The sequence below is a fragment of the Kitasatospora sp. NPDC101235 genome (assembly GCF_044767505.1).
In the GTDB taxonomy this organism is placed as follows: Bacteria; Actinomycetota; Actinomycetes; order Streptomycetales; family Streptomycetaceae; genus Kitasatospora.
The window spans coordinates 1-225,350 of the sequence record NZ_JBIWNZ010000010.1 but is presented as its reverse complement, the minus strand read 5'-3'; the positions used below and the strand labels follow the sequence as shown (position 1 = coordinate 225,350).

Sequence of the window (225,350 nt, the reverse complement as noted above, 5' to 3'; positions counted from 1 at the left end):
TGAGGACCAGAGTTTCGAGCTCCCGTTCGGCCTCGACCGGCCCGAGCGGCTGTTCTCCTGGGCCGGGGCCACGGCGAGCTGGCCGATGCGCACCGATCCCGGGGGCAGCCGGGGCCTGGACGACTACTTCACCCGGGACTTCGCCCGCAACATCGGCGCCGAGATCATGGGCCGCAACAAGTTCGGGCCCCAGCGCGGGCCCTGGCAGGACCACGAGTGGCGCGGCTGGTGGGGGAACGAGCCCCCGTTCCGCACCCCCGTGTTCGTCATGACCCACCACGAGCGCCCGTCGTTCACGCTCTCCGACACCACGTTCCACTTCGTCGACGGCGACCCGGCCACGGTCCTCGGACGGGCGCGGGAAGCCGCCGACGGCAAGGACGTGCGACTCGGCGGCGGGGTCACCACCGTCCGGCAGTTCCTCGACGCCGACCTCGTGGACACCCTGCACGTGGTGGTCTCACCGCTGAAGCTCGGGTCCGGACTGAAGCTCTGGGATTCCCCCGACGAGCTGCTCGACCGGTTCCACCTGGAGGTCGTGCCCAGCCCGAGCGGCGTGGCGCACCACCTGTTCTGGCGACGGTGACGCAGGGCCCCACTACCCGGCGGCGGGCGGGTAGTGGGGCCTTCGCGCTGTGCGACGTCAGCCGGTGATGCTGGGCGCGCCGGTCTCCAGGTGGCCGGTGAAGCGCTGGGAGAAGCTGCTGTCCGCGTCCACGGTGACGGTGAAGTCGTACCAGCCGTTGGTGTACGCCACGGCGTTGAAGAAGTCGGTGACGCTGTCGCCGGCCGGGACCTGGTACGTCCAGGGGCCGTCCGTCCGGTAGTTGTTCGACGCGATCGTGAAGGTCATCGGCGTGCTGCCGTTGTTGGCGAGCTTGAAGTAGACGGCCGGCTTGCCCGTCCCCGGCTCGACCGCGTACGAGGCGGTGACCGCGGCGTTCTTGCCCGCCTTGGTGAGGTCGCCGGTGAAGCGGCGCAGGAAGCGGTTCGGGCCGACGACGGTCAGGTCGTACTTGCCGTTGCCGAAGCCGTTGGTGCCGCAGTTGAAGAAGTCGGTGACGGGGCTGCCGGAGTCGACGGTGTACTGCCAGGGGCCGCCGCTGCGGTAGGCGTTGGCGTAGGCGGCGAAGTGCGAGGCGCGGGCGGCGCCGTCGTTGGACATCTTCACCCAGACGTGCATGACGCCGCCGGCGTCGGCGTCCCAGTGGTCCAGGTTGGCGTTCGGCTGGTACGGCAGGGCCCGCGCGGGCCGGGTGCCGGACTCCTGCACCGGCAGCTGGTTGTTCACCGGGGCCGGGTTGGGCAGCGGGCCGCAGGCGGACAGGCCGATGGTCTGCGAGGTGTCGGGCAGCGCCGGCAGGCCGTACACCGGGTTGGCGAAGTCGAACACGCTGGTCAGGTCGCCGCAGACGCGGCGGCGCCAGTCGCTGATGTTCGGGCAGGTGGCGGGCTTGCCGAGGGCCGCCGTCCAGACCTCCAGGAAGCGCAGCACCGAGGTGTGGTCGAAGGTCTCGGAGTTGACCCAGCCGCCGCGGGTCCAGGGCGAGACGGCTATCAGCGGGACGCGGAAGCCGAGGCCGATGTTGGTGCCGTTGTAGAACTCGCCCGGGGTGCCGGCGGGGGCGGCCGGCGGCGGGACGTGGTCGAAGAAGCCGTCGTTCTCGTCGTAGTTGATGAACAGGATCGACGAGTTGAAGACGTTCGGGTCCGCGTTGAGCGCGTCGATCACCATGTGGACGAAGTGCGCGCCGTCGGCCGGGGTGGCGTACGGGTGCTCGGAGGAGGCCTGGTCGGCGACGATCCAGGAGACCTGCGGGAGGGTGCCGGCCAGCACGTCGGCCTTGATGGCGGCGGCGATGTCGTCCGGGGTCTTCCCGGTGACCTTGGGCACCGAGCCCATGCCCTTGACCGCCGGCGGGCTGCCGGCCGGGGCGTTCGTGAAGTTCGTGAAGTACGCCAGGGCGTTGTCGCCGTAGTTGTCGGCGGCGTTCTGGTAGACCTTCCAGCTGACCCCGGCGCTCTCCAGCGCCTCGGCATAGGTCTGCCAGCGCAGGCCCTTCTCGTCACCGCCGTCGTAGGCCGGGCCGCCCGCGGCGCCGGCCGGGTCGATCTGGCCGGACCAGTGGTAGGTGCGGTTGGGGCCGGTCGCGCTCAGCACGGAGCAGTGGTAGGCGTCGCAGATGGTCCAGTTCTCGGCCAGCGCGTAGTGGAACGGGATGTCCTGGCGGGTGAGGAAGCCGAGCGTGCGGACGTTGCCCTTGGCGGCGACCCAGGAGTCCATCCTGCCGCCGTTCCAGGCCTTGTGCTGGTCGCTCCACCCGTGGCTGAGGTCCCCGTTGCACTGGGCGAGGCGCTCGGGGTCCGCGCCGCCGGCCGGCTTGGTCTGGCTGAACTGCCACGGGTACTGCCGGCCGAACAGACCGTTGGGCTGGTTGAAGACGCTGTAGCCGCCGGAGATCTGGATGGCGCTGCGGTCGGCGAAGCCGCGCACGCCGCGCAGCATGCCGAAGTAGTGGTCGAAGCTGCGGTTCTCCTGCATCAGGATCACCACGTGCTGGGCGTCGGTGATGGTGCCGGTCGTGTTGAGCGCGGTGGCGGCGGCGGTCGCGGTCGTGCCGCTCGGGGCGGCCCCCGCGGCACCGGCCCCGGTGCCGGCCACGGCGAGGCCCGCGGCGGCGGCTCCGGACAGCGTGACGAACTTCCTACGACTCAACTCGGCCATCAGCCCGGCCCGTCCCTTCGCTGGCGATGTTGTGTACACAAGTCGGGGCTCACTCGATCGCGCAGCAGTCTCCACCGCGCGCGAAGCGGTCCACCAGATGCGCGCGGCAGGGTTGGCGGACTGTTCGTCCGGGTGTCACCGAGCGACGCCCGGCTGAACGGGCGAAGGGGCTGGGGTGCTCAGCGGTCCTCGACCTCGATTCCCAGCGCCTGGGCGAACTGAGGTGCCAGCTCAAGCAGTTGGGCGGAGCTGATGACGGCGCCGCGCAGCCCCTGGTGACCGTCGGCCAGACCGAGCCGGACGGCGCCGCGCAGGTCGGTCCTGCTCAGCGTCGCCCCGCGCAGCCGGACCTCCTCCAGCGTGGAGCCGGGGAAGGACACCCCGGTCAGCTTCGCCTCGCCGAAGTCCACGTCGCGCAGCAGGCAGTCCTCGAAGACGACGTCCCGCAGGACGGCCGAGCGCAGGTTGACCGCCTCCAGCTTGCAGCCCCGGAAGACCACCCGGCGCAGCGCCGAGCCGTACCCGGCGACCCCGGCGAGCACGCCGCCGACGAAGGAGCTGTCCTGCCACTCGGAGTCGCTGAGGTCGCAGGCGACCCAGCGGCCGGCCTGCACCCACACCTCGTTGAACCGGGCCTGGCGCAGCTTGACCCCGCTGAGCGCGACGCCGGTGAAGGCGCACTCCAGGAAGGCCGCCCCGGCACCCGACTCGTCGGTGTGCTCGCCGCCGTCGAAGTGCGTGGTGTCGTACCGCTCGTCACTGCGCAGCGGCCCGGTGTGCGGGCGCAGCAGCTCGGCGTACGGGAGGTCGGCGAGCCGGTCGGGGACGGAACGGGGCATGGCGGTGGCTCCTGGCGGTCGGGGGCGGAGGGGTCTCGCCCGCATGCTCGCACGCGGCACCGACGACGCCCGGCAGCGACGACGCTCCGCACCGGCAACGCCCGGCAGTGGCGACGCCCCGCACCGGCGACACCCTGAACCGGCGGCACCCCGAGGAGGCCGCGAAGCCGCAGCGCCCCGGACCGGCCGCCTCGGCGCGACCGGTCCGGGGTGCTCACCGCTCGGGTCAGCCGCGCGCCCAGAGCGAGTTGACGCGGCTGCGCTCGGTGCCGTTCGGGTAGGGGTTGGTGCAGGAGGTGCCGGGGCCGCCGCCCGACATCAGCTCGCTGCACGGACCGGAGTAGTGGTCCGGCAGGCCGAGCACGTGCCCGGTCTCGTGCGCCACCACGCGCACCGAGCTGTACTGCTGGTTCTGCTGGTAGTCGAGGAAGATGTAGCCGCGCCCGTGGCCGTCGGTGCTGGCGTACGAGCCGCGGCTGTCGTTGCCCTCGTAGTAGCGGAAGTCGGCGGCCGAACCGGACCGCAGCTGGACGTTGGCGACCGAGCTGTTCCAGATCTGCGCGGCCTGGGATATCTGGTTGCGGAAGGACGGCGCGGAGCTGGCGTCATAGGTGACGGTGACGGTCGCCAGGCCCGGGTTGGCGGCCTGCTTGGCCTTGGCGGAAGCCATCACGGCCTGGAAGAAGGCCTGGTTGTCCGCGGTCTCCGCAGCCGAACCGGCATACGTCGAGGCGGTGTAGCCCTGCACGGCCGGGGCGGCCGGCGCCGCGGACGCGGCGGTGGTGGGCAGGACGGCGAGGCCGGCCGCGAGGGCGAGGCCGAGGGTGGCGGACAGCACGGAACGCTTCATGTGGGGGCTCCGATTCCTGCGGTGGCGTGGCCGGTTGGGGGCCGGCCACGAGGAACACCTGGTCAACGGGTGGTGTCCCCAGAGCTTCGGGCAACCCGGTGCGTGCGCGGATGATGCCAACCCGCGATAACACCGTTCAATACCCCGCCCAATACCCCGGCGGTGGAGCCGAATTGAGTTGTCTTTTCCTCGCCTTGACTCAATCGTGCCCCTGGAATTCCGTTCCGGCGGCGGCTAGGCTCCCGTCCGGGGAAGTACCCGGAGCGGCGGGCCGCCCGATTCCGGCCGAGCGGCCCGCCGCGCCGAACTCACCTGCCGGACACGTCAGTTCCGCGCCACGAGACCGTTCGACCAGAGGTAGTCGACCTGGCTGCGCTCGTTGCCGTCGGGGTACGGGTTGGTGCAGGACGGGCCGGGGCCGCCGCCCGACATCAGCTCGCTGCACGGGCCGGAGTAGTCGTCGGGCAGGCCGAGCACGTGCCCGGTCTCGTGCGCCACCACGCGGAGCGAGCTGTACTGCTGGTTCTGCTGGTAGTCGAGGAAGACGTAGCCGTGGCCGTGCCCGTCGGTGCTGGCGTACGAGCCGCGGCTGTCGCTGCCCTCGTAGTACGAGAAGTCGCCGTTGCCGCTGGTCTCCTGGAGCCGGACGTTGCGCTCCGAGCCGTTCCAGATCTGCGCGGCCTGGGATATCTGGCCGGTGAAGGAGGGTGCGTTCGCGGTGTCGTAGGTGACGGTCACGGTCAGCAGCCACGGGTTCGCGGCCTGCCGGGCCTTGGCCGAGGCCATCACGGCCCGGAAGAAGGCCTGGTTGTCGGCGGTCTCCGCGGCCGAACCGGCGTACGTCGAGGGGGTGTAGCCCTGGGCGGCGGGGGTGGCCGGGGCTGCGGAGGCGGCGGTGGCGGGCAGGGTCGCGAGGCCGGCCGCGAGGGCCAGGCCCAGGGCGGCGGACAGCACGGATCGCTTCATGTGGGGACTCCGGTTTCGGGGTGCGCCGACTCGCCCGGGGCCGGTGGGGGCCGGACCCGAGGAGGGCGCACGGTGGGGGCCGCCCCGGCGGTGACCTGGGCGGGTTGCTGTCCCCCGAGCTTCGACCCGCCCGGGGCCGCCGCGGATGATGCCAACCGGCGATAGCTCCGCCGCATGGCGGCCGGGGTTCGCCGCGCGCCGCGCCGGTCGATCCGTCGGCCGGCCCTCCGGCATGCTCTTGAATGCCTGTCATGTCCTTGGCGAGGAGGTGTGACGGCGTCTATGCTCCGGACGTGGAGCTCGACGTGAGACACCTCCGGGTGCTGTGCGCGATCGCCGACAGCGGCAGCCTCCGCAAGGCCGCGCTCCAGCTCGGCATGACCCAGCCCTCCCTCACCACCCAGCTGCACCGCATCGAACGGGCCGTCGGCGGCACCCTGTTCACCCGCGAGCAGACCGGCAGCCGGCCCACCGCGCTCGGCCACTCGGTGCTCTCCCGGGCCCGGCCGGTGATCACCGAGATGGCCGCCCTGGTGGCCGCCGCCCGCCAGGAGGCCAGGGACGCCGCCGGGCCCGGCCGGCAGCGGCGGCTGCGGATCGGCAGCGTCGGCAGCCGGGCGGTCGCGGCCTGGCTGCGCCGGGTGCACGATCGGCTGCCGGACACCGACACCACCATCCACGTGGACATCTCGGCCAGCGCACTGCTGCGGATGGTCGCCGCCGACCAGCTGGACGTGGCCTTCGTGTACGAGAGCGAGGGCTTCCCGCTGCGGGTGCCGCCGGACGCCGAGCAGCGGGTGCTGATGGCCCGGGAGCCGCAGTTCGTCGCGCTCGCCGCCGGGCACCCGGCCGCCGCCCGACCGGTCGTCCACCTGGCCGACCTCGCCGAGGACACCTGGATGGTCGACCCGACCGCCGACCACGAGTACGCGGCGATGCGCCGGGTGTTCAGCGAGGCCGGGCTCAACCCCCGGGTGGTGCAGGTGCGGGACAACGCCACCGCCGCCGAGCTGGTCGCCTCCGGCGAGGCCGTCCGCCCCTGCCAGCCGACCTCGCTGCCCGGGCCCGGCACGGTGGTCCGCCCGGTGCACGGGGACCCGCTGGCCGTCCGGCTGCTGTTCACCTGGCGTCCGCGCGCGCTCAGCCCGCCCGCACTGGACGCGCTGTACGGCGAACTGCGCGCCGCCTACCTGGATCTGGCCAAGGTCAACCCGGCCTACCTGGCCTGGCTGGCCCGGCACGAGCCGGTGCTGCTGGGGCGGGCCGGCTAGCGGGCGTTCACCCGCCCGCCTGCCGCCCGCCTGCTCTCCCGGCCGTGGATCAGCACGCCCACCGCCACCATCAGCGCGCAGACCAGGCCCGCCGCGAGCACCCCGGAGCCGCCGAGCGCGGTACAGGCCAGCACCAGCGCGGCCCCGGCCGGCGCCACCGCCTGGGCCACCGCGCCCCGCTTGGTGTGCCGGGAGTGCAGGAGCCAGACCGTGACCAGGTAGAGCGCGGTGGGCACGGTGACCGCCGCGGTGGCGGCGGTCTCGGAGATGTGCGCCTGGTGCACCGCCGACTCCACCGCCACCTCCAGCCCGGCGCCGATCGCGGCCGCCGAGCCGAACACCAGGTAGTGCCCGTAGCCCCAGACCAGCGCCTGCCGGTTGGACCGCAGATGCTCGTGGACCGGCCGGGCGAAGTAGATCCACCAGGCCGCGAAGCAGATCAGCAGCCCGCCGACCGCCACCGGCACCAGACGGCCCAGCTCCTCGTGCTCGTCCACCGCCGACTGCATCGCGACGGTCGCCGCCGCCACCGTCTCGCCGAGCACGATCAGGGTGAACAGCCCGTACCGTTCGGCGATGTGGTGCGGGTGCCAGGAGGTCCGCATCCGCAGCTCGGCGGCCACCGGCACGGCCAGCTCGCACAGCACCCCGATCGGGATGGCGTACGGCCGGGCGCCCTGCGGCAGGAACAGCATCGCCACCCAGCAGACCTGGCAGAGCGTGATCCCCGCCGCGTAGCCCAGCGCGACCCGGCGCGCCACGCCCTGCTCGCTGGCGGCCGCGCGCAGCCACTGGGTGACCATCGCCAGCCGCATCACCACGTAGCCGGCGATCGCCAGCGTCAGGTCCTGGGTGGCGAACAGCCGCGGCACCCCCGCGGCGAGGATCAGCACCCCGGCGATCTGCACCAGCGTGGTGAGCCGGTACGGCACGTCGTCGACGTCGTACGCGGAGGCGAACCAGGTGAAGTTCATCCAGGCCCACCAGATCGCGAAGAAGGCCAGTGCGTAACCGCGCAGGCCTTCCCCGTAGTGCCCGGCCGCCAGGGAGTGGGCCAGTTCCCGCCCGGCCTGGCCGACCGCGACCACGAAGCAGAGGTCGAAGAAGAGCTCCAGCGGGGTCGCGACCCGGTGCGGCTCGTTCCGGTCGCGCGGGACCATCCGGCGCACCGGCGGCGGGTCGACGGGGTGTCTGCGGGGTGCCGTGGCGGCGTGGTCAGTGGACATCGGAGCTGCTCCGGGGTCGGGAGGTGGATCGTCCCGCGCATCCTGACAGTGGCCCGGGCCCGGCACACGCACCGGCGCGGTACGTGTGCGCCACCGGCACGACAGTGTGCACGCACCGGCACGTTCCGGGACGCTGCACACCTCGACACGAAGGCCCCTTATATCCCTTTTTTCCTTACCGTCAGCCGCAGTTGACGCTCCGGTGCGCGAACCGGGTGACAGCCCGGCGGGATTCCGGGCGCGCCCCGCGCGCTGCGTCGCGGCCAGCCGGAGCGCCGCTAGATTCTTCCCCGGCTGGAAGAGCGCGGGCCTTGCCGGGCCCCACGACACGGGCGGTCTGCGGGCAACGCGGAAGGTCAAGGCTGGTGGCGGGACAACGGGGGCGGCAGAGCCGATGTTCCCGTGTCCGCACCACCGGCCTCGTGATCACCGCGCTGCTCGCCAGCGCCTCCCGTGCGGCCCGCCTCGCCACGGCCGCGGCGGCTACTTCTCCCAGCCGACCTTGCTGTAGTCCTCCCCGGCGAGGCCGAAGGCCCCGTAGTTGGCCAGGCCCTTGCGGGTCGCCACGACCTCCGGCCGCTGGTAGAGCTCGACGGTGTGGCCGAGCTCCCAGATCTTCGCGTCCGCTTGGTTGTAGAGCTTCGCGGCCTCCGCCGGGTCGACCGTCCCAGCCGCCTTCTTCAGCAAGTCGTCGATCTCCTGGCTGCCCAGGCGCGAGGGGTTGCTGAAGCTGTTGTCGCCCACCGGCAGCCGGAAGTTGGTCAGGCTCTTGGACAGCGGGAAGGAGTCGGTGTTGCGCCAGCTCGCGATCTCGAACTTGCCCGGGTTCACGTACTTGGTGAAGAAGTCGTTGGCGGGCACCTTGTCCAGGCTGACCTTGACGCCGGCCGCCTGCCACATCGCCGCCGCCGCGGTGGCCAGGTCGATCTGCGCCTGCGGGGTGGAGTCGTTGAGCACCCAGTGCAGCTCCAGCGCGCCGCCGTCCTTGGTGCGCGGCTGACCGCTGCCCGCCTCCTTCCAACCCGCCTCGTCCAGCAGCTTCTTGGCGGCGGCCAGGTCGAACTTGGCCCAGTCGCCGGAGGTGTCCTGGTAGCCGGTCTGGTTGGGCATGAAGATGTGGTTGCCGAGCGGCTTGAACTCCACCGGCACCCCGTTGTTGGCGATCTTGATCAGCGCGGAGCGGTCCAGCGCCTTGCCGAGCGCCTGCCGGACCCGCTGGTCCGCCAGCGCGCCGGTGCCGCCGAAGGAGATGTGCACCTCGTCCCAGGGGCTGGCGCTGCGGATCGCGGTGTCCTTGGCGTTCTTGAGCTGCCCGTAGGCGGTGGCGGTGCCGGCCGCGGCGTAGTCGATCTCGTTGTTGAGGTAGGCCTGGGTCGTCGCCGACTGGGACATCACCCGGAAGGTGAGCTTGTCGGCCTTGGCCCTGGTGCCCCACCAGGCCGGGTCCGGGACGAGGGTCAGGGTCTGCGCGGTCTTGTCCACCGTGCCGACCTTGAACGCGCCCGCGGTGATCGGGATCTTCTCCACCCAGCCCTTGTTGAAGTCGTCCGGGGTGGAGATGCCGGCCGCCGGGATCAGCGGGCGGAACAGGTTCTGCCAGTCGGCGTACGGCTCGGCGAAGGTGACCTTCACCTCGGTCGAATCGACGCCCTGCTCGACAGCGGAAATCTGCTCGTAGCCGGACGGGTCGGAGACGTTGTACGCCGGGTCCTTGCCGCCGGCGGTCTGCCAGTCGGCCTTGAAGTCCAGATAGCTCAGCGGCTTGCCGTCCGACCACTTGGCCTTGGGGTTGAGCTTGTAGGTGACCACCTGCGGCGAGGTTGAGGTGACCTTGGCCTCCACCAGGTAGTCGGGGTTGGGCAGGAAGGTGCCGGCGGCGTCCGTGTTGAAGAGCGAGGGCTCCAGGTTGCGCATGATCGTGACCGCGGAGCCGTAGTAGCCGTCCACCTGCAACGGGTTCCACTGGGTGATCCACTGGTACAGCGGGAAGCGCACCTCCCCGCCGTCCCTGACCTGGTCCAGCGGCTTGGGGTTGAGGTCGTTGGCGCCCTGTCTCGGCGGCTCGCTCTTGGCCGCGTTGTCGGCCGAGCCTCCCCCGCCCGAGGTGCACGCGGTGGCCGCCAGCGCGACGGCGACGGCAAGGGCGGTCGCCCGGCCGAGGCGACGGGCCGTGGTGGAAGCGTCCATGAGGGTCCCCCTGGTGAGGTCTTCGGTGCGGGAGTCGTGCCGTGCGCGTCGTGCCGTGCGGGAGTCGTGCCGCGCGAGTTGTGCCGCGCGAGGTGTGGCGGGGCTTGAACGTGGGCAGCCAATTCGGCGCCGGGCGAGCAGAACGTAACAGCGGATCCGGGCCGCCACCAGGGGGAGGAGGGAACACCTGATCCAAAAGCCACACGCGGCAACGCAGTTGCAACACGCCGGCCGTGCGCCGCTGCAACACTCTGACCTGCGCCTTCCCCGATTCCCTTGATCTCCCCGCCCCGACCGGGCCCCGAACCGAAAGCCGCCACCCGATGCCCACCAGACGCGTCGGCCCCGCCCCCGCCACCCCGGGCAGCCGTTGATGCTCCGTTACCTGGCGAAGCGACTGAGCTACTACGCGGTGCTGCTGATCGCCGCCGTGTTCCTGGCGTACGCGATATCCGCGACCGCCCTGCAACCACGCACCTACTTCGACGCCAAGGTCCCCCGCCCGGCCGCCGAATCGGTCGAACGCCAGCTCACCGCACTCAACTTGAACGACCGCACCCCGGTCGTCGAGCGCTTCGGCCACTGGGCCGACGGGCTGCTCCACGGCGACCTCGGCCGGACCATCCACGACACCCCGGTCACCGACGACTTCGGCCGCCGGGTCTGGGTCTCGCTGCGACTGCTGCTGATCGGCAGCCTGCTCGGCATCGTCCTCGGCGTCGCCGCCGGGGCCTGGAGCGCCGTGCGCCAGTACCGGATCTCCGACCGGCTGCTCACCGTGCTGTCCTTCGTGCTGCTCTCCACCCCGGTCTTCCTGGTAGCGCTGCTCCTCAAGAACGGCGCCATCGCCGCCAAGGACGCGGCCGGCCACGACGTCGTCCCGTTCACCGGATACGAGACCCCCGGGCTCACCGGCGGCCTCGGCACCCATCTCGCCGACTGGGCGCTGCACCTGCTGCTGCCCACCATCTCGCTGGCGCTCGGCGGCCTCGCCACCTACAGCCGTTACCAGCGCGGCACCATGCTCGACGTACTCGGCTCCGACTACCTGCGCACCGCCGAGGCCAAGGGGCTCACCCGCTGGCAGGCGCTGCTCCGACACGGGCTGCGCACCGCCGTGATCCCGATGTCGACCATGTTCGCCTACAGCTTCCTGGGCATCTTCACCGGCGCGATCTTCACCGAGACGATCTTCGGCTGGCACGGCATGGGCGAGTGGCTGATCCAGTCGATCAACGAACAGGACGTCAACTCCGTGGTAGCCGTCAATCTGTTCACCGCCGTCGTCGTCCTCGCCTCCGGCTTCCTCGCCGACACCCTGCACGCCGCCCTCGACCCGCGCGTGCGGTCCTGACCGGAGGAGACCCGAGATGACCACCACCGTCGCCGAGCCCTCCGCCGCGGCCACCGTCCCCCGGGCCACCGGCCGGGGACGGCTCGTCCTCACCCGGCTGCTCGCCGCCCGCGGCGCCGTCACCGGGGCCGTCATCGTCGTGCTGCTGTTCGCGCTCGCCTTCGGCGGCCCGCACCTCACGCCCTGGGACTACGCCGCCCCCGACTTCTCCGCGCTGCACCAACCCCCCTCCGCCGAGCATTGGTTCGGCACCAACGGGGTCGGCCAGGACGTGTTCGCGCAGACCGTCCGCGGGCTGCAGAAGTCGCTGGTCATCGGCCTGCTGGTGGCGCTGTTCTCCACCGTGCTGGCCTCGCTGGTCGGCGCCTGCGCCGGCTACTTCGGCGGCTGGGCCGACCGGTCGCTGATGTTCCTGGTGGACCTGCTGCTGGTCTTCCCCAGCTTCCTGATCATCACCATCGTCTCGTCCCGGCTGAAGAGCGCCGGCTGGATCGCCTTCGTCCTGCTGCTCGCGCTGTTCAACTGGATGATCACCGCCCGGGTGGTCCGCTCGATGACGATCTCCCTGCGCGAACGCGAATTCGTCCGCGCCGCACGGTTCATGGGGGTTCGGCCGCTGCGGATCATCAGCCGGCACATCCTGCCGAACGTCGCCTCCTTCCTCATCATCGACGCCACCATCGCGGTCGGCGGCGCCGTGATGAGCGAGACCGCGCTGTCCTACTTCGGCTTCGGGGTCAAGGCGCCGGACGTCTCGCTCGGCACCCTGCTCGCCGCCGGGACCAGCGAGGCCCCGGTGTTCCCCTGGCTGTTCTACTTCGCCGCCGCGCTGCTGGTGCTGTTCGTCCTCGCCGTCAACCTGATCGGGGACGGGCTGCGCGACGCCCTCGACCCCACCTCCGGGGCCATGCCCCGCCGTTCCCGGCCTGCCAGTCGTTTCCGGTCTGCCCGTCGTTCCCCGGCTGCCCGTCGTACCCGTAGGAAGCGCCCGTGACCACCACCGTCGAAACCCCGCTGCTCACCGTCCGGGACCTGCGCGTGGACTTCGCCGGGCCCGAGGGCCCGGTCCCGGCCGTCCGCGGAGTGGACCTCACCCTGCGGCGCGGCGAGACCCTCGGCATCGTCGGCGAATCCGGCTCCGGGAAGTCCGTCACCGCACTGTCCGTGCTCGGGCTGCTGCCCGGCACGGCGAGCGTCAGCGGCTCGGTGCGGCTGGAGGGACGGGAACTGGTCGGGCTGCCGGGCCGGGAGCTCGCCGCGATCCGCGGCCGCCGGATCGCCATGGTCTTCCAGGACCCGCTCTCCGCCTTCACCCCGGTCTACCGGATCGGCGACCAGATCGCCGAGGCGGTCCGCATCCACCAGCGGGTGGACAAGGCCGCCGCGCGGCGCCGGGCCGCCGAACTCCTCGACCTGGTCGGCATCCCGGCGCCCGACCGGGCCCTGGACAGCTTCCCGCACGAGTTCTCCGGCGGCATGCGCCAGCGCGCGATGATCGCCATGGCGGTCGCCAACGAGCCCGACATCCTGCTCGCCGACGAGCCCACCACCGCGCTCGACGTCACCATCCAGGCCCAGGTGCTGGACGTGCTGCGCACCGCCAAGCGGGAGACCGGCGCGGCCCTCGTCCTGGTCAGCCACGACCTCGGGGTGATCGCCGGAACGGCCGACCGGGTCGCGGTGATGTACGCGGGACGGGTGGTCGAGACGGCCGGGGTGGACGAGCTGTTCGCGGCCCCGCGCCACCCCTACTCGCTCGGCCTGATCGGCGCGCTGCCCCGGCTGGACGGGCGCGGCGGTCCGCTCGTGCCGATCCCCGGCACCCCGGCGCCGATGACCGAACTGCCGGCGGGCTGCCCCTTCGCGCCGCGCTGCCCGCTGGCGGAGGAACGCTGCTCCGCGGCCGAGCCCGCCCTGGAGGGGGCGGACGGCCACCTGTCGGCGTGCGTACGGTCGGCGGAACTCGCCGAGCGGCGGCCCGCGCCGGCCGAGGTCTACCCCGTCCCGGAGCTGCCCGCCGCCGTCGGCCCCGGCGACCGCGCCGCCCTGACACCGGTGCTGTCGGTGAGCGGCCTCGGAAAGACCTTCCCGCTCCTCAAGGGCACGGTGTTCAAGCGCAAGGTCGGCGAGGTCTACGCGGTGGACGGCGTCGACCTGGACCTGCGGGAGGGCGAGACCCTCGGCCTGGTCGGGGAGTCCGGCTCCGGCAAGTCCACCACGCTGTTCGAACTGCTGCGGCTCGGCGCCCCGGAGACCGGCCGGATCGAACTGCTCGGCCGGGACACCGCGACGCTCACCCGGGCCGAGGCCCACCGCCTCCGCGCCCAGGTGCAGATCGTCTTCCAGGACCCGATGGCCAGCCTCGACCCCCGCATGCCGGTCGGTGACATCGTCGCCGAACCGCTGCTCGCCCAGCGCACCCCGCGCGAGGAGACCGCCCGCCGGGTGCCCGAGCTGCTGCGCCAGGTCGGGCTCGACCCGGAGCACGCCGACCGCTACCCGCACCAGTTCTCCGGCGGCCAGCGCCAGCGCGTCTCGATCGCCCGGGCGCTCGCCGTCCGGCCCAGGCTGCTGGTGCTGGACGAACCGGTCTCCGCGCTGGACGTCTCCATCCAAGCCGGGGTGCTCAACCTGCTCCAGACGCTCAAGGCCGAGCTGGGCCTGTCCTACCTGTTCGTCTCGCACGACCTCTCGGTGATCCGGCACCTCGCCGACCGGGTCAGCGTGATGTACCTCGGCCGGACGGTCGAGCAGGGCGAGGTCTCCGCCGTCTTCGACCGCCCCCGCCACCCGTACACCCGTGCCCTGCTCTCCGCCGTCCCGCTCCCCGACCCCGCCGCCGAGCGCGCCCGCGACCGCGTCCTGCTGGCCGGCGACCCTCCCCCGCCCACCGAGCGCCGCACCGGCTGCGTCTTCCGCACCCGTTGCCCGCGCTACGCCGGGCTCACGGCCCCGGCGGACCAGGCCCGCTGCGAGCAGGAACGGCCGGCCCTGGTCGGCGGCGCGCAGGGGGCGGACCACCAGGCGGCCTGCCACCACCCGGAGCCGACGACCGGAGACGGTCGCGCAAGGTGATCATTCGAACACGATTCGGTGGATCCGGTCGGCGCCGTGTAGAGTCTTCGACGTCAGCAAGCGCCGCTAGCTCAGTTGGTTAGAGCAGCTGACTCTTAATCAGCGGGTCCGGGGTTCGAGTCCCTGGCGGCGCACATGGCAGGTTCTCAGGCCGTCCACTCCGGTGGGCGGCCTGAGGCGTTTTCCGGATGGGGAATGCTGATCCCCGTGACGACCCCTTCCGACACCCGTCCTCTCCCCGAGGAACTGATACTGCTGTGCGCCCACCCGGAGTCCGGGCGCTTCCGGGCCCCGGTCAGCGAGTTCCACCACGTGGTCGCCGGCGCCGTCCTCGCCGAACTGCTGCTGGCCGGCACGATCACCGTCGACAAGCACCACATCACCGGCTACCAGCCCTTCGGCGCGCGGGACGAGGTCGAGGCCGGGGTGCTGGCCCGACTGGAGGCCAAGGGCAAGAGCCGGTTCCGGCCCCTGCTCGACCGGGCGATCACCCGCGTACCGGACCCGCCCGGGTACCGGTTCCACCTCGACCGCCTGGTCGAGCAGGGGTGCTACACGGTGGAGGAGAAACGCTTCCTCGGACTGCCCTGGCGCAGCCACCTGCTGACCCGGCCCGAGCTCGGGCAGCAGGTCGCCGCGCGGGTGGCGGCCACCCTGCTGGATCCCCGGGGCGGGGACGGCCGGCCGACGGCCGAGCGGGACCGGCAGCTGGCCGGTCTGATCGGCGTCGCCGGCCTGGAGCGCCGCCTCTACCCCGGTCGGCCCGGCGCCCCGGTCAGGCGCGCCGTGCGGAAAGCGGCGTGGGAGCTGCCCATCCCGCAGGCGGTCTGGCGGGTCAGCTTCAGCAACTGAGCCCGGGGGCGGGCGCTGCGGGCGTCCGGGGCACAACTGCGGCGCCTCAGCCGTGCCTCAGCCGTGCCTCAGTGGCGCCTCAGTGGCGGCTCAGTGGCGGCTCAGTGGGTGTCGAGCACGGCCGAAGCCACCGCGTCCGGACGGTCGGACATCACCAGGTGCCCGGCCGGGGCGGTGCTGCGGAAGTCCGCCCCGAGCAGCGCCGCCAGCTCCCGCTGCCGGGCCAGCCAGTCCTCGGTGCGGCGGGTCCGGCAGCCGTCGTCGGCGGCCAGCACGGTGACCGGCAGGTCCTCGGCCAGCGGCCGGCTGCGCCGCAGCTCGTCCAGCTCCGCGGCCGTGTCGAGGTAGCGGCCGTTCTCCCGCAGCAGCGCGCGCAGGGCCCGCCCGGTGCGGTAGCAGTGCCGGACCAGCGGCGCCGGGGCGAGGTCCTCGCGGCGGACGGTGGACATCCGGGCCGTGGCCCGGCGGACGGTCGGGCCGAGCAGGTAGGGCACGGCGAGGGCGGTGGCGACGCCGGCCACCGCCCGGGCCGCCAGGTCGCGCGCACCGGGCGCCGGGTACGGGCGGGCCGCCGCCTCCACGCTGCCGTCCACCAGCACCAGCCCGGCGGTCCGCTCGGGGTGCAGCCGGGCGAAGGCCTCGACGTGGAAACCCGCGAGCGAGTGGCCGACCACGGTGCAGGGCTCGCGCAGCCCGAGGCCGTCCAGCACCGCCCGTATGCGCCCGGCCTCGCCGACCGCGGTCGGCGAGGGCCGCCCGGCGGCGGGCTCGGCAGCGCTCAGTCCGTAACCGGGCCGGTCGAAGCGGACCACGGTGCGGTAGGGCGTGAGGAAGGGGACGACCAGGTCCCAGTCGAACCAGCTGCTGCCGAGGCCGCCGGAGAGCAGGCAGACCGGGCCGCTTCCCGGCCTGCCGGATCGTGCTCGGGGGTGTCCTGGCTGGAGGCTGGGCACCGCTCCACCCTAACCAGCGGCGAACTCCGGCCCAACAGGAAGGAAAGGGACGGATCGGGCGGCGGCGTCCGGGATGGTTCGAGGCACGCCTCGGAACCGTGTATTGTTTTCCAGGTCAGCAGGCGCCGCTAGCTCAGTTGGTTAGAGCAGCTGACTCTTAATCAGCGGGTCCGGGGTTCGAGTCCCTGGCGGCGCACAGACAGTTGGGGAGCCTCTCGCAGCAGCGAGAGGCTCCCCGATTTTTTGGCCTCCGACGTCCGTTTTGCGTGTGATGTCGGTCTCGATTGGCGATCCGCCGGAGCCATCCGGCCCGTTCTGCTCGTCCAGGGCAGTAGAACCGGAATCGGGACAAAGGTCCCCAACCGCCGATGTCCCCGTCCGTGCAGGCTGCTTCGACGCGCCCGCAGGAAAGGCCGCGCTTTGTCCAGAAACGCCCAGAGCGGCCGTCGCACGCCGTCGATCAGCCTCCGCCCGGTCAAGCGGTTCAAGCGCTCCGCCGGCCCGGTCGGCGGGTTCGACGGCTCCGGCGGCAGGAAGCCGCGCCGTCCCAGGCGCACCGGCTGGCGCCGACTGATACCCACCTGGCGGATGACCCTGCTCGGCTTCGGCTCGGCACTGCTGCTCGGCATCGGCCTGTTCGCGCTGGGGGTCGCCCTGGTGAAGGTGCCGGACGCGCACGCCGCCGCGACCGCCCAGAGCAACACCTGGCTCTACTCGGACGGTTCGGTGCTCACCCGCACCGGCCAGACCAACCGGCAGAACGTCTCCCTGGACAAGGTCTCCCCCGCCGCCCAGCACGCCGCACTGGCCGCCGAGGACCGGAACTTCTACAACGAGGGCGCGGTCAACGTCCAGGGCCTGGTCCGGGCCGCGGTCAACACCGCCAAGGGCGAGGGCACCCAGGGTGGCTCCACCATCACCCAGCAGTACGTGAAGAACACGTACCTGAGCCAGAAGCAGTCGATCACCCGCAAGGTGAAGGAACTGTTCATCGCCATCAAGGTGGACGCCACCGAGAGCAAGGACGAGGTCCTCTCCGGCTACCTGAACACGTCCTACTACGGCCGTGGCGCCTACGGCATCCAGGCCGCCTCCCAGGCGTACTTCGGCATCGACGCGTCCGCCCTGAACCCCGCCCAGGGCGCCTACCTGGCCACTCTGCTGAACGCGCCGAGCGCCTACGACGTCGCCACCGCGACCGCGACGGGCAAGCAGAACGCCGTCAACCGCTGGAACTACGTGCTCGACGGCATGGTCAAGGAGGGCTGGCTCTCCGCGGACGAGCGGGCCAGGACCACCTTCCCGGACGTCCGGGACCCCCAGCCCAACCCGGGCCTGTCCGGCCAGGCGGGCTACCTGGTCGACGCGGCCACCCAGTACCTCACCTCCAGCGGGGTGATCAGCGAGACCGAGCTGGCCAAGGGCGGCTACACGATCAAGCTGAGCATCGATCCGGCCCGCCAGCAGGCCCTCCAGGACTCCGTCCAGGCCCAGCTGCGCGACACCCTGAACCCGGACAAGCGGAAGGCGGACGCGGCCGCCCAGGCCGGCGCCGCCTCCGTGGACCCGAAGACCGGGGCGGTCGTCGCGCTGTACGGCGGCGCCGACTACGTGAAGCACTACGTCGACAACGCCACCCGGCGCGACTACCAGGCCGGCTCGACCTTCAAGGCGATCGCGCTGGCCGCCGCCCTCGAGAACGACGCCAAGACCCAGGACGGCCGCACCATCACCCCGCGCACGGTCTACGACGGCACCAGCGGCCGGAAGGTCCGCGGCGGCAAGGGCACCCCGTACGCGCCGCCGAACGAGGGCGACAAGAGCTACGGCCAGATCACTCTGCAGCAGGCCACCGACTGGTCGGTCAACTCCGCGTTCGCGCAGCTCGCGCAGGACACCGGGCTGCAGAAGGTCAAGGACACCGGCATCGCGCTGGGCCTGCCCGGCAACACCCCGGGGCTCGACGCGGTGCCCTCCATCCCGCTGGGCGCGGCCACCCCGAGCGTGCTCGACATGGCCGGCGTGTACGCCACGCTGGACAACGGCGGCAAGCAGATCACCCCGTGGCTGGTGCAGTCGGTGGACCGCGAGGGCGACGCCGTGACGCTGCCCGCGCACAAGACCACCCAGGCGATCAGCGCGGACACCGCCAACCAGGTCACCTCGATGCTCCAGGGCGTGGTGAACGACCCGGGCGGCACCGGCTGGCGGGCGAAGGCGCTCGGCCGCCCGGCAGCGGGCAAGACCGGCACCACCGACGACCAGAAGTCCGTCTGGTTCGTGGGCTACACCCCCGAGCTGGTCACCTCGGTCGCCCTGTTCGGCCAGGACCCGGGCAACGGCTCCCAGGTCAGCCTGAGCGGCGTCGGCGGCATCGACGGCGCGGCGGGCGGCCAGTACCCGGCCCAGATCTGGACCAGCTACATGAAGGCCGCGCTCAAGGGCCAGCCGGTCGGCGACTTCCCGACCCCGGCCGACGGCGACTTCTCGGGTGCCGCCGACCTGCCGACCACCCCGAGCACGCCGAGCAGCACCCCGTCGACGGGCGCCCCCACCGGCGCGCCGAGCACCGGCCCCACCACGGCGCCGGGCGACGGCTCGGGTTCGATCCCGCCGGGCGGCACCGACGGCGGCACGACCACCGCTCCGACGGCTCCGCCGACCACCCAGCCCAGCACCCAGCCCACCCGGCCGCCCCGGCCCACCTCGCGGCCGACGCCGACCACGCAGCCGACCACGGCCCCGACCACGCAGCCGACCGCCCCGCCCGCGGGCGGGCCGGACACGCTAACGGGGGCGGGTGCCTCGTCCGGCTCCAGGGGCTGACGGCCCGGGGCCGGCGGTCCGGGGTCGGCGGTCCGGGGCCGGCGGGGGCACCCGGGACACCGTCCGGGATCGGGTGAGTGCGCCACTCCGCACAGTTGAGGGCAGGACCAAACGACGGAATGGCGCCTTACCCGGTCATCGGCACGGCTGTCACAATGCGGCGGTGTACAGATCAACGGCCTCGCCCACCCTCCCTTCGGGCAGAACCCTCGGCCTCGGCCTCGCGCTGGTCTCCGCATTCGCCTTCGGCGGCTCCGGCACCGCGGCCAAGCCGCTGATAGAGGCCGGGCTCTCCCCCCTGCACGTGGTGTGGCTCCGGGTCACCGGGGCGGCGGTGGCGCTCCTCCCGGTCGCTTACCGGCACCGGGACGCCGTACTGCGCCGCCCCGGCCTGCTGCTCGGTTTCGGCCTGATCGCCGTGGCAGGCGTCCAGGCCTGCTACTTCGCGGCGATCTCCCGCATCCCGGTCGGCGTCGCCCTGCTCATCGAGTACCTCGGGCCGCCGCTGCTGCTCGGCTACGTCAAGTTCGTCCAGCGCAAGCCGATCACCCGCGGCGCGGCCATCGGAGCCGGCGTCGCGGTGGCCGGGCTGGCCTGCGTGGTCGAGTTCTGGAACGGTCTGAGCTTCGACGTGCTGGGCGTGCTGTTCGCCCTCGGCGCGGCCTGCTGCCAGGTCGGCTACTTCGTGCTCGCCGACGCCGGCCGGCGCGGCGACCGCCCGGTCGACCCGCTCGCCGTCAGCGCGTTCGGACTGCTCATCGGCGCCGTGCTGCTCACCGCCCTCACCCGCCCGTGGCGGGCCGACTGGAGCCTGCTCGGCGGGTCGGTGGCGATGAACGGGCACACCCTGCCCGCGTTCCTCCCGGCCGCGTGGATGGTCCTGATCGCCACCGTGCTCGCCTATCTGACCGGCGTGATCGCGGTCGGCCACCTCTCGCCGCCGATCGCCGGGGTGGTCGCCAACCTGGAGGCGGTGGTCGCCGCCGTGGCGGCCTGGGTGCTGCTCGGCGAGCACCTCGGGCTGCCGCAGATCGCGGGCGGCCTGCTGGTGCTGACCGGCGCCTTCGCGGCGCAGGCGAGCAAGCCCGCGCAGGCAGGCGCGGGTTCACCGACCGGCGGCCGTGGAACTGCCGAACCTGGAACTGCCGAACCTGGAACCGCCGAACCTGGAACCGTCGGGCCGGGAGCTGCCGAAGCCGGGGCTCCCGGCCCGATGACCGCCGAGCGTGGGGTCAGCGGCCGGTCCAGCCGAACCAGTCGAGGTGATTGAGCGGCCACACGACGGCCGACACCGGGCCGACCACGTTGTCCACCGGCACGGCACCGCCACCCGGGCCGTGCTGGTGGTAGCGGGAGTCCGCCGAGTCGCTGCGGTGGTCGCCCTCGACCCAGACGTAGCCCGAGGGCACCTTCACCGGCCCGAAGTCCAGCCCGGCACAGGAGTCGTCCCCGGGGTGCAGGTACGGCTCGTCGACCTTCCGCCCGTCGACGGTCAGTGTGGTGCCCTCGCACTGCACGGTCTGGCCACCGGTCGCGATGACCCGCTTGACCAGGTAGTTGTCGTCCTTCGGCGGCACCAGACCGACGAAGCTGAGCGCCGAGCTCACGGCGTTGGTGAACGGGTTCGGGTCGGTGGGCTGCGGCGGCAGCCAGCTCCCCGGGTCCTTGAACACCACCGGCTGCCCCGGCTCCGGCTCCCAGCCGGTCAGCGGCGCCAGCTTGTTCACCCCGACCCGGTCGCCGATCCGCAGGGTGTTCTCCATCGAGCCGGACGGGATGGTGAACACCTGGAACAGACAGGTCTTGATCAGCAGCGCGACCACCAGGCCGACCGCCGCCATCACCGGCAGCTCGATCCACCACGGCCTGGGATGCCGGCTCGGGCGGCCCGCCTTGCGGCCGCGCGAACCGCGCGCCCGGCGGCGGGCCTCGGCGCGGCCGCCCGACACCCCATGGGCGTTCGACGCGGAATCGCTGGGGGCTCCGCTGGGCGTTTCGGGCAGGTTCACCGCCATCGTCGCTGCTCCACCTCTCCGGCTGGGGGAAACCTGCACGCTACGCCAACCGTGGAGCCTGGCGAAATCGGTCATTTAGCCTCCGCCGACATCACCGGGTGCCCCGGGGGGCCGCTCGGGGCCCGTCCGGGGAGCGCCCGGGGACCGACCCCGGAGTCGCTCCGCCTTCGGGCGCGGCCCTCGGGCCCGGGGTTCAGGCGCGTGGCCCTCGGGTTTCGGGGTTCAGGCGCGCGGCTCCGGGCCCGGGTTTCAGGCGCGGGCGATGGCCTCGTGGTGGCGGATGACCTCGGCGATGATGAAGTTCAGGAACTTCTCCGCGAAGACCGGGTCCAGCTTCGCCCCCGCCGCCAGCTCCCGCAGCCGCTTGATCTGGGCCCGCTCGCGCGCCGGGTCGGCCGGCGGCAGCTTGTGCTCGGCCTTGAGCCGGCCGACCCGCTGGGTCGCCTTGAAGCGCTCGGCCAGCATGTGGACCACCGCGGCGTCGATGTTGTCGATGCTCTCGCGCAGGCTGGTCAGCTCGGCCCGTACGGCGTCGTCGATCCCCTCGGGCAGACTGGCGTCGGGGGTCGTGGAGTGGTCCGTCATCGGGGCGGCTCCCGGTGTCTGGAGTGGGCGCCCGACCGTACGGCGGCCGGGCTCGGGCCCGGGCAAATCTAACAGGGCCCCACTCCGGCCCCGCACCGTCGGACTGAACCGTCCACGATCCGGACAGCAGCACGGAACCGCCGCCGAACGCCGCGCCCCGCCCGACCACCGCGGCGTGACGCGCCGGACCAGCGCGGCGCGACGCACCCGACCGCCGCGGCGCACACCGGACCGGGTAGGGCTCTGCCCGTAGGCTGGGGTGTGCATGACCGAAAGTGACCGCTCGAACACTCCCTCGGCAGCGCAGCAGGCAATGCAGCAGTCCCCAGTGATGGAGGTACCGATCGTGGCAACCACCCGCACCGCCCGTACGGCCTGGAAGGGCAACCTCGTCGCCGGCCAGGGCCAGGTGACCTTCGAAACGTCCGGGATCGGCACGTTCCCGGTGTCCTGGCCCTCCCGCGCCGAGCAGGCCAACGGCAAGACCAGCCCGGAGGAGCTCATCGCCGGCGCCCACTCGGCGTGCTTCTCGATGGCGCTCTCCCACGGCCTCACCGGGGCCGGCACCCCGCCCGCCACCCTGGAGACCCAGGCCGACGTCACCTTCCAGCCGGGCGAAGGCATCACCGGCATCCACCTGACCGTCACCGGCGACGTGCCGGGTCTGGACGAGGCCGGCTTCGTCAAGGCCGCCGAGGAGGCCAAGGCCAACTGTCCGGTCAGCAAGGCCCTGGCCGGCACCACCATCACGCTCACCGCCAAGCTGGCCTGAGCTGCCCTCCTCCTCCTCCTTTCTCCGCCGCCCCTTCCGGCTCCCTCCGGCTCCTTCCGCCCCTCCGCTCCCGGCCCGCTCCGCTCCACTTCCGGCGCGCGACCGGCGCCCAGGGGCGCGGCTTCGGCGCACGCGCCCCCGGTGCACATCATGTGATGTGCACCGGGGGCGTCTGCACGTACCGCCATTCATGATCACAAAGCGGGCGAATCACTCTGGCGGCGGTCACCGCGCGTTGCCGTCGCGGCCTATGATCGGCCGCAGCGCCCTGTCCTTCAGGCGGGTCCCCGCGCACCGGCGCCCCACGACGGGCGGCCCCGCAGCGGACCGACTCCGAGGACCGCGACAGAGTGCGGAGCCGGCCGCCGGGTCCCGACTGGCCGGCCGAACCATCGTCAAGCGTCAGCAGCGGACGGGAGCATGCCGTGCCGGGCCAGAACGAGGGGGCCGACGCACACCACCCGGGCGTGCGGCACGAGGAATCACCGCGCCACCGCCACCTCGCCTCGCCGGTCCTGGACCCGGCCTCCGGATCCGCGGGCGGGCCCGTCGGCGGACCGGTCGCCGGACCGGCCCCTGGAGCCGCCACCGCCCTCAGCGCCTGCGGGACGCTGGCGGAGCCCGAGCTGCTGCTCTGCCCCACCTGCTCGGCCCCGCTCACCGGCGACGCCCACCGGGGCCGGGGACTCATCGGCAACGGCCCGGCGGACGGCGGCACCGGCCTGGAGGGCGTCGGCACCGACCGGCTGCTGGCCGCGCTGCGGGCCAGCGAGTCCCGGTTCCGGGCCGCCTTCTGCGACGCCGTCATCGGCATGGCCCTGATCGATGCCGAGGACCGGATCATCGAGGTCAACCCCGCCTTCGCCGCCCTGATCGGACGGAGCGTCGGCGAACTGGTCCGCACTCACCTGCACGAGATCATCGACCCGGAGGGCATGCCGGACCGGCTCTTCTCCGAACTCGTCCGCGGGGAGCGGGAACGGTTCCGCGTGGAGAAGCAGCTCAAGCACCGCGAGGGCCACACGGTCTGGAGCAAGGTCACCGTCTCGCTGATCCGGGACGGTGCCGGGGAGCCGCTCTACACCCTCGCGCTGGTGGAGGACATCACCGAGCAGCGCCGGCTCGGTGACCGGCTGGAGTACCAGGCCCTGCACGACCCGCTGACCCGGCTGCCCAACCGCGCCTACTTCTTCGAACGCCTCGACGCCGCCTGCCTCGCGCCGACCGACCAGCCGGGCCCGGTCGAGTCCTCGGACGAACGCCGGGTGGGGGTCTGCTACCTGGACCTCGACGGCTTCGCGGCGATCAACGAGGCACTCGGCCACCACATCGGCGACCAGCTGCTGATCGCCGTCGCCACCCGGCTGCGGCGCGGGTTCGACGGCCGCGACACCCACCTGGTGGCCCGGATGGGCGGCGACGAGTTCGCCGTCCTGGTCACCGACAGCCTGGGCAGCGAGCAGCTGACCGAGCTTGCCACCCGGATCCTGGAGGTGCTGGAACGTCCCTTCGACGTCGCCGGGCACCGGCTGGTGATCACCGCCAGCGTGGGCGTGGTCGAGCGGTCCGTGCACGAGACCACCCCGACCGACCTGGTCAAGGACGCCGACGCCACGCTCTACTGGTCCAAGGCCGACGGCCGCGCCCGCTGGACCCTCTACGACCCGGACCGCGGCGCCCACCAGCTCACCCGGCAGCTGCTCGCCACCGCGCTGCGCCCCGCCCTGGAGCGCGGTGAGTTCACCATCGAGTACCAGCCGCTGGTCGGCCTGGCCGACGGCGCCGTGCACGGCGCGGAGGCGCTGGTCCGCTGGCGCCACCCCGGCTACGGGACGCTCTCCCCGGACCGTTTCATCCCGCTCGCCGAGGAGACCGGCGCGATCGTGCCGCTCGGGACCTGGGTGCTGGAGGAGTCCTGCCGCCAGGCCCGGCAGTGGCTCACCGAGTTCCCCGAGACCGAGACCTTCGTGAGCGTCAACCTGGCCGCCCGCCAGATCTGGGACTCCGACATCGTCGCCGACGTCGCCCGGGCCCTCGAACGCACCGGCCTGCCGGCCCGGCTCCTCCAGCTGGAGATCACCGAGAGCGCCCTGCTCGGCCCCGGCGGCCGCCCCCTCCAGGCCCTCCAGGCGCTCGCCGACATGGGCGTGCGGATCGCGATCGACGACTTCGGCACCGGCTACTCCAACCTGGCCTACCTCTCCCGGCTGCCGGTGCACGTGCTCAAGCTGGACGGCACCTTCATCGAGGGCTTCCGCGAGCCCGCCCCGGCGGACCGCCCCGGCCTCCCGGAGCTCGGCTCCCGCCGCAGCGACGCGGACGAGCAGATCGTCGGCGCGATGGTGCAGCTCGCCCACACCCTCGGCCTGACCGTCACCGCCGAGGGCATCGAGAGCGCCGCCCAGGCCGAGCGGCTGCGCCTGACCGGCTGCGACACCGCCCAGGGCTGGTACTTCGCCCGCCCCGGCGAGGCCGAACTGGTCGCGGCCATACTCCGCGAGGGCCGCCCCGCCCTGGACGGCCGGTAGCCGCGGGGCCGGGGCGGAGCGGAGCAGGCCCGTGGGCCGTCAGTCCCGACGGCCGGTCAGGCCGTCGCCGTCAGGCCGTCGCCGTGAGGCCGTACGCCTCGGCGATCAGGCCGTACGAGCGCAGGCGGGCCTCGTGGCCGTGGATGTGCGAGGTGACCATCAGCTCGTCCACGCCGGTCCGCTTGCGCAGGGCCTCCAGCCCGTCGGCGACCCGGCCCGGGTCACCGAGCACGACGTTGTCGAGCCAGCTGTCGATGAAGTCCGCCTCGACCGGGCTGTACGGGTACTGCTCGGCCTCCTCCGGGGTGGGGATCGGGCCGGGGTTGCCGCGCCGCAGGCGGAGCATGCCGAGGGCCGCGGAGCGGGCGAGCCGCCGGGCCGAGGGCTCGTCGTCGGCGGCGACCGCACTCACGCCGATCAGCGCGTACGGCTCGGCGAGCACGGCGGAGGGGCGGAACGACGACCGGTAGAGGTCCAGCGCCGGGATGGTGTTGGCGCTGCTGAAGTGGTGGGCGAAGGCGAACGGGAGGCCGAGGCGGCCCGCCAGCTGGGCGCTGAAGCCGGAGGAGCCGAGCAGCCAGACCGGCGGGCGGCCCTCGCCCTTGGGGACGGCGCTCAACCGGGCGTACGGGTGGCCGTCCGGGAAGTCGCCGTCGAGGAAGTGGGTCAGCTCGGAGAGTTGCTGCGGGAAGTCGTCCGCGCCTTCGGTGAGGCCGCGGCGCAGCGCCCGGGCGGTGGCCGGGTCGGTGCCGGGGGCGCGGCCGAGTCCGAGGTCGATCCGCCCGGGGTGCAGGGCCTCCAGCAGGCCGAACTGCTCGACGACGGCCAGCGGGGCGTGGTTGGGGAGCATGACGCCACCGGAGCCGAGCCGCAGCGTCGTGGTGTTGGCCCCGAGGTGGGCGAGCAGGACGGCGGGGGTGGAGCTGGCCACCCCGGGCATGCCGTGGTGCTCGGCCACCCAGAAGCGGTGGTAGCCCCACTGCTCGGCCCGACGGGCCAGCTCGGTGGTGGCGGCGAGGGCCTCGCCCGGCGTGTAGCCGACGCCGACGGTGGCCAGGTCGAGGATCGAGAGCGGAGCGGGTGCCGTTCCGCGGGCGGTGCCGCGGATCGCCGCGCCGACCGTCGGCCCGTCCCCGCGCTGCTGCTGGTCCTCGGTGGTCATCCCGTCCGCCCTCCTGGCTGCCGTCCTTGAGCCGGCCGTCGTGGGCGACCGCACGGTCCCGGGTGGCCCGCCGGTCGCTGTCGCCGACCGGGGTCAACCACGGCCGGGGGCTCGCTGTTCCCGCCTCCGGGGTGTCGTCCGGCCACGGTCCGGGCGGGTTTCGGCCATTCCGGACGGAAGTCCGACCGACCGCCCGGCTGACGGAGAGCCAGCGGGCGAACACGGTTGGCGACTTCCCGCCGGCGCCGGAAGTCGCCAGCGCCAGGTCTCGCGACAGGGGGCCGGCGTCCGGCAGGCTGGGGCTCAGGAGCGGGTCGCCGAAGGGGATCCGCACTCCACCAGCAAGATCGTCGGGCTGGACCAGCACTGGACGATCACTGCGAGCCCTCGGCGCGGCACCCCGCCCCGGGGGCTCGTTCCGGTTGCGGCGGCCCTCTCCCGCCCGGATGCCACTCGCCCCGGCCGGCCCGGGCCCGTGGTTCGCCACCTCGGGGCGCGGCCGGAATCAGTGGCCGTGACCCCTGCCATACCGGGGTGCTTCATGGCATGAAAAGTCGAGGCGCTAGCGTTGACTCCTGCAGCCACCTGCTCCCCCGGGCGGCCTGGAGGGAGTAAAGGGCCTTGAACTTCGTGGCGGCGATCGGATCCTCGTGGATCTGCGCGCTGGCGCTCGTCGCCGTGCTCGGGGACGCCCTCCTTCCGTTCATCCCCAGCGGGACGCTGGTCATCCTGGCTGTGCTCAAGACCGCGCAGATCGACGGTGCGCCCCTGATGCTCGGACTGGGCGTGGCAGTGGCCTCCTTCCTGGGCGACCTCCTGTTGCTCAACCTGGCCCGGCGCGGTGCCCCGGCGCTGCACCGCCGGCTCGCCCGGCGCCCGAAACTGGCGGCCAGCGTGACCCGGGTCCAGCAGGCCCTGGTCGAACGCCCCCACGGCGCGGCCGCCGCGATGGTGGTGATCGCACGGTTCGTCCCGGCCGGACGGACCGTCCTCAACCTGGCCATCGGCCACTCCCCCGCCCATCCGCACCGGTTCCTGCACTGGTCGGCGCTGGCGGCGCTGGTCTGGGCCGCCTACATCGTGACGCTGGGCTGGCTGAACAGCCACTGGTTCAACACCGCCTGGTTGAGCCTCGTGGTCTCCTGCGCGGCGGCCACCGCCATCAGCACCGCGATCGCGCGCATGGTGCGCCGCACCCGGCGGCTCGCCGCCCTCTGACGGTCCGACCGGCATCCCGGCGGCCGGTCCCGACCGACGGCCGGTCCCGACCGGCCCGCCCCTTGCCGACCGTCCCGCACACGGCCGGCTGTCCCGCACACGGCCGAGCCACTGCGGCCGAGCCACTGCGGCCGATCCGCTCCGGTCGGGCCACTGCGGCTGAGACGCTCCGGTCGGCGCGCACCCTTTGACGGGCTTCGGGCCGCCCAGCCCTGCAAGGGGCAAAAGTTTTCCCAAAAGGGCAACCAACCGGGCCGAACACCGGCGAACTCGGACGGGGCGCCGGCTGACCGGCGGTACCGTACTGCCCGGGCCGCACGGGGTGGAAAGCGTCACAGGACGGCAACAGTCGGCGCATCCTCGCAGCCCAGCCGGATGCGCCCCGCGTGTTGAGAGTCGTCAGCGCTCGGGCGACCTTCGTGGCCACTGTGGCGACATGACATGCTAACGGCGAAATATTCATCAATTGCCCGATTTGACCGGTGCGGCTGCGGCCCGCCCCCACCACCGGCATCGGCACCCAGGGGAGACCATGACCAGCATCTCGCGCAGGACGGTGCTCAGTGCAACCGCTGCGACCGCGGCCCTCGCCGCGGTCACGGCCTGCTCCAGCGGCGGATCCGGCTCGGGCCAGGACTCCACCTCCCCCGGTCCCGGCGGCGCGAGCACCGCTCAGGGCGGCGGTGCCGGCGACCCCACCCAGACGGTGGTGCCCAAGGGCCCCCCGATCGGCGACGGTTCCAATGCGGACACCGGCCCGCAGCCGAAGCAGCCCAAGCCCGAGAAGCTCAAGCCCGGCGAGCGGCCGCCGCAGTTCGTGGTCTTCTCCTGGGACGGCGCGGGCGGCACCGAGGACGGCCAGTTCCCCCGCTTCCTGAAGCTGGCGGAGCAGTACAAGGCCACGATGACCTTCTTCCTCTCGGGCATCTACGCCCTGCCCAAGGGCAAGGCCGACCTGTACCACCCGCCGAAGCACTCGGTCGGCGCCTCCGACATCCCGTACCTGTCGGACGGTGCGGTGAAGAGCACGCTCAAGCTCATCAGCCAGGCCTGGCTGGCCGGGCACGAGATCGGCACCCACTTCAACGGGCACTTCTGCTCCAGCCGTCCGGACAAGAACGGGGTCAACATGTGGACCCCCGAGGACTGGCAGAGCGAGATCGACCAGGCGATAGGCTTCGTCACCCAGTGGCGGACCAACACCGGCTTCACCGACGTCGACCCGCTCCCCTTCGACTACAAGAAGGAGCTCATCGGCGGCCGCACCCCGTGTCTGGAGGGGCAGAAGGCGCTGCTGCCGACCATCGCCAAGCTGGGCTGGAAGTATGACGCCAGCTCCTCGGGCGGCCTGCAGATATGGCCGCAGAAGGTGCAGGACGGCAAGGTCTGGGACTTCCCGCTGCAGTCCATCCCGTTCCCCGGGCACACCTTCCAGGTCCTGTCGATGGACTACAACATCCTGGCCAACCAGTCCAAGGGCAGCACCAAGGGCGACCCGGCCATGTACGGCGAGTGGCGCACCCAGGCCGCCAATTCCTACCTGGCGGGTTTCGAGCGTGCGTACAACAGCAACCGTGCGCCGTTCTTCATCGGCAACCACTTCGAGCAGTGGAACGGCGGCATCTACATGGACGCCGTCGAAGAGGCCCTCAAGGCCATCGCGGGCAAGCCGGAGGTCCGGCTGGTCTCCTTCAAGCAGCTCGTCGAGTGGCTGGAGGTGCAGGACCAGTCCACCCTGCGCAAGCTGCGCTCGCTCAACGTCGGCCAGGCGCCGGCGGGCGGCTGGGAGAGCTTCCTCGGCGCGGCGGGCTGACCCGCCGAAGGGCGGAGCCACGGGCACCGGCACCGGCAGGCGGGGGCTGGAACCCCGCCGGCCGCTGCCGTCCCGGTCGGCTCCCGCGGCCGTCCGACTACCCGGCGGTGAGGGCGTCCGCGAGCAGGAGGCGGACGATGCGGTCCGCCCCGGCCTCGCCCCAGAGGATCGAGTAGTGGTTGGTGTCCGGCACCGGCGAGGCGGGCACCCGCTCCGGGTCCAGGCCGGCCAGCCCGATCCGCTCGTGGTCGTAGAGGCCCTGCGGCTCGTCGAACAGGCCGCGCTCGGCCCAGAGCAGTTCGGCCGGGCAGGGCAGCCGGCGCACGGCGGCGGCCGCGTCCTCGTCCAGCAGGACCTGGGAGCCGTCGGTCTGCACGGCCTCCAGCACGCAGGACGAGTGCAGTTCGGGCTCCGCGCCGACGAGGTCGCGCTGGGTGTAGGCGTCGATCCCCTCGGTCCACTCGTCGGCGAAGGCGGGGTGTCCGCGCCAGAACTCCCGGTACGCGTCCCGGTCCGGGAAGGTCATGGACAGCCGGGCCAGCGCGGGACCGAGCACCGCGGCCAGGGCGTCCTCCTCGCGGACGCCCTCCGGCAGCGGGAAGGTCAACGCTCCGTCGACCAGCAGGACGCGGTGGACCAGGTCGGGGTGCCGGACGGCGGCCAGGGCAGTGACCCAGGCCCCCATCGAGTGGCCGACCACCGTGACGGGCCCCGAGCCGAGCGCGTCGATCAGCGCAGCCACGTCGTCGGCATGCCGGGCCAGCCCGTACGGCCCGGCGACCGTGCGGCTGGCACCGCGGCCCCGCAGGTCGGGCGCGAGCAGGGTGGCCCGCCCGGCGATCCGGCGGGCGACCTCGTACCAGGCGAGGCCGTTGGCGGTGATGCCGTGCACCGCCACGATCGTCGGGGCCTGCGGGTCGTCGGCGGGCCAGCGCAGGACGGCCAGGTCCCCACCGGGCACGGGGACCGTCAACTCCTCGGGCTTCAGCGGCGACTGGCTCACGCGGGGGTACCTCCGGTGGGTCGGGCGGCTCCGAGGCCGGCCTGCGCCGGAGCGGAGCGGCCGGATCGGGCGGATCGGATGCGGGCAGGCAGTCTAGCCAGGCCGCCGGGCAGCAGGTAGACCACGGCGACGAACAGGGCACCCAGCAGGAACAGGGGTTGGGAGAGCGGCACGCGCAGCGCCGCAGGCAGGTCGGCGACGGTCGACGAGTTGGCGAGGTCGCCGAGCCGGTGGCTCGCCCAGGTGTACAGGACACCGCCGAGCAGCGGCCCCCAGCGGGTGCCGGAGCCACCGAGGACGACCATGACCAGGAGCGCGAGCGTGGCGTCCGAGGTGGCGGCCTGCGGGGTGGCGCCACCGGTCAGCAGCAGGTAGACCACCCCGCCCAGCCCGGCGAGCCCGCCGGCCAGCACGAAGGCGACCAACTTGTAGCCGTAGGGCCGCAGTCCGAGCACCTCGACCCGGCGCTCGTTCTCCTTGATGCCCTCCCAGACCCGGCCCATCGGCGACTTGACGGCCCAGTGGACCGCGGCGGCCGTCAGCACCAGGTAACCGACGGCGATCCAGTAGAGGTTGGCGGTGTTCTCGATCCCCAGCAGACCGGCGGGCAGCAGGTCGGCCGGGGCGGAACGGCCCTCCTCGCCGCCGGTGACGCCACCGGGGTTGCGCTGGACGAGGATCGAGCCGGCCTGGGCGAAGGCGAGGGTGACCATGGAGAAGCCGATGCCGGTGACGCGCAGGCTGACCGAGCCGAGCAGCAGGGCCAGCAGCACCGAGCAGGCGACACCGAACACCGCGGCGGCGGCGAACGGCAGTTGCAGCTCCAGCATGCCGAGGTCGGTGGCGTAGAGGCCGGTCGCGAAGTAGAGCGCGTGGCCGAAGGAGAGCAGTCCGGTCCGGCCGAGCAGGAGGTCGTAACCGGTGGCGAGGGCCCCGTAGAGCAGGCACAGGGCGAGCAGCTGGAGGCTTCCGGGGCTGCCGAGCGGGCCGTCGAGCAGTCCCGGGACGGGAAGCGCACTGTATGGGGCGACAAGGAGCGTGATCAGCAGAGCGATCGGCCACCAGCGTAGCGCTCTGTGCACGCCTGTCCAGCGATAAGTGACTGAATCACCTGTTCGAGGGATGGCGCCGGACTCGGCCTTGTGTTCACAATGGGTCGCGGCAAGGCCGGTGTCAGTCCCCCTTGCCACAGTGGCGGTGTCGGCGGAGCTGGTGTCAGTCCCCTCTGTCGGCATGGTGGTCACGGCAGGGCTGGTGTCAGTCCCCCCTGCCGGAGCGGCGGCGCTGCGGCCGGCCGCGGGGCCACCGGTGCTCGTGATCGGTGTTTCGGCGCTCACGCGAGCCTCCCGGTGAGTCCACGGGGTCGGACGAGAAGCAGCACGGCGAGCAGGACGACGACCGAGAGGTCGCCGAGCCCGGCGCCGGTGTAGTAGTTGGCGAACTGCTGGACGAGGCCGACGCCCACCGAGGCGACGGCGGCTCCGGTCACGGAGCCCATGCCGCCCATCACCACGACGACGAAGGCGAAGATGAGCAGGCCGGTTCCCTGGCCGGGGTTGACCGAACCGAAGTAGAGGCCGCCGAGGGCGCCGCCGAGCGCGGCGGCCGCCCCGCCGAGGGCGAAGACGAGGGTGAACGCCTTCCGGACGTCGATGCCGAGCGCCGTGACCATCGCCCGGTCCTCGACGCCGGCCCGGACGATCAGCCCGTAGCGGGTACGGGCGAGGAACAACCGAAGAGCGAGCAGCAACAGTGCGGCGGCAGCCACCAGCACGAAGCGGTTGACCGGGACGGTCGCACCGAGCACGTGCCAGGTGCCGGACAGCAGTTCCGGCTGGGGGAAGGGGCGGGAGTCCGCGCCCCAGATCCCCATGAGCAGGGCGGGTACGGCGAGCCCGACCCCGACGGTGGCGAGGATCTGGTCGCGCGGGCGGCTGTAGAGCGGCCGGATCAGGAAGAGCTCCAACAGGACGGCTGCGGCCGTTCCGACCAGGGTGCCGAACGGCACCGCGAGCCAGAAGGAGAAGCCGGCCTCGGTGCCGGCCCACCAGGTGGCATAGGCGCCGATGGAGAGCAGGGCGCCGTGCGCGAAGTTGAGCACGTCCATCAGACCGAAGATCAGCGACAGACCGGAGGCGACCAGGAAGTACAGCGCACCGAGACCGAGTCCGGTACAGGTAAGGAGGACGACGGTGTCCATCAGGGCTTCACCTCGGCGGTGACGACGGGGGCGGCCGGGGAGCCGGCGGGTCGGGTCCCGCCGGCGAGCGGGTGACGGGAGCCGACGCCGAGCAGGCGGCGGGCAGCTTCCTCGTCGGCCAACAGCTCGGCGGTGTCGCCGCGGTGGGCGGTACGGCCGTCGGCCAGGACGGCGCAGGTGCCGGCCAGCCGGCGGACGAGGGCGAGGTTCTGCTCGACCAGCAGGACGGGCACGGCCTCGGCCGCACGCGCCAGCACCTCGGCCACCTCGGCGACGATCTTCGGGGCCAGGCCCTTGGTGGGCTCGTCGGCGATGATCAACCGGTTGCGGTTGAGCAGCGTCCGGCCGATCGCCACCATCTGCTGCTGGCCTCCGGAGAGCGTCCCGGCCAACTGTCCGGCCCGCTGCTTGAGTTCGGGGAAGAGCTCGTGGACAAGCGCGTAGTTCGGTTCACCGGCATCGCCCCCGCTCCCGGCGGCGCGCTCGGCGAGGCGGAGGTTCTCGGCGACCGTCAGGCCGGCGAAGATCCCCCGGTCCTCGGGCGCGTAGCCGATGCCATGGCGAACGACCAGATGCGTGGGAAGGGAGGCGAGTTCGGCACGCGAGAGCCGGATGCTTCCGGTGCGGGGCACCAGGCCCATGACGGCCTTGACAGTGGTGGTCTTGCCGGCGCCGTTGCGGCCCAGGAGCGCGGTCACCCCGGCGGGGGCCACGTCGAAGTCGACGCCGTGCAGGATGTGCAGCCCGTCGATGACCACCCGCAGATCGCGGACGGAGAGGAGGGGTTCGGCAGCCGGCGGCAGCGAGGAGGATGAGTGCGCCGAAGGGGACGGGCGCTGAGCGGAGAACGGAGAGGAGGTCACAACGCCTCACCCAGGTAGGCCTGTTGCACGGTCGGGTCGGCCATCACGGCCTCGGGGGTGTCCAGGGCGAGCAGGGTGCCGTGGTGCATCACCGCGAGCCGGTCGGCCAGGCCGAGCAGGACGTCCATGTGGTGCTCGACCATCAGGACGGTCCGGCCCAGGTCACGGTGCACGGAGCGGATCAGCTCGGTGAGGGCGGGCACCTCCTCCGCGCTGACACCGGCCATCGGCTCGTCCAGCAGGATCAGCCGGGGCTCGGAGACCAGCAGGACGGCCAGCTCCAGCTTGCGCTTCTCCCCGTGCGAGAGCGCACTGGCCAGGGTGTCCGCGCGATGGGCGAGATCGGTGCGTTCCAGGGTGTCGGCCAGCTGCTGCTCGTAGCGGTCGGCGCGGCGCCAGAGCCGGTACGAGGCACGCGGCCCGGCCGCCGCCTGGGCGGCCAGGCGGACATGGTCGGCGACCGTCATCCCCGGCCACAGGGAGGAGGTCTGGAAGGTGCGGCCGAGCCCGCGGCGGGCCCTGCCGTGCACCGTCTCGGCGGTGATGTCCGCACCGTCGAGGTGGAGGCTGCCGTGCGTCGCCGGGTAGATGCCGGAGATCAGGTTGAAGAGGGAGGTCTTGCCGGCGCCGTTGGGCCCGATGAAGGCGATGAACTCGCCTTCGCCGACCGAGAAGGAGACGTCCTCGACGATCGGCACGCCGCGGACGGCCCAACCGAGCCCGTCCAGACGCAGCACCGGAGAGGAGGACGAAGGGGACGGAGCGGAAGGAGCGGAGGCGGTACGGGCGGACATCCGGATCAGCCCGCCATCGGAGTGACCGGGGGCGCCGCCTCGTCCGCGGTCAGGGTCTTCTCCACCGAGGGCTTGGCGGCGGCACCGGTTCCGGTCAGCCGCACCTGGAACATCGGCTGGAGCAGGGCGTGGTCCTCGGCGCGGACGGTGGTCTTCCCCTTCACCCCGTCGAAGCTCCAGCCCTCCAGGGCCTTGACCAGGGCCGAGGTGTCGTCGGCGGAGCCGTGGCTGGACTCGACGGCGTGCACGATCATCTGGGCGGCGGTGAAGCCGTCCGGGGTGAAGATGTCCGTCTTCCCTCCGGCGGCGGTGACGGCCTCGGACATGGCCTTCTCCACCGGGGTGCCGGCGGCGCCGTCGAAGTAGTGGTTCAGGAAGGAGATCTTCTCGCCGGCCGTGCCGAACAGCGGGTAGGAGGCGGCCAGGTCGAGGCCGGTGACGACCTTGGTGTCGGCGAACACGTCCTGCTGGTTGAGCGCCGTCCACAGGGCCGAGGCGGTGTCGCCGGCCCAGGCGACGAACAGCAGGTCGGGCTTGGCGGTCTTGGCCTGGGTGGCGAAGGGGGTGAGGTCGGTGGCGCTCGGCGGGGCGAGCACCTGGTCGACCGTCGCGCCCTCGGCGCCGAGCACCGCCTTCACGGCGGCCACGTTGGCCTGGCCGAAGGCGTTGTCCTGAGCGAGCACGGTGACCTTCTTGCCCTTGGCGTCACCGACGAACGAGGCCGCGGTCTTGATGTCCTGGTAGGACTGGCGGCCGGAACGGAAGGTGTACTTGTTCAGGCCGGTGGCCTTGTCGGCGGCGGCCGGGCCGCTGATGAAGAGCACCTTGTTCTGGGCGGCGATCGGGCCGACCTGGAGGGCCACACCGGAGGCGGTGGAGCCGGCCAGCACCTTGTAGCCCTTGCCGATCAGGTCCTTGGCCGCGGACACCGCCTTGGCCGGGTCGCCGGCGTCGTCCTGCTCCTCGAACTCGATCTTGTGCCCGTCGACCGCGCCGGTGCCCTTGGTCGCGTAGCTCAGGCCGGCCTTGAAGCCTTCCAGGTACTGCTTGCCGTAGGCGGCCAGCGGTCCGGTCTTGGAGTACACCAGGCCGACCTTGATCGGGCCCTTCGATCCACCGTCCGCCGCGTTCGTCCCGGCCGTGCCGGCCTTCGCGCAGCCGGAGGCGAGCAGGACGCAGGCCGCGAGGGCGGCGAGCTTCCGGGCCGGGCCGCCGGTCAGGGAGTCGCCCAGGCGGGCGCCGGAGGCGGTCCTGGAGGGGGTTGTCGAGCTGCGCATGGTGACCGACTCCTGAGGTACGGCGGGGTGGATGCGGGAACCGTAGGTGTGCGGTGGGGGCGGCGATATGTGCCCGGTCGACGTATCAGACCGTCAGGATGTGGCTCCGGCCGACATACCGTCGGCCCGTCGCCGTCCTCCGGACGTCCGGGTGTGGCCCGCCGACACGGCTCCGCTCCCACCCATGGGGGTGGCCGCCATGGCTGCGCCGGCCCCTGCCCGGTGACGGTGGAGGGGCGCGGAGCCCGTCCGACGGCAGCCACCCCAGCGGCATGCCCGACCCGGTCCGGCCCAGGCAGGACCCCAGCCCGGCCTGGGCCGGCCGCGGGCTCCGTGCGGTTCCCGAGCCCGCCGGCCCCCTCCCCCTGCCACGCACTGCCCCGCCGCTCCCTCCCTCCGCCGCTCCTCACGACCAGCCCCTCCTCACAGCCAGCCCTCACGACCAGCCCCTCCTCGCAGCCACCCCTCACGTCCGCCCCTCCTCCCACTCCTCACGAGGTGATCCCTTGGACAAGGTCCTGGACTCCCCCGCCGACGCGGTCGGGGACATCCCCGACGGCGCGGTGCTGGCCGCCGGCGGCTTCGGCCTCTGCGGCATCCCGAGCACGCTGATCGGCGCCCTGGTGGACGCCGGCGCCACCGGACTGCGGGTGGTCTCGAACAACTGCGGGGTGGACGACTGGGGGCTGGGCCTGCTGCTGCGGGCGGGCCGGATCGCCCGGATGACCTCCTCGTACGTCGGGGAGAACAAGGAGTTCGCCCGGCAGTACCTCTCCGGCGAGCTGGAGGTGGAGCTGACCCCGCAGGGCACGCTGGCCGAGCGGCTGCGGGCGGGCGGCGCCGGCATCCCGGCGTTCTTCACCCCGGCCGGGGTCGGCACCCAGGTCGAGGAGGGCGGGCTGCCCTGGCGCTACGCGGCCGACGGCTCGGTGGCCCTGGCCTCCCCGCCGAAGGAGGTCCGGGAGTTCGGCGGCCGCCGGTACCTGCTGGAGGAGGCGATCACGGCGGACTTCGCGCTGGTCCGGGCCGAGGTCGCGGACCGGCACGGCAACTGCGTGTTCCACGCCGCCGCGCGGAACTTCAACCCGCTCTGCGCGACGGCGGGCCGGATCACCCTGGTCGAGGCGGACCGAATCGTCGAACCGGGCGAGCTCCCTCCGGACGCGGTGCACCTGCCCGGGGTGTACGTCGACCGGGTGGTGGCCTCCGACCCCGGGGACCGCCGCATCGAGCGCCGGACCGTCCGCCCCGCACTCCAGGAGGCCTGACCGATGCCCACCCCGACCACCACCGCACCCACCCCCACCGCACCCGGCCCAGCCACCACCGCACCCACCCCCTCCCTGGACCCGCGCAACGCCCTGGCTGCCCGCGCCGCCCGCGAGTTGCGCGACGGCCAGTACGTGAACCTGGGCATCGGCCTGCCGACCCTGATCCCCAACCACCTCCCGCCGGGCGTCGAGGTGGTGCTGCACTCGGAGAATGGCATCCTCGGCGTCGGCCCGTACCCGGAGGAGGGCACCGAGCACGCAGACCTGATCAACGCCGGGAAGGAGACGGTGACGGTCGCCCCCGGCGCCTCGTACTTCGACTCCGCCTTCTCCTTCGGCATGATCCGCGCCGGGCGGATCGACGTCTCGGTGCTCGGTGCGATGCAGGTGTCGGCCGCCGGGGACCTCGCCAACTGGATGATCCCCGGCAAGATGGTCAAGGGCATGGGCGGCGCGATGGACCTGGTGCACGGGGCCCGCCGGCTGATCGTGGTGATGGAGCACACCGCCCGGGACGGCTCGCCGAAGATTGTCGAGGAACTGTCACTTCCGGCGACCGGCCGTGGAGTTGTGGACCGGATCGTCACCGACCTCGCGGTGGTCGACGTGACCCGGGAGGGGCTGCGGGTGGTGGAGACGGCACCGGGCGTGGACTTCGCGGACGTCCAGGCAGCGACCGGCGCCACCCTGCTGCCCCCGCTCTGACCAGCCCGGTCCCGCACCGACAGCCGGACCGCCTCCAGCCCGGTCCCGCACCGACAGCCGGACCGCCTCCAGCCCGGTCCCGCACCGACAGCCGGACCGCCTCCAGCCCGGTCCCGCACCGACGGCCGGACCGCCCCACGGGGCGGTCCGGCCGTTTCGCTGCGCCCCCGCAACCTCCCTCCGCCGCCTCCGGGTTCAAACGGATCGCCGGGGCCGGAGCGAATTCGCCGCAATAGCATCAACGCCCGCCGGATTGGCCGGGAACCGCGGCATCTTCATGCCTGCGCGGCGTCGATCTCCCCGATTGGTTGCGATCACCGTTGCGCTCAGGGAGAGTTGAGGAGGCCAAGGATCCCGACGTGCCCGGAGGGGAAGCCGGAAAGCACATCGGTATCCCGGATTCGAGGCCACCGGGCCGACGTACAACCGAACCGGACGCACACGCCGAATGTGCTGGACAGCCCGGGAACTGCCCGAGAACCGCAGGGGCCGAGGTAGCGAAGCAGGGCGCGAACTCCGGGGGGAGCAGCTATGACCACGCCGTTCTCGCGACGAAAGGGCGTCGGAACGGCCCACGGGCGAGGTGACGGACAGCTGGACGAAGCGGCCCTGAGGTCCGTTCCCGTACCCGAAGCCCCCTACGACTACGGCCACTTCAGCCGCCTCGCCGGCCCGGCGCACGACCCGGGCGAGGACGACGACCTCGGTGGCGGCGTCTACTGGCCCGAACCGGCCGCACCGCACGGCTCCACACCCGGCGCCCTGTACGCCCCGGCACCAGGCGCGCCGTACGAACCCGCCCCGGCCGCCCCGTACGAACCGCCACCCGCGGCCCCGTACCGCGTCCGGTACCGCAGCCTGCTGCGCCGCGAGCCGCACCGGATCCGCGCCGCCCTGCTGCTGATGGCCGCCCCCGTGGTGGAGGCGGTGCTGCTGGTCTGGCTGCTGCTGCCGGAGCACTGGCCCGAGCGGCTGGACGAGACGAACACCCTGGTGCTGCTCGGCGACAAGGTGATGATCGGCATCATCGCCGTCGTCGAGGTGTTCCGGCTGGTCAACGTCATCTCCAACACCCACGCCACGCTGGTCGCCCGCGACCCGGTCCCAGTGACGCCGGAGCCGGGCACCCGGGTCGCCTTCCTCACCACCTGCGTACCGGGCAAGGAGCCACCGGAGATGGTCCGGGCCACGCTGACCGCGGCCCGCGCCGTTCGGCACGACGGACCGTACGACGTCTGGCTGTTGGACGAGGGAAACGATCCTGCAATGCAGGCGCTCTGCGCCGAGCTGGGCGTGCACCACTTCAGCCGCGCCGGCCGGCCGCACTGGAACCAGCCGAAGGGCCGGTTCCGCGCCAGGACCAAGCACGGCAACTACAACGCCTGGCTCCAGGCCCACGGCGACGACTACGAGTTCTGGGTGTCCGTGGACACCGACCACGTTCCGCTGCCGGACTTCTGCGAGCGGATGCTCGGCTACTTCCGCGACCCCGACGTGGCATTCGTGGTCGGCCCCCAGGTGTACGGGAACTACCGCAGCTCGGGCTCGGCCGTCACCAAATTCTCCGAGAGCCAGCAGTACCTCTTCCACGCCCTCATCCAGCGCGCCGGGAACCGCTACGGCGCGCCCATGTTCGTGGGCACCAACAACGCCGTCAGAATCCGTGCGCTCCAGTCGATCGGCGGGTTGTACGACTCCATCACCGAGGACATGGCGACCGGTCTGGAGTTCCACCGGAGCCGAAACCCGGAGACCGGAGAACGCTGGAAGTCCGTGTACACCCCGGACGTGCTCGCGGTCGGCGAAGGGCCGTCCTCCTGGACCGACTTCTTCTCCCAGCAACTGCGCTGGAGCCGCGGCACCTACGAGACCCTGCTCACCCAGTACTGGCGGGTGCTGTGGCAGCTGTCGCCCGGGCGACTGCTCAACTACTCGCTGATGGTGGGCTTCTACCCCATGGCGGCGCTCACCTGGCTGCTCGGCGGCCTGTCCAGCGTGCTCTACCTGGTCTTCGGCGCCTCGGGCGTGCACGTCTCCTCGGAGATCTGGATGATGCTCTACAGCGACGCCGCCGCGCTCCAGCTCCTGCTCTACACCTGGAACCGCAAGCACAACGTGAGCCCGCACGAACCGGCCGGCTCCTCCGGGGTCGCCGGCATGGTGATGTCGGCGCTCTGCGGTCCGGTCTACGCAGCCTCGCTGCTCCAGGCGCTGGTGCGCCGCCGCAGCCGCTTCGTGGTGACGCCGAAGGGCCGCTCGGCCAGTACCGACCGCCTCGGCACCTTCCGCTTCCACCTGTTCTGGACGCTGGTGTTCGGCTGCGCGATCGCCGCGTCCTACGTCACCGGCTACGACCACGTCGCGATGCGCACCTGGGCCTGGATCGCCCTGGTGCTCACCCTCCTGCCGGTCCTGATCACCGCCGGTGACGCCGTCCGCCGCCGCCGGACCCGCCCCACCGCCACCCTCACCGTCACCGGCGGCCCGGCGGCCGCCCCGACGGTCGTCCTGGAGAAGCGCCGCCCGCGCCACGCCCGCGACCCCCGAGCCGCCCGGCTCACCGGACGGGCCCGGCCCGTACCGCCCGCCCAGCCCGTACCACCCGCCCAGCCCGTACCACCCGCCCGGCCCGTACGAACCGCATCCGACCACGCCGGCAGCGGCACACCCGCCCACTGAACAGAGACACCCACTGAACAGAGCCGCCCGCTGAGGACCCACGCCCACCGAGCAGAGCCACCGAGCAGCGCCCGCCCCCGACCGCCTCCCGAGGGAGCATCCATCGTGAAGATCCACAAGGCCGGCCGCACCAAACGCCTCGCCCTCGGCAGCACCGTCGCACTGACCGTGGCCGGGATGAACGCGCCGGCCGTCCTCGGCTTCGCCTCCGAGCAGTACCACCACTACGTGATCAACCGCCCCGAGTACAAGGCGCAGTACGGCCACTGGCAGACCCTGTCGCTGCCCGCCGAGTTCCGGGTCAACGCCGTGCACGCGACCCTGCTGCGCACCGGCAAGGTCCTGATCGTGGCCGGCTCCGGCAACGACGAGAAGCAGTTCAACGCTGGCACCTTCAAGAGCCTGCTCTGGGACCCGGCCAGGAACACCTACAAGATGATCCCCACCCCGGCCGACATGTTCTGCGGCGGCCACACCTCGCTGCCGGACGGCCGCGTCCTGGTGGCCGGCGGCACCCAGCGTTACGAGAAGCTGGCCGGTGCCGTGAAGAAGGCGGCCGGCATCATGCGGGTGCGCAACGAGAGCCCGGAGCGCGACCGGACGTTCCCGAAGGGCACCGTCTTCGTCGCCCCGAACGGCCACGAGTACGCCAGCACCGCTGCGGTGACCGTCCCGGCCGCGACCAAGACCGGCTCCGGAAAGCAGACCGCGGTCACCGCCGGCGAGCAGCACGTGTACGTGGAGGCGGTCGGCCCGGGCCCGGACTACGTCTCCGACTCCCCCGCCCAGTACCGGATCAAGGGCCTGAGTGGCACCGAAGCCCACAACCTGTACGGGCAGAACGAGAAGCTGACCCTGGACAAGCAGGAGTACCAGGGCATCCGCTCCGCCTTCGAGTTCAACCCGGACACCGAGCTGTACGAGCCGGTCACCGACATGGCCCACGCCCGCTGGTACCCGACGCTGACCGGGCTGGGCGACGGCCGGGTGGTCACCGTCTCCGGGCTGGACGACACCGGGGAGATCCTCAGCGGCAACGACAACGAGATCTACGACCCGAAGACCAAGTCCTGGTCCAAGGGCCCCGACCACTACTTCCCGACCTACCCGGCGGTCTTCCTGACCGCGTCCGGCAAGCTCTTCTACTCGGGCTCCAACGGCGGCTACGGCCCCGGCGACAAGGGCCGCGAGCCCGGCGTGTGGGACCTGTCGAACGGGGCCTTCCAGCCCGTCCCCGGCCTGCGCGACCCCGGCCTCACCGAGACCTCCTCCTCGGTGCTGCTGCCGCCCGCGCAGGCGCAGAAGGTGATGGTGCTGGGCGGCGGCGGCGTCGGCGAGTCCCCGCTGTCCACGGCCCGCACCGACATCGCGGACCTCTCCGCCGCCAGGCCCGCCTTCACCCCGGGCCCGGACCTGCCGGCCGGCGGCACCCGCTACCTCAACAGCGTGATCCTCCCGGACGACACCGTCTTCACCACCGGCGGCTCCAGCGGCTACCGCGGCCGGGGCGACAGCGACCTGCTCAAGGCGCAGGTGTACCACCCGGATTCCAACAGCTTCAGCACCGCCGCCGAGCCGGCCGTCGGCCGCAACTACCACTCCGAGGCGCTGCTGCTGCCGGACGGCCGGGTCGCCGTACTGGGCTCCAACCCGCTCTTCGCGGACAAGGCCGAGACCCAGCCGGGCGGCTTCGAGCAGCGCATCGAGATCTACACCCCGCCGTACCTGTACCACGGCGACCGCCCGCAGCTCGGTGCCGTTCCGCAGGCGGCCAGGCTCGGCACCACCGTCGACGTCGGCGCCGCCCGGCCGGAGGCGGTCGCCACCGCCAAGCTGATCCGGCCGAGTTCGGTCACCCACGTGACGGACGTCGAGCAGCGCTCGGTGGCCCTGGACATCGCCGGACGGACGGCGGACGGCGTCTCGCTCACCCTGCCCGGCAACCCCGACCTGCTGCCGCCGGGCTGGTACATGCTGTTCCTGACGGACGCCGCCGGGACCCCGTCGGTCGCCCGCTGGATCCAGGTCACCGCATAGGACGCCAAGGCCCGCATAAGACGCCAAGGCCCGCCTACGACACCGAGACCCCCGGCCTGCGCAGGCGGCCTCAGCGCGCCGCCTGCGCCAGTCCGAGCGCGTACGGCAGCCAGAACTCGCCGGCCCGGGGCTCGCCCCGGCCGCAGTCGCCGTCCGACTCCCCCGGGTTCTTGATCCACAGGTAGGCGTCCACCCCGGCCCGGCCGGTCTCGGTGGTCGGCCGCTCGCCGAGCGCGCGCCCGGGCGGGTTGCACCAGGCGGTGCCGCCCAGCGCCCCGTTACCGCTGCGGCTGGTGTCGATGACGAAGTTCTTCCCGCCCAGGGCCGTGGAGAGCCTGGCGCCGTACGCCGCGTTCCGGTCGGTGTCGTAGAAGTTGGCGACGTTCACGGCGAAGCCGTCCGCCGCCGCGATGCCCGACTTGCGCAGGGCGGTGGCCAGTTCCTCCGGGTCCTGCGCCCATCCGGGGTTGCCCGCGTCCAGGTAGACCCGCGCGTTCGGGTTCTTCTTCAGCTCCTGGACGGCGAAGGCCAGCAGGCCGTACCGCTCGGCGGCCAGGTCGCCCTTGATCCCGCAGTTGTCCAGGGTGTGCGCGACGGCGTCCGGCTCCAGCACCACCCAGGCCTTGCGGTCGCCGAGGGCCTGCGCGATGCCGGTGATCCAGGCCCGGTAGGCGGCCGCGTCGGGGGCGCCGCCGGCCGAGTACTGGCCGCAGTCGCGGTGCGGGATGTCGTACGCGACGAAGACCGCCGTCCGGCCGGCCTCGCCGGCCCGCCGGCTCACCTGCTCGGCGATCTCCCGGGCGCCCTGCTCGCCCAGCCACTGGGAGGAGGGCTGGGCGGCGATCCGCAGCAGCGTGTCGGCCTCCGCCGTCCGGCCCTGGCCGCGCAGCGCGGTCACCTGGTGGGCGGCGTTGGTCCGGTCGGAGACGTAGAAGGCCTGCCCGGGAAGCTGGGCGAGGGCCCCGCCCGCACCGGCCTGACCGGTGCCCGCACCCGGGCCGGTGCCCGCGGCCTGACCCGAGCCGGCCGCGGGAGCGGCGCCCGGTTCGCCGCCGCCCCTCGAACCGCTGCAGCCGGACGCGGCCGCCAGCACCACCCCGGCCAGCAGTACCCCCACGGCCCACCGCAACGTCCCCGTCCACCCCAGCCCGTGCACGTACCGCCCCTCCCCGGGACCGGTCCGGCGACCGGTCGGCATCAGCTAAGCACACCCGGCACCGGCCGGCGGCCACCGACGGTGAACGGCATGTGGCCGTGGGCGAACGGGACATCGAACCCGTCCGGCCCACGGCCACCGGCGCTCAGCAGCGCCCCGAACCGATCAGGAGTGCTCGGGAGTCCTCGGGAGCACCCGAGGCGCCCGCACCGGGGCTCAGGCCTGCTTCAGGTCCGGCACCTGCCAGTCGATCTCCGCGCCGCCGAAGGAGTCCAGCGCGGCGTTGATCTGCGAGAACGGGCGGCTGCCGAAGAACAGCTTGGCCGACAGCGGCGACGGGTGCGCCCCCTGCACCACCACGTGCTTGGCGGTGTCGATCAGCGGCAGCTTCTTCTTCGCGTAGTTGCCCCACAGCACGAAGACCACCGGCTCCTCGCGGTCGCTCACCGCCTTGATCACCGCGTCGGTGAACTTCTCCCAGCCCTTCGCCTTGTGCGAGTTGGCCTCGTGCGCGCGGACCGTGAGCACCGCGTTGAGCAGCAGCACGCCCTGCTCGGCCCAGTGCATCAGGTAGCCGTTGTCCGGGGCGGGGACGCCCAGGTCGGCGTCCAGCTCCTTGAAAATGTTGCGCAGCGACGGCGGCGTCTTGGTGCCCGGCAGCACCGAGAAGCTCATGCCGTGGGCCTGGCCGTTGTCGTGGTACGGGTCCTGGCCGAGCACGAGCACCCGGACCTTGTCGTACGGAGTGGCCTCCAGCGCGGCGAACTCCTGGCCGCTCGGCGGGAACACCTCGTGCTCCGCGCGCTGGGCCGCCACGAAGGCCGCCAGCTCGGCGAAGTAGGGCTTCTCCGTCTCGGCGCCCAGCACCCCGCGCCAGGACTCGGGGAGCTCCAGCCCGCCGCCCTCGCCGGCCTCGACCACGCCCGCCTCGACCGTGTCCGTCACGACATCTACCTCCCACACCGCGGCTGCTGCGCCGCACGCCCTCTTTCACCCCGAACGCTACACAGCCCCACCGACAACTCACTCCCCCGGAGCGGGCTCCGGGCGCCGGGCGGCCGCCCGCTCCACCCGCAGGTGCTCCACCGCGTTGAGCGCCACCAGCAGCACCGCGAGCACCACCAGCACCACCAGCGCCGGCAGCCGCACCATCGCGGGCAGCAGCGCCAGCACCACCGCCGCCGCCACGATCCGGGTCGTCGCGACCTGACGGAACATCATCCAGCGCGTGTACCCGAAGGTCAGCAGGTACAGCCCGCAGCCGCCGTACAGCAGCGCCACCGACCCCGCGCCGAGCGCCCGCCGCGGGTCCGCGACCGTCTCCCCGAAGCCGACCGCCACCCCGATCACCCCGGCGGCCAGCGCCAGGTGCCCGTACTGGAAGATCCTCCGGACCACGTCCCGGCGCGAGTCGGCGACCTCCACGGCGTGCCGCATGGCGTCCGCCGCGTACACGAAGTACTGCCACCACAGGCCCACCGAGATGGTGAACGCGACCGCCACGGCGGCGAGTTCGGCCGCGTCCAGCCGGGCCGAGGCCGCCGTGCCGCCGATCCCGACGATCGACTCGCCGAGCGCCACCAGCAGGAACAGAGCGAACCGCTCCGGCATGTGCGCCGGGTGGTACGCCACCACCGCGAGCCGCCGCCGGAACACCAGCGGCGCGGTCAGGTCGCCGAGCGCGGCCGCCGCCCACAGCGCGAGCCGCGGCCCGTCCGGCAACAGCCCGCCCGCCAGCAGCAGCGGCCCGCTGACCAGCACACCCACCCCGTACGGACCGCGCCAGGCACCGGGGATCCGGACCACCAGGAGCAGCAGCACCACCCGGGCCAGCCAGTACGCGGCGCCGAGCAGCACGCCCCGCCCGCCGTACGCCCCCGGGACCGCCAGCGCCATGAACAGGCCGGCCAGCCCGACCAGCAGGATGCCCAGCCGGTCCCGCAGGTTGTCCACGTCGCGGATGTTGGCCTGCACGGTGGTGCCCACCCAGCACCAGTACACCGGCACGAACACCACCAGCGCCCGGACCAGCCCGGTCATGTCGTGGCGGTGGTGCAGCAGCCCGGAGACCTGGGTGATCGCGAAGACGAAGACCAGGTCGAAGTAGAGCTCCGCCCAGGTGACCCGCTTCTCCCCCAGTCCCTGCGCTTCCCCCGTGACACCCATCCGCCTGGCCCTCCCCGCAGGTACGAAGCGGCCCCGCCCCGGCGACCGGCCGGAACGGGGCCCACGACAGCACCGCAGAGGCTAGACCAGCTCGACCAGGTCCGCGATCGACTTGACCACACGGGTCGGCCGGTACGGGAAGCGCTCCACGTCGGCGGCGGCGGTCAGGCCGGTGAGCACCAGGATGGTCTCCATGCCGGCCTCCATGCCCGCGACGATGTCGGTGTCCATCCGGTCGCCGATCATCACCGCCGTCTCGGAGTGGGCGCCCGCGGTGTTCAGCGCCTCGCGCATCATCAGCGGGTTGGGCTTGCCGACGAAGTACGGGTCGACACCGGTCGCCTTGGTGATCAGGGCCGCGACCGAGCCGGTGGCCGGCAGCACGCCCTCGGTGGAGGGGCCGGTCTCGTCCGGGTTGGTGCAGATGAACCGGGCGCCCTGGTTGATCAGGCGGATCGCCTTGGTGAGCGCCTCGAAGGAGTAGGTGCGGGTCTCGCCGAGCACGACGAAGTCGGGCTCGCTGTCGGTCAGCACGTACCCGGCGTCGTGCAGCGCCGTGGTGAGGCCGGCCTCGCCGATCACGTAGGCGGTGCCGCCCGGCCGCTGGGTGCTGAGGAACTTGGCGGTGGCCAACGCCGACGTCCAGATGTTCTCGGCCGGGATGTCGAGTCCCATCCGGGCGAGCCGGGCGTGGAGGTCACGCTGGGTGTAGATCGAGTTGTTGGTCAGTACCAGGAACGGCTTGCCGGACTCCCGCAGCTTGCTGATGAACTCGCCGGCCCCCGGGATCGGGGTGCCCTCGTGGATGAGGACCCCGTCCATGTCGGTCAGCCACGACTCAATGGGCTTGCGCTCTGCCACGTAGGTGTCTCCCTCGGTCTTGCAAAAGCTCTGAACGATCTCGCACATCGCTCCGGACCGGACACCATCGGCCGGCCGGGCGCCACAGGCTGCCCCAACGCCGACCAGCGTAGTCGGGCTGGGAATCTGGTCCAGTTCCACCTGCGCAACCTGCCGCTCCCCGCAGTTCCGTCGGAACCAGGAGCAAACGGGCACCTCGTGATTGAGTGGGCGCATGAACCCGCAGACGACCTCCCGTCCGTTCCGTGTCGGCCTGATCGGCTACGGCCTGGCCGGCTCCGCGTTCCACGCACCGCTGATCGCCACCACGCCGGGGCTGCGGCTGGACGCCGTGGTCACCGCCAATCCCGACCGGCGCGCCCGGCTGGCACGCGAGCACCCCGACGCCCGCGCCGTGGACACGCCCGAGCAGCTGCTCGCCGACCCGGACGCGCTCGACCTGATCGTCATCGCCTCCCCCAACCGCACCCACGCGCCGCTCGCCCGCGCCGCCCTTCGGGCCGGCCTGGCCACCGTGGTGGACAAGCCGCTGTCCGGCACCGCCGCCGAGGCGCTGGAGCTGTGCCGGCTCGCCGAGGACCAGGGCGTCCTGCTCTCGGTCTTCCACAACCGGCGCTGGGACGGCGACTTCCTCACCGCGAGCCGGCTGGTGCGCGGCGGCGCGCTCGGCCGGGTGCACCGCTTCGAGTCCCGCTTCGAGCGCTTCCGCCCCAAGCCCAAGCCGGGCTGGCGGGAGCTGGCCGACCCGGCCGAGGTCGGCGGCACGCTGTACGACCTGGGCAGCCACCTGGTCGACCAGGCGCTGACCCTGTTCGGGCCGGTCGAGACGGTGTACGCGGAGATCGACGTGCGGCGCGACGGCGCGGTGGTGGACGACGACGCCTTCCTCGCCCTCACCCACGCCTCCGGCACCCGCTCGCACCTGTGGACCAGCGCCGTCACCGCGCTGATCGGCCCCCGGCTGCGGGTGCTCGGCGACACCGCCGGCTACGTCAAGCCCGGCATGGACCCGCAGGAGGCCGACCTGCGGGCGGGCCTGCGCCCGGACGGCAGCCGCCCCTGGGGCACCGACCAGCCCTCGCACTACGGCACCCTCGGCACCGACGAGTCCGCGATCTCGCTGCCCACCGACCCGGGCGACTACCCCGCCTTCTACACGGGCATCGCCGCCGCCCTGACCACCCCGGGCACCCCGCCCCCGGTCGACCCGCGCGACGCGGTCGCCACCCTGGCCGTGCTGGAGGCCGCCCGCGCCTCCGCCGCGACGGGGACGGCGGTCCGCCTGAACTGAGGACGGCCGTGCGGCCCGCGTCCCCCCTCCCCGCCCCGGCCTCGTACCATGATCGCCATGAGCACCAGGGGGGAGCGGCGGGCCGCACGCAAGGCCGCACACGAGGAACGGGAGCGGCAGCTCCAGGCAGGCTCCGACCCCGGGATGATGGCGATCCAACGCAGGGCCTGGGCCCGCGGCGACCGGACCTACTTCACCGGGTGCGTGCAGGTGGCCGGGCCGGACGGCCGACCGGTCATGGTCGCGATCGACCGGCCGGGCCAGTACCGGGAGCCCGCGCAGGGCGGCTTCGTCGAGAAGCTGCTGAACGTCCTCGCCGTCATCCCCTTCCACGAGATCGTCGCCGCCGCGGTCGTCGTGCTGTTCCTGACGTCCCGCTGGCTCTTCATCGAGCTGACCGGCCGCCCGCACTTCGTGGTCACTGCCCACCCGGAGGGAGACGGCCGGCAGGTGGTCGCCCGGGCCCGGCGGCGCCCGGCCGCGATGCGGGCCGCGACGGCCGTGGTGGACGAGGTCGAGCGCGCCGGGACGGCCGCCCTCACACCCCGATGATCTCCACCGCCGAGCCCAGCCCCCGGAAGTCCGCCACGTTGCGGGTGTACAGCGGCAGCCCGTGGGCCGAGGCGACCGCGGCGATCATCAGGTCTATCCGGCGCGGGCGCGGCTGCCGCCCGGCGGCGATGGTGAGGGTGACCAGCGTCCCGTAGCGGGCGGCGGCGGCCGCGTCGAAGGGCAGCGGGTCGAAGTCCGCCATCGCCGCGCCCAGCACCTCCAGCCGGGCCGCCCGGCTGGCCGGGTCGCGGGCCATCGACACGCCCTGCTGCAGCTCGGCGAAGGTGATCGCGGTCAGCTCCGGCACGGCCGGCAGGTCGGACGGGTGGAGCAGCGCCAGGTCGATGTAGACGCACGTGTCCAGCACCCCGGCCGGCCGGCGCCGGGGCGCTCTGCGGCGCTCAGCCACGCCGCCGCTCGAACGGGTCGTCGCCCTCGTCCCCCACCAGCTCCTCGGGCCCGAAGTACTCCTCGGCCTCCTTGCGCATCTGCTGGTAGTCCACCCGCGGCAGCTTCACGTGCCGCGCCACCAGCTCCTCCGCCGTGAGCCGCCGCCGCCCCGACACCGGCCGCAGCTCCGCGACCTCGACCCCGTTCCTGGTGATGTGGAAGGTCTCCCCCGCCTCCACCGCGTCCATCACCGCGGCGGAGTTGTTCCTGAACTCCCGCTGGGTAATCGTCTTCACCTCTCCACGGTAGCCCCGCGTAGCACCCCTGGCTACACCCCGCACGAGCCCCGCGCGATCCCCCGAAACCCCGCCCACGCCGGGCCGGATCCGCTAGGTTCGATCACGATCGTTCGAACAGAGGGGGGCTTCTGTCATGACCGGCACCGGCGAGAAGGATCAGAATCCATGGCTCTACGGCCAGGACGCTCCACCCGCGCGGGATCCGCTCAGCCCACCCCGTACGACCGGGCCCTGGACGGGTGCTGCCGGCCCGTCCGTCCTGGTGCAGCCGGCCGTGCTCCAGCAGGGCGCCGGCGAATCACGCCGACTGCGGGGTGAGTTGCAGTTCTCGGTCAGCCGTGTCGAACCCGACACCGCCGCGGCCGTCCAGGCCCTGAGCGGGGGGTGGGCCAGCGGACCGGCGCTGTCGCAGGCGCTCACCTGGTGGAAGGCACGCTGGACCAGCCTCGACAACCGGCTCGGCCTGACCGCCGACCGCCTGGACGCCACCGCACGCAGCTACCACGCGGCCGACAACTCCGCCGCAGCCGACTTCAAGGGGCCGTGAACCATGGTGACCTTCGCCCTGCTCCGCCACGCCTCCTTCGCTTCCCTCGACCAGGCGGGCGGCACCTGGACCGGCGTCTCCGGCCACATGGAGCACCTCACCGGCCAGATGCGGTCCGGCGTGCTCCGGCCCCTCTCGGGCGGCGGCCCGTACACGGCCCCGGCCGCCGGGAGCCGGCCCTGGACCGGCGCGGCCGCCGACGAGGCGGTCCGGGAAATCGGGCTCCTGACCGACGAACTGCACGCTTTCCACTACGAGGCGCTGGCCGTCGCGGCCGCGTTGCACCGCGCCCGGAAGGCCTTCACCGAGGCCCAGCAGAAGCTGCTGCGGGCGATCGGCGACGCCGAGGCCCTCGGCGCGACCGTGTCCGACGACGGCACGGCCACGCTGCCCGACCTGCCGCCCGAGGAACGCAACGACCCCGAGGCGATCGCGTACCAGAAGCGGAAGTGGGACGAACTGCAGCACCACGTCCGGGACATGACCGCGGCCCTGACAGCGGCCACCGAAGCCGACAACGCCGTGGCCGCGGCCCTGCGCGCGCTCAACCCGGAGGACGTCGACCCGGCGGCGCACCCCGACGGGGCCGCCAACGCCCTGAGCGACCTGGAAGGGGCGATGGCCATGCCGACCGACCCCAAGGCCCGGAAGGAGTGGTGGGCCGCGCTCGATCCGGCCTTGCGGGCCGGGCTGCTCGCGGCCGATGCGGACAAGCTGATCAAGGCCGGGATCCTGGGGCCGACCGACTATGAGTGGTCGTCTCCGGACAAGGGAGCCGGGCCCTGGGGAGTCCGGGAACCGGGCATCGCCGACCAGATGATGCGAGTGAAGGTCGCAGCCATGGTCGGTGGCGGTGCGCTCGCCGGCTACCCGGCTGCCGCCCGCAACATGGCGCACTACCTGGACGGCGACGGAAAGCCCCTCAATCTGGCCGTCGAACCCATGCTTCGTGAAGACGCCGACTTCCAGGCGAGCGCAGCTGCCCAACTGGCCGCCAACAAGGACAAGTGGCGTCAGGCCGCGGTGGAGGCGTTCGAGAAGTCGGGAGGCGTGCCGGTCTCGATCCCCGTCGAGAGTCCGGTTGGTTCCCGGAAGTTCGAGAATCTCAACTGGTACCGGGCGATCGGAGGCCACCAGTACCTCACGTCCGGAGTGGTGACGGCCATCCCAGGGCCGGACGGCAAGCCCCAGGTGTCGCTGCAGTACCAGGTCAACGTCTGGGACCGCTACAACTGGGATGAAGGCAAGAGCACACCGATCGCCGGCACCAGCGTCACGGACCACGACATGGCGACGCTGCACCAGACGGGACTTGCCCAGGAGTTCGACATCGTCGGCACAACCAAGCCGATCACCATCCAACTCGACGACCCCACCAATCCCGGGAGGCCGACGCAGTGACGCGGAAGCAACGATGGGTGCTGCTGCTGGCGATTGTTGTGCCGCTGGCGTTGGTGGGGGCTGCGGTGGGGGGCTTGTACTGGTTGCGAGAGTGGGACCGGCATCCAGCACCGGACAGCGGGCGGCCCGGATCGTGGATGACGGTCACGTCGGAGTTCGTCACGGAGTTCTCGCGGGTTCGGCCGCCCGCGTCGGCGAGCGAGGTGCACTGGGCCTACCAGAAGGGGCTCCAGGACGACGCGGCGTTCCTCTCGTTCCGGTTGCCGCCGGGTGAGGAGGAGCGGTTCCTCGCCGATCTGAGGGTCACGGTGAAGCCGAGCTTCAAGAACTACGTCGGCGACGGCACGGTGGAAGGACTTCAGCGTGCCGGGGCGCCCGATCCGCGGGGCGCGGGACCGCTGCGGGAGGGCTCCTTCCTCGCCGAGCCGCTGCCCGGGCACAACAAGCGGCTCGCGGCAACGCTCTGGCTGGCGTCGGAGGCAGACGGGGGCACGCGGGTGTGGGTGGAGGCGGGGGATTCGCCATAGGGATTCGGTCGAGAGCGGGAACCCCGCAGCCCGCAGGTTCGTCCTGCTGGTACGTCAGGAAGCCGAGGGAACACCGGGAGGGGGAGCGCGCCGTGGCCGTTGTCGCGATGCTGCTGGGCCTGCTCCGGGTGTTGACCGGGGAGTTGGTGGCCGACAGCGGGACGCTCGCGTCCGTTGCCGCCGTCGCGGCCGTGGTGCTGGTGGCCGGGGCGGTCGCCGGGGCGCTGGCCGGGGCGCGGTTGTTGGGGGCGCGGGCGCCGGCGGCGGTGCGCAGCGGGGTGCTGCGGCGTCGGGCGTTCGGTACGGCGTTCCTTCCGCAGCGTGACCCGGACGCCCGGGGCAGGCGACGCCCCAGGGCACCGGGAGCGGCCCTGGCGGCCGCGTGATTCCGTCGTAGATCCGTAGATCCGTAGATCCGTAGATCCGTAAGACGTTCTTCGCGGCCGTCCTCCGTCGACCACTCATGTCCTGAGACCCCGGAGGGCTCGCTTCACCATGTCCGTTCTCGCCGTTCTCGACCCTGCCGTCGCCCTGGCGCACGCCGTCGTCGCCGCCGTCGCCCACCTGGTGCCGACCGCACTGGCCATCGTCCTGTTCACCGTCGCCGTCCGGCTGGCGCTGCATCCGCTGGCGCGGGCGGCGGCGCGCGGGGAGAAGGCCAGGGCGCGGCTGGCGCCGAAGGTCACCGCGCTGCGGAGGAAGCACAAGGACCGGCCGGAGAGGCTGCGGGAGGCGCTGGCCGAGATGTACCGGAAGGAGCAGGTGTCGCCGTTCGCGGGGTGTCTGCCGGTGCTGGTGCAGATCCCGTTCTTCTCGGTGATGTACCGCCTGTTCACCACCCCCAACGACCTGCTGGACCACACCCTGTTCGGCGTGCCGCTGGGCCTGCACGTCACGGGCGCGCACGGCGCCGGGCAGTGGGCGGTGTTCGGGGTGCTGTTCGCCGGGCTGGCGGCGGTCGGGGTCGTCAACTTCCGCCGGGCCCGACGCGCGGCCGCGGCCGCGACGACGGCGCAGCCCGCCCCGCAGCCGGGGGCGGGGCTGCTGCCGTACCTGTCGTTCGGTTCGGTGCTGTTCGCGGCGCTGGTGCCGGTGGCCGCCGCGCTCTACCTGCTGACGGCCGGCGTCTGGTCGGCCGCCGAGCGGGGCTGGCTGTACCGGGACGGGGCGCCGGTTCCGGCGACCCTCCCGATTGCCTGACGATCCGTCAGAAGTGGCGCAGCAGCTCGGGGAAGGCCCCGAGCTGCAGCGTCGCCTCGTCGGGTCCGAGCTCCGCGTGCTCCAGCACCCAGGTGTGCTCGTGCGGGATGAAGACGGTGCGCAGGCCGGCCCGGCGGGCGGGGGCGATGTCGGACTTGGGCGAGTTGCCGATCATCCAGGTCCGGCCGGGGTCGAGGTCGAGGTCGGCGGTGAGCTGCCGGTAGGTGTCGACCGACTTCTCGGCGACGATGTGGATGCCGCGGAAGTGGTGGTCGATGGTGGAATCGGTCACCTTGCGCTGCTGTTCGCCCTGGTCGCCCTTGGTGAGCAGGAGCAGGTGGTGGCGGTCGGCGAGGGCGGCCAGGGTGTCGGCGACGCCGGGGATCAGTTCGACGTCGCGGCTGGTCAGCGGGGTGAGCAGGTCGTCGATCCGGGCCTGCTCGTCCGCCGTGGGGGTGCGGCCGTTGAGCTGCTGGAGGCAGTCGGCGAGGCTCTGCCGGAAGACGGTGGCGCCGTAGCCGAGGGTGGCGGAGTTGACGGCCTCGATCTCGTTCAGCAGGGCTCTGGTGCGCTCCTGTTCGGCCGGGGTGGCGACCCAGTCCAGGAAGCCGTCGATGACCCGCTCGAAGAGGACGTTGTTCTCCCAGAGCGTGTCGTCGGCGTCGAAGATCAGGGTCTGGTCGGTGTGCATGCGGTGGTCTCCAAGGTCCGGTGGTCTCCGGGGAAGTCGGTCAGGCGGGCGGAAGCAGGAGGGCGGCGCGGTCGAGGGTCTCACGGAGGTTCTCCTCGGTGGTCCGGCGCTTGGCCTCCTCGACGGTGAGCCATTCCAGCGGGGACGCCGGGTTCTCGGGCCGAGCCTGCTCCGGGGTGCCGGTGGCCAGCAGGAAGCGCAGGTCGGCGTGCTCGTGCGCGGGCTCGGTGGGCGAGGCGGGGACGGGCACCACGGCGAGGTGGACGAGGGCGGGGCCGGGCCAGGGGGCGAGGTCGGGCAGGCCGGTCTCCTCCAGGCCCTCGCGCAGGGCGATGTCCAGCGGCCGGGTCTCCCCCGGGTCGCCGTGGCCGCCGACGTGCAGCCAGGCCTGCTGGCGGACGTGCCAGCGCAGCAGGACGCGGCGGGTCGGCGGGTGGACGATCAGCGCGGAGGCGGTGAAGTGGAGCGGGAAGGTGCCTCTGTTCCAGGCGTCGGCGACGTCGAGGAGGCGGCGGGCCCGCTCGTGGTCGGCGGTCTCCACCGGGCCCTGCGGGCGGTGGTCGTCCAGCAGTCGGGCCAGGTCGGGGCTCTGCGACGGGCCGCCCGTGGTCACCATGGGTCTGCACTCCTCGTTCCGTTCCGGGGCCGTGCGGACCGCGCGGACCGCGTCAACCGGCTTTGCGGGAGCGGGTGGTCGGGCCGGCGGTCGGGCCCGGGGCTTCGGGTTCCGGCGAACCCGCGCAGCCTAGCCGGGGGCGCGCGGGCGGCCCACCGGTTTTCGCCTGCGGGCGCTCGGGCCCGCTCGGACCTGCGTACGCTTCGGCGGACGTCCGCGGCAGACGTTCCACCGGAGGACGTCTCCCGTACCGCCGGCGGCATACCGGCTGGTCCGGGCGTTTCCCCGGAGGCCGTAGCCTGTGGTGATCGTTTCGGGACAGGTGGAGGGATGTCGTCATGGTGGCTGCTCCGGCGCTCGCCGAGCTGCGCGAGGTGTGCCAGCCGCAGGCCAAGCTTCAGAGCCGCAACGGCGAGCACTGGGCGGGCCGGCTGTACATGCGGCGGATCTCGCTGCGGACCACCCGGCTGCTGGTGCGCACCTCGGTGTCGCCGAACACCCTGACCTGGGTGATGGTGGTGTGCGGGGTCGGCGGCGGCGCGGCCCTGCTGATCCCGGGCCTGACCGGTGCGGTGCTGGCCGCCGTGCTGTTCCAGCTGTTCCTGCTGTTCGACTGCGTGGACGGCGAAGTGGCGCGCTGGAAACGCCAGTTCAGCATGGCCGGGGTGTACGTGGACCGGCTCGGCGCCTATCTGGCGGACGCCGCGCTGATGATCGGCGCGGGCGTACGGGCGGCCCGCGGCGGGTCGGAGCTGTGGGTGTCGGCGGGGCTGGCGGCCGCACTGGGCGTGGTGCTGCTCAAGGCCTCGACGGACCTCGTGGACGTGGCCCGTGCCCGCAGCGGGCAGCTTCCGGCGACCGAGGAGTCGACGCAGCCGCGCTCCCAGGGCATCGCGACGGCCCGCAGGGTCGCCTCGCTGTTCAAGATCCACCGGGTGACGAACGGCATCGAGGCCTCGCTGGTGCTGCTGGCGGCGGCCGCGGTGGACGCGGGACTCGGCAACCTGGGCGCCACGCGGTGGTCGCTCGCGGGCATCGCGGTGATCACCTGGGGCATGGTGGTCGCGCACCTGGCGTCGATCCTGTCCTCCTCGCGGCTGCGCTGAGCGGCCTGCGCCCCGGGGCGGGGGCCCCGAAGGCTGAGTCGCCCTGCGCCCGGGGGTCGAGGCGCCCCTCCCCCGCCCGGGGGAGGCCCCGGCGCCGAGCCCGCCGCCGGACGGACGCGGCGGGCCGGGTCCGCGCGGGAGGGTGAGGGCATGACGACCCCGCCCGCCGCCGCCACCGCCGTTCCCGCCCCGCCCCGCTGGGCCGTGCGCGCCGCCCACCTCGCCGCCGTCACCGCGCTGCCCTCCGGACTGTGGCGGCTCGGGCTGGTGGCGGGCTGGCATGGCGGGTACACCGAGGCGGGCTACCGGGCGATGGGCTTCTCCGGGGCGGGCGCGGTGTGGCCGGTCTTCCTGAGCCTGAGCACCGAGGCGCTGGCGCTGCTCACGATCGGGCTGGTCCGCCCGTGGGGCACGGTGCCGCCCCGCTGGATCCCGTTCCTCGGCGGCCGCCCGGTCAACCCGCGCGCGGTGGTCGTCGCGGCCTCGCTCGGCGCCGCCGGCCTGGCCCTGCTGTGGACGCCGTTCGCCGCCTGGTGGGCCATGCCGGGCACGGACATGACCCCACGCGGCCGCTTCCTGGTCGGCTTCCTCTACCTGCCGACCGTCGCCTGGGCCCCGCTGCTGGCGGCCGTCACCGTGTCGTACCACCGCCGGCACCGCCGGCACCCGGCGACGGCGACCGCAACAACGGCCGCACGCCCCCACGCGGCCTGAGGCGCGGCCGGCCCGCGCACGACGCCATGCAGCAGGTCTGGGCGACCGGCGAGTACGTGGTGCGCGTCGACGGTTGAGCCCGGAACGGCGGCGCGCCCTGCACGGGAAGTCGACTCTGCCGACTTCCCGTGCAGGGCGCGCCACTTCGCCGGGTTCAGCGACCGGAGGGGCTCGCGGACTCGGCGGAGGAGGCGGAGCCGGACCGGCCGGTGGCGGTGGTGGTGGCGGTACGGACGCGGCGCTTCAGGGCCATGTGCATGACAGGGCTTCCTTTCGGAGAAGAGGAGGAGACGGGAGCCGCCCGAGACGACTCGTCAGCTCAGCGGCTTACCGGGACACCAGGCGTCGCCCCAGGCCGTCGTCTGGACGCAGCTGTGGCCACCGCCCCCGTTGCCGGAGTTCGTCACCGTCGCGCCGTCGAACACGGAGGCGCCGGCCGGAGCCACTCCGCCCAGCCAGGCGGCGGCACCCAACGCGACCGCGGCCAGTGTCCGCGTCACGATTCCTCGCATGACGACAGCTCCCATCACTTCGGGGACAGTTCCACAGGTTTCGGACGTTTCCGCAGTTCCCGCGGCATCGCCCGGTCCGTGATCGTCACCCTGCCAGTCGGCGGATGGCCACGGCATCCCCCGCAAGGGATCATGAGCCTGCCTGGCAGCTTTAGGAGGCATGCGATGGAGCCCGGGACCGGCCCCGACCCGACCGCCGACGTACCCGCACTCGACAGCGCGGCCGTCACGCTCTACCGGTGGACGGTGGTGCACGAGCGCCTCACCCCCGCGACCCTCGCCCAGGCGGCGTCCGAGACCGACCTGGGCCTGCCGGAGTGCGAGGCGGCCGTCCGGCAGCTCACCGGAGCCTGCCTCTTCCAGGAACTGTTCGCCGACGACGCCCCGGCGGCCGGAGGCCCGACCGACGACGCCCCGACGGACGGGGACCCCGCAGGCAAGCGCCCGGTCGCCTGGCAGCCCGTCAGCCCCCAGGCCGCGACCGCACAGCTGCTCTCCGCGCGCGACACCGCCCTGCGCGCCCGGGAGAAGGCCCTGCGCGAGCAGCGGCGGCTCATCCAGCAGCAGCGCGACGGGCTCGCGGCGCTGGTTCCCGTCTATCTCCAGGCCCGCCAGCACGCCTTCCCGCAGGGCACCATCGACCGGCTGCCGGACAAGTTCGCGGTGCGCTCGCTGCTCGCCGACGTGATCGACTCCTGCCGCAGCGAGGTGCTGGTCTCCAAGCACGGCGGGTCGTTCCCCCCGGCCGCCCTGCGCGAGGCGCTGCCGCGCGACCTGGCGCTGCTCGACCGGGGCGTCCGGATGCGCAGCCTCTACCAGCACGCGACCCGCTTCGACCAGCCCACCCGGGTGCACGCGGAGCAGCTCATCGAGGCCGGCGCCGAGATCCGGACCCTGCCGGAGGTGCTGCCGCAGCTGATCATCGTGGACGGCTCGCTGGCCCTGCTGCCCGCCAGTTCCGGCGGCGCGCTGATCATCCGGGAGCCCGACCTGCTCTCCTACCTGCTGACGGTCTTCGAACGGGACTGGGAGAACGCAACCCCGTTCGCCAGTGGCCCGCAGGCCGCGCACGACGTCACCAAGACGATGAAGCAGAGCATCCTGGTGCTGCTCGCGAAGGGCCTCAAGGACGAGTCCATCGCCCGCCGCCTCGGCATCTCCCTGCGCACCTGCCGCCGCCACGTCTCGGACCTGCTGGACAGCCTCGGCGCGCACAGCCGCTTCGAGGCCGGCGTGGTCGCGGAACGGCTGGGCCTGACCTCGCACCCGGCGCCTGCCACGCCGCCCGTCGAAGCCGGGGAGCCCGCACCGGCGGCGCCCGTACGGACGGCAGCCTGCCCCGCCTGCGGCGAGCCGCTGACGGCACCCGCCTCCTCCCCCGACGGCCAGCGTCCGGGCGGCCGCCCGCCCCGCTACTGCTCGCCCCGCTGCCGCTCCCGCGCCTACCGGGCCCGGCAGCGGGAGGACGCGAGCGGCGTCACGTAACCCGGCGGCGGCGTGACGTAACCCGGAGCCGGGCCTGTCCGACGAGGGAGGACTTCGGCGGCAGGACGCAGAACTCGTCGCCCTCGGGATCCGCGAGGACGGCCCACGGCGCGACGGCCGGCCCGGTGGGGCCGTCGTCGTGTGCCGACCGGAAACCCGCGTGACCCGTCCGTCCCGTTCTGCTTGACTCCCCCGCCATGAGCACCTCGCACGTCCTGCCGGTCCTGCACACCCCCGACCGGTGGGCCGCCTACGACGCCGCCCGGCGGCTGCTGGCCCTCGCCGTCTCCCCCAGCGGGATCGAGGTAAGGGCGTACGCGCCGCAACTCACCCCGGCACAGGCCCGTCCGCTGCGGGCGGCCTTTCCCGAGAACGTGGGGATCCGAGGCGACCTGAGCCACCCGGAGCCCGGCGAGGAGGCGGCAGTGGAGCCGGCTCCGTTCGTCTTCAACGTGGAGGATCGGCCTGCCGGGGCGGTCGAGGAGCAGTTCCTCGACGTCGTCGGGACCGTCACCGCCTCGCTGTCCTGGGACGGCTTCGCCTGGCCCGCCGCCCCGGAACTCGGCCTGGAGCCGCGCTACAAGGACACCGCGCTCCAGCTCGTCCTCAACAACCGCAGCCTCGACTACGACGCCCCGGCGGGCGACCACACGCTGTTCATCCACTTCCGCGCGGGCGACGTCGAGCGCGCCGAGTGGCTGGCCCGGCAGGTGGGGCTGACGGCCATCGGGCCGGTGGAGCTGGGCTGGTGATCGTCCGGAAATCCGCATGACCGTCCGCGCCCGATCTGATTGACTCCCCGCCATGAGCACCTCGAACGTCCTGCCGGTCCTGCGCACCCCCGACCGGTGGGCCGCCTACGACGCCGCCCGGCGGCTGCTGGGCATCACCGTGCACCGCCGCTCCACGGAGGCGCACGGGTACGCGGACGAGCTCACGGCGGCGGAGGCCCGGCGGCTGTTCGAGGCCTTTCCCAATCACGTGTACCCGGGCAACCGGGAGCGGAGCGTCGGGCACGACGAAGTCCGGCGGCTGTTGGCGGCGGACGATCCCCGGGTGGACGCGCTGGCCCCGTTCTCGTTCCAGCTGGACGAGCAGCCCGTCGGGTCGATCGAGGACAGGTTCCTCGGCCTGCTCGGCTCCTCGCCCGCCTCACTCTCCTGGAAGGGCTTCGCCTGGCCGGCCGTTCCCGAACTGGGCCTGGATCTCCGTTCCAAGAACGCCGGTGTCCAGATCGCCCTCAACAGCAGCAACGTCGACTTCGACCGCCCGGCGGGCGACCACACGCTGTTCATCCACTTCCGCGCGGGCGACGTCGAACGCGCCGAGTGGCTGGCCCGTCAGGTGGGGCTGACGGCCATCGGCCCGGTGGGGTCGGGCTGGTAGCCGCCCGGGCATAGCCCCCGCCGGAGCGGTGTTGGGGCCGGGCATGACCAAGATTCTGGTGATCGGCGCAACCGGCAGTGTGGGCAGGCACGTTGTGGCCTCGCTGGCCGAAGGCGGCCACGCGGTACGGGCGTTGGTGCGGGACGCGTCGAAAACGCAACTCCCCAAGGGGGTCGAGGCCGTCCAGGGCGACCTGACGGAGCCCGACAGCCTGGAGCCGGCGCTGGCCGGCGGGGTGGAGGCGGTCTACCTGATGTGGCCCGGGCTGCCCGTGCAGCCCCGGGTGGTGGAGCTGATCGCCCGGCACGCCCGGCGTGTCGTCTACCTCTCGGCGGACGTGGCGGACCTCGCCGACGACGAGCCGGCCGTGATCTTCCACCAGGAGGTCGAGCGGCTGATCCGGCAGTCGGACCTGGGCTGGACCTTCGTCCGGGCGATCGACTTCGCGGGCAACCTGCTGGCCTGGGCCGACCAGGTACGGGAGGGCGTGGTCCGCTGGCCGTACGGGCGGGCGCGGCGTTCGCTGGTTCACGAGCGGGACATCGCGGACGTCGTGGTGCGGGCGCTCACCGAGGACGGGCACGAGGGCGCCGCCTACGTGGTCACCGGCCCGGAGTCGCTCTCGCACGCCGAGCTGGCCGGGATCATCGGCGAGGAGCTGGGCGTCGCGGTGCGGTGGGAGGAGCTGCCGCCGCAGACGGCCCGCGAGCAGCTGACGGCGGCCTGGGGGAACGCGGCGTTCGTGGAGGCCCGGCTGCGCGCCTGGGAGTCGTTCACGCGCGAGCCGGAGCGGGTGACCGGCACCGTGCAGGAGGTGCTCGGGCGTCCGCCGCGCGATGTCCGCAGCTGGGTGCGGGATCACGCGGCGGACTTCCGGTGGGCCGGGGCCGAGGCGACCGCCGTCAGTAGCGGACGGCCTTGACCACCACCGGCAGCAGGGTCATGTCGGCCGGCTGCCTGCTGAAGGCGACGGGCTGGGCCTTGCCGTTCGCCGGGACGTTCTCGGCGCCGACGACGGCGCTGTCCACCGCCTTGCCGCTGCTGTCGGTGAAGTCGACCTGGACCGCGTAGGAGGCCGCGTTGGGCCCCGAATTCTGGATGGTGACGACCACGGCGTGCAGGCCTCCGGTGTTCTGCCGCGCGAGGCCGGTGATGGTGATGTCGTTCACCGCGTTGCCGCCGTCCGGTACCCCGCTGAGCACCGAGGTGGCCTTCTCCCTGGTCATCGCCTGCTGGGCCGAGACGGACGCCTCGAAGGCGGACGCCGCCGCGGCGTTGGAGGCGGCGGCTTCGGAGGAGGCCACCGCCGCCGAGGCCGCCGCGGCCGACGCCGAGGCGAGCAGCGACTCCGCGGCGGAGGCGATGGCGGAGGGCGGCTCGCCGGAGAAGGCGCTCGCGTTGGGCGGGGTGGCCGGCGGTGAGCCGGCCGCCGTGCCCGACGGGCTGCTGCCGCAGGCCGCGAGCACGACGGCACCGGATGCCGCCGCGATCAGCGCGACCGTGCGCTGCACCGTCCAGCTCCGGGCCGGTGGCCGGTCGCCGCCCGGGGAACGGACGAGCGGCGGACGCCCGGGCAGCGGGCGGTGGCCGGTTCGGCCGTGGCTGGGGGGACTGTGGAGTTCACGCACCGAGGATCCCTCTCCTGGTCGGAGTTCGGCGGCCGAGGGGCCCGTACGTCCCCATGCTTGGCAACATCCCGCTCCACAGCGACAGCTCCTGACCCGTCCGAGTGGGCCGGACCGCGCGAGCGCGGACCGGCAGGGACCCGGACGGGTCCGAGGACAGGCCTCGGGAGCCCGCGAAACTCCAGGAGTCCCGGGAGCCTCAGGAGCCGATGGTCAGCACCGCCTTGCCGTGCAGCCGGCGCCCGAGCAGGGCGTCGACCGCCTCGGCCGCGTCGTCCCAGTCGCCGCGCCAGGTGATGCCCGGGTCCAGCTCGCCCGCCGCCACCCGGTGGGCGAGCCAGCCGAGGTCGCGGTCGAGGCCGGCGCAGGCGAGCAGGTAGAAGGAGACCACCGAGCGGTCGTGCCGGGCCGCGTCGCCGAAGAGGGTGCCGAACGCGAAGTCCTCCCCCTGCCCGGAGCTGTGGCCGGTGGCGACCAGGGTGCCGCCCGGGGCCAACGCCTGGTAGGCCTCGACCAGTTGGGGGCCGCCGACGAGGTCGACCACACCGTCGACCGGTCCGGCGGTCTCCTTCGGAGAGGCGATCACCTCGTGGGCGCCGAGGCCGCGCAGCAGTTCGCCGTTGCGGGCGGGCGAGCCGGTGGACGCCACGACGTGCGCGCCCGCCACCCGGGCGAGCTGGACGGCGTAGCGGCCGACGCCGCCGGTGGCGCCGGTGACCAGGACGCTGCGGCCGAGCAGCGGGCCGATGCGGTGCAGCGCGCGCAGGGCGCTGGCGGCGGCGACCGGGATGGTGGCGAGGGCGCCGAGGTCGGCGCCGGCGGGCGCGACGCCGATCAACCCGGTGTCCACCGCCCGCAGTTCGGCCCAGCCGCCGGCGGGCATCAGGGTGACCACCGGGGTTCCCGCGGCGGGGCCGGAGCCGTCGGCGGCGGCGCGTTCCACGATTCCGGCGGCGTCCCAGCCGAGGACGGTGCCGTCGGGGGCCGTGTCCAGGCCGAAGGCGACCTCGCCGTAGTTGAGCGAGGTCGCGGTGACCCGGACCAGCGCCTGGTGGGGTGCCGGTTCGGGGTCCGGAGCCGTGCCGAGGCGCAGGCCGCCGGGGGCCGAGCGGTCGACCAGGAGTGCACGCATGGAAAATCCTCCCCAAAATTCTGCCACTGAGTGGCATAAGCCTACAGGTGGCACTACGGTCCGGACTAGACTGACCGCGATGACTCCCGAGAAGGCCACCGCCACGGCACCGGAGCGGGGCGCCGGACAGGCCCCCGAGACCCCGGGCGCCACACTCCCGCTGCGCGAGCGCAAGAAGCTGCGCACCCGTCAGGCGCTGATCGACACCGCCCTGGAGCTGTTCGGCGAGCACGGCTTCGACGGGGTGACGCTGGACCGGCTGTGCGAGGCCGTCGAGGTCTCCAAGCGGACCTTCTTCCGCGCGTTCACCAGCAAGGAAGACGTCGCGATGGCCCCCACCCAGGACCTGTGGGCGATGTTCCTGGAGGTACTGGAGAGCCGCCCGCCGGGCGACGGCAGGCTGATGGCCGTCCTGGAGGAGACCCTCGCCGAGGCGATCGACCGGATGCCGGCCGACGGCTGGGCCGAACGCGCCCTGGCGAGCCGCCGGCTGGCCGCCCGGACGCCCTCGATGGACGCCCACGGACTGGCCTTCTGCGAGCGGACGACCCGGGAGGCGGTGTCGACGGTCAGCCGCCGGTTCGTCCTCGACGGACCCCCGGCCGGCGCCGGGCTGCGCGCCCGGCTGGCGGTGGACATGCTGGTCGCCGCGTTCCACCAGGCGATGGACGGCTGGGTGGCACAGCCGTCCGGGCACACCCGCGCGGACCTCGCGCGGCGACTCCGGGCGGCCTGCGCCGAACTGCCGGGCGCGCTCGCGGCGACGGTCGAGCCGCGACGGGGCTGAGCAGGGCCGAGCAGGGTCGAGCGGCGCCGGACAGGCCTACGCGGCCCGCAGGGAGTCGAGCCAGCGCAGCAGGCGAGCCCCTTCGCGGGTCATGACCTCCGGGTCGCGCAGGGCGTTGGCGAGCAGGGACATGCCCTGGTAGCCCGCGACCAGGGTGAGCGCCAGGCCGTCCGGGTCGGGCAGGCCAAGCTCGCGGAACTGGCCCGCGGCCCAGTCGAGCAGCCGCCGGATCACCGCGCCCGCCTCCGCGTCGAGGTCCCCGTCGGCGCGCTTGTCGAGTTCGACGGCCAGGGTGCCGGTCGGGCAGCCGTGCCGCGCGGCGGTGTCGCGCCGGCCGACCCAGGCCTCGACCAGCGCCTTGAGGCGGTCCAGCGGGTCGGGCAAGCGCTCCAGCCGGTCGGTGAGTTCGTCCAGGTGTGCGCTGTGCTCGGAGAGCGCGGCGCGGACCAGCTCGTCCTTGGTCTTGAAGTAGTAGTAGACGTTCCCGACCGGGACGTCCGCCTCGCGCGCGATGTCGGCGAGGGTGGTGCGTTCGACGCCCTGTTCGTGCAGGACCCGGGCCGCGGCCGCGGTGAGCCGCCGGCGCTTCTGCGACGCCGCCGTACGCCGGTTCACTGAGTCAGTCATCCGACTGACTATAGACAGCCGCCCGGGAAGGCGGCTACGGTCTCCCCCGGGCCAGTTCTAAGTCAGCCAACTAACTCATTCATGGGGGCGGAAATGATCACAGTGACGGGCGCGACCGGCAACGTCGGCCGGACGCTGGTGGAGCTGCTGGCCGAGGCGGGCGAGCAGGTGGTCGCCGTGTCCCGGCAGCCGCAGCCCGCCCACCCGGCGGCCGGGGTCCGCTGGGCCCGGGGCGGCCTCGGCGACGCCGCCGGCCTGCGCCCGGCCCTCGAAGGGTCCCGCGCGCTGTTCGTCCTGCTGGGCGGCGAGCTCAACAGCCACGGCGAGAGCCCGGACGCCCTGCTGAGGACGATCGCGGACGCCGGGGTGGAGCGGATCGTCCTGGTCTCCTCGCAGGTCGGCGCCACCAGGCCGGACGCGCCCTCGCACGCCCGGCTGCGGGAGTTCGAGGCCGCCGTCCGCACCTCCGGACGGGACTTCACCGTCCTGCGCCCCGGCGGCTTCGCCTCCAACGCCTTCGCCTGGGCAGAGACGGTCCGTACGAAGCGGACGGTCTTCGCGCCGTTCGGCGAGGTGGCGCTGCCCGTCGTCGACCCGGCGGACATCGCGGCGGTCGCCGCGGCCGTGCTGCGCGAGGACGGGCACAGCGGCCGCAGCTACGAACTGACCGGCCCCGAGGCGATCGGGCCGCGCCGGCAGGCCGAGGTCATCGCCGAGGCACTGGGCGAGGAGGTGGCCTTCGTGGAGCTGACCCGGGAGCAGGCCCACGCCCACCTGGCGCAGTTCATGCCGGAGCAGGTGATCGCCGGGACCCTGGACGTGCTCGGCGCCCCGCTCCCGGCCGAGCAGGCGGTCAGCCCGGACGTGGCGGCCGTGCTGCACCGCCCGGCCGCACCCTTCCGGGCCTGGGTCGAGCGCAACCTGCCGGCCTTCCGGTAGAGCCGGCGCGGCAGTCCCGGGCGCGCACGAAGCGCACGAAGCGCACGAAGCACACCAAGCGCGGCGCGCGCCCGGGACGGGGCTCACCCGGGCAGGGCTCAGGCGGTGGCCGGCTTGGCCGCCTCGGCGTCCGCCGCCTCCGGGGCCGGAACGGCCCGCAGCTGGGGAGCGGGCGGCGCGGGGATGACGGCGGCGACGGCGGCCGCGATCAGGGCGACGCCGCAGCCGATCACCAGGCCGACCCGGAAGCCGCTCTCCGAGGGCAGGGTGTGGCCGCCCAGGGTGACGGTCATCTGCGACAGCACCACGCCCATCACGGCGGCGGACACCGAGGTGCCCAGCGAGCGCATCAGGGTGTTGAAGCTGTTCGCCGAGGCCGTCGCGGACAGCGGCACCGCGCTCATGATCAGCGCGGGCATCGCACCGTAGGCCAGGCCGACGCCGCTGTTGCAGACGATCGTCACGATCAGCACGCCCCAGGTGGAGCCCATCAGCGGCAGCGCCAGCCCGTACCCGACGGCGATCGTCAGCGCCCCGGCGACCAGGGTGAACTTCGGTCCGCGCGCGGCCGACAGCTTGCCGCCGAACGGGGAGACGACCATCATCATCAGCCCGCCGGGCGCCATCCACAGGCCCATCGCCAGCATCGACTGCCCCAGCCCGTAGCCGGTGGCCGTCGGCAGCTGGAGCAGCTGCGGCACGATCAGCGCCTGGGCGTACATGCCGAAGCCGACCAGGACGGAGGCGGCGTTGGTCAGCAGCACCCTCGGGCGCGCGGTGACCCGCAGGTCCACCAGCGGGTCGGTCACGCGCAGCTCCCAGCGGGCCCAGAGCATCAGGATCGCCGCGGAGGCGGTGAACAGGCCGAGGGTCCCGGTGCTGCCCCAGCCCCAGTCCCCGCCCTTGGAGACGGGCAGCAGCAGGCAGACCAGGCCGACGCTCAGGCCGATCGCGCCGACGAAGTCGAAGCGGCCACCGGCGGGGCGGCCGGCCGGCGCCGGGGCCGGGATGACGGTCCAGAGCATGCCGATGATGACGACGGTCAGCACGGCGGTGCCCCAGAACAGCACGCGCCAGCTGGCGTAGTCGGCGACGCCGGCCGCGATCGGCAGGCCGAGGCCGCCGCCGATGCCCATGGAGGCGCTGACCAGTGCGATCGCCGAGCCGAGCCGCTCGGGCGGCAGGACGTCGCGCAGCAGGCTGATGCCGATCGGCACCAAGCCCATGCCCATGCCCTGAAGGGCCCGTCCGGCGATCATCGGCACCACGGAGTCGGCCACCGCACACAGCACCGAGCCGAGCAGCAGCGGGACGCAGGAGGCGATGAGCATCGTCCGCTTGCCCAGGAGGTCGCCGAGGCGGCCGCTGATCGGGACGAAGACGGCGGCGGAGAGCAGGGTCGCGGTGATGACCCAGGAGGCGTTGGACGCGGTGGTGTGCAGGAGTTGCGGGAGCTCACTGATCAGTGGGGTGACCAGGGTCTGCATGATCGCGGCGACGGTGCCGGTGAAGGCGAGCGTCGCGACGATCGGACCGGTGCGGGGAGCGGGGGCGGGGCCGTTGATGACGGGCCTCCTCGGGCAGTCGAAGAGCAGGAGTGTGCCCAAAACACACGATGTGCATGAAACACAAGACGGTCAGCTTACACATGATGTGCTCTCTGCACATCATGTGTGACGCGCACGCCTCTGGCATACTGAAGGGTGATCCACGGAGAACCCGCAGGTCGAAGCGGTGATGAAGGGACTTCGACATGACCAGCCCCACGCACGAGGTCGCCCTCGAATTCCTGGTGTTCGCCCGGCACCGCGACCTCAGCCAGGTCAACGCCAGGCCCGAGGGCAGCCAGCTCGAACGCAGCGCCTACATCCTGCTCAGCCGGGTCGACGCCGAGGGGCCCATGTCCATCGGGCAGTTGAGCGACGCCTTCGCCCTGGACGTCTCCACCCTCAACCGGCAGACGGCGGCCCTGAAGAGCGCGGGACTGCTCGAACGCATCCCGGACCCGGACGGCGGGATCGCCCGCAAGTTCCGCCTCACGGAGGAGGGCCGGCGCCGGCTGGACACGGAACGCGAGGCGCACGTACGGGCGCTGAACCTCGTGATGACGGACTGGCCGGAGGAGGACATCGCCTCCTTCGCCGGCTTCCTGCGCCGCTTCAACACCGGGATCGAGCGACTCGACGGCCGCCCCTGGCCGCGGAGCTGAGAGAACGGGCCGGGGCGACGGGGCGGGGGCGGCTTCAGGCCCGAGACCTGCCGGGGTCCCGGACGGTGAAGCCCCGCGGAATCAGGAGCGCTTGAACAGCTCGACGGCGCCGTCGGCGACCTCGACCACGATCGAGTGCAGGCTCTCGATGCGCGAGACGATCGCCTCGCGCGGCCCCTGCCGCCAGATGTCGCTGCCGTAGAAGGCGTCCTCCTGCGAGCGGTGCTGCTCGATCGAGTCGAACGCCCGGATCAGGTACGCCTCCTCGTGCCCGTCCTCGTCCACCAGCGACGCCCCGTGGTCGACGACCCGGATCCCGGCCGCCTGGAGGAGCGGGACGGCCTCCTCGGCCATCACCCGGACGAAGTCCGCGCGGGTGCCCGGCTTGAGACGGTAGGTGCGGAGTTCCAGTATCACGGTGATTCCTCCCGGTACTTGACGGCATGTGAGACCGAAGACCCATCCCCCGGTCGGGGCGGAAGCCTACGCGGGAGCGGGAGAGTCGCGCGGGACGTCGGCCGGTCCGACTTCCCGCGCGGGCGCCGGCCCTCGCGTGTCAGCAGCGGGCTGTAGCCTTCGGCCGGGTCCGCACGGAAGGGGAGAGCGATGGCGACACTCGGGGAACTCAGGGCACTACTGGGAGAGCCGCGCTTCAACTGGTCCGACCCCGCCCCGTGGGTGCGGCTGGAACAGGAACTCGGGGTCTGCCTTCCCGCCGACTTCCGGGACTTCACCGACGCCTACGGCCCGGTGGAGATCAACAAGCAGCTGTACCTGGAGCACCCCGGCCATCCGATCAGGAACCTGGGCGAGAAGATCGAGGAGTCGCTCGAACTCTGGCGCGACGAGGACGAAGCGGAGTTCCTTCCCGCCCCGGCAGGGTCGGGCCCCGGCGAACTGCTGCCGATCGCCACGGCCACCACGGGCGAGTTCGTCTTCCTGCGGGTGCCCGACGAGCCGTCGTCGCCGTGGGGCGTGGGCGTGCTGGAGACGGACACGCTGGAGTTCGTGTCCTACGAGTTGACGTTCGGCGACTGGATGCTGGCGTACCTCCGGGGCGAGGACGTCACGGTGCACTCCCACAACTTCGCCCCGGACCGCCCGTTCTACCGGCCGCTGGCCTAGCCACGGCCGGGCCGGCTGTCAGCCGGCTGAGGTGAGTTCGGCGAGGAGGGCGGGGCCGGCCCAGGTGGGGGCGGTGCCAGGGGCGGCCGCCTCGGCTTCGCGGACGAGGGTGATGAGGCGGGCGTTGGCGGGGGCGGTGAGACCGTGGCGTTCGGCGAGGGCGACGATCTCGCCCTGGAGCGAGTCGATCTCGGTGGGGCGTCCGCGCTGGAGGTCCTCCCACATCGAGGAGCGGGCGGTGGCGTCGATCCGCAGGCTGGCCCCGGCCAGCCGCTGGAACAGGACGTCCGGCAGGCCGAGCACCCGTGGCATCAGCCCCGATGCCACCGGGCCGAGCCGCGCCGGCGCGATTCCGGCGGCCCGGAACGCCGCCAGCGCCTCCCGCTGGCAGCGCGCCACGCACAGCCGGTACGCCCGCTGCCCGACCTGCTCGCGCAGCGGCAGGCCGGAGAGCGCGTTGACCGCGTTGTTGAGGTTCATGAGCAGCTTCGCCGCCTGGACGGCCGGCATGTCGGACCGCAGCTCCAACAGCAGACCGTTCGCCCGGGCCGCGTCGGCGAGGGCGTCCGCGCCCTCCCCGGCGGCCAGCATCAGCGACCCGCCGCTGCCCTGGTGGAAGGCGGCGGGGCCGGTCCGCACCACGTTGTACGGGACCATTCCGGCCAGCACCCGGTGGGACGGCAGCGCGGCCGCGAGGACCCCGGGATTGCGCAGGCCGTTCTGGAAGCTCACCACCACCGTGTCGGGCCCGAGGCGCGGGGCGAGTTCCCGGGCGACGGTCGCGGTGTCGGCGGACTTCACCGTGACCAGGACGTAGTCGGCGCCGGCCGCGGCCTTCGGGTCGGCGGCGGCGGTCACGTCCCGCATCTCGCGGCGGGCCCCGCCCGGGCCGGTGAGGGTCAGCCCGTCCGCGTCGATCGCCGCCATCGCCGCCGGCCGGCCGATCAGGGTCACCTCGGCGGTCGCGGCGAGCATGCCGCCGAGGTGGCAGCCGATGGAACCGGCACCGAACACGGTGATCCGGAGCTTGCTCCGGGCGGGAGTGGTGGACACGGGACGGCTCCGGGGCGAGGGCGGAAGGGCGTGGGGTACGGGGGCCGGTCAGTCGAAGAGGCCGGGGTCGGAGACGGTGATGTGGTCCCACAGCGGGCGGGCCTGGAGCCAGCCCGCCAGCGGAGTCCCGAGCTGGCCACGGGTGGTCAGCGCGGTCTCCCAGAGTCGAACACCGGCGGCAGCGGCATGCTCCTGGGGTTGCGGTCGGTCCGATCAGGGATGAGGCGTCACGCCGGAGCGGCGGCGGACGCGCGGAAGCGGTCGAGCAGCTCGCGGGCGGGCGGGCTGTCGGCGTCGAAGCTCTGCATGCCCCGGAGGTCGGCCGGCACTCCGGGGCCTGCCAGCCAGGCGCCGTGGCAGCTGAAGCAGAAGGAGATTTCGAGGAGGAGCCCGTCGGGGGCGTGGGCCCGGATGCCGTAGCCGGGCTCGAAGCAGCGCCGCAGTTCGCCTTCCGGCAGCCTGCCGATCAGGTCGAGGGCGGAGCGGAGGTGCTCCGCCTCCCAGACGGCGAGGGTCTCGCCGGTTACGGAGTCCGAACCGTAGGCGCTCCTCGGGTCGGCGATCCGGACGACTTCGATCAGATGGGCCTGCGAGGCGGCGTCGGGGAGCAGCATCCGAACAGGATCACAGAGCTGGGCTGATCCGGGAAGATGTCGTCACTCCGCCCTGCGGTGGACGTCCCGGTTGCGCTTGTACTCGCGGATGAGCGCGAGGAGGTTGATCAGGGTGCTGGCCGGGATGTTGCCGACGTCGATCAGGCGACGGCCGTGGAGATTGGTGTCACCCGGGGTGGCCGAGGGCCAGAGGAGGCCGAACTCGCGGCCTTCGGTGCGGAGTTCCACGATCAGTTCGGCGACCTGGCGCGAGGTGAGGTGGAGCAGGGCCGGGTCGGCGGGGTGGATGGGGTGGTGGGCGCTCACGCGGCACCGTCCAGCTCGAACCAGACCGTTTTGCCGAGCTGTTGGGGGTCGACGCCCCAGCGGTGGGTGAGGCCGGCAACGAGCTGGAGGCCCCGGCCGGTCTCGGAGAGGAGGGAGAGGGGCCCCTGCTCCGGGAGGAGCGGGCTGCGGTCGGAGACGGCGACCCGGAGGGTGTTCGCGCGGTGGTGGATCAGGATGACCGGGGAGGTCGTCCCGCCGTGCCGCCAGGCGTTGACGATGAGTTCGACCATGGCGAGTTCGGCGTCCGCGATGAGGGAGGGCGGCCAGCCCGCGCTGGTCATCCCGTCGCGGAGGGCGTCGCGGGAGAGGGTGAGGGAGGGGGAGTTGAGGTTACGCACAGTGTCTCCCAGGGGGAATGGAAGGGTGAACCGAGCGAGCTGTCGCCGTGAGCCAGTCCGGGCATGGGTGCTCTGCGGTGCGAAGCAGCGTTACTGACGCCCACATCGGTGATCGGTGCGTCACCGACTGTAGGGCACTGGGGGTACATGTTGGGGTACTTCTACCCCGCGCTTCACTCGATCGATGGATTGCTGGACCCCTCGCCGAATCGCGATGGATGCTTGGGGCATGCCACCACGAACCACCCCTTCCGCCCGGCAGGAACGAGTCGGCATCGAGCTGCGGAAGATGCGCGACTCCGCCGGCCGCACAACTGCCGAGGCTGCCGCGCTGTTTGGGCTTGCCCGAACGAAGATCACGCAGGTCGAGAAGGGGCAGTACTCGATCAGTGCCGAGCGCGTGAGGATGCTCGCCTCCGACTTCCAGGAGGGCGACACCGCCTACATCGAGGCGCTCGCCGCCATGGCCGAGGAGCGCCACAGAGGCTGGTGGGAAGACTTCCGCGGCTCGGTTCCGGTCGGCTTCCTCGACATTGCGGAGATGGAGCACTTCTCCCGGGGGATGCTTACCTACCAGGTTTCACATTGCCCCGGCGCCATGCAGACAGAGGCCTACTCAAGGGCTATCTTCGGCGAGGTCTACCCGCCCTTGCCACCACGCCTTCTCGAAGCCCGACTTGAGCACCGACTCAAGCGCTCGGAAGTGCTGATGCGTGAAGGAGCGCCGCCATACTCGGCGCTGGTCCACGAAGCGGCTCTGCGCATGCTGTTCGGCGGTCGGGATGCCGCAAGGCAACAGCTCGACAAACTGCTTGAGTTCTCGGAGCTGCCGCACGTCACACTCCGGGTCATCAGCTTCAGCTCTGACGGATTCATCGGCGCAGGTCAAGGCATCTTCTACGTGAAGGGCCCAGTGCCCCGCTTGGACACCGTACAGCTCGACGCCGTAGGCGGTCCTGCGTTCTTGCACGAGCAGAAGCAGCTGGAGAACTACCGTCACATCATCGAGACGATGACCAAGCGCTCCCTGTCCGAGAGCAAGTCTCGTGACGCCATCAGGCTTATCAAGAAAGAGCTCTAATCCATGGAAACCATTCACTGGAAGCGCCCCAAGGCCTGCGCGGATGCCAACGCCTGCCCGGAGGTATCCATAGGCCCCGACGCCGTCTACGTCCGCAGCAGCCTCCTGCCCGACGCCATCGCCCAACTCACCCCCGACGAATGGCGCGACCTCGTGTCCGCCATCCGCAACGGCGAGTTCGACGTCTGACTCCCCCGCTGCACCGGCCGGGCCCTCCGCCCCCGGCCGGTGTTTCAATCGCCCCCATGTCGAGCCCCCGTACCTCCCGGCCCGGCTGCTCCGGGACCACGATTCGGAACACCGGCACTGAGCTGCTAATATTCCTGATGTCGCGAGGAACATGAGTCCTCGTCAGGCGTCAGCGGTGCTACCAGAGCACGTCCTACTTTCAGTAGGAAGAGTCCGTGCAACCCGGGCCTGGCGCTCCACCGTCGGAAGGGTCCGGCACCTACACAGGTGCCGGACCCTTCCGCGTTCCCGTTCCGCGGCAGAGGCGTCCCCCTCGGCGACGCTCAGCCCGAAGACTCCGGGAGACCGCCGACCCGCGGTCCGCTCCCGGCGGGAGCAGCGAGGTCGGCCACCACCAGCTCGGCCGCCCGCACCGGGTCCCCGTCGGCGCGGGCGAGCAGTGAGGCCGCGTCGTAGGCTGCGTCGACCGCATCCGGGAGGGTCACTTCCAGACAGTGCACCGACTCGTAGCGCGGCGAGCTGAGCGCCGCGCCGATGCCGGGCCGCAGCCGCTCCAGCTCCACGACGACCGTCCAGGCGTCGTCCTCCATCCGGGCCCGCCGCACCGGGTCGCAGGCCGCGATGGCCCGGTCGGTTTCGACTGGGTCGTGCTCATAGGCGTCCAGAGCCGGCAGGAGTTCGGGGACGCCCAGGATCGCCGCTGCGTCCAGGGTGAGGAGGTGGGACCCGTCGTCGGAGCCCAGCAGTTGCGCGATCAGTGGGACGGCCCGCGGGTCGTGCCGTCTGGCCAGCCCCCGCACGCCCTCCTCCCGGACCTCGCCGTACTCATCGGTGGTGCACTTCCACAGCGCGTCCCTGATGGCGGTCGTGTCCTGGTCCAGGTGAACTCCCAACGAGAAAGCCGCCCAGTTGCGGACCTCGGGGTGCTGATCCTCGGTGAGCCGGATCAGAGCCCGCACATCGGGACCATCGGGCAGTCCGCTGTTGGCGGAGCCGATCGCGAAGGCGACCTGAAGCCGCAGGTCGGCGTCCTCGTGTTCGGAAAGCCGTACCAGCACGGGAACGGCCCGCGGGTCCCGCGCCCAGCCCAGGCCGCCGACGAGGGAATGCAGCACGCGGGCCTCCGTCTCCGCGTCGGCCAGCGCCATCAGGGCGGTCGCCGCCTCGCTCCGCAGCGACTCGTGCGCGTTGGCCGCGTTTCCCACCAGGTCGCAGCCCACCTGTCGCTCCAGGGCATCGGCCGACTCCAGCAACCCCGACCCGCAGCGCAGCGCGGTCTCCCCGTTCTCCCCCTCCGCCGCCTCCCAGACCAGCGCCCAGTAGGCGTGCGAGTCCTGGTCCGCCTCCGAGGCCTCCGCCGCTCGCGCCGCAGTCATCATGCGCCCCGCCAGCCCCACCGCATTGTCCATGTGCGCATTCATACCCGAAGGGCCCGGTGCCGGGGCACTGGATTCCTGCCGCCTGCTCCAGCAGCAGGCCCCGGCCTCCACGGCCACGGAACGGAGGCGTGACGGGCATGAGTCCGCGCCCCGGGACCACGATTCGGTGCAGGGGCGTTGAGCTGCTAATATTCCTGATGTCGCGAGGAACATGAGTCCTCGTCAGGCGTCAGCGGTGCTACCAGAGCACGTCCTACTTTCAGTAGGAAGAGTCCGTGCAACCCGGGCCTGGCGCTCCACCGTCGGAAGGGTCCGGCACCTACACAGGTGCCGGACCCTTCCGCGTTCACGGCCCAGGAACAGGAAACTCCCCGGAGTGGGAAGTCGGCCTCACCGACTTCCCACTCCAGCCAAGGACTCGGTCAGCCGTGGCGGCGCCGGCTGAGGGCGAAGGCGAGGCCGCCGAGTAGCAGCAGGACGCCGCCGATCGCCGCCGTGGTGAGCACGGTGGCACCGGTGTGGGCGAGGATGCCCGATGCCTGCGGGGCCGACGGGTACTCCGGGGTCACCGACCCCGGGGCCGACGGGTCGGCTCCAGGAGCGCCGGGAGCCTGGTCGCCATCGGTGGGCGTCGGCGTCGGGGTGCTGCCGGCCGGGACCGTGTGGTCGGTCTCGCAGCCCTTCTCCGTGGCGCAGTGGCCGCGCTTGTCGTCCGTCGTGGTGACGACGCTCTGCAGCTTGCCGTCACCGCTGCCGGTGACGGTCACGGAGTACGTGATCGTCGCGGTGCCGCCCACCGGCAGGTCGCCGGTCCACGTGAGCTTCCCGTCCTTGACCTCGGCGGTGCCGGAGGTGGCCTTCACGTCGCCGTTGTAGGTGGCATCGTCCAGGACCTTCGACAGGTCGTCCGTGATCGTGGCGCCCTTGACCTCACCCGCACCCTGCTGGGTGACGGTGACGCTGTACGTCACCTTGTCACCCGTCTTCACCGTCGAACCGGACTTCGGGTCCGAGGACTTGGCGAAGACGTAGGACCCGATCGCCGCCGGGTCCTCGTAGGTGTACGGCTGGGCGGTGCTGGTGCCGCCGGGGGTCGTGACGGTGACGTCGATCTTCCCGGCGGCGCTCCCGGCGGGCGCGGTGGCGGTGATCCGGGTGTCGCTGTCGACGGTGACCGCGGTGGCGGGCACGGTGCCGAAGGTGACACCGGTCGCCCCGGTCAGGTTGCTGCCGGTGATGGTGACGGTGGTGCCGCCGGCCAGCGGGCCGTGGTCGGGCGCGATGCCGCTCACCGCGGGCGCCGGGGCGTCGTACGTGTACTTCCCGGCGGCCACGGTGCGGCCCGAGACGGTCAGGGCCACGTCGACGGCGCCGGCGGCGTGCGCCGGGACGGTCGCGGTGACGGTGCTGCCGTCGACGACCTTCACGTCGCTCGCCGGGGTCCCGCCGAAGTCGACGGCGCTGGTGCCGGTCAGGCGGCTACCGCTGATCGTGACGGTCGTGCCACCCGCGGCCGGACCGTGGTCGGGGGAGATCCCGGTGACCGCCGGCGGAACGGGCTTGCCGATCGCGATGCCGTAGGGGCCGGACCCGGTCGGTACGGTGGCGGTGACGGTGTTGGTCGCGGTGCTGATGACCGACACGTTCTTCGAGGTGTTGTTGGAGACGTACACGGCGGCACCGGCCGGGTCGATTGCCAGCCCGATCGGCCGGATGCCGACCGGCACGGTGGCGACGACGGTGTTGGTCGTGGTGTCCGCGACCGTCACCGTGTGGGCCATGGTGTTGGCGACGTACAGGTACCGCCCGTCCGGGGTGACGGCCATGCCCTGCGGCTGGTTGGTGATCGGAAGGTCGGCCGTGACCGTGTCGGTGGCGGTGTCGATCACCGACACTCTCCTGGTGCCGGAGCCGTTGTAGTAGCCGACGTACACGTGCTTGCCGTCGGGAGTGACCGCGAGACCGGACGGGCTCTCGGGGCCGCCGGACGGGCGGACGGTGGCGGTGACGGTGTTGCTGGCGGTGTCGATGACGGACACCGAGTTGCCGGAGAAGGAGGCGACGTAGGCCCGCTTGCCGTCCGGGGTCAGCGCGATCGTGTCCACGTAGGCGCCGACACCGACGCTGGCGGCGACCGTCAGGGTGCTCATGTCGATCACGTCCACCTTGCCCGGGCCGGCGTAGCTGGCGTAGCCCACGTAGGCGCGATTGCCGTCCGGGGAGAAGGCCACCGGCAGCGGGGACTGGCCGACCGGAACGGTCATGACGACGGTGTTGCTCGTGGTGTCGATCATCGACAGGGAGGCGCCGCCGTTGTTGGTGACCAGCACCTTCGTGCCGTCCGGCGACAGGGCCACGCCCTCCGGCTTGACGCCGACCGGGATGGTGGCGGCCACCTCGCCGGTCTCCGGGTCGTAGGCGGTGACGGTGTTGTCGCCCATGTTGGCGATGTAGACCAGCTGCGCCGACGGTGCGGCGTGCCCCGTCCCGGCCGGGACGACCGCACCCAGGGTGCCCAGCGCCGTGGCCGTCACCGTCGCCGCTATACCGCGTCGCAGTCTTCGCCAGCGGCCCGGGCGGGTTGCCCCGCTGTCGGGGACCAGTGCCATGTACTCAGCCTCTCCGCGGGTTGGTCCGCCCGGCCCCCCGGCCAGGCGGCGTCAAGTCCGGTCATGTTCACGGAATCTGACGGATCACATGGTGGCGGATGATGACCGTTTCCGTCCATTCACAACTGGAATGCGAACGTCCGTGGTATCTTCACCAGCTTCCTGCCCAGGTGGACACCGACGGCGGCCACGCCGAGTCGGCCCATGCCCCGGCGAGGACGAGCAAGCCGACGCCGCGACCCCAGTGGGGGAGCCATGCTCTCGCTCGACCTCCGCATTCCCCGGCCCGGGCGCTCCAGGGGCGCGATTCGGCACACGGGTGTTGAACTGCTAATATTCCTCATGTCGCGAGGGAGATGATTCCTCGTCAGGCGTCAGCGGTGCTACCAGAGCACGTCCTACTTTCAGTAGGAAGAGTCCGTGCAACCCGGGCCTGGCGCTCCACCGTCGGAAGGGTCCGGCACCTGCACAGGTGCCGGACCCTTCCGCATTTGCGGCCCGGAAACGGTGACGTCACCGAGGGTTGAGCCACACTCGGATCCTGCCGGACCTCGGGCAGGCAGGGCGGGCGTTCCCCTACCGCCGTCCGCTCGCCGCGAGCGGACGGGACCGCAGCAGGGCCCGGGCCGGCAGGGCCGTCGCGGCGAGGCAGAGCACCACGGCCCCGGCAGCCAGCGGCAGGGCGGTGCCCGGCGGAACGTACGGCGAGGCGCCGGCCAGTCCCCGGGCGATCGGCACCAGGGTGATCCAGGCGATCAGGCTGCCCAGCAGCAGCCCGGCCGCGGCCACCAGCAGCGCCTCCCAGCGCACCATGCCGCGCACCTGCCGCCGGGTGGCGCCGGTGAGGCGCAGCAGCGCCACCTCGCGGCTCCGGTCCAGGACCGTCATCACCAGCGTGTTGGCGGCGGTGATCGCCGCGAAGCCGCCGAGGACGGCCGCCATCACGGAGTTCGCCCAGTCACCGGCCTCGCGCTTGCGGTCGGTCTGCGCGACGTACCCGGCACGGTCGGTCTCCGTGATCCCGCCGGCCGCGGCCTCTCCGGGGGCTGCGGTGTCGCCGGGGAGCTTCGCCAGCCGGGCGGCGACGTCGGCGCGGTCGGCGCCGGGGGCGTCCGCGACGAGCACCTGGCTGTCATAGGCGACGCCGGCGTGTGCGGCGACGGCCGCCCGGGGCAGGATCAGTTGCCCGAAGCCGAGCCCGCGTTCGTACGTGGCGACGACCGTCTGCTGTGTCTGGGCGCCGTCGCCCAGCCAGAAGGCGGCGCGGTCGCCGACCTTGAGGCCGAGCTTGTCGGCGAGGGTCACGTCGAGGGCGACGGTGTCGGTGCTCCGGGCGAGGTCGGCGAGCGAGCCGCTGCGCACGCCCAGGTCGAGCACCCGGGGCAGCTTCGCCGGGTCGCCGGACACGCCGAGGACGTTGGCGGAGCGGAGCTTCCCGTCGGAGCGGTAGACGGCTCCGGTGCGCAGCAGGCCGATCGCGGCGTCGACGCCGGGCACCTGGGCGGCCCGTTCGGCGGTGGCGGCGGGCAGGCCCGGGCCGGTCGAGCCGAGCACGTGGTCGGCGACGACCCCGTCACGCACCTGCTCGCCGGTGGCGTGCTGGACGGTGCTCTGGATGAACAGCATGGTGCCGCAGAAGGCGCTGACCATCGCGATGGGCGTGATCGCAGAGGTCAGCCGGCGGGCGTTGGCCCGGGCGTTGTCGGCGGCCAGCGAGCCGGAGGTGCCGCCCGCGCCCGCCCGCAGCGGCAGGCCGAGCACCCCGGCGGCGATCCGGGCCACCCAGGGGCCGAGCAGCGCGATGGCCACCAGGAAGCACATGACCACGCCGAGCGCGGTGTTGGCGGCGTTCTCGCCGCTCAGGTTGGCGGCGACGACGGTCAGCACGACGCCGCCGGCGATGGCCACCAGGCCGAGGAGGGTCCGCACCACGCCCGCCCGTCCGGCCTCCACCGACGCCTCGCCGAGCGCCTGGCCGGGGCGCAGGCCGGAGGGACGGTGCGCGGCGAGGTAGCCGGCGGCCAGTGCGGCGAGCAGGCAGGTGGCGACGGCGACGAGCGCCGGGATCGGGCCGACGTCCAGTTCGACGCCCTCGGGGACGGCGCCGCGCGAGACCAGCCCGTCGAACCACCAGCGGGCCAGCGCCACGCCCGGGATGAGGCCGAGCGCACCGGCGAGGGGAGCCACCAGCAGCGCCTCCGTGGCGATCGTGCGGCGGATCTGCCGGGGGGTCGCGCCGACGGCGCGCAGCAGGGCGAACTCGCGGGCCCGCTGGCCGACGGCCAGGGCGATGGTGGACACCACCACGAAGACGGCCGTCATGGTGGCGGTGCCGCCGAAGGAGCCGCCGATCGCGATGAGCAACACCCGGCTCTGCCCGAGCGCCGGATGTTCGACGGAGCCGCGGCCGTCGCCGGTGACCACCCTGATCCCGGTGGGGGACGCTGCGGCGGCCTGCGGGCCGGCGGTGTCATGGAGGGCTTCGCGGAGCCGGCGCGCGAGGTCCTTGGCATCGACGCCCTCACGCGGCTGGACGGCGATGGCGTCCACCCGGCCGGGGTGACCGGAGAGCTGCCCGGCCACACCGTCGGCGAACCAGGCCGTCGGGCCGGCGCTCTGCGGCGCGGCCAGGCCGGAGATGCGGTAGGTGTCGCTGGCGCCGGGTGCGACCAGCGTGAGGCTCGCGCCGGGTGCCAGCCGGGCGTCCCGTGCGGTGGCGGCGTCCAGGACCACCTCGCCCGGGCCGGGGGCGCGGCCCTCGACCAGAACGTCCGTGCCGCCGGCGATGCCGAGCGCCGCGTACCCGCGCCCGGTCAGGCCGGGGGTGGCCGGACCCGGCTGGATCGGGAAGGCGGTGTCGGGGCGGGCCGCCGCGACACCGGGCTGGGCGGCGATGCGCTGGGCCAGGGCGGCGTCCACGCGGGCCCGGTCGGACACCGGCCGTTCGACGGTCTTCTCCTTGTCGGAGACCTTGCGGATGATCGTGACGTCCGGATTGGCCGCGACGACCACCGGCGCGTTCGCGTAGCGCACCGGGGGCACGCTCGCGGTGATGCCGGTCTGCAGCAGGGTGCCGCAGCCCATGATGACCGCCGCACCGAACAGCAGGGCGATGAAGGTGCCCGCGAAGGACGCGGGCCGGAAGCACACCGAGGAGCGCGCGAGTCCGTTGCTCATGCCGTCGTCCCCACCGGGGCGGTGGACAGGGCGACCATCCGGTCGGCGACGGACTTCGGGTCGGGGTGGTGCAGTTCGCCCGCCAGGGCGCCGTCGGCCAGGAAGACCACCCGGTCGGCGAAGGAAGCGGCCACCGGGTCGTGGGTCACCATGACCACCGTCGCGCCCATCGTGTCCACGGCACGGCGCAGCAGGCCGAGCACCTCGTGCGCGGTGCGGGTGTCCAGCGCACCGGTCGGCTCGTCCGCGAACACCACCTCGGGGCGGGTGATCAGCGCCCGGGCGATCGCCACCCGCTGCTGCTGGCCGCCGGACAGCTGGCCCGGGCGGCGCGAGGCGTGCTCACCGAGACCCACCTGCGCCAGTAACTCCCGCGCACGACCGCGGTCCTGACGCTCACCGGCGAGGCGCAGCGGCAGCAGGACGTTCTGCAGCACGGTCAGCGAGGGCAGCAGGTTGAAGGACTGGAACACGAACCCGATCCGGCTGCGCCGCAGCACGGTGAGCCGGTTCTCGCTCAGCCCGGTGATCTCCTCGCCGCCGAGGAACACCTCACCCGAGGTCGGCTTGTCCAGGCCCGCCGCGCACTGCAGGAAGGTGCTCTTGCCCGAGCCGGAAGGCCCCATCACGGCGGTGAAGCTGCCGTGGCCCAGCGCGAGGTCGACCCCGCGCAGCGCGTGCACCGCCTCGCCGCCGCGCCCGTAGCTGCGTCGCACCGCGCGCAGTTCGATCGCGGGGTGGGCGGGGTCGTGGTGCCCGGTCGGCCCGTGCTCCGGGCGGTGGCGGCGGGATGCCATGGTGCTGCCTTCCCTTGTGGATCGTCGTCCGTCTGCGACGTGGTCCAGGCTAGGAACGGCGGGTGGCGCGAACCATGGAGGCGGCTGGCGGACGTGGGGTGGGGATAACCCCACCGTCAGGAACGCGAACGCCCTTGCGGTGAAGGCCCTTCCGGGCCTCCGGTGTGCGCCTTCAGCCACTACAACCAGGCCCGCAGCACCCTGATCAACGCCGGCAGCAAGTCGGCCGGCAAGTCCCACCCGGCACACGGGACGAAGGACGTCCCGGTCTCCCACGGCACCAGCCTGCTCTCGGGGGCCCGCGACGAGTTCCGCGCCGCCGACCGGAACCTGCCCGCCAACCAGAAGAAGTCCGACATGTCGATCCCGCACTACAACGCGATCCACAGCGCGGCCACCACCATGGGCATCGACCGATGGTGACGCCGCCTCACTGAGGCGAAGGGTCGGGCCCTCCCCCGGCCTCCGGAGGAGGGCCCGGCCGGCTTCAGTGCTTCGGGGGCAGAGCCTCTTCCCGCGGGGCGCTCAGGCTGCCGTCCGGGAGGACGTCGAAGACCGTGAGCTTCGTACGCCCGGTGATGGTGATCCGGTCCGGCCCGGACCAGTCGGCGCGTTCGATGTAGCCGCCCCGAGTGTTCCAGGTGCCCATGCTCCAGTGGCGGGCCGACCAGCCGGAACCGGACACCAGCTCCACCCGGTAGACCGGATCGATCGAGAAGCCGGAGACGTCGGTGAGGGTGAGCACCCGGTCCGTCCGGCCCGGGGCGGCCTGCCGCTCGATCCTCCCATCGCCGGCCATGATGACGAAGGGCGCGATCAGTGGTGAGCCGAGGATCAGCGCCACCACGCCAACGGCGCAGCCGACCGGCGACACCTCGGTGCAGAACTCGAACTCGATGATCAGCGAGACCACGATCAGCACGACCGCCGACCCGACCAGCAGCACCGGATGGTCGAACCACTGCTCGACCACCACCAACCCACCCGATCGGGACGCGTACCGGCCGGCCGCGTACGCCAGCAGCGCCGCGAGCGCCACCCCTCTGAGCCCCCACGCGATCCGCTTGCGGCGCGCCGCTGTCATCTCCCGCTCCCCCGACGGTTCTTCACCGGACTTCGGCACGGATTGCACCACAGGGACTATTGGGGCCGGGGCGTCACCGAGGGGCCGCCCAGCGTCCCGTCCTCGTCCACGGTGAAGACCTTGATCTCCCTCTGCAAGGTCACCGTGATCCGGCCCGGGCCGGACCATTCGGCCTTGAGCAAGCCGTCGCCCTCGTCCCAGGTGCCGAGCTCCCAGTGGCGGGCCGACCAGCCGGTGCCGGACACCAACTCCACCCGGTAGACCGGATCGATCGAGAAGGCGATGTCGGTAATGCTCAGCACGTGGTCGGAGCGGTTCGGGTCGGGCGTGCGGTCGACCGGCCGGGCCCCGCCGCCGAAGAGGTACGCCAGGATTCCGATCACCGCCCCGATGAAGAGGAGCGGTGACAGGGCGGCCGCGCAGCCGATCTGCGCCCACCTGGTGCGGAACTCGAACTGGGCCACCGCCGAGGCCACGGCCAGCGTGACCGCCGTCCCGAGCAGCAGCACCGGGTGGTTCAGCCAGCGCTCGACCTCGACCAGCCCGCCCTGGCGGGAGGAGACGTAGCCCGGCAGGTACACCAGGAAGGCCGCCAGCGCTGCGCCTCGGAGCCACCACACGACCTGCCTGCGACGCGTCACCGTCATTTGCTCCCCCCGGAGTTGTCCTTTGCCGGGACTTTACTACGGGGGTGCCGAGCGGCCCGGACGACGGGTGCTCCGTCGTCCGGGCCCGCTGGACCACCGACCGCCCCCTGTCAGCGCCGGTAGAAGACGCTCCGCGACCAGAAGTAGCCGACCAGCGTCAGCACGGTGCACCAGGCCAGGGCGCTCCAGGCGGCGCCGGCGCCGATCCCGGTGCCCATCAGCAGCCCGCGCAGGGTCTCGATCATGGGGGTGAAGGGCTGGTACTCGGCGAACCAGCGCATGGCCGTCGGCATGGAGTCGGTCGGCACGATGGCGCTGCCGATGAAGGGCAGGAACTGCAGCGGCATCGGCATGTTGCTGGCGCTCTCGACCGTCTTGGCCACCAGGCCGATGCCGGCCGATATCCAGGTCAGGGCGATGGTGAGGAAGAGCAGCAGGCCCGCCGCGGCCAGCCACTCCACCGGCCCGGCGTTCGGCCGGAAGCCCATCGCGAGGGCCGCGCCGATCACCAGGACCAGCCCGATCATGGTCTGGATGACGCTGCCGACCACGTGCCCCGCCAGGAAGGCGGAGCGCGATATGGCCATCGTGCGGAAGCGGTTGACGATGCCCTCGGTCATGTCGGTGCAGATGCCGATCGCGGTGACCAACGAGCCGGACGTGGCCGCCATCAGCACGATGCCGGGCGTGACGTAGTCGATGTAGTGACCGCCGCCGATCCCGGCGCCCAGCGTGCTGCCGTAGGCGTAGTTGAACAGCAGCAGCATCATGACCGGCATCACCACGACCGCGAAGGTCAGGGACGGGTACCGCAGCGCGTGCTTGAGGTTGCGGCGCAGCATGGTCAGCGAGTCGCTGAGCGCGTAGCCGGCCGTACCGGTGGCCATGCTCATCGCGCCCCCTCCCCGGTCAGCTGGAGGAACGCGTCGTCCAGGTCGGCCGTCTCCACGACCAGCGACTCGGCCTGCACGGACGCGTTGTCGAGCGTGTCCAGCACGGCCTTCACGGTGAGGACGGAGTTGTCCCCCGGGATCTCCAGCCTCAGCGCCTCGGCGTCGGCCGTGGCGTACTCGAACAGTGCGGCGGCGGTGGCCAGTCGGCCGGCGTCCGCGAACTGGAGCCTGATCCGCCCGCCGGGGGCGAGCCGCTTCAACTCCTCGGCCGTGCCCTCGGCGACGATCCGGCCGCCGTCCAGGACGGCGATCCGGTCGGCGAGCTGGTCGGCCTCCTCCAGGTACTGGGTGGTGAGGAAGATCGTCACCCCGTGGTCGGCGACCAGGCCCCGGATGATCTCCCACATGGTGCGCCGGCTGCGCGGGTCCAGCCCGGTGGTCGGCTCGTCCAGGAAGATCACCTTCGGGTCGCCGACCAGCGTCATCGCGAGGTCGAGCTTGCGCCGCATGCCGCCGGAGAAGGTGGTGACGGCCTTGCGGGAGGCCTCGGTGAGGTCGAAGCGCCGTAACAGCTCCTCCGCCCGCCTCCGCCCCTCCCGACGGCGGAGGTGGTTGAGGTCGGCCATCAGCATCAGGTTCTCCTCGGCGGTGAGCAGGTTGTCCACCGCCGAGAACTGGCCCGTCACCCCGATCGCCTTCCGCACCGCGTCGGCCTCGCGTTCCACGTCGTGCCCGGCCACCCGGGCCGAGCCGCCGTCGGTGGGGATCAGGGTGGAGAGGATCTGCACGGTGGTGGTCTTGCCGGCGCCGTTGGGCCCGAGCAGGGCGAACACGCTGCCCGCCGGGATCTCCAGGTCGACGCCCTTCAGGACCGCCTTGTCCCCGTAGGACTTGGTGAGTGCGGTCGCCGAGATCGCCGGGACCGCCGCGTTCGCCGCGTTCGCCGCCATCACGCCCTCCGGACGATGACGTTGCCGACCTGGGTGCGGCCGCGGACCTCGACCGTCTCCATCGCGTCGCCAGGGCCCTGGGTGGGGCCGAGGTCGTTGCGGACGCCACCGACCTTGGCGTGCACGTCGAGCCAGGCCGCGGTGCCCTCCGCGATGCCGACCTCCACGTCCCCCACGCTGGTCTGGAGGGTGACCTGGCCGCGGACCACCCGGCCGACCCGGATGTGGCCGTGGGCGGACTTGGCGTCCACGTTCCCCTCGGCGCGGCCGACGTGGATCCGGCCGTTGGAGGCGTTGGCGTGCAGCTCGCCGCGCACCTCGTCGATCTCGGTGTCACCGTTGCTGTTCTTGACCGTCAGCCGGCCGCCGACGGAGCCGACCTCGATCCGGCCGGAGCCCGTCACCTCGGCGTCGAAGGCCGTCCCTCCGAGCCGGACGTCGCCGAAGCCGCTGTCGAGCCGCACGCTGTCGGCATGCTCGACCTGGATCCGGCCGAGCGAGGTCTTCAGCCGGCAGGCGCCGAGCGGGCCCTCGGTGACGAACTCGGCCATCGGGGACTCGCTGTGGACCTCGGAGCCGACCGGCAGCTCGACCAGGATCTCGACCGCGCCCTTCTTGCTGGCGAAGACGGAGCGCTGCTTGGGGGTCTTGATACCGAGCCGGCCGCCGGAGAAGTCGACCTGGGTCTGTTCGGCGGCCTTGACGTCCGCCTCCTTGGCCGGGTTGGCCGGCCGGACCTCGACCACGGCGTCGGTGCGCTTGCTCGCCTTGATCCAGACCGAGCCGATGTCGAACTCAAGGATGGCGGAGATCGGTCCGTCGGTCTCGTACGTAGGCATGGCTGTCCCGTCCTCTTGACTCGTGTAGGTGTTCCCGCTGGTCGGAGCGGGGGTGACGTCGAAGGTGCAGAAGGTGGTGCGGGAGGTGGTGCGAGAGGTCGTACGGATGCTGCGGGTGCTGCGGAGGTGCTAGTGGACCCAGCCGGTGAAGCCCTGGCCGCCGACGCTGCGCGGGACCCGGCTGCCCGGGTCGGCGACCGGCCGGCGGGCCGGTTCACCGCCCTCCAGTGCGCCGGCCAGGGCGCGGACCAGCCAGGCGTTGAGCGAGAGGCCGGCCTCGGCGGCAGCCTCCTCCGCCCGGGCCTTGAGGTGGGCGGGCAGGCGCAGGTTGATCCGGGCGGTGCCCGTCTCGTCCGGCTCCGGCACCGCCGGTGGCGCCACCGACGGTGCGAGTGGCACCACCGGCACCACCTGCGGCGCCACATCACCGTGGAAGGCGTCCGATCCGGGCGGCGCCGTGACCACGAACTCCGGGTCGAGTCCGCGCAGGCGCACGTCCACCGAGCCGGGGGCGAGGTCGCGGGTGACTTCGCCCATGGCGGCCGAGAGCGCGTTGAGCAGGGTGAGCCGCACGGCCGACTCCAGCGGGAGCGTCAGCCGCTCGGCCAGCGCGCGGGCTTCGTCGCCGCCGGTGGCGGCGGCCACCGCGAGCTCGTTCCGGAGGTTTTCCACGTACGGCGTGAGGTCCATGGCCGATAGCTTGGCACAGCGATGGTGCCATGTCGAGTCATTAGTGGCACCACTTTGGCGCCATCGCCTGAGCGGGTCTGGCGCCAACGACGGAACCGCCCCGCCGACCGAGGTCGACGGGGCGGTTCACCAGGGGAAACGTCAGTACGGCAACGTCGGACTACGGCTGCTGCCAGCCCGCCAGGTAGGCGTCTATCTCCCCCGCCAGCCGGGTCTTGCCCGCCTGGTCCAGGAAGGAGGCCTCGACGGCGTTGCGGGCCAGGCCCGCCACCCCCGCCTCGTCCAGGCCCAGCAGCCGCGCCGCCACCGCGTACTCGGTGTTGAGGTCGGTGCCGAACATCGGCGGGTCGTCGCTGTTGACCGTCACCAGCAGCCCGGCGTCCACCATCCGCTTGATCGGGTGGTCCTCGATCCGCTCCACGGCCCGGGTGGCGATGTTGGAGGTCGGGCAGACCTCCAGCGGGATGCGGTGCTCGCCCAGGTGGTCGAGCAGCGCCGGGTCCTTCACCGCCTGGGTGCCGTGCCCGATGCGTTCGGCGCCGAGCACCCGGATCGCGTCCCAGACCGTCTCCGGCCCGGTGGTCTCGCCCGCGTGCGGGACGCTGCGCAGGCCGGCCGCCCGGGCCCGGTCGAAGTACGGCTTGAACTGCGGGCGCGGCACACCGATCTCCGGGCCGCCCAGACCGAAGCTGACCAGCCCCCCGGGGGCCAGCTCGGTGGCCAACCGGGCGGTCACCTCGGCCGACTCCAGCCCGGCCTCGCCCGGGATGTCGAAGCACCAGCGCAGCACCACGCCGAGCTCCTTCTCGGCGCGCAGCCGGGCGTCCTCGATCGCCTCCATGAAGGCGACCTCGGGGATGCCCCGGCGGACCGAGGAGTACGGGGTGATGGTCAGCTCGGCGTACCGGATGTTCTGCCGGGCCATGTCCTCGGCCACGCCGTAGGTGAGCGCGCGGACGTCCTCGGCGTCCCGGACCAGGTCCACGACGCTCAGGTAGACCTCGATGAAGTGCGCGAAGTCGGTGAAGGTGAAGTACTCGGCGAGCGCCGCCGGGTCGGTCGGCACCTTGGAGTTCCCGGCGTGCCGGGCGGCCAGTTCGGCGACCACGCGCGGCGAGGCCGAGCCGACGTGGTGGACGTGCAGCTCCGCCTTGGGCATCCCGGCGATGAACGCCTCGATGCTCCGGTCTGTGGACCCGATCCGACTGACACTGGGGCCGATCCGACTTCCGTCCGGCTGGACCACGGTGGTTCCCTTCTTCCTTCTACGCGCGTACCGAAGACAGTTGCTGGCAAGGATAGGCCGTGCCCGGGATCACCCGCCGGGGGATCACCTCCAGGGGGATCAGCCCCCGAGCGCGACCGCCACCGTGTGGATCAGCAGCCCGGCCAGGGCGCCGACCACGGTGCCGTTGATCCGGATGAACTGGAGGTCGCGGCCGACGTTGGCCTCGATCTTGCGCGAGGCGTCGTCGGCGTCCCAGCTCGCCACCGTCTCGGAGATCAGCGAGGTGATCTCGGTGCGGTAGGTGTCGACCAGGTACTGGGCGGCGTCCTGGAGCCAGCCGTCCACCTTGGCCTGGAGCTTGGGTTCGGTGGCCAGGCGCTCGCCGAAGCGGCGCACGCCGTCGCGGATGCGCCGGCGCAGTTCGCTGTCCTCGTCCTCGGCCGCACTCATCACCAGGGAGCGCACGGCCGCCCAGGTGGAGTCGATCAGGTCCTGCACCTCGGGGCGGGCCAGCAGCTCGCCCTTGGCCCGCTCGACCCGGGCGATGGTCTCCGGGTCGGTCTGCAGCTCGGTCGCGAAGTCGGCGAGGAAGTTGTCGACCGCGCCGCGCGCCGGGTGGTCGGGGTCGTCCCGGATCTCGGTGACGAAGCGCAGCAGCTCCTTGTAGACCCGCTCGCCGACCTGCTGGTCGATGAACCGGGGCGTCCAGCCCGGGGTCTTCTGGGTGACCTTCCGGACCACGTCCTCGTGGTTGGTGGTCAGCCACCCGTGCGCCCGGACCGCGACGAGGTCCACCACCCCGCGGTGCCCGCCGTCCGCGACCACCTTGCCCAGCATCCGGCCCATCGGCTCGGCCACCGAGGTGGCGGCGGCCCGCCTGGTCACCGCCTCGGCGACCACCGCCCGCACGTCGTCGTCGCGGAGCACCGCGAGCAGGCCGCGCAGCGCCGCCGAGGCCTCCTTGGTGACCCGCTCGGCACTGCCCGGCGCGGCCAGCCACTCCCCCAGCCGGCGGCCGATGCCGAGCGCCGCCAGGCGGCCCCGGACCACGTGGCCGGAGAGGAAGTTCTCGCCCACGAAGTCGCCGAGCGAGCGGCCGAAGGCGTCCTTCTTGGTCGGGATGATCGCGGTGTGCGGGATCGGCAGGCCGAACGGACGGCGGAACAGCGCGGTCACCGCGAACCAGTCGGCCAGCGCGCCGACCATGCCCGCCTCGGCGGCGGCCGCCACGTACCCCGTCCAGGGGCCGGCACCGGCCGCACCGGCCCAGGTGGAGAGGACGAAGACCAGGGTCGCGAAGGCCAGCAGGCCGGTCGCGATGGTCTTCATCCGGCGGACGCCGCGTCTCTTCTGCTCGTCGGCCGCGGTGAACCGGACCCCGGGGCCGGTCCCGCTGAAGGCATCGTCACTCACCCCGCCAGTCTGCCTGTTGCCCGGAGTGGACGGGGGCGTGCCTCGCGATCACGCGCCCCAGGCAGGGGTCACGCGCCGGCCGGGACAGGCTTCACACCCTCCCGGCCGGGCCGCTCACCGCCCCGCCCGGCCCGCTCTCACCCCGGACGGGGCGGGCTTCACGCCCCGCCCAGCACCATCCGCCGCACCTCCGTGCCCGCCCAGCGCTTCGGGTCCGTGCACCGCCGCCCGTCCAGCAGCACCCGCACCCCCGGCAGGTCCACCGGCGTCAGGTCCCGGTACTCCGGGTGGTCCGCCTGCAGCACCGCCGCCACCACCGGCTCCCCGCCGTACGGCGGCAGCCCGAGCGCCGCCAACTCCTCCGCCTCGTAGAGCGGGTCGCTGACGTACGGCCGCGCGCCCGCCGACCGCACCGCCTCGACCAGCGGGAACACCCCGGAGTGCGCCGTCTCCTTGACCCCGCCCCGGTACGAGGCACCGAGCACCAGCACGCCCTGCCCGGCGATCCCGCCCGGCACCGCCCCCGCCAGCACGCCCGCCGCGTACCCCGGCACGGCCAGGTTGGCCTCGCGCGCCGCCCGGACCACCGTCGCGCCCGGGTCGTTCCACAGGTACAGCCGCGGGTACACCGGGATGCAGTGCCCGCCGACCGCGATGCCCGGCCGGTGCAGGTGGCTGTACGGCTGCGAGTTGCAGGCGTCGGCGATCTCCGCGAAGTCCACCCCGACCTCGTCCGCGTACCGGGCGAACTGGTTGGCCAGCGCGATGTTGACGTCCCGGTACGTGGTCTCGGCGAGCTTGCTGAACTCGGCCGCCTCCGCCGAGGCCAGTTCCCAGACGCCGTTGGGCCGGGGCAGGTCCGGGCGCGGGTCGAAGTCCAGCACCGCCCGGTAGAACTCGGCGCCGCGCCGGGTGGAGGACGCGTCCAGGCCGCCGACCAGCTTGGGGTAGCGCCGCAGGTCGGCGAAGACCCGTCCGGTGCGGACCCGCGCCGGGCTGAACACCAGCGCGAAGTCCGCCCCGGCCACGAGCCCCGACCCGGCCGCCAGCCGGGGCGCCCAGCGCTCCCTGGTGGTGCCGACCGGCAGGGTGGTCTCGTAGCTGACCAGGGTGCCCCGGCGCAGTCCGGCCGCGACGGCGTCGGTGGCCGCGTCGAGCAGGGCGAAGTCCGGGCTGCCGTCGGTGGCGATGCCCAGCGGGACGACCAGCACCACGGCCTCGGCCCGGGCCGCCGCGGCCGTGGCGTCGGTGGTGGCCCGCAGCCGGCCCTCGGCGACGACCCGCTTGAGCGCCTGGTCCAGGCCCGCCTCCCGGGGGAACGGCGGCACGCCCCGGTTGACGCCGTCCACCACGTCGGGCGCGGTGTCCGCGCCGGTCACCCGGTGGCCCTTCAGCGCGAACTGCACCGCCAGTGGCAGGCCCGGCCTGCCCAGCCCGACCACGCAGACGTCCAGGCTCATCCCCGTCCTCCGTTCACCGAGTCGGCCAGCCGGCGCCACGCCGGGTGGCGCCGCAGCCCGCGCCGCAACTGCTCCGGGACGAGCCCGCGCCACAGCTGCCGGGCGAGGTTGAGCGGCGGGGCGGCCACCTCGGCCGCCTCCTCGCGCAGCAGGAACAGCTCGTCCGGCAGGCCGAGCCGGGCGTCCCGGAACGCCGGGTAGCCCGCGTACTGCCGCCGCCCGTCCGCCACCACCGGTGGATCACCGTGCGCCGCCTCGTAGCGGATCTGGTCGCGCAGCGCCTCCGGCCGTACCGCGCAGGCGAGTTCGATCCGCACCCGCTCGGCGACCGGCAGCCGGTGGTACACCTCGCGGGCGCCGAACCGCTCGACCAGCCGGGCGACCTCGACGCACACCCGCTCCTGCACGTCCTTCGACAGCAGCAGGAAGCCCTCCTGCAGCAGGCGCGGCACGTCCCAGGCGAAGCCGCGCGCCCGAATGGCGTCCAACTCCTCGCCCGGCCGGGCGAGTTCCGCGGCCACCTGCTGGAGCGCGGCGATCCCGCGCAGCCGGTCGAGCACCCCGGCCCGCTCGGTGACGTTGCTCCGGTCCTCGCGCAGCACCAGGAAGTAGCAGTCGTAGGAGGCGAGGACGGACACCCTGGCCGCGCGCAGGCAGGCCTCCAGGGTGAACGGCTGGTCCGCGAAGACCTTCAACCCCTCGTCGCGGCGCAGCCCGTGGCGCCGGACCAGGTCGAGCCGGAACAGCTTGGCGTCGGCCAGCGCCCAGGCCAACGCGGAGTCGGCGAAGCCCACCGACTCGGCGTCGGCGTGGAAGAGCCCCTGCGGCACCAGCCGCCCGTTCACCCCGACCTGCTTGGGCACCACCACGTCCGAGCCCCAGGCGTCGGCGGCCGCGACCAGCCGCTCCAGCGCCTCCTCGCCGAGCCAGTCGTCCGCGCCCAGGAACAGCACGTAACGGCCGCGGGCCAGCTCCAGGCCGCGGTTGGCCGGGGCCGCCGGGCCGCCCGAGTTGGGCTGGTGCACCACCGTGAACAGCCCGGGGTGGCGGGCGGCGTACTCGTCCAGCAGCTCCCCGCCGCCGTCCGTGGAGCCGTCGTCCACGGCCACCACCTCCAACCGCCCCGGCGCCAGCGACTGCCCGACCAGCGAGTCCAGGCAGGCGGTGAGGTACGGCATGGTGTTGTAGACCGCGACCACCACGGTCACGTCGGGTACGGCCATCGGGCGGCGGGCCTCCGGTTCCGGCATCGGCGAATGATGCCGGATCAACTCGTGGCGAGGTCCCGGGGTAACGATCATCACCCGCACCGGCGACAGGGAACAGAACACCTTCCCGGCCACCGCACGGACGCGCGACGGCCGGAGAACGAAGGAAGGGGGAGCACGTGATCGTCTACAGCGACCACCTCTACGGCCGGAAGGTCGGCGTCGTCTCGGACGTCATCCCCCGGGTCCTGGCCGGGGGCGCCGCCCTGCTGCTCCTGTTCGACCGACCGGCAGCAGGGCGGCCGCACCTCAGCCGATCGCGACCTCCGCGTACATCCGGGCGATCACGTCCTCGATGGCCGGCTCGCGCACCGACAGGTCCACCAGCGGGTAGCGCGCGGCGACCGCCGCCACGATCGGCGCGGCGCTCTCCTCGGCCGGGAAGGCCAGCCACTGGCGCGGTCCCTCGACCCTGGTGACCCGGGCCCCGGGCACCTCGACCGGGTGGGCGAGCTCCTGCGCGAGGTCCACCACCAGCGTCCGCTCGCTGCGGCCGGTGGTGTGCAGGCCCTCCAGCCCGCCGTCGTACACCACCCGGCCGTGGTCGATCACCATCACCCGGTCGCAGAGCTGCTCGATGTCGGTCAGGTCGTGAGTGGTGAGCAGCACGGTGGTGCCGCGGTCCCGGTTGACCTCGCGCAGGAACTCGCGCACCTTGCCCTTGCTGAGCACGTCCAGACCGATGGTCGGCTCGTCCAGGTAGAGCACCTGGGGATCGTGCAGCAGCGCCGCCGCGAGGTCGCCGCGCATCCGCTGGCCGAGCGAGAGCTGGCGCACCGGGGTGTCCAGCAGGCCGCCGAGGTCGAGCAGTTCGACGCAGCGGCCGAGGTTCTCGCGGTACCGGGCGTCGGGGATGCGGTAGATCCGGCGGGCTAGTTCGAAGGAGTCGCGCAGCGGCAGGTCCCACCAGAGGGTGGTGCGCTGGCCGAAGACGACGCCGATCCGGCGGGCCAGCGCGACGCGTTCGCGGGCCGGGTCGACGCCGGCCACCCGCAGCCGCCCGGAGCTGGGGACGAGGATGCCGGTGAGCATCTTGATGGTGGTGGACTTGCCGGCCCCGTTGGGCCCGATGTAGCCGACGCACTCGCCGGCCTCGACGGTGAAGCTGAGTCCGTCCACCGCGCGGACCTCGCGTTTGGCCCGGCTGAACCGGCCGGTGCGGGTCCGTACGGTGAAGCTGCGGTGGACGTCCTGGAGTTCGATCAGTGCCATGGAAGCTCCTTCAGGGGGTAGGGGGTTCAGCTGCCGGTGCCGCGGTAGGCGCGCAGCCCGGCGCGCCAGGCGAGCCCGGCGGCGAGGACGCAGACCGCGGCGGCGACCGGCGAGGCGAACTGGAAGGCGGCGGGCAGGCCGAGCGGGTCGGGCCGGTCGAGGATGCGCAGCGCGGGCAGCCAGTTGACGAAGGCCAGCGGGACGCCGAAGACCACCCCGGCGACCAGCTCCTTGGCGAAGATCGTCGGCGGGTAGTGCAGCAGCGTCGCGCCGCCGTAGGTGAAGGAGTTCTGGATCTCCTTGGACTCGCCCCACCAGAACTGGACGGTGGCGCCGCCGATGAAGACGGCGCCGAAGATGACGGTGCCGCAGACCAGCAGGACGGGCACCAGCAGCACCCGGTCCCAGGTCCAGTGCACGTCCAGGGCGGCCAGCGACCAGACCAGCACCGCGACGGCCTGGAGCGGGCGGCCGAGCCGGCGCAGCGAGAAGCGTTCCGCGCACAGCTGGGAGAGCGCGGGCGCGGGCCGGATCAGCATGGTGTCCAGCGAGCCGCTGACGATCCGCGCACCGAGCCCGTCGGCCGAGCCGACCAGCAGGTTGGCGACGCCGAGCGAGAAGGTGGCGGTGGCGTACAGGAAGGCGATCTCCGGCAGGCTCCAGCCGCCGAGCCGGTCGGTGTGCAGGAACATGATCACCAGCACCACGAAGTCGAGGGCGTGGATGACCACGCTCGCCACCAGGTTCAGCGCGAAGGAGGCCCGGTAGGCCATCATCGAGCGCATCCACATCCGGGCGCAGAGCCACCAGGAGCGCAGCGCCCAGGCGGCGCGGGGCACGAAGGGCTCCCGCACGAAGGGCTCCCGCACGAGTTGCTCAGCCACCCTGCACCACCACCCTGCGGGTGGCCAGCCACTGGGCGCCGCGCCCGGCGGCGAGCAGCGCCGCCGCCCAGCCGAGCTGGAAGCCGAGCGCCCCGGGCACGGCGGTGCCGGCCGTCCGCTCCAGGAAGACGTCGGTGGGGACGTTCACCAGCGCAGACCAGGGCAGCGCCCGGCCGAGCTCGCCGAGCCAGCCGGGGAACAGCGCGACCGGCAGCAGCATCCCGGAGAAGAACATCGAGACCACCAGCATCACCGAGCGCACCCCCTCCGAGTCGTGCAGCCAGAAGCCGGTGATCGAGACCAGGAAGCGCAGCCCGAAGCTGACGACCACCGCCAGCAGCACGGAGAGCAGGAAGAAGGCCCAGGTCAACGGGTGTTCGGGCAGCCGGATGCGGAACACCAGGGCGCCGATCAGCATCGGCACGGTGCCGCGCACCAGTGCCTGGAAGCCGGCCCGGCCGAGGTCGGAGGCCAGCCACCAGCCCTGGAAGTCGACCGGGCGGTAGAGGTCGACGGCGATGTCACCGCTGCGGAAGCGCTCCTGGAGGTCGTCCTGGAAGCCGCCGCCCCAGACCGCGACGGTGACCAGCAGGCTCTGGCTGACCCAGATGTACGTGACGGCCTGGCTCTGGTCGTAGCCGCCGAGGCCGGGGCGGGCCTGCCAGAGGGCGAGGAAGGTGTAGGCCAGGATGATGCCGAAGACGGTGTTGGTGAAGGTGCCGGCCACGGTGGCGGCCCGGTAGGTGGAGTAGCGGCGGAAGGCGCCGCGGGCAACGGCGGCGTAGAGCATATTGTCTCCTTGTCGACAAATACGGGCAGGGATATGCCCTTCGACATCCGCGCACACCCCAGCGGCTCCGACCGGCCGTACCCGGGGGTGCCGGGCCAGGCGGGCGGAGCTGCGAAAGTGGGTGCGCTATGTGGTTTGCACCTTTCACCGTACCTCCGGCCCGCACCACCCGCACCCGATTTTTCGCCCCCTGACCCGACGTCAAATAGCAGATAATCGCGGCATGACCTTGAGCACCCGACGCCAGGCCAAACGGGCCGCCCGCCGCGAGGCCCGCCGCGCCCTACCGTTCTGGCGCCGGCTCCTGCCCACCTGGCGGGTCACCCTCGGCACCCTCACCGCACTGATCCTGCTCGCCGTCGGTGCCTTCGCCGTGCTCTACGTCATCGTCCCGGTGCCCGACCCCAACGCCCACGCCGTCGCCCAGAACAACATCTACCTCTACGCCGACGGCACCACCGAGATCGCCCGCACCGGCGCCGTCAACCGCACCGACGTCACCATCGACCAGATCCCGCTCCAGACCCAGCAGGCCGTCGTCTCCGCCGAGGACCGCTCCTTCTACCAGAACCGCGGCATCGACCTGAAGGGCATGCTCCGGGCCGGCTGGAACACCCTGCTCGGCAGAGGCATGCAGGGCGGCTCCACCATCACCCAGCAGTACGTCAAGAACTACTACCTCACCCAGGACCGGACCATCGAGCGCAAGGGCCGCGAACTGCTCATCGCCCTCAAGGTCGACCAGCAGCGCGACAAGCGCGAGATCCTCGCCGGCTACCTCAACAGCAGCTACTTCGGCCGCGGCGCCTACGGCATCCAGAGCGCCGCCCACGCCTACTACGGCGTCGACGTCTCCCAACTCACGCTCGGCCAGGGCGCCTACCTCGCCTCCCTGCTCCAGGCCCCCAGCCTCTACGACGTCAGGACCGCCACCCCCGCCAACCGCGAAAAGGCCGTCGCCCGCTGGAACTACGCCCTCGACGGCATGGTCCAACTCGGCTTCCTCACCCCCGCCGACCGCGCCGCCACCACCTTCCCCGACCCGATCGACCCCCAGCCCGCCACCGGCCTCGCCGGCCAGGCCGGCTACCTGGTCGGCGTCGCCGACGACTACCTCATCTCCTCCGGCACCCTCGACGCCGCCACCCTCAAGGCCGGCGGCTGGCGCATCACCACCACCTTCGACCAGCCCCGGCAGAACGCCTTCGCCAAGGCCGTCCAGGACCAGCTCACCGGAGAACTCGACCCCCAGGCCCGCCCCGACACCGACACCGACGTCCGGGCCGCCGGCGCCTCCGTCGAACCCGCCACCGGCCGGGTCGTCGCCGTCTACGGCGGCCCCGACTACGCCAAGCAGCCCTACAACGACGCGCTCCGCCAGGACAACCAGATCGGCTCCACCTTCAAACCCATCGACCTCGCCGCCGGCCTGGTCGCCCAGCACTCCCCCGACGGCCGCCCGATCACCACCGAATCCCGCTACGACGGCACCAGCGAACGCCCCGTCACCGGCGGCCCCACCCCGTACGCCCCGCCCAACGAGGACGACATCGACTACGGCAACATCACCCTGCGCTACGCCATGGTGAAGTCCGTCAACTCCGTGTACGCGCAGGAGGGCGTGGACGCCGGACTCGCCCGCGTCCGCGAGACCGCCGTCAAACTCGGCATCCCCGACGCCGTCCGCGGCATGGACCCGGCCAACACCTCGATGACCCTCGGCACCGCCACCCCCAGCGCCCTCGACCTGGCCGGCGCCTACGCCACCCTCGCCGACCACGGCCAGGCACACACCCCCTGGTCCGTCCTCAAACTCGAACGCGTCAATCCCGGCGGCGCCGTCGACGTCCCCAAGATGCCCGAGCACAACCCCACCCAGGCACTCGACCGGGAGATCGCCGACTCCGTCACCGACGTGCTGCGCGACGTCATCAGCCCGCACGGCACCGGCGCCGCCGCCCTCGACCTGGGCCGCCCGGCCGCCGGCAAGACCGGCACCACCGACTCCAACCTCTCCGCCTGGTTCGCCGGCTACACCCCCGAACTCGCCACCACCGTCGGCCTGTTCCGAGAGCACCCGAAGACCCACGCCAAGGAACCGCTGTCCGGCACCGCCGGCCTCACCCGGATCAACGGCGGCACCTTCCCCACCCGGATCTGGACCGCCTACATGACCGCCGCCCTCAACGGCACCCCCACCCAGGACTTCGACCTCCAGGCCGGCCACGGCGCCCCCGAAGCCACCCCCTGGCCCACCGCCCCCGTCAGCACCACCCCCAGCGCCACCACCACCCCCACCGGCGGCGCACCCACCAACACCGACCCGGCCCCCGGCACTCCCCCCGGCCACGCGCCCGGCGCCCCCGCCACCACCGCACAACCCGCACCCGGCCCGACCGCCCCCAGCCCGCAGGCCACCAAGCCGACCACGGACCCGGAACAACCCAGCCCCGCCCCCAAGCCCACCCCGCCCCAGCCGACCCGTCCCACCACCCTGCCCAGCGCCACCGGCGCGCCCACGAGCCGCCCGGCGGCGCCGCCCACGCCCTAGTGGCACGATACAGATTTCACAGCTCCTGCCATGAAACGACTACTCATCCTTGGGCAGTAGTGTTATCGAGTTGTCAACATTGTTCCCTGAGTTGTTGGTAAATTGCGCCTGTATGGAGTCGGGGACGTTGACATCCATCGAATTTGACCCAATGAACGGGACATCCCAGTGGACGTGAATCACAGTCGGCCCTGGTCCCGCCGGCCCGCCCCCCAGGCGGTAGTCGATGAAACCCTCGGTGCCGGTCGCGGTCCCACGCGAGTCGCTCTGCCATTGGCTTCTGGCCCTATCTCCCACGGCGGCGTCAGGGAGGACGCCATCGTGCCATTCACCATGAGACAGGCCGAAGTCGTTCACGAACATGTCATTGCCCGTGTGGTTATGAAGTGTGATGTTGCAGCTTATGAACGGCATAACCTCCATCTCCCCTATCTTCCACTCCCCCACGATCCAAGTCTCCCCCCGCCGCAGGAGCCGTGCAACCACGCCGCCGGGTCGACTCCCACCCGAACGGCCGGCCAATCTTGACAGCCTTGGCCAATAACGCTGCACGGCCCCGAAGGAGTCCACCAAGGGCGCGGACCCGCGATGAACTGCACTAAGCCACCTTTTTGGTTTTTGACTCGCGGTGAATTCAGCTGGCGGGGCTGACCACTTGGCCCCTTGAGTGGCTCTCAGGAATGAAGAATGAACCGGCAGAGACCGGCGAGATCGCATTCGGTCAGGCGAGCGACGCTCATATCTGCCGGGCGGATGACTGGCCGTCGCCGGGGGGGTGATCTTCAAGGCCGCCGCGACCTCTTCGAGAGTAGTACTACAGCTGGTTTTCTTACTGTCGGTTACGTCGGGTGCGGTTGCATGCGTCCCGAGGGCGGAGTAAAAAGCCAGCCACCGCCACGTTACGTGAACCGGCTGTAGACATCGGCCACCCATGCCGATCAGCCCCCGTGTTCCCAGGGGGCTGTCGCAACTCTCCTTCACCCGTTCGTCGCCTCAGAGGTACAGCCCGGTCGAGCCCTCCGTGTCGCCGAATCGGGTCGCGGCGACGGCGTGCAGGTCGCGCTCGCGCAGCAGCACGTAGGTGGCGCCGCGGACCTCGACCTCCAGCTTGTCCTCCGGGTCGTACAGCACCCGGTCGCCGGGCTCCACCGAGCGCACGCTCTGGCCCACCGCGACGGCCTCCGCCCAGGTGCACCGCTTGGACAGCTCCGCCGTGGCAGGGATCAGGATGCCGCCGGTCGACCGGCGCTCGCCCTCGCCGCCCTCGATGCGCACCAGCACGCGGTCGTGCAGCATCCGGATCGGCAGCTTCTCGCCGAGCCGGTCGTGGCGGGCGGGCTCGTGCGCGTGGTCGGAGCGGGTCGCTTCGTCGTTCGTACTCACGGTCCCGAAGGTACCTCCCCCGGGCGCGGAGCGTGACGCTGGCCCGGCATGCGGAAGGCCGGGCACCAGTTGCGCCCGGCCTCCTCCGTCCCCCGGAGTTCAGCCCTTGCGGCGCTTGCGGGCCGAGGCGACCAGCAGCACCAGGCCCACGCCGACCAGCGCGGCCGGGACGACCCGCTCCCGGCGCGGCTGCCCGTGCTCGTCCACGAACTGCGCCCGGACCTTCTCCACCACGCCGCTGGCGGCCACGTACGCCCGGGCGGTCTTCTCCTCGACGGCGGCCGCCGCCTTGGCCTTGACCTGGGCGGAGATGGTGCTCGGGTGGACGCGGACGGCCAGCTCGTCCAGGGTCGACGCCAGCCGGTCACGCGTCCGCTCGATGTCCGCCTCGATCTGGGCGGTCGTCCGCGCCGACTTGTCCTGCGTGCTCGCCTCGCCCACTCGGGCCACCCCATTCACTTGCCGATGTTGTTCCGTCCGATCCGTGCGATCGGTTCGACTGACCCAGTGTGTCAGCTGCCGCACACGGCCGCGCGGCCCCACCCACCATCGGAGGTAAGTTTGCCGTGGTACGACCGCCCGTCCCAGCCTCCAGGAGAGTACGACCGTGAGTGAGCGTCTCCAACCCGGCGACACCGCGCCCGCCTTCAGCCTGCCCGACGCCGACGGCAACCAGGTGTCCCTCGCCGACCACGCGGGCCGCAAGGTCATCGTCTACTTCTACCCCGCCGCCCTGACCCCCGGCTGCACCAAGCAGGCCTGCGACTTCACCGACAACCTGGAGGTCTTCGCGGGCGCCGGCTACGACGTCATCGGCATCTCCCCGGACAAGCCGGAGAAGCTCGGCAAGTTCCGCGAGGCCGAGAACCTCAAGGTCACCCTGCTCTCCGACCCGGACAAGAAGGTGCTGGAGGCCTACGGCGCCTTCGGCGAGAAGCAGAACTACGGCCGCACCTACCTCGGCGTGATCCGCTCCACGGTGGTCGTGGACGAGCACGGCAAGGTCGAGCACGCCTTCTACAACGTGCGGGCCACCGGCCACGTCGCCAAGCTGCTGCGCGACCTCAAGGTCGGCGCGTAGGGACGGGCCGGGACGACGAAGCGGTGGCGGCGCACCCCCCGACCGGGTGCACCGCCACCGCCGTCCCTCACCTCAGCGGACCGCCCTGATCAGCAGGCCCCGAGGTCGCTCCAGACGCCCCACGCACCGCCGGCCGCGGGGTCGTCGCCCTTGGTCCACCACTTGTTCTGGTAGTAGTGGCCCTTCCACGAGACCTTGGTGGGGGTCGCGTAGGTGGTGCCCGCGTCCCAGCTCGGGGCGGCCGTGCAGGTGCCCGAGGTCGGGGTCGGGGTCGGCGTCCCGGTCGGGGTCGGCGTGCCCGTGGGGGTCGGCGTCGGGGTGGCCGTCTGCGACGGCGTCGGGGTCGGCGTGCCGCCGTCCACCGCGCCACGGGTCAGGTCGCCCTTGATCCCGTACAGCGTGCCGCCCACGTTGACCGTCCAGTTCGACGGCGTGGACACCGGCAGGTAGTAGACGAAGTCCATGTCGATCGAGGCGCCCGGCGCCAGCGACTGCCAGCCCGGCAGCTTGACCGACACCCGGTTGTAGGTGCCCTTCAGACCGCCCACGTTGCCCGGGCCCGGGTTGTCCTGCTTGATGACCTGGAGGCCGAAGCCGGACTGGTCCTTGGCGTTGCCCGGGGCCGAGTTGCCGTAGTCGAACTGGAACTCGGTGCCGCCCGGCAGGGTCAGCGTCGAGTTGTTGACGATGTGCAGCTTCGGGTTGATCGGGTAGTTCGAGTCGCCCAGCGCGAAGTTGGTGAACGACACGTCGATCGGCAGGGTCTGCTGCGGCAGCGCGGTCGTCGAGCGGGTCGCGCCGTACGGGGCCGCCGACTTGAACTTGTCGTACATCAGCGAGGTCAGCGTCGAACCGGGGACGTACTGGCCCTTGCCGCCGTTGGCGGTGGCGTCCCACCTGTAGTCGCCCGCGAGCTCCCAGATCATCGCGCCGCCGGCGCCCTGGTTGACGATGTAGTCCGCCTTGGCGCCCACCGACTGCTCGTCCTCGGTGGAGAGGAACACCTTCTTGGTGTCGTTCCACAGCCACGGCGCCACCAGGATGGAGCTGTAGTTGCGGGTGTAGGTGCCCTGGAGCGCGGTGTCGGACACCCCGTACTTGGCCAGGTAGTCGGGCAGGATGCCCTTCTCCAGGTTCTTGGCGTGCCACATCGGGTTCGACCCGGCCGGGGACTCCTTGCCCGCGTCGTCCTTGTCGTTCCAGATGTTGTCGATGCCGACCGCACCGTCACCGCAGGCGGTCAGACCGGAGCCGGCCGGGCAGGTGGTCGCCGAGGCGGTGCCCCAGAGGCCGTTGGTGCCGCCCTGGACGTTCTTGAAACCGCGGGTGTAGTACGGCAGGCCGACGTTGATCCGGCCGCCGGGCATCGAGCCGCGGAAGTAGTGGTACGACCAGTCGGCGTTGAGGTAGCCGATGCCGCCGTACTGCGCGGTGCCGTAGACGTTGGCGGCGGCCAGCTCGCCGTCCTTGCCGTCGTCGAACAGCGAGGCGTTCGGGCCGACGTACTTGTTCCAGGCGCCGTGCAGGTCGTACGACATGATGTTGACGTAGTCCAGGTACTTGGCCACCTGGAAGGTCTCCATGCCGCGCAGCAGGTAGCCGGAGGACGGGGCGGCGACCGACAGCAGGTAGTGCTTGCCGTCGGCGGCGCCCGCCTTGTCCAGGCTCTCGCGCAGGGTCTTCATCAGCGCCGCGTAACCCTTGGCCAGCGAGCCGCGCTTGGCGTTGGCAAGCTGCCAGTCCAGCGGGTTGCCGGCATCCTTCATCGAGGTCGGGTACTCGTAGTCGATGTCGACGCCGTTGAAGCCGTACTTGCGGATGAAGTCGACCGAGGAGGCGGCGAAGGTGTCGATGCCGGCCTGGTTGACGCTGCCGTCCGCGTTGACGGTCATCGAGTAGAAGCCGCCGGAGTTGACGCGCTTGCCGTCGTCCCCGAAGTAGCCGCCGGTCTCGGTCCAACCGCCCACCGAGATCAGGGTCTTGACGTTCGGGTACTGCTTCTTGAACTTCGTCAGCAGGTTGAAGTGGCCCTTGTACGGCAGGCTCGGGTCCAGCTCGGCACCGGGGACGCCGGGGAAGGAGATCCCGGTGGCCTCGTTGGTCGGGCCGTCGGTGCCGACCGAGAGCTTGTTGTCGCCGCCGACGTGGCCGAAGGCGTAGTTGAGGTGGGTGACCTTGTCCCAGGGGACGTCGTTCACGAGGTACGGCGCGTCGCCGTTCTTGCCGGTGCGCCAGCCGGTGAAGTAGCCGATGATGCGGCGCTGGTGGTCCGCGCCCATCTTCTCGCGCCCGCCGGTGTCGTAGACGGAGCAGTACGGGACGTCCACCCCGGGCGTCTGGTACAGGCCGTCCGGGCGGCAGGCCGCGTTGTCGACGGCCGCCGACGCCTGCGAGGGCGCCGCACCGAGCGTCGCCATGAGCAGCCCGGCCAGACTCGCCGCTGCCAACGAGGCCACACCGGCGCGTGCCGCCGGGCTCTTCCGGCGGTGGGCAGCGGTGGGACGCCGCTCCGCCGTGTTTCGGATCAACACTCGGTCCTCCAGGAGAGAGTGTCAGCGCGTGCCCGTGGGGGAGCACGCACGTGGGGGATTGCAATTGGCGCAGAAGCTATGTGGTCTGGACCACGCAGGTCAATAGGTCTGTACCAATTGGTAATCAACGGCCAAACACCACAGGTCGAGACCCTCCGGCAATCAGTCAGGCCCTGGCCGAAACCCACCCCTACCCGTAACCGAACCCCGCGCCGATCGTTCGCATACCCGGGGGACGGGCGCACGACTGCCCGAAGGGGACGACCATGCCGGTCAAGTACACCCGCGAACTGCTGGCCGAGGCCGCAGCCGCCGCGACCACGCTGGACGAGATGCTGATCGCACTCGACCGCGAACCCAACCCGTACAACCGCTCGTACCTGCGACAGCGGATCAAGGCGTACGGCATCGACGCCTCACACTTCCCCGAGCCCGGAACCTGCTACACGAAGGAGCTCCTACAGGAGGCCGTTTCCGCCTCGCAAAGCGTGGCCGGAGTGCTCCGCTACCTCAACCGGCCCCAGGCAGGCGGCACTCAGGCCCATGTCGGGCGGCGCATCAAAGCCCTCGGGATCGACACCTCTCACTTCACCGGGCAGTCCCACAACCGCGGCAAGCCCTCTCCGAGGCGGTTGCCTCCGGGGGAAGTCCTCGTGCGACGCCCAGCGGAGGCCAAACGACTGCCCGGATTCCGCATCCGCCGGGCCCTGGCGGAACTCGGCCGAGCAGAGGAGTGCCAGGGCTGCGGCACCGGCCCCGAGTGGCGCGGGCAACCGATGACCCTGGAGGTCGATCACATCAACGGCGACTGGTCGGACAACCAGCCGGACAACCTCCGACTGCTCTGCCCGAACTGCCACTCCGTCACTCCGACCTACTGCAGGCGGAAGAAGAGCGGCCACACGGACCGGTGACCGGCGAAACGAAGGTGCCAGTCGTTCCACGCGCCCAGTAACATGATGGCCAGCAGGACAGGCGGCCGTGGCGCAGAGGCGACGCAGACGGTTTAGGTCCGTTGGCCCGTGAGGGCTTGAGGGTTCGAATCCCTTCGGCCGCACTAGGAAAACCTTCAAATCAAAGGCCCCGACCGAGTTGGTTTCGGTCGGGGCCTTTGGTTCTTCTCAGCCCAGGAGGTCCTTCACCACCGGCGCCAGGGCGCGGAAGGCCTGGCCGCGGTGGCTGATGGCGTTCTTCTCCTCCGCGGTGAGCTCCGCGCAGGTGCGGGTCTCGCCGAGGGGCTGGAGGATCGGATCGTAGCCGAAGCCGCCGTCGCCGGCCGGGGCGGTGCGCAGGGTGCCGAGGAGGCGGCCCTCGACGACGCGCTCGGTGCCGTCGGGGAGGGCGAGGGCGGCGGCGCAGAAGAAGTGGGCGCCGCGGTGCGGCTCGGCGATGTCGGAGAGCTGGGCGAGCAGCAGGTCGAGGTTGGCCCGGTCGTCGCCGTGCTTGCCGGCCCAGCGGGCGGAGAAGATGCCGGGCGCGCCGTTGAGCACGTCCACGCAGAGGCCGGAGTCGTCGGCGACGGCGGGCAGGCCGGTGGCGCGGGCCAGGGCGTGCGCCTTGAGCAGGGCGTTCTCGGCGAAGGTGACGCCGGTCTCGGGGACGTCCGGGATCTCCGGGTAGGCGTCGGCGCCGACGAGTTCGACGTCCAGGCCGGCGTCCGCCAGGATGGCGCGGAGCTCGGTGACCTTGTGCTGGTTGCGGGTGGCGAGGATCAGGCGGGTGGACATGTCACCCACCCTATCGAGTGGCCGGGGACCGTCAGCCGGTGCAGATCGAGGTGAGGTTGCCGGCCGCGTCCCCGAGCGGCTTGAGGTCCGGGACCTCGTTCTTGTCGGCGGCCCGCTGCACGTTCTCGACCTGCTTCTGCAGATCGGTCACGGCCTTGGCGACGTCGGTGTTCTTGGAGTTCTTCCCGACCTGGTCGAGGTCGTTCTTGAGCTTCTGCAGGGCCTTCCCGGCGACCACCGAGTCGTTGCTCGCGTTGTCGTAGGCCTTGGTGACGTCGGCGATGTCGCCGGTGATCCTGACGGCGGTGTTGCCGCAGTCGAGCGCCTTCTGGGCGGCGGAGCAGCTCACCATGCTGAGCGGGAGGATCGCGATGAGTCCCGCCACGGCGAGGGCGGTGGGGCGGGCGATGCTCGACGGCATCCGGTCCTCCTGTGGGGCGCGGGTTCCGTGGGTGGGACGCGCGCCGGGGGGTGCGCGGTTCCCGCAGCGGGAGTGCTGCGGGAACCGTACGGTCTCCGGGCCCGGCCTGTACAGCAGGCCGACCGTTCGGCGGGCCGTTCGCGCCGCGGCCCGCGCCCGCGTCCGTACCGCGGCCCGAACGGCCGCCGGCACCGCGGGGCTGACCGTGCGTCTGATCCCGTCCACGGCTGCGGGGCCCGCGCGGGTTCAGCCCTCCAGGGCCTTGCGCTGGATCTCGTCGAGCTCGGCGCAGCCGAGGCTGCCGAGGTCGAGCAGCCGGTCGAGCAGGTCGCGGTCGAACGGGGCGCCCTCGGCGGTGCCCTGGACCTCGACGAAGCGGCCGTCGGAGGTGCAGACGATGTTCATGTCGGTCTCGGCGCGCACGTCCTCCTCGTACTGGAGGTCGAGCATCGGGACGCCGTCGATGATGCCGACGCTGACGGCACTGACGCCGCCGGTGATCGGCTGGCCCTTGGCGCGCAGCAGCTTCTTGTCGCGGGCCCAGGCGACGGCGTCGACCAGGGCGATGTAGGCGCCGGTGATGGCGGCGGTGCGGGTGCCGCCGTCGGCCTGGAGGACGTCGCAGTCGAGGACGATGGTGTTCTCGGCGAGCGCGCGGTGGTCGACCACGGCGCGCAGCGAGCGGCCGATGAGCCGGCTGATCTCGTGGGTGCGGCCGCCGATGCGGCCCTTGACGGCCTCGCGGTCGCCGCGGGTGTTGGTGGCGCGCGGGAGCATGGAGTACTCGGCGGTGACCCAGCCTTCGCCGCTGCCCTTGCGCCAGCGGGGCACGCCTTCGGTGACGCTGGCGGTGCACAGCACCTTGGTGTCGCCGTAGGAGATGAGGACGGAGCCTTCGGCGTGCTTGCTCCAGCCCCGTTCGATGGTGATCGGGCGGAGCTGTTCGGGGGTGCGGCCGTCGATGCGTGACATAGGCACTGAGCGTAGTCGCTCCGGGGGCGGCGCCGGATGCGCCGCGGCCCGCCGTCCCCCTGAGCAGGTCGGCGGGCCGGGCGGGCTGAGCCTGGGTGGCTCAGCTCACATCATGTCCTCGATGTCGGCGGCGATCGGGTCGGCGTCGGTGCCGATGACGACCTGGATCGCGGTGCCCATCTTCACGACGCCGTGGGCGCCGGCGGCCTTGAGGGCGGCCTCGTCGACCAGGGCGGCGTCCTTGACCTCGGTGCGCAGGCGGGTGATGCAGCCTTCGACCTCTTCGATGTTGTCGATGCCGCCCAGACCGGCGACGATCTTCTCAGCCTTGCTGGCCATCTGTTTCTCCCTCTGTCTCGGCCCTTCGGCGGCTCTGCCGGGTGCCGTCCTGCGCTGGTGCTGGGGTGTCCCTCGACCGCCGGGCGGTGAGGTCCGTGCCGGTGGCTGACGCGGGTTCGGCTGCGGTCGTGCCGGCGAGCAGCGCGACCAGCATCACCCGTGCCGGTCCGGTCCGCCACGTTAGTCCACTTTTGGCCCATTTCGGCGGGCAGGCTCCCGATCGCCGCCCGAGGATGACGACCAGTGGGGCTCACGCCTCCGGAGTGCGGCCCGCTTCCAAGTGGTCTACACCAATATATGTGTACTCCGAGGAACGCGGGAACGGCCCCGGGTGTTCCCGAGCCCCGCCCGAGGGTCCCGCAGGAGCCCTGGGGCCGGCAACCGCTCCCGGAGGGCGAAGGATGAGTTCGGCAGGCGCCACGGCTCCGCAGACCACGTGGTGGCACGCCTTCTACGGCGGCCTCCAGAAGATGGGCCGTTCCCTGCAGCTCCCGGTGGCGGTGCTCCCCGCCGCGGGCATCCTCAACCGGCTCGGCCAACCGGACGTGTTCGGCAGGGACGGGCTGGGCTGGGACGACGTCGCGAAGGTCTTCGCCGCCGCGGGCGGCGCACTGCTCGACTCCGCCTTCGGTCTGCCGATGCTGTTCTGCGTCGGCGTCGCGATCGGCATGGCGAAGAAGGCGGACGGTTCGACGGCGCTGGCCGCCGTGGTCGGCTTCCTGGTCTACTACAGGGTCCTGCACGCCTTCCCGGAGAGTTGCAGGCCGCCGACGGTGCTGGTCGGCGACCAGTGCGTGGACTACGGCTCGGCGAAGGCTGCGGCCGCGACGTACCAGAACCCCGGCGTGCTGGGCGGCATCCTGATCGGCCTGATGTCGGCCTGGCTGTGGATCCGGTACCACCGCACCAGGCTGGTCGACTGGCTGGGCTTCTTCAACGGCCGCCGCCTGGTCCCGATGATCACCGCCCTGGCCGGCATGCTGACCGCCGTGGTGGCGCTCTGGGTCTGGCCGCCGATCGGCCGCGGCCTGAACGACTTCTCGCAGACCCTCTCCGACCTGGGTGCGGGCGGCGCCGGCATCTTCGGCGTGTTCAACCGCGCACTGCTGCTGATCGGCATGCACCAGCTGCTGAACACCTTCGTCTGGTTCCAGTTCGGGGAGTTCGTCAGGCCGGACGGCACGATCGCGCACGGCGACATCCCGCGCTTCCTGGCGGGCGACCCGACGGCCGGCCAGTTCCAGTCCGGCTTCTTCCCGATCATGATGTTCGCGCTTCCGGCGGCCGCCCTCGCCATCGCGCACTCGGCGAAGCCGACCCGGCGCAAGGAGATCTACGGCCTGATGCTCTCGGTCGGCCTGACCTCCTTCGTCACCGGCATCACCGAGCCGATCGAGTACTCCTTCGCCTACATCGCCCCGGCCCTGTACGCCGTGCACGCGCTGTTGACCGGCGCCTCGATGGCGGTGACCTGGGGGCTCGGGGTGCACGACGGGTTCAGCTTCTCGGCCGGCCTGATCGACTACGTGATCAACTGGGGGCTGGCCACCAAGCCATGGCTGATCATCCCGATCGGCCTCTGCTTCGCCGTCGTGTACTACGCGCTCTTCCGGTTCATCATCATCAAATTCAACCTGAAAACACCGGGCCGGGAGGACGAGTCCGAGGTCGAGGACGTCACCAAGGCCTGAAACCGAGCGTCACCGGGGTTATCCCCGCAATGGCCTCCGGACCGACGGGTTCGGGGGCCTTCGCCATTTCGGAAAGGCCCGCCGCCGCGGCCCAACGCCCCTGGCAGGACACGCTGTGCTTTTGTTGCGCCATTAGCCAAAATCGATTTTGTTGCGCAGTCGGCCAAACTCCCGATCGCGACGGGCGGCCATGATCGCCATTCGGTAAGTAGGTTTCGATTTCATAGCACTTCGCGGTGACACCGCTTTCCGGGGTTCCTCGACTTCTCCACCCGTGCTACAAAACTGGTCTACACCACGTGTGGTGTAGACCAGTTCGCGGTTCGGCCCCTGTGCCCTCCCCCCGACCGACCGCCATGCCGTTAGGAACCCACCCCCATGAGTCAGTCTGCGCAGGCACCGGCGCCCGCCACGGCTCCGGCCTCGCCTAGCCCCGCCAAGAAGTTCGGCCAGAACCTCCTCCAGGGTCTGCAGAAGATCGGTCGCAGCCTCCAGCTGCCCATCGCCGTGCTCCCCGCCGCCGGCCTGCTGATGCGGCTCGGCCAGGACGACGTGTTCGGCAAGGACGGCCTCGGCTGGGACAAGGTCGCCTCGGTCTTCGCCACCGCCGGTGACGGCGTCTTCTCCAACCTGGCGCTGCTCTTCGCGGTGGGCATCGCGATCGGCTTCGCCAAGAAGGCCGACGGCTCCACCGCCCTCGCCGCGCTGGTCGGCTTCCTGGTGTACAAGAACGTCCTCACCGCGTTCCCGGTCTCCGAGGGCCACGTCGACGGCGACAAGTGGATCAAGCCCGTCTACCAGGACCCGGGCGTGCTCGGCGGCATCGTGATCGGTCTGCTGGCCGCGGTGCTGTGGCAGAAGTACCACCGCACCAAGCTGGTCGACTGGCTCGGCTTCTTCAACGGCCGCCGTCTGGTCCCGATCATCATGGCCTTCGTCGGCACCGCCGTCGGCGTCTTCTTCGGTCTGGCCTGGGGCCCGATCGGTGACGCCGTCAAGAGCCTGAACGACACCCTGATCGGCGCCGGTGCGGTCGGTGCGGGCGCCTTCGGCCTGGTCAACCGCGGCCTGCTGCCGGTCGGCATGCACCAGTTCGTGAACTCCTTCGCCTGGTTCCAGACCGGTGACTTCACCAAGGCCGACGGCACCGTCGTGCACGGCGACCTGACCCGCTTCTTCGCCGGCGACCCGAGCGCCGGACAGTTCATGTCGGGCTTCTACCCGATCATGATGTTCGCGCTGCCCGCCGCCGCGCTGGCCATCGCCCACGCCGCCAAGCCGCACCGCCGCAAGGCCGTCACCGGCATGATGGTGTCGCTGGCCCTGACCTCCTTCGTCACCGGTGTCACCGAGCCGATCGAGTTCTCCTTCGTCTTCATCGCCCCGGTCCTGTACGTCATCCACGCGCTGCTCACGGCCGTCTCGATGACCGTCACCTGGGCGCTCGGCGTGCACGACGGCTTCACCTTCTCCGGCGGCCTGATCGACTACGCGCTGGCCTGGAACAAGGCCACCGACCCGTGGATGATCATCCCGATCGGCCTGGTCTTCGCCGCGATCTACTACTTCCTCTTCCGTTTCGCGATCACCAAGTTCGACCTCAAGACCCCCGGTCGCGAGGACGACGACGAGATCGAGGACGTCACCAAGGCCTGACGTCCGCGTCACCGCCCGCCTCGAAGGCCCCGCCCCGCCGCCGCTCCCCCGGCGGCGGGGCGGGGCCTCGTGCGTACCGGGGCACGCCGAGCGGGCGGAAACGGCGGTTGACGAACCGACGGACGCCCTGGTCAACTGAAGCGGTGAACGCCTCGTGCCCGCTGGTCACCCGCAGCCACATCGACTTCGGTCGCGTGTGGTCCGCGGCGTGTCGCGGCTGAGCTGACCGTTCCCCCGCCGCCGCCCGGCTGACGTCCCGCCCGGCGCCGGTTCCTCCCTCCCCCGCCCGCACGGGCTCCGCCCGCGGGCCGCCACCGCGCGTCGGCGTTGCCCCCGCGCCCCCGTCTCCGCACGGCTGCGCCGGTGCCCGCACGCGTCCGCACGAGGAAGTCAGGCTCACCATGCCCCGCCAGTTGCACCTGTCCGCAGCCCTCGACAGCCCCGGCCGTTTCGACGCCGGGCACTACACCTCCCTCGCCCGCCTCGCCGAGCGGGCCACCCTGGACTTCGTCACCCTCGACGATTCCTTCGCCCCCGTGCCGAGCCGTCCCGACGCGCTCGCCACCCTCGCCCGGCTCGCCCCGCTGACCAGCCGGGTCGGGCTGGTGCCGACCGTCACCACCACCCACACCGAGCCCTTCCACACCTCGATCTCGGTCAACACCCTGGACTGGGCCTCCGAGGGCCGGGCGGGCTGGCTGGTCGGCGTCTGCGCGACCGAGGCCGAGGCGCGGGCCTTCGGCCGCCGACCGGTCGCCGCCGAGGACGAGCTGTGGGCCGAGGCCGCCGACGCCGTCGAGGTGGCCGCCCGGCTCTGGGACAGCTGGGAGGACGACGCGGAGATCCGCGACACCGCCACCGGGCGGTTCATCGACCGCGACAAGCTGCACCACATCGACTTCGAGGGCCCGCACTTCTCGGTCCGCGGCCCGTCCATCACCCCGCGCCCGCCGCAGGGCCGCCCAGTGGTCGCGGTACCGGTCGCAGCCGCCGACCTCGCGCCGGACGCCTCCCCCGGCGGGCGCGCCCGGGTCGCCGCCGCGATCCGGCACGCCGACGTCGTGCTGCTCGACGCCCCCGACCCCGCCACCCGGCTGGCCGCCGCCACCGAACTGCGGCTGCGGGCCGGCGAGAGCCTGCGCATCCTCGCCCGGCTCGACGCCGCCCTGTCCGCCCTGCCCGACCGGGCCGCCGACGAGCGGCTGCTCGCCGAGCTCACCGCGACCGGCACCGGAGTCGACGGCTTCCACCTCTCCCCCGCCGACCCGCCGCGCGACCTGGCCGCACTGGCCGGCCGGATCGCCCCCGCCCTGCGCGCCGCCGGACTGCTGCGCGCCGAGTACACCGGCCGCACCCTGCGCGAGCACCTCGGCCTGGCCCGCCCGGCCAGCCGCTACGCCGCCCGCCCCGCCGACGCCTCCACCGCTTCCCCCGCCCTCGCCGAGGTGACCCGATGACGGACCGACCGCGCAAGCAGATCCACCTCGCCGCGCACTTCCCCGGCGTCAACAACACCACCGTCTGGAGCGACCCGGCCGCCGGCAGCCACATCGAGTTCTCCTCCTTCCGCCACCTCGCACGGACCGCCGAGCGCGGGAAGTTCGACTTCTTCTTCCTCGCCGAGGGCCTGCGGCTGCGCGAGACCAAGGGCCTCATCCACGACCTCGACGTCGTCGGCCGCCCCGAGTCGATCACCGTGCTGAACGCGCTGGCCGCCGTCACCGAGCGGCTCGGACTGGCCGCCACCGTCAACGCGACCTTCAACGAGCCGTACGAACTCGCCCGCCGCTTCGCCTCGCTGGACCACCTCTCCGGCGGCCGCGCGGCCTGGAACGTGGTCACCTCCTCGGACGCCTTCACCGGGGAGAACTTCCGCCGCGGCGGCTACCTGGACCGGGCCGACCGCTACCGCCGGGCCGCCGAATTCGTCCAGCTGGCACGGGAGTTCTGGGACGCCGGGGAGGAGCCCGTCCGGCACTCGGGACCGCAGTTCGAGGTCGAGGGCCGGCTCTCGCTGCCGCGCCCGCCGCAGGGCCACCCGGTGGTGATCCAGGCCGGCGACTCCGGCGAGGGGCGCGAGTTCGCCGCCGCCACCGCCGACGTGGTCTTCTCCCGGCACTCCACCCTCGCCGACGGCCAGGCCTTCCACGCCGACGTCAAGCGCCGACTCGCCGCGTACGGGCGCAAGCCGGACGACCTGAAGATCATGCCCGGGGCCACCTTCGTCCTCGGCGACACCGACGCCGAGGCGGCCGAACGGGCCCACGAGATCCGCCGGGCCCAGGTCGGTCCGCAGACCGCCATCGCTTTCCTGGAGCAGGTCTGGGGCGTCGACCTGTCCGGCCACGACCCGGACGGACCGCTGCCGGCCGTCGACCCCGACCCGGACAGCGGTCTGGTCCAGGGCCGGGTCCGGCACGCCGACCCGGTGGCCGTCGCCGAACGGTGGCGGGCGGTGGCCGCGGAGAAGAAGCTGACCAGCCGCGAACTGGTGATCGAGCTGACCGGCCGGCAGTCCTTCATCGGCTCGCCGGCCACCGTCGCCGCGCAGATCGACCACTTCGTGCAGAACGACGCGGCCGACGGCTTCATCCTCGTCCCCCACCTCACCCCGGGCGGCCTGGACGAGTTCGTCGACCGGGTGGTACCGCTGCTCCAGGAGCACGGGGTGTTCCGCACCGACTACACCGGCCCCACCCTGCGGGACCACCTCGGGCTGTCCGTTCCCGGACGGCGCTAGCCGGAGAGGGGAGCGCCGCATCCGCCGGAACCGGCCGCCGACGGGCGCAGCAGCGTGATCCGACGGTCCGTCATCTCCACTTCCCCCGCACCGAGTTCGGATGGTCGCGCGCGGTCCGCCCGGGCGATCCGGACGGACCGCACACGGCGGTCGGTCAGCCGGTGCGGCGGCGATAGCTCGGGGCGGTGGAACTCCGCCGAACCGCTCAGACCTCGTACACCGCACCGGCCCGGGCGATCTCGACCGGACCGGGGTAGACGGCCGCGGCGTCCCGGCGGTTGTGCTCGGCATCGGTCCACGGGGGGATGTGGGTGAGGACGAGCCGGCGGGCGCCGGCCGCGGCGGCGTGCTCGCCCGCCTCGCGGCCGTTGAGGTGGACGGCCTGGTAGGTGTCGCGCCCGTCGATGTACGCGGCCTCGCAGAGGAAGAGGTCGGCGTCGCGGGCGAGTTCGACGAGTTCGGCGCTCTCGCCGGTGTCCCCGCTGTAGACCAGCGAGCGGCCGCCGTGCTCCAGCCGGAAGGCGAAGGCGTCGACGGGGTGGTTGACCTGGGCGACGACGATCCGGAACGGGCCGAGCTCGAAGCTGCCGGGGGTGAGGGTGCGGAACTCGAACACCTCCTTCATCCCGGGGTTCTCCGGCATGTCGTAGGCACGGGCGAGCCGCTCGGCGGTGCCGGCCGGACCGTACACGGGCAGCAGTTCGGGGCAGCCCTCGGCGCGGTAGTTGCGGGCCACCCAGTAGGCGCAAAGGTCGACGCAGTGGTCGGCGTGCAGGTGGCTGAGCAGGACGGCGTCGACGTCGTAGAGGCCGGTGTACTTCTGGAGGGCGCCGAGGGCTCCGTTGCCGAGGTCGAGGACGACGCGGTAGCCCTCGGCCTCGACCAGGTAGCTGGAGCAGGGCGAGTCGGTGGACGGGAAGCTCCCCGAGCACCCCACCACGGTCAGTTTCATCCGAGCCCCTCCGCCCCGACACATCCTGGCTGCTGCTGGAAAACGGCATCGCCGCCCTCCACCGGAACCGCATGGAAAACAGCATGGAAAACGGCAGGCCGGGGCCGGTGGACCGGCCGGTGGCACTGCATTGGTGTGTCGAGGGTAAGGGCGGAGCGGCACTTTGCCCCCGTCTCCGTGCCGGGCTGTGGGCGGAATCACCAGAACGCCCGGGGCGGGAGCGGGGGCGGTTGACGGGCCGGGGATCAGCGGCGACCGGGCCGGTTGCGGGCCCAGCTGCGGATGGTGGAGGGGTACCAGCGCGGGTGGCCGTTGCCGTCGATCACGTCCGGGTCGGGCAGCAGCCGGTGCCTGCGGTAGCTGCGGACGGTCGCGGGCCGGACGTTGATGTGACGGGCGATCTCGGCGCAGGACCACAGCTCGGGGCCACGGATCACGGGGGCACCTCCGGGGACGGGGGCGGACGTTCGTGACGCAGCCTGGCCGGACCGGTCGGAGCTCCGGGCACAGAACGGGCATTGTGGCAGTTCCGTGACGAACCGGGGGCAATGCGCGGACAATTGCCCAATCGTCACGGCCGTCGCGGTGGTGGCGTTCACCTTCGGCCCGGTACGGTTCGCCGCATGAACGGCATGACCGCTACCTGGCTCGTCCTGTCGCTGCTGGGCGTCGCGCTGCTGGCCGCCGCCGCGGCGGCGCTGGTGCGGCGCACCCGTCCGGCCCCGCACCCGGCCGGGCCGACCCGTCCGCGGCCGCGGACGGGGGTCGGCCCGGAACCGCAGGAGATCTGGTGGGCGCAGGTGCCGTTCGAGGACGGGCCCGGGTCCAAGGACCGCCCGTGCCTGGTGCTGCGGGTGCACGGCCGGACCGCCACCGTCGCGAAGATCACCAGCAAGCACCACGCCGAACGCCCGGGCGTGCTGCCGCTGCCGCCCGGTTCGGTGGGCGACCGGCAGGGCCGGACCAGCTGGCTGGAGACCGACGAGCTGCGGGAGGTGCCGCTGTCCGCCTTCCGCCGCCGGGCCGGCACGGTGGACCGGCAGGTCTGGGCCCGCACCCGGAAGGTGCTGGAAGGCCGTTAGGGATCTGTCAGGCGCGCCCTACGCCCAGAGCTGGCCCTGCAACGCCTCGACCGCGGCCTCGGTGGACTCGGCGGTGTAGATGCCGGTGGACAGGTACTTCCACCCGCCGTCGGCGACCACGAAGACGATGTCCGCGCGCTCCCCGGCGGCCGCCGCCTTGCGGCCGACGCCGATCGCGGCGTGCAGGATGGCGCCGGTCGAGACACCCGCGAAGATGCCCTCCTGCTGGAGGAGTTCGCGGGTGCGGCGGACGGCGTCCGCGGAGCCGACCGAGAAGCGGGTGGTGAGCACCTCGGCGTCGTACAGCTCGGGGACGAAGCCCTCGTCCAGGTTGCGCAGCCCGTACACCAGGTCGTCGTAGCGCGGCTCGGCGGCGACGATCTTCACGCCGGGGACCTTCTCGCGCAGGTAGCGGCCGACGCCCATCAGGGTGCCGGTGGTGCCGAGGCCTGCCACGAAATGGGTGACGGTCGGCAGGTCGGCGAGGATCTCGGGGCCGGTGCCGGTGTAGTGGGCGCCCGCGTTGTCGGGGTTGCCGTACTGGTAGAGCATGACCCAGTCGGGGTGCTCGGCGGCGATCTCCTTGGCCATCCGGACGGCGGTGTTGGAGCCGCCGGCGGCCGGGGAGGAGATGATCTCGGCGCCCCACATGCGGAGCAGCTCGCGCCGCTCCTCGCTGGTGTTCTCGGGCATCACGCAGACCATCCGGTAGCCCTTGAGCTTGGCGGCCATGGCCAGCGAGATGCCGGTGTTGCCGCTGGTGGGCTCCAGGATGGTGCAGCCGGGGGTGAGCCGGCCGTCGGCCTCGGCGCGCTCGATCATGTGCAGGGCCGGGCGGTCCTTGATCGAGCCGGTGGGGTTGCGGTCCTCCAGCTTGGCCCACAGGCTCACCAGGCCCTCGGCGTTGCCGGGGAGGGCGGCGGACAGCCGCGGCAGGCGGACCAGCGGGGTGTTGCCGACGGCTTCGAGCGGGCTGTCGTAACGCAAGGGAGGCCTCCGGCCAAGGCGGTGGGGGTGGAGGAGCGGCTCCCCCGCCGTGGGCGGCGGGGGGAGCCCGGGACGTCAGCGGGCGCCGCCGGCCACGGCGGGCAGGATGGTGACGCTGTCGCCGTCGGCGACGGCGGTGGAGATGCCCTCCAGGAAGCGGACGTCCTCGTCGTTCAGGTAGACGTTGACGAAGCGGCGCAGCTCGCCGCCCTCGACCAGTCGGGCGGCGATGCCCGGGTGGCGGGCGTCGAGGTCGGTGAAGAGTTCCCCGAGGTTGCTGCCGTTGCCCTCGACGGCCTTGGCGCCGTCGGTGTAGGTGCGGAGGATGGTCGGGATGCGGACCTCGATGGCCATGAGTGCGCTCCTGTGCGAGTCGTGGAGTGGGTGGGCCGCAGCGGACGCGGCAGGGAGGGCGGGCGCCCAAGGGCTCGGCGGCGCCGGAGGGCGACGGGCCCCGGGCGAGGTGTGAAGCGGCTCTCAGCGCGAGCGCGCGGGCGTACCGGGACAGATCGCGCCGGCGTGCCGGCACAGGTCGATGTGCAGGCGCGCCACGAGGCGGGTGCCCGGGGCCTGAGTGCTCACATCGACGGAACGCATGGGTTCATCGTATAGATTCCCGGGCCCGCTCGGACATGCCCGTCTCGGGATCCGGATGTTCGCGTCCCCAGGGCTGAGACGAAGGCGGCCCGCCGCCCCTTCGCGAGGGGTCGGCGGGCCGGGTCCGCGGGGGTGCCGGTCAGGCCGGGTAGGCCTCGACCACCTGCACGTCTTCCTCCGTGATCTCGCCGTCCACGATGCGGAACGAACGGAACTGGTACGGGTCCTCCTCGCCGTTGCCCTCGGCGGTGGAGACCAGGACGTAGTGGGCGAACGGCTCGGAGGCGTAGCGCACGTCGGTGCGCGAGGGGTAGGCCTCGGTGGCGGTGTGCGAGTGGTAGACGATCACCGGCTCCTCGTCCCGGTCGTCCATCTCGCGGTAGAGCTTGAGCAGGTCGCCCGAGTCGAACTCGTAGAAGGTGGGCGAGCGGGCGGCGTTGAGCATCGGGATGAACCGCTCGGGCCGTCCGCTGCCGGCCGGTCCGGCGACCACGCCGCAGGCCTCGTCCGGGTGGTCGGCGCGGGCGTGGGCCACGATCCGGTCGCGGAGTTCTCGGGTGATGGTCAGCATGCGGTCAGGATAGTCACGCCCCGGCGGGACCAGAACAGGTGTCCGGGCGCCGGGGCGTGCGAGGCGCGGTCAGTGGGCGTCCACGTTCCCGTCGCGGGCGGGCGCCCGGTCCGGGGCGAGGCCGCGGACGGCCTGCGGGTCGCGGCGCTTGAGCACCCGGTAGCCGACCACCAGCAGCAGGGCCCAGCCCGGGAAGACGAACAGCGAGACCCGGTTGTCCCGGTCCAGGCCGATCAGCACCACGACCAGGGCGAGGAAGGCGAGCGCGGCCCCGCTGACCCAGGCACCGCCGGGCGCCTTGAAGGTGGGCGGCGGCAGGTGGCCGGCCCGCCAGGCCCGGCGGTAGCGGATCTGGGAGATCAGGATCATCGCCCAGGTCCACAGGCCGCAGACCGTGGCGACCGAGGTGATGTACTCGAACGCCCGTGCCGGGACGACGTAGTTGAGCAACACGCCGACGCCCATCAGCAGGCAGGAGGCGGTGATCGCGAAGGCCGGGGTGCGGCGGGCGTTGAGCCTGGTGAGCCGTCGCGGGGCCTGGCCGCTCAGCGCGAGGTCGCGCAGCATGCGGCCGGTGGAGTACATCCCGGAGTTGCAGGAGGAGAGCGCCGCGGTGAGCACCACGAAGTTGATGATGCCGGCCGCCGCCGGGATGCCGATCTTGCCGAAGGCCGCGACGAACGGGCTGACGCCGGGCTGGAATTCGGTCCACGGTACGAGCGAGAGGATGACCACCAGGGCGCCGATGTAGAACAGCGCGATCCGCCAGGGCAGGGTGTTGATGGCGCGCGGCAGGGTCTTCTCGGGGTTCTCGCTCTCGCCCGCGGTGACGCCGACCAACTCGACGCCCAGGTAGGCGAACATGACGATCTGGAGGGTCATCACGGTGGAGCCGATGCCCTGGGGGAAGAAGCCGCCGTCCTGCCAGAGGTGGCCGATCGACGCGGTGTCACCGGCCTTGCTGAAGCCGAGGGTCAGCACCCCGACGCCGATCAGGATCATGCCGATGATGGCGGTGACCTTGACCATGGAGAACCAGAACTCGATCTCGCCGAACAACTTCACCGAGATCAGGTTGGCCGCGTAGAGCAGGACCAGGAAGGTCAGCGCACTGATCCACTGCGGTATGTCGGGCGCCCAGAACCGCACGTAGACCGCGGCGGCGGTGGTCTCCGCCATGCCGGTGACGACCCAGAACAGCCAGTACGTCCAGCCGGTCACGTAGCCGGCGAAGGGGCCGAGGAACTCGCGGGCGTACTCGGCGAAGCTGCCGGAGACCGGGCGGTAGGTGAGCAGTTCGCCGAGCGCCCGCATGATCACGAAGATCACCAGGCCGGCGACGGCGTAGGAGAGGATCAGGCTCGGGCCGGAGCGGGAGATCGCGGTGCCCGCGCCGAGGAACAGGCCGGTGCCGATCGCGCCGCCGATCGCGATCATCTGGATCTGGCGGCTGCCGAGCCCACGCTCGTAGCCCTCCTCATCCGGCGTGTTGTCGACCCTGTCGTCGTACAACTTCTCGGCCATGGTGCACCGTCCTGGTCGGTCTCGGGGGTGGAGAAGTCGTACCACGCGAAGTTCGTATAACGGTGTCCATCTGAGCGTTATTTGAGCATGACCTGGTATGTTTTGCCCGATTTTCATAAGAAATGCCCCGGCCAATCGTCCATGTTCTGGACGAATCGGCCGGGGCTTGCCCGGAATCGGGCAGGATCTCCCGCCAGGCTCAGTCCGCCATGGCCTCCAGCAGCGACTCCTGCAGGGCGCCCAGCCACAGGTAGGCCATCACCAACGGCTTGCGCTCGTCACCGTCCGGCAACTCGTAGAGGCCGTCCTCGTCGTCCTCGGAGACCTCCAGCCGGACGCCGACGGCCAGCCGCAGGTCGTTCAGCGCGCCCAGCCAGCGCAGGCACTCGGGCGCGGCCAGCTTGAGCACCCCGCCGTCGCCGAGGCCGTCCAGCGCCCGGACCACGAACAGCGCGTCATCCCGCTTGCGGGCCCGCAGGTCCAGCTCGGTGAAGCGACGGAACTCCCCGGACGCGATCCTGGCCTCCTCGTCCTCCGGCTTCTCCGGGTCGCGGTAGGCGTCCGGGAAGAGCCGGGCCAGCACCGGGTCGGCGGGCGCCTCGGTCGGGCCCTCGGCGAACAGGGCGGCCAGCGGGTCGGCGCCCTCCCCGCCCGGGCCGGGGCCGATCAGCTCCAGCAACTGCACTTCCAGCGAGCGCAGGATGGAGGCCTCCCACTCGTCCAGCGCGATCGCCGCGCCGCCACCGCCGGTGCTCTCGAACAACCCAGCCATCTGTATCGGTCAGCCCGTCTTCGTCGTCTTCGGTCGTACGGCCGGCGCTCCGGCACCGGTCCGGTCGGTGCCGGTCGCCCCTGCGCCGGTCGGGTCTGCGTCCGCCGAGCCGGCGCCCGTCCCGCCGGCGCCGGTCGGGTCGGCGTCAGTCGTGCTGCAGCGTCGCCCAGAGGCCGTAGCCGTGCATCGCCTGGACGTCGCGCTCCATCTCCTCGCGGGACCCGCTGGAGACCACCGCCCGGCCCTTGGTGTGGACGTCCATCATCAGCTTCCGGGCCTTGTCCTTCGGGTAGCCGAAGTAGGCCTGGAAGACGTACTGGACATAGCTCATCAGGTTGACCGGATCGTTGTGCACGATGGTCACCCAGGGCGTGTCCGGCTCGGTCACCGGCAGCCCCTCGACCTCCGGGCGCTCGATCTCCACGGGCGCGACGCTCACGCCGGGTCCTCCTCGCTGCACAGTCATCCGTAACCCCTCATGCCCCATGCTGCCATCCGGGGGACACCCGAGCGATTCCGGCCCGCCGCACTCGACGAGAAATCGTCACTCTGACGCTAAGTGGTAGTAGCATCATCCGCATGGACGCCACTTCCGTGCGAGCGACCGGCTCGACCGCGCTGCTCACCGACCGCTACGAGCTCACCATGCTGCAGGCCGCCCTGCGCAGCGGGGCCGCGCACCGCCGCTCCGTCTTCGAGGTGTTCACCCGCCGCCTGCCGAGCGGCCGCCGCTACGGCGTCATGGCCGGCACCGGCCGGGTGCTGGACGCCGTCGAGAACTTCCGCTTCACCACCCCCCAGCTGGACTGGCTGGCCGACCAGAACGTGGTCGACGAGGCCACCCTGCGCTTCCTCGCCGACTACCGCTTCCGCGGCGACATCCACGGCTACCCCGAGGGCGAGGTCTACTTCCCCGGCTCGCCGCTGCTCACCGTCGAGGGCAGCTTCGCCGAGGCGGTGATCCTGGAGACGGTGATCCTCTCGATCCTCAACCACGACTCGGCCATCGCGGCCGCCGCCTCCCGGATGACCGCCGCCGCCGGCGGCCGCCCGGTGATCGAGATGGGCGCCCGCCGGGCCCACGAGCAGGCGGCCGTCGCCGCCGCCCGGGCGGCCTACGTGGCCGGCTTCGCCGCCACCTCCGACCTGGAGGCCGGCTTCACCCACGGCATCCCGACCACCGGCACCGCCGCGCACGCCTTCACGCTGGTGCACGACAGCGAGCGGGACGCCTTCACGGCGCAGATAGCCTCCATGGGCAAGGGCACCACCCTGCTGGTCGACACCTTCGACCTGCGCGAGGCCGTGCGCACCGCCGTCGAGGTGGCCGGCCCCGAACTCGGCGCCGTCCGGATCGACTCCGGCGACCTCACCCTGCTGGCCCACCGGGTCCGCCGCCAGCTGGACGAACTCGGCGCCGACCGGACCAGGATCATCGTCACCTCGGACCTGGACGAGTACGCGATCGCCGCCCTGGCCGCCGCCCCCGTGGACGGCTACGGCGTCGGCACCAGCCTGGTCACCGGCAGCGGGCACCCGACCTGCGCGATGGTCTACAAGCTGGTCGCCCGGGCCGGGGCCGACGGCGGCCCGATGGTGCCGGTGGCCAAGCGCGCGGCCGGCGGCAAGACCAGCATCGGCGGCCGCAAGTGGGCGGCCCGCCGGCCCGACGCCGACGGCGTGGCCGAGGCCGAGGTGGTCGGCACCGGGCCCGTCCCGGACGAACTGCGGCCGCACCTGATGCAGGTGCCGCTGGTGCTGGCCGGCGAGAGCGTCGGCCGGGAACCGCTGAGCGCCGCCCGCGACCGGCACGTGCGCGCCCGCGCCGCGCTGCCGCTGTCCGCCACCCAGCTGTCCAAGGGCGACCCGGTCCTGCCGACCGAACTGCTCCTGCCCGCCGGGCCGGCCCACTGAGCGCAGCCCGGGGCCGGGCCACCGGACCGGCTCCGGGGCTTCCGCCCCCGCCCGCCACTCCCTAGAGTCAGCCGTAGAGTTCCCCGAGTTCCCCCGGAGCTCCCCGAGGACCCCCCGCGCCCGGCACGGCCGGGCCGCGCACTCCCGAGGGCTCCCCCCACCGGGGCGCCGCCTCCCGCGGGCCCCCGAGATCCGAGGATGCCAGCCATGCACCGGGCACTGATCGTCGTCGACGTGCAGAACGACTTCTGCGAGGGCGGCAGCCTGGCCGTCGCCGGCGGCGCCGAGGTGGCCGCCGACATCACCGACCTGATCGCCGAGTCCTCCCCCGGCTACCAGCACATCCTCGCCACCCGCGACCACCACATCGACCCGGGCGACCACTTCTCCGCCGAGCCGGACTACGTCGACAGCTGGCCGCCGCACTGCGTGGCCGGCACCGAGGGCGTGGGCTTCCACCCCAACTTCGCGCCCGCCGTCATCTCCGGCGCGGTCGAGGCGGTCTTCGACAAGGGCGCCCACTCGGCGGCGTACAGCGGCTTCGAGGGGCTGGACGAGAACAACCGCGGCCTGGTGGAGTGGCTGCGCGAACGGCAGGTCGACGAGGTCGACGTGGTCGGCATCGCCACCGACCACTGCGTCCGGGCGACCGCGCTGGACGCCGCCCGGGCGGGCTTCACCACCCGGGTGCTGCTGGACCTCACTGCCGGGGTGAACCCGGAGACCACCGCCGCCGCGCTGGCGGAGCTGCGGGCGGCCGGGGTCGAGCTGGTCGGCACACCGGTGGTCCGTTCGTAGCGGATTCCGGGGCCGTGGGTGCGGTGCCGTGGGTGCGGCTCCGTGGGTACGGTGCCGTTGGGTGCGGCTCCGCGGTCCGGTCGGGTTCCGGGCGGCCGGTGCCGGCCGCTCAGACCACCAGCAGCTCCACCACGTCCGTCCCGCCGACCCGGTACGCCTCGCGCAGTTCGCCGCCGACCGCGTCCGGGTCGGCTGCCAGCCCGGCCCCGGAGACGTACACCACCCGGATGCCCAGGTACTCCATCCGGTGCTGGCCGCCGCGCACCCAGGCAGCCTCGCCCTCGCTCACGCAGCGCAGCTCCGAGTCCACCTCCACCGCGACGCCCCGCTCCGGCCAGTAGAGGTCCGGGACGGCGATGTACGTGCCGCCGCGCATCCGCAGCTCGGGGGCGTTCAGCGGGGCGGGCAGCAGCCACTCGTCCACCAGGTGCCCGAGTTGATCCAGCACCAGGTCGCGCTCGGCGGCGAGCAGTTCGTCCAGTGCGGCTCGCACCCGGGGCTCGCCGGTCAGCCCGGAGTCGGTCAGCTCGACCACCAACTCCCGTGCCGTGCAGAGGTTGTCGGGCAGGGCGACGGCCTCCCGCAGCACCTCGCGCACCGGCGCCGAGTGCCCCGGCTCCGCCGTCCACTCGGCCAACGCGTCGGCGACCGCCCGGGCCACCGGCGCACAGGCCAGCCCGTGCACCGAGCGGGCCACCAACTCCCGTTCGGTGCGCCGGATCCGCACCTCCCCGATGTCCTTCAGGCGGCGCTGCCGGGGCACCAGGACGTCCACCTCGGTCACCGCGGGCAGCCGGGGCACGACGGTGAAGCCGTACAGGGCCAGCGCGGCCGCGCCGGTGATCACCGCGCCCTCCCGGCGGCCCTCCTCGCGGCCGTTCTGCGCGGCGTACAGCAGCGCGACCCACATCCGCTGCTCCGGGGTGGGCTCGGCGGACTGCAGCAGGTAGACCCGGGGCAGCATCCGCCGCCAGGGACCGCCCCGGCGGCAGTGCTCGGTGATGATCCTGGCCGGCACGCCCCGGGCGCGCAGCTGGCTCGCGGTGACGACGTTCTGCTGACGCTTCACCAGTTCCTCCAGGGACGGCGGCGGCGACGGAATCCGGTAGCTCATGCCGACACCATCCCCAACCGTCCGGACCGGCGACCGGGGGCCTGATGCACTGTTACTCAACCGTCGCGAAACCGGGATCAGCCCGCACTAAAGTCCTCATACCCTCACTCATTTGGAGTAATTGACGCTCATCAGGTTGTCATATGTGATCGAGAACGATCGCCAACCTGGCCGCCTGACCCAGAGTGACCAAGGGCATACGGCGAGGGACCCCCAAGGCGTCAATCGCACCCCGGGAATTGCCTAGGCTTACGTCATGTCACGTGACGAGACCGCCGGCCTCCGCGCGGCCCAGCTCCGCCTCGGCCGCCTGCCCGGATACGTCCGCCGCCCGGACCCCGCCCGCCGCGGCGGCGAGAAGGGCCATACGTACAAGAAGGGCTGGGAGGTCCGCTTCACCGCCCGCAGTGAGGCCGAGATAGCAGAGATCCGCGACCTCGTGGTCGCCGCCGGGTTCGCCCCGGCCAGACCCTTCTTCAAGGGGCACCAACTCATCCAGCCCGTCTACGGCATGGCGGCCGTGCAGGCCTACCTGGCCGCCAGACAGGCCGCCGAGGAACACGCCGCCCGGGCCACGCACGGCCGCCGACGACGAGCGGCAGGACCGACCACCGGCGGGCACGCCTCCGGGGCGCTCACGAGCGGCGGGCACGCCCCCGGGGCACACACCACGGGTGCGGCGCACCGGTGCGAGCGCGAGGAGGCCGCCGCCGGAGCAGCTGCGGCGGCTGCGGCCGCGGCTGCCGCAGCGGCGCAGGCGGCCCGGCGACGGGCCGTCGAGGCGTTCCCCACCCAGGTCGAGCGGGACACCGCCGCCGACCGGATCTCCCCCACGGAGGCCCGGACGACCTCCTGACGGGCGGCCGCTCCGCCCGTCCTCCCGCCCCGGCCGGTCCGGTCCAGGCCGCCGGGGCGCGGTCGATGTGCACGGTGGCCGCCGGCAGTCGCGGGACCGCCCGGATCGGCGCCCGCTCCGCCGCCCCGGGGCGCGGCAAGCGCCCGTCCGGCGCGTCCGCAGCGCGCCCGTCCCCACGCGCCGTCCACCCGCGCGACGCGGCCGTCACCATGGTGACGACCATGACCCCGTCCGTGGTGATCTTCGCGGTGATCGTGAGTGCGGTTGTGCGGGTGGTTGTGCGGGCACAGGTTCGCGCCCTGAGCGTGGACGCCAGCCTCCCCAGGGCCTACGGTGACACATCAACTGCCTTGCAGTCACAGCCGTCCACACCGGCTGACCAGCTGCGACGCGCTCGCACCTACGACTCCCCCGCCACTGCGCAGCACTGTCCCACCGGCCCTCGCCGGCCCCCCGCCCGGCCGTCCCGCCGCCGGGCCCCACACCGGTCGCCACCGGAACCGGCCGGGCGGCGGCGGGTTCCGGGCATTCCATCGGATTGGTCACCCAGCGCACCTAGGGCCTACCGTAGAGTGAGCACAGATGATCGACCGCCAGAAACCCATCTCCCTTTCCGAGAAGCCGAGATGACCAATCGTCACGAGAGTTCAGCCGAGCCGCCCCCGGGGCCCGGCGAGCCGGCGGACGTACCACTGGAGTTCACCGCGTTCTGCGAACTCCACCGCCCCCGGTACCTCAGCTACGCGCGCGTGTGGCTGACCGAGCACAGCGCCGCGGCCATCGCCGTCCAGCAGGCCTTCGCGGAAATCGCGGTGAACTGGCGGGAGTTGATGGGCAGCTCCAACCCGACCGCGCACGCCTGGGAGATCCTGCGCGGCACCGTCGCCGAACACACCCGCCGGGTGACCGCCGACCCGGACCGCCACCCGGCCGACGACGACCTGGCGATCCTGCACTACGTCGTCGGCCTCGCCGCCCCCGAGATCGCCGACGTCATCGGCACCGACGCCGCCAGCGTCGCCGGACGGCTGCGCCGCACCATGCTGCGGGAGGCCTCCGGCTGGTGACCCCGCAGCCCGGCCGTTCCGGGGACGGCCGTCCCCGGAACGGCCTTTCTCGGAAGGGCCGTCCTCGGAAGGACCTCAGACCCGCTCGCCCGTCACGTCGAACAGATGGTGCACCGGGTCGTGGATCAGGTACCGGGAGAACGACTCGACCGTGAACCGCGCCCCGTCACTGCGGTTCCCGGTCCGCCCCCACTGCGCGCCGGCCACCCGCTCGAAGGCCGCGGCGAGCCTCTCGGCGGCCTCCGCCAGCTCCCCGGCCACCACCCGCGGGTCCTGCTCGCCGTAGCGCTCGGCGACGGCCGTCTCGTCCTGGTCCCAGTTGGGGAACAGCGGGCCGTCCTGGTCCAGCATCAGGTTCAGCCGGACGCGGAACAGCCGGAAGACGTCCCGGACGTGGCACGCGTACTCCAGGTCCGACCACACCCCCGGGGCCGGCCGCCCGCGCAGCCCGTCCGCGTCCCCCGCCAGCACCGTCAACCAGCCCTCCGCATTGGCCCGGACCATCCCGGCGACGTCCTCCCGGACCACCTTCGGGGTGTCCAACCCGCAGTCGGGGCAGGGGCGTTCCAGCACCCAGGTCCAGTCCTTGGTGTCCGGGACGATCCCGTCGTCGGCGGTGGCGGTGGTGGCGGCGATCGGCGCGTTCTCGACCGGCGTGCTCTCAGGAGTGCTCATGGACCCCAGCATCTCCGTCGCCCGGGGGCCCCAACCAGCGGCAATGACGCCAGCGGTCGCCGAAATGCTGCCACCCCCGGCGCACTCACCCGGCGCAGTCCCCCATCACGCGCCCCCATCTCCGCGCGCACACCAGCCCGGTGCACGCGCCCGCGCACCGTCCGCCACCTGCCAACCGCCAGGCCGAAAATGCATGGACGAACCGGAAACCGACCGTCCACCCTGACTACCATGACCGCCGACGCCGCCGATCGCACCGATCGCACCGATCTCGCCGCCCTCGCCGCCCTCGCCGTGAAGCCCACCCTGCACGGCCCCACCATCCGGCTCGTCCCCCTCGACGAGCGGCACACCGACCCGATGTGGGAACTCTGCGCCGACGAGGCGACCAACCGGCTCACCGGCACCCGCACCGTCTTCACCCGCGACCGGATCCACCAGTGGTGCACCACCCGCCCCGAACAGCCCGACCGCCTCGATCTCGCCGTCGAAGACCCCGCCACCGGCCGCTTCCTCGGCGAGACCGCCCTCACCGACGTCGACCCGGACAACTCCTCCGCCAGCTTCCGGATCGCCCTCGCCCCGGACTGCACCGGCCGCGGCATCGGCACCGAGACCACCCTCCTGGTCCTGCGCCACGCCTTCGAGACCATCCGCCTCAACCGCGTCCACCTCGAAGTCTTCGAGTACAACGAACGCGCCGCCCACTCCTACCGCAAGTCCGGCTTCACCCCCGAAGGCCGCGCCCGCCAGGCCCACCACTGGGACGGCCGCTACTGGGACGTCCTCCAGATGGCCGCCCTACGCGACGAATGGCTCGCCACTCACTGATACGGCCCCCCGCGCGGCGGCTGCTGGTACGGCCCCTGCCCGTACGCCCCGGCCGCCGCCCGCCGCCGCGCCCGCACCACGAGCGCCACGACGACGCCGATCACCACTGCCAAACCACCGGCCGCCGCCCCCGCGACAACCCCCATCCCGTTCCCGCTGCTCCCCCCACCATCCGCCCCGGGGGCGACAGCCTCCTCCGACACCCCATCCGTCGGGTCGTCCACCGGCGGCGCCCCCTGCGACTCCTTCCGCCCCACCAACGGATTCTCCCGAGGCCCGTTGTCCACGGCAGGATTCGCCTCCAACGCCTTCGCCGGCGCCAGAACCCCGTACCCGTACCGGTCATTCGGCACCGCAGACCCGTCAGCCGGAGGAGCGGCCGTCTTGATCATCCGATTGACCACCTGCCCAGCCGACAGGTTCGGGTACTTGGCCCTGATCAACGCCGCAGTGGCGGACACGTAGGCAGTGGAATCCGAGGTGCCGTTGGCCACTCCGTACCCTGCCGAGGACTTCGCACTCGCCCGGTAGACCTCCGCTCCGGGAGCTGTCAGCGTGGTCTCCGGTCCGTACGTCGACTTCTCCCACAAGCGTCCCTGCCGGTCCACCGCACCAACCGCCACCACACCAGGAAACGCCGCCGGGTATTCAACCGGCGCAGCCTGTTGGCCGCTGTTCCCGTTGGACGCGACGAGGACCACGTCGTGGTCGACGGCGTACTTGACCGCCGCCCTGGTCTCCTGATCGGTCCCCGAGTAACCGCCAAGCGACATGTTGATCACCTTGGCGCCGCGGTCCACTGCGAACCGGATGCCTTTTGCCAAACCGCTCTGCGCCACGGCGTCCGTGGAGCTCCAGCTCACCCTCACTGGAAGGACCTTGGCCTTGGGCGCCAGGCCCATGATTCCCGCATTGTCACCATGTCCATGGCCTGCGATGAGGCTAGCCATCCCGGTGCCATGGCCGTCCTTGTCGACCGTGCCGTCGCTGCCCTCACCACTGAAGTCGGCGCCGGGCAGGATCTGACCGACCAGATCCTGATGGTCTTTCATCACGCCGCTGTCGATGACGGCGACGGTGACACCATCGCCCTGCGACACCGGCCACAGCGCACTGTCGGCTCGATAGCTGGCCAGCACCCATTGGGCGTCACGGGTGCCGTCCGCACAGGCCGGCCCCACCCCGATCGCAGCGACCAGGCCGCCTGCTGTCAGCGCAGCCGCCCCACGCCCAAGCCGCCATTCTCCCAAGGCCGGTCACCCCACTCAGCACGGCGGTAGCCCCCGTGGTCCACAAACCACGAGGGCCCCGATCGAATCACCTGGTCTCCTGAAGAGCCAGGGTCGTCATTTCACCACGTTCGGATTGGCGGACTCCCCTGACGCCCAGGTCTCCTCGTCCTCCACCAGGAAGTCCGGCCGCTTTCGAGTCTTCTCCTTGTCCTTGGCACGCCCGTGAGCCCCGCCCAACGGGACTGCGGAACCCGAGGATGCCCCAGAGGCGGCGGTCGACTCCGTCCGAGGCCGGTTGCGCTGCCCCAAGCCGGAACCGCCCTCGGTGAAGGTGCGCTTGTTGCCAGGAGCCGCTTCACCCGCAGACGCCTTGCCCCCTGGTACCGCTCGCCCGCCGTCGCCGACTACGGTGCCGCCCGTTCGGCCGGCTCCGGGACCGACCGGGCCAGGGCTGCCTCCGTGAATACCCTCAGCGCCCCGCACAGAGCCGCCACGAACATCGCCCGGCGCTCCCCGCTGGTCACTCCGGCCGGTCGTCCCCCGCTCGACGAGTGTCTGCTTCTCTCGTCCGCCGGCGAACAGGCCGGGCACCGGTTCTCCCTTACCAGGCCCGAGCCACGTGGGGCCGGCACCGGTCTGTGGCCCAGACGCGGTGGGGGCCGGCGTGCCCGTGACACCGACCGGCGACGGCCCAGCCGCCGTGGGCTTCGAAACGGTGTTCACGCCGTCGACGGCGGTTCCCGCGCCGTAGTTGGCCGCCTCGGGCTTCACTGACGCCTTGGCCGTTCCACCCTTGATCCCGGGTTCCGGCGGAATCGGTGTGCTTCCTGAGGCTGTCGACGACTTAGGAGCGACACCGCCGTTGCTCACGCTACGGGTCCGGGGCGCTGTCGGGGCATCCGCGGGCCTGCTGAAGGCCCCTCCGACCGACTGCAAGTTGCCTGCGCCCATGCCGGTCATCACACCGCCCACTGCAGCGAACGCACTTTGATCACCGGCCGCCTGGTCGGAGAAGTCGTCCCGTTCCCCGGGCTTCACCGGCGGCTTCTTCGGGTCGTACGGCGGCGGGGACTTCAGGGCCGGGGTGGCGATGCGGTAGTGCATGGCGAGGGTTTGCATGATGGCGGCCGCTTCGGCCTTCTTGCGGTCGACGATGGGGATGTGTTCGTCGTCGTCGCCGAAGAGGGCGTCGCCGACGGTGTCCTTGACCTTGTCCCAGTTGCCGGGTTCCTCGGGCATGTCGCGCTTGGCCTTGGCCATGGCCTCGGAGGTGTTGTGGAGGATGTTGGCCGCGTCGTTGGCATAGGCGGCGGCGGTGTTGATGCTGGTGGCCAGGGCGAGCATGCGGGCATGGAAGGCGTCGCTGGTGGTGCCTTCCCAGGACGTGGCGGCTTCGGTGCTGGCCTTGGTGAGGGTCTGGCGGATCTGCTTGAGGGTGTCGGCGGCCCTGCGCCAGGGGTCGCCGGCGGCCATCACCGCGCCGGGGTCGAGGGCCTGCGCCATCTTCCGGAGCTGGGCGTGGCTGTACTTGGTGAAGTCGGTGTAGACCACGGGCGGTCGGCCTCCGTTCGGGTCCGGGCGGGCGGCGGTCAGACGGTGGCGTTGCCGCGGGTGGAGGGGGTGCGGTTCTGCTGGGCCGCGGCCTGGCTGCTCGCGGAGGGGTGGGCGACGGACCAGCCGTCCTCGCCGAGCTTGAGTTTGGCGGCGGTGTGCTGGTCCTGCTCCTCGTAGTTGGTGGCGGTGAGGTCGGCCTTCTGCTGGGCCTCGTTCACGGCTTCCTGGAGCTGGTTGAGGACGTCGCGCAGCGCGTCCCGCATGGTGCCGTAGCGGCCGTGGATCTCGGTGGCCTCGGCGAAGGTCCCGAAGGCGCTCTTGCCGATGCCGCTGCGGCCGTACGCGTCGGTGCCGTCGGCGTGCTTCTGGAAGTCGGCGAGCAGCAGCCGTACTTGGCCTGCGAAGGTGCGGAGCTGTTCGACCTCGATGCGGTAGCCCTGTCCGGCTCCGCCGGTAGAACCGGTACCGGTGGTCCCTGATCCCATTTCGGCGCCTCCCCCGTGCGTCCGTCCCTGGCGGTCGGGGCCGGGCCCCGGTGTCTCATGTCTAACACACCGGGGCCGAATCCCGCCCGGGGCATGGTCAGTTCGCGGTCGTCCCGGTCCGCTGGGCGTCTGCGAGGGCGCGCCGGCAGAGGGAGTCCGCGCGCCTGGTGGTTTCGGGGAGCCGGTAGTGACGGGCGAGGTCGAGGGTGGTGCGGACGGCGGTGTCGAGGCCGGTCCGGTGTCCGACGGAGACGAAGACGGGCTTCACGCCGGCCCTGGTGCGTACGGCGCGGCCGACCTCCTCGCCGGTGGCGGGGTCGGTGAGCGGGGTCCAGGAGCCGCGTGCCGCGCCGGGTTCGTGGTGGTCGAAGGTGAAGGGGGTCTTGGCGACGCCGAGGGTGCGCAGCCCGGTGAGGACGCCGAGGTGGCTGGCGAGGCCGAGGCGGCGGGGGTGGGCGAGGCCGTAGCCGTCGCAGACGACGGTGTCGGGGGTGCGGGTGAGTGCGGCCAACGCGTCGAGGACGGCGGGGAGTTCGCGGAAGGCGAGCAGCCCGGGGACGTACGGGAAGGCGATCCGGCCGACGGCGGTGGCCTGTTCCACCACGTCCAGGGTGTCCCGGTCGAGCAGGACGGCCGCGGCGGCGACGAGGTCGCGGTCGTCGTCGTAGGCGACGTCCACGCCCGCGATCAACCGGCCGGGCCCCTCGTCGTCGCGCCCCTCGTCGTCGTGGGCCTGGACGAGCGGGCGCAGCCGCTCCTGTTCGGCGAGCGCCTCGGCCTCGGTGGTGGGCCAGTCGGCGGGGATGGGCATGGTCGGTTCCCCCGGGTGTGGTGGTGTGCGGTGGTGCGTGGTGTCGACAGCTTCCGGTTCACCGTACCGACCGGGCCGGACGACCCCGGGATGAGACCGTGCGCCCCCTGTGCCCCCGCGCTCGGCGTCTAGCCTGGACGTACCCGCTTCCCCCGCGGGGTAGGACTGCCGGAACCGTCACCACTCCCGCCCGTTTCCCCCGACGTGCGAAGGACCCCTGCCATGCCGCGCCCCTCCGTCGCCCAGGCCTGCCTCGGCTCGTTCACCGTCGTCGCCACCACGGTGGCACTGCTGGCCGTCTCGGGCGCCTCGGGCGTCCTGGCGGTCTCGGTGCTGGTGGGGTTCGCGCTGGCGCTCGGCACCGTGGTGACGGTGCTCTCGATGTCCGCCGCCGCGGCCGGGGCCGGCGCCGTGGAGGCGGGCCCCGCGGACCCGGCCGGGGCGGCCGGCCCCGCTCCGGCCGCTGCCGGGCACGCGTACGCCCGGCAGCGCTGATCCGCCGCCGGGCGCAGGCGCGTCCCGCGTCGCCGCTCAGACCTCCGTGGTGACCACCACGGTCTTCGCGGCCTTGTCGTGCAGGCACTGACGGTAGGGCGTGTCGAAGACGCCGAAGAGTCCGTCGATGATCCACCAGAGCGCGGCGCAGCAGAGCACGGCCGGGACGATGAAGACCGCGGCGCGGGTCCAGGCGGCGGACTGGGTGGGCTTGTTCCCGTCGACGAGCATGGCGACGCGGATCTTCATCGCCTTCTTGCCGAGGGTCTGGCCGTCCCGGCTGAGCATCAGGGCCTCGTAGACGAAGTAGATGGTGCAGCCGAGCCAGAACGCCTCGGTGGAACCGTTGCGCGCGCCGAGGTCGACGAAGGGCCCCACGATGATCACGGCGACGGCCTGCACCAGGGCGTAGTCGATCAGCCGGGCGACGATCCGCCTGGGCCAGGTGCCGATCGGCGGCATGCCGGGGACGGGGCCTGCGCCGGGGGTGCCGTACGCGCCGGGGCCGTAGCCGGGCGGCGGCTGGTCGTACGGAGGTCGGCCGTACGGGTTCCGGTAGGGGTCCTGGCCGGGGGTCGGGCCGCCGCTCCCGCCGTAGGTGCCCTGGTAGGCGCCGGGGCCGCCGGACTGGTCGCTGGACGGGGTCGGGCCCGACGGCTCGCCTTCCGGCGTGCCGCCGCCCGGCTGCGGGGGCTGCTTGTCGAAGGAGGGCTTGCCGCCCCCCTCCGGCTGGGGGCCTGAGGGGTCGTGGGTGCTCATGCCCCCGAGTAGAACATCACACATTCTCGATGTTCGGGACATTTTGTCCGTTTTGCGCCGACCCTGCGGGCCTCAGCCGCGCACCACCCGGGTACGGGCCGCGCGGTCCTGCCAGCCCCGCCGCGCCGTACGGTCGAACACCGGCCAGACCAGGCCGAGCAGCAGCACCGCGCCCAGCTGCCGCACGGCCCACCGGAGCAGTGAGCGGCCGAGGCTCAGCCGGGTCCGGGTGGCCGGGGCGGCGGCGTCCACCACGCGGATCCGGGCCAGCCGCTTGCCGAAGGTCTGGCCGGTGCGGGCGACCGGCAGCACCTCGTAGAGCAGGCTGACGAACAGCAGGATGCCGATCAGCACGGCGACCTTGCCCAGCACCACGTCGTCCACCAGCCAGACCTGGACCTGGCGCCGGGTGAGGGCGCTGGCCATCCGGGCCTGGTCGAGCTTCCGGTGGAGGTGGTCAAAGACCGAGCGGCCGAGCGGAATCCCGGCGGCGACCGCGACCACCAGCAGCACGGCGGTGTCCACCGTCCGCGCCGCCAGCCGACGGCCGAGGCCGGCCGGCCCGGCGACCCGGGCGACCCGGGTGGTCCGGGCCGCCCGGGAGGGCGCGGGGACGGGGCCGGCGGCGGACGGGCGGGGCTGGACGGCGGTCTCCCGGACCGTGCGTACGGCCGGCAGCGGCACGGCGGGGCCGGAGGCGGTCACCGCGGCCGCGGCCGTGGGCTTCGGGGCGGCCGCGACAGCGGCCGGGCCCGGGGCCGGGACGGACGCCGGGGCCGGGACCGCCTCCTCGCCGACCACCGGCACCGGGCCGGAGGCCAGGACGGCCGGCACCGGCGCCTCCCGCACCGCCACCCCCACGGCGGGAGCACCGGCCGCGGTCAGTTCCACGGCAACCGCAGCACACTCGGGCTCCGCAAGCCCGTCCTCCGCTTCGGGCGCCTCCGGAAGCACCCCCCAGGAGACCCACCGCGGCGCGTCGCCCGTCTCCATCAGGCCCCGCTGCGCCCGCGGATCGGCCTGCCACCCGGACTCCCCGGCGACCGGCGCCGGACCCGAAGCCGGAACCGGACCCGCCTCGGGCACCGCGCCGACCACCACCGGACCGTCCGCCGCCCCGGGCAGCCCGGTGCCGGCGAAGCCCGACGGCATCCCCGACGGAGCCCCCGGTCCGTCGACCGTCCGGAACACCGGCCCGCCGATCACCTCCGCCACCCGCGGCCCGAGCACGAAGGACGCCCCGCCCGAGGTCTGGTCGAAGTACACCGGCCCGGTGTCACCCCCACCCGCCGGCAGCCCGACCTGCACGTCCGCCATCGGCCCCGAGGCCACCGATTCCAGGGCCACCGACCCCAGGGCCATCGCCTCCGCGGCCGCCACCCCGGACGCCGCCGCCCCCGGCGCCATCACCTCCGGCAGCATCTCCCCCAGCAGCGCCGCCTCCGGCACCACCGGCGGCGGCACCACCCGTGCCGCCCCGGACGGGGCGGACCGCCGGGTCGCGTACCGGGGCGGCGCCAGCAGCTCGCCCTCGGCGGGCGCGGGCCGGCTGGTGCCGGGCACCCAGGCCGAGCCGCCCCAGTACCGGACGAAGCCGGGAACGGAGGGGTCGGGGTAGTAGCCGGGCCCGGGTGCGACGGCCGGGTCGCCGGCGGCGGCGAAGGGGCGGTCCGTCATGGGGTCTTCTTTCCTGGCAGGTCCTGACGAGGACGGCGCGGGCCGACCGGGCCCGACCACCGCAGACGCGTCCGCCCGCGCGCACGACCAGGCGCGCGCCCGGCACTCGGCGCGCGCGGGGGCGCCACCGATGGGCGGACAGTCGCCGGGTAGTCACAAAGGGTAGTACCCCACCGGAGCCGCGGCGGAAAGTTCGCGATTCCCCGGACAGCGAAGGGTCGCCCGAGGTAAGGAACGCAGCGCGCGACGATTGCCGCCGCGCCGCGCCGCCCTCCGTTCACGACCCCTCACCAAACTTCCCGAAGAAATCCCGGAAACGTGTGTAAGAGCCGGTGCGGACCGCCCTCTCAAAAGTCACAGGGCCCGGAACCGGGCACCGCCCGAAGGCAGAGAGGAAAACGATCATGGAGCGTCCCGTCAGCGTCGTCGAGCACGAGCTGGAGCTCAACCTGGTGCTCTCGCCGGAGCAAAGCGTCCCCGTCCCGGCCCGGCTGTCCTACGGCAGCCACGACCCGTACGCGGTGTACATCACCTTCCACCTGGACACCGGGTCCCCCGTGACCTGGGTGTTCGCCCGCGAGCTGCTGGTCGAGGGCACCTTCCGCCCGTGCGGCCAGGGCGACGTGCGGATCTGGCCGACCCGTTCGGGCCGGCGCAGCGTGCTCTGCCTGGCGCTGAGCTCGCCCGCCGGGGACGCGCTGCTGGAGGCCCCGCTGCCGGCCGTCGCGGCCTGGCTGGAGCGGGCGCACCGGCTGGTCCCGCCGGGCAGCGAGCTGGCCGCGCTGGACATGGACGGCTCGCTCGCCGAGCTGCTCGCGTAGGCGTGCGCCGCAGCGTGTACCGGCACGTACAGCAGCAGGGGCACGACCGCCCGCGGGAACACGGGGACGATCAGCGGGCTCGGCAGCGGGAGCAGGGAGGCCGGAGCGGCGCCCCCGCCGGCTCAGCGGGCCGCGGGGGCCTGCTGACGACCGCGGGTGGCGTCCGGACCGCCCGCGTCCCGCTGTCCGGGCAGCCGGACCAGCGGCGCGCCGGCCGAACGCCATCGGGCCCTTATCCGGACGGCGGCCGCGAGCAGGAAGCAGAGTCCGACCCACGGATAGACCGAGGTCGGCAGCTGGCGCCACGGTGACATGTCGAGGACGGCCAGGCCGACCGGCTTCGCGGCCCACATCGCGAAGGAGAGGAAGGCGACCAGCGTGGCCCAGAAGACGGCCCGCCAACGCAGCCGGCGCACACCGGCCGGGCGGGCGCGCTCGACCGAGGCCTCGGCAGCGAGCAGGACGAGCATCGGCACGCACCAGACCCAGTGGTGGGTCCAGCTGATCGGGGAGATCAGTACGGCGGTGACGGCCGCGCAGCAGACGCCCCAGGCCTCGGCCCGGGGCAGCCAGCGGCCGCTGCGCACGGCCCAGGCGGAGACGGCGAGGCCGGCCAGCGCGATCAGGCCTGCCCCGAGGGTGGCGACGGTGCCGGGGTCGGTGGTGTGCAGCAGTCGGGCGAAGGCGCCGCGCATCGACTGGTTGTCGACGATCCAGGTCTTGCCGACCCGGGAGGAGTCGTAGAGGTACTTGGTCCAGAAGCCCCAGGTGGCGTCGGGCAGGACCAGGGCGCCGAGCAGGAAGGTGCCGAGGAAGGTGAGGCCCGCCACGAAGGCGGCCCGGATCCGGCCGGTGATCAGCAGGTAGACCGCGAACAGACCGGGGGTGAGCTTGATGCCGGCGGCGATGCCGATCGCCACGCCCTTGCTCCGCCGGCTGTCCGGACGGGTGAGGTCCCACAGGATCAGGCAGGCCAGCGCGAGGTTGATCTGGCCGTAGCGGAGCGTGGTGAAGACCGGTTCGAGCCAGACCCCGAGGCCGGTCACCAGGATGACGCCGATCGGCCGCAGCTCGCGGCGCGGCCAGCCGACCAGCTTGAAGGACAGGTGGGCCAGCAGGGCGAGCAGCCCGATGTTGCCGAGAGTGATCGCCACCCGGAGGAAGGGGACCGGGAACCAGGTGGTCGGGACGAACAGCATCGCCGCGAACGGCGGGTAGGTCGCGGGCAGGTTCCACTCGGTGACGCGCAGCGCGTACAGGTCGGTGCCGTTGGCCACGGCGGCGCCCTCGGCCCGGTAGACGATCATGTCCACCATCGAGGTGTGGACGAAGTGGCGGACCACCGCGTACACCAGCAGGGACAGCAGCGCCACAGCGGAGGCGGCCAGCAGCGGGCGGCGGGGGGCCTCGCGCAGCGCCCGGACGGGGGCGCCGAGGGCCCGGCGCAGCCGGTCCGACAGGGGGGCGGGCGAGGGGTCGGGTGCGGTCCGCACCGGGCTGCGCTCGTCTTGCACCGCTGTCACTGTCCACTCCGTCCACGGCTGGGCCAACCAGCGACGATACCGGATGCCGCCCGGGCGGGACCGGACACGACCAACTACCCAGAGTGACAGAGCGGCCCTGACCGGCCCTTCCGTCAGGTGGCCGTGTCGTCCACCACCCCCGGTCCACCGTCACTTCTGGAACAGCGCGCCCATGGTCCGCCGCCGGCCGCCCCGCGCGGGCTCCGCCTCCTGCGGCCGGGTGCGCAGCCGCAGCCGGGTCTCGGCGCCGCCGAGCACCGCGGAGCGGCCGAGCGCGACGTCGCCGCCGGTGGACTCGGCGAGCTTGCGGACGATGTCCAGGCCGAGACCGGTGGAACCCTCCCCGCCGTGCCCCTCGCCGCGCTTGAGGGCGGCGGCCGGGTCGCTGTACCCCGGTCCGGCGTCCCCGACCAGCACGATCACCGAGCAGTCGGTGGCCAGCACGTCCACCGAGAAGGCGGCGCCGACCGCGGTGTGCCGGAAGACGTTGCCGAGCAGCGCGTCGACGGCGGCCGCCAGGTCCCCGCGCTGGACGGGCACCGGCGCCGGCCGCTCGGCGCCGGCCAGCTGCCAGCGGCGCCCCTCGTCCTCGGCCAGCGCCGACCAGAAGGCGACCCGCTCCCGGATCACCTCGGCCGCGTCGCAGCCGACGGCGACGGCGGGCGCGTCCTCGGGGGCGCGGCGGGCCGAGCGGATGATCTGGTCGACCTCGCGCTCCAGCTGGGCGACCGCGTGCCGCGTGGCGTCGGCCGCGTCACCCTCGCCGAGCGAGGCGGCGTTGAGCCGTAGCACGGTCAGCGGGGTGCGCAGCCGGTGCGACAGGTCGGCGGCCAGTTCCCTTTCGGCGGCGAGGAGTTGGACCACCCGGTCGGCCATGGCGTTGAACGCGTGGCCGGCCTCGCGCAGCTCCTCGGGGCTGCCCTCGGCCTGCTTGCCCTCCACCGGGACCCGCACCGAGAGGTTCCCTGCGCCGAGCGAGCGGGCGGCGGCGGCGAGCTTCCGCGCGGAGGCGACGATGCGGCTGCCCATCCGGTCGGCGACCAGCACCGAGATGGCGACCAGGCCGAGCGCCACGGCGGAGAGCACCTGCCAGGCCGTGGCGACGCCCCGGGTGAGGTCGCTCTCGGCCACGAACACCTCGACCACCGCGGTCCGCCCGGTGTCCACCGCGACCGGCTGGAGCAGGGCGTACCCGCCGGCCACCTTCACGGTGAAGGAACGGCCCTGCCCGCCGGCCGTGGCCACGTCGGCCGCGGTGGCGCGCCCCTCTCCCAGCGTCGGCCCCCCGGGCTCGCCGGTCCCGGCGGCCGTGGCCGTCCCGGGGCCGCTCCCGCCGCCGTGGGCCGCGTCGCCGCCGCCCGCCCCGGCAGCACCCGCTCCGGCGGGCTGCCCGGCCGCCGGAAGGTGCACCGCCATCCGCCCCTGCCCGCCGGCGTCCGTACTGGCCAGGGCTCGGTTGACCGCGTCCTCGTCGGTGGTGATCGCCAGGGCCGGCCCGAGCGCCGCGGTCTGCCGCTCGGCGGCGGTGAACGCCCGGTCCCGCGCGGTCTGCTGGACCATCATCCCGAGCGGGATCAGGAAGGCCAGCGCGACCATGGTGGTCCCGGCCACGGCGGCCTTGATCAGGGCCCAGCGCAGCGAGCGCCCGAACCGCCTCATGTCCGGTGCTCCGCCAGGCCTCCGGCGGCTTCCAGCCGGACCCCGACGCCCCGGACGGTGTGCAGGTAGCGGGGGTTGGAGGCGGTCTCGCCGAGCTTGCGGCGCAGCCAGGAGAGGTGGACGTCGATGGTCTGGTCGCCGCCGTAGGTCTGCTGCCAGACCTCGGCGAGGATCTCCTTGCGGGGTACCACCACGCCGGGCCGGGCGGCCAGGAAGGCCAGCAGGTCGAACTCACGGCGGGTCAGGTCGAGCGGCCGCCCGTCCAGCGCGGCCTCCCGCCGCTGGAGGTCGATCGCGAGTCCGCCGACCCGCAGCACCTGGGCGACGGGCGCCGCGCCGCTGCCGAACCGGCGCAGCACGGCGGTCATCCGGGCGCTGAGGTGCTCCCCGGAGAAAGGTTTCACCAGGTAGTCGTCAGCGCCGTCGTTGAGCAGCCGGATGATCTCGGCCTCGTCGTCCCGGGCGGTGGAGATGATCACCGGCACGTCGGTCAGGCCCCGGATCATCTTGAGCGCCTCGCTGCCGTCCAGGTCGGGCAGGCCCAGGTCGAGGATCACCAGGTCGCAGCCGACCTGGGCGACCTCCCGCAGCGCCTCCAGAGCCGTGCCCACACTGCGGACCGCGTGACCGGTGTCGGTCAGGTGGCGGATGAGGGCGGAACGCACGAAGGGGTCGTCCTCGACCACGAGCACTGTTGCCATGGGCCTGCACGGTACGCCATCGCCGGTCAGTGGTCTGTACCTCGGGTGGGTCCGGACATTGTGCAACTGCCCTGCTGAATACCGGGGGTGCCGGTCTCCATCCGTTTGGAAATACGGCAGGATGTGCGGACGATGCGGAACGGACTGGTACAGCTCGGCGCCTGGGCGGCGGCCACCGGGGCGGCGGTGGCGCTGTCCTGGCTCGGCGTGCACGCGGTGCTGACCGGCGCCGCGTTCGAGCAGCCCACGGCGCTGCCGCTGCCGTCCCCGAAGGCCGGCGGCACGCCTCACTCCGCGCCCGCCACCCCCGACCAGCCGCGCTCCGCCGTACAGTCCACGATCCCCTCCCCGCCGGCCGCCCCGACCACCGCCACCACCGCCCCGCACGGCCCGGCTCCCGTCACCACCGCCGCGCCGCCCACCCACCGGCCCGCCCCCACCGCCACCACGACGTCCACGGTGAAGAGTTACCCGATCCCGGGCGGCAAGGTCGCGCTGGACCTGAAGCCGGACCAGGCCACCCTGGTCTCCGCCACCCCGGACCCGGGCTGGCAGATGCAGGTGTGGACCAACGGCCAGTGGCTGCGGGTCGACTTCACCCGGGGCGACGAGGCCAACTCGGTCTTCGCCTCCTGGAACGGCCACCCGCCGATCGTGGAGACGGCGATCCGGTAGCGGGCCGTCCCGCCGCCAGTCGATCCGTCAGAAGCCGTCGCACGGGACGTATCCCGGCAGGTACGGCCCCACGTACCCCGCCCGGTCCACCAGCGTGTGCCTGGTCCCGCCCGGCACCCCGATGGTGGCCAGCACCACCGCGCCGTAGTCGTCCCGCACCTCGTGCGGCTCGGCCAGCGACAGCGCGCCCCGGTCCACCGCGTAGTCGTAGGCGTAGTAGGCGTCCGGCACGCTCACCGCGAGGTCCAGCACCCCGTCCCCGTGCCGGTCCAGGTACGCGGCCAGTTCCCGGCCGCTCGGGCCGGTGGTCCGCACCGGGGAGGTGAGCACGATCCGCGTCCCCGGCGCGGCGAGCACGTACGAGAGCGTCTCCGGCTCACCGGTCTCCGGCCCGGCGTACGCGGTGCAGCGCAGCCCGAGCGCGGCGCAGTAGCGGCGGGCCGCCCGCTCGGCGTCGGCGACCGCGAAGACCACCGCGTCGGCGCGGCCCATCGGCAGCGGCCCCGCCTCCGCCGGGTCCGGTACGAGGCCTGCCCCGAACAGGGTGACTTCGGCGGCGGTGTCGGTCATGACTGCCCTCCCGGTAGGCGTACGGACCATCGTGGCCGCCCCCGGGCACCCGGGACGGGGCCCTGCGCACGGGGGTGTGGCTGGAGGGTGGCGCCGGGCCGACCTGCGCGCAACTGTTCCGTTTCCTCCTGGTCAAGCTGTGCCCCGGAGCGGAAGAATCGGCCGCGCCGCTGTACAGAATGCCCACCACAGGACGGTGCCGCGATGCCCCCCGCCCACGTTCCGAGCTCCCCCGGCTCGTCCGACTCCGCCACCCCGCAAGGCGCTTCCACCTCCCCGGCGGGCAGCACCAACGACGCCATCGACGCCCTGGACGGCCGGCTGATCCGGCTGCTCGCCGAGGAGCCCCGGATCGGGGTGCTGGAGTGCTCGCGCCGGCTGCAGGTCGCCCGGGGCACCGTGCAGGCCCGGCTGGACCGGCTCCAGGCCAAGGGGGTGATCGGCGGCTTCGGCCCGGAGGTGGACCCGGCGGCGATCGGCTACCCGGTGACGGCCTTCGCCACCCTGGAGATCTCCCAGGGCCAGGGCGCGGACGTGCGTGCGCACCTGGCGAGCGTGCCGGAGGTGCTGGAGCTGCACACCATCACCGGGATCGGGGACATGCTGGTGCGGATCGTGGCCCGGTCCAACGCCGATCTGCAGCGGGTGATCGACCGGGTGCTGGGCTTCGACGGGATCGTCCGCTCGTCCACCGCGATCGTGCTGGAGAACCCGGTGCCGTACCGGATCCTGCCGCTGGTGGACCAGGCCGCCGCCGAGTAGGAGGATCCGGGCGGCCCGACGCGCCGATTTGGCATGAGGCGTCTCGGTCTCCCTGCCGATGGCCCAGGCCCACCGGCTGGCCGGGATCGCCGCCCAGCTGCGCACCCGGATGGGTGACGACTTCGCCGCGGTGGCCTTCGGGTTCTGACCCCGCCGGCCGGGCCGGCCTCGTGCGGGGGACGCCCGGTCAGCAGGAGGGGACGCTGCCGCCGCTGTTGAGCGCCTGGAGGGCGGAGACCGCCTCGCTCAGGGTGCCGACCGGCACAAGCTGCAGCGACTTCGGGGTGTTCACCTTGGCGTCCGTGCACTCGTCCTTGGGCAGCAGGAACACCGTCGCACCGTCCCGGGCGGCCGCCTGCGTCTTCAGGGGGACGCCGCCGACCGGGCCGACGGTGCCGTCCGGGTCGATGGTGCCGGTGCCGGCAACGGTGCGCCCACCGGTGAGGTCACCGCCCTTGCCGTCGCCGGCCAGCTTGTCGACGATGCCCAGCGCCAGCATCTGGCCGGCGCTCGGACCGCCGACCGCGCCCAGGTCGATCTTGACCTTCACCTGGTCCGGCGACAGGTGGAGGTAGTTCAGCGCGGCCGCGGTGGCGGCGTCCTGCGACTCGGCCATCTGCAGGGCGGTCGCCTCGTCGGCCTTCACCGGGTTGCCCTCCGGGTAGACCGTCTCGGTCGGGCGCACCGCCTCCTTCGGGTCGAACCACGCCTGCATCGAGCGCCAGAAGGAGTTCTTCTGCCCCGCGTTGGTCGCCGTGATGGTGACCATCCGCAGCTCGCCCTCGGTGGTGCGCAGCGGCGCCCCGGCAATGGTGATCACCGGCCTGTCCTCGAACGTGCCCAGGGTGTCCGCGGTCAGGCCCGGCCAGGTGATGGTGTACGGCAGCGGGACGAAGGCGGCCACGCCGAACAGCGCGGCGACCAGCGCTCCGCACAGCGTGAGCGCGCGGGTCCGCGGGGAGGTGAGGGCCTTGGGGAGCTTGGTGTCGGACACAAGGGGAATCCAAACACACCCGACACCGTGCGCGGGTGCTACCTCAGGGCGTCGGCCACCTCGGTCGCCGCCTCCACCACCCGGGGGCCGACCCGCTCGGGCACCATGCCGTTCAGCATCACCACGCCGACACTGCCCTCGATGCCGCTCAGTCCGACCAGCGCGGCGGCCGCTCCGCTCGCCCCGGACTGCTCCTCCGCGCGGGTGATGACGAAGCCCTGCTCGGGCCGGCGCTGGCTGGGGAAGGTGCGCGCCTCCAGGATCGCCCGGCCGGCCGCGCTCTCGGTGAGCGGGTGGCGCAGGCCGGTCCGGTAGGCGACGTGGAAGTCGGTCCAGCTGGGCTCGACCACGGCGACGGCCAGCGCCTCGTTGCCGTCCACCAGGGTCAGGTGGGCGGTGGCGCCGAGGTCCTCGGCGAGGCTGCGCAGGGCCGGCAGCGCGGCCTCGCGCAGCAGCGGGTGCACCCGGTGCGCCAGCCGCAGCACGCCGAGGCCCACCCGCGCGCGTCCGCCGATGTCCCGGCGGACCAGGCCGTGCTGCTCCAGGGTGGCCAGCAGCCGGTAGACCACGGTCCGGTTGACGGCCAGCCGGGCGGCCAGCTCGGTCACGGTGAGCCCCCGCTCGGAGTCGGCGAGGAGCTTGAGGACCCGGACGCCGCGGTCCAGGGTCTGGGAGGTCTCGGCAGTCACGACGGGCAATCCTTTCCGCGGCGCTCGCGGCGGGCGGCGCCGTTCCAAGGCCGGTGTCGCGCGCAGGTGGGGGTGGCCGCGCTCGGACCGCACGGCGTCGCCCTTGACGCGCACGGCCCTGCGGCGCCGTCCCGCGGGGGTTGCCCGGCGGAAGAGCGTGGGGGAAAGCTAGTGAAGGAAATGACGCGACGGAAGTGGTTGTCCAAAATTCGGGCGTGATCGGCTTCAACGCCGCCTCGGATTCCGGACAAACCCCCGCGATCCACCGGGTGTGTCGGGGTGCGGGCGCGCCCCCGGTCCGATGTCCGGACGCGCCGGAGCGGACGGGGCGTCCGGACCCGGCCGGGGGCGCGCCGTCCGCCGAAGCGTCCCTTCGCCGCCGCCCGCCTCCGCCGGGCGCCCCTTCGCCCGCTTCCGGCTCCGCTACTTGGCCCACTCCCGGATCTTCGCGATCCGCGCCTTGAGCTGGTTCGCGGTGGCCTGCGCGGTGAGCGGCCCGCCGCACTGGCGGCGCAGCTCGTTGTGGATGGTGCCGTGCGGCTGGCTGGTGCGGTGGTGCCAGGCGGCCACCAGCGCGTTCAGCTCCTTGCGCAGCTCCCGCAGCTCCTGGTGGGTGACCACCGGCCGCTGCTCGGCCGGCAGCTCCAGCAGGTCGGCCTCCTCGGCGGGCTTGGTCTTGCTGCGCTGGATCTGCCGGTGCTGGCGCTTCTGGAGCAGCATCTGCACCTGGTCCGGCTCCAGCAGGCCCGGGATGCCGAGGTAGTCCTCCTCCTCCTCGCTCCCCGGGTGGGCCTGCATGCCGAACTCCATGGCGTTGTACAGCACCCGGTCGAAGACCGCGTCGGAGCCCAGCGCCTCGTAGGAGAACTCCTCGCCGCCCGCGCCGTCCGGCCCGTCGTTGGCCCGCTCGGCCTCGGCGAGCAGCCGGTCCTCCTCGTCGAAGAGGCCCTCGCCCTCCTTCTTCGGCCGGTCCAGCACGTGGTCGCGCTGGAGCTCCATCTCGTTGGCGAAGCCCAGCAGCAGCGGGATGGTCGGCAGGAACACCGAGGCGGTCTCGCCGCGCTTGCGGGCGCGCACGAAGCGGCCGACGGCCTGGGCGAAGAACAGCGGGGTGGAGATCGAGGTCGCGTACACCCCGACACAGAGCCGGGGCACGTCGACGCCCTCGGACACCATGCGGACCGCGACCATCCAGCGCGAGGTCCCCTCCGCGTAGTCGGAGATCCGCTTGGACGCCTCGGCCTCGTCCGAGAGCACCAGGGTGACCTTCTCGCCGCTGATCTCGCGCAGCATCTTGGCGTACGCGCGGGCCACGTTCTGGTCGGTGGCGATGACCAGGCCCCCGGCGTCCGGGATCGCCTTGCGGACCTCGGTGAGGCGCCGGTCGGCGGCCTGGAGCACGGCCGGGATCCACTCGCCCTGCGGGGACAGCGCGGTGCGCCAGGCCTGGGCGATCAGGTCCTTGGTCATCGGCTCGCCGAGCCGGGCCTCCAGCTCGTCGCCGGACTTGGTGCGCCAGCGCATGTTGCCGCTGTAGCTGAGGAAGATCACCGGGCGGACGACGTGGTCGGCCAGCGCGTGCCCGTAGCCGTAGGTGTAGTCGGCGACGGACTTGCGGATGCCGTCGCCGCCCGCCTCGTAGGCCACGAACGGGATCGGGTTGGTGTCCGAGCGGAACGGCGTCCCGGTCAGCGCCAGCCGGCGGGTGGCCGGCTCGAAGGCCTCGAAGCAGGCCTCGCCCCAGGACTTGGAGTCACCGGCGTGGTGGATCTCGTCCATGATCACGAGGGTCTTGCGGGCCTCGGTCCGGTTGCGGTGCAGCATCGGGTTGACCCCGACGCCCGCGTAGGTGACCACGATGCCGTGGTAGTCCCGGGACAGCGGCCCGGAGGAGTACGCCGGGTCCAGCCTGATGCCTATCCGCGCGGCGGCCTCGGCCCACTGCTTCTTCAGGTGCTCGGTCGGCGCGACCACGGTCACCTGCTGCACCAGGTGGTTGTGCAGCAGGTACGAGGCCAGGGTGAGCGCGAAGGTGGTCTTGCCTGCGCCCGGGGTGGCGACCGCGAGGAAGTCGCGCGGCTGCGTCTCGATGTACTTGTCCAGCGCACCCTGCTGCCAGGCCCGCAGCTTGCCCGCGGTGCCCCAGGGGGCGCGGCCGGGGAAGGCCGGGGAGAGGTGGTGCGAGCCGGCGGGCGCGGCATGGCCGACGGACCGGACGGGCGCCTGCGGCTCCGATACGTCGGAGAACAGCGGCATCGAGGAGGCGGCGGCAGTACTCACGGTCTCCGAGGGGGATCATCGCAGGTCAGAGGCGGCTTTTCGGCCTCGCCCCGCGGTCGGGCGGCGATCGGGCAACCCGCCCAGCGTACCGGCCCGGCGCCGCTCGGGCCTCCAGGCGAGGCTCCGAGCCGGGCCCGCGCGGCCGGAAATCGATGTGACCCGGATCACGTCGAATACCTCGTGGAACCGGGTAATCACCACGGGCCCCGGGACTCTCACCAGGGTGAGGCCGCACCAACCCCCACCTGCCGTAGCGCGGCCTCGCACCGAACCGAAGGGACCCGCCCGTGCGCACCGCCGAAGAGACCGTCCAGGCCCGCCTGATCCTCTCCGCCCACCGCTCCGTCCGGCTGCGGGTGGTGCTGTCCTACCTGCCGGAGGACCCGCTGGCCGTCCGGATGGCCTTCCCCGCCGAGTTCTCGCTGGACGACCCCGCCGAGCACCGGGGCAGCGAGGACATCGTCTGGATCTTCGCGCGCCAGCTGCTCTCGGCCGGCATCGAGCTGCCGGCCGGCGTCGGCGACGTCCACGTCCGGCCCGCGGTCGGCCGGCGCACCATGATCGAGCTGCGGGCCCCCGAGGGCACCGCGCTGCTCCAGTTCGACACCGCCGACCTGCGCCGCTTCCTGTGGCGCAGCCGGCTGCTCGTCCCCGAGGGCGAGGAGCACCTGCACCTGGACGCCGACCGCGCGCTCGCCCAGCTGCTCGGCTGACGGGCGCAGGCGTCCGGGAGCGCCCCCGCGCTTCCGGGCGGCCATTCGCCCACTTGCCTCCGGGCGCTCCTGATCCGACGCCGACGGTCGGCGCTCCCTCGCTCCTCCGTCGCTCCCTCGCTTCTCCCTTTCGGCGTCGGCGCGCCCTTCGGCTCGGGGCGGCCGTTCGCCCACTCGGTGACTCCTCGGCAACCCGGGTCCGGGGCCCGGGAAGCCCGTGCGGTCGCCCGCCCGCCTCGGGCGGTTCAGCCCGAGAGCTTGCGCATCAGCCGGACGCCCTGTGCCGCCGTCAGGTGCGGCAGGTACGCCTTGCCGATCGCCCTGGTGATGCCGGGCAGCGCGGCCGGGTCGGGGTACGCCATGTACATCGGCCGGTACTCCGGCTGGAACTTCGCCTTGAACGCCAGCAGCGACCGGAAGCCGTACACCGGCTCCAGCACCTTGCCCATCCAGTCCAGCATCCGCTGCAGCCCGGTGGGCTCCTCGTCCTGCCCGGTGCGGGCCAGCGGCGCGCCCGACAGCGACAGGAAGCGCGCGCCCTCCTCCTTGAAACCGAGCGCGGCCGAGGCGATCAGGAACTCGCTGACGCCGCGGAACCCGTCCGAGCGCCGGCGCATGAAGTCCAGCGTCCAGCCGACCGGCACGCCGTCCTCGTACACCGGCATCCAGCTGGTCAGCCCGTGCACCGTCCGCTGCTCGTCCACCGCGACCAGCACCCGCACGTCCGGGTCGTCCAGCTCCTCCAGCCCGCCGAGCGTGAAGCCCATCTCCGGCAGGCCCTTCTCGGAGACCCACTCCTCGGAGATCGCCCGGATCTGCTCCCGCAGCGCGAGCGGCGCCTCGTGGTACGACCACCACTCCGCGGAGATGCCCTGCTTGCCGGCCTTGTTGAGGGCGGTGCGGATGTCCTGCCACTTGCGGCCGGTGAAGGCCAGCTCGGGCAGCGGCACCACGGTGTCCTCGGCGACCTGCACCGAGCGCCAGCCGAGCTGCGCGGCGGCGGCCCTGGTCTCGCCGCAGACGCTGTAGAAGCACGGCGTCCAGCCGCGCGCGTCGCAGTACCGGGCGAAGCCGGCCACGGCCCGGGCCCGGTCCTCCGGCGCGCCGAACGGGTCGCCGGTGGTCAGCGCGACGGTGCCCACCACCCGGTAGGCGACGGCCGCCCGGCCCTGCTCGTCGAACCAGTAGTGGTTGCCGTCCCAGGTGGCGATGAACGAGAGCGTCCCGCCGCCGTGCTCGGTCAGCAGCGCCCGCGCCCGGCCGGCCGCCGCCGCGTCGGTGTGCAGCACCGGACGGCGGAAGACCGACAGCAGCACGGCCAGCGCGACCGCCCAGAACACCAGCCCGCAGTACGTCTCCAGGAAGCGCGCCACCGGCCCGACCGCGATCGGGTAGTCCGGCAGCAGGTCGTTGTACGCGGGCGGCAGGAACTGGGCCGGCAGCCCGGCCACCAGCCGGCGGGCGGTCGCCCCCGGCTCGAACTGCCCGGCCACCAGCCGCCCGAGCCCCACGTAGGCGGCCGCGGAGGCGAGCGCCGCGCCGCCGAGCACCAGGGCCAGCCGGCGCACCGAGCGGCCGGACAGCCGCAGCAGGAACCGCTTGCGGGTGGCCACCAGCAGGACGATGGTCAGCAGCGGCAGCAGCAGCGCCTCGACGAAGTACTGCACCACGTCCCGGCTGACCGGCCCGGCGTCCAGGTACAGCCAGCACAGCAGCGCCGCCCAGAGCAGCTCGGTGGCCACGGTGACCAGCCAGGCGAACCGCAGTCCCCGGCGCAGCCCCTCGGCGAGCACCAGCAGCAGCGCCGGGAACAGCGCGGCCATCATCCGGCCGGGGGTGTCGAAGATCCGGACGACGGCGTGCGCGCGGGCGCAGTCGTGCGCCGACAGCGCGCAGAAGTCGGCCACCTCGTCCGGGCTGAGCCGGTGGGAGAAGTACAGCTCGGAGAAGGTGTTGAACGGCCCGGTGGCGTTGTCGTACAGCGAGGCGAGCAGGGGCCCGAAGGCGGCGGCGACCAGGCAGAGCGCGACCAGCACCCGGGTCTCGGAGTGCGAGGAGCGGTGCGTACGCAGGTGCGGGCGGCCCCGGCTGACCAGCGCGCCGAGGCCGAGCCCGGCCAGCGCGGCGGCGCACCGCTGGACGCTCTGCAGGTGGCCCACGTACAGCGTCATCACCAGCGGGCCGAGCAGCACCAGCAGGTGCAGCCGACGGCGCCAGAGCACGGTGAGCCGGTACCCGAGCACCCCGGCCAGCGCGAACACGCCGACGCCGGGGCCGACCGAGATCTGGTCGGCCACCGAGGCGGTCCACTGCTCCCCCGCCGAGGAGCCGAACGCGACCAGCGCGGTGCCCAGCAGCGTGCCGACGACCTGCCCGCCGACCAGCACCGCGAGGGTGCGCGGCCACCCGAGCCGGCGCTCGGCGGCCGGGCCGACCAGGAGCAGCAGCAGGCTGGTGAACACGTACGAGCCGCTGCCCGAGCACCAGAACATCGAGGTGACCGGCGTCCACCAGTGGCCCTCGGCCAGTGTGGACAGGCCGATCCCGGCCCTCTCCAGCAGCCGGTCGGACGGGCCGTGGCCCAGGCTGTCGGTGGCCGCGCCGAGCAGCCAGAGCCCGGCCAGCAGGGTCAGCGTCAGCGGCGCCGAGCGCAGCCGGGAGCCGAGCGCCCGGGCCGCCCGCCGGACCCGCTGCGGGCCCGGCTCCGGCGTCCGGGTGACCGGGGCCGGGTCGGTGCCGCGCTCGGCCGCGCGCTCCGCGTCCGGCCCCGGCCCGCGATGCTCGCCGACGGCCACCAGGGCGGTCCCCGCCCCGGTCACCGGGTCAGCCCGGTCTGCTGGGCGAGCCACGGGAGCTGCTGGGCGATGCCGGGGCGGAAGACGACCCAGCCGTGGCCGCCCGGCATCAGTTCGAACTTGGACTTCATTCCGGCCGCCTGCACGGCCTGGTAGACCTTCTCCATCTGCGGTCTGAACTCCTCGTCGGTCTCGCCGACGACCAACGCGACGTTGGTGTCCGGGAACTTCTTGTGGGCCATCACCTGGAGCGGATCGACTGCGTCGAACTTCTTCTCGTCACCACCGAACGCGGCCTTGACCGTCTGTTCCCGGCTGCCCAGGGTCGGTTCCTCCTGCCCGGACATGTCGAGGACGGTGCCGTACACCTCGGGCGCGTTGACGCCGAGCTGGAGCGCGCAGGTGCCGCCCATCGAGGCACCCCCGATCGCCCAGGAGTTCCGGCTGGTCGCAGCCTGGAGGTTCTGGTGGACCCAGTTGGGGACGTCCACCGCCAGGTAGGTCTGGGTCTTGGCGATCTTCGAGTCCAGGCAGAGCGTGTTGGCCCAGGTGGAGCCGAGCTGATCGGGCATCACCACGATCGGCGCGAGGCCGCCGTGGTCCGCCGCGTAGGCGTCCAGCGCCTCGTTGATCTGGGCGGAGAGCACCCAGTCCCCCGGGACGCCGGGCTGACCGGTGATCATCACGACCACCGGCAGCAGCGGCCGCGGGGTGGCCTGGTAGGCGGGCGGGAGGTAGACGTACGCGTCGCGGGCCTTGAAGCCCGACTTGGTGCCGGGGATCGGCACCACCGAGACGGTGCCCTTCTCGGGCAGGTCCGCCGGGGGCTGCCAGACCTCCTCCAGCGACTTGCCCGGCGGGGCGGCCACGACCTGGCCCGTCTTGGTGGCGTCCAGCCCGTCGGTCTTGGTCAGCCACGGCGCCAGCATCACGCGCCCGCTCGGGAACTGGCCGAAGCCGATGTTGACCTCGGAGGAGGCCATCAGCACCACCAGGCCGCTCAGGCCCAGCGCGAGCCCCCGCCGCCGCCAGTCGAGCCGGCGCATCCGGTAGCCGGCCAGGCAGAGCCCGAGCAGGGCGACGGCTATCCACCAGGTGACGTACCGGGGCGTGCCCTCCGGGAAGGGGTGCCACCAGCCGTCGACCACGGCGTCCAGCAGCCAGCTGAGCACCGCCGCGGTGAGCAGTGCGGCGGGCAGGCGCACCCGCCACCAGCTCCGGCCGCGGCCGACGGCGAGCGCGAACAGCGCCGCCCAGCCGACTGCCAGCACGGCGTGTGGGATCAGGCCCTCGGTGAGCGGCCAGTCGATCGGGTTCCAGCGGGAGGCAAGGGTCAACGTGCTCATGCGGCTTTGCCCGGCGGGGTGGTGTCGGCCAGGAAACCGTAGGCGACGACGTTGCCGTCGTAGCCGTGTTCCTCGCTGTACGAGCCGCCGCAGGTGATCACCCGCAGCTGCGCGTCAGTGGCCTGACGGTAGACCCGGTCGTCCGGGAAGTCCTTTCGGTCGTGCACTTCGATGGCGTAGAGCTGGTAGACGGCGGTGGCGCCGTCTACCCGGGCGATCTCGATCCGGTCTCCCCGCCGGAGCGCGCCCAGATGGTAGAAGACCGCGGGGCCGGCCTTGTTGTCGACGTGTCCCACCAGGATCGCGGTGCCGCGCTGTCCGGGGCCCGCCCCGCCGCGGTACCAGCCCGCGAGGTTCCGGTCCGCCTCGGGCGGGGTCTGGAGGTGGCCGTCGGCGTCCAGTCCGAGCGCGGTGACCGGAGCGTCCAGCCGCACCGCCGGGATGCGGATCCGGGTCGGCGCGGACGGGCCCAGCGGCGGGACGACCGAGACCGGCGCGATCCCGGTCTGGGTCTGGCCGGCCCCCGGTGTGGGCGGCGGCACCGACGAGCCTCCGTCGTGCAGCAGCCAGGCACCGAGCACCAGCGCGGCTCCGGCCGCCAGGGTGCCCGGCCAGGGCCCCCTGCTCTGCTGGACGCCCACGGGCGCTCCCCTCTGCCGACGGAACCCCGCTTCCTGGGAGTTTCCTGGGAACAATTCAACCGGAACGGACTGTAAAGCACGTCCGTACGACGGTCGTATCGGCACCCGCCGATCGGCAGGGCCGATGGCCTCTTCCCTGCACCGCGTGGGCGTCCGGTCGCGCAGCGCAACGGCCGCCTCCCGCATGCGGTCGCCGCGGGAACACGCCCGACACGAGCTACCGACGGTTCAACGGGTCCGATCGGTTGCGTCGTTCGAGCGATCGCTCACGACCGCGCGCCGTGCTTCTTCGACCGGTCTCACCCCCGTGCCATGCTGACCCGGTTACGGGTTCTATCACCCACGTGTCCGGCTGGACTCCGCACTCCCCCACGCTGCCCACCGCCCCACGAACGGAGTGACCATGGAAGCCCTCTCCCGCCGTACCCTGCTGACGGCCGGCGCCGTCACCGCCGCCACCCTGGCGGCCGGCTGCGGCAGCAACCACGCCGCCGGCGGAGAGCGGGTGAGCGGCACCACCGTCCCGGCCACCGGGACGGCCGAGGAGCAGGGCAGCACCGCCACCCCGGCCCCGGCCCCGATCCCCCCGCCGAAGGCCGTCCTGATCGGCGACGGCTCCACTTCGGACACCGGCGCCCAGCCGCACCAGCCCGTCCCCGGGCAGCTGCGGCCCGGGCGGCGCCCGCCGCAGTTCGTGGTCTTCTCCTGGGACGGCGCCGGCGAGCTCGACAACGGCCTGTTCGCCCGCTTCCGCCGGCTGGCCCGGGAGCACGACGCGAAGATGACCTTCTTCCTCAGCGGGCTCTACCTGCTGCCCGAGTCCAAGAAGGACCTCTACCGCCCGCCGCAGCACCCGGTCGGCGCCTCCGACATCGGCTACCTGAGCGACCAGCACATCCGCGACACCCTGGAGAACGTGCACGCGGCCTGGCTGGAGGGCCACGAGATCGGGACCCACTTCAACGGCCACTTCTGCGGCTCCACCGGCGTCGGCCAGTGGTCCCCGGAGGAGTGGGACAGCGAGATCGAGCAGGCGATGGACTTCGTGACGAACTGGCGCACCAACACCGGCTTCACCGACCTGCCGGCGCTGCCCTTCGACTACCGCAAGGAGCTGATCGGCAGCCGCACCCCGTGCCTGGAGGGCCAGCGCAACCTGCTGCCCACCGCGGTCAAGCGCGGCTGGCGCTACGACAGCAGCGGCAACGGCACCCAGGTGTGGCCGCAGAAGATCCAGGGCGGCGCGCTCTGGGACCTCCCGCTCCAGTCCATCCCGTTCCCCGGGCACACCTTCCAGGTGCTCTCGATGGACTACAACATCATGTACAACCAGTGCGGCCCCGACACCAGGGCCGACCCGGCGCTCCACCCCGGCTTCCAGGCCCAGGCCCGCGACGCCTACCTGATGGGCTTCGAGCGCACCTACAACGGCAACCGGGCGCCGTACGTCATCGGCAACCACTTCGAGGAGTGGAACGGCGGCATCTACATGAACGCCGTCGAGGAGGTCCTCAAGGCCATCGCGGACAAGCCGGAGGTCCGGCTGGTCTCCTTCCGGCAGCTGGTCGACTGGCTGGACGCCCAGGACCCGGCGGTGCTGCGCAAGCTCCGGACCCTCGCCCCGGGCCAGTCCCCGGCCGACGGCTGGGAGTCCTTCCTCGGCGCCCCGGCGGGGGCCAGGGCCCCCGCCGCCGCCGTCGGCTGACCGTCAGGTCCGGGTGCGGACCCGGCCGGAGAGCAGCGCTCCCAGCAGCGACACCCCGATGCTGGTCAGGAACACCACCGCGAAGGCGCCGGGCGACCCGGCGCCTTCCGCCGTGTCGTGGAGGGCGGCCACCGAGCCACCGCCCAGCGCCGCGAACAGCACCCCGGCCAGGCCGGTGAGCAGCACGTTGCCCAGCGCGTCGCTCATCTGGAGCGCGGCCGAGTTGGCGCCGGCGTCCTCCGGCCTGGAGAGCTTCATCATCAGCACGCTGACGGACGCGATGGTCAGCCCCATCCCGAGGCCGCCGACGCCCCAGGCGACCGCGGCCACCCAGGCCGGCACCGCCGGGACGAGCACCAGCGCGGCGCCCCCGATCGCCACCACGGTCAGCACGAAGCCGCCCCGGATCATCGGCACCCGGAAGCGCTCGGCGGCCGGCCGGCCCTGGAGCCACGAGCCCAGCGCCCAGGTGAGGCCGCCGCTGGTCAGGGTCAGCCCGGCCAGCGTCGGCGAGAGGCCGCGCCGGCTGGTCATCATCAGCGGGATGAACACCTCGGCGGAGAAGAACGCGCCCGCCGACACCCCGCGCAGCAGGATCACCGCCGGCAGTCCGCGCACCGCGCGCAGCGTCCCGGCGGGCAGCAGCCCGAGGACGGCCGGCGCCAGCAGTGCCACCCCGGCCGCCCCGGGGATCAGCCCGATCAGGTCGAGGCGCTGGCCGGCGTACTGCACCAGGCCGGCGCCGACCGCCGCCATCGCGGCCAGCCGGGTGCGGCGGCGGTCGAAACCGCCGCCCTTGGCCACCGGGTGCTCACGCTCGGAGCGGGCGAGCGCCGGGCCCATCACGGCCAGCGGCAGCAGGATCAGCACCGGCACGGCCAGGAACACCCAGCGCCAGCCCAGGTGCTGGGTGACGGCCCCGGCGACCAGCGGGCCGACGATCGAGGGCAGCACCCAGGCCGAGGAGAAGGCCGCGAACACGGACGGCCGCAACCGCTCCGGATAGGCCCGGCCGACCACCACGTACAGCGCGACGATCACCAGCCCGCCGCCCAGGCCCTGGATCGACCGCCCGGCCACGAACACCCACATCCCGGGCGCCGTCCCGGCCACCACCAGGCCGACGCCGAACACCGCGATGCCGGTGAACAGCGGTTGCAGCGGGCCGCGCCGGTCGCACCACTGACCGGAGACGACCAGGGCGAACAGCGTGCTGGTGAAGTACCCGGAGAAGGCGAAGGCGTACAGCGAGACGCCGTGCAGCTGGCGGGCCGCCGTCGGCATCGCGGTGTTGACGGCGGTCGCCTCGAAGGCGATCACCAGGACCACCGAGACGATCCCCAGCGTCAGCGCGCGGTAGCGGCCGCCGAGCACCCCGCCACCGGGGTCGTCGTCGAGGGGTATCGGCACGGGGTCGACCGAGGTGGGGGAGGCAGTGGTCATACGTAACATCGTAAGAGCCGTCTGCCTCGATGACCCCTGACCCCGGTCGGTGATCGGCTCGGCCCCGGGTCCTGGGACGGCGGCGCGGCGCAGGTCAGTGCAGCACCTTGAGGCCCACCACGCCGGAGACGATCAGCAGCAGGCAGACGATCCGGGCCATGGTCGCCGGGTCCCCCAGGACGGCCATGCCGTAGACCGCGGTGCCGACCGCGCCGATGCCGACCCAGGCGGCGTAGCCGGTGCCGATCGGAATGGTGCGCATCGCGTACGCCAGACCGCCCATGCTGAGCAGCAGTGCGACGCCGAAGACGAGGCTGGGAACGAGGCGGGTGAAGCCCTTGGACGATTCCAGGGCGACCGCCCACACGGTCTCCAGGAAACCCGAGACGATCAGAACGAGCCAGGCCACGACAGTGGTACCTCCGCAGTCCACAGCGGCCGGATTGCCGCTGAACTGCGCCGTCTTGTCGTCACCGGGTACGACGCGCTCGTCCGGGGTGGCGGAAATGCCGCCACCTGTCCGCGACGGTAGCACACACTGCCATACAGAATTTACAAAGGGGCGTTGACCCCTCTCCCCCGGATCGGCCACTATGAATTCACTGGCCGTGTGCCCGAGTGGCTTAGGGAACCGTCTGCAAAGCGGTGCACGCGGGTTCGATTCCCGCCATGGCCTCACCGGAAAAGGAATTGCCGGTCGACTCCGAAAGTCGTCCGGCAATTCCTTTTCGCTGTTTCCGTCGTTTCCGTCGCTGTCCGGGGAATCCGGTCAGGCCGTGACGGCGTCCTCCGCCCGGATCGGCAGCCGGCCGACCGGCAGGCCGGTGGCGGCGCGCACGGCCGCGGCGACGGCCGCCGGGGCGACCACCGCGGGAACGGCGCCGACCGCCTTGGCGCCGAACGGGGCCACCACGTCGCGCTCCTCCAGCAGCGTGGCGATCCGCACCTCCGGGGTGTCCAGCGCGGTGGGCAGCCGGTAGCCGGTGAGCGAGGGGTTCTGGAGCACCCCGCCCTCCGTCCGCAGGTCCTCCAGCAGCGCCAGGCCCACGCCCTGGGCCACCCCCGCCTCGATCCGGTCCTCGATCTGGCGCGGGTTCAGCGCCCGGCCGACGTCCTGGGCGACCGTCATCTCGACCACCCGCACGGCGCCCAGCTCGATGTCCACGTCCACCACCGCGCGCATGGCGCAGAACGAGATGGAGACGAAGGCGTCGCCCTGCCCGGCCTCGTCCAGCGGCTCGGTGGGGTGCGGGCGGCACTGCGCGGTGGCCCACAGCTCCTTGCCCTCCAGTGCCTCGGCGACCGGCATGCCGAGCACCCCGTCGTACGAGGTGATCTTGCCGTCGGCGATCTGGAGCAGCTCCGCCGACATCCCGAAGTTCGCCGCGATCGGCTGCAGCAGCTGGTGGCGGACCATCAGCGCGGCCCGCTCGACGGCGCCGCCGGAGACCCAGGTGTGCCGGCCGCGGGCGGACGGCCCGGCGATCGACTGGTCGCTGTCGGCCGGCGCGATGTAGACCTCGCTGACGCCCAGCACGGTCTGCACGATCTGCCGGGCCAGCGTGGCGAAGCCCTGTCCGGCATCGACGGCCGCGCAGATCACCGTGGCGTGGTCGCCGCTGACCCGCACGGTCGCCGTGGAGACCTCGTCCTCGCCCTCGGCGCCCAGCATGTGCACCATGCCGACGGCGTAGCCGATGCCGCGCCGCACCGCCGCCGGGTCGCCCGCGCCGCCGGGCCCGCCGGGCAGCAGCCACTCGGCGTCCGGGTCGTCCACCGGCAGCGCCGGCAGCGGCTCGGCGGCGACCGCGTCGAGCAGGGCGCGCACCGGCGCCGGGCAGGTGACGGCCTGTCCGGTGGGCAGCGGGTCGCCGGTGGACATCGCGTTGCGGCGGCGGATCTCCACCGGGTCCACACCGATCCGGGCGGCCAGCTGGTCCAGCTGCGACTCGTACGCGAAGCAGGCCTGCAGGGCGCCCTCGCCGCGCATCCGGCCGGCCGGCGGGTTGTTGGTGCGCACCGCCCAGGCGTCCACGAAGACGTTCGGGCAGACGTACGGGCCGGCCGAGAAGGCCGTCGCGGCGGCCAGCGCCTCGGCGGAGACGTCCGCGTAGGCGCCGCCGTCCAGCAGGATCTGCGCCTCGACCTTCACCAGGGTGCCCTCGGCGTCGGCGTGGTGGCGGTACCGCAGGAGCGCGGGGTGGCGCGAGGTGTGGGTCTGGAAGGACTCCTCGCGGGTGAGCGTCATCTTCACCGGGCGGCCGGTGCGCAGCGCCAGCAGGGCCAGGGTGACCTGGAAGGAGAGGTCCTCGCGGTCGGTGGTGGCGCCGGGCACGCCGGTGACCACCAGCCGGACCCGGTCCGGCTCCAGGCCGAGGCAGGCGGCGGTGCGGTCGCGGTCGCCGTGCGGGTCGGTGGAGGACAGGTGCAGCTCGACGCCGCCGTCCGGGCGCGGCACGGCCAGACCGGCCTCGGCGCCGAGCGGGGCCGGGTCCTGCCGGCCGACCTGGTAGAGGCCCTCGACGACGATCTCGCCCACCGCGTCCGGGTCCCCGCAGCGCAGCGGCAGGTGGCGGAACAGGTTGCCGTCCGGGTGCAGTGGCGGCGCGGTGAAGGACTGCTCGGGGTCGGTGACGGCCTCCAGCGGCTCGTAGTCGACCGCGATCAGCCCGACCGCCAGCCGGGCGGTGTCCGGGTGGTCGGCGGCCACCGCGGCGATCGGCTCGCCGTGGTGGCGCACCACGCCGGCGGCCAGCACCGGCCGGTCGGAGACGATCGGCCCGGCCGGGGCGCCGTCGGGGGTGCCGTCCGGGCCGGGCGGCAGGTCGGCGGCGGTGACCACGGCGTGCACCCCGGGCAGCGCCAGCGCGGCCGAGGTGTCGATCCCGCGGATCCGGGCGTGCGGGTGCGGTGAGCGCAGCACCGCGCCCCACAGCAGCCCCTCGGCCCACAGGTCGGCCGCGTACGGGTAGATGCCGAGCGCCTTGGGCAGCGCGTCGCTGCGCAGCGGGGAGCTGCCCAGGCCGGTCGGCTCCGGCGCGCCGCCCTCGCCGCCGTCCTGCTGGAGTGCTGCGCCGATGTCGGTAGGCGACGTCATGATGCGTGGTCGTCCTCGGGGAGCCGGATGCCGTGGGCGGGGGTGGCGCCGTACGGGACACCGGCCGGGGCGGCGCCCTCGACCGGGGCACCGTGCGGGTGCGGGGCGGCGTACGGGGTGCCGTGCGGCGGCGTGCCGTCGTAGGCGGCGCCGGGCAGCGGGGTGCCGTGCGCGGGGGTGGGCTCGTAGACCGGGGCGTCGTACCCGGTGTCGTAGCCGTTCTGCTGCTGGTGGCCGTCCGGGTAGGGCACGTAGGTGCCGTGGGCGGGGGTGGCCTGGTACGGCTGCTCGGGGTAGCCCTGCGGCGGGTAGTACACCTGGTCGTCGGCGGCCTGGGCGGGGATGCCGTCCCGGATCGGGGCCAGCACGGTGGTGTCGTACACGCCGGTGTCGTAGCCGCCCTGGGGGTCGCCGTACGGCAGCCCGGCCGGGGCCTGCTCGACGGGGTGCGGCTCGACGGGGTGCGGCTCGACGGGGTGCTGCGCCGCGGGGTGGGCGGCCGGGTGAGGCTCGACGGGCTGCTGCGGGACGTGCTCGATCCAGGCTTCGGCGTCGGTGTAGACCGGCGGCTCGACGGCCTGCCCGGGTTCGACGGGCAGGTCCACCGGCAGCTCGGCGACCGGGCCGGCGGCCGGCTCGGCCGGCGCCTCGGGAGCGGGCTCGACGGCCTCCTCCGCCTGCTCGGCCTCCAGCGCGCGGGCGTCCGCGACGGTCTGGACGGCGGCCAGCACGCCCCGGTAGCCGGTGCAGCGGCAGAGGTTGCCGCAGAGCGCCTGGCGGGCCTCCACCTCGGTGGGCCGGTGGTTGCGCTGGAGGAGGTCGTGCACCGCCATCGCCATGCCGGGGGTGCAGTAGCCGCACTGGACGGCGCCGGAGGCGGCCAGTGCCTGCTGGACGTCGCTCGCGCCGCCGGCGGCCGACAGGCCCTCGACGGTGTTGATCTCGCTGTCGGCGGCCAGGGCGGCGGGCACCAGGCAGCCGGCCACCAGCTGGCCGTCCACCTGCACCGAGCAGGCCCCGCACTCGCCCTGCTCGCAGCCGTCCTTGGCGCCGGCCAGACCGAGCCGCTCGCGCAGCACGTAGAGCAGGCTCTCGCCGATCCACGCGTCGGTGACGGGCCGTTCGAAACCGTTGACCCGCAGCGTGTACGAGGCGCACGGGCGCAGCTCGCGGCTGACCTGCGGGGAGGGGCCGAGCGGGTCGGCGTCCAGGGTCTCGATGGGGTCTGTGGTCACTTCAGCGCCCTTCCCAGTGCCCGTCGGGCCAGCACCGATACGGTACGCCGCAGCCGAACGGCGGCCGCGGTCGGCCCCTCGGTCACGGCCTCCCAGGCGCCCTCGGCACCGTAGTTGTCGGGGACGCAGGCGGCGGCCACGTACTCGCCGAAGGCGGCGGTCGCGGCCGGGTCGATCTCCCGGCTGCCGTCCCAGTCGATGCAGCCGGCCACCCAGGCCTCGGCCTCCAGCGGGCGCAGCGGCACCGGCGCGACGGCCCCGACGGCGCAGCGCACCGCGCGCCGGGCCGGGTCGAGGACGAGCGCGACGGAGGCGGTGGCGCGGGCCGGGCCGCTGCGGCCGGTGGCCTTGAGGAAGACCTGCGGGGCGTGCAGCAGCGGGACGCGCACCCAGGTGAGCAGTTCGCCGGGGCGCACCGGGTCGAGTCCGGTGAGCAGGTGACTGACCGGCACCTCGCGGGTGCCGCCGGCCCGGGCCAGGGTGACGCTTGCCTCCAGCGCGGTGAGCACCGGGAGGGTGTCGCCGGCCGGGGCGGCGCTGACGATGTTCCCGCCGAGGGTGCCGACGTTGCGGACCTGCGGCGGGCCGGCGGTGCGGGCGGCGTCCGCGAGCGCGGGAATGAGCGCGGCGAAGTCGGGGCGGTCCATCCGGGCGTGGGTGAGTCCGGCGCCGAGCACGGCGGTGCCGCCGTCCTCGTAGCGCCAGCCGCGCAGTTCGGTGATCCGGCCGAGGCCGACCAGGGCGGCGGGGCGCAGCCGTCCGGCGTTGACGGCTTCCATCAGGTCGGTGGCTCCGGCCACCGGTACCGCGGCCGGGGCGGCGGCCAGCGCGTCGACGGCCTCATCGAGGGAGGCCGGCAGCATGATCGTCCGGTTCACCTGGGTCCCACCGTGCTCCACTTGCTCATCGATCGCCTGCCGCCCGCCGGCCTTCGGCCGTGCTGTCCTGCGTCAGCAGCCCGGCCTGGCCCGTAGGGTACGGGCGATCGGGCCGGGTTGGGCAACTCTGGCACACAATGCTCGATGATCATTTCGGGGCCGGTGAACGGGACTGCCCGATTGGGACTGATACCGGGCGGTATCTGCCCCGACCCGCCTCGGGCCAGGGCAGATGTTCATCTGTTCTTGACGTCGGATGACCGCTCAGAAGTTCCCGATGAGTAGGACTAACGGACCGGCGGCGGCCCCTCGATCGGCCGGCCGGCCACCCCGGGCCAACGCTGCCAGGGGTGCGGCCCGCCGGGCGGACGGTACTCGACGCCGAGCGCGTCCAACGCCTTCAGGTGTGTCGTCAGCCGCTGCTCGAAACCGGCGAAGTCCCGCTCGGCCGGCTCGGCGGGCAGCTCGGACCAGGCGACCTCGGCGAAGGCGACCAACCGGGGGAAGGCCCGGTAGTCGATGTCCCGGGCGCTGTCCATGAACTCGCTCCACAGGTTGGCCTGGGTGCCGATCACGTGCCGGGCGGCGGCCTCGTCCAGCTGCTTCGGGACCGGCTCGAACCGGTAGACGTCCTCCAGCGTGCGCACGAAGCCGACCGGGATCGGCTCGTCCGGCCCGTCCGCCTGCCGGTGGTCGAAGTAGACGTGCTGCTCGGGGCACATCACCACGTCGTGGCCGGCCTTCGCGGCGGCGATCCCGCCGCCGAAGCCGCGCCAGGAGGAGACCGCCGCGCCCGGGGCGAGGCCGCCCTCCAGGATCTCGTCCCAGCCGATCAGCCGGCGGCCGCGCTCGGCCAGCCAGTGGTCGAAGTGCCGGATGAGGTGGCTCTGCAGTTCGTCCTCGTTGGCCAGGCCCAGCTCGCGTATCCGCGCCTGCGCGGCAGCGCTGTCCTTCCACTGCTCCTTGGGGCACTCGTCGCCGCCGAGGTGGATGAACTCCGAGGGGAAGAGCTCCAGGACCTCCTCCAGCACCGCCTCGAAGAAGCGCAGGGTCTCCTCGGAGGCGTTGAGCACGTTGTGGCTCACCCCCCAGTCGGTCCAGACCCCGAGCGCGGCGGTGTCCACCACATCGGTGTTGCCCAGCTCGGGGTAGGCGGCGACGGCGGCCTGGGTGTGGCCGGGCAGGTCGATCTCCGGGACGACGGTGACCCCGCGGGCGGCCGCGTAGGCGACGATCTCGCGCAGGTCGTCCTGGGTGTAGTAGCCGCCGTGCGGGCGGTCGTCGCGGCGCTCCCCGGCCCGGTAGCCCACCATCGAGCGATCCCGCCAGGCGCCGCGCCCGGTCAGCCTCGGGTAGCGCCTGATCTCCACCCGCCAGCCCTGGTCGTCGGTCAGGTGCAGGTGCAGCACGTTGAGCTTGTGCGCGGCCAGCAGGTCGACGAAGCGCAGCACGTCCGACTTGGGCAGGAAGTGCCGGGCGACGTCGAGCAGCACGCCGCGCCAGCCGAACCGGGGGGCGTCCGCGATGTCGGCGCCGGGCAGCACCCAGCCCTCGCGGCGCAGCGGCGAGCGGCGGTAGGCGTCCGGCCCGAGCAGCTGCCGCAGGGTCTGCGCGCCCCACAGCGCGCCCGCCGGGCCGCCCGCGGCGAGCAGGGCGTGGCCGGGGCGCACCGTGATCCGGTACGCCTCGGCGGCGAGCGCCCCGTCCTGGACCAGCTCGATGCCCGCACCCGGCCGGCCCGGGCCGAGCGGCAGCCCGGTGGCGGCGGTCAGCGTGGCCCGCAGCCAGCGCTCGGCGTCGGCCAGCGCGGGGGGTGCGGTCAGCGTGGTGGCGGCGTCGAGCGGGTAGTCCTCGTCCGGGCGGCGCACGGCACTCGAAGGTGCGGGAATGAGGTCCATTCCGACATCCTGCCCACGCCCCGGACGATTGGCATAGACCACCGGGGAAACCGGGTGCCATGCAAAACGGCGTTGTGCGGGGCGCCGCGCACAAGGGTGTCGCGCGGGGCGCCGCGGACTACTTGTTGTCGCCGTCGCCGCCCTGCGGCTTGCCGATGCCGTCGTAGATCTCCTTGCACATCGGGCAGACCGGGTACTTCTTCGGGTCGCGCCCGGGCACCCACACCTTGCCGCAGAGCGCCACCACGGGAGACCCGGAGAGCGCGCTCTCCATGATCTTGTCCTTCTGGACGTAGTGCGCGAAGCGCTCGTGGTCGCCGTCCCCGTTGGACACCTGCGGGACGGGCTCGACCAGGGTGCCGGTGCCGAGGCCGCGCTCGGGCTCAAGAGTGCTCATGGGTGCCAAGTCTATGGGCGCCTCCGGAAACCCGGCCAGTGTCGCGCCGCCGGGCCGGTGGCTCAGTTCATCGTCGGGTCGTCCGGGTAGGTCGCCAGCAGGGCGAGCGGACCGCGCTGGCGGCGCAGCACCGAGCGCCACAGCCGCTCCGGCTCGGGGCTGGAGACGTCCCCGGGCTCGCAGTCCACCAGGTACCAGGCGCCGCTCTCCAGCTCGGTCTCCAGCTGCCCCGGCGACCAGCCGGCGTACCCGGCGAAGATCCGCAGGCTGCCCAGCTCGCCGGCCAGCACCTCGGGCGGCGCCTCCAGGTCGACCAGGCCGATCGCACCGTGCACCCGGCGCCAGCCGAGCGGCTCGCCGGTGCCCGGCTCCCCCGGCGCCACCGCGAGGCCGAGCGCCGAGTCCAGCGCCACCGGGCCGCCCTGGAACACCACGGCCGGCTGTCCGACGAGTCTGTTCCAGCCGTCCAGCACGCTGCCCACCTCGACCGGCGTCGGCCGGTTGAGGACCACGCCGAGCGCCCCCTCGGCGTCGTGGTCGAGGAGCAGCACCACCGCCCGCGCGAAGTTCGGGTCGGTGAGCAGGGGCGTCGCGACGAGCAGACGGCCGGTGTGGGACCGGCCTCCGTGGGAATGGGCCGCCGTCATGCCCACATGATCCCGCAGAACGGCACTGCTCGGACACCGCAACGCCAGGAAACCCGCCACGCCGGACGAACACCCGTACGGCCGCACCGGGGGAGCGGGTACGGGCCCGGAGAGAGCACCATCACGGGAGAGGCTCACGGGAACCGACCGCACGCCTACTACCATCTACGTCTGGTGGACGCCCTCATACGGTGCCGACTCGGTTTCGCCGGGGGCCCGAACGCGCCCGTACGACCGGCCCACCACCGGCTCTCTCCCGGAGCCCACTCCCCCCGACTCCTCTGGCACCCCGGATTGCGAGAACGATGACCGACGACGTCCTGCTGGTCCACGGCGGAAACCCGCTCGAAGGCGAGATCCGTGTCCGCGGTGCGAAGAACCTGGTACCCAAGGCCATGGTCGCCGCCCTCCTCGGCCAGGGCCCCAGCAGACTGCGCAACGTCCCGGACATCCGCGACGTCAAGGTGGTCCGCGGCCTGCTGCAGCTGCACGGCGTGACCGTGCGCGCCGGCGACGAGGACGGCGAGCTGATCCTCGACCCCTCGCACGTCGAGAGCGCCAACGTCGCCGACATCGACGCACACGCCGGCTCCTCGCGGATCCCGATCCTGTTCTGCGGCCCGCTGCTGCACCGCCTCGGCCACGCCTTCATCCCCGGCCTGGGCGGCTGCGACATCGGCGGCCGCCCGGTCGACTTCCACTTCGAGGTGCTGCGCCAGTTCGGCGCCACCATCGAGAAGCACCCGCAGGGCACCTACCTGGTCGCGCCGCAGCGCCTGCGCGGCACCAGGATCGAGCTGCCCTACCCCTCGGTCGGCGCGACCGAGCAGGTGCTGCTCACCGCGGTGCTCGCCGAGGGCGTCACCGAGCTGCGCAACGCGGCCATCGAGCCGGAGATCGTCGACCTGATCTGCGTCCTGCAGAAGATGGGCGCGATCATCACGCTGGGCACCGACCGGACCATCCTGATCACCGGCGTGGACGAGCTGAACGGCTACAACCACCGCGCGCTGCCGGACCGCCTGGAGGCCGCCTCCTGGGCCTGCGCGGCGCTCGCCACCAAGGGCGACATCTACGTCCGCGGCGCCCGCCAGCTGGAGATGATGACCTTCCTGAACACCTTCCGGAAGGTCGGCGGCGCCTTCGAGGTGGACGACGAGGGCATCCGCTTCTGGCACCCGGGCGGCGAGCTCAAGGCGATCGCCCTGGAGACCGACGTGCACCCGGGCTTCCAGACCGACTGGCAGCAGCCGCTGGTGGTCGCGCTGACCCAGGCCACCGGCCTGTCCATCATCCACGAGACGGTGTACGAGTCGCGGCTCGGCTTCACCGGCGCGCTGAACCAGATGGGCGCGCACATCCAGCTCTACCGCGAGTGCCTGGGCGCCACCCCGTGCCGCTTCGGCGCCCGCAACTTCCTGCACTCCGCGGTCGTCTCCGGCCCGTCCAAGCTGATCGGCTCCGAGCTGGTCATCCCGGACCTGCGCGGCGGCTTCTCGTACCTGATCGCGGCGCTGGCGGCCGAGGGCACCTCGACCGTGCACGGCATCGACCTGATCAACCGCGGCTACGAGAACTTCATGGACAAGCTGCGCGACCTGGGCGCCCACGTCGAGCTGCCCAGCGAGCAGCTGGTCGACGCCTGACGGTCCGGTCACGACGGCGAGAGGCCGGGCTCCCCGCTGGGGAGCCCGGCCTCTCGGGCGTTCAAGGGGTGGCTCAGGCAGCGCCCTTGGCGGCTTCCTTCAGCTTGGAGCCGGCGCTCACCTTGGCGCTGTAGCCCGCGGCGATCTGGATCGGCTCGCCGGTCTGCGGGTTGCGGGCGGTGCGGGCAGCGCGGTGGGTGCGCTCGAAGGTCAGGAAACCGGGGATGGTGACCTTCTCGTCGCCCTTGGCGACGACCTCGCCGACGATCTCGGCGAAGGCGGCCAGAACGGCGTCGGCGTCCTTGCGGGTCACCTCGGCGCGCTCGGACAGCGCGGCCACCAGCTCACTGCGGTTCATGTGTACTCCTGTGGTCTGTTCGCTTGCGGTGCGCGGGGGCCCATCGGTACTCCCACCGGGGGGCACCCGGATGGGCCGCAGGTCCGCACACTGTGCTCATGCAGGCAATGCGTGGTCGCAGGCCGGGTCCGTACCCGATGCCGCGCGCCGGAGCCGTCGAAGGCCCGCCCGCCCGCCTGAATACGAATCCTGCCCCGACCGGCCCCGAGAAAGCCAATCGGGCCCCGGCCGAGCCACCCGAACATAGCCCGCCCGTTGGAGGTATGACGCTCCGTCGGCTCCGGCGGACCGGGCGCGGGCGGCGGTCGGGACGACACGCCGGAAGACCAGGGGGACGTTCCGTACTTGTCGGACACGCCTGCCCCGTGCAGGGCTACGGTACGCCCTAGGACTGACAAGCCCAAACACGCCCCTCGCCCTTGTGTCGCAAGGGTTCGGGGCGGGCTGGGCGGGTATGACCGCTATTCGCACATTTGAGCGATCCGCGACACGTCGCCCCGTCCGGCCGTCAGAGCTTGACGGTGGGGAACGCGGCGGTGTCGAGGGTGCCGACGATGCCGGGGGTCGGACGGGCCGGCACGGGGGCCTCCTGGGCCCCCGCCAGGGCCGCCTCGCGCACCGCCGAGGCGACGGTCTTGGCGACGTCCTTGTGGAACACGCTCGGGATGATGTAGTTCGCGTTCAGCTCGTCGTCGGCCACGGTGGTGGCCAGCGCCCGGGCGGCGGCGATCATCATCTCGGTGTTGACGGTGCGGCTCTGGGCGTCCAGCAGGCCGCGGAAGACGCCCGGGAAGACCAGCACGTTGTTGATCTGGTTCGGGAAGTCGCTGCGGCCGGTGGCGACCACGGCGGCAGTCTGCCGGGCGACGGCCGGGTCGACCTCCGGGTCCGGGTTGGCCAGCGCGAAGACGATCGCGTCCTCGGCCATGGTGGCCAGGTCGTCGCCGTCCAGGACGTTCGGGGCCGAGACGCCGATGAAGACGTCGGCGCCCGCCACGGCCTCCTTGAGGCTGCCGGTGCGGCCCGAACGGTTGGTGTGCTCGGCGATCCAGCGCAGGTTCTCGTTGAGGTCCCCGCGGCCCAGGTGGACCACGCCGTGCACGTCCGCCACGGTGGCGTGCTCGACGCCGGCCGCCATCAGCAGCTTGAGGATCGCGGTGCCGGCGGCGCCGGCGCCCGACATCACCACGCGGATGTCGGCGATCTCCTTGCCGACCACCTTCAGCGCGTTGGTGAGGGCGGCCAGCACCACGATCGCGGTGCCGTGCTGGTCGTCATGGAAGACCGGGATGTCCAGGGCCTCGCGCAGCCGGGCCTCGATCTCGAAGCAGCGCGGCGCGGAGATGTCCTCCAGGTTGATCCCGGCGAAGCCCGGGGCGATCGCCTTGACGATGGCGACGATCTCGTCGGTGTCCTGGGTGTCCAGGCAGATCGGCCAGGCGTCGATCCCGGCGAAGCGCTTGAACAGGGCCGCCTTGCCCTCCATGACCGGCAGCGCGGCCTCCGGGCCGATGTTGCCCAGGCCCAGCACCGCCGAGCCGTCGGTGACCACGGCGACGCTGTTGCGCTTGATGGTCAGGCGGCGGGCGTCCTCCGGGTTCTCCGCGATCGCCATGCAGACCCGGGCGACACCCGGGGTGTAGATCATGCTGAGGTCGTCACGGTTGCGGATCGGCAGCTTGGAGGACATCTCGATCTTGCCGCCGAGGTGCATCAGGAAGGTGCGGTCCGAGACCTTGCCGATCGACACGCCGTCGATCGCACGCAGCTTCTCGACGATCTCCTCGCCGTGCGCGACCGAGGAGGCCGCCACCGTGACGTCGATCCGCAGTGCCTCCAGGCCGGAGGCGGTGACGTCGAGACCGGTCACCGATCCGCCGGAGGACTCCACGGCCGTGGTGATCGCACTGACGGCGTTGCCCCGGGCCGGGACCTCCAGCCGTACCGTGATCGAGTTGGAGACACTGGGCACCGTCGCCATCGACGCTTCCTTCTTCCGTCTGTCCCGCAGGCTCAACATTTTGTTGAAGGCATCGCCTGCGCATGCTAGACCTCGATCGTCGCACCTTCCAAGGGGCAGCCAGAAATAACGTTCATTGAGTGTGCGGACCCGACAATCCCGCCCGACGGCCGCCGGTCTCCCGCCGCTCACTCCTTGCCTCTCCCGGCCGATGCGTTACATTGGACGAGACACCGGCTCGATCCAAGCCCCCGGGCCCAACCTTCGTCCCTTCGAGGGACCACTTGCCGCGAGGCGAGCATGGCGGGTCGGTGTCATCAACGTCTGAAGGCCCCTCACCGAGCGGTGAGGGGCCTTCTTCCGTAGGGGTCGTCAGCCGTGCAGCAGTGCCGGCACGCCGGCCGCGTCCGGCAGGTCGTCCGGGCCGGAGAGCACGGTCAGCCGCTGGGTCGCACGGGTCAGCGCCACGTACAGCACCCGCAGCCCCGCCTCCGACTCGCCGGCGATGCCGGTCGGGTCGGCCACCACGGTCGCGTCGTACTCCAGACCCTTGGCCTCCAGGCTGCCCAGCGCCACGACGCGCCCGCCCAGGCCCTCGGCCCAGCCGGCCGCCTCGTCCCGGCGGTCCATCGGCACCACGATCGCCACGGTGCCGTCCACCTCGGCCAGCAGCCGCTCCAGCTCGACCCGGGCGGCCGCGCCGAAGGCCTCCGGCGAGGGGTCGGTGACGGCCGCGAAGCGCGGCTCCACGCCGACGTGGCGCACCGCGCTCGGCGACGGGGTGCCCGGCGCGGCCAGTGCCAGCACCTTGGCCGCGACCTCGGCGATCTCGGCCGGGTTGCGGTAGTTCACGGTCAGCGTGAAGCGGCGGCGCGGCTTGCCGGAGAGCACCTCGTCCAGCGCCGCCTGGGCCTCCTGCGGGAACGGCCAGGAGGACTGCGCCGGGTCGCCGACGATCGTCCAGGTGGCCATCCGGGACCGGCGGCCGATCATCCGCCACTGCATCGGGGTGAGGTCCTGCGCCTCGTCCACGATGACGTGCGCGTACTCCCTGCGCTCGACCGGCTGGCGGTCGCGCTGGCGGGCGCTGCGGTCGGCGAAGGTGGTGACCTCGTCCAGGCCGCTCAGCAGGTCCACCGCGTCCACCTCGCGGACCTTCGGGCGGGCCGGCTCGCCCAGCAGCACCTGGAGCTCGTCGATCAGCGCGACGTCGTGCGCGGACAGCGCGCCCTCGCCCTCCGCGGACAGGTGGCGCCAGGAGGCGGCCAGCAGCCTGGCCTCGTCCGGGGTGACGGCGCGGCGGGCGATCCGGTTGGTGTGCCGGTGCTGGCGCAGCGTGCCGAGCACCCGGCGCGGGGTCAGCGCCGGCCACCAGGCGTCCAGGAAGTCCAGGAACGACGCCTCGTCCGAGACGTACTCGTCGAAGGACTCCTTCTCCTCCTGGCGCTGCTCGCGGGCGTAGTGGTCGACGGGCTTCGGCAGGTCCCTGGTGGCCTGCTGCCACAGGGCGTCCAGCAGCAGCCTGCGGGCCCGCGGGCGCAGCAGGTTCAGCGGGGTACCACCGGAGCCCACCACGTTGCCGCGCACGGCCTTCAGCCGGCCGGCGTCCAGCTTCAGCACCTCGCCGCGGGCGACCACCTTCAGCTCCTGCGGCGCGCCCAGCTCCAGTGCCGCGCGGGCGGCCCGGCGCAGCAGCTGCACCATCCGGCCCGAGCCCTTGACCCGGGCCGCCTCGGGGGTGTCGTAGCTGCCCGCCTCGATGCCGTCCACCAGCGAGCCGACCGCCCGGATGGCGACCTGGCCCTCCTCGCCCAGTGCGGGCAGCACGCCCTCGGTGTAGGAGACCAGCAGCGGGGTCGGCGAGACCACCAGGATGCCCCCGGCGTAGCGGCGGCGGTCCTGGTAGAGCAGGTAGGCGGCGCGGTGCAGGGCGACGGCGGTCTTGCCGGTGCCGGGGCCGCCGGTGACCAGGGTGGCGCCCGCGGCGGCGGCGCGGATCACCTCGTCCTGCTCCTTCTGGATGGAGGAGACGATGTCGCGCATCGAGTGGCTGCGGGCGCGGCCCAGCGAGGCCATCAGCGCGCCGTCGCCGACCACGGCCAGCTCCTCGCCGTCCAGGGTCGGGGTGAGGTCCGGACGCAGCAGGTCGTCCTCGACGCCGATCACCTTGCGGCCCTTGGAGCGGATCACCCGGCGGCGGATCACCCGACCCGGCTCGACCGGGGTGGCGCGGTAGAACGGGGCGGCGGCGGGCGCGCGCCAGTCGATCACCAGCGGGCCGTACTCGGCGTCCAGCACGCCCAGCCGGCCGATGTGGAGGGTCTCGGCGACGGCCGGGTCGGCCGGGTCGAGCGGGGTGTTCGACGGGATGCCGTGCTCCTCCGGGGCGTCCGCCCGCTGGAGGTCGATCCGGCCGAACAGGAAGTCCTCGAACTCGCTGTTCAGGCGCTGGAGGTGGGCGCCGGCCCGGTAGACCTGGGCGTCGCGTTCGGCGAGCGCGCCGGGGGTGCCGACCTGGACCCGCTTGGCGGCGTCCTCCAGGATGTACTCGGCTTCGGCGAGCTTCTCCTCCAACCGGTGGTAGACGGTGTCGAGGTGCTGCTGCTCACCGGCGATCTCGCGCGCGCGGACGGTCTCGTGGTCGGTGGCGGGGGTGGTGGGCGTGTTGCTCTGCATGGCCTCGGTGGTTGCGGCGGAATCCGGCTCCGGAAAACGAGCGGACGGATGATCCTACGCCGCGACCCCGGGGCCGCGCTGCTCCGGAACGGACAAAAGTCGAAGGCCGCCCTCCGCGGAGCGGTGGACGGCCTTCGGTGTGAACATGGGGTGGTGGAGATGCCGGGAATCGAACCCGGGTCCAGTGGAGTTAATTCAGGGCTTCTCCGAGCGCAGTCCGCTGTGCTTTTCTCGGCCCTGGCGGTCACACGGACAAGCCGCCAACAGGCCCAGCTGCTGTTTGATTTCCCATCCGCCCCCGCAGCCCGGGCGGACGGTTGAGTTCCCTAGATTATGCCAGGGTCCGGGTCGGGAACCCCCCGGTCTGACACCCAAGCGCTATCGCTGCTTATTAGGCAGCGAGAGCGAACTGCTGGGAATCGCGCTTAGAGTTGGCGATTATTTTTTTGCGACACGTGGTTAACGAGATCATTGCCGCGTTCCTCGGCTCGCTTCCCCTGTTTCAACATCCCCTGTCGAAACCGATCATCCCCATGTTTTGTTGAGAAACAGCTCGGACGGCGATCGTCCGTGTTGCTTGCGCCATAGTACGCGAGGCGACGGGCGAGGGTCCAGCGGATTAACGCTGGCGTCGGCGGGCCGCCGCCACCGCGCGGGCCGTCTCGCGGGTGTCCTGCTTCTCGCGCAGCGTCTGGCGCTTGTCGTAGAGCTTCTTGCCGACCGCGAGCGCCAGTTCGAGCTTCACCCGGCCGTCCTTGAAGTACAGCGACAGCGGGACCAGGGTGTGACCCGCGTCGCGGACCTTGGTCTCGATCTTGCGGATCTCCAGCTTGTGCAGCAGCAGCTTGCGCTTGCGCCGGGCCGCGTGGTTGGTCCACGTCCCCTGGGTGTACTCGGGGATGAAGACGTTGTCGATCCAGGCCTCGTGGTTCTGGATGTAGGCGTAGCCGTCGACCAGGTTGGCCCGCCCCTCACGCAGCGACTTGACCTCGGTGCCGGTGAGTACGAGGCCGCACTCGTAGGTGTCGAGGATCGTGTACTCGTGTCGCGCCTTCTTGTTCTGCGCGATCAGCTTCTGTCCGGTTTCCTTTGCCATAGCGCGGCCATTCTCGCACTTCGACGCCGGATGGGGCAGCTGCTTTAGGCGCGGGTGCCGAGTCCCGCGAGGACCCGCAGGGCGAGCTCGTCGGCCGCCTCGCCCGAGTCGGCCGGGACGTCGGGGGTGAGGCCGGTGCCGTCCGGGGAGCGGCCGGCCGGGGTGTAGTAGCGGCCGACGGTCAGTTCCAGCACGGCGCCGTCGGCGAGCCGGCTGGGCTGCTGGACGGTGCCCTTGCCGAAGGTCCGCGAGCCCACCACCAGGGCGCGGCTGCGGTCCTGGAGGGCGCCGGCGAGCAGTTCGGCGGCGCTCATCGTGCCGCCGTCCACCAGCAGCACCAGCGGGGTGCGCTGGTCGCCGCCGGGCGGGGCGGTCAACTCCCTGGTCTCGCCGCGCTCCTGGTACGAGCCGACCGTTCCGCCGTCCAGGAAGATCCCGGCGGTGCCGGCCGCCTCGTCGACCAACCCGCCGGAGTTGCCGCGCAGGTCGAGCACCACGCCGGTGTGCGGGGTGCGCAGCGCGGCGCGCACCTGGTCGGCCACGCCGCTGGTGAAGGCGCGCACGGTCACCCGCAGCACGCCCTTGCCCAGCTGCTCCGCGGTGACCTGCCGGCTGTCCAGCAGCACGCGCCGCAGCCGCAGTTCGCGCTCCTCGCCCTCGCCGCGCCGGACGGTCAGCGTGACCTCGGAGCCGGCCCGGCGCTCCTCGCCCTGGCCGCGCAGCCGCGCGACCACCTCAGTGACCGGCAGGTGGTCGGCCTGGTCCTGTCCGATCCGTACGAGCCGGTCGCCGGGGGTGATCCCGGCCGCGGCGGCCGGGCCGCCCGGCGCGACCTGGGAGACCTCGGTGACGCCGTCCTGGCCGCGGCCGACCGAGAGGCCGACGCCCGGGTACCGGCCGTCCAGGCCCTGGCTGAACTCCGCGTACTCCTGGGCGCTGTAGTACGCGCCCCAGCGGTCGCCGCCGGCCGCCAGCAGGTGCTCGGCCTGCTGCTCGGACAGGGCGGCTCCGGCCGGGTCCGCCGGGAGCCCGCCGGCCGGGGCGGTGTCGGCGGAGGGGCGGCGCGGCGGGTCGCCCCAGGCGCCGGTGGCCGCGCCGGCCAGCAGCACGGCACCGAACACCAGGCTGAGGGCGGCCACCTGACGGGCCCTGCGCGGAGTTTGAAGCATGGCACCGGAGTGTAGACACCGGTCCGCGCGGGACGGACCGCAACGGTGGACCGCGGAACGCCGACGGCCCCGGACGGCGCAGTGCCGTCCGGGGCCGTCGGGGCGTCCGGGAATCAGACCTTGAGGTACTTGCGCAGCGTGAAGAAGGCCGCGACGCCGGCCATGCCCATACCCACCACGATCAGCAGCGGTATCACCGCGAGCACCGAGCCGAGCCCGATGAAGTGGATGAACTGCACCCGGTCGGCCAGCCAGTTCTGGACGAAGAAGTGCCCGCCGATCAGCAGTCCGGAGGCCATCGTCGCGCCGAGCAGCGCCGAGAAGGCCGCCTCGGCGATGAAGGGCATCTGGACGTAGAAGTTCGAGGCACCGACCAGGCGCATGATGCCGGTTTCACGCCGTCGGCTGTACGCCGACACCCGGACGGTGTTGACGATCAGCAGCAGGGCGACGAAGAGCATCAGCACCATGATCACGAAGGCCGCCGTCTGGAGGCCGTTGAGCAGGCCGAACAGGTTCTCCAGGATCTTCCGCTGGTCCTCGACCGACTTGACGCCGGGCTTGCCGGCGAAGGCGCTCTGGATCACGTCGTACTTGGTCGGGTCGTTGAGCTTGACCCGCCAGGACTGCGGCATGGCGTCCGGGCCCAGGACGGAGATGAGCGGGTTGTCCGGGTTCATCTCCTTCCAGTGCTTGTACGCCTCGGCCGAGCTCTCGTAGGTGGACGACTGGACCACCGAGGTCATCTTGTCCAGCTGGTCCTTGATGTCCTGGACCTGCTGGTCGGTGGCCGCACCCTTGTCGCACTGGGGCGAGTTGCGGGCGTCCGCCTTGGTGCAGAAGTAGATGCTCACCTCGACCTTGTCGTACCAGTACCCCTTCATGGAGTTCACCTGGTCACGGACCAGGAGCGAGGAACCGGCGAGGGCGAGGGAGAGCGCGACGCTGACCACGACCGCGATGGTCATGGTCAGGTTGCGTCGGAGACCCACACCGATCTCCGACAGGACGAACTGGGCACGCATGCGGGAAACAACTCCAGGGTCGGTACTGCTCTGGGTCTGGCGGTTCGGGCCGGCGGCCCTACGGTCAGCGCTGGTCGGTCAGTGCTGGTACCCGTAGACGCCGCGGGCCTGGTCGCGGACGAGCAACCCCTTGTCGAGCTCGATGACGCGCTTGCGCATCTGGTCGACGATGGCCTGGTCGTGGGTGGCCATCAGCACCGTGGTGCCGGTGCGGTTGATGCGGTCGAGCAGCTTCATGATGCCGACCGAGTTCTGCGGGTCGAGGTTGCCGGTGGGCTCGTCGGCGATGAGCAGCATCGGACGGTTCACGAAGGCGCGGGCGATCGCCACGCGCTGCTGCTCACCACCGGACAGCTCGCCCGGCATGCGGTCCTCCTTGCCGCCGAGGCCGACCAGCTCCAGCACCTCGGGCACCACCTTGTTGATGGCGCTCTTGGGCTTGCCGATCACCTCCAGGGCGAAGGCGACGTTCTGCGCGACCGTCTTGTTCGGCAGCAGGCGGAAGTCCTGGAAGACGGTGCCCAGCTGGCGGCGCATGTGCGGCACCTTCCAGTTGGACAGCTTGCCGAGGTCCTTGCCCAGCACGTGCACCGCGCCCGTGCTGGGGCGCTCCTCGCGCAGGCACAGGCGCAGGAAGGTGGACTTTCCCGAGCCGGACGAGCCGACCAGGAAGACGAACTCACCCTTCTCGATCTCCAGCGAGACGTTGTCCAGGGCGGGACGGTTCTGCTTGGGATAGGTCTTGGAGACGTTGTCGAATCTGATCACGGCTGCATCACGGAGGCCATCCTAGGCGGCGCCATTCCTCGGTCGGTCCGCCCCGGAGGCCCGGTCCGGGGGCGGGCGAAAGGAGCGCAGAGGGCCGCTCCCGGACTCGGACCATACGCGAGTCGGCGACCGGCCCGCAGGGACCGCCCGCGACAACGGCCGACCCATGGGGGAGAATGTCCGCTTATGCCCCGAATATTGCGAGGCATCTCACAGCCCGGGAGCCGGAACCGCCGGAACCTGGCAGAGTGGAGGTGGCGACCGTTTCCGGTCGCTCCCCCGTACAGGGCAGTACATGGAACCAAAGCCCCGTCCAGCGCGTTGGTTGTAGCAGCGAGGAGGAGATCGCATGACCTGCGACCATCTGGTGTGCGCCAACTGCAACGGCCGCGTCAGCGACGGGCGTTGCCCGGTCTGCCGGGCCAACCGGGCCCGGATGCAGGAGCAGCAGGGGCCGTTCGCCGCGCTCTCCCCCGCGACGCTGCTGGCCCTGCTGGCCGGGCTGCTCGCGGTGGCGCTGATCGCCCGGCAGGCCCTGGCCTGACCACCCACGAGACGTACGCAGAAGGGCCCCGACCACTGCGGTCGGGGCCCTTCTGCGTACGTCTCGTGACTATTCGGCGCTGGTCTCGCGCTGCTTGCGCCGGCGGATTCCGGCCTCGATGCTGTGCTTGATCTTCATCGAGGCCGCGATCCTCACGCCTCGTTCGAGGTCTCCCGCTGCTTCCTCCAGCGGATCCCGGCCTCGATGAAGCCGTCGATGTCGCCGTCCAGCACGGCCTGCGGGTTGCCGGCCTCGTACGCGGTGCGGACGTCCTTGACCATCTGGTACGGGTGCAGCACGTAGGAGCGCATCTGGTTGCCCCAGGAGCTGCCGCTGTCCTTGAGCGCGTCCATCGCCGCCTTCTCCTCCTGGCGGCGCCGCTCCAGCAGCTTGGCCTGGAGGACGTTCATCGCGGACGCCTTGTTCTGGATCTGCGAGCGCTCGTTCTGGCAGGAGACCACGATGCCGGTCGGCAGGTGGGTGATGCGCACCGCCGAGTCGGTGGTGTTGACGCCCTGGCCGCCGGGGCCGGACGCGCGGTACACGTCCACGCGCAGGTCGCCCTCGTCGATGTCGACGTGGTCGGCCTGCTCGACGACCGGGAGGACCTCGACGCCGGCGAAGGAGGTCTGCCGGCGGCCCTGGTTGTCGAACGGCGAGATGCGGACCAGACGGTGGGTGCCCTGCTCGACCGAGAGGGTGCCGTAGGCGTACGGCGCCTTCACGGTGAAGGTCGCGGACTTGATGCCGGCCTCTTCGGCGTACGAGGTGTCGTACACCTCGGTGGGGTACCCGTGCCGCTCGGCCCAGCGCAGGTACATGCGCATGAGCTGCTCGGCGAAGTCGGCGGCGTCCACGCCACCGGCCTCGGCACGGATGTTGATCAGCGCCTCGCGGGCGTCGTACTCGCCGGACAGGAGGGTGCGGACCTCCAGCTCCTCGACCGCCTTCTGGAGGGCGACGAGCTCGGCCTCTGCCTCGACGCGGGTGTCCGCGTCGTCCTCGGCCTCGGCCAGCTCGAACAGCACGCCCAGGTCGTCGATGCGGCCGCGCAGGCCCTCGACCCGGCGCAGTTCGCCCTGGAGGAAGGAGAGCCGGCTGGTCACCTTCTGCGCGTTCGCGACGTCGTCCCACAGGGTGGGGGCGGCTGCCTCCTCCTCCAGGACCGTGATGTCGGCCCGGATCTTGTCCAGGTCGAGGACGGCCTCGATCGACCCCATGGTCGTATCGAGGTTCTTGAGCTCTTCGGAAGGATCGACGGCTGCCACGCCCCCCAGGGTAATGGTTCCGGGGGTGGTCCTGACGACACCCCCGGTTCCCCTGGAGTCACACCTGCGGTCACGGCGCCCGCGGGACCGTGACCGACACCGGGGGACGGGTCGGGTGCCCGTCGTCCGGAACGGTGGCCGCGAAGGCCGTCCAGGCCGCGGCGGCGCCCGCCAGCAGCAGCACGGTGGCCACCAGCACGGCCAGCAGCCGGCGGCGGCGCAGCAGGGCCTGGCGGTCCCGGCGGTGGCCCGGGGCGGTGCGCTGGGCGCGGGACTCGGCGGCGTACGCGGCCAGCTCGTCGGCGGACGGGCGGCGCAGGCTGGTGTGGGTGTCCCGGGTGGAGTCCGGGGCGGCACCGGGCACCAGCGGCACGGCCGGGCCGCGGCGGCGCTTGTGGGTGCCGGGTCCGGCGTCTATCTCGGCGTAGACGGCCTCGCCGGGGGTCAGCTGCTCCTCGGCCGGGGCGCGGCCCTGGGTGGGCACGGCGAGCACCGGCAGGCCGGACAGCGAGGGCAGCTGCTCGCGCAGCCGGGCGGCCAGCTCCGCGGCGCGCAGCCGGGAGGCGGGGGCCTTGGCCAGGCACTCGGAGATGATCCGCCACAGCCCGTCCGGGAGGCCGGGGATCGGCGGCACCTGCTCGGTGACGTGCCGGCGCAGCACCGCGCCGGTGTGGCCGCCGCCGAACGGGGTGAAGCCGGCCAGCAGCTCGTACAGCACGGTGGCGAGGGCGTAGATGTCGACGGCGGCGCGCGGCTCCAGGCCCTCGATGATCTCGGGGGCGAGGTAGTCGGGGGTGCCGATGATCCGGGTGGCCCGGGTGCGGCGCGGGGCGTCGACCAGGCGGGCCACGCCGAAGTCGGTGAGCTTGGCGCGCGGGGCGCCGCCGGGGCCGGGGGCGGCGGCGAGGTCGAGCAGGACGTTCTCCGGCTTGACGTCGCGGTGGACGATCCCGGCCGCGTGCGCGGCCGCCAGGCCGTCGGCGACGTCGGCGATGATCGAGGCGGCGGTCTGCGGCGGCAGCGCGCCGTCCCGCTCCAGCCGGGAGCGCAGGTCGGTGCCCTGGACCAGCTCCATCACCAGGGCGAGGTCGCTGCCGTCCACCACCATGTCGCGCACGCCGACCACCCGGGGGTGGTCGAGGCTGGTCAGCGCGGTGCGCTCCTGGACGAAGCGGCCGACCAGCACCTGGTCGGCGGCGAGGTCCTCGCGCAGCAGCTTGACCGCCACCGGGCCGTCGGGCCCCTCACCGAGCCAGACCGTCCCGGCCGAACCCCGGCCGATCACCTGGTGGACGGTGTACCGGCTGCCGATCTTGCGTGCCAATGCTGCTCCGTGGGCGGCGCGGGAGCGCTCCGGGGGTCCGGCGCGCTCGGTGGGGCGGGACAACAGCGACCAACCTACGCGCCCCGAGGCCCTGCGGGGGCCGCCGGAGGGCCCTGGAGCGGGAGTCGCGGGCGAGAAATCTTGCGAATTGTCGACAAAGCGTCAATCTCACTGTCCGGGGCCGATCCGGAGCCGGTGCCCGGCCGGCACCTGACCGACCGTCGGTTCGACACCCGGTCAGCTCACCGCGGTCGGCAGGGTCCAGCGCTGGCCCGGAGAGCCGTCGCAGCCCGCCAGGTCGGCGGCGCCGCCCGGCGCGGTGCCGCTCGCGGGGTCGCGCAGGCAGCCCTGGGCGCCCTGGTTCCACAGCGCGCCCGCCAGGCCCACCAGCCAGACATGGTACGGCGAGCCGTTGCAGGGGTTGAGCGAGGCCAGGTTGCCGTTGGTGCCCAGGCACTTGCCGCCCTGCCGGACCGTCCCGTCGGTCTCCACGCTCCACTGCTGGGCCGGCGAGCCGTCGCAGTCCAGCAGCGCGACCGGCTCCGGGCCGGTCGCCGGGCTGCCGTCCGGCGTGTGGGTCAGGCAGCGGCCGCCCGGGGCGCCGACCGGACCGACCGGGCGGCCGGGGCGCACGTCGGTGGCGAAGGACTCGGTGCGCAGACCCGTACCGCCGCTCCAGATCTCGAAGCCGGCCTCCACCGAGATCAGGTACCAGTCCGGGTTCACCACCCCGCGCACCACCGCGTCCCGGACGAAGGCCCGCAGGTCGAGGTCGGTGACCGAGGTGACCGGGGTCTGCGCCTGGTAGGCGACCATCGGCCACTGCCTCCCGTTGGCGGCCATGGTGAGCTGCCAGCTGGTGTAGCCGGTGCCGCCGATGTTGGCGGTTCCGCCGGTGGGGCTCGCCGAGGCCGGGGTGCGGTCCAGCCAGATCATCAGCTCGGCGCCGTCCGGCTGGCCGTTGGCGGCGGGGGTGCTCGGGGTGGTGTTGAACCAGAGGTCGTACGCCACGTTGAAGTCGCCCCGGGCGGGCAGCGTGGTGGACCAGCTGCTGGTGGCCCGCCCCAGCTCGGAGACCTTGACCGGCAGCGCGCTGCCCCGGGTGCAGGTGCCCCAGTGGCAGCCGTCGAAGATCTCCGGGTACGCGGCCGGGCCGGCCGGCGGGCTCGCGTTCGCCCCGGAGTCCAGGACGGTGAACCCGGCCCGGCCGTCCGTGCCCAGGCACTGCGCGGCCCCGCCGTAGTTGTTGTTGTCCACCACGTACCGGCCGCCCGCGACCGGGACGGTCTCGTACTGCCCGCAGTGCCGGACCTCCTGCGCCGACGCCGGGACGGCCGGCAGCAGCAGCCCCGCCGTCGCGAGCGCGGCGCCCATCAGCGCCGCGCCCACCCGGCCTCCGCGTACACCCATCCCCGTGCCCCCCGTCGTCCGGCCGCTAGCCGCCGATGCTGTTCACCCAGTCGCGCGCGGTGTCGAACCAGCCCACGACATTGTCCCAGTACTGCGGCAGCGACGTGAAGTTCCACAGCGCCGCCCCGGCCAGGGTCAGCACCAGCAGCACCATCAGGCAGCCCTTGAGGCAGCCGAGCCCCGGGACGTACATCCGGTTGCGGCTGCGCGGGCGCGGTTCGCGGGCCGGCGCGGGCTCACGGCGGGCCGGGGCGGGCGGCTCCTCGCGGCGCTGCGGCGGGGCCTCCCGGTACTGCGGCGCGGGCGGCTCGGCCCGGCGCGGCACCGGGGTGGGCGCGGGCGGCGGCGGGTAGTCGCCCTGCGGCCGGCCATAGCCGGCCGGGGCCTGCCGGTAGCCGCCCGACGGCTGCGGACGGCCGCCCTGCAGGCCCTGCCCGGCCTGGCGTCCGGACTGCGGTCCGGCCTGGTGGCCCGCCTGGTAGGGCGGCGGGGCGACCGGCGGGCGCTGGGCGTAGCCGGGCGGCGGGCCCTGGCGGCGCGGGTCCGGGCGGTAGCCGGCCGGCGGCTGCTGCTGGGGGCCTGGCCGTCCGCCCGGGCCCGCCTGGTAGGGCTGCGGGGCGACCTGCGGCTCCTCGAAGTCCTCCGGCCCGAAGTAGCCGACCTGGGTCTGCTGGTTGCGGTCCCGCGCCGCGCGCAGCTGGGTCTGCCACGGGTGCGGCGCCTCCTCCTGCGGCGGCGCGGCGGGCGGGGGCGGAGGCACCGCGGCGGGCGGCATCACCCGGGTGCGGTCCGGGGCTCCCTGCGGGGGCGCCGGCGGCGGCTGGGTGCCCATCACCCGGGTCGCCGCGGCCGGGTCGTACTGCAGCCCGCCCGGGGGCGGCGGCAGCACCTGGGTGCGGTCCTCGGCGCCCGGGGCCGCGGCGCCCGGCACACCCGTGGGCGGCAGCGGCGGCACGGTGCCGGGGACGGTGGTCGGCTGCGGGTCCGGCAGCAGCAGGGCACCGACCGCCAGCGCCTCGTCGACCGCCGCCGGGGAGGCGTGCACGCCGACGCCGGCCGCGACCACCCGCAGCGCGCGGGCCAGCGAGGTGGCACCGGGCCGCTGGGCCGGGTCCTTGCGCAGGCAGCGCTCGATCACCGTCCAGAGCGGCTCGGGCATGGTGCTGGGCCGCTGCGGCTCCTGGGCCAGGTGGGCCTGGAGCACGGCGAGCGCGCTGTCGCCCTGGAACGGCTGGCGGCCGGTGACCAGCTCGTACAGCATGATCCCGGCGCCGTACACATCCACCGCGGAGGTCTGCGGGCGGCCCTCGGCGGACTCCGGCGCGACGTAGGCGGGGGTGCCGACGAACTCGTGGGTACGGGTGACGCCCGGGGAGTCGGCGAGCCGGGCGATGCCGAAGTCGGTCAGCAGCGGATGCATCTGCTCGCTGCCGTCGACCAGGGTGGAGGCGAGCAGCACGTTGGCCGGCTTGAGGTCGCGGTGGACGATCCCGTCCGCGTGGCTGGCCGCCAGCGCGTCCGCGACCTGGGCCATCAGCAGGGCGCCCGCGATCGGGCTGAAGGGGCCGTTGGCGCGCAGGTAACGGGCCAGGTCGGGGCCCTCCACCAGGTCCATCACCAGGGCCAGCAGCTCGCCCTCGACGACCAGGTCGCGGACCCGGACGATGTTGGGGTGGGTCAGCCGCAGCAGCAGCGAGCGCTCGCGCAGGAAGCGCATCACCACGTCCGGGTCGGCGGCCAGTTCCTCGCGCAGCACCTTGATCGCCACCCGCTGCCCTGGCACGCAGCCCGGCACCTGGACGTCCTCGCGCACCACGCCGCGCCAGACGGTGCCCGTCGCACCCCGCCCGAGGGTCTCATCCAGCAGATACTTGCTGCCGACTGGCCGCACCTGTCGCACTCCTCGCCGTGCCGCCCGCGCGGGGCGCTCCTCCGCCGGTGCGGTGAGCCTGCCGGGCCCGTGTCTGCGGCCAACTCTAACGGTGTCCGTTCGGGTTTTCGGGGTCGCTGGTAGACCATCCGTACGGTCTGGGGAAGGGTTCGGGGACATCCCCTAGGGAAGGTCCCGGGCACCCCGCGAGGAGGCGGTCGGCCTGACTCTCCGTCGCCCCCGTCACGGCCGTGATCGCAAGATCGTCAAATCCGGTACGGTGCGCGGACCGTCCGCGACGGATGGCAGGATGGACACTCGCCACTCGTGTGGCCCAACGGTGCCCACGGCACCGGGCAGCGGTACCAGGCTTCACACCAGCAGAAGGGACCCGCGGGCGAGATGCAGATCCGGCTGACCGTCCTCCGACCGCGCAGCGGCCCGTCCGCCGCCGGCTCCGCCATTCCCTACGTGGACGTGCTGGTCACCGCGCCCGTCGGCACCGCACTCGGCGCCATCGCGGGCGCGCTCGCCGGCGCCGTGGGCGTGCGCGGGCCGCGGGCCGCCACCCACGTGCACCTGTACGCCGGGGCTCACCGGGTGGACGAGCACACCCTGCTCGGCCACCCCCCGCTGCTCGACGGCGCCGTCCTCAGCCTGAACGAGCCCGACCCGACCGCCGACGACCCCGACGACGCCCCCGCCGCCGCCGAACTGCGCGTGGTCGGCGGACCGGACGCCGGCGGCGTGCACCGGCTGCTCGGCCGGGAGATCCGGGTCGGCCGCTCCGCCGAGGCCGACGTCCCGCTCGACGACCCGGACGTCTCCCGGCTGCACCTCTCCCTGCACCTCGCCGAGGACGGCCGGGTCTCCGTCCGCGACCTCGGCTCCACCAACGGCACCGCACTGGACGGCCGGCTCGTCCCGCCCGGCCCGCCGGAGGCCGCCGTCCCCCTGGAGCCGGGCGCCCTGCTGCGGATCGGCGAGTCCACCCTCCAGGTGACCGCCCCCGACCCGGCCGAGGCCGCCGGAGCCGTCCGCGCCGCCCTGCCGGACGGCCACGGCCACCTCCAGCTCGCCGCCCCCGGCCCGGTCCGGCCCGCGCCGCCCGTGGTCGAGCCGCCCGCCGCCCCCGAACCTGCGCCCGGCCGCAGCCGCGGCCTGTTCTCCCTGCTGCCCGGCCGCACCGCCGAGCCGCCCGGCCAGGAGAGCGCCGAGCGCCACCACGCCGCGGTGCGGCTGCGCCAGACCGCCGCCCAGCGCGAGCGCTGGCCCGACCTCGCCACCCTGCTGCTCAACGCCGTCGGACCCGGCCCCCGGCTCTGGGAGCGCGGCCCCGGCCACCCCGACGCGCTCACCCTGCGCCTGGGCACCGCCGACCGCCCCGGCGGCCCCGGCACCACGCCCGGCACCATGCTGCCCGCCGTCCCGGTCACCCTCGACCTCCAGACCGCCGGCAGCCTCGGCCTCAGCGGCCCGCGCGAGCGCCTGGACGCGCTCACCCGCGCCGTCGTCGCCCAGCTCGCCGCGCTGCACCCGCCGACCGGGCTCAGCCTGGTCGTGGTCGACGCCGACCCGACCCGCACCGCCGAGGAGCGCGCCGACACGTGGGCCTGGGCCCTGTGGCTGCCCCACCTGCGCCCGGTCGACGGCCAGGACTGCCGACTGCTGATCGGCCTCGACGACGAACAGGCCACCGCCCGGCTGACCGAGCTCACCGCCCGGCTCAGCGGCCCCAGCGGCCTCGGCGGCCACTGCGCCACCGTGGTCGTGGTGGACGGCCGCCCGGCCACCGAGGCCGCCCGGCGGGCCCTCGACCTGCTGCTGCGCCAGGGCCCGGCGGTCGGCATCTTCCCGATCTGCCTCGCCGAGCAGCCCGAGCTGCTCCCCCGGGGCCTCGGCGCCACCGCCCTGATCACCGGCGAGGTCGGCACCCAGCTCTCGCTGGACCGCCCGGTCGCCCGCGGCCGGGAGACCCTGCACGAGGTCTCGCTGGACGCCGTCTCGGACGCCTGGGCCGAACGGCTGGCCCGGGTCCTCGCCCCGCTGTGCGAGGCCGCCCCGGCCGCCCGCGGCCCGCTGCCCGACGTGCTGCGGCTGCTCGACCTGCTCCAGCTCGACACCGTCACCCCGGCCAAGCTGTCCGCCCGCTGGGAGGCCCACGCGGGCGGCATCGGCGCCGCCACCGCGCTGCTCGGCACCACCCGGGACGAGCTCTGCACACTCGACCTGGCCGACCCCGAACTCACCCTCCCCTCCCCCGACCCGGGCGGCCCGCACCTGCTGATCGGCGGCGCCCGCGGCTCCGGCAAGACCGAGCTGCTGCGCACCCTGGTCGCCTCGCTCGCCGTCTCCGAGCGGCCCGAGCGGCTGACCGTCACGATCATCGAGGGCCGGGCCACCTCGGACGGCCAGGACGGCCTGGACGGCTGCACCGAGCTGCCGCACGTCACCAGCCGGGTGAACGCCGCCGCCGACCCGCGCGCCGCACTGCTCGCGGCCGAGGCGCTGGAGGACGAACTCACCCTGCGGGAGCGGCTGTTCGACGGGCTGGACTTCGCCTCCTGGCACGCCGCGCGCATCCTGGACGGGCAGAGCCTGGACGAGCAGGAGGCGGACGCGGACCACCCCCAGGTCCCGGTGCCCGCGACCGTCGGCGGCGGGCCGGCCACGGCGCCCCGGATCATCCCGCCGCGCAGCGCGGAGGGCCCCCGCCCGACCGCCACCCCGGCCGCGCCCGCGCTTGCGCCCGCCCGGCTGGTCGTCGTCGTCGACGACTACGACGCGCTGCTCTCCCCCACCTCCGCCGCCGGCCGCCCGCTCGCGCGCGCGCTGGCCGCCGTCGCCCGCCGCGGCGGGCCGCTCGGCGTCCACCTCGCCATCGCCACCGGCCGTCCGGAGGAGAGTGCCGGCACCGAGGTGGACGAGGCCGCGCTGCTCCGGATCGCCCTGCGCACCGACGACCCGGCCGACTCCGACCTGCTGATCCACCTCGGCGACGCGGCCGCCCTGCCCGAGGAGACCCCCGGCCGCGGCTACCTCCGCCTCCCGGACGGCGGCGTCACCGCCTTCCAGACCGCCCGGATCAGCGGCCGCATCCCGCGCACCGCCACCCTGCGGCCCACCGTCGTCGCCATAGACCCGCTCCAGCTCGGCGCCCCGCCGGCCCGCCGCCCGGTCCGCGAGCTCGGCAACGGCCCCACCGACCTCGCCCTCCTCGCCAGCGCCCTCCAACGCGCCGCCTCGCGGTAGGCCCTGAGGCTCGCTTCACGGGAGTTTCCATAGGGCGGGCCCGTGCCGGAAGACACGGGCCCGCCCGAACACCTGGGCGGCCCACCCGCCCACCCTTTCCAGGGCCTGCAAAAGCGACGGCGGCCCCGGCCAAGGTTGGCCGGGGCCGCCGAATGCAGAGCCGAGCACCAGCTCCTGCCCCTCTCGCCTCGTCGCCTGGCATCCCTCGTTCTGCGTAGGAAGTCGGCCAGGCCGACTTCCTACGCAGAACGAGGAGGGCCGCGGCCATGTTGGACGCTATGGGAATTGATGCAGTTTCGTCCGACTGCCCCCGCCGAACGAGTCCGGCGGGGGCAGCGATGCAGGGACTGACTGGCGCGAAGAATGCAAGCCCGGCATACGACATGATGGAAATTTGGCCGACGAGGAACGATAACCGCCGACTTGGATGTCAGGGATGGCAGGTCAGGATTCCACCAAGGCATGTGATCTTGAATGACCCCTCGGTTGCGATCACAGCGGCAGCAATATCGGCCGCCCGGCTGACGGTCTCGTGGAACGGGACGCCACATTGGTCAGCCCAAGCCTCGTAGGAGGCCAAGTGGGCAACGATTGGCGCGGGGTCGGTTATCTCGATGATGCCGGGCAGTTCCCGCACCTGAATGTTCTTGAACGTCGTCCCGAGGTAACCGGGGGCCTTCTCCAGGGAGAATCGGGAGCTGAGGGAGACCCGTGCCGGCCCCTCTGGAATGCCCAGGACGTCGCCCGCGGCCCTGGACCAGAGCCGGTCCAGCTCCTGCTTGTCGGTGTCACTGTTGGTCGAGGCGATGAGCATGCCGCCAGGCCGGAGGACGCGGGCCAGTTCCTTGATCGTGGCCTCGATGTCGCCGACGTGGTACAGCATGTGCAGGGCCAGCAAGGCGTCGGCACTGTTGTCAGCGAAGGGCAGGGCCTGGGCATCGGCCACCAGGACCGGCTTCGCGACATCGGTGAGGATGCCCGCCGAGATGTCCGTCCCGACGACCTGAAGGTCCGGGCGGTCCTTGTGTAGGCGGCTGACGAACTTGCCGTTGCCGCAGCCGATGTCGAGGACGGTACCGCTGGTGTTGGCCAGCTCTTCGACGACGATCCCAGGCAGGTCGTACTGCGGCTGCTGCCACCGGTAGATGGACTGGCGAGCGACCAGGTGGCGTCCGTCGGCATAGGCGCTGTTCGCGAGGATCGCCTTATCGGCGACTGCGGCGTCCTGCTGTGCGGTGTTGCTCGTCACTGTGGCAGCTCCGGAGGGTTCGTGAGTGCGGGCCGAGAGCAGGCTTCTCTGACATTCTCACGGAGACTCAGGACGATCGGGGAGCCTGCGTAGGCGGGCTCGGCGAGACGAGTGCTCAGCGCCCGAAGGCGGGTGGAGATGCTCGCTGTTCGCCGGTCCGGTCCGGCGTCCAGCACCACCGAGAGTTTCTCCTGTACGCCGTCGAGGTCGCCGTGGGCGAGGTGGGCGTTGGCGAGGTCAAGGCGGGCGGCCAGCAGGTCGCCGGAGGACTGTTCCTGCTGCGGCGCGGACTCGTACAGGGCGATGGCCCTGGAGGACGCCTCGATGGCACGGTTCACGTGAGCCTGGCCGCCCAGGGCAAGGAAGGCGGTACCGGCGTAGGTCCACTCCTTGGCCTCGGGAAACGTGAACACGCCGGGGGGGTCCACGGCGACTACTGTGCTCCGCGCCGCCTCGGCCGCTCCCACGGCCCGTAGCGCGCTCGCGCTGTCGCCGAGCGCCGCGGTGGCCCGTGCTTCGAGGCTGAGCAGACGGGCTGCAATCGTCCCATTGTCCGCGTACGGCAGTCCGGCTCTGGCCAGCTCGGCGGCCTGGCGGTGGTCCTGCTGCCAGTAGGCGATCAGGGACTGGACGGATCGGATCCAGGCCCGGAGACCGTTGTGGCCGGCTGACTCCGCGCAGCGCCAGGCCGTTCGCGAATGCGTAGCCGCAGCTGTGTATTGGCCGAGGTCGAGGGCGACATGGGTGGCCAGGCCACAGAGGCGCCCGGCTTGCAGGTAGAGATGGCTGGTTTGGTAGGGGTGTTGGCGACCTTGGAGTAAGTCGAACACTCCTCGCCGGAGGGTTCCGATGTCGTGGAAGAGCTCGGACACCGGCTTGCTCACGTACTCCCCTGCCAGCCTCGCAATGTCCGCGTCGATCTGTTCGAGCAGCGTATCGTCCACGTTGGACGCGCTCGCGAAGCGGAGGAAGAGCGCGGACTCTGCCGAGTCGGCTGCCACGGCCGCTACGAGATCGTTGTCGTGGTCCGTGCGCCGGGCAGGCACAGGAGGCGAGGCGTCGCCGACGCTGCTGGACTGTGGCGCTGCTTCGCCGGCTACAGGGGGTGCTGCCAGCAGGGCGGCCAACTGGTCAGCCGAGAGTCCCAGGGCGCGGGCGAGCTTCGGCCGTATCCAGGGCTGTGGTGCGCCCCTACCGCTCTCCCACCGCCCCACAGTCGTGCGGTCCACATCGAGGGCTTCAGCCAGGGATTCCTGGGTGTGGCCGACAGCCTCCCTGCGCTGGATCAGCCGGGACCTCCTGGATGCCATCCCGCCTCCTCCAGAGGTACGTCAGTTCGTCCGTAGCCATAACAGGCCAGGTCATGCCCGGGTTTGCAGCACGGATGCCTCATTGCCGCTTCAATTCTGCTCTGGTTCACCGGCGTTGGAGGCGGTTCTGTAGATACCTGCCGGGTGAATCCCGGCGCGAATCGGCCCGCTGCCGACCTCGTCCCGGTGAAAGGTCCGCGCTCATGTCCGTCGCCACCCGCCAAGCCAATGCTCTCGCCCCGTTCGGCTTTCGCGTGCTGCCCAGTGCCGAGGCCGTGCCGGACGCCCGGCGGCAGGTGATACGGGCCGTGCGCGGTTGGGGCTTGCCGCTGGCGGAGGACGCGCTCCGCGATGTCGAGTTGCTGTCCAGCGAGCTGATCACCAACGCCGTGTGCCACACGGACGCCCCGTGCGCCGTGTGCGTGTCCTGGGACGGTGAGCGGCTGCGCGTCGAGGTGACGGATATCGGCCACGAGCTGCCGGCTGCAGGCGGGATCGATCTCGATGCCACCGACGGGCGAGGGCTGTTCCTGGTGGCAGCGCTCGCGACGGACTGGGGCGCCGAGCCGGACCCCGTCGGCAAACGGATCTGGTTCGAGGTCGGCACCACCGCTGCCGTTTCGGGCGACGAGCGACTCACCGCGCTGGTGACGGCCGCTGCCCCGAAGGCACGGGACATCGTGCCGACCAGCGTCTGACAAGACTTCCTCCAGCCCCGACGCGGGTTTGGGGGGATACGGGTGCCCGCGCTGGTCAACAGCCACGCGGCGTAAGCACCTGAGGTTCCTTGCTGGCGGCTTGCCCCGGCAACGGATCCATCGCTGCACCCACGACGGGGCCGGGCAGTCGGCCCACCCCATGACTCCGAAGGAGTGCTTCATGCCCGAGAACCTGACGACCAGCACCGAGCTGGAGGGCGACGGCCTGCTGGTCGCCCGCGCGAAGGTCGCCGCGGCCCGCTCGCGCGGCGAGCAGCCGTCGGACGGCGGCTCCACCGGCCGAACCGACACCAACGACTGACGGCTGCACCACAATGACCGCCGAGCACTTCTCGGTGGTTGAGCGTCTGGGCGGGGATGACTTCCTCGCCCGGACGCTCGGCCGCAGCTTCAAGGTCGCACGCGGCGAAGCCGCGTCACTCGCCGGACTCATGAGCTGGGATGACCTCAACGCCATCCTGACCCACCACCGGTTCGAACCCCCTCGCTTCCGACTCGCCACCAACGGGGAGCAACTGCCCGCGCACACGTACTCCCGGCCGATCGTCACCCGGCGGAGCACCGTCTGGCACCAGCTCCAGCCCTCCGAGTTGCACCAGCGTCTGGCCGAGGGCGCCACGCTGGTGCTGGACGCCGTTGACGAGCTGCACCCCGGAATCGGTGCTCTGGCCGGCCAACTTGAGCGCTGGCTGCGAACCGGCGCGCAGGTCAACCTGTACGGCTCCTGGACCGGCATCGAAGGCTTCGGTGTCCACTGGGACGATCACGACGTGGTAGTCGTCCAGCTCGACGGCGCGAAGCGCTGGCGCATCTACGGCCCCACCCGCATGGTGCCGATGCACCGCGACGTCGAGACACCCGAACCGCCGCCCGAGGAGCCCGTCGCCGATCTGGTTCTCACCGCCGGCGATGTGCTCTACCTGCCCCGGGGCTGGTGGCACGCCGTCGCCGCCTCCGAGGGCCAGCACTCACTGCATGTCACGTGCGGGCTGCAGAGCACGACGGGCGCCGATCTGATCACCTGGCTCTCGGAAACGTTGCGCGCCCACGAGGCGGTCCGGGCGGACCTCCCGCGCTTCGGGACCGCCGAAGAGCAGCACGCCTTCCTCGACACGATCGGCAAGCTCCTCACGGCCGAGCTGGAAAGCGACGACCTGATCGCCCGCTTCTCCTCCGCGCGTGACGCCACCGAGCGAGCCCGGCTCGCACCGTCGCTGCCCCACATCACGGCGGCCCCGCCGGACGCCGACCTCCAAGTGCGCCTGGTCACCACGCGGCCCGCGCTCACGGCCGTGTCCGACGCCACTGTCCGGCTGACCGCCGGCGGTGAGGAGTGGACGTTCGCCGCCAAGGCCGAGCCGATGCTCGCGCTCCTCGCCGACGGAGAACCTCACCGGCTGGCCGATCTCGCACAGGCCGCAGGCATCACTCTCGGGCAGGCAGCCGGCGTCGCGACGGAGCTGGTCGACGGCCAGGCCGCCGCGATCGGAGGTGCGCGATGACGGCCCGGCTGGGCCTCGGCACCTACCGCTGCCTCGATGTGGCCGAGGCCGCGCTCATGGCCGCGTCCCGGGGTGCCGACTGGGTGGACACCGCGCCCAACTACGCAGGCGGCCGGGCGGAGACGTGGCTCGCCGTGGTTCTGGCTGCCTACCCGGATCTGCGCGTCTCCACGAAGGTGGGCTTCGTCCCGGCCAGCGCCAGGCACATCGGTGTGCGAGCCGGTGCCCTGTCCGCTGCGAACGCCAACCGCGGGCATTGCCTCACCCCGGACTACATCGCCTGGCAGCTCGCGCGCAGCAGGCTCATGCTCGACCGGGTGCCCGATCTGGTGTTCGTGCACAACCCCGAACACGACTGCGCGGATGGCGAGATCGCCGATCGGCTCTTCAACGCCTTCCTGGCCCTGGAGGAGGCGTGCAGCCAACAGGTCATCAGTGCCTATGGAGTGGCGACCTGGCGCGGCTTCAGCAGCGGTCTCTTCGACGTACCCATGCTGATCGAACTCGCGGCCAAGGCCGGCGGACCGAACCACCACCTGTGGGCCATCCAGTTCCCGATCTCCCTCGTCCACCTTGCGCCCGTCGCCCAGGCTCTCGACGGACACGGCCCGCTGGCGGATGCCCTGGCTGCGGGCTTGAAGGTGTTCGCTTCCGCCCCGCTCCACGGCGGCGAGATCCCCGGCATGGTGACCCCGGAACTGTCCGAGCTGATCAACCCTGGCAAGACCCCTGCCGAGGCCGCCCTCGCCGTCGTTGCTTCAGCCCCCGGAGTGAAGCGCGTGCTCCTGTCGACGGGGAACCCGGAACACTGGGGGCAGGCCGCCGAAGCCGTCGGCCGACCGCCGCTGTCTCCGGACGTACTTCGAAGGGTCGTTGATGTACTCGGAACCTGAGCCGGACACCGCCAGGCGGATGCGCGGGATGCACGCCACAGCAGCAGCGGCGCTCGACGCGACGCCTACCGGCTCCCACGAAGCGTGGGGCTGGCGTGGACGTACCCTCAGTCGCCCGGTCGCCACGGCGTCCGGCCAGGGCTGGCTTCGCCTGGTGTCCGCCCCGGCCGACAAAGCCGGCGGAAAGCTCTGGGAGGGACCGCAGGAGGCAGAACGGCTCATGCCTCCTGCGGTACCCAGGCCGCGCCTGCGGGAGCGGCGCACCTGGACCGACGGCGAGCACGGTTACCTGGCAGAGCTGTACGACAAGATCACCGACCCCACCATCACCACACACGAGCCGATCCTCCGGAAAGCGCCCGACCTGGAGGACGCCTGGTGGGACGAACTCAGCACCACCCTCGACACCATTTCCACCGTTCCCAGCAGCCGAGTTGCGGTCCGGCAGGAGTACCTGGACCGTGCCATGCCCCAGTACCTGGGCATCCCGATCGACACCAAGGCGCCCGCCTGGACGACCGCTCACGGCGACCTGCACTGGGCCAACCTCACAGGCCCAACCCTCACGGTCCTCGACTGGGAAGGCTGGGGCATCGCACCCGCCGGCTACGACACTGCGCTGCTGTACTCCTACAGCCTCCTCGTTCCCGACGCCGCCGCCGAAGTCCGGCGGCGGCTCGGGCACATCCTCGACACCCCTGCCGGGAGGTTCGCGGAACTCGTGGTCATCGCCGAACTGCTGCAGACAGTCACCCGCGGCGACAACCTGGAACTGAAGGGAGCGCTACGGGCACGGCTCGCCTGTTTGACGGAGAGGTGAAGCAGCGTCCCGTCGAGGTTGCCCGATCTCTCACAAACGGTTCACACCCTCTGTAGTCGATGTGCTACCTTCCGCATCATCAACAGAACATAGGAGACCCCGGCGATGCAGCAACATCCCGGGGTCAGGCACCAGGAGCAGCAACTCCAGATGCAGATTCATCGTAGCGCGCACGTGCGCGCGTTCACCGTGCTTCCCAACGGCCTGTTGCAGGACCGTCGGCTCAGTTACACCGCCCGCGGCCTGCTCACCGACCTGCTCTCCCGCCCGAACGGTTGGCGTGAGGACGGGCGGCAGATGGCGGACAGCAGCCCGCAGGGTCGGGGCGCCGTCCGGCGGGCGCTCAAGGAGCTGAAGGACGCCGGGTACTACCGGGTCGACATGGTCCGGATGCCCGACGGCACCGTCCGGTCCGAGGCCCACGTCTTCGACACCCCGCAGTCGGCACCGGTTGTCACCCGCCCGGCCGCCGGTGAACGGATCCCCGGCCGCGCTGTCGTCCCTCCCGTAAAGGACCCGGGACAAGAACCCACCCTCCCGGATGAACAGACCCGGGCCGCCGTGGCCGTGCTGTTCCGGGTGATCCGGCCCGAACCCCGTCTGCGCCTCGGCGAGGCCGAGGCGCAGACGCTGGCACCACTCGTCATCCGGTGGCTGGAACGGGGCAGCAACGAGGCCGAGTTGGCCCAGGCCCTGCTCCCCGGGCTGCCGCAGCCGATGCACTCCCCGGCGGCGATCCTCCGAGATCGCCTGGAACGCAAGCTGCCGCCGGAACGAGCGGCGCCGCCGCCGGTGTCGTACGCCGAATGCGGCCGCTGCCACGACCCGGTGCCCCGGCCGGGCATCTGCCGCGCCTGCGCGGGCCTGGGCACGAGAACCGTCGCCGTCGGCAGCGGTGCCCGGGCCACCCCGGGCGGCGTCGCCCGTGCCCGCGCGGCGCTGCGCGGACGACCTCAGCCGGCCTGAGGCTGTTACGGACGGGCGCCCGGTTCGTCGACGATGGCGCGAGCGAGAACGGTCATCTGGCCCATGATGTCGCCCTTCTTGACGCTCGCGCCGTCGGTGACGGCCACGGTGCGCTCGCCGAGGAAGGTGTAGTCGCTGCGGTCGAAGATCCACTGGGACTCGACCTTCCCACCGCCGTCCCGGCGCGCGACGGCGACGCCGGGACGGCCGGCGGCGTCGGTCACCGAGTCGATCACCGTGACGCCGGGGATCTTCGCAGCGGCCCGGTAGAGCGCGGCACTGACGGCGGGCGGGGCGATCTGCTCGCGCAGGAGGTCGCCGATGGTCCTGAACGCCTCCTCGTCGGGGCCGGGTCCCAGGCCCGCGGTGTCGGCGTGGATCCTGGCCAGCAGTGCGTCCGGGTCGGTCGGCAGGGCGGCGACGTAGGCGTAGCTGCCGATCCCGGAGTAGGGCGCGGGTTCGGGCTCCCCGTGCTCGTCGCTTCCTCCGGGGTTCGGCAGATGCCCGTCCAGGAGCAGCAGTCCCCGCCTGCTGCCGTCGACGGACCTCCAGACCTCCCGGTCCCGCGGAGCCTCGCCCTCCGACTTCGCCCACTCGTCCAGGCTCTTCACGTAGACGAACTGGTCCCCGCGCGCCGCCGACGCGGGCTGCTGTTCGGCGGCCCTCGCCGCGCGGTCCAGGACGACCGCCGCCACCGGTCGGCCGGAGTCGGAGCCCTGCTGCGGCTGCCCACCGATCAGCACCAGGGACAGCGCCAGGCCGCCCGCCAGGGCGGGCAGGGCCACCCAGCCGAGCCGGATCCGCCGGGGCACGGCCGCCGGCCCGCGCGCGAACTCGCTCATCAGGTGCCCACGCAGCTGCCGCCGGCGGTCGGCGGAGAGCCCCGACCCCGTGGGCGGTGGCAGCGGCCGGGCGAGTTCGGCTCGTTCGTCCTCGTTCATCGGGTCCTCCCCGGTGTCGTCGACCTGGCCGCTTCGGTGCGGCCACCCCGTACCTGTCCGGCATCCGGAAGGAGTTCCCGCCCGCCCCGAAGCTCCTCGTCCGCCAGCGCGCGCAGCTTGGTACGGGCGCGCGAGAGCCGGGAGCGCACCGTGCCGATCGGCACCCCGAGTGCCTCGGCCGCGCTCGCGTAGTCCAGGCCCGCCCAGACACAGAGTCCGAACACCTCGCGCTCGGCCTTCCGCAGCCCGGCCAGTGCCCGCCGGACGGCGGCGAGCTGGGCGCCGTCGTCGAGCCGTCCGACCAACTCGTCGGCGAAGTCCGGCAGTACGTCGCGGTCGGGCAACCTCGCCATCGCCGCCCGGTGCCGCCGGGCCGCCCGGGTCGTGTTGCGCAGGACCTGGGCGGCTATCCCGAACAGCCAGGGCCGCACCGGCCCGCCGTCCTCCCGCAACCTGTCGCGCAGGCGCCATGCTTCGAGGAACGTCAGCTGGACGACGTCCTCCGCGGCCGCCCGGTCCCCCACCACCCGCACCGCGTACCAGTACAGGTCATCCGCCGTCTCATCGAACAACTCCCCGAACGCCCACTGGTCTCCGCTCCTCAATCGCGCCCGCTGTGACAGTTCCACACCCCCACCTGTCCGCGGCCCCCGCCCGGTTCCCGCCGGCCCGGGAAAACGGCGGGCCCCGACGAAACCGTCGGTTTCGCCGGGGCCCGTTCCGTACGGGGGCGGGGCCGTCGGTCAGTCGGCCGGGGGCCGGGTGGCGAGGCTGCGGGTGTAGTGGGCGGCGGCGAGGACGGAGGCCATCAGCTCGGAGTCGAGCACCGAGGCGTCGGCCAGCCGGGTGGCCGACGCGTGGGAGCCGAGCAGCGTCTTGGTGACCCTCAGGGCGGCCTCGGGGCGGCGCGTGATGGGCCTGGTCCACTCGGCCACCGCCCCGTCCAGGTCCTGCTCGGGGACGACGCGCTGCAGGATGGTGAGCTCACCCGCCTCCACCGCACCGACCGGACGGCCGGTGAGGATGATCTCCCGGACCCGGGCCGCGCCGACCTCGTGGAGCAGACGGGGCAGCAGACCGCCCCAGGCGACGGGCAGGCCCAGGGCGAGCTCGGGCAGCCGGAAGACGGCGTTGTCGGCGCCGACCCGCAGGTCGCAGGCGAGCGCCAGGGCGAAGCCTGCGCCGGTCGCCCGGCCCTGGACCCGTGCGACGGTGACGGCGGAGCTGTTGGCGAGGGCGTCGCAGACCCTGCGGGCCTTCTCCCCGTAGCTCCGTATCCGGCCGCCGGTCGGGTCCTCGTCCAGGCCCGCGAAGAGCTCGTCGCGGTCGCCGCCGAGGCAGAAGTCCCGGCCGGCCCCGGACAGCACGATCACGCGCACGGCCGGGTCGGGTACCGCGAGGACGGCGAGGAGTTCGTCCAGCATGGCCGAGGTGACGGCGTTCCCGGTCCCCGGGCTGTTCAGCTCGACGTGGAGCACCGCGTCCCGGAGCTCGGAACGGACCGTACGGACCGGCGCGGGCCCGGGGACCGGCGCGGGCCCGGGGACCGGCGCGGGCCCGGGGACCGGCGCGGGCCCGGGCTCGGGGTACCAGCCGCCGGGCGCCGGAGGGTTCGTCGGGTACGGGGGCTGCATCGCGTACGGGGGGTACTGGGGAGCCTGCGGGGAAACGTTCATGCGGCGACTCTCAGGGACGTCACCCGGTGGAAGACCATCCGGGGCGCGTGCTCCGGCGGGCTCACCGCCCGCAGCGTCGGGAAGCGCTCCAGCAGCTGGCTGAGCAGGGCGCGCGCCTCCAGCCGGGCCAGGCCCGCGCCGAGGCAGTAGTGGGCGCCGCCGCCGAAGGTGAGGTGGGTGCCCCGGCGGAGCGGGTCGAAGGTGTGCGGGTCCGGGTTGCGGCGCGGATCGCGGTTGGCCGCGCCGTACATCACGTGGACCATGGTGTCCTTGGGGAGGAACACCCCGGCCAGCACGGTGTCCTCGCCCGCGACGCGGCTGTTGACGCGGATCGGCGGGTCGTAGCGCAGCGCCTCGTCGATCGCCTCGTCGATGTGCTCGGGCCGCTCCCGCAGCCACTCCCACCTGCCCGGCGACTGCAGCAGCTGCCACACCAGCGAGGAGAGCAGCGTCGCCGTGGTCTCCAGCGAGGCGATGGTGACGAACATGGTGAGCTGGTAGACCATCCGGTCGGTGGCCTCGCGGTCGGACTCCAGCGCGTCCCAGGTGCGGATCCAGCCGGCGATCACGTCGTCGCCGTCGTTCTCGCGGCGCTCCCGGACGAGACGGGTGAAGTACTCGCGCAGGTCCATGGTGGCCTGCTCGGAGACCGCCAGCTGGCTCTTGGTGGGCAGCAGTTCCTGGGCGTGCACCTGGTTGTGGGTCATCGTCAGGATGTGCGGGTAGTCCGCCGGCGCGATGTCCAGCCAGCGTCCGATGGTGCCGATCGGCAGCTGCTCGCTGACCACGGAGGCGAAGTCCGCCTCGCCGTCCGTCCGTATTCGCTCGGCCAGGCGGTCGAGCAGCCCGGCGGCGTCGGCCTCGATCTCCGGCGCCATGTCCCGGAGGGTGTTCCGGTCGAAGAGGCTCCCGAGGCTGCGCCGCTGCCGGGTGTGCTCGGGGGCGTTGAGCCGGGAGAGGGTCCGGCTCATCTCCTGGGTGGCGACGGCCTCCCAGCGCTCCGTCCCGGTCTGCCGCTCCTGCCAGGCGAAGTCGGGGACGAGCCAGGTCCTGCCGCGCAGGACCTGGTCGCACGCTTCGTACCCGGTGACCAGGTAGCCGCCCCAGGGCGCCGGGACGAGGTCGCCCAGCGCCCGCAGCTCGTCGTAGACCGGACTCGGGTCGGCGAGCCCCTCGGCCGACCGCAGCCTCCGCAGGAGTGGCACGGCGGCGCGGCGGTCGGCCCTTCCACCGGGGCTCTCCAGGTCCGCGGGGCGGGCTTCCAACATGGCGGTCACACGGGGCTCCTATCGCGCGGGCGGGCAGTACGGCGGCGATCTACCCAGTAACAGCGCGCTCAAGCATCGATCCGTGTTGCTCCCGTCACGTTCCGCACCACCGTCGTGAGCCGTTCACCTCGCGGTGACCGAACGGCTCCCGACGGCGCGTCGGACCGGCCCCGGGCCGTCTCAGAGCCGGAAGACGTCCAGGAAGGAGCTCCACCACCCCTTCTTCTGCGGGGCCCGGGCGGACGCCGTGGCGGTGCCCTGCGGGTACACCTGAGCCGTCTCGGAGCCGGACACCGCCCCGGGCGGGGCGGTGTCCGGGCTCACGGCCGGCGCCGTGGTGCGGGCGGCCACCGGGCTGAACCGCACCGGCAGCGAGACCAGGCCGCGCTGGAACGGGCCCGGCCGCCACTCCACGCTCTGCGCGGGCACCGCGAGCGTGACGTCCGGGAGCGCGTTGAGCAGGCACTCGATCGCGCTCAGTGCGATCAGCTGGGCCGGGGACTTGGCCGGGCAGGCGTGCGGGCCGGCGCCCCAGGCCAGGTGGGCCCCCTTGCTGAGGGTCAGCCGGGCGTCGGTCAGCGCGGGGTCGCTGTTGGCGGCGGCGAAGCTGATCACCACCGGGCTGCCGGCGTCCATCGGGACGCCGCCCAGGTTGAGGTCCTGTATCGGGTAGTGCGTCGCGTAGTTGGCGATCGGCGGGTTGTTCCACAGCACGTCGTCGAGGGCGTCCTCGATGCGCAGTCCGGAACCGCCCTCGCCGGACAGCAGCAGGAGCAGCGCGTTGCCGATGAGGTTGCGCTCGGGCTCGACGCCGGCGCCCATCAGCATGACCAGCTGGTCCTTGAGCTCCTCGTCCCGCAGGCCGGCCGGGTGCTGGATGAGCCAGGAGGTGATGTCGTCGCCCGGCTGACGGCGCTTGAGCGCGACCAGGTCCATCAGGCAGGAGGTCAGCTCCTCGTTGGCCTGGATCACGTCGAGGCCGTCGAAGAGCGCGGACATGCTGCGGGTCAGCCGGTCGCCGATGTCGGCCGGGCAGCCGAAGAGCTGGTTGAACAGCAGCAGCGGCAGCAGCTTGGCGTAGTCGTTGAGCAGGTCTGCCCGGCCCAGCGCGCTGAACTGGTCGATCAGGTAGCCGGCGATCCGCTCGACGTGCCGGTTGAGCCGGTTGTCGTTGAGCCGGTCCAGGCTCTCGGTGACGGCCTTGCGCAGCCGCAGGTGCTCGGCGCCGTCCGTGAAGAGGCAGTTGGGCCGGTAGAACATCATCGGCAGGACGGGGCTGTCCATCGGCACCCGGCCCTCGTTCAGCGCCGCCCAGCGCCGCGAGTCCCGGGCGAACATTCCCGGGTTCTGGAGCACCCGCAGCGCGGCCTCGTGCGAGGTGACCAGGGTGGCGTCCACCCCCGGGGCCAACTCCACCGGTGCGGCGGGACCGTTGGCGCGCAGCTTGTCGTAGACCGCTTCGGGGTCGGACGAGAACATCTCCCCGTAGAGCGGTGTGCTCACGCCGGCATGCATCGGGCAGCCCGGCGGCGCCGACTGCGGGACGGGTCGCTGCAGAGATTCCATGGGTCGTTCCTTGGAGGAGGCCCCGGGCGGGTGCGGACCCGGGAGACGTGAGGGGAGGGAGACGTGGGGGAGGTCAGGAGGCGCGGTCGAGCAGGTGCCGCACGAGCGTCAGCAGGGCGTTGGCCGAGGAGCGCTGGTCCCGGGCGTCGCAGAACACCACCGGCGTGTGCGGCAGCAGGTCGAGTGCCTCGCGCAGCTGGTCCTCGGTGTACTCGCTCTGCCGGTCGAAGCTGTTGACCGCCACCGCGTAGTCCAGGCCGTACTGCTCGATCAGGTCGATGACGGGGAAGGTGTCCGCGAGGCGGGTCGGGTCGGCCAGCAGCAGCGCTCCCAGCGCCCCCCGTGCCATGTCCTCCCACAGCTGCATGAACCGCTGCTGCCCCGGCGTGCCGAACAGGTACAGCACCAGGTCGTCGCCGAGCGTCAGCCGGCCGAAGTCCAGGGCGACGGTCGTGGTCTTCTTGTCCGGCACGCCGCGGAGGTCGTCGACGCGGGTGGACGCCTGCGTCATGCTCTCCTCGGTGCTCAGCGGGGCGATCTCCGACAGTGCGCCGATGAGCGTGGTCTTGCCGACCGCGAAGTGCCCCACGACCAGGATCTTGACAGCGGTCGTCACCGCGCCCGGGACGTAGATGTCCTCAGGCGAACCGGCGTTGAAGTCCATGCAGTACCTTCTCTAGAAGTCTCGGGTCCGGGGCCTGGGCCGGGGGCGGGGCCGACCGGCGCAGCAGCCGTCCCTCACGGATCAGGTCCGTCAGCAGCAGCCTCACGACCCCCACCGGCAGCTCCAGCCGGGCCGCGACCTCTGCCACCGAGAGGTAGCCGCCGGAGCACAGCTCCCAGATCGCCCGGGTCTCCGGGCTCGGCAGGGCGGGGAGGTCCTGCTCGGGCGCGACGGTGACCAGGGTGATCAGAGACAGGTCGTCCGCACTCGGTAACTCGCGCCCACCCGTGATGACGTAGGAGCGGATGAAACCGCCGGTGACCCTCTGTTCCTCGCCGCCGGCCGTCATGAGCCGCTGAGCGTGCTCTGGCGCGGAGCCGCCGACATCGCCCGTCCGAGTGCGCCCACCTGCTGCTGCATCCGGAAGGACATCGCCTCCATGTCGACGTCGGGGGCGGTGGAGGCGGCCAGGTACGCGCCGCTGCCGGCCGCGATCAGGAAGATCCAGCCGTGGTCGTACTCCAGGAGGGTCTGGCGCCAGAGCCCGCCGCCTCCGCCGACGAACGGGGCGACCGCGCGGCTCAGCGACTGCATCGAGCTCATCGCGGCGGCGTTGGTCTCCGCCTCGTCACGGCCGATCTCGCTGGACCGCTCGAGCAGGAGGCCGTCGGCGGAGACGAGGATGGCGTGCCGGGCACCGGGTACTTGGAGTACGTCGTTGAGCACCCAGGAAAGATCACGGCTCACTGGATCTCGGTTCCTTCCGTGGTCATGGTGTTACGCCCGGACAGCGTGCCGCGCTGGAACGCGCCGAGGCGGGACGGCGTGTGCTGGCCGGTGCTCCGCATCGGCTCCTCGGCCCGGCCGGGGTCCTGCGGAGTGGGGACGACCGACACGGGGCGCTGGCGGCGGCGCCGGGGCAGCAGCCCGTCCGCGGTCGTCTCCGGTCCCGCCGTCGCCGCGGGCGGCGCCGGCACCGGGGCCAGCGGCGCCGCCGGCTCGGACAGCGACACGAGCCGCTGACCGGCCGGTTGCCCCCAGGCCTGCGCGGGCTGCTCCACCGGCGCGGCCTGGTAGTCGGCGTACTCGGCGGCGGGCGGGGCCGCGACCTCGCTGCTGAGCAGCTCGGCCGGCAGCAGCACCACGGCCCGCACGCCCCCGTACGGGGAGACCGAGTCGACGGAGACCCGGAAGCCGTAGCGGGCGGCCAGCATGCCGGAGACGGCGAAGCCGAACTTCGGGGGGTTGCCCAGGCTGGTGAGGCTGATCGGCGCGCCCGGGTTCAGGAGCACCGCCGCGCGGTCCTTCTCCTCCTGGCCCATGCCGAGGCCGGCGTCGTCGATGATCAGGCAGACGCCGGTGGGGACGGCCTGGACACTGACCTCCACCGGGGTGTCCGGGGCGGAGTAGTTGGTCGCGTTGGCGAGCAGCTCGGACAGCACGACGGCGATGGGCTCGACGACCTTGCTGGCGAGCGAGACGCTGACCCGGGAGTGGATCCGCACCCGGTCGAAGTGCCGGATCCGGCCCTGGGCGCTGCGGACCACGTCGTAGACCGAGGCGACGCTCTCACGGCGGCCCAGCCAGCCGCCGCAGAGCACCGCGATGCCCTGGGCGCGCCGGCCGAACTGGCTGTTCGTGTGGTCGATCGTCATCAGGTCGGCGAGGATCTGCGGGCTGTCGCCGTACTTCCGCTGCACCTTGTCGATGACGACCTGCTGCTCGTCGGCCAAGCCCTGCAGCGTCCGCATCGCCGCCTTGAGGACGGCCTTGGTGTCCTCCTCGGCGTCCCGTCGGACGGCCGTCAGCTCGGACGCGTGCTGGCCCTGCATGCGGTCGTGCAGCACGGCGAGCTCGTCGCGCTGCCGCTGTGCCAGGGCGCTCTCCTCCTCCAGGGAGGCGTTGCGCCGCCGCAGGGCGAGGTTCGTCCTGCGGGCTTGGAGGGCCGCTCCGACGGCTGCGAGCATCACCACGATGAAGACCCAGAAAAAGGGTTCCTGCACAAATGACGTCATGAAACTCTCTTCAGGTGGCATCGCGTGGAGCCGGTCCGGGCCCCAAATCGCGAATGGGACTGGCGGCCTGAACCTCTCCGAAAGACACCTGATGTCACATCACATCGAAGTGCTTTGCGGCACGAGACCTGCGGCGACGCCTATCGCGGAGTCAGCCTACTGCAACTCATGCCATGTCAGAACAGATGCCAAAAAGGGCACTTGGGGTGAAATTCGACGACCCGCCGGGGGCTCTGGTGCCAATTGGCGAAGTTTGTGATGCCGCGTTAACCACAGGGACACATCTCGACCACACCCGCGTTCACGCGCAGAGTGATTCCGCTGTCACGCTCCGGAATTCGCGCCGTCCGGGAACGCCCGAGGGCTCCGGCGAACCGCGCGGTTCGCCGGAGCCCTCGGCTGCGGCCGGACCGCCGCTCGGTCAGGAGCACTTGGCGGCGAAGTTCACCAAGGACATCCCGGCGACCTTGTCACCGTCCATGGTGAACACGTACTGCCAGCCCGGCTGGTCCTCCACCGGGAGCTCGTACCGGTCGGCCCCCCGCTGCTTGAGGCCCTTGGTGCCGTAGGCCTGCTGCAGGGCGTCCGCGGTGGAGCCGGCGCCGACGCCCTCGGCGGTCCTCGCCTCCGCCGGGGCGACGAGCTCGCGCAGGCCGGAGGGCGCGAAGGAGGCCCGGCCGGTGGCCAGGTACGCCTTCTCCATGGTCTCCCGGGCGACCTTCAGGTCGACCAGGGCCATCGTCGAGTCCGCGATCGCCTTGGCGGCGGCGGCCGAGTCCTGGGCCGAGGCGGCCGAGGCGGCGGCGGCCGCGGCCGCGTCCTTCGCGGAGGCGCCCGGCGCCAGGGTGCCCCCCGGCGCGGGAGCCTTGCCGCTGGCCGCGTCCGCCTTGGCGCTGAGGTCCTTGTAGCGGGCCTCGGTGGCGGCCTCGGCGGCCATCCGGGCCTGGTCCGGAGCCGGGCCGCCCTTGTAGACGAAGTCCGTGCAGCCGCCGAGCAGCGAGACCGGCGCGGCCTCCAGTGCCCCGGTGGCCAGGCCCGCGTCCTTCGCCATGCCCGGCTTCAGACCGCGGTAGCCGGTTGCCGCGAAGGCCTCGGGCGCCTTCGACGTGGCCGCCGCCGAGGGCGTGCCGGCGGCGGCGGCCGGGGCCTTCGCCGTGTCCTTCTTGTCGTCGGACGTACAGGCCGCCGCTCCGGCGACCAGCAGTGCCACCGAGATGCCCGCACCCAGCGCGCGGACCGAGGCTCTGTTCTTCCCCATGTCGTCAACCCCCCACGTGATCGTTCGAGGGCCACCGTAGCGAAGGTCCGCCCACGGTCCACAACCGGTTTCCGGAGCCGGGAACGCGGGAGGGGCCCGCGTCCGTGGACGCGGGCCCCTCCGGTGCAGCCGTCCGTCAGCGCATCGAACCGGTGCGCAGCAGGGTGCGGATGACGCGCATCGCGACCGAGAGGCTGGACAGCTCGTAGTTGTCCGAACCCCTTATGTCGTCGAGGGTGCTCTTGGCGCGGTTCAGCAGGGTCGCGTTGAGCTCGGCCCAGGCGGCGTACCGCTCCTCCGGGGTGGCGCCCTCGGGACCGCAGGCCAGGATGTCGGCGGTCAGCGCCGCGTGCGCCGCGAAGAGGTCCTCGCGGATCGCGGCCCGGGCCATCGACGACCAGCGGTCGGTGCGGGGCAGCTCGATGATGCGGTCGAGCAGGTGCGAGATCTGGAGCCGGTCGCCCAGGTCGTAGTAGAGGTCGGTGACCTCGGCGACGTCCTTGCCGGAGCGGTCCGCGACCTCGGCGATGTCCAGGGTCGGGAAGACCGAGGACAGGCCGGCGATCCGGGTGGCCAGCTCCTCCGGCACCCCGGCCTCGGCGAGCTCGTCGTACACCGACTCGAACCAGGTCAGGTCCTCGCCGCGCAGCGGCTTGGGCAGCGAGGCCCAGACCTGGTTGACCCGGTCGTGGAAGAACTCGATGGTGCCGGCGATGTCGAGCGGCTGGCGGCGGTTGTTGAGCATCCACCGGGTGGCGCGCTCGACCAGGCGCCGCGAGTGCAGCCGCATCTTGGTCTGCACCCGGGCCGGGACCTTGTTGTCCAGGTCCTCGATCTCGGCCCAGATCTGCTCCAGGTCGAAGACGGCCCGCGCGGCGGTGTGCGTCCGGGCGATCTCCTCGTAGGTCGCGCCGGTCTCCTCCTTCAGGCGGAAGGCGAAGGTGCAGCCACCGCGGTTGATCGTGTCGTTGACGATCAGCGTGGTGATGATCTCGCGGCGCAGCGCGTGGTTGTCGATCGCGTCGGCGAACTTCGCCCGCAGCGCGCTCGGGAAGTACTCGTGCAGCGCGGTGTGGAAGAACGGGTCGTCCGGCAGCTCGGTGGCCAGCAGCTCCTCGGCCAGGATGATCTTGGTGTACGCGAGCAGGACGGACATCTCGGGCTGCGAGAGGCCGCGGCCGTTCTGCTGGCGCTCACGGATCTGGCGCTCGGTGGGCAGGAACTCCAGCGTCCGGTCCAGCTGGCCGGCCGACTCGAAGCGGTTGATCATCCGGGCGTGCACGTTGACCATGCTGTGCGCCTGGGCGACGGCGTTGGCCAGCACCACGTTCTGCGCGTAGTTGTTGCGCAGCACCAGGTGGCCGACCTCGTCGGTCATCTCGGCCAGCAGGGCGTTGCGCTGCTTGACCGTCATGTCGCCCTCGGCGACGACCTGGTTGAGCAGGATCTTGATGTTGACCTCGTGGTCCGAGGTGTCCACACCGGCGGAGTTGTCGATCGCGTCGGTGTCGATCCAGCCGCCGGCGCCCTCCGGGCCGCCGGTGGCCGCGTACTCGATGCGGCCGAGCTGGGTGCAGCCGAGGTTGCCGCCCTCGCCGATGACCCGGGCCCGGACCTGCTCGCCGTTGACCCGGATGGAGTCGTTGGACTTGTCGCCGACCTCGGCGTTGGTCTCGGTGGAGGCCTTGACGTAGGTGCCGATGCCGCCGTTCCAGAACAGGTCGACCGGGGCCTGGAGGACCGCCTTCATCAGCTCGGCCGGGGTCAGGCGGGTCGCCTCGACGCCGAGGGCCGCGCGGACCTGCGGGGTCAGCTGGATCGACTTGGCGCTGCGCGGGAAGACCCCGCCGCCGGCCGAGATCAGCGACTTGTCGTAGTCGTCCCAGGAGCTGCGCGGCAGCTCGAACAGGCGGCGGCGCTCGGCGTAGGAGACGGCCGCGTCCGGGTTCGGGTCGAGGAAGATGTGGCGGTGGTCGAAGGCGGCGACCAGGCGGATGTGCTCGCTGAGCAGCATGCCGTTGCCGAAGACATCGCCGGACATGTCGCCGATGCCGATGACGGTGAAGTCCTCGGTCTGGGTGTCGACGCCGAGCTCGCGGAAGTTGCGCTTGACCGACTCCCAGGCGCCGCGGGCGGTGATGCCCATGCCCTTGTGGTCGTAGCCGGCCGAGCCGCCGGAGGCGAACGCGTCGCCCAGCCAGAAGCCGTAGGACTCGGCGACGCCGTTGGCGATGTCCGAGAAGGTCGCGGTGCCCTTGTCGGCGGCGACGACCAGGTAGGTGTCGTCCTCGTCGTGGCGGACCACGTCGGCCGGGTGCACGACCTCGCCGCCGACCAGGTTGTCGGTGATGTCGAGCAGCGCCGAGATGAAGGTCTTGTACGAGGAGACGCCCTCGGCCAGCCAGGCGTCGCGGTCGACCGTCGGGTCCGGCAGCTGCTTGGCGACGAAGCCGCCCTTGGCGCCGACCGGGACGATGACGGTGTTCTTGACCATCTGCGCCTTGACCAGGCCCAGGATCTCGGTGCGGAAGTCCTCACGCCGGTCGGACCAGCGCAGACCGCCGCGGGCGACCTTGCCGAAGCGCAGGTGGACGCCCTCGACCTGCGGCGAGTAGACCCAGATCTCGAACGCCGGGCGCGGGGCCGGCAGCTCCGGGATGGCCTTCGGGTCGAACTTCATCGACACGTAGGAGTGCCACTCGCCGGAGACGGCGCGCTGGAAGAAGTTGGTCCGCAGGGTGGCCTTGATGAGGTTCAGGAAGGAGCGCAGGATGCGGTCCTCGTCCAGCGAGACGACCTCGTCGAGGGCGCCGGCCAGCTCCTCCAGGATGCCCTCGGTCAGCTCCAGGGCGCCCGAACGGTGGCTCGGGCTCAGCCGGGCCTCGAACAGGTTGACCAGCAGCCGGGTGGTGTGGGTGTTGTTGCGGAGCGCGTCCTCCATGTAGTCCTGGGAGAACGTGGAGCCCGCCTGGCGCAGGTACTTGGCGTACGTGCGCAGCATCATCGCCTGGCGCCAGGTCAGCCCGGCGGTCAGCACCAGCTCGTTGAAGCCGTCGTTCTCGGCCTTGCCGGTCCAGGTGGCGGCGAAGGTCTCCTGGAAGCGCTCGCGGGCCTCGTCGGTGAGCTCGGTGGCCTCGCGCAGCTTCAGGCCGAAGTCGTAGACCCACGCGGTGGTGCCGTCGGAGCGGCGCAGCGCGTACGGGTGCTCGTCCAGCACCTCGACGCCCAGGCGCTGGAGCACCGGCAGGACCTCGGTGAGCGAGATCGGGCCGCCGACCCGGTAGATCTTGAAGCGGCGCTCGTCGTGGCCGGCGCCGACCGGCTGGTACAGGTTCAGGCGGAAGTCGCCCTCGCCGTGCAGCGACTCGATCTGCTTGATGTCGGCGACGGCGGTGCGCGGCGGGAAGTCGGCGCGGTAGCCGTCGGGGAAGGCGTTGGCGTACTTGTGGCCGAGCTCGGCGGCCTTCTCCTCGCCCAGTTCGAGGTGCAGCTGGTCGTGGAAGCCGTCCATCCAGAACCGGGCGGCCTCGGCCAGCCGGTTCTCGATCCGCTCGATGTCGGAGTCGGTGAGGTGCGGCAGCTCGGTGCCCGGGGCGACCCGGACCACGAAGTGCAGGCGGGTCAGCACCGACTCGGTGGCGTACACCGTGTAGTCGATGGTGGCGCCGTTCAGCTCCTCCTTGAGGATGTCGGTGAGCAGCAGCCGGATGCGCGTGGTGTAGCGGTCGCGCGGCAGGTAGATGAACGCCGAGAAGTAGCGCCCGTACTCGTCCTGGCGCAGGAAGAGCCGCAGCTTGCGGCGCTCCTGGAGGTAGAGCACGCTCGTCGCGATGGAGAGCAGCTCGGAGGCCGGGGTCTGGAAGATCTCGTCCCGCGGGAAGGTCTCCATGATCTGGAGCAGGTCGCGGCCGTCGTGGCTCTCACTGGAGAAGCCGGACTCCTCCAGCACCGCCTGGACCTTGCGGCGCACGACCGGGATGCGGGTGACCGACTCGGTGTAGGCGGCGGAGGAGAACAGGCCGAGGAAGCGGCGCTCGCCGACCGGCTCGCCGGCGGCGTTGAACTTCTTCACGCCGACGTAGTCCAGGTAGGACGGGCGGTGCACGGTGGCACGGCTGTTGGCCTTGGTCAGGACGAGCAGCTTCTTCTCGTGGGCCTTGGCGCGCACCGGCGCGGAGAGCCGGCCGAAGGCCTCGCTGACCGCGTGGTGGGCGTCGTCGTGGCTGCGCGGGTCGGAGCGCAGGATGCCGAGGCCGGTCCCGGCGACGGCCCTGAGGACCTCCTCGCCCTCGTGCTCGACCAGGTCGTACTCGCGGTAGCCGAGGAAGGTGAAGTGGTCGTCGGCGAGCCAGCGCATCAGCTCCCAGGCCTCGCCGACCTCCTGCTCGGGCAGGCCGGCCGGGGGCTGCTCGGCCAGCTCGTCGGCCAGGCGCAGCGCGCTCTCGCGCATCTTCGTCCAGTCCTCGACGACCTCGCGGACGTCGCCGAGCACACGGCGCAGGTCGGCCTCGATGGAGCGCAGGTCCTCGCGGTCGGTCTCGCGGTCGACCTCGATGTGCATCCACGACTCGACCGTCGCGTCGGCGGGCCACTCGGTGCCGGCGGCCAGGCTGCGGGAGCAGGCGTCGACGTCCAGGATCTCCAGCAGCTTGCCGGTGATGTCACGGCGGACGACCAGCTGGGGGTGGATCACGATGTGGATCGCGCGGTCCTGGCGGGACAGCTCGTTGGTGACGGAGTCGACCAGGAAGGGCATGTCGTCGGTGACGACCTCGACCACGGTGTGGCCGCAGGACCAGCCGTTCTCCTCGACCGAGGGGGTGTGGACCCGCACCTCGGCGGTGCCCTGCGGGCGCTTGAGGCCCAGGCGGTAGTGGGAGGCGGCCGCGCCGTAGACGTCGACCGGGTCGAGGTCGACCAGGTCCTCGGGCGCGGTGTGGAGGTAGTAGTGGTGCAGGTACGCGGTCAGAGCGCCGTTGCTCAGACCTTCCCCCGGCGCCGCTCCCCCCACCTGGCTGTTCTCAGCGGCTGCGGCTGCCTTCTTGAGCAGTTCGGCCTTGGCTGCGTCCAGCTTGGTCTGCATGACTTCTTGGCTCCTGTCGCGCGCCGTTGCGTGACTCGGTGGTGTGTGGATGTACACCGACGGGTCACCGCAATCCTGCCGCACCATCCGACTGAAAGGGGCTCATGGCACGCATGAAACGCCCGCCCAGCGGGTAGGACGTCTCATTCGTCCTGCGAGCCACCCGACGACGCCAGCCAGCCTAACCGGATCAATCGAAGGTGGACAGGGACAGGTAGGCGCAAACCCGCAGGATGTCGGGTCCGTCCTGGACAGCATGTCCAAACCGGAGCCTGGTGTTCACTCTCAACCCATGTGCGGGTGGCGGTGGTGCGTCGGCGGGACGAAGGTCTCCTTGATCGACCGGGCCGAGGTCCAGCGGAGCAGGTTCTGCGCGGCGCCCGCCTTGTCGTTGGTGCCGGAGGCCCGGCCGCCGCCGAAGGGCTGTTGGCCGACGACGGCTCCGGTGGGCTTGTCGTTGATGTAGAAGTTCCCCGCGGTGAAGCGCAGCTCCTCGACGGCCTGGGCGATGGCGTAACGATCCTGCGCGATCACCGAGCCGGTCAGCCCGTATGGGGCGCCGCCGTCGACCCGGCGGAGCACGTCGTCCCAGCGGGAGTCCTCGTAGACGTGGACGGCGAGGATCGGGCCGAAGTACTCGGTCCGGAAGATCTCGCCCCGGTGGTCGGAGGAGACCAGGACGGTCGGCCGGACGAACCAGCCGATCGCGTCGTCGTACTGCCCGCCGGCCGCCAGTTCGATCGTCGGATCGGCCTTCGCCCGCTCGATGGCGTCCCGGTTCTTCTCGAAGGCGCGCCGGTCGATCAGGGCGCCCATGAAGTTGGACAGGTCGGTCACGTCACCCACCGCGAGCGCGTCCACCTCGGCCAGGAAGTCGTCCTTGATCCTCTGCCAGAGGCTGCGCGGCAGGTAGGCCCGGGAGAGCGCCGAGCACTTCTGGCCCTGGTACTCGAAGGCCCCGCGGATCAGCGCGGTCCTCAGGACCTCCGGGTCGGCCGAGCGGTGGGCCAGCAGGAAGTCCTTGCCGCCGGTCTCGCCGACGATCCTGGGGTACGTGCGGTAGCCGCCGATGTTGGCGCCGATGGTCTGCCACAGGGACCGGAAGGTGGCGGTGGAGCCGGTGAAGTGCAGCCCGGCGAACGCCGGGTCGGCCAGCGCGACCGGGGAGACCTGGAGGCCGTCGCCGGTCACCAGGTTGATCACCCCGGGCGGCAGGCCGGCCGCCTCCAGCAGCCGCATCAGGTGGTACGCGGCCAGGGTCTGGGTCGGCGCGGGCTTCCAGACCACGGTGTTGCCCATCAGCGCGGGGGCGGTCGGCAGGTTGCCGGCGATCGCGGTGAAGTTGAACGGGGTGATCGCGTAGACGAAACCCTCCAGCGGGCGGTGGTCGGTGCGGTTCCACACGCCGGGCGAGGAGATCGGCTGGTCGGCCAGGATCTGCCGGGCGAAGTGGACGTTGAACCGCCAGAAGTCGATCAGCTCGCAGGCGGAGTCGATCTCGGCCTGCTGCGCGGTCTTGGACTGGCCGAGCATGGTGGCCGCGTTGAGCGTCTCCCGCCAGGGTCCGGCGAGCAGGTCGGCGGCGCGCAGGAAGACCGCCGCGCGGTCGTCGAAGGAGAGCGAGCGCCACTGCCGCCCGGCGGCCAGCGCCGCGTCCACCGCCGCCCGGGCGTCCTCCCGGGTGGCGTTGCCGAGCACGCCCAGCTTGGCGGCGTGGTGGTGCGGCTGGACGACCTCGATCCGCTCACCGCCGCCGAAGCGCTGCTCGCCCCCGATGGTCATCGGCAGCGGAACCTGCTCGGCCGCCAGCTCGTCCAGCCGCCGGACCAGCCGGTCCCGCTCCGGACTGCCGGGCTCGTACGTGTGCACCGGCTCGTTGACCGGGACCGGCACCTCGGTGACTGCGTCGATGGGCATGGCGGCTCCGTCCTGGCGGCTGGTCGGGTGTGACACCAGCCTGACCAGCCGGGGCGCGATCCGCCCGTTCAGACACGCGGATGGCGGACGTGGCGCCCGCCACGTCCGCCCGGGCGGGCCCGAGGTCAGCCCGCGATCCGGCCGGCCAGCTCGACCGCCTCGGCCAGGCTGTCCACCACCGGGACGCCGACCGGCTCCAGCTTCTCCCGGGTGTGCGAACCACCGGTGTAGAGCACCGCGTGGGCGCCCGCGCCGAGCGCCGCCAGGGCGTCGTCCGCGGCGTCGCCGATCAGCACCGTACGGGCCGGGTCCACCCGCTCGCCGAGCGCGGCCAGGTGCCGGGTCAGGTGCTCCGCCTTCTGCCCGCCGGACGGGCCGCTGCGGCCGTCCACCCGCAGGAAACCGCCGGTCAGGCCGAAGGTGTCGACCAGCGGCACCAGCTCCGCGTGGTCGTACATCGACAGCAGGGACTGGCTGTTCCCGGCCTCCCGCCAGCCGTCCAGCAGCTCGCGCACGCCCTCGGTCAGCCCGCAGGACGGGCTGAGCTCCCGGTAGCGGTCGTGGAACGCGTCGTCGAGCCTCAGCCACTCCTCCGTGGAGGGCATCCGGCCGAGCAGCCGCTGGTAGAACCGCGGGATCGGGATCTCGTACTGCTCGCGGTACTCCTGGAGGGTCATCGGCCCGACGCCGATGGTCGCGAAGGCGGCGTTGCTCGCCCCGAGCACGGCCTCCATGTCGTGGAAGAGCGTGCCGTTCCAGTCCCAGACGATGTGAGTGCGCACGGGGTGAAACGGTAGCCCGGACGGACGACACGCCGGTAGGACGGAACTCACGCGAGCAGGGACGGGATCTCCTGGGTCGCGTACCAGAGCAGGTCGTGGTCCTCGGCGCCGTCCACGGTGAACTGGGCGTCCTGGTCGCCCGCGTCGGCCGCGGCCACCGCCGCAACCGCCGCCGCGACGTCGGTGACCACCTCGTCGTCGGCCACGTCGGCGTGCACCGCGGCCGCCTTGGCCAGCCGCACCGGGCCCGCCAGCACCACCCGGCCGAGCGAGGCCTGGTCCTGGTACTCGTCGCCCGGGAAGGGCCGCACCGACGCGTCGGCCACGTCCAGCGCCACCACCACCCGGCGGCGCGGGGCCTGCGGGTCGCCCGCCAGCAGCCGCAGGGAGGACTGCGCGGCCCGGTTCAGCGCCGCGTACTCCAGCTCCTCCAGGTCGTCGCTGACGTACCACTCGCGCAGCGCGGGCGTCACGGCGTACGCGGCGGACTGCTCCAGGGAGCCGCCCTCGTGCGCCGCCGCCAGGCCGGTCAGGGTGGTGGGCACGTACACGCGCATCGGTGGCACTCTCCGGTTCGTCCAGCGGGGTTCGTCCAGCGGCACAGATTCTCCAGCGCCCCAAGAATAAGCGCCGCCGGGCCGCCCGTGATCACCTCCGCTCCGGGGCGGGCGCTCACCGCTGGGCCCGCAGGGCCTCCCGGCTGGTGCGCAGGGCGCTCTCCAGGACGGCGCCGCGGCGGGCCGGGTCCATCATGTTCGGGCCCATCACCGCGAGGTCCTCCAGGGTCGGCGCGAGCAGCCGCACCCGGACGCCCTCGGCCCGCAGCAGCGCGGCCTCGCGCAGCAGCTGCCGGGTGACGGCGTGGCGGTAGCGGCTCACCAGCTGGGCGAGCACGCCGCGCGGGCGGTCCCGGGCGCGCCACTCGCGCAGGGCGGCCAGGGCGTCGCGGCCGCTGCCGAGCCGCCCCTGCTCCCCGGCCCGCCCCTGCCGGGGGTCCAGCCGCAGGGCCATCGGGGCGATCACGTACACCTCCTCCAGCCCCCGGCCGAGCATCAGGTCGGCGTTGGTGGCGGACCAGCAGCCGCCGTCCACGTACGCCGAGCCGTCCAGCCGCACCGGCGCGAACCAGCCGGGGATCGCGCAGGAGGCCATCACGGCCTCGGGCACCGGGACGGCCGGGGCGTCCGGGTCACCGAAGACCACCCGACGGCCGCTGCGGTAGTCCACGGCCACCACCCGCAGCGGCGGCCCCCCGTCGCGGGGCCCCGGCAGCCCGCCGTCGCAGGGCGGTTCGCCCTCGCCGGGCGGCTCGCCTTCGCCGGGCGGTTCGCCGGTGCCGAGCAGGCCGCGCACCAGCTCACCGACCGGCGCCAGCGAGCCGCGGCCGTGCGGCGCGATCGCCGAGACCATGGTCAGCAGCGGGTACTCGCGCGGGTGCCGGACGGCGTCGCGCAGCAGACTGGGCGAGCCGATGCCGGCCCGGGGGCGCGGCGGCAGCGCGCCCCCGACGGCGGTGTCGTAGTCGAAGCCCACCCCGGCCAGCGGCCCCTCGGTGACCGGCAGGCCGCGCTGGTGGTCGCGCAGCTGCTCGGGGCGGACGCCGCCGGCCAGCATCGCGGCGAGGATCGCGCCCGCCGAGGTGCCGAGCAGGACGTCGGCCCCGCCCGGCTGCCGCCCGGTGGACTCCTCGACGGCGCACAGCGCGCCGACCGTCCAGGCCGCGCCGAGCATCCCGCCGCCGCCCAGCACCAGGCCGCGCCGCGGCGGGCCCCCGGCGGGCGGGGTGGTCCCCGCGGCCGCCGGGGCCGGCGCCGCCGCCACCCGTGTCGTCATACCGGCCACCCCTCGTCGTGGGAGCCCGGCCGTCGCTCCCGGTCAGGCTCCGATGGTGCGCTCGGGGCCGGTACGGCGCAACGCGGCGGCCGGGCACCGCCACCCGGTCCGCCCAGCCGGAGCGTCCCCTTTCGGGCCGTACGGCCCGTCCCCCAACGTCAACCGGGCGCCGCCGTACGGCCCGTCCGACCCGCCGCCGCATTGGTCGATTCACCCGGATAGGTGAAGCCGGCCGCCCGCCCCGACCGCCCCGGAAACCCGTTGCCGCCCCACACGGGGCGCCCCCAGCCTGGACCCGTCCGTACTCGCACCACCCGGCCGAGGAGCCGCCACCGTGACCGTGCACTTCAGCGCCCACCTCACCGCCCGCCCGCACCGCCGTCCACGCAACCCCGGCGGCTGCGACCCGGCCGGCCGTCGGCCCCGCCACCCGCGCGCCGCCTGCACCGGCGCCCCCGGGCCCGACTCCGGGGCACTGGCCGCCCGGTTCGCCCGCCAGCTGGTCGAGGTGCTCACCGGCGCACGGCCCTCCGGCCAGCTGATGCGGCACACCAGCCTGGACGGCTACGGGCAGCTCGCCTCGCTGGTCCGGGCCGGCGCACTGCGCCGCGGCGGCCCCGCCGACCGGCCCCGGCTCGGCCCGGTGCACGACCGCTCGCCCTCACCGGACGCGGTCGAGGCCTGCGTGCGGGTCGACCTCGGCCGACGGCACCACATGGTGGCCTTCCGGCTGGAGCAGCGCGGCCCGGCCGGACAGTGGCAGTGCACCGCCGTGGAGGCCCGATGAGCACCCTGCCGCACCCCCGGCGGCACCGAACGGCGCAGGGCGCCGTCCCGGTGCGGGAACGGCGCCCTGCGTGGCGTCCTGGCTGGTGGCCGGCGGCCGGCTCAGCTCTTGCGGCGGCGGCCCTTGGCCGACTTCGCGGCCTTGCGGCGCTCGGCGCGGGTCAGGCCGTCGCCCTCGTCCTCCGGCGCGAGGTCCTCGAAGTCGCCCTCGACCACACCGCCGCCGACCTCGTCCGAGGGGGCCGTGTAGTGCAGCCGCTGCGGCTTCGGGGCCTCCAGGCCCTTGGCCTTGATCTCCGGGCGGGCGGCGTCCTTCTCCAGCTTGTCGAGCACCACCTGGGCGTCCTCGACCGGGACCTCCTCGACCTGCTGCTCGACCTGGACCTCCAGGTTGAACAGGAAGCCGACGGACTCCTCCTTGATGCCCTCCATCATCGCGGTGAACATGTCGAAGCCCTCGCGCTGGTACTCGACCAGCGGATCGCGCTGCGCCATGGCCCGCAGGCCGATGCCCTCCTGGAGGTAGTCCATCTCGTAGAGGTGCTCGCGCCAGCGGCGGTCCAGCACCGACAGCACGACCCGGCGCTCCAGCTCGCGCATGATCTCCGCGCCCAGCTGGTCCTCGCGGGCGCCGTACTGGGCCTGGATGTCCTCCTGGATGGACTTGATCAGGAACTCGGGGGTCAGACCGGCCGAGCCGCCGGCCTCCTCCTCCAGCTCCTCCAGGTCGAGGGTGACCGGGTAGAGCTGCTTGAGCGCAGTCCAGAGCTTGTCCAGGTCCCAGTCGTCCTCGAAGCCCTCGCCGGTGGCCGCCCGGACGTACGCCTCGACGGTGTCGTCCATGAAGTGGCCGACCTGCTCCTGGAGGTCCTCGCCCTCCAGGACGCGGCGGCGCTCGCCGTAGATGACCTCGCGCTGGCGGTTGAGCACCTCGTCGTACTTGAGGACGTTCTTGCGGATCTCGAAGTTCTGCTGCTCGACCTGGGTCTGCGCGGAGGCGATGGCGCGGGTGACCATCTTGGACTCGATCGGCACGTCCTCGGGCACGTTGGCCATCGAGAGCACGCGCTCGACCATGCCGGCCTTGAACAGGCGCATCAGGTCGTCGCCCAGCGACAGGTAGAAGCGGGACTCGCCCGGGTCGCCCTGACGGCCGGAGCGGCCGCGCAGCTGGTTGTCGATCCGGCGGGACTCGTGCCGCTCGGTGCCGAGGACGTAGAGGCCACCGGCCTCCTTGACCTCGTCCTGCTCGGCCTTCACCGAGGCCTTGGCCTTCTCCAGCGCGTTCGGGAAGGCGGCCTCGTACTCGTCCGGGGTGTCCGTCGGGGTCAGCCCGCGCTGCGCCAGCTCGGCGGCGGCCAGGTGGTCGGCGTTGCCGCCCAGCATGATGTCGGTGCCGCGGCCGGCCATGTTGGTGGCGACGGTGACGGCGCCCTTGCGGCCGGCCTGGGCCACGATCTGCGCCTCGCGCTCGTGGTGCTTGGCGTTCAGCACCTCGTGCGGGATGCCGCGCTTGCGCAGCTCCTGCGACAGGTACTCGGACTTCTCGACCGACACGGTGCCGACCAGCACCGGCTGGCCCTTCTCGTGCTTCTCGGCGATGTCCTCGACCACGGCCGCGAACTTGGCCGGCTCCGACTTGTAGATCAGGTCGGGCTGGTCGATGCGCAGCGGCGTCTTGTTGGTCGGGATCGGCACCACGCCGAGCTTGTAGATCTGGTGGAACTCGGCGGCCTCGGTGGTGCCGGTACCGGTCATGCCCGCGAGCTTGTCGTACAGGCGGAAGAAGTTCTGGAGGGTGATGGTGGCCAGGGTCTGGTTCTCGTTCTGGACCTCCACCCCCTCCTTGGCCTCGATCGCCTGGTGCATGCCCTCGTTGTAGCGGCGGCCGGCCAGGATGCGGCCGGTGTGCTCGTCGACGATCATGACCTCGCCGTTCATCACGACGTAGTCCTTGTCCCGCTTGTACAGCTCCTTCGCCTTGATGGCGTTGTTCAGGAAGCCGACCAGCGGGGTGTTCACCGACTCGTAGAGGTTGTCGATGCCCAGGTAGTCCTCGACCCGGGTGACGCCCTCCTCCAGGACGCCGACGGTGCGCTTCTTCTCGTCGACCTCGTAGTCCCGGTCGATCTTCAGACGCAGCACCAGCTTGGCGAAGTCGGCGTACCACTTGGTCGCCTGGTCGGCCGGGCCGGAGATGATCAGCGGGGTACGGGCCTCGTCGATCAGGATCGAGTCGACCTCGTCGACGACCGCGAAGTTGTGGCCGCGCTGGACGAGTTCGTCCTTCGACCAGGCCATGTTGTCGCGCAGGTAGTCGAAGCCGAACTCGTTGTTCGTGCCGTACGTGATGTCCATCGCGTACTGGCGCTTGCGCTCGGCGGGCGTCATGTTGCCCAGGATCACGCCGACTTCGAGGCCGAGGAAGCGGTGCACCCGGCCCATCCACTCCGAGTCGCGCTCGGCGAGGTAGTCGTTGACGGTGATCAGGTGGACGCCCTTGCCGGTCAGCGCGTTCAGGTACGCGGGCAGGGTGCCGACGAGGGTCTTGCCCTCACCGGTGCGCATCTCGGCGACGTAGCCGTGGTGCAGGGCGGCGCCGCCCATCAGCTGGACGTCGTAGTGCCGCTGGCCGAGCACGCGCTTGGCGGCCTCGCGGACGGTGGCGAACGCCTCGGGGAGGATGTCGTCCAGGGTCTCGCCGTCCGCGAGCCGCTGCTTGTACTCGTCGGTCAGTGCGCGCAGCTCGGCGTCGGTGAGGTTGACGAAGTCCTCTTCGATGGAGTTGACCTGGGCAGCAATCCGCTGCAGCTTGCGAAGGATCTTGCCCTCGCCGGCGCGCAGGATCTTGTCGAAGACGGACACGTGAGCGGGCTCCTTGCCTGTATTGGCACTGGACGACTGCACGGCGGGTCCACCCCACCGCACGGGCCATCGTATGCGAGGAGTCCAATCCCCCGGGAGGTGCGTCAGCACGGTATTCCCGTGTCACCCGCGCGAGCACATGGCCCGATAGCACCGTCCACCGGGACAAAACGGTCGCCGGGCCCGAGAGTTGGCCACCTGGCGGACCGGCGGACCGGCGGGATATTCGGATGCCCGCTTTCCTCGCCCGGCGAAATAATCCGTTCATGGAAGAAACCAGCACCGGCCCGGTCACCCTCACCACCGAGCGGCTCGTTCTGCGCGCCCCGCAGGAGTCCGACATCGACGCGGTCTTCGCCGCGTGCCAGGACCCGGAGATCCAGCGATGGACCGTCGTCCCGTCGCCGTACCGGCGCGAGGACGCGGAGTTCTTCGTGCGCGATCTCGCCGCCGGGGGCTGGCGCAGCGGAGCGAACCGGATCTGGTGCGTGTTCGAGCGCGAGTCCGGCACCCTGGTCGGCTCCCAGGGGCTCGTCCTGCGCGCCCACGACCCGGGCTCCGCCGAGATCGGCTGGTGGGCCGTGAAGGAGTTCCGCGGCCGCGGCTACACCACCGAGGCCGCCCGCGCCGTCTCCCGCTACGGCCTGCGCGAGCTCGGCCTGCGCCGCCTGGAGTGGCAGGCCTACGTCGGCAACGAGGGCTCCCGCGCGGTCGCCGAGAAGGCCGGCTACCGCGTCGAGGGCACCCTGCGCTCGTACGCCGAGCAGCGCGGCGTCTTCCACGACGCCTGGATCGCCTCCCTGCTGTCCTCCGACCTGGACTGAGTCCGCGCTGTCGGTGCCCCCGGCTACGCTCGCCGGCATGACCGCCGCTGCCGCCCGTCCCGCCCCCGTCGCCGTCCTCAGCGCGGACGACGCCCGCCGGATCGCCCTGCGCGCCCAGGGCCTGCTGGGCGCGCCGGACCGCCGTGCCGGGGTGCGCGGGGTGCTGCGGCACCTGGGCGCCGTACAGCTGGACACCATCTCGGTGCTCGCCCGCTCGCACGAACTGGTGCCGTACGCCCGCCTCGGCGCGGTCGGCCGCCCGGCCGTCGAGGCGGCGTACTGGGGCGGCGGCGCGAGCTTCGAGTACTGGTCGCACGCGGCCTGCATACTGCCGGTCGAGGAGTGGCCGCTGTTCGCCTTCCGGCGCCGCCGCTACCGCGACCGCGGCCACCTCTGGGGCCACCAGGTCACGCCGGAGACCTACCGCGCCGTGCTCGACAAGCTGCGCGCCGAGGGGCCGTTGACCTCCACCGAGCTGGGCGGCGCCAAGAGGACCGCCGAGTGGTGGGACTGGTCCGACACCAAGATCGCCGTCGAGCGGGCGCTGGCCTTCGGCGACGTGGTCTGCACCGAGCGCCGGAGCTGGAAGCGCGTCTACGCACTGGCCGAACAGGCCATCCCGGACGCCCTGTTCGGGCAGGACCGGTCGGACGAGGAGTGCGTGCGCACCCTGGTCGCCCAGGCCGGCGCCGCGCTCGGCGTGGCCACCCGGGCCGACCTCCTGGACTACCACCGGCTGCGCGCCGAGCAGTTGGACCCGGTGCTCGCCGACTGCGGGCTCGTCCCGGTCGAGGTGGCCGGCTGGGGCCCGGACGGCGCCCCGGCCCCGGCCTGGGCCGACCCGGCCGCCCTCGCCGCCGCCCCCCGCGGGCGCCACCGCACCACGCTGCTCTCGCCGTTCGACTCACTGATCTGGGACCGCGCCCGCACCGAGCGGATCTTCGGCATGACGCACCGGCTGGAGGCCTACACGCCCAAGCACAAGCGGGTGCACGGCTACTTCGCGATGCCGCTGCTGGCCGGCGGCCGGCTGGTCGGCCGGGTCGACCCGGCCCGCGAGGGCCGCACCCTGGTCGCCCGGCAGGTCTCGCTGGACGGCGACCGAGGGCACGGCGCCCGGCACGTCGAGGCGCTGGCGACGGCCCTGCGCGAGGCGGCCGGCTGGGTCGGCTGCGACGAGGTGCGGGTCGGGGCGCTGCACGACGAGCGGCTGCGCCCGGCCCTGGAGAAGCTGCTGGCGGACCGCTAAGTCCCGCCCGGCTCACCCTATTTCGAGGATCTTCTCCCGCATCGCGTACACCACGGCCTCCATCCGGGAGTGCAGCTGGAGCTTCTCCAGGATGTTACGCACGTGGTTCTTCACGGTGTTCTCGCTGATGAACAGTTCCTTGGCGATCTCCCGGTTGTTCCTCCCGGTCGCCACCAGCTTGAGCACCTCCAGCTCCCGGTCGGTGAGCCGGGGCGCGGGCACCAGGTCCCGGTCGTCGGAGCGGCGCTGGATCATCGACTTGAACTCGGTGAGCAGCTTGGACGCCATCGAGGGGCTGATCTGGGACTGCCCGTCGGCGACCGCGCGGATCGCGGTGGCGACCTCGTCGGTGGAGATCTCCTTGAGCAGGTAGCCGGTGGCGCCCGCCTTGATCGCCTCGTAGAGGTCGGCCTCCTCGTCGCTTATCGTCAGCATGATGATCTTGGTGCTGGGTGCCACGTCCTTGATCGCCGTGCAGGCCTCGATCCCGCTGCGACGCGGCATCCGGACGTCCATGAGGATGATGTCGGGCAGCAGGTCGGCGGCCTTCAGCACGGCCTCGGCGCCGTCCCCCGCCTCCCCGACGACCCTGATGTCCGGCTCCTCCGCGAGGACGATCTCCAGCCCCCGGCGGAACAGCGCGTGGTCGTCCACCACCAACACACGGATCGGCTCACCCCGGCGCGGCTCGTACGCGGGCTCCTCCTCCGCCCCCAACGGCAGCCCTGGCCCGACCCCGGGCCCCAGCCCGAAGTGATCCCCCATCCGCTCCTCCCCCTTCGCGGGTCGTCGTGCGCCAATCATTCCACGCCCCGACGCCTCCGCGGTCACCCTCCGATGCCCATTCCCCCGCATCGGGTGACCCCCTCCGTCCGGGACGCGACGCCGTCCGAACCGCCCCGCCCCCGAACGCCGGTGACCCCGGCGGCCACGGCCGCCGGGGTCACCCCTCCATCACTTCCAGGACGGTCAGTCCTCGTCGTCGGACCCGCCGATCGCGCCGCCCGCCCCGCTGCCCGGCCCGGCCGCGAGGTCGGTCTGCAGGTGGATGACGCCGTAGTGGTAACCGTGCCGGCGGTAGACCACGCTCGGCAGGCCACTGTCCTTCTCCACGAAGAGGTAGAAGTCGTGGCCGACCAGTTCCATCTCGTAGAGCGCCTGGTCCAGCGCCATGGGGGCGGCCGGGTGCGTCTTCTCCCGGACCACCAGCGGGCCTTCGCCCTCCACCTCCAGGGATCCCATCATGGTCTTGCGGACGGCGCCGTTCGTCTCGCCCTCCAGCGCCCTCGTGTCCGGCAGCGCGGCCAGGGCCGCGGTCGCCTCGGCGACGCTGATCGGGGTGCGGCCGTTCGCGCCGCCCTTGTGCACCCGACGCCGGTCCGCGGACTTGCGCAGCTGCGCGTCGAGCTTCGCCGAGGCCAGGTCGAGCGCCGCGTACGGGTCGCCGGCGGCGGCTTCGGCCCGGATCACCGGCCCACGGGTACGGAGAGTGATCTCCACCCGCTCGGACCGGTCGGCCTGCCGCGGGTTGTGCTCCTTGGACACCTCGACGTCGAGGCTGATCACCTTGCCGTCGAACTTCTGGACCTTCTCCAGCTTCTCGGCCACGTGCTCGCGGAACCTCTTGGGCACCTCGGTCTTGCGGCCCTTGACGACGATGTCCACGCAGAACTCCGATCCCTCGTGCTGACGCCGATCCGGGTGCTACCGGACCGGACTGAGACCCAGCTGGACCAGCCCATCCACTGCCGGCCCCCCGTCCCCGCCGCCAGCGGCGGAAACGACTGGCCCTCACCTCACTTCCTCCCCACCAGGGACGGTTGAAACCCCCTGAAGCCTTATCGAACACCTCACACGGGTTTTTCGCCTCCCCAGGCGACAAGGAGGGTATGACCCGATACTGCGGTCAGGCGGTCAAGCTGGTGCACCCTGTCTACCCTCTCGCGAGTGAAGTATGGGTAAATACCTGGACAACACCCCCCATACGGCGCATCCTGTGCTGACTCTCCGTGCCTGCCGCCGCCAGGAGCAGCCGTGCCCCCGACCCCCTCCCCCACCCGCCCGACGCCCGCCCAAGGGCCGTTCGGCCACGCACTGGCCGGGCTGCTGGACGTCCTGCTGCCCGCCGACTGCGCGGGCTGCGGCAGCGAACGCACCCAGCTCTGCCCGGCCTGCCGGCACGTGCTGGCCACCGCACGGCCCGCCCCCACCCTGCTGCCCTGGACGCACGCCGCCGCGCCGTACACCGGTCCGGTCCGGCAGCTGCTGCTCGCCCACAAGGAACGCGGCGCGCTGCGGCTGGCCGGGCCGCTCGGCGAGGCCCTCGGCCGCGCGGTGCGCTCCGCCCTGGGCGCGCGGGCCGGGGCCGCGCCGCTGCTGCTGGTCCCGATGCCCTCGGCACGCTCGGCCGTCCGCGCCCGCGGGCACGATCCGACGCTGCGGCTGGCCGGGGCGGCCGCCCGCTCACTGCGCCTGGCAGGCCTGGACGTACGGGCCGCACCGCTGCTGCGGCACGCCCGGCCGGTCGTCGACCAGACCGGGCTGAACGCGGCCGAGCGGCGCCGCAACCTGCACGGCGCGCTCACCGTGCTGCCGCGCGCCCGGACCGGGCCGACGGGCCTGGCGGGCCGTCACCCGGTGCTGGTGGACGACCTGGTGACCACCGGGGCCAGCCTCGCGGAGGCCGCCCGGGCGCTGGCCGGCGCCGGCCTGCCGGCCCGGGCCGGTGCCACGGTCGCGGCCACGGTGCGCCCGGCCGGCTGACCGCCGCTGTCGGTACCTCAGGCGGACCGGAAGGTCCATCAGCCCCTCCGGGTGCGGCGTCAGCCCGTCCGGATGCGGCGTCAGCCCGCGTAGAAGAACGACCGGGGCTTGTCGATCAGCGGGGCCTCCCGCCACTGGTTGTTGACCAGCCGGTAGGCCTTGACCTCGCTCGGCTTGCCGTCCGTCTGCTTGACCTCCGCCATCGCGAGCACCGGCGGCGCCTGGGTCAGGCTGTCCGCCCGGGACTCCGAGGCCGCGACGGTCATCATGCTCTCGGCGCTCTGCAGCTGGGTGTCCGTGCTCTGCGAGCCGTCGGTGCTGATGAAGTAGAGCTGCTGGGTCCGGTCGGCCTCCTTGCCGAGCACCAGCAGTTGGTCGGCATCCGCCCAGGACACCGAGGCGACATCGGTGAGCGTGGGTGCGGCCCGGCGCAGCCCGGTGATCTTCACGGTCGGCGCCTGCGGGGTGCCGCCGTGCACCACCAGGCCGAACATCAGCGAGCGCGTGGCCACGCCCGGGGTCTTGACCACCAGAGCGACCCGGACGCCGTCCGAGGAGATCTTCAGCGCCTGCACGGTCTGCCCGGTCAGCCCCTCGACCGGAACGGTGTACGCCTTGTTGCCGCGCACCATCACCACCGACGAGGTCTGCTTGTTGCGGTCCACCACCCAGAGGTTGCCGCGGCCGTCCCAGCTGGGCGAGGCGAAGCCGTCCTCCTTGTCGCCGGACTTCGCCGGCGAGCTGAGCACCGGCTCGCCCAGGTTCACCGCGTTGTCCGTCAGCTGCACCGAGTAGACCTGGTGGCCGTCCTCGCTGATCGCGGCGGCCTGGGCACCGCCCCGGCTGACCGCGATGGTGCCGAGCGGCGGCTTGGTGTTCGACTGCGGCTTGCCGAGGACGCCGCGGACCGGGTCGCCGGGGCGCCCCTCGTCGGTCGCCACCAGGGCACCGTCTGCGCGCTGGTAGTACTGCGTCGCGGCCGTCGGGCCGGCCAGCGAGCCGGGGCCGGTGGCCGGCACGTCGCTGCGGCTGGCCGTGCAGGCGCCGCGCTGCCCCTTCAGCTCCAGCCGCTCGACCTGGCCCTTGCCCTGGTCGGCGAGGGTGTAGAAGAGCTGGGTCGCCATCCGCCGGCAGGCCATCGGCTCGCCGATGTCCGCCTTGCCGAGCTGCACGTGGGCGACCCGGCTGTCGTCGATGGTCACCTTGTCGACCGTGGTGTCGGTCGGGAACGCCGTACGGACCACCGGCGAGAGCCAGGTGGAGGGGCCGCTGACGAGCGCCCGGGCGGCCGAGGTGAGCGGGTCCGTCCGGCGCCGCAGGTAGATCGGGTCGGCGATCAGCACCTCCTGACCGGCGTTCCCGGAGACCACCAAGGACGGGTCGGGCGCGGTGTAGAAGAACCGCTCGACCTGCCGGAAGCTGTTCCGGAAGTTGGTCTCGTTCATGATCACGCCGGGCGGCAGCTTGTCGATCCGCCACTCGCCGTCCTTCTCCCGGACGAAGGTGAAGTCGGAGGAGACGTTGTTGTTCTGCCCGGTCACCAGCAGGTACGAGTGCTTTTCGTCGACGGTGGCGACCAGCTGCCCGCGCACCGCCGCGGAGACCACGGTGTCCGCGTCGGTGACGTCCGGGACGGGCGCGATGGTGGTGGCGGAGAGCACCTGGGTCCCGGCGTCCGGGTTCCAGGCGGCGGCGGCGCTCTCGGTGAGGTACTTGCGCGCGGTTTCGTACCCCTCGTCGGCGGTCACCGCGTCCAGGAACCCGGTCAGCAGCTCACGCGGCTTGGCGCCCCGGCCGGGCGCCACCGGGTAGACCCGGGCCTGCAGGTTCTTGTCCGCCGAGCCCTGGGACAGCTCCACCCTGGTGATGCCGCCGGAATCGGGCATGGCCGCACAGCCGCTCGCCACCAGGGCGCCGAGCAGCGCGCCGACCGCCGCGACGAGCCGCGGCTCAGTCCTGTTGCTCGTCCCTCGCACGCTGCGACCCCTCCGCGTCCGTCGTCCCGCCCGTCACGTCCGGCTCCGCCGTCCGCTGTGCCACCGACGGCCGTCCCGGCGTCGGGTCCACCATGACCTGGGCCCCGGTGGCCCCGTACCCGGCGGCCGTCCACACGTCCGAGGGGTCCGAGCGCGGCCCCTCCGGCATCCGGCGCCGGCCCAGCCCGGGGCCGATGTTCAACACCCCGCCGAGCCCGCTGCCGAGGCCGTTGCCCACGGCCTCCGGCGTCTCCGCGTGGTCCTCGACGGCGGCGCTCGCCGTCGCGCCGGCCGGGCTGATCGCCCGCCGGTACGGCGTGCCCTGCGCACCCAGGCCGCGGTTGTTGCGGGAGTCCTCCGGCTCCAGCCGGAACGGCGCCCGGGTGATCTCGCCGCCACGGGTGCGCGGCAGGGTGAGCCGGAAGTGCGAGCCGCCGCCGGGCTCGCCCCAGGCCTGGAGCCAGCCGCCGTGCAGGTGCGCGTCCTCGACCGCGATCGACAGGCCGAGGCCGGTGCCGCCGGTGGTCCGCACCCGGGACGGGTCGGCCCGCCAGAAGCGGTGGAACACCCGGGACGCCTCACCCGGCTTGAGGCCGATGCCGTAGTCGCGCACGCCGACCGCGACCGCGCCGTCCGCGGAGCCCAGCCGGACCACCACGTCGCGGCCCTCGCCGTGCTCCAGCGCGTTGACCACCAGGTTGCGCAGGATGCGCTCGATCCGGCGGGAGTCCACCTCGGCCAGCACCGGCTCGCCGTCGCCGCGGATCACCACGGCGCTGCCCTTGGCCTCGGCGAGCGGTTCGGCGGCCTCCACCACACGGGCGACGATCTCGCGCAGGTCGACCGGCTCGGCGTCCAGGATCGCGGCGCCGGCGTCGAAGCGGCTGATCTCCAGCAGGTCGGCGAGCAGCGACTCGAAGCGGTCCAGCTGGCCCTGGAGCAGCTCCGCCGAGCGGGCCGCCATCGGGTCCAGGTCCTCGCGGCTGTCGTAGATGAGGTCGGCGGCCATCCGGACCGTGGTCAGCGGGGTGCGCAGCTCGTGCGAGACGTCCGAGACGAACCGCCGCTGCACCCGGGACAGCTCCTCCAGCTGGCGGATCTGCGCCTGGAGGGCGTTGGCCATCCGGTTGAAGGACTCCCCGAGGCGGGCGATGTCGTCCGTCCCGGTGACCTTCATCCGCTCTTCCAGGTGCCCGTCGGCGAGCCGCTCGGAGATCCCGGCGGCCATCCGGACCGGGGTGACCACCTGGCGCACCACGACCCAGGCGATGCCGCCCATGAGGATCACCACGAAGACCCCGGCGGTCGCCAGGGTGCCGGTGACCAGGTTGAGGGTGTCGGTCTCCTGGCCGAAGGAGAACACGTAGAACATCTGGTACGGCGTCCCGGCCGGGCCGACGAACTGCATGCCGAGGGCCAGCCCGGGCTCGGACTTGACGCTGCTCTCCGGCGAGCGGTGGATCCGGGTCGGCTGGTCGAACATCTGGCCGGGCTCGGCGAGCAGCTTGGCCCGCAGGGTGTCCGGGATGCTGATCGGCTGGATGTCGCCCGAGTAGCGCGGCGCGAAGCCGGCGGTGTCGGGCACGACGGCGCCGGTGCCGGGGGCCATCGCGATCACCGAGTAGACGGTCTGCCCGCTCCCGGCCAGGTCGTTGACCTGCCGCAGCAGCCAGGTGCCGATCTCGTCGACGGTCGGGTCGGCGGTGCCCCGCAGCTTCTGGTCCCGGGCCTCGTCGATCTTCTTCTGCTCGACCTGGAAACCGATCCGGGCCTGCGCGCGGGCGGCGTCCATCTTGGTGTCGAGCAGGCCGGTGCGCACCTGCGCCACCACGACCACGCCCAGCACCAGGACGACCGCGATGGACGCCAGCAACGACACCGCGACCACGCGCAGCTGGATCGACCGGCGGTACAGCGCGGCCACCCGGTGCACGGGGCGGCGCAGCTGACGCTTCACCAGCGCGACCACGCCGGAAGGGCCGCGTCGGCGGCGGGTGCTCGAACTCAGCACGTCGCCGCGCACGGCCCCGGCCCCGTCGGTCGCGGAACCCGACGGGGTGTCGTCTGCCCGGTCCGTCACGTCAGCTGGGTCCGGCCTTGTAGCCGACGCCGCGGACGGTCACCACGATCTCGGGGCGCTCCGGGTCCTTCTCGATCTTGGAACGCAGGCGCTGCACGTGGACGTTGACCAGTCGGGTGTCCGCCGCGTGGCGGTAACCCCAGACCTGCTCCAGCAGCACCTCACGGGTGAACACCTGCCAGGGCTTGCGGGCCAGCGCGACCAGCAGGTCGAACTCCAGCGGGGTCAGCGGGATGCCCCGGCCGTCCCGCTTCACCGAGTGGCCGGCCACGTCGATCACCAGGTCACCGATGGTCAGCTGCTCGGGCGTGGGCTCCTCGGCGCGGCGCAGCCGGGCGCGCACCCGGGCCACCAGCTCCTTGGGCTTGAACGGCTTGGTGACGTAGTCGTCGGCGCCCGACTCCAGGCCCACCACGACGTCGACCGTGTCGGTCTTCGCGGTGAGCATCACGATCGGGATGCCGGACTCCGCCCGGATCTGCCGGCACACGTCGATGCCGTCACGGCCGGGCAGCATCAGGTCGAGCAGGACCAGGTCGGGCTTGGTCTCCCGGAACGCGGCTAGCGCCCTGTCCCCATCCGCGACGAAAAACGGCTCAAAACCCTCACCACGCAGCACGATGCCGAGCATCTCGGCCAGTGCGGAGTCGTCATCAACGACGAGGACGCGTCCCTTCATGCGTCCATCCTCTCATTACCGGATTGTGACCTGCCGCACAGCAGTGCCAATGCTCCAGAACGGCCAACTCCCCCACCGGTGCATTCCGGCCATACCAGGCGAATACCCCCACCGAAAACGCCTCCGGACCCCCTCCGCGCCCCGCCGGGAACCACCGCCCGGCCCGCCGCGGAGGACCGTTGCCGATCAGCAACCGGATCGCCATGAGGCCGGTTTCCGGCCCCATGGCACGATGGGCGCTGCGCGCGGGCGGAAGATCCGTTCGCAGTCGCGCCCGTGACGCCCTCCGAGGAGCAGTGATGACCGACACTCCGGGCTGGGCCTCGCCCAGCTCGTCCGAGCCGCCCCGCGACGGCGCCCGGCCCCCGGCCGACGCGCCCTCCGCCGTGCCCGGGCCGTCGGCACCACCACAGGCCACCCCCGGCTGGACCGGCCCGGCCGGCGCCCCCCGGAACGGACAGCAGTGGGGCCAGCAGCCTCCCGGCGGCCACCGCCCGTACGGCTGGGGCGCCCCGGCGAGCCCCAAGCCGGGTGTCATCCCGCTGCGCCCGCTGAGCTTCGGCGAACTGCTGGACGCCGCCGTCACCACCGTCCGCCGGCACTGGCGCACCGTGCTCGCGCTCTCGCTCGGATTCGCCGTGATCGCCCAGGCCGGCACCGTCCTGGTCAACCTGCTGATCAAGGGCAAGACCGGCCAGGCCACCCAGACCCTGCGGATGCTGGCCGACCTGCCGCTGGAACTGCTGCTCAACGTGTTCGCCACCGCGCTGCTCACCATCGTGGTCAGCCGCGCCGTCCTCGGCCGGTCGGCGACCGCCGGGGAGGCCTGGCGCGACGCCCGCCCCCGGCTGCTGCAGCTGCTCGGGCTGACCCTGCTCACCGTCCTGCTGGGCCCCGGCGTGATGCTGCTCGGCTTCGCCCCGCTGATCGGCTACACCGCCACAGGCACGGGCTCCCCCGCGATCGCCGGCCTGCTCACCCTGGTCGGCCTGCTGACCGTGCCGGTCGCCGTCTGGCTGTGGATGCGCTTCAGCCTCGCCGCCCCCGCCCTGATGCTGGAGAAGCAGGGCGTGCTGACGGCGCTGTCGCGCTCGCGGCGCCTGGTCCGCGGCGCCTGGTGGCGGGTCTTCGGCATCAACCTGCTGGGCCACCTGCTGGCGCTCGTCGTCGCCGTGGTCATCGCCGTCCCGTTCCAGATCATCGGCCTGGTGCTGGGCTTCGAGAGCATCAACCGCCAGGGCCTGCCCGACACCGCCGACCAGGGCGTCGCCATGGTGCTCCTGCTGGCGGTCGCCGGGATCCTCGCCGGCACCTTCACCACCCCGTTCATCGCCGCCCTCGGCGTGCTGGTCTACATCGACCAGCGGATCCGCCGCGAGGCCCTGGACATCGAACTCGCCCGCGCGGCCGGCCTGCCCGAGCACGGCGGCGCCGACTGGGGCGCGCAGGGCGACCCGACCCCGGCGAGGCGCTGAGCCGGATGCCTAACTGGGGGGACAGGCTCCTCGCCGCGGGCGGCGCACCGGTCACCGTGCCGCGTGACCCGGCGCGCGACGCCGCCCGCGACGAGCTGCTCGACGCGGAGTACCACAAGCACGACCCGTCCGTGCTGCAACGGATCACGGACTGGTTCTACGACCACATCGCCGCCGCACTCGACAGCATCTCCGGCGACGGCACCGACGGCACCACCGGACTGATCCTCTTCCTGATCGTCGCGGTGCTGATCGGCGCCGCGGTCTGGTGGCGCCTCGGCGCACCCCGCCGCGCCGCCCGCACCGTCCAGGACGTGTACGGCACCGAGGGCCCGCGCAGCGCCGACCGGTACCGGGCGGACGCCGCCGGGCACGCCGCCGCCGGCCGCTGGACCGAGGCCGTCCGCGAGCAGATGCGTGCCCTGGTGCGCGGCCTGGAGGAGCGCACCCTGCTCGACACCCGCCCCGGCCGAACCGCCGACGAGGCCGCCGCCGAGGCCGGCCGGGCGCTGCCCGAGCACGCCGCCGCACTGGCCGCGGCCGCCCGGACCTTCGACGACATCGCGTTCGGCGAGCGCACCGCCGACCAGGACGCGTACCGGCTGCTGCACGAGCTCGACCGGACGCTGGAGCGCACCCGCCCGGTCCTCGCGCCCGACGCCGCCGGTGTCCCCGCCTCGGCCCCGACGCCCGGAGGAGCGGCATGACCGGTACCGTCCCCGCCCCCGCGGCACCGCCCGCCGCCGAAGCGCCCGCCGCCGCCCCGAGCAGCCTCGCCCCCACCACCCGCGGCCTGTGGCGCCGGGCCCGCTGGTACCTGGCCGTCCTCGCCGCCCTGCTGATCGGCGCCGCCGCCGTGTCCGCCCTCGGCCAGGACCGCCGCTACCCGTCGCTGGACCCGCGCTCGTACGACCACGACGGCGCCCACGCCGTCGTCGCCCTGCTCGAACGCCAGGGCCTCAAGGCCGAGTTCACCACCGACCCGACTGCCACCCCGGCCGGCCCGGACACCCTCGTCCTGCCCGAACCGGACCTGCTCAGCCCCGCCCAGCTGCGCGCCGTCGCCGCAGCCCGGCACCGACGGCTGGTGCTGGTCGCCCCCGGCCCGGCCGCGCTCACCACACTCGCCCCCGGCATCCGGCTGTCCGACGACGCGGACGGGCTGCCGTACGCCTCCGTCCGCTCCGCCCCCGCGGAGTGCTCGCTCCCCGAGGCCGTCCGGGCCGGCAGTGCCCAGCAGGGCGGCATGCTCTACACCAGCGGCAGCCGCGGCGAAGGCTGCTACCCGCGCGCCCACGGCTACCCGCTGGTCAGCCTCCCGGCCGGGGACGGCGACCGCGACGTCATCGTGCTCGGCAGCGGCACCTTCCTGCACAACAGCGAACTCGCCGAGGACGGCGACGCCTCCCTCGCACTCGGACTGCTCGGCTCGCAGCCCCGCCTCACCTGGCACCTGCCCGACTACTCCGCCCCGCTCCCCGAGGGCGCCCGCACCAAGACCTTCGGCGACTACCTGCCGAGCGGCTGGCACTGGGCCGGCTACCAGCTCGCCGTCGCCGCCGTGCTCGCCGCCCTCTGGCGCGGGCGCCGACTCGGCCCGGTGGTCAGCGAGAACCTTCCCGTGGTGGTCCGCGCCGCCGAGACCACCGAGGGCCGCGCCCGCCTGTACCGGCGGGCCAGGGCCCGCGGCCGCGCCGCCGAGGCGCTGCGCGGCGCCACCGCCCACCGCCTCGCCCCCGCCCTGGGCGTCCCGCTCCAGGCCGGCGCACCCGACCCCGACGCGCTCTGCGTCGCCGTGGCCGGCCGGCTGCCCGAACGGCCCGCCGGGGACGTCCGGGCCCTGCTGTACGGCCCGCCCCCGACCGACGACGCCGCGCTGCTGCGGCTCGCCGACGACCTCGACGCCCTCGAAAGGCAGGTACGGAACCCGTGACCGACCAGGCAACCGCCCAGCTCCGCTCCGTCCCCGGCACGGCACCCGCTACCCCCGCCACCGACCCGCGCACCGCGCTGACCGCCCTGCGCGCCGAGATCGGCAAGGCCGTGGTCGGCCAGGACGCCGCCGTCACCGGCCTGGTCGTCGCCCTGCTCTGCGGCGGCCACGTGCTGCTGGAGGGCGTCCCCGGCGTCGCCAAGACCCTGCTGGTGCGCACCCTGTCCACCGCGCTCAGCCTGGAGACCAAGCGCATCCAGTTCACCCCCGACCTGATGCCCGGCGACGTCACCGGCTCGCTCGTCTACGACGCCCGCACCGCCGAGTTCTCGTTCCAGCCCGGCCCGGTCTTCACCAACCTGCTGCTCGCCGACGAGATCAACCGCACCCCGCCGAAGACCCAGGCCGCCCTGCTGGAGGCCATGGAGGAACACCAGGTCACGGTGGACGGCGTACCGCGCGCGCTGCCCGTCCCGTTCCTGGTCGCCGCGACCCAGAACCCGGTCGAGTACGAGGGCACCTACCCGCTGCCCGAGGCCCAGCTGGACCGCTTCCTGCTCAAGCTGGTCCTGCCGCTGCCCGACCGCGACCAGGAGTTCCAGGTGCTCTCCCGGCACGCCGCCGGCTTCGACCCGCGCGACCTCGGCGCGGCCGGCGTCCGCCCGGTCGCCGGTCCCGAGCACCTGGCCGCCGCCCGCGAGCAGATCGCCAAGCTGACCGTCTCCCCCGAGGTCCTCGCCTACATCGTCGACCTCTGCCGGGCCACCCGGCAGTCCCCGTCGCTGTCCATCGGCGTCTCCCCGCGCGGCGCCACCGCCCTGCTCGCCGCCTCCCGCGCCTGGGCCTGGCTGGCCGGCCGCGACTACGTCACCCCGGACGACGTCAAGGCGCTCGCCCTGCCCACCCTGCGGCACCGGGTCGCGCTGCGCGCCGAGGCCGAGATGGAGGGCGTCACTGCCGACTCCGTCATCCAGGCCGTCCTCGCCCAGACGCCCGCACCCCGCTGACCCCACCCCCACCGCACCGCACCCGTTCCGGCCCTCCGGCCCACGGGCTTCCGTCGCACGGGCTTCCGAAGGAGCGCACCGCATGGCCCTCACCGGGCGAACCGCCCTGCTCGCCGCACTCGGCGCGCTCGTCGTGGGCCTGCTGCTGCCGTCCTGGACCGGGATCGGCCTGGTCACCGGTGCGGTGCTGATCGCCGTCGCGGTCGACCTGGTGCTCGCCGCCCCGGTCCGCAGCCTGCGGTTCGGGCGGGGCGGCGACACCACCGTCCGGCTCGGCGAGCCCGCCACGGTCGAACTGACCGTCACCAACCCGTCCGGCCGGCTGCTCCGGGGCCTGGTCCGCGACGCCTGGGCCCCGTCCGCCTGGCGCCCCGGCACCGCCGAGGCCGCCTCCCGGCACACCCTGGCCCTCCCCGGCGGCGAACGGCGCCGGATCACCACCGTGCTCACCCCCACCCGTCGCGGCGACCACCACGCCCACCGGGTGACGGTCCGCTCGCTCGGCCCGCTCGGCCTGGCCGGCCGCCAGGGCTCACACCTCGTCCCCTGGACGGTCCGCGCGCTGCCCCCGTTCGCCAGCCGCAAGCACCTGCCCTCCCGGCTCGCCCGGCTGCGCGAACTCGACGGCCGCACCTCGGTACTGACCCGCGGCCAGGGCACCGAGTTCGACTCCCTGCGCGAGTACCTGCCCGGCGACGACATCCGCTCCATCGACTGGCGCGCCAGCGCCCGCCGGACAGCGAACACGGCCACCGGCGCGGGGGGCCTCGCCGTCCGCACCTGGCGCCCCGAACGCGACCGGCACATCCTCGTCGTCCTCGACACCGGCCGCACCTCGGCCGGCCGGGTCGGCGACGCGCCCCGACTGGACGCCGCCCTCGACGCCGCCCTGCTGCTCACCGCCCTCGCCACCCGGGCCGGCGACCGGATCGACCTGCTCGCCCACGACTCCCGCAAGCGCGTCACGGTGGCCGGCAGCTCGGCCCACGAGGTGCTGCCCGCCTTCACCAACGCGATGGCCAGCCTGGAACCCGCGCTGCACGAGACCGACATGCGCAAGCTGGTCGCCACGGCACTCAAGATGGCGCCGCAGCGCTCGCTGATCGTGCTGCTCACCGGCCTCGACGCGGCCCCGGCCGAGGACGGCCTGCGCCCGCTGCTGCCGATGCTCACCAAGCGCCACGAGGTCGTCCTCGCCTCGGTCGCCGACCCGCAGCTGGACGTCCTCTCCGCCGGGCGGGGCACCCTGGAGGCGGTCTACGGCGCGGCTGCCGCCGAGCAGACCCGTGCCGACCGCCGCGCCACCGCCGAGCGCCTCACCCGCCACGGCGTCACCGTCCTGGACGCCCCTCCCGCCCGGATCGCCCCGGCCCTGGCCGACACCTACCTGGCACTGAAGGCCGCCGGCCGGCTCTGAGGACCCCCGGCGCCCCCGGCACCACCCTCGTCAGCTCGTCCGACCGCCCCTCAGTCCCTCGTTGAGCCGGGCCGCCCGGCGGGTCAGGTAGTCGCGCTCGGCGAGGTTGGGCGCCTTGTGCGCCGCCTCCACGTACAGCCGGGCCGCCGTCACCAGATCCCCTTCGCACTCGTGGAGGTACGCCGCCACCGCGCTGTACCTGGGCAGATCGCCGTCCAGCTCCGCGAGCGCCGCCAGCCCGGCGCGCGGACCGTCGGCCTCGCCGACCGCCACCGCGCGGTTGAGCCGCACCACCGGGCTCGCGGTCAGCCGGACGAGCTCGTCGTACCACTCGACGATCTGCACCCAGTCCGTCTCCTCGGCGGTGAGTGCGTCGGCGTGCAGCGCCGCGATGGCCGCCTGCGCCTGGAACTCGCCCAGCCGGTCCCGGGCCAGCGCCGTCCGGAGGATCCCGATGCCCTCGGCGATCAACCCGGTGTCCCACCGGCCGCGGTCCTGCTCGGCCAGCGGCACCAGCGCGCCGTCCGGCCCGGTCCGGCCGGCCCGCCGGGCGTGGTGCAGCAGCATCAGGGCCAGCAGTCCCGCCACCTCGGGGTGGTCGATCACCGCCGCGAGCTGCCGGGTGAGCCGGATGGCCTCGGCCGCGAGGTCGACATCGCCGGAGTAGCCCTCGTTGAAGACCAGGTAGAGGACCCGGAGCACGGTGGCGACGTCCCCCGGCTGGTCGAACCGGACGCCCGAGACGGTGCGCTTGGCCCGGCTGATCCGCTGCGCCATGGTCGCCTCGGGCACCAGATAGGCCTGCGCGATCTGGCGGGTGGTCAGCCCGCCCACCGCACGCAGGGTCAGCGCGACCGCCGACGAGGGCGTCAACGCCGGGTGGGCGCACAGGAAGTAGAGCCGGAGCGCGTCGTCCACGTCAGCTGAGGGCCCCGGCCCGGGCTCCTGGTCGACCAGGTCCTCCCGTCGCCGACGGGCGGCGTCCGACCGGGTCGCGTCCAGGAACTTGCGCCAGGCCACCGTGACCAGCCAGCCCTTGGGATCGCGCGGCTGCTCGACGGCCCAGAGCCGGACCGCCTCGACCAGCGCCTCCTGCACGGCGTCCTCGGCCGCCGCGAAGTCTGCTCCGCGGCGGACGAGGATGCCGATGACGCTCGGCGTGAGGCTCCGGATCAGGGCCTCGTTCATCGGCACGTCACTCCGTGATGGTGGGCGGCTCAACCAGGGCCGGACGCACCTCCAGCCACTCGTGGATCGGCCTCCCGCCCGCACCCGGAGCTGCCGAAAGCTGCCCGGCCACCTCGATGGCGCGCTCGTAGCTGTCGACGTCGATCAACATCCAGCCGGCGATCAGGTCCTTGGTCTCGGCGAACGGACCGTCGGTGACCGGCGGGCGACCCTCGCCGTCGTACCGGACCCACGCCCCCTCGGGCGCGAGCGCCTGGCCGGCGACGAACTCCCCGGTCTTCTCCAACTGGGCCGCGAAGTCGTGCATGAACTGGATGTGCGCGGAGATCTCCTCCTGCGTCCACTGGTCCATCGGCACGTTGTTCACCGGGGCCGGGGCGCCTCGGTAGTGCTTCAGCAGCAGGTACTTGGCCATCGTCTTCTCCTCGGAGCTGGTGCGACACCATTGTGGCCGCGCTCGCCCCGAGGACGGAGCCGACCACGGGTTCTCGACACGGTCAGCCGAGATCTTTTCGGATGCCCTCCGGCCCCCTCCGGAGCCGCGTGGGCCCTTGCCGGCCCGGAAATGCGAAGAACCCCCATCCGGGTCCCGGATGGGGGTTCTTCTGAAGAATTGTTCGGCGGCGTCCTACTCTCCCACAGGGTCCCCCCTGC

203 protein-coding genes, 4 tRNA genes, 1 other RNA gene and 1 riboswitch (1 of these 209 running past the window's edge) are annotated in these 225,350 nt (G+C 72.8%); of the genes, 77 read left to right on the top strand and 131 right to left on the bottom strand.

Annotation, left to right across the window (positions count from 1 at the left end; translation table 11 throughout):
• Nucleotides 1-586 carry the 3' portion of a dihydrofolate reductase family protein gene (locus ACIRRH_RS19265; protein WP_403068447.1) on the top strand. 59 nt of this gene lie to the left of the window's left edge, so only the last 586 of its 645 coding nucleotides appear in the window; the start codon falls outside the window, past its left edge; the stop codon is at nt 584-586.
• Nucleotides 587-643: 57 nt separating this feature from the next.
• On the opposite strand, the gene ACIRRH_RS19260 is transcribed toward ACIRRH_RS19265, so the two are convergent.
• The 4 genes from ACIRRH_RS19260 to snpA (ACIRRH_RS19245) form a co-directional block, all read right to left on the bottom strand.
• Nucleotides 644-2,725 (bottom strand): phosphocholine-specific phospholipase C, encoded by a 2,082-nt coding sequence (locus ACIRRH_RS19260; RefSeq protein WP_403068444.1) that lies wholly within the window; start codon nt 2,723-2,725, stop codon nt 644-646.
• Between the two features lie 179 nt (nt 2,726-2,904).
• Nucleotides 2,905-3,564: a pentapeptide repeat-containing protein gene (locus tag ACIRRH_RS19255; RefSeq protein ID WP_403068441.1), complete on the bottom strand. Its 660-nt coding sequence runs from the start codon at nt 3,562-3,564 to the stop codon at nt 2,905-2,907.
• Nucleotides 3,565-3,790: 226 nt separating this feature from the next.
• On the bottom strand, nt 3,791-4,414 hold the full coding sequence (gene snpA, locus ACIRRH_RS19250; RefSeq protein ID WP_403068438.1) for a snapalysin: 624 nt from the start codon (nt 4,412-4,414) through the stop codon (nt 3,791-3,793).
• A 324-nt stretch (nt 4,415-4,738) separates the two neighbouring features.
• Nucleotides 4,739-5,380: a snapalysin gene (snpA, locus tag ACIRRH_RS19245; protein ID WP_403068436.1), complete on the bottom strand. Its 642-nt coding sequence runs from the start codon at nt 5,378-5,380 to the stop codon at nt 4,739-4,741.
• 251 nt (nt 5,381-5,631) lie between these two features.
• Here snpA (ACIRRH_RS19245) and ACIRRH_RS19240 point away from each other — a divergent pair, with 251 nt between their 5' ends.
• Nucleotides 5,632-6,651 carry a LysR family transcriptional regulator gene (locus ACIRRH_RS19240; protein ID WP_403068433.1) on the top strand — a complete coding sequence of 340 codons (1,020 nt, stop codon included), beginning with the start codon at nt 5,632-5,634 and terminating at the stop codon, nt 6,649-6,651.
• On the opposite strand, the gene ACIRRH_RS19235 is transcribed toward ACIRRH_RS19240, so the two are convergent.
• Together ACIRRH_RS19235 and ACIRRH_RS19230 are read right to left on the bottom strand one after the other, a co-directional pair.
• On the bottom strand, nt 6,648-7,877 hold the full coding sequence (locus ACIRRH_RS19235; RefSeq protein WP_403068430.1) for a low temperature requirement protein A: 1,230 nt from the start codon (nt 7,875-7,877) through the stop codon (nt 6,648-6,650). The two genes, ACIRRH_RS19240 and ACIRRH_RS19235, sit on opposite strands and share 4 nt — an antisense overlap.
• 483 nt (nt 7,878-8,360) lie before the next feature.
• Nucleotides 8,361-10,064: an ABC transporter family substrate-binding protein gene (locus ACIRRH_RS19230; RefSeq protein WP_403068427.1), complete on the bottom strand. Its 1,704-nt coding sequence runs from the start codon at nt 10,062-10,064 to the stop codon at nt 8,361-8,363.
• Between the two features lie 373 nt (nt 10,065-10,437).
• Between ACIRRH_RS19230 and ACIRRH_RS19225 the strand changes: the two genes are divergently transcribed.
• From ACIRRH_RS19225 to ACIRRH_RS19205, 5 genes are all read left to right on the top strand, one after another.
• Complete coding sequence (locus ACIRRH_RS19225; protein ID WP_403068424.1) at nt 10,438-11,418, top strand: ABC transporter permease; 981 nt, start codon at nt 10,438-10,440, stop codon at nt 11,416-11,418.
• Between the two features lie 16 nt (nt 11,419-11,434).
• Nucleotides 11,435-12,412 (top strand): ABC transporter permease, encoded by a 978-nt coding sequence (locus tag ACIRRH_RS19220; RefSeq protein WP_403068421.1) that lies wholly within the window; start codon nt 11,435-11,437, stop codon nt 12,410-12,412.
• On the top strand, nt 12,409-14,493 hold the full coding sequence (locus ACIRRH_RS19215) for a dipeptide ABC transporter ATP-binding protein (RefSeq protein ID WP_403068418.1): 2,085 nt from the start codon (nt 12,409-12,411) through the stop codon (nt 14,491-14,493). The genes ACIRRH_RS19220 and ACIRRH_RS19215 overlap by 4 nt, the downstream gene beginning before the upstream one ends.
• Nucleotides 14,494-14,553: 60 nt before the next feature.
• Nucleotides 14,554-14,627: transfer RNA gene (locus tag ACIRRH_RS19210), tRNA-Lys, on the top strand.
• 73 nt (nt 14,628-14,700) lie between these two features.
• On the top strand, nt 14,701-15,345 hold the full coding sequence (locus ACIRRH_RS19205) for a GPP34 family phosphoprotein (RefSeq protein WP_403068415.1): 645 nt from the start codon (nt 14,701-14,703) through the stop codon (nt 15,343-15,345).
• A 101-nt stretch (nt 15,346-15,446) separates the two neighbouring features.
• On the opposite strand, the gene ACIRRH_RS19200 is transcribed toward ACIRRH_RS19205, so the two are convergent.
• The gene (locus ACIRRH_RS19200) at nt 15,447-16,298 is read right to left on the bottom strand and encodes an alpha/beta fold hydrolase (RefSeq protein ID WP_403068413.1); all 852 of its coding nucleotides are present in this window, start codon (nt 16,296-16,298) and stop codon (nt 15,447-15,449) included.
• A gap of 122 nt (nt 16,299-16,420) precedes the next feature.
• Here ACIRRH_RS19200 and ACIRRH_RS19195 point away from each other — a divergent pair.
• The 3 genes from ACIRRH_RS19195 to ACIRRH_RS19185 all read left to right on the top strand — a co-directional run bounded on the left by ACIRRH_RS19195 (nt 16,421) and on the right by ACIRRH_RS19185 (nt 20,394).
• Nucleotides 16,421-16,494 (top strand) — tRNA-Lys (locus ACIRRH_RS19195).
• Between the two features lie 224 nt (nt 16,495-16,718).
• Nucleotides 16,719-19,124: a transglycosylase domain-containing protein gene (locus ACIRRH_RS19190; protein WP_403068410.1), complete on the top strand. Its 2,406-nt coding sequence runs from the start codon at nt 16,719-16,721 to the stop codon at nt 19,122-19,124.
• 163 nt (nt 19,125-19,287) lie between these two features.
• A complete protein-coding gene (locus ACIRRH_RS19185) occupies nt 19,288-20,394 on the top strand; it encodes an EamA family transporter (protein WP_403068407.1) in 1,107 nt (368 codons plus the stop codon).
• On the opposite strand, the gene lepB is transcribed toward ACIRRH_RS19185, so the two are convergent.
• Nucleotides 20,357-21,139, bottom strand: a complete 783-nt coding sequence (gene lepB, locus ACIRRH_RS19180) for a signal peptidase I (protein ID WP_403068404.1) — start codon at nt 21,137-21,139, stop codon at nt 20,357-20,359. The genes ACIRRH_RS19185 and lepB overlap by 38 nt on opposite strands.
• A 249-nt stretch (nt 21,140-21,388) precedes the next feature.
• Nucleotides 21,389-21,724, bottom strand: coding sequence for a chorismate mutase (locus tag ACIRRH_RS19175; protein ID WP_224279001.1), 336 nt, complete (start codon nt 21,722-21,724; stop codon nt 21,389-21,391).
• Nucleotides 21,725-22,070: 346 nt separating this feature from the next.
• On the opposite strand from ACIRRH_RS19175, the gene ACIRRH_RS19170 reads away from it, so the two are divergent.
• Both ACIRRH_RS19170 and ACIRRH_RS19165 read left to right on the top strand, forming a co-directional pair.
• Nucleotides 22,071-22,496 carry an OsmC family protein gene (locus ACIRRH_RS19170; protein ID WP_403068401.1) on the top strand — a complete coding sequence of 142 codons (426 nt, stop codon included), beginning with the start codon at nt 22,071-22,073 and terminating at the stop codon, nt 22,494-22,496.
• A gap of 425 nt (nt 22,497-22,921) precedes the next feature.
• The gene (locus ACIRRH_RS19165) at nt 22,922-25,024 is read left to right on the top strand and encodes a putative bifunctional diguanylate cyclase/phosphodiesterase (RefSeq protein WP_403068398.1); all 2,103 of its coding nucleotides are present in this window, start codon (nt 22,922-22,924) and stop codon (nt 25,022-25,024) included.
• A 70-nt stretch (nt 25,025-25,094) separates the two neighbouring features.
• Here the strand turns inward: ACIRRH_RS19165 and ACIRRH_RS19160 are convergent, their stop codons facing one another.
• On the bottom strand, nt 25,095-26,186 hold the full coding sequence (locus ACIRRH_RS19160; RefSeq protein WP_403068395.1) for an LLM class flavin-dependent oxidoreductase: 1,092 nt from the start codon (nt 26,184-26,186) through the stop codon (nt 25,095-25,097).
• A 630-nt stretch (nt 26,187-26,816) separates the two neighbouring features.
• Between ACIRRH_RS19160 and ACIRRH_RS19155 the strand changes: the two genes are divergently transcribed.
• Entirely contained in the window at nt 26,817-27,404 is a 588-nt protein-coding gene (locus ACIRRH_RS19155; protein ID WP_403068589.1) for a DedA family protein, read from the top strand.
• A gap of 532 nt (nt 27,405-27,936) precedes the next feature.
• The gene (locus ACIRRH_RS19150) at nt 27,937-29,217 is read left to right on the top strand and encodes a hypothetical protein (RefSeq protein ID WP_403068392.1); all 1,281 of its coding nucleotides are present in this window, start codon (nt 27,937-27,939) and stop codon (nt 29,215-29,217) included.
• Between the two features lie 97 nt (nt 29,218-29,314).
• On the opposite strand, the gene ACIRRH_RS19145 is transcribed toward ACIRRH_RS19150, so the two are convergent.
• The 6 genes from ACIRRH_RS19145 to ACIRRH_RS19120 all read right to left on the bottom strand — a co-directional run bounded on the left by ACIRRH_RS19145 (nt 29,315) and on the right by ACIRRH_RS19120 (nt 35,354).
• A complete protein-coding gene (locus ACIRRH_RS19145; protein WP_403068389.1) occupies nt 29,315-30,220 on the bottom strand; it encodes an alpha/beta fold hydrolase in 906 nt (301 codons plus the stop codon).
• Nucleotides 30,217-31,344, bottom strand: coding sequence for a branched-chain amino acid ABC transporter permease (locus ACIRRH_RS19140; protein WP_403068586.1), 1,128 nt, complete (start codon nt 31,342-31,344; stop codon nt 30,217-30,219). Before ACIRRH_RS19140 ends, ACIRRH_RS19145 begins: the two co-directional genes overlap by 4 nt.
• 209 nt (nt 31,345-31,553) lie before the next feature.
• Nucleotides 31,554-32,420 (bottom strand): branched-chain amino acid ABC transporter permease, encoded by an 867-nt coding sequence (locus ACIRRH_RS19135; protein ID WP_224279012.1) that lies wholly within the window; start codon nt 32,418-32,420, stop codon nt 31,554-31,556.
• Nucleotides 32,420-33,223 carry an ABC transporter ATP-binding protein gene (locus ACIRRH_RS19130; RefSeq protein WP_403068583.1) on the bottom strand — a complete coding sequence of 268 codons (804 nt, stop codon included), beginning with the start codon at nt 33,221-33,223 and terminating at the stop codon, nt 32,420-32,422. The genes ACIRRH_RS19135 and ACIRRH_RS19130 overlap by 1 nt, the downstream gene beginning before the upstream one ends.
• Before the next feature lie 56 nt (nt 33,224-33,279).
• The gene (locus ACIRRH_RS19125; protein ID WP_403068385.1) at nt 33,280-34,077 is read right to left on the bottom strand and encodes an ABC transporter ATP-binding protein; all 798 of its coding nucleotides are present in this window, start codon (nt 34,075-34,077) and stop codon (nt 33,280-33,282) included.
• A gap of 5 nt (nt 34,078-34,082) precedes the next feature.
• A complete protein-coding gene (locus ACIRRH_RS19120) occupies nt 34,083-35,354 on the bottom strand; it encodes a substrate-binding domain-containing protein (RefSeq protein ID WP_403068382.1) in 1,272 nt (423 codons plus the stop codon).
• 506 nt (nt 35,355-35,860) lie between these two features.
• Between ACIRRH_RS19120 and ACIRRH_RS19115 the strand changes: the two genes are divergently transcribed.
• From ACIRRH_RS19115 to ACIRRH_RS19100, 4 genes are all read left to right on the top strand, one after another.
• Nucleotides 35,861-36,622 (top strand): CoA transferase subunit A, encoded by a 762-nt coding sequence (locus ACIRRH_RS19115; RefSeq protein ID WP_403068379.1) that lies wholly within the window; start codon nt 35,861-35,863, stop codon nt 36,620-36,622.
• A gap of 3 nt (nt 36,623-36,625) precedes the next feature.
• Entirely contained in the window at nt 36,626-37,330 is a 705-nt protein-coding gene (locus ACIRRH_RS19110; protein WP_403068376.1) for a 3-oxoacid CoA-transferase subunit B, read from the top strand.
• A 531-nt stretch (nt 37,331-37,861) separates the two neighbouring features.
• Nucleotides 37,862-40,009, top strand: coding sequence for a glycosyltransferase family 2 protein (locus ACIRRH_RS19105; protein WP_403068373.1), 2,148 nt, complete (start codon nt 37,862-37,864; stop codon nt 40,007-40,009).
• Nucleotides 40,010-40,114: 105 nt separating this feature from the next.
• Complete coding sequence (locus ACIRRH_RS19100) at nt 40,115-42,046, top strand: galactose oxidase-like domain-containing protein (RefSeq protein WP_403068370.1); 1,932 nt, start codon at nt 40,115-40,117, stop codon at nt 42,044-42,046.
• Between the two features lie 70 nt (nt 42,047-42,116).
• Here the strand turns inward: ACIRRH_RS19100 and ACIRRH_RS19095 are convergent, their stop codons facing one another.
• From ACIRRH_RS19095 to ACIRRH_RS19080, 4 genes are all read right to left on the bottom strand, one after another.
• Nucleotides 42,117-43,202, bottom strand: a complete 1,086-nt coding sequence (locus ACIRRH_RS19095) for a glycoside hydrolase family 6 protein (protein WP_403068367.1) — start codon at nt 43,200-43,202, stop codon at nt 42,117-42,119.
• 216 nt (nt 43,203-43,418) lie between these two features.
• Nucleotides 43,419-44,147 carry a uracil-DNA glycosylase gene (locus ACIRRH_RS19090; protein WP_403068364.1) on the bottom strand — a complete coding sequence of 243 codons (729 nt, stop codon included), beginning with the start codon at nt 44,145-44,147 and terminating at the stop codon, nt 43,419-43,421.
• Between the two features lie 78 nt (nt 44,148-44,225).
• Nucleotides 44,226-45,368: a low temperature requirement protein A gene (locus ACIRRH_RS19085; protein WP_403068361.1), complete on the bottom strand. Its 1,143-nt coding sequence runs from the start codon at nt 45,366-45,368 to the stop codon at nt 44,226-44,228.
• 81 nt (nt 45,369-45,449) lie between these two features.
• Nucleotides 45,450-46,229 (bottom strand): HAD-IIA family hydrolase, encoded by a 780-nt coding sequence (locus ACIRRH_RS19080; protein WP_403068359.1) that lies wholly within the window; start codon nt 46,227-46,229, stop codon nt 45,450-45,452.
• Between the two features lie 214 nt (nt 46,230-46,443).
• Between ACIRRH_RS19080 and ACIRRH_RS19075 the strand changes: the two genes are divergently transcribed.
• Nucleotides 46,444-47,520, top strand: a complete 1,077-nt coding sequence (locus tag ACIRRH_RS19075; protein WP_403068356.1) for a Gfo/Idh/MocA family oxidoreductase — start codon at nt 46,444-46,446, stop codon at nt 47,518-47,520.
• Between the two features lie 57 nt (nt 47,521-47,577).
• A complete protein-coding gene (locus ACIRRH_RS19070) occupies nt 47,578-48,072 on the top strand; it encodes a hypothetical protein (protein WP_403068353.1) in 495 nt (164 codons plus the stop codon).
• Here ACIRRH_RS19070 and ACIRRH_RS19065 read toward each other — a convergent pair.
• Together ACIRRH_RS19065 and ACIRRH_RS19060 are read right to left on the bottom strand one after the other, a co-directional pair.
• Nucleotides 48,059-48,481 carry a type II toxin-antitoxin system VapC family toxin gene (locus ACIRRH_RS19065; protein ID WP_403068350.1) on the bottom strand — a complete coding sequence of 141 codons (423 nt, stop codon included), beginning with the start codon at nt 48,479-48,481 and terminating at the stop codon, nt 48,059-48,061. The two genes, ACIRRH_RS19070 and ACIRRH_RS19065, sit on opposite strands and share 14 nt — an antisense overlap.
• A complete protein-coding gene (locus tag ACIRRH_RS19060) occupies nt 48,474-48,758 on the bottom strand; it encodes a type II toxin-antitoxin system Phd/YefM family antitoxin (protein ID WP_063349249.1) in 285 nt (94 codons plus the stop codon). Before ACIRRH_RS19060 ends, ACIRRH_RS19065 begins: the two co-directional genes overlap by 8 nt.
• A gap of 136 nt (nt 48,759-48,894) precedes the next feature.
• Here ACIRRH_RS19060 and ACIRRH_RS19055 point away from each other — a divergent pair, with 136 nt between their 5' ends.
• From ACIRRH_RS19055 to ACIRRH_RS19035, 5 genes are all read left to right on the top strand, one after another.
• Entirely contained in the window at nt 48,895-49,308 is a 414-nt protein-coding gene (locus ACIRRH_RS19055) for a hypothetical protein (protein ID WP_403068347.1), read from the top strand.
• Between the two features lie 3 nt (nt 49,309-49,311).
• Nucleotides 49,312-50,709: a hypothetical protein gene (locus ACIRRH_RS19050; RefSeq protein WP_403068344.1), complete on the top strand. Its 1,398-nt coding sequence runs from the start codon at nt 49,312-49,314 to the stop codon at nt 50,707-50,709.
• A gap of 17 nt (nt 50,710-50,726) precedes the next feature.
• The gene (locus ACIRRH_RS19045; protein WP_403068341.1) at nt 50,727-51,236 is read left to right on the top strand and encodes a hypothetical protein; all 510 of its coding nucleotides are present in this window, start codon (nt 50,727-50,729) and stop codon (nt 51,234-51,236) included.
• Between the two features lie 92 nt (nt 51,237-51,328).
• Complete coding sequence (locus ACIRRH_RS19040) at nt 51,329-51,622, top strand: DUF6412 domain-containing protein (protein ID WP_363385871.1); 294 nt, start codon at nt 51,329-51,331, stop codon at nt 51,620-51,622.
• 109 nt (nt 51,623-51,731) lie between these two features.
• Complete coding sequence (locus ACIRRH_RS19035) at nt 51,732-52,436, top strand: YidC/Oxa1 family membrane protein insertase (protein ID WP_403068337.1); 705 nt, start codon at nt 51,732-51,734, stop codon at nt 52,434-52,436.
• 7 nt (nt 52,437-52,443) lie between these two features.
• On the opposite strand, the gene ACIRRH_RS19030 is transcribed toward ACIRRH_RS19035, so the two are convergent.
• On the bottom strand, nt 52,444-53,127 hold the full coding sequence (locus ACIRRH_RS19030; protein WP_403068334.1) for an HAD family hydrolase: 684 nt from the start codon (nt 53,125-53,127) through the stop codon (nt 52,444-52,446).
• Between the two features lie 40 nt (nt 53,128-53,167).
• Nucleotides 53,168-53,743 carry an NUDIX hydrolase gene (locus tag ACIRRH_RS19025; protein WP_403068331.1) on the bottom strand — a complete coding sequence of 192 codons (576 nt, stop codon included), beginning with the start codon at nt 53,741-53,743 and terminating at the stop codon, nt 53,168-53,170.
• A 338-nt stretch (nt 53,744-54,081) separates the two neighbouring features.
• On the opposite strand from ACIRRH_RS19025, the gene ACIRRH_RS19020 reads away from it, so the two are divergent.
• Nucleotides 54,082-54,849, top strand: a complete 768-nt coding sequence (locus tag ACIRRH_RS19020) for a CDP-alcohol phosphatidyltransferase family protein (RefSeq protein WP_403068328.1) — start codon at nt 54,082-54,084, stop codon at nt 54,847-54,849.
• A gap of 150 nt (nt 54,850-54,999) precedes the next feature.
• Nucleotides 55,000-55,563, top strand: coding sequence for a hypothetical protein (locus ACIRRH_RS19015; protein ID WP_403068325.1), 564 nt, complete (start codon nt 55,000-55,002; stop codon nt 55,561-55,563).
• A gap of 314 nt (nt 55,564-55,877) precedes the next feature.
• Here ACIRRH_RS19015 and ACIRRH_RS19010 read toward each other — a convergent pair whose 3' ends face one another.
• Nucleotides 55,878-56,063: a hypothetical protein gene (locus ACIRRH_RS19010; RefSeq protein WP_403068322.1), complete on the bottom strand. Its 186-nt coding sequence runs from the start codon at nt 56,061-56,063 to the stop codon at nt 55,878-55,880.
• Between the two features lie 177 nt (nt 56,064-56,240).
• Between ACIRRH_RS19010 and ACIRRH_RS19005 the strand changes: the two genes are divergently transcribed.
• The 4 genes from ACIRRH_RS19005 (at nt 56,241) to ACIRRH_RS18990 (ending at nt 59,868) form a co-directional block, all read left to right on the top strand.
• On the top strand, nt 56,241-57,560 hold the full coding sequence (locus ACIRRH_RS19005) for a LuxR C-terminal-related transcriptional regulator (RefSeq protein ID WP_403068319.1): 1,320 nt from the start codon (nt 56,241-56,243) through the stop codon (nt 57,558-57,560).
• A 197-nt stretch (nt 57,561-57,757) separates the two neighbouring features.
• Nucleotides 57,758-58,312, top strand: coding sequence for a hypothetical protein (locus tag ACIRRH_RS19000; RefSeq protein WP_403068316.1), 555 nt, complete (start codon nt 57,758-57,760; stop codon nt 58,310-58,312).
• Between the two features lie 52 nt (nt 58,313-58,364).
• On the top strand, nt 58,365-58,946 hold the full coding sequence (locus tag ACIRRH_RS18995; RefSeq protein WP_403068313.1) for a hypothetical protein: 582 nt from the start codon (nt 58,365-58,367) through the stop codon (nt 58,944-58,946).
• Nucleotides 58,947-58,989: 43 nt separating this feature from the next.
• On the top strand, nt 58,990-59,868 hold the full coding sequence (locus ACIRRH_RS18990; protein WP_403068310.1) for an NmrA family NAD(P)-binding protein: 879 nt from the start codon (nt 58,990-58,992) through the stop codon (nt 59,866-59,868).
• On the opposite strand, the gene ACIRRH_RS18985 is transcribed toward ACIRRH_RS18990, so the two are convergent.
• Nucleotides 59,849-60,457: a hypothetical protein gene (locus ACIRRH_RS18985; RefSeq protein ID WP_403068307.1), complete on the bottom strand. Its 609-nt coding sequence runs from the start codon at nt 60,455-60,457 to the stop codon at nt 59,849-59,851. The genes ACIRRH_RS18990 and ACIRRH_RS18985 overlap by 20 nt on opposite strands.
• 313 nt (nt 60,458-60,770) lie before the next feature.
• Nucleotides 60,771-61,703 (bottom strand): zinc-binding dehydrogenase, encoded by a 933-nt coding sequence (locus ACIRRH_RS18980; protein WP_403068305.1) that lies wholly within the window; start codon nt 61,701-61,703, stop codon nt 60,771-60,773.
• A gap of 79 nt (nt 61,704-61,782) precedes the next feature.
• On the opposite strand from ACIRRH_RS18980, the gene ACIRRH_RS18975 reads away from it, so the two are divergent.
• Entirely contained in the window at nt 61,783-62,490 is a 708-nt protein-coding gene (locus ACIRRH_RS18975) for a TetR/AcrR family transcriptional regulator (protein ID WP_403068302.1), read from the top strand.
• Between the two features lie 36 nt (nt 62,491-62,526).
• On the opposite strand, the gene ACIRRH_RS18970 is transcribed toward ACIRRH_RS18975, so the two are convergent.
• On the bottom strand, nt 62,527-63,117 hold the full coding sequence (locus ACIRRH_RS18970) for a TetR/AcrR family transcriptional regulator (protein ID WP_403068299.1): 591 nt from the start codon (nt 63,115-63,117) through the stop codon (nt 62,527-62,529).
• A 93-nt stretch (nt 63,118-63,210) separates the two neighbouring features.
• Between ACIRRH_RS18970 and ACIRRH_RS18965 the strand changes: the two genes are divergently transcribed.
• Complete coding sequence (locus tag ACIRRH_RS18965; RefSeq protein ID WP_403068296.1) at nt 63,211-64,056, top strand: SDR family oxidoreductase; 846 nt, start codon at nt 63,211-63,213, stop codon at nt 64,054-64,056.
• 98 nt (nt 64,057-64,154) lie between these two features.
• Here the strand turns inward: ACIRRH_RS18965 and ACIRRH_RS18960 are convergent, their stop codons facing one another.
• A complete protein-coding gene (locus ACIRRH_RS18960; protein WP_403068580.1) occupies nt 64,155-65,621 on the bottom strand; it encodes an MFS transporter in 1,467 nt (488 codons plus the stop codon).
• A 188-nt stretch (nt 65,622-65,809) separates the two neighbouring features.
• Here ACIRRH_RS18960 and ACIRRH_RS18955 point away from each other — a divergent pair, with 188 nt between their 5' ends.
• A complete protein-coding gene (locus ACIRRH_RS18955; RefSeq protein WP_403068293.1) occupies nt 65,810-66,265 on the top strand; it encodes a MarR family winged helix-turn-helix transcriptional regulator in 456 nt (151 codons plus the stop codon).
• An 81-nt stretch (nt 66,266-66,346) separates the two neighbouring features.
• On the opposite strand, the gene ACIRRH_RS18950 is transcribed toward ACIRRH_RS18955, so the two are convergent.
• Complete coding sequence (locus ACIRRH_RS18950) at nt 66,347-66,682, bottom strand: NIPSNAP family protein (RefSeq protein ID WP_403068290.1); 336 nt, start codon at nt 66,680-66,682, stop codon at nt 66,347-66,349.
• A gap of 189 nt (nt 66,683-66,871) precedes the next feature.
• On the opposite strand from ACIRRH_RS18950, the gene ACIRRH_RS18945 reads away from it, so the two are divergent.
• On the top strand, nt 66,872-67,390 hold the full coding sequence (locus ACIRRH_RS18945; RefSeq protein ID WP_403068287.1) for an SMI1/KNR4 family protein: 519 nt from the start codon (nt 66,872-66,874) through the stop codon (nt 67,388-67,390).
• An 18-nt stretch (nt 67,391-67,408) separates the two neighbouring features.
• Here the strand turns inward: ACIRRH_RS18945 and ACIRRH_RS18940 are convergent, their stop codons facing one another.
• From ACIRRH_RS18940 to ACIRRH_RS18925, 4 genes are all read right to left on the bottom strand, one after another.
• Complete coding sequence (locus tag ACIRRH_RS18940) at nt 67,409-68,443, bottom strand: 2-dehydropantoate 2-reductase (RefSeq protein ID WP_403068284.1); 1,035 nt, start codon at nt 68,441-68,443, stop codon at nt 67,409-67,411.
• A 227-nt stretch (nt 68,444-68,670) separates the two neighbouring features.
• Nucleotides 68,671-69,057 carry a hypothetical protein gene (locus tag ACIRRH_RS18935; protein WP_403068281.1) on the bottom strand — a complete coding sequence of 129 codons (387 nt, stop codon included), beginning with the start codon at nt 69,055-69,057 and terminating at the stop codon, nt 68,671-68,673.
• Between the two features lie 42 nt (nt 69,058-69,099).
• Complete coding sequence (locus ACIRRH_RS18930) at nt 69,100-69,363, bottom strand: hypothetical protein (protein WP_403068278.1); 264 nt, start codon at nt 69,361-69,363, stop codon at nt 69,100-69,102.
• Nucleotides 69,360-69,722 carry an ATP-binding protein gene (locus ACIRRH_RS18925; RefSeq protein ID WP_403068276.1) on the bottom strand — a complete coding sequence of 121 codons (363 nt, stop codon included), beginning with the start codon at nt 69,720-69,722 and terminating at the stop codon, nt 69,360-69,362. Before ACIRRH_RS18925 ends, ACIRRH_RS18930 begins: the two co-directional genes overlap by 4 nt.
• A gap of 229 nt (nt 69,723-69,951) precedes the next feature.
• Between ACIRRH_RS18925 and ACIRRH_RS18920 the strand changes: the two genes are divergently transcribed.
• Together ACIRRH_RS18920 and ACIRRH_RS18915 are read left to right on the top strand one after the other, a co-directional pair.
• Nucleotides 69,952-70,803: a helix-turn-helix domain-containing protein gene (locus ACIRRH_RS18920; protein WP_403068273.1), complete on the top strand. Its 852-nt coding sequence runs from the start codon at nt 69,952-69,954 to the stop codon at nt 70,801-70,803.
• A gap of 3 nt (nt 70,804-70,806) precedes the next feature.
• A complete protein-coding gene (locus ACIRRH_RS18915) occupies nt 70,807-70,992 on the top strand; it encodes a DUF397 domain-containing protein (protein WP_403068270.1) in 186 nt (61 codons plus the stop codon).
• Between the two features lie 323 nt (nt 70,993-71,315).
• Here the strand turns inward: ACIRRH_RS18915 and ACIRRH_RS18910 are convergent, their stop codons facing one another.
• From ACIRRH_RS18910 to ACIRRH_RS18895, 4 genes are all read right to left on the bottom strand, one after another.
• A complete protein-coding gene (locus tag ACIRRH_RS18910; RefSeq protein WP_403068267.1) occupies nt 71,316-72,401 on the bottom strand; it encodes a HEAT repeat domain-containing protein in 1,086 nt (361 codons plus the stop codon).
• Between the two features lie 392 nt (nt 72,402-72,793).
• Entirely contained in the window at nt 72,794-74,980 is a 2,187-nt protein-coding gene (locus tag ACIRRH_RS18905; RefSeq protein ID WP_403068264.1) for an IPT/TIG domain-containing protein, read from the bottom strand.
• A 576-nt stretch (nt 74,981-75,556) separates the two neighbouring features.
• The gene (locus ACIRRH_RS18900) at nt 75,557-78,157 is read right to left on the bottom strand and encodes an ABC transporter permease (RefSeq protein ID WP_403068261.1); all 2,601 of its coding nucleotides are present in this window, start codon (nt 78,155-78,157) and stop codon (nt 75,557-75,559) included.
• Nucleotides 78,154-78,954 carry an ABC transporter ATP-binding protein gene (locus ACIRRH_RS18895; protein ID WP_403068258.1) on the bottom strand — a complete coding sequence of 267 codons (801 nt, stop codon included), beginning with the start codon at nt 78,952-78,954 and terminating at the stop codon, nt 78,154-78,156. Before ACIRRH_RS18895 ends, ACIRRH_RS18900 begins: the two co-directional genes overlap by 4 nt.
• Before the next feature lie 162 nt (nt 78,955-79,116).
• Between ACIRRH_RS18895 and ACIRRH_RS18890 the strand changes: the two genes are divergently transcribed.
• The gene (locus ACIRRH_RS18890; RefSeq protein WP_403068256.1) at nt 79,117-79,377 is read left to right on the top strand and encodes a hypothetical protein; all 261 of its coding nucleotides are present in this window, start codon (nt 79,117-79,119) and stop codon (nt 79,375-79,377) included.
• 64 nt (nt 79,378-79,441) lie between these two features.
• Here ACIRRH_RS18890 and ACIRRH_RS18885 read toward each other — a convergent pair whose 3' ends face one another.
• The 13 genes from ACIRRH_RS18885 to ACIRRH_RS18825 all read right to left on the bottom strand — a co-directional run bounded on the left by ACIRRH_RS18885 (nt 79,442) and on the right by ACIRRH_RS18825 (nt 92,312).
• Nucleotides 79,442-80,038, bottom strand: coding sequence for a hypothetical protein (locus tag ACIRRH_RS18885; protein ID WP_403068253.1), 597 nt, complete (start codon nt 80,036-80,038; stop codon nt 79,442-79,444).
• Nucleotides 80,039-80,094: 56 nt separating this feature from the next.
• Complete coding sequence (locus ACIRRH_RS18880) at nt 80,095-80,679, bottom strand: hypothetical protein (protein WP_403068250.1); 585 nt, start codon at nt 80,677-80,679, stop codon at nt 80,095-80,097.
• A 116-nt stretch (nt 80,680-80,795) separates the two neighbouring features.
• A complete protein-coding gene (locus ACIRRH_RS18875) occupies nt 80,796-81,578 on the bottom strand; it encodes an ABC transporter permease (RefSeq protein WP_403068247.1) in 783 nt (260 codons plus the stop codon).
• The gene (locus tag ACIRRH_RS18870) at nt 81,575-82,528 is read right to left on the bottom strand and encodes an ATP-binding cassette domain-containing protein (RefSeq protein WP_403068244.1); all 954 of its coding nucleotides are present in this window, start codon (nt 82,526-82,528) and stop codon (nt 81,575-81,577) included. Before ACIRRH_RS18870 ends, ACIRRH_RS18875 begins: the two co-directional genes overlap by 4 nt.
• On the bottom strand, nt 82,528-83,367 hold the full coding sequence (locus tag ACIRRH_RS18865; protein ID WP_403068241.1) for a DUF4097 family beta strand repeat-containing protein: 840 nt from the start codon (nt 83,365-83,367) through the stop codon (nt 82,528-82,530). Before ACIRRH_RS18865 ends, ACIRRH_RS18870 begins: the two co-directional genes overlap by 1 nt.
• A 129-nt stretch (nt 83,368-83,496) precedes the next feature.
• Nucleotides 83,497-84,057 carry a toxin-antitoxin system HicB family antitoxin gene (locus ACIRRH_RS18860; RefSeq protein WP_403068238.1) on the bottom strand — a complete coding sequence of 187 codons (561 nt, stop codon included), beginning with the start codon at nt 84,055-84,057 and terminating at the stop codon, nt 83,497-83,499.
• A gap of 160 nt (nt 84,058-84,217) precedes the next feature.
• Complete coding sequence (locus ACIRRH_RS18855; protein WP_403068577.1) at nt 84,218-85,258, bottom strand: adenosine deaminase; 1,041 nt, start codon at nt 85,256-85,258, stop codon at nt 84,218-84,220.
• Between the two features lie 144 nt (nt 85,259-85,402).
• A complete protein-coding gene (locus ACIRRH_RS18850) occupies nt 85,403-86,698 on the bottom strand; it encodes a DUF445 domain-containing protein (RefSeq protein WP_403068235.1) in 1,296 nt (431 codons plus the stop codon).
• A 158-nt stretch (nt 86,699-86,856) separates the two neighbouring features.
• Nucleotides 86,857-88,152: a nucleotide sugar dehydrogenase gene (locus tag ACIRRH_RS18845; protein ID WP_403068574.1), complete on the bottom strand. Its 1,296-nt coding sequence runs from the start codon at nt 88,150-88,152 to the stop codon at nt 86,857-86,859.
• A 2-nt stretch (nt 88,153-88,154) separates the two neighbouring features.
• On the bottom strand, nt 88,155-89,408 hold the full coding sequence (locus ACIRRH_RS18840; protein ID WP_403068232.1) for a glycosyltransferase family 2 protein: 1,254 nt from the start codon (nt 89,406-89,408) through the stop codon (nt 88,155-88,157).
• Nucleotides 89,409-89,675: 267 nt separating this feature from the next.
• Nucleotides 89,676-90,638: an ATP-binding cassette domain-containing protein gene (locus ACIRRH_RS18835; protein ID WP_403068229.1), complete on the bottom strand. Its 963-nt coding sequence runs from the start codon at nt 90,636-90,638 to the stop codon at nt 89,676-89,678.
• A 26-nt stretch (nt 90,639-90,664) separates the two neighbouring features.
• Entirely contained in the window at nt 90,665-91,522 is an 858-nt protein-coding gene (locus tag ACIRRH_RS18830) for an ABC transporter permease (protein WP_403068226.1), read from the bottom strand.
• Entirely contained in the window at nt 91,515-92,312 is a 798-nt protein-coding gene (locus ACIRRH_RS18825) for an ABC transporter permease (RefSeq protein ID WP_403068223.1), read from the bottom strand. The genes ACIRRH_RS18830 and ACIRRH_RS18825 overlap by 8 nt, the downstream gene beginning before the upstream one ends.
• 223 nt (nt 92,313-92,535) lie before the next feature.
• Here ACIRRH_RS18825 and ACIRRH_RS18820 point away from each other — a divergent pair, with 223 nt between their 5' ends.
• Nucleotides 92,536-94,863, top strand: a complete 2,328-nt coding sequence (locus tag ACIRRH_RS18820) for a transglycosylase domain-containing protein (protein WP_403068220.1) — start codon at nt 92,536-92,538, stop codon at nt 94,861-94,863.
• A 39-nt stretch (nt 94,864-94,902) separates the two neighbouring features.
• Here the strand turns inward: ACIRRH_RS18820 and ACIRRH_RS18815 are convergent, their stop codons facing one another.
• The 3 genes from ACIRRH_RS18815 to ACIRRH_RS18805 all read right to left on the bottom strand — a co-directional run bounded on the left by ACIRRH_RS18815 (nt 94,903) and on the right by ACIRRH_RS18805 (nt 96,687).
• Nucleotides 94,903-95,310, bottom strand: a complete 408-nt coding sequence (locus tag ACIRRH_RS18815; protein ID WP_403068217.1) for a hypothetical protein — start codon at nt 95,308-95,310, stop codon at nt 94,903-94,905.
• 546 nt (nt 95,311-95,856) lie between these two features.
• Nucleotides 95,857-96,159: a co-chaperone GroES gene (locus ACIRRH_RS18810; protein WP_049655715.1), complete on the bottom strand. Its 303-nt coding sequence runs from the start codon at nt 96,157-96,159 to the stop codon at nt 95,857-95,859.
• 186 nt (nt 96,160-96,345) lie between these two features.
• Nucleotides 96,346-96,687 (bottom strand): DUF3618 domain-containing protein, encoded by a 342-nt coding sequence (locus tag ACIRRH_RS18805; protein ID WP_403068214.1) that lies wholly within the window; start codon nt 96,685-96,687, stop codon nt 96,346-96,348.
• 166 nt (nt 96,688-96,853) lie between these two features.
• Here ACIRRH_RS18805 and bcp point away from each other — a divergent pair, with 166 nt between their 5' ends.
• Nucleotides 96,854-97,327, top strand: a complete 474-nt coding sequence (gene bcp, locus ACIRRH_RS18800) for a thioredoxin-dependent thiol peroxidase (RefSeq protein WP_403068211.1) — start codon at nt 96,854-96,856, stop codon at nt 97,325-97,327.
• Between the two features lie 89 nt (nt 97,328-97,416).
• On the opposite strand, the gene ACIRRH_RS18795 is transcribed toward bcp, so the two are convergent.
• The gene (locus ACIRRH_RS18795) at nt 97,417-99,744 is read right to left on the bottom strand and encodes a chitinase C-terminal domain-containing protein (RefSeq protein ID WP_403068571.1); all 2,328 of its coding nucleotides are present in this window, start codon (nt 99,742-99,744) and stop codon (nt 97,417-97,419) included.
• A gap of 380 nt (nt 99,745-100,124) precedes the next feature.
• Between ACIRRH_RS18795 and ACIRRH_RS18790 the strand changes: the two genes are divergently transcribed.
• Nucleotides 100,125-100,772, top strand: coding sequence for an HNH endonuclease signature motif containing protein (locus ACIRRH_RS18790; RefSeq protein WP_403068208.1), 648 nt, complete (start codon nt 100,125-100,127; stop codon nt 100,770-100,772).
• Nucleotides 100,773-100,833: 61 nt separating this feature from the next.
• Nucleotides 100,834-100,915 (top strand) — tRNA-Leu (locus ACIRRH_RS18785).
• Between the two features lie 64 nt (nt 100,916-100,979).
• Here the strand turns inward: ACIRRH_RS18785 and rdgB are convergent.
• The 4 genes from rdgB to ACIRRH_RS18765 form a co-directional block, all read right to left on the bottom strand.
• Nucleotides 100,980-101,585 carry an RdgB/HAM1 family non-canonical purine NTP pyrophosphatase gene (rdgB, locus tag ACIRRH_RS18780; RefSeq protein ID WP_403068205.1) on the bottom strand — a complete coding sequence of 202 codons (606 nt, stop codon included), beginning with the start codon at nt 101,583-101,585 and terminating at the stop codon, nt 100,980-100,982.
• Nucleotides 101,586-101,616: 31 nt separating this feature from the next.
• Entirely contained in the window at nt 101,617-102,006 is a 390-nt protein-coding gene (locus tag ACIRRH_RS18775) for a hypothetical protein (RefSeq protein ID WP_403068202.1), read from the bottom strand.
• Between the two features lie 246 nt (nt 102,007-102,252).
• Nucleotides 102,253-102,978 (bottom strand): ribonuclease PH, encoded by a 726-nt coding sequence (rph, locus tag ACIRRH_RS18770; protein ID WP_363385736.1) that lies wholly within the window; start codon nt 102,976-102,978, stop codon nt 102,253-102,255.
• Nucleotides 102,979-103,083: 105 nt separating this feature from the next.
• Nucleotides 103,084-103,317 carry a glucose PTS transporter subunit EIIB gene (locus ACIRRH_RS18765; protein ID WP_030284095.1) on the bottom strand — a complete coding sequence of 78 codons (234 nt, stop codon included), beginning with the start codon at nt 103,315-103,317 and terminating at the stop codon, nt 103,084-103,086.
• Nucleotides 103,318-103,718: 401 nt separating this feature from the next.
• Between ACIRRH_RS18765 and ACIRRH_RS18760 the strand changes: the two genes are divergently transcribed.
• The 4 genes from ACIRRH_RS18760 (at nt 103,719) to ACIRRH_RS18745 (ending at nt 109,404) form a co-directional block, all read left to right on the top strand.
• Nucleotides 103,719-105,008 (top strand): PTS transporter subunit EIIC, encoded by a 1,290-nt coding sequence (locus tag ACIRRH_RS18760; protein ID WP_403068198.1) that lies wholly within the window; start codon nt 103,719-103,721, stop codon nt 105,006-105,008.
• Nucleotides 105,009-105,386: 378 nt separating this feature from the next.
• The gene (locus ACIRRH_RS18755) at nt 105,387-106,664 is read left to right on the top strand and encodes a PTS transporter subunit EIIC (RefSeq protein ID WP_403068195.1); all 1,278 of its coding nucleotides are present in this window, start codon (nt 105,387-105,389) and stop codon (nt 106,662-106,664) included.
• A 401-nt stretch (nt 106,665-107,065) separates the two neighbouring features.
• Nucleotides 107,066-108,121 carry an LLM class flavin-dependent oxidoreductase gene (locus ACIRRH_RS18750; RefSeq protein ID WP_403068192.1) on the top strand — a complete coding sequence of 352 codons (1,056 nt, stop codon included), beginning with the start codon at nt 107,066-107,068 and terminating at the stop codon, nt 108,119-108,121.
• The gene (locus ACIRRH_RS18745; RefSeq protein WP_403068189.1) at nt 108,118-109,404 is read left to right on the top strand and encodes an LLM class flavin-dependent oxidoreductase; all 1,287 of its coding nucleotides are present in this window, start codon (nt 108,118-108,120) and stop codon (nt 109,402-109,404) included. Before ACIRRH_RS18750 ends, ACIRRH_RS18745 begins: the two co-directional genes overlap by 4 nt.
• Nucleotides 109,405-109,609: 205 nt before the next feature.
• Here the strand turns inward: ACIRRH_RS18745 and ACIRRH_RS18740 are convergent, their stop codons facing one another.
• Entirely contained in the window at nt 109,610-110,356 is a 747-nt protein-coding gene (locus tag ACIRRH_RS18740; protein WP_403068186.1) for an MBL fold metallo-hydrolase, read from the bottom strand.
• 245 nt (nt 110,357-110,601) lie between these two features.
• Nucleotides 110,602-110,793 carry a MarR family transcriptional regulator gene (locus ACIRRH_RS18735; RefSeq protein ID WP_403068184.1) on the bottom strand — a complete coding sequence of 64 codons (192 nt, stop codon included), beginning with the start codon at nt 110,791-110,793 and terminating at the stop codon, nt 110,602-110,604.
• Nucleotides 110,794-110,979: 186 nt separating this feature from the next.
• On the opposite strand from ACIRRH_RS18735, the gene ACIRRH_RS18730 reads away from it, so the two are divergent.
• Nucleotides 110,980-111,438 (top strand): type II toxin-antitoxin system PemK/MazF family toxin, encoded by a 459-nt coding sequence (locus ACIRRH_RS18730; protein ID WP_403068181.1) that lies wholly within the window; start codon nt 110,980-110,982, stop codon nt 111,436-111,438.
• 18 nt (nt 111,439-111,456) lie between these two features.
• Here the strand turns inward: ACIRRH_RS18730 and ACIRRH_RS18725 are convergent, their stop codons facing one another.
• From ACIRRH_RS18725 to clpS, 7 genes are all read right to left on the bottom strand, one after another.
• On the bottom strand, nt 111,457-112,425 hold the full coding sequence (locus tag ACIRRH_RS18725; RefSeq protein ID WP_403068178.1) for a PLP-dependent cysteine synthase family protein: 969 nt from the start codon (nt 112,423-112,425) through the stop codon (nt 111,457-111,459).
• A 75-nt stretch (nt 112,426-112,500) separates the two neighbouring features.
• Nucleotides 112,501-112,779 (bottom strand): MoaD/ThiS family protein, encoded by a 279-nt coding sequence (locus ACIRRH_RS18720; protein ID WP_224282816.1) that lies wholly within the window; start codon nt 112,777-112,779, stop codon nt 112,501-112,503.
• 123 nt (nt 112,780-112,902) lie between these two features.
• Nucleotides 112,903-113,022, bottom strand: coding sequence for a putative leader peptide (locus tag ACIRRH_RS18715; protein WP_310593142.1), 120 nt, complete (start codon nt 113,020-113,022; stop codon nt 112,903-112,905).
• Nucleotides 113,023-113,161: 139 nt separating this feature from the next.
• A complete protein-coding gene (locus ACIRRH_RS18710; RefSeq protein ID WP_224282815.1) occupies nt 113,162-113,593 on the bottom strand; it encodes a Mov34/MPN/PAD-1 family protein in 432 nt (143 codons plus the stop codon).
• A gap of 69 nt (nt 113,594-113,662) precedes the next feature.
• Nucleotides 113,663-115,117 carry an amino acid permease gene (locus ACIRRH_RS18705; RefSeq protein ID WP_403068174.1) on the bottom strand — a complete coding sequence of 485 codons (1,455 nt, stop codon included), beginning with the start codon at nt 115,115-115,117 and terminating at the stop codon, nt 113,663-113,665.
• A gap of 199 nt (nt 115,118-115,316) precedes the next feature.
• Nucleotides 115,317-115,889 carry a DUF2017 domain-containing protein gene (locus tag ACIRRH_RS18700; protein WP_403068171.1) on the bottom strand — a complete coding sequence of 191 codons (573 nt, stop codon included), beginning with the start codon at nt 115,887-115,889 and terminating at the stop codon, nt 115,317-115,319.
• Between the two features lie 145 nt (nt 115,890-116,034).
• Nucleotides 116,035-116,328 (bottom strand): ATP-dependent Clp protease adapter ClpS, encoded by a 294-nt coding sequence (clpS, locus tag ACIRRH_RS18695; RefSeq protein WP_280680041.1) that lies wholly within the window; start codon nt 116,326-116,328, stop codon nt 116,035-116,037.
• A gap of 140 nt (nt 116,329-116,468) precedes the next feature.
• Between clpS and ACIRRH_RS18690 the strand changes: the two genes are divergently transcribed.
• Nucleotides 116,469-117,803, top strand: coding sequence for a nicotinate phosphoribosyltransferase (locus ACIRRH_RS18690; RefSeq protein WP_403068168.1), 1,335 nt, complete (start codon nt 116,469-116,471; stop codon nt 117,801-117,803).
• 207 nt (nt 117,804-118,010) lie between these two features.
• The gene (locus ACIRRH_RS18685) at nt 118,011-118,601 is read left to right on the top strand and encodes an isochorismatase family protein (RefSeq protein ID WP_403068165.1); all 591 of its coding nucleotides are present in this window, start codon (nt 118,011-118,013) and stop codon (nt 118,599-118,601) included.
• Between the two features lie 109 nt (nt 118,602-118,710).
• Here the strand turns inward: ACIRRH_RS18685 and ACIRRH_RS18680 are convergent, their stop codons facing one another.
• Nucleotides 118,711-119,715 (bottom strand): hypothetical protein, encoded by a 1,005-nt coding sequence (locus tag ACIRRH_RS18680; RefSeq protein WP_403068162.1) that lies wholly within the window; start codon nt 119,713-119,715, stop codon nt 118,711-118,713.
• Between the two features lie 256 nt (nt 119,716-119,971).
• Here ACIRRH_RS18680 and ACIRRH_RS18675 point away from each other — a divergent pair, with 256 nt between their 5' ends.
• Both ACIRRH_RS18675 and ACIRRH_RS18670 read left to right on the top strand, forming a co-directional pair.
• Nucleotides 119,972-120,571 carry a hypothetical protein gene (locus ACIRRH_RS18675; RefSeq protein ID WP_403068160.1) on the top strand — a complete coding sequence of 200 codons (600 nt, stop codon included), beginning with the start codon at nt 119,972-119,974 and terminating at the stop codon, nt 120,569-120,571.
• A gap of 626 nt (nt 120,572-121,197) precedes the next feature.
• On the top strand, nt 121,198-121,638 hold the full coding sequence (locus tag ACIRRH_RS18670) for a hypothetical protein (RefSeq protein ID WP_403068157.1): 441 nt from the start codon (nt 121,198-121,200) through the stop codon (nt 121,636-121,638).
• Nucleotides 121,639-121,713: 75 nt separating this feature from the next.
• Here the strand turns inward: ACIRRH_RS18670 and ACIRRH_RS18665 are convergent, their stop codons facing one another.
• Nucleotides 121,714-122,313 (bottom strand): DinB family protein, encoded by a 600-nt coding sequence (locus ACIRRH_RS18665; protein WP_403068154.1) that lies wholly within the window; start codon nt 122,311-122,313, stop codon nt 121,714-121,716.
• A 231-nt stretch (nt 122,314-122,544) separates the two neighbouring features.
• Here ACIRRH_RS18665 and ACIRRH_RS18660 point away from each other — a divergent pair, with 231 nt between their 5' ends.
• On the top strand, nt 122,545-123,144 hold the full coding sequence (locus ACIRRH_RS18660) for a GNAT family N-acetyltransferase (protein ID WP_403068151.1): 600 nt from the start codon (nt 122,545-122,547) through the stop codon (nt 123,142-123,144).
• Here ACIRRH_RS18660 and mycP read toward each other — a convergent pair.
• The 4 genes from mycP to ACIRRH_RS18640 all read right to left on the bottom strand — a co-directional run bounded on the left by mycP (nt 123,138) and on the right by ACIRRH_RS18640 (nt 127,226).
• Entirely contained in the window at nt 123,138-124,283 is a 1,146-nt protein-coding gene (gene mycP, locus ACIRRH_RS18655; RefSeq protein WP_403068148.1) for a type VII secretion-associated serine protease mycosin, read from the bottom strand. The two genes, ACIRRH_RS18660 and mycP, sit on opposite strands and share 7 nt — an antisense overlap.
• Nucleotides 124,284-124,490: 207 nt before the next feature.
• A complete protein-coding gene (locus ACIRRH_RS18650; protein ID WP_403068145.1) occupies nt 124,491-125,927 on the bottom strand; it encodes a hypothetical protein in 1,437 nt (478 codons plus the stop codon).
• Nucleotides 125,928-125,965: 38 nt separating this feature from the next.
• Complete coding sequence (locus ACIRRH_RS18645; protein WP_403068142.1) at nt 125,966-126,415, bottom strand: hypothetical protein; 450 nt, start codon at nt 126,413-126,415, stop codon at nt 125,966-125,968.
• Nucleotides 126,416-126,512: 97 nt separating this feature from the next.
• Nucleotides 126,513-127,226, bottom strand: a complete 714-nt coding sequence (locus tag ACIRRH_RS18640) for an endonuclease V (protein WP_403068139.1) — start codon at nt 127,224-127,226, stop codon at nt 126,513-126,515.
• Nucleotides 127,227-127,448: 222 nt separating this feature from the next.
• Between ACIRRH_RS18640 and ACIRRH_RS18635 the strand changes: the two genes are divergently transcribed.
• Nucleotides 127,449-127,721 (top strand): hypothetical protein, encoded by a 273-nt coding sequence (locus ACIRRH_RS18635; protein ID WP_403068136.1) that lies wholly within the window; start codon nt 127,449-127,451, stop codon nt 127,719-127,721.
• Nucleotides 127,722-127,757: 36 nt separating this feature from the next.
• Here the strand turns inward: ACIRRH_RS18635 and ACIRRH_RS18630 are convergent, their stop codons facing one another.
• Together ACIRRH_RS18630 and ACIRRH_RS18625 are read right to left on the bottom strand one after the other, a co-directional pair.
• Entirely contained in the window at nt 127,758-128,480 is a 723-nt protein-coding gene (locus ACIRRH_RS18630; protein WP_403068133.1) for an RDD family protein, read from the bottom strand.
• 72 nt (nt 128,481-128,552) lie between these two features.
• Nucleotides 128,553-130,157, bottom strand: coding sequence for an RDD family protein (locus ACIRRH_RS18625; RefSeq protein WP_403068130.1), 1,605 nt, complete (start codon nt 130,155-130,157; stop codon nt 128,553-128,555).
• A 404-nt stretch (nt 130,158-130,561) separates the two neighbouring features.
• Between ACIRRH_RS18625 and ACIRRH_RS18620 the strand changes: the two genes are divergently transcribed.
• Entirely contained in the window at nt 130,562-130,978 is a 417-nt protein-coding gene (locus ACIRRH_RS18620) for an SsgA family sporulation/cell division regulator (protein WP_363385665.1), read from the top strand.
• Between the two features lie 122 nt (nt 130,979-131,100).
• Here the strand turns inward: ACIRRH_RS18620 and ACIRRH_RS18615 are convergent, their stop codons facing one another.
• From ACIRRH_RS18615 to ACIRRH_RS18605, 3 genes are all read right to left on the bottom strand, one after another.
• Nucleotides 131,101-132,501 carry a glycosyltransferase 87 family protein gene (locus tag ACIRRH_RS18615; RefSeq protein WP_403068127.1) on the bottom strand — a complete coding sequence of 467 codons (1,401 nt, stop codon included), beginning with the start codon at nt 132,499-132,501 and terminating at the stop codon, nt 131,101-131,103.
• Between the two features lie 150 nt (nt 132,502-132,651).
• A complete protein-coding gene (locus ACIRRH_RS18610) occupies nt 132,652-134,160 on the bottom strand; it encodes a sensor histidine kinase (protein WP_403068124.1) in 1,509 nt (502 codons plus the stop codon).
• The gene (locus ACIRRH_RS18605; RefSeq protein ID WP_403068121.1) at nt 134,157-134,861 is read right to left on the bottom strand and encodes a response regulator transcription factor; all 705 of its coding nucleotides are present in this window, start codon (nt 134,859-134,861) and stop codon (nt 134,157-134,159) included. Before ACIRRH_RS18605 ends, ACIRRH_RS18610 begins: the two co-directional genes overlap by 4 nt.
• Nucleotides 134,862-134,993: 132 nt before the next feature.
• On the opposite strand from ACIRRH_RS18605, the gene ACIRRH_RS18600 reads away from it, so the two are divergent.
• Nucleotides 134,994-135,536 (top strand): hypothetical protein, encoded by a 543-nt coding sequence (locus ACIRRH_RS18600; protein WP_403068118.1) that lies wholly within the window; start codon nt 134,994-134,996, stop codon nt 135,534-135,536.
• 27 nt (nt 135,537-135,563) lie between these two features.
• Here the strand turns inward: ACIRRH_RS18600 and ACIRRH_RS18595 are convergent, their stop codons facing one another.
• Complete coding sequence (locus ACIRRH_RS18595; protein WP_403068115.1) at nt 135,564-136,106, bottom strand: VOC family protein; 543 nt, start codon at nt 136,104-136,106, stop codon at nt 135,564-135,566.
• A 204-nt stretch (nt 136,107-136,310) separates the two neighbouring features.
• On the opposite strand from ACIRRH_RS18595, the gene ACIRRH_RS18590 reads away from it, so the two are divergent.
• Entirely contained in the window at nt 136,311-136,868 is a 558-nt protein-coding gene (locus tag ACIRRH_RS18590) for an Lrp/AsnC family transcriptional regulator (RefSeq protein ID WP_403068112.1), read from the top strand.
• 187 nt (nt 136,869-137,055) lie between these two features.
• Here ACIRRH_RS18590 and ACIRRH_RS18585 read toward each other — a convergent pair whose 3' ends face one another.
• From ACIRRH_RS18585 to ACIRRH_RS18575, 3 genes are all read right to left on the bottom strand, one after another.
• The gene (locus ACIRRH_RS18585; RefSeq protein ID WP_403068109.1) at nt 137,056-137,862 is read right to left on the bottom strand and encodes a S16 family serine protease; all 807 of its coding nucleotides are present in this window, start codon (nt 137,860-137,862) and stop codon (nt 137,056-137,058) included.
• A 38-nt stretch (nt 137,863-137,900) separates the two neighbouring features.
• Nucleotides 137,901-138,551, bottom strand: a complete 651-nt coding sequence (locus tag ACIRRH_RS18580; RefSeq protein ID WP_049654777.1) for an IclR family transcriptional regulator — start codon at nt 138,549-138,551, stop codon at nt 137,901-137,903.
• Between the two features lie 423 nt (nt 138,552-138,974).
• Nucleotides 138,975-140,807 carry a DEAD/DEAH box helicase gene (locus ACIRRH_RS18575; RefSeq protein ID WP_224282881.1) on the bottom strand — a complete coding sequence of 611 codons (1,833 nt, stop codon included), beginning with the start codon at nt 140,805-140,807 and terminating at the stop codon, nt 138,975-138,977.
• A 311-nt stretch (nt 140,808-141,118) separates the two neighbouring features.
• On the opposite strand from ACIRRH_RS18575, the gene ACIRRH_RS18570 reads away from it, so the two are divergent.
• Entirely contained in the window at nt 141,119-141,544 is a 426-nt protein-coding gene (locus ACIRRH_RS18570) for an SsgA family sporulation/cell division regulator (protein ID WP_403068105.1), read from the top strand.
• A gap of 245 nt (nt 141,545-141,789) precedes the next feature.
• On the opposite strand, the gene ACIRRH_RS18565 is transcribed toward ACIRRH_RS18570, so the two are convergent.
• The 3 genes from ACIRRH_RS18565 to ACIRRH_RS18555 are packed head-to-tail and all read right to left on the bottom strand — an operon-like array spanning nt 141,790 to nt 146,326.
• The gene (locus tag ACIRRH_RS18565) at nt 141,790-144,363 is read right to left on the bottom strand and encodes a rhomboid family intramembrane serine protease (RefSeq protein WP_403068102.1); all 2,574 of its coding nucleotides are present in this window, start codon (nt 144,361-144,363) and stop codon (nt 141,790-141,792) included.
• Nucleotides 144,360-145,685 carry an alpha/beta hydrolase gene (locus tag ACIRRH_RS18560; protein ID WP_403068099.1) on the bottom strand — a complete coding sequence of 442 codons (1,326 nt, stop codon included), beginning with the start codon at nt 145,683-145,685 and terminating at the stop codon, nt 144,360-144,362. Before ACIRRH_RS18560 ends, ACIRRH_RS18565 begins: the two co-directional genes overlap by 4 nt.
• Entirely contained in the window at nt 145,682-146,326 is a 645-nt protein-coding gene (locus ACIRRH_RS18555; protein ID WP_403068096.1) for a class F sortase, read from the bottom strand. Before ACIRRH_RS18555 ends, ACIRRH_RS18560 begins: the two co-directional genes overlap by 4 nt.
• 403 nt (nt 146,327-146,729) lie before the next feature.
• On the opposite strand from ACIRRH_RS18555, the gene ACIRRH_RS18550 reads away from it, so the two are divergent.
• Nucleotides 146,730-148,031, top strand: coding sequence for a hypothetical protein (locus ACIRRH_RS18550; RefSeq protein WP_403068094.1), 1,302 nt, complete (start codon nt 146,730-146,732; stop codon nt 148,029-148,031).
• Nucleotides 148,032-148,034: 3 nt separating this feature from the next.
• Here ACIRRH_RS18550 and ACIRRH_RS18545 read toward each other — a convergent pair whose 3' ends face one another.
• Together ACIRRH_RS18545 and ACIRRH_RS18540 are read right to left on the bottom strand one after the other, a co-directional pair.
• Complete coding sequence (locus tag ACIRRH_RS18545; protein WP_403068091.1) at nt 148,035-149,474, bottom strand: MFS transporter; 1,440 nt, start codon at nt 149,472-149,474, stop codon at nt 148,035-148,037.
• 94 nt (nt 149,475-149,568) lie between these two features.
• Nucleotides 149,569-149,883: an SMR family transporter gene (locus ACIRRH_RS18540; RefSeq protein ID WP_363385630.1), complete on the bottom strand. Its 315-nt coding sequence runs from the start codon at nt 149,881-149,883 to the stop codon at nt 149,569-149,571.
• A gap of 44 nt (nt 149,884-149,927) precedes the next feature.
• A riboswitch (guanidine-III (ykkC-III) riboswitch) is annotated at nt 149,928-149,993 on the bottom strand.
• A gap of 85 nt (nt 149,994-150,078) precedes the next feature.
• On the opposite strand from ACIRRH_RS18540, the gene ACIRRH_RS18535 reads away from it, so the two are divergent.
• Nucleotides 150,079-150,150 (top strand) — tRNA-Cys (locus ACIRRH_RS18535).
• 93 nt (nt 150,151-150,243) lie between these two features.
• On the opposite strand, the gene ACIRRH_RS18530 is transcribed toward ACIRRH_RS18535, so the two are convergent.
• The 6 genes from ACIRRH_RS18530 to ACIRRH_RS18505 form a co-directional block, all read right to left on the bottom strand.
• Entirely contained in the window at nt 150,244-152,571 is a 2,328-nt protein-coding gene (locus ACIRRH_RS18530) for a xanthine dehydrogenase family protein molybdopterin-binding subunit (RefSeq protein ID WP_403068088.1), read from the bottom strand.
• Nucleotides 152,568-153,806, bottom strand: a complete 1,239-nt coding sequence (locus tag ACIRRH_RS18525; protein WP_403068085.1) for a 2Fe-2S iron-sulfur cluster-binding protein — start codon at nt 153,804-153,806, stop codon at nt 152,568-152,570. The genes ACIRRH_RS18530 and ACIRRH_RS18525 overlap by 4 nt, the downstream gene beginning before the upstream one ends.
• A complete protein-coding gene (locus ACIRRH_RS18520; RefSeq protein ID WP_363386089.1) occupies nt 153,803-154,669 on the bottom strand; it encodes an FAD binding domain-containing protein in 867 nt (288 codons plus the stop codon). The genes ACIRRH_RS18525 and ACIRRH_RS18520 overlap by 4 nt, the downstream gene beginning before the upstream one ends.
• Nucleotides 154,670-154,971: 302 nt before the next feature.
• Entirely contained in the window at nt 154,972-156,582 is a 1,611-nt protein-coding gene (locus ACIRRH_RS18515) for a beta-N-acetylhexosaminidase (protein ID WP_403068082.1), read from the bottom strand.
• 118 nt (nt 156,583-156,700) lie between these two features.
• On the bottom strand, nt 156,701-156,979 hold the full coding sequence (locus ACIRRH_RS18510) for a DUF3039 domain-containing protein (protein ID WP_224282582.1): 279 nt from the start codon (nt 156,977-156,979) through the stop codon (nt 156,701-156,703).
• Nucleotides 156,980-157,041: 62 nt separating this feature from the next.
• Nucleotides 157,042-157,626: a YqgE/AlgH family protein gene (locus ACIRRH_RS18505; RefSeq protein ID WP_403068079.1), complete on the bottom strand. Its 585-nt coding sequence runs from the start codon at nt 157,624-157,626 to the stop codon at nt 157,042-157,044.
• 305 nt (nt 157,627-157,931) lie between these two features.
• Between ACIRRH_RS18505 and murA the strand changes: the two genes are divergently transcribed.
• Nucleotides 157,932-159,272, top strand: coding sequence for a UDP-N-acetylglucosamine 1-carboxyvinyltransferase (murA, locus tag ACIRRH_RS18500; protein ID WP_224282584.1), 1,341 nt, complete (start codon nt 157,932-157,934; stop codon nt 159,270-159,272).
• Between the two features lie 73 nt (nt 159,273-159,345).
• On the opposite strand, the gene ACIRRH_RS18495 is transcribed toward murA, so the two are convergent.
• From ACIRRH_RS18495 to ftsE, 8 genes are all read right to left on the bottom strand, one after another.
• Nucleotides 159,346-159,630 carry an HU family DNA-binding protein gene (locus ACIRRH_RS18495; RefSeq protein WP_030242980.1) on the bottom strand — a complete coding sequence of 95 codons (285 nt, stop codon included), beginning with the start codon at nt 159,628-159,630 and terminating at the stop codon, nt 159,346-159,348.
• Between the two features lie 508 nt (nt 159,631-160,138).
• Nucleotides 160,139-161,611, bottom strand: a complete 1,473-nt coding sequence (locus tag ACIRRH_RS18490; RefSeq protein ID WP_403068076.1) for an NAD-dependent malic enzyme — start codon at nt 161,609-161,611, stop codon at nt 160,139-160,141.
• A gap of 351 nt (nt 161,612-161,962) precedes the next feature.
• Nucleotides 161,963-164,266 carry a HelD family protein gene (locus ACIRRH_RS18485; RefSeq protein ID WP_403068073.1) on the bottom strand — a complete coding sequence of 768 codons (2,304 nt, stop codon included), beginning with the start codon at nt 164,264-164,266 and terminating at the stop codon, nt 161,963-161,965.
• Between the two features lie 151 nt (nt 164,267-164,417).
• Nucleotides 164,418-164,799, bottom strand: a transfer-messenger RNA (tmRNA) gene (ssrA, locus tag ACIRRH_RS18480).
• An 86-nt stretch (nt 164,800-164,885) separates the two neighbouring features.
• Entirely contained in the window at nt 164,886-165,362 is a 477-nt protein-coding gene (gene smpB / locus ACIRRH_RS18475) for an SsrA-binding protein SmpB (RefSeq protein WP_224282587.1), read from the bottom strand.
• 44 nt (nt 165,363-165,406) lie between these two features.
• Complete coding sequence (locus ACIRRH_RS18470; RefSeq protein ID WP_403068070.1) at nt 165,407-166,531, bottom strand: S41 family peptidase; 1,125 nt, start codon at nt 166,529-166,531, stop codon at nt 165,407-165,409.
• A gap of 113 nt (nt 166,532-166,644) precedes the next feature.
• On the bottom strand, nt 166,645-167,556 hold the full coding sequence (gene ftsX / locus ACIRRH_RS18465; RefSeq protein WP_403068067.1) for a permease-like cell division protein FtsX: 912 nt from the start codon (nt 167,554-167,556) through the stop codon (nt 166,645-166,647).
• A 78-nt stretch (nt 167,557-167,634) separates the two neighbouring features.
• On the bottom strand, nt 167,635-168,324 hold the full coding sequence (ftsE, locus tag ACIRRH_RS18460) for a cell division ATP-binding protein FtsE (protein ID WP_030059730.1): 690 nt from the start codon (nt 168,322-168,324) through the stop codon (nt 167,635-167,637).
• Between the two features lie 349 nt (nt 168,325-168,673).
• On the opposite strand from ftsE, the gene ACIRRH_RS18455 reads away from it, so the two are divergent.
• Nucleotides 168,674-168,868 (top strand): hypothetical protein, encoded by a 195-nt coding sequence (locus tag ACIRRH_RS18455; RefSeq protein ID WP_224284789.1) that lies wholly within the window; start codon nt 168,674-168,676, stop codon nt 168,866-168,868.
• A 152-nt stretch (nt 168,869-169,020) separates the two neighbouring features.
• Here ACIRRH_RS18455 and prfB read toward each other — a convergent pair whose 3' ends face one another.
• From prfB to ACIRRH_RS18435, 4 genes are all read right to left on the bottom strand, one after another.
• Nucleotides 169,021-170,136 carry a peptide chain release factor 2 gene (gene prfB / locus ACIRRH_RS18450; protein ID WP_403068064.1) on the bottom strand — a complete coding sequence of 372 codons (1,116 nt, stop codon included), beginning with the start codon at nt 170,134-170,136 and terminating at the stop codon, nt 169,021-169,023.
• Nucleotides 170,137-170,206: 70 nt separating this feature from the next.
• Nucleotides 170,207-171,460, bottom strand: coding sequence for a serine/threonine-protein kinase (locus ACIRRH_RS18445; RefSeq protein ID WP_403068061.1), 1,254 nt, complete (start codon nt 171,458-171,460; stop codon nt 170,207-170,209).
• 237 nt (nt 171,461-171,697) lie between these two features.
• Nucleotides 171,698-172,870, bottom strand: coding sequence for a ricin-type beta-trefoil lectin domain protein (locus ACIRRH_RS18440; protein ID WP_403068058.1), 1,173 nt, complete (start codon nt 172,868-172,870; stop codon nt 171,698-171,700).
• A gap of 25 nt (nt 172,871-172,895) precedes the next feature.
• Nucleotides 172,896-174,761: a protein kinase gene (locus tag ACIRRH_RS18435; RefSeq protein ID WP_403068055.1), complete on the bottom strand. Its 1,866-nt coding sequence runs from the start codon at nt 174,759-174,761 to the stop codon at nt 172,896-172,898.
• Nucleotides 174,762-175,142: 381 nt separating this feature from the next.
• Between ACIRRH_RS18435 and ACIRRH_RS18430 the strand changes: the two genes are divergently transcribed.
• Entirely contained in the window at nt 175,143-177,992 is a 2,850-nt protein-coding gene (locus tag ACIRRH_RS18430; RefSeq protein ID WP_403068052.1) for an FtsK/SpoIIIE domain-containing protein, read from the top strand.
• A gap of 430 nt (nt 177,993-178,422) precedes the next feature.
• Here the strand turns inward: ACIRRH_RS18430 and ACIRRH_RS18425 are convergent, their stop codons facing one another.
• Nucleotides 178,423-179,241, bottom strand: a complete 819-nt coding sequence (locus ACIRRH_RS18425) for a class I SAM-dependent methyltransferase (protein WP_403068049.1) — start codon at nt 179,239-179,241, stop codon at nt 178,423-178,425.
• On the bottom strand, nt 179,238-180,551 hold the full coding sequence (locus tag ACIRRH_RS18420) for a helix-turn-helix transcriptional regulator (RefSeq protein WP_403068046.1): 1,314 nt from the start codon (nt 180,549-180,551) through the stop codon (nt 179,238-179,240). Before ACIRRH_RS18420 ends, ACIRRH_RS18425 begins: the two co-directional genes overlap by 4 nt.
• Nucleotides 180,552-180,754: 203 nt before the next feature.
• Here ACIRRH_RS18420 and ACIRRH_RS18415 point away from each other — a divergent pair, with 203 nt between their 5' ends.
• The 6 genes from ACIRRH_RS18415 to ACIRRH_RS18390 all read left to right on the top strand — a co-directional run bounded on the left by ACIRRH_RS18415 (nt 180,755) and on the right by ACIRRH_RS18390 (nt 185,451).
• The gene (locus ACIRRH_RS18415) at nt 180,755-181,249 is read left to right on the top strand and encodes an ATP-binding protein (RefSeq protein ID WP_403068043.1); all 495 of its coding nucleotides are present in this window, start codon (nt 180,755-180,757) and stop codon (nt 181,247-181,249) included.
• A 181-nt stretch (nt 181,250-181,430) separates the two neighbouring features.
• A complete protein-coding gene (locus tag ACIRRH_RS18410; protein ID WP_280696480.1) occupies nt 181,431-181,571 on the top strand; it encodes a hypothetical protein in 141 nt (46 codons plus the stop codon).
• Nucleotides 181,572-181,584: 13 nt separating this feature from the next.
• Nucleotides 181,585-182,772, top strand: a complete 1,188-nt coding sequence (locus ACIRRH_RS18405; protein WP_403068040.1) for a cupin domain-containing protein — start codon at nt 181,585-181,587, stop codon at nt 182,770-182,772.
• Nucleotides 182,769-183,665, top strand: a complete 897-nt coding sequence (locus ACIRRH_RS18400) for an aldo/keto reductase (RefSeq protein WP_403068037.1) — start codon at nt 182,769-182,771, stop codon at nt 183,663-183,665. The genes ACIRRH_RS18405 and ACIRRH_RS18400 overlap by 4 nt, the downstream gene beginning before the upstream one ends.
• A 220-nt stretch (nt 183,666-183,885) precedes the next feature.
• Nucleotides 183,886-184,485 carry a hypothetical protein gene (locus ACIRRH_RS18395; RefSeq protein WP_403068034.1) on the top strand — a complete coding sequence of 200 codons (600 nt, stop codon included), beginning with the start codon at nt 183,886-183,888 and terminating at the stop codon, nt 184,483-184,485.
• A gap of 150 nt (nt 184,486-184,635) precedes the next feature.
• Nucleotides 184,636-185,451 (top strand): hypothetical protein, encoded by an 816-nt coding sequence (locus tag ACIRRH_RS18390; RefSeq protein ID WP_403068031.1) that lies wholly within the window; start codon nt 184,636-184,638, stop codon nt 185,449-185,451.
• Between the two features lie 5 nt (nt 185,452-185,456).
• Here the strand turns inward: ACIRRH_RS18390 and ACIRRH_RS18385 are convergent, their stop codons facing one another.
• From ACIRRH_RS18385 to ACIRRH_RS18315, 15 genes are all read right to left on the bottom strand, one after another.
• The gene (locus tag ACIRRH_RS18385; protein WP_403068028.1) at nt 185,457-186,392 is read right to left on the bottom strand and encodes a CU044_5270 family protein; all 936 of its coding nucleotides are present in this window, start codon (nt 186,390-186,392) and stop codon (nt 185,457-185,459) included.
• Entirely contained in the window at nt 186,389-186,964 is a 576-nt protein-coding gene (locus tag ACIRRH_RS18380) for an RNA polymerase sigma factor (protein WP_403068025.1), read from the bottom strand. Before ACIRRH_RS18380 ends, ACIRRH_RS18385 begins: the two co-directional genes overlap by 4 nt.
• A gap of 171 nt (nt 186,965-187,135) precedes the next feature.
• Nucleotides 187,136-188,026 carry an enoyl-CoA hydratase/isomerase family protein gene (locus ACIRRH_RS18375; protein ID WP_403068567.1) on the bottom strand — a complete coding sequence of 297 codons (891 nt, stop codon included), beginning with the start codon at nt 188,024-188,026 and terminating at the stop codon, nt 187,136-187,138.
• Between the two features lie 38 nt (nt 188,027-188,064).
• The gene (locus ACIRRH_RS18370; RefSeq protein ID WP_403068564.1) at nt 188,065-189,198 is read right to left on the bottom strand and encodes a cytochrome P450; all 1,134 of its coding nucleotides are present in this window, start codon (nt 189,196-189,198) and stop codon (nt 188,065-188,067) included.
• Between the two features lie 318 nt (nt 189,199-189,516).
• Nucleotides 189,517-190,902 (bottom strand): cytochrome P450, encoded by a 1,386-nt coding sequence (locus ACIRRH_RS18365; protein ID WP_403068022.1) that lies wholly within the window; start codon nt 190,900-190,902, stop codon nt 189,517-189,519.
• Nucleotides 190,903-190,975: 73 nt separating this feature from the next.
• The gene (locus ACIRRH_RS18360) at nt 190,976-191,566 is read right to left on the bottom strand and encodes an ATP/GTP-binding protein (protein WP_224283212.1); all 591 of its coding nucleotides are present in this window, start codon (nt 191,564-191,566) and stop codon (nt 190,976-190,978) included.
• A complete protein-coding gene (locus tag ACIRRH_RS18355) occupies nt 191,541-191,915 on the bottom strand; it encodes a DUF742 domain-containing protein (RefSeq protein ID WP_224283213.1) in 375 nt (124 codons plus the stop codon). The genes ACIRRH_RS18360 and ACIRRH_RS18355 overlap by 26 nt, the downstream gene beginning before the upstream one ends.
• Entirely contained in the window at nt 191,912-192,313 is a 402-nt protein-coding gene (locus tag ACIRRH_RS18350; RefSeq protein WP_359908526.1) for a roadblock/LC7 domain-containing protein, read from the bottom strand. The genes ACIRRH_RS18355 and ACIRRH_RS18350 overlap by 4 nt, the downstream gene beginning before the upstream one ends.
• Nucleotides 192,310-193,581: an ATP-binding protein gene (locus ACIRRH_RS18345; RefSeq protein ID WP_403068017.1), complete on the bottom strand. Its 1,272-nt coding sequence runs from the start codon at nt 193,579-193,581 to the stop codon at nt 192,310-192,312. Before ACIRRH_RS18345 ends, ACIRRH_RS18350 begins: the two co-directional genes overlap by 4 nt.
• A 421-nt stretch (nt 193,582-194,002) precedes the next feature.
• Complete coding sequence (locus ACIRRH_RS18340) at nt 194,003-194,839, bottom strand: hypothetical protein (protein WP_403068015.1); 837 nt, start codon at nt 194,837-194,839, stop codon at nt 194,003-194,005.
• Between the two features lie 136 nt (nt 194,840-194,975).
• Nucleotides 194,976-199,922: an NAD-glutamate dehydrogenase gene (locus ACIRRH_RS18335; protein ID WP_403068012.1), complete on the bottom strand. Its 4,947-nt coding sequence runs from the start codon at nt 199,920-199,922 to the stop codon at nt 194,976-194,978.
• A gap of 285 nt (nt 199,923-200,207) precedes the next feature.
• Nucleotides 200,208-201,833 (bottom strand): L-glutamate gamma-semialdehyde dehydrogenase, encoded by a 1,626-nt coding sequence (gene pruA / locus ACIRRH_RS18330; RefSeq protein WP_403068561.1) that lies wholly within the window; start codon nt 201,831-201,833, stop codon nt 200,208-200,210.
• Between the two features lie 131 nt (nt 201,834-201,964).
• Nucleotides 201,965-202,621, bottom strand: coding sequence for an HAD family hydrolase (locus ACIRRH_RS18325; RefSeq protein WP_403068009.1), 657 nt, complete (start codon nt 202,619-202,621; stop codon nt 201,965-201,967).
• 47 nt (nt 202,622-202,668) lie between these two features.
• Complete coding sequence (locus ACIRRH_RS18320) at nt 202,669-203,178, bottom strand: DUF6912 family protein (RefSeq protein WP_403068006.1); 510 nt, start codon at nt 203,176-203,178, stop codon at nt 202,669-202,671.
• 115 nt (nt 203,179-203,293) lie between these two features.
• Nucleotides 203,294-204,454 carry a patatin-like phospholipase family protein gene (locus ACIRRH_RS18315; protein ID WP_403068003.1) on the bottom strand — a complete coding sequence of 387 codons (1,161 nt, stop codon included), beginning with the start codon at nt 204,452-204,454 and terminating at the stop codon, nt 203,294-203,296.
• Nucleotides 204,455-204,788: 334 nt separating this feature from the next.
• Here ACIRRH_RS18315 and ACIRRH_RS18310 point away from each other — a divergent pair, with 334 nt between their 5' ends.
• On the top strand, nt 204,789-205,241 hold the full coding sequence (locus tag ACIRRH_RS18310) for an Rv3235 family protein (protein WP_403068000.1): 453 nt from the start codon (nt 204,789-204,791) through the stop codon (nt 205,239-205,241).
• Between the two features lie 101 nt (nt 205,242-205,342).
• Here ACIRRH_RS18310 and secA read toward each other — a convergent pair whose 3' ends face one another.
• Nucleotides 205,343-208,105, bottom strand: a complete 2,763-nt coding sequence (secA, locus tag ACIRRH_RS18305) for a preprotein translocase subunit SecA (protein ID WP_403067997.1) — start codon at nt 208,103-208,105, stop codon at nt 205,343-205,345.
• Between the two features lie 266 nt (nt 208,106-208,371).
• On the opposite strand from secA, the gene ACIRRH_RS18300 reads away from it, so the two are divergent.
• Both ACIRRH_RS18300 and ACIRRH_RS18295 read left to right on the top strand, forming a co-directional pair.
• Complete coding sequence (locus tag ACIRRH_RS18300) at nt 208,372-208,929, top strand: GNAT family N-acetyltransferase (RefSeq protein WP_403067994.1); 558 nt, start codon at nt 208,372-208,374, stop codon at nt 208,927-208,929.
• A 37-nt stretch (nt 208,930-208,966) separates the two neighbouring features.
• Nucleotides 208,967-210,178, top strand: a complete 1,212-nt coding sequence (locus ACIRRH_RS18295) for a winged helix-turn-helix domain-containing protein (RefSeq protein ID WP_403067992.1) — start codon at nt 208,967-208,969, stop codon at nt 210,176-210,178.
• A 12-nt stretch (nt 210,179-210,190) separates the two neighbouring features.
• Here the strand turns inward: ACIRRH_RS18295 and ACIRRH_RS18290 are convergent, their stop codons facing one another.
• On the bottom strand, nt 210,191-210,943 hold the full coding sequence (locus tag ACIRRH_RS18290) for a response regulator (RefSeq protein ID WP_403067989.1): 753 nt from the start codon (nt 210,941-210,943) through the stop codon (nt 210,191-210,193).
• A 204-nt stretch (nt 210,944-211,147) separates the two neighbouring features.
• The gene (gene hpf, locus ACIRRH_RS18285) at nt 211,148-211,843 is read right to left on the bottom strand and encodes a ribosome hibernation-promoting factor, HPF/YfiA family (protein WP_403067986.1); all 696 of its coding nucleotides are present in this window, start codon (nt 211,841-211,843) and stop codon (nt 211,148-211,150) included.
• A 369-nt stretch (nt 211,844-212,212) separates the two neighbouring features.
• On the opposite strand from hpf, the gene ACIRRH_RS18280 reads away from it, so the two are divergent.
• Nucleotides 212,213-212,941: a ComF family protein gene (locus tag ACIRRH_RS18280; RefSeq protein WP_403067983.1), complete on the top strand. Its 729-nt coding sequence runs from the start codon at nt 212,213-212,215 to the stop codon at nt 212,939-212,941.
• An 80-nt stretch (nt 212,942-213,021) separates the two neighbouring features.
• On the opposite strand, the gene ACIRRH_RS18275 is transcribed toward ACIRRH_RS18280, so the two are convergent.
• Genes ACIRRH_RS18275 through mtrA form a run of 3 tightly spaced genes read right to left on the bottom strand, consistent with a single transcriptional unit; the run spans nt 213,022 to nt 217,676 of the window.
• Nucleotides 213,022-214,917 (bottom strand): LpqB family beta-propeller domain-containing protein, encoded by a 1,896-nt coding sequence (locus tag ACIRRH_RS18275; protein WP_403067980.1) that lies wholly within the window; start codon nt 214,915-214,917, stop codon nt 213,022-213,024.
• Nucleotides 214,892-216,997 carry an MtrAB system histidine kinase MtrB gene (gene mtrB, locus ACIRRH_RS18270; protein ID WP_403067978.1) on the bottom strand — a complete coding sequence of 702 codons (2,106 nt, stop codon included), beginning with the start codon at nt 216,995-216,997 and terminating at the stop codon, nt 214,892-214,894. The genes ACIRRH_RS18275 and mtrB overlap by 26 nt, the downstream gene beginning before the upstream one ends.
• A gap of 1 nt (nt 216,998) precedes the next feature.
• Complete coding sequence (gene mtrA, locus ACIRRH_RS18265; RefSeq protein WP_030247322.1) at nt 216,999-217,676, bottom strand: MtrAB system response regulator MtrA; 678 nt, start codon at nt 217,674-217,676, stop codon at nt 216,999-217,001.
• A gap of 299 nt (nt 217,677-217,975) precedes the next feature.
• Here mtrA and ACIRRH_RS18260 point away from each other — a divergent pair, with 299 nt between their 5' ends.
• From ACIRRH_RS18260 to ACIRRH_RS18240, 5 genes are all read left to right on the top strand, one after another.
• Nucleotides 217,976-219,151 carry a hypothetical protein gene (locus ACIRRH_RS18260; protein WP_403067975.1) on the top strand — a complete coding sequence of 392 codons (1,176 nt, stop codon included), beginning with the start codon at nt 217,976-217,978 and terminating at the stop codon, nt 219,149-219,151.
• 5 nt (nt 219,152-219,156) lie between these two features.
• Nucleotides 219,157-219,858: a DUF4129 domain-containing protein gene (locus ACIRRH_RS18255; protein WP_403067972.1), complete on the top strand. Its 702-nt coding sequence runs from the start codon at nt 219,157-219,159 to the stop codon at nt 219,856-219,858.
• Nucleotides 219,855-221,084, top strand: coding sequence for a DUF4350 domain-containing protein (locus ACIRRH_RS18250; protein ID WP_403067969.1), 1,230 nt, complete (start codon nt 219,855-219,857; stop codon nt 221,082-221,084). Before ACIRRH_RS18255 ends, ACIRRH_RS18250 begins: the two co-directional genes overlap by 4 nt.
• The gene (locus ACIRRH_RS18245) at nt 221,081-222,091 is read left to right on the top strand and encodes an AAA family ATPase (RefSeq protein ID WP_403067966.1); all 1,011 of its coding nucleotides are present in this window, start codon (nt 221,081-221,083) and stop codon (nt 222,089-222,091) included. Before ACIRRH_RS18250 ends, ACIRRH_RS18245 begins: the two co-directional genes overlap by 4 nt.
• Nucleotides 222,092-222,173: 82 nt before the next feature.
• Nucleotides 222,174-223,508 carry a DUF58 domain-containing protein gene (locus ACIRRH_RS18240; RefSeq protein WP_403067963.1) on the top strand — a complete coding sequence of 445 codons (1,335 nt, stop codon included), beginning with the start codon at nt 222,174-222,176 and terminating at the stop codon, nt 223,506-223,508.
• A gap of 30 nt (nt 223,509-223,538) precedes the next feature.
• On the opposite strand, the gene ACIRRH_RS18235 is transcribed toward ACIRRH_RS18240, so the two are convergent.
• Together ACIRRH_RS18235 and ACIRRH_RS18230 are read right to left on the bottom strand one after the other, a co-directional pair.
• Nucleotides 223,539-224,696: an RNA polymerase sigma factor gene (locus ACIRRH_RS18235; RefSeq protein WP_403067960.1), complete on the bottom strand. Its 1,158-nt coding sequence runs from the start codon at nt 224,694-224,696 to the stop codon at nt 223,539-223,541.
• 7 nt (nt 224,697-224,703) lie between these two features.
• A complete protein-coding gene (locus ACIRRH_RS18230) occupies nt 224,704-225,111 on the bottom strand; it encodes a YciI family protein (RefSeq protein ID WP_403067957.1) in 408 nt (135 codons plus the stop codon).
• Nucleotides 225,112-225,350 lie beyond the last annotated feature (239 nt).

Excerpts from the sequence above, each read along its gene's own strand:
- ACIRRH_RS18375 (WP_403068567.1), bottom strand. The coding sequence starts at position 188,026 with ATGCAGCCCCCGTACCCGACGAACCCTCCGGCGCCCGGCGGCTGGTAC.
- ACIRRH_RS18755 (WP_403068195.1), top strand. The coding sequence starts at position 105,387 with ATGAGTCAGTCTGCGCAGGCACCGGCGCCCGCCACGGCTCCGGCCTCG.
- ACIRRH_RS18795 (WP_403068571.1), bottom strand. The coding sequence starts at position 99,744 with ATGGCGACGCTCGGTGCGGCGCCCTCGCAGGCGTCGGCGGCCGTCGAC.
- ACIRRH_RS18545 (WP_403068091.1), bottom strand. The coding sequence starts at position 149,474 with ATGACCACTGCCTCCCCCACCTCGGTCGACCCCGTGCCGATACCCCTC.
- ACIRRH_RS18485 (WP_403068073.1), bottom strand. The coding sequence starts at position 164,266 with ATGCAGAGCAACACGCCCACCACCCCCGCCACCGACCACGAGACCGTC.
- ACIRRH_RS18385 (WP_403068028.1), bottom strand. The coding sequence starts at position 186,392 with ATGAACGAGGACGAACGAGCCGAACTCGCCCGGCCGCTGCCACCGCCC.
- ACIRRH_RS18320 (WP_403068006.1), bottom strand. The coding sequence starts at position 203,178 with ATGCGCGTGTACGTGCCCACCACCCTGACCGGCCTGGCGGCGGCGCAC.
- ACIRRH_RS18840 (WP_403068232.1), bottom strand. The coding sequence starts at position 89,408 with ATGCCGGAACCGGAGGCCCGCCGCCCGATGGCCGTACCCGACGTGACC.
- ACIRRH_RS18965 (WP_403068296.1), top strand. The coding sequence starts at position 63,211 with ATGATCACAGTGACGGGCGCGACCGGCAACGTCGGCCGGACGCTGGTG.
- ACIRRH_RS18360 (WP_224283212.1), bottom strand. The coding sequence starts at position 191,566 with ATGGACTTCAACGCCGGTTCGCCTGAGGACATCTACGTCCCGGGCGCG.
- ACIRRH_RS18400 (WP_403068037.1), top strand. The coding sequence starts at position 182,769 with ATGACGGCCCGGCTGGGCCTCGGCACCTACCGCTGCCTCGATGTGGCC.
- ACIRRH_RS18945 (WP_403068287.1), top strand. The coding sequence starts at position 66,872 with ATGGCGACACTCGGGGAACTCAGGGCACTACTGGGAGAGCCGCGCTTC.
- ACIRRH_RS18875 (WP_403068247.1), bottom strand. The coding sequence starts at position 81,578 with ATGAGCATGGCCACCGGTACGGCCGGCTACGCGCTCAGCGACTCGCTG.
- ACIRRH_RS19005 (WP_403068319.1), top strand. The coding sequence starts at position 56,241 with ATGGAGCCCGGGACCGGCCCCGACCCGACCGCCGACGTACCCGCACTC.
- ACIRRH_RS19105 (WP_403068373.1), top strand. The coding sequence starts at position 37,862 with ATGACCACGCCGTTCTCGCGACGAAAGGGCGTCGGAACGGCCCACGGG.
- ACIRRH_RS19055 (WP_403068347.1), top strand. The coding sequence starts at position 48,895 with ATGACCGGCACCGGCGAGAAGGATCAGAATCCATGGCTCTACGGCCAG.
- ACIRRH_RS19025 (WP_403068331.1), bottom strand. The coding sequence starts at position 53,743 with ATGGTGACCACGGGCGGCCCGTCGCAGAGCCCCGACCTGGCCCGACTG.
- ACIRRH_RS18495 (WP_030242980.1), bottom strand. The coding sequence starts at position 159,630 with ATGAACCGCAGTGAGCTGGTGGCCGCGCTGTCCGAGCGCGCCGAGGTG.
- ACIRRH_RS18915 (WP_403068270.1), top strand. The coding sequence starts at position 70,807 with ATGGAAACCATTCACTGGAAGCGCCCCAAGGCCTGCGCGGATGCCAAC.
- ACIRRH_RS18295 (WP_403067992.1), top strand. The coding sequence starts at position 208,967 with ATGACCGCCGCTGCCGCCCGTCCCGCCCCCGTCGCCGTCCTCAGCGCG.
- ACIRRH_RS18575 (WP_224282881.1), bottom strand. The coding sequence starts at position 140,807 with ATGCCGCTGTTCTCCGACGTATCGGAGCCGCAGGCGCCCGTCCGGTCC.
- ACIRRH_RS18705 (WP_403068174.1), bottom strand. The coding sequence starts at position 115,117 with ATGGCCGAGAAGTTGTACGACGACAGGGTCGACAACACGCCGGATGAG.
- ACIRRH_RS18510 (WP_224282582.1), bottom strand. The coding sequence starts at position 156,979 with ATGAGCACTCTTGAGCCCGAGCGCGGCCTCGGCACCGGCACCCTGGTC.
- ACIRRH_RS19085 (WP_403068361.1), bottom strand. The coding sequence starts at position 45,368 with ATGGGTGTCACGGGGGAAGCGCAGGGACTGGGGGAGAAGCGGGTCACC.
- ACIRRH_RS19235 (WP_403068430.1), bottom strand. The coding sequence starts at position 7,877 with ATGTCCACTGACCACGCCGCCACGGCACCCCGCAGACACCCCGTCGAC.
- ACIRRH_RS18645 (WP_403068142.1), bottom strand. The coding sequence starts at position 126,415 with ATGGGATCAGGGACCACCGGTACCGGTTCTACCGGCGGAGCCGGACAG.
- ACIRRH_RS18825 (WP_403068223.1), bottom strand. The coding sequence starts at position 92,312 with ATGCTCTACGCCGCCGTTGCCCGCGGCGCCTTCCGCCGCTACTCCACC.
- ACIRRH_RS18750 (WP_403068192.1), top strand. The coding sequence starts at position 107,066 with ATGCCCCGCCAGTTGCACCTGTCCGCAGCCCTCGACAGCCCCGGCCGT.
- ACIRRH_RS18550 (WP_403068094.1), top strand. The coding sequence starts at position 146,730 with ATGGAAGCCCTCTCCCGCCGTACCCTGCTGACGGCCGGCGCCGTCACC.
- smpB (WP_224282587.1), bottom strand. The coding sequence starts at position 165,362 with ATGGCAAAGGAAACCGGACAGAAGCTGATCGCGCAGAACAAGAAGGCG.
- snpA (WP_403068436.1), bottom strand. The coding sequence starts at position 5,380 with ATGAAGCGATCCGTGCTGTCCGCCGCCCTGGGCCTGGCCCTCGCGGCC.
- ACIRRH_RS18760 (WP_403068198.1), top strand. The coding sequence starts at position 103,719 with ATGAGTTCGGCAGGCGCCACGGCTCCGCAGACCACGTGGTGGCACGCC.
- ACIRRH_RS18935 (WP_403068281.1), bottom strand. The coding sequence starts at position 69,057 with ATGCTGCTCCCCGACGCCGCCTCGCAGGCCCATCTGATCGAAGTCGTC.
- ACIRRH_RS18345 (WP_403068017.1), bottom strand. The coding sequence starts at position 193,581 with ATGACGTCATTTGTGCAGGAACCCTTTTTCTGGGTCTTCATCGTGGTG.
- ACIRRH_RS18870 (WP_403068244.1), bottom strand. The coding sequence starts at position 82,528 with ATGGCGGCGAACGCGGCGAACGCGGCGGTCCCGGCGATCTCGGCGACC.
- ACIRRH_RS19260 (WP_403068444.1), bottom strand. The coding sequence starts at position 2,725 with ATGGCCGAGTTGAGTCGTAGGAAGTTCGTCACGCTGTCCGGAGCCGCC.
- rph (WP_363385736.1), bottom strand. The coding sequence starts at position 102,978 with ATGTCACGCATCGACGGCCGCACCCCCGAACAGCTCCGCCCGATCACC.
- ACIRRH_RS18990 (WP_403068310.1), top strand. The coding sequence starts at position 58,990 with ATGACCAAGATTCTGGTGATCGGCGCAACCGGCAGTGTGGGCAGGCAC.
- ACIRRH_RS18605 (WP_403068121.1), bottom strand. The coding sequence starts at position 134,861 with ATGGCAACAGTGCTCGTGGTCGAGGACGACCCCTTCGTGCGTTCCGCC.
- ACIRRH_RS18250 (WP_403067969.1), top strand. The coding sequence starts at position 219,855 with ATGACCGGTACCGTCCCCGCCCCCGCGGCACCGCCCGCCGCCGAAGCG.
- ACIRRH_RS19050 (WP_403068344.1), top strand. The coding sequence starts at position 49,312 with ATGGTGACCTTCGCCCTGCTCCGCCACGCCTCCTTCGCTTCCCTCGAC.
- ACIRRH_RS18975 (WP_403068302.1), top strand. The coding sequence starts at position 61,783 with ATGACTCCCGAGAAGGCCACCGCCACGGCACCGGAGCGGGGCGCCGGA.
- ACIRRH_RS18600 (WP_403068118.1), top strand. The coding sequence starts at position 134,994 with ATGCGGAACGGACTGGTACAGCTCGGCGCCTGGGCGGCGGCCACCGGG.
- ACIRRH_RS18680 (WP_403068162.1), bottom strand. The coding sequence starts at position 119,715 with ATGAGCTACCGGATTCCGTCGCCGCCGCCGTCCCTGGAGGAACTGGTG.
- ACIRRH_RS18560 (WP_403068099.1), bottom strand. The coding sequence starts at position 145,685 with ATGAGCACGTTGACCCTTGCCTCCCGCTGGAACCCGATCGACTGGCCG.
- ACIRRH_RS18505 (WP_403068079.1), bottom strand. The coding sequence starts at position 157,626 with ATGACGGCGGCCCATTCCCACGGAGGCCGGTCCCACACCGGCCGTCTG.
- ACIRRH_RS18765 (WP_030284095.1), bottom strand. The coding sequence starts at position 103,317 with ATGGCCAGCAAGGCTGAGAAGATCGTCGCCGGTCTGGGCGGCATCGAC.
- ACIRRH_RS19120 (WP_403068382.1), bottom strand. The coding sequence starts at position 35,354 with ATGCGCAGCTCGACAACCCCCTCCAGGACCGCCTCCGGCGCCCGCCTG.
- ACIRRH_RS18430 (WP_403068052.1), top strand. The coding sequence starts at position 175,143 with ATGCAGATCCGGCTGACCGTCCTCCGACCGCGCAGCGGCCCGTCCGCC.
- ACIRRH_RS18340 (WP_403068015.1), bottom strand. The coding sequence starts at position 194,839 with ATGGGGAAGAACAGAGCCTCGGTCCGCGCGCTGGGTGCGGGCATCTCG.
- ACIRRH_RS18690 (WP_403068168.1), top strand. The coding sequence starts at position 116,469 with ATGGACGCCACTTCCGTGCGAGCGACCGGCTCGACCGCGCTGCTCACC.
- ACIRRH_RS19030 (WP_403068334.1), bottom strand. The coding sequence starts at position 53,127 with ATGCACACCGACCAGACCCTGATCTTCGACGCCGACGACACGCTCTGG.
- ACIRRH_RS18820 (WP_403068220.1), top strand. The coding sequence starts at position 92,536 with ATGACCTTGAGCACCCGACGCCAGGCCAAACGGGCCGCCCGCCGCGAG.
- ACIRRH_RS18675 (WP_403068160.1), top strand. The coding sequence starts at position 119,972 with ATGTCACGTGACGAGACCGCCGGCCTCCGCGCGGCCCAGCTCCGCCTC.
- ACIRRH_RS19035 (WP_403068337.1), top strand. The coding sequence starts at position 51,732 with ATGTCCGTTCTCGCCGTTCTCGACCCTGCCGTCGCCCTGGCGCACGCC.
- ACIRRH_RS18415 (WP_403068043.1), top strand. The coding sequence starts at position 180,755 with ATGTCCGTCGCCACCCGCCAAGCCAATGCTCTCGCCCCGTTCGGCTTT.
- ACIRRH_RS18235 (WP_403067960.1), bottom strand. The coding sequence starts at position 224,696 with ATGAACGAGGCCCTGATCCGGAGCCTCACGCCGAGCGTCATCGGCATC.
- ACIRRH_RS18995 (WP_403068313.1), top strand. The coding sequence starts at position 58,365 with ATGAGCACCTCGAACGTCCTGCCGGTCCTGCGCACCCCCGACCGGTGG.
- ACIRRH_RS18260 (WP_403067975.1), top strand. The coding sequence starts at position 217,976 with ATGACCGACACTCCGGGCTGGGCCTCGCCCAGCTCGTCCGAGCCGCCC.
- ACIRRH_RS18395 (WP_403068034.1), top strand. The coding sequence starts at position 183,886 with ATGCCTCCTGCGGTACCCAGGCCGCGCCTGCGGGAGCGGCGCACCTGG.
- ACIRRH_RS18685 (WP_403068165.1), top strand. The coding sequence starts at position 118,011 with ATGCACCGGGCACTGATCGTCGTCGACGTGCAGAACGACTTCTGCGAG.
- mtrA (WP_030247322.1), bottom strand. The coding sequence starts at position 217,676 with ATGAAGGGACGCGTCCTCGTCGTTGATGACGACTCCGCACTGGCCGAG.
- ACIRRH_RS18255 (WP_403067972.1), top strand. The coding sequence starts at position 219,157 with ATGCCTAACTGGGGGGACAGGCTCCTCGCCGCGGGCGGCGCACCGGTC.
- ACIRRH_RS19015 (WP_403068325.1), top strand. The coding sequence starts at position 55,000 with ATGACGACCCCGCCCGCCGCCGCCACCGCCGTTCCCGCCCCGCCCCGC.
- ACIRRH_RS18610 (WP_403068124.1), bottom strand. The coding sequence starts at position 134,160 with ATGAGGCGGTTCGGGCGCTCGCTGCGCTGGGCCCTGATCAAGGCCGCC.
- ACIRRH_RS18865 (WP_403068241.1), bottom strand. The coding sequence starts at position 83,367 with ATGCCTACGTACGAGACCGACGGACCGATCTCCGCCATCCTTGAGTTC.
- ACIRRH_RS18905 (WP_403068264.1), bottom strand. The coding sequence starts at position 74,980 with ATGGCACTGGTCCCCGACAGCGGGGCAACCCGCCCGGGCCGCTGGCGA.
- ACIRRH_RS18630 (WP_403068133.1), bottom strand. The coding sequence starts at position 128,480 with ATGAGCACCCACGACCCCTCAGGCCCCCAGCCGGAGGGGGGCGGCAAG.
- ACIRRH_RS18405 (WP_403068040.1), top strand. The coding sequence starts at position 181,585 with ATGACCGCCGAGCACTTCTCGGTGGTTGAGCGTCTGGGCGGGGATGAC.
- ACIRRH_RS19070 (WP_403068353.1), top strand. The coding sequence starts at position 47,578 with ATGAGCACCAGGGGGGAGCGGCGGGCCGCACGCAAGGCCGCACACGAG.
- ACIRRH_RS18895 (WP_403068258.1), bottom strand. The coding sequence starts at position 78,954 with ATGGCATCCCGCCGCCACCGCCCGGAGCACGGGCCGACCGGGCACCAC.
- ACIRRH_RS19160 (WP_403068395.1), bottom strand. The coding sequence starts at position 26,186 with ATGACCACCGAGGACCAGCAGCAGCGCGGGGACGGGCCGACGGTCGGC.
- ACIRRH_RS18715 (WP_310593142.1), bottom strand. The coding sequence starts at position 113,022 with ATGCGTTCCGTCGATGTGAGCACTCAGGCCCCGGGCACCCGCCTCGTG.
- ACIRRH_RS19075 (WP_403068356.1), top strand. The coding sequence starts at position 46,444 with ATGAACCCGCAGACGACCTCCCGTCCGTTCCGTGTCGGCCTGATCGGC.
- ACIRRH_RS18520 (WP_363386089.1), bottom strand. The coding sequence starts at position 154,669 with ATGCTGCCGGCCTCCCTCGATGAGGCCGTCGACGCGCTGGCCGCCGCC.
- ACIRRH_RS18885 (WP_403068253.1), bottom strand. The coding sequence starts at position 80,038 with ATGACAGCGGCGCGCCGCAAGCGGATCGCGTGGGGGCTCAGAGGGGTG.
- ACIRRH_RS19230 (WP_403068427.1), bottom strand. The coding sequence starts at position 10,064 with ATGGACGCTTCCACCACGGCCCGTCGCCTCGGCCGGGCGACCGCCCTT.
- ACIRRH_RS18860 (WP_403068238.1), bottom strand. The coding sequence starts at position 84,057 with ATGGACCTCACGCCGTACGTGGAAAACCTCCGGAACGAGCTCGCGGTG.
- ACIRRH_RS19175 (WP_224279001.1), bottom strand. The coding sequence starts at position 21,724 with ATGACGGACCACTCCACGACCCCCGACGCCAGTCTGCCCGAGGGGATC.
- ACIRRH_RS18490 (WP_403068076.1), bottom strand. The coding sequence starts at position 161,611 with ATGGCGACGGTGCCCAGTGTCTCCAACTCGATCACGGTACGGCTGGAG.
- ACIRRH_RS18410 (WP_280696480.1), top strand. The coding sequence starts at position 181,431 with ATGCCCGAGAACCTGACGACCAGCACCGAGCTGGAGGGCGACGGCCTG.
- ACIRRH_RS18955 (WP_403068293.1), top strand. The coding sequence starts at position 65,810 with ATGACCAGCCCCACGCACGAGGTCGCCCTCGAATTCCTGGTGTTCGCC.
- ACIRRH_RS18980 (WP_403068305.1), bottom strand. The coding sequence starts at position 61,703 with ATGCGTGCACTCCTGGTCGACCGCTCGGCCCCCGGCGGCCTGCGCCTC.
- ACIRRH_RS18745 (WP_403068189.1), top strand. The coding sequence starts at position 108,118 with ATGACGGACCGACCGCGCAAGCAGATCCACCTCGCCGCGCACTTCCCC.
- ACIRRH_RS18700 (WP_403068171.1), bottom strand. The coding sequence starts at position 115,889 with ATGGCTGGGTTGTTCGAGAGCACCGGCGGTGGCGGCGCGGCGATCGCG.
- ACIRRH_RS19150 (WP_403068392.1), top strand. The coding sequence starts at position 27,937 with ATGACCAGCATCTCGCGCAGGACGGTGCTCAGTGCAACCGCTGCGACC.
- ACIRRH_RS18315 (WP_403068003.1), bottom strand. The coding sequence starts at position 204,454 with ATGACGACACGGGTGGCGGCGGCGCCGGCCCCGGCGGCCGCGGGGACC.
- ACIRRH_RS19220 (WP_403068421.1), top strand. The coding sequence starts at position 11,435 with ATGACCACCACCGTCGCCGAGCCCTCCGCCGCGGCCACCGTCCCCCGG.
- ACIRRH_RS18920 (WP_403068273.1), top strand. The coding sequence starts at position 69,952 with ATGCCACCACGAACCACCCCTTCCGCCCGGCAGGAACGAGTCGGCATC.
- ACIRRH_RS18835 (WP_403068229.1), bottom strand. The coding sequence starts at position 90,638 with ATGGCACTGATCGAACTCCAGGACGTCCACCGCAGCTTCACCGTACGG.
- ACIRRH_RS18810 (WP_049655715.1), bottom strand. The coding sequence starts at position 96,159 with ATGCTGCACGACCGCGTGCTGGTGCGCATCGAGGGCGGCGAGGGCGAG.
- ACIRRH_RS19240 (WP_403068433.1), top strand. The coding sequence starts at position 5,632 with ATGTCCTTGGCGAGGAGGTGTGACGGCGTCTATGCTCCGGACGTGGAG.
- ACIRRH_RS18595 (WP_403068115.1), bottom strand. The coding sequence starts at position 136,106 with ATGACCGACACCGCCGCCGAAGTCACCCTGTTCGGGGCAGGCCTCGTA.
- snpA (WP_403068438.1), bottom strand. The coding sequence starts at position 4,414 with ATGAAGCGTTCCGTGCTGTCCGCCACCCTCGGCCTCGCCCTCGCGGCC.
- ACIRRH_RS18420 (WP_403068046.1), bottom strand. The coding sequence starts at position 180,551 with ATGGCATCCAGGAGGTCCCGGCTGATCCAGCGCAGGGAGGCTGTCGGC.
- ACIRRH_RS19125 (WP_403068385.1), bottom strand. The coding sequence starts at position 34,077 with ATGTCCGCCCGTACCGCCTCCGCTCCTTCCGCTCCGTCCCCTTCGTCC.
- ACIRRH_RS18710 (WP_224282815.1), bottom strand. The coding sequence starts at position 113,593 with ATGCTGACCATCACCCGAGAACTCCGCGACCGGATCGTGGCCCACGCC.
- ACIRRH_RS18515 (WP_403068082.1), bottom strand. The coding sequence starts at position 156,582 with ATGGACCTCATTCCCGCACCTTCGAGTGCCGTGCGCCGCCCGGACGAG.
- ACIRRH_RS18775 (WP_403068202.1), bottom strand. The coding sequence starts at position 102,006 with ATGCCGTCGAGCATCGCCCGCCCCACCGCCCTCGCCGTGGCGGGACTC.
- ACIRRH_RS18640 (WP_403068139.1), bottom strand. The coding sequence starts at position 127,226 with ATGCCCATCCCCGCCGACTGGCCCACCACCGAGGCCGAGGCGCTCGCC.
- ACIRRH_RS19225 (WP_403068424.1), top strand. The coding sequence starts at position 10,438 with ATGCTCCGTTACCTGGCGAAGCGACTGAGCTACTACGCGGTGCTGCTG.
- ACIRRH_RS18230 (WP_403067957.1), bottom strand. The coding sequence starts at position 225,111 with ATGGCCAAGTACCTGCTGCTGAAGCACTACCGAGGCGCCCCGGCCCCG.
- ACIRRH_RS19110 (WP_403068376.1), top strand. The coding sequence starts at position 36,626 with ATGCCCACCCCGACCACCACCGCACCCACCCCCACCGCACCCGGCCCA.
- ACIRRH_RS19000 (WP_403068316.1), top strand. The coding sequence starts at position 57,758 with ATGAGCACCTCGCACGTCCTGCCGGTCCTGCACACCCCCGACCGGTGG.
- ACIRRH_RS18290 (WP_403067989.1), bottom strand. The coding sequence starts at position 210,943 with ATGGGGGATCACTTCGGGCTGGGGCCCGGGGTCGGGCCAGGGCTGCCG.
- rdgB (WP_403068205.1), bottom strand. The coding sequence starts at position 101,585 with ATGTCCACCCGCCTGATCCTCGCCACCCGCAACCAGCACAAGGTCACC.
- ACIRRH_RS18390 (WP_403068031.1), top strand. The coding sequence starts at position 184,636 with ATGCAGATTCATCGTAGCGCGCACGTGCGCGCGTTCACCGTGCTTCCC.
- ACIRRH_RS18335 (WP_403068012.1), bottom strand. The coding sequence starts at position 199,922 with ATGCAGACCAAGCTGGACGCAGCCAAGGCCGAACTGCTCAAGAAGGCA.
- lepB (WP_403068404.1), bottom strand. The coding sequence starts at position 21,139 with ATGGCGGTGAACCTGCCCGAAACGCCCAGCGGAGCCCCCAGCGATTCC.
- ACIRRH_RS18440 (WP_403068058.1), bottom strand. The coding sequence starts at position 172,870 with ATGGGTGTACGCGGAGGCCGGGTGGGCGCGGCGCTGATGGGCGCCGCG.
- ACIRRH_RS18660 (WP_403068151.1), top strand. The coding sequence starts at position 122,545 with ATGACCGCCGACGCCGCCGATCGCACCGATCGCACCGATCTCGCCGCC.
- ACIRRH_RS18910 (WP_403068267.1), bottom strand. The coding sequence starts at position 72,401 with ATGGACAATGCGGTGGGGCTGGCGGGGCGCATGATGACTGCGGCGCGA.
- ACIRRH_RS18720 (WP_224282816.1), bottom strand. The coding sequence starts at position 112,779 with ATGGCCATCGAGGTCCGCATCCCGACCATCCTCCGCACCTACACCGAC.
- murA (WP_224282584.1), top strand. The coding sequence starts at position 157,932 with ATGACCGACGACGTCCTGCTGGTCCACGGCGGAAACCCGCTCGAAGGC.
- ACIRRH_RS18470 (WP_403068070.1), bottom strand. The coding sequence starts at position 166,531 with ATGCTTCAAACTCCGCGCAGGGCCCGTCAGGTGGCCGCCCTCAGCCTG.
- ACIRRH_RS18900 (WP_403068261.1), bottom strand. The coding sequence starts at position 78,157 with ATGAGCAACGGACTCGCGCGCTCCTCGGTGTGCTTCCGGCCCGCGTCC.
- ACIRRH_RS19255 (WP_403068441.1), bottom strand. The coding sequence starts at position 3,564 with ATGCCCCGTTCCGTCCCCGACCGGCTCGCCGACCTCCCGTACGCCGAG.
- ftsX (WP_403068067.1), bottom strand. The coding sequence starts at position 167,556 with ATGCGTGCCCAGTTCGTCCTGTCGGAGATCGGTGTGGGTCTCCGACGC.
- ACIRRH_RS18530 (WP_403068088.1), bottom strand. The coding sequence starts at position 152,571 with ATGACGTCGCCTACCGACATCGGCGCAGCACTCCAGCAGGACGGCGGC.
- ACIRRH_RS18455 (WP_224284789.1), top strand. The coding sequence starts at position 168,674 with ATGACCTGCGACCATCTGGTGTGCGCCAACTGCAACGGCCGCGTCAGC.
- ACIRRH_RS18240 (WP_403067963.1), top strand. The coding sequence starts at position 222,174 with ATGGCCCTCACCGGGCGAACCGCCCTGCTCGCCGCACTCGGCGCGCTC.
- ACIRRH_RS18970 (WP_403068299.1), bottom strand. The coding sequence starts at position 63,117 with ATGACTGACTCAGTGAACCGGCGTACGGCGGCGTCGCAGAAGCGCCGG.
- ACIRRH_RS18590 (WP_403068112.1), top strand. The coding sequence starts at position 136,311 with ATGCCCCCCGCCCACGTTCCGAGCTCCCCCGGCTCGTCCGACTCCGCC.
- ACIRRH_RS18365 (WP_403068022.1), bottom strand. The coding sequence starts at position 190,902 with ATGGAATCTCTGCAGCGACCCGTCCCGCAGTCGGCGCCGCCGGGCTGC.
- ACIRRH_RS18635 (WP_403068136.1), top strand. The coding sequence starts at position 127,449 with ATGCCGCGCCCCTCCGTCGCCCAGGCCTGCCTCGGCTCGTTCACCGTC.
- ACIRRH_RS18740 (WP_403068186.1), bottom strand. The coding sequence starts at position 110,356 with ATGAAACTGACCGTGGTGGGGTGCTCGGGGAGCTTCCCGTCCACCGAC.
- ACIRRH_RS19020 (WP_403068328.1), top strand. The coding sequence starts at position 54,082 with ATGGTGGCTGCTCCGGCGCTCGCCGAGCTGCGCGAGGTGTGCCAGCCG.
- ACIRRH_RS18730 (WP_403068181.1), top strand. The coding sequence starts at position 110,980 with ATGAACGGCATGACCGCTACCTGGCTCGTCCTGTCGCTGCTGGGCGTC.
- ACIRRH_RS18670 (WP_403068157.1), top strand. The coding sequence starts at position 121,198 with ATGACCAATCGTCACGAGAGTTCAGCCGAGCCGCCCCCGGGGCCCGGC.
- ACIRRH_RS18625 (WP_403068130.1), bottom strand. The coding sequence starts at position 130,157 with ATGACGGACCGCCCCTTCGCCGCCGCCGGCGACCCGGCCGTCGCACCC.
- ACIRRH_RS18620 (WP_363385665.1), top strand. The coding sequence starts at position 130,562 with ATGGAGCGTCCCGTCAGCGTCGTCGAGCACGAGCTGGAGCTCAACCTG.
- ACIRRH_RS19135 (WP_224279012.1), bottom strand. The coding sequence starts at position 32,420 with ATGGACACCGTCGTCCTCCTTACCTGTACCGGACTCGGTCTCGGTGCG.
- ACIRRH_RS18790 (WP_403068208.1), top strand. The coding sequence starts at position 100,125 with ATGCCGGTCAAGTACACCCGCGAACTGCTGGCCGAGGCCGCAGCCGCC.
- ACIRRH_RS18665 (WP_403068154.1), bottom strand. The coding sequence starts at position 122,313 with ATGAGCACTCCTGAGAGCACGCCGGTCGAGAACGCGCCGATCGCCGCC.
- ACIRRH_RS18355 (WP_224283213.1), bottom strand. The coding sequence starts at position 191,915 with ATGACGGCCGGCGGCGAGGAACAGAGGGTCACCGGCGGTTTCATCCGC.
- ACIRRH_RS18300 (WP_403067994.1), top strand. The coding sequence starts at position 208,372 with ATGGAAGAAACCAGCACCGGCCCGGTCACCCTCACCACCGAGCGGCTC.